This is a genomic window from Nannocystis pusilla, from assembly GCF_020073745.1.
In the GTDB taxonomy this organism is placed as follows: domain Bacteria; phylum Myxococcota_A; class Polyangia; order Nannocystales; family Nannocystaceae; genus Nannocystis; species Nannocystis radixulma.
Genome location: NZ_JAIRAU010000001.1, coordinates 1369225 through 1550770, shown reverse-complemented (window position 1 = coordinate 1550770; position 181546 = coordinate 1369225). Strand labels below are relative to the sequence as shown.

At 71.7% G+C, this 181546-nt stretch carries 141 protein-coding genes, 1 tRNA gene and 2 pseudogenes (1 of these 144 cut by a window edge); 90 read left to right on the top strand and 54 right to left on the bottom strand.

Annotated features, from left to right (window positions below):
- From K7C98_RS06120 to K7C98_RS06110, 3 genes are all read left to right on the top strand, one after another.
- Nucleotides 1-1679: hypothetical protein (locus K7C98_RS06120; protein WP_224190591.1), on the top strand; the 1679-nt coding region annotated here is incomplete at its 5' end.
- Between the two features lie 328 nt (nucleotides 1680-2007).
- Nucleotides 2008-3063 carry a hypothetical protein gene (locus tag K7C98_RS06115; protein WP_224190590.1) on the top strand — a complete coding sequence of 352 codons (1056 nt, stop codon included), beginning with the start codon at nucleotides 2008-2010 and terminating at the stop codon, nucleotides 3061-3063.
- A gap of 188 nt (nucleotides 3064-3251) precedes the next feature.
- A complete protein-coding gene (locus K7C98_RS06110) occupies nucleotides 3252-3869 on the top strand; it encodes a hypothetical protein (RefSeq protein WP_224190589.1) in 618 nt (205 codons plus the stop codon).
- A 191-nt stretch (nucleotides 3870-4060) separates the two neighbouring features.
- Here K7C98_RS06110 and K7C98_RS06105 read toward each other — a convergent pair whose 3' ends face one another.
- From K7C98_RS06105 to K7C98_RS06085, 5 genes are all read right to left on the bottom strand, one after another.
- Nucleotides 4061-4732: a carbonic anhydrase gene (locus K7C98_RS06105; RefSeq protein ID WP_224190588.1), complete on the bottom strand. Its 672-nt coding sequence runs from the start codon at nucleotides 4730-4732 to the stop codon at nucleotides 4061-4063.
- 414 nt (nucleotides 4733-5146) lie between these two features.
- Nucleotides 5147-6631, bottom strand: coding sequence for a sigma-54-dependent transcriptional regulator (locus K7C98_RS06100; RefSeq protein WP_224190587.1), 1485 nt, complete (start codon nucleotides 6629-6631; stop codon nucleotides 5147-5149).
- 33 nt (nucleotides 6632-6664) lie between these two features.
- Nucleotides 6665-8188, bottom strand: a complete 1524-nt coding sequence (locus K7C98_RS06095; RefSeq protein WP_224190586.1) for a sensor histidine kinase — start codon at nucleotides 8186-8188, stop codon at nucleotides 6665-6667.
- 174 nt (nucleotides 8189-8362) lie between these two features.
- Nucleotides 8363-8566: a hypothetical protein gene (locus K7C98_RS06090; protein WP_224190585.1), complete on the bottom strand. Its 204-nt coding sequence runs from the start codon at nucleotides 8564-8566 to the stop codon at nucleotides 8363-8365.
- 349 nt (nucleotides 8567-8915) lie between these two features.
- Nucleotides 8916-10637: a SulP family inorganic anion transporter gene (locus tag K7C98_RS06085; protein WP_224190584.1), complete on the bottom strand. Its 1722-nt coding sequence runs from the start codon at nucleotides 10635-10637 to the stop codon at nucleotides 8916-8918.
- Nucleotides 10638-11250: 613 nt separating this feature from the next.
- Here K7C98_RS06085 and K7C98_RS06080 point away from each other — a divergent pair.
- Together K7C98_RS06080 and K7C98_RS06075 are read left to right on the top strand one after the other, a co-directional pair.
- A pseudogene (locus K7C98_RS06080) lies at nucleotides 11251-11871 on the top strand (3'-5' exonuclease); the annotation flags it as partial.
- A gap of 52 nt (nucleotides 11872-11923) precedes the next feature.
- Entirely contained in the window at nucleotides 11924-12388 is a 465-nt protein-coding gene (locus K7C98_RS06075; RefSeq protein ID WP_224190583.1) for a hypothetical protein, read from the top strand.
- A gap of 25 nt (nucleotides 12389-12413) precedes the next feature.
- Here the strand turns inward: K7C98_RS06075 and K7C98_RS45445 are convergent, their stop codons facing one another.
- From K7C98_RS45445 to K7C98_RS06045, 6 genes are all read right to left on the bottom strand, one after another.
- The gene (locus K7C98_RS45445; RefSeq protein WP_224190582.1) at nucleotides 12414-13112 is read right to left on the bottom strand and encodes a transposase; all 699 of its coding nucleotides are present in this window, start codon (nucleotides 13110-13112) and stop codon (nucleotides 12414-12416) included.
- A 445-nt stretch (nucleotides 13113-13557) separates the two neighbouring features.
- Nucleotides 13558-14748: a DUF4328 domain-containing protein gene (locus tag K7C98_RS06065; RefSeq protein ID WP_224190581.1), complete on the bottom strand. Its 1191-nt coding sequence runs from the start codon at nucleotides 14746-14748 to the stop codon at nucleotides 13558-13560.
- 12 nt (nucleotides 14749-14760) lie between these two features.
- Entirely contained in the window at nucleotides 14761-16092 is a 1332-nt protein-coding gene (locus tag K7C98_RS06060; protein ID WP_224190580.1) for a hypothetical protein, read from the bottom strand.
- Between the two features lie 64 nt (nucleotides 16093-16156).
- Entirely contained in the window at nucleotides 16157-17770 is a 1614-nt protein-coding gene (locus K7C98_RS06055; protein WP_224190579.1) for a GDSL-type esterase/lipase family protein, read from the bottom strand.
- A 43-nt stretch (nucleotides 17771-17813) separates the two neighbouring features.
- A complete protein-coding gene (locus K7C98_RS06050; RefSeq protein ID WP_224190578.1) occupies nucleotides 17814-19466 on the bottom strand; it encodes an MBOAT family O-acyltransferase in 1653 nt (550 codons plus the stop codon).
- A gap of 85 nt (nucleotides 19467-19551) precedes the next feature.
- Entirely contained in the window at nucleotides 19552-19959 is a 408-nt protein-coding gene (locus tag K7C98_RS06045) for a tyrosine-type recombinase/integrase (protein ID WP_224190577.1), read from the bottom strand.
- A gap of 429 nt (nucleotides 19960-20388) precedes the next feature.
- Here K7C98_RS06045 and K7C98_RS06040 point away from each other — a divergent pair, with 429 nt between their 5' ends.
- Nucleotides 20389-21183 carry a glutathione S-transferase family protein gene (locus K7C98_RS06040; RefSeq protein WP_224190576.1) on the top strand — a complete coding sequence of 265 codons (795 nt, stop codon included), beginning with the start codon at nucleotides 20389-20391 and terminating at the stop codon, nucleotides 21181-21183.
- Nucleotides 21184-21205: 22 nt separating this feature from the next.
- Here K7C98_RS06040 and K7C98_RS06035 read toward each other — a convergent pair whose 3' ends face one another.
- The gene (locus K7C98_RS06035; protein ID WP_224190575.1) at nucleotides 21206-22105 is read right to left on the bottom strand and encodes a hypothetical protein; all 900 of its coding nucleotides are present in this window, start codon (nucleotides 22103-22105) and stop codon (nucleotides 21206-21208) included.
- A 223-nt stretch (nucleotides 22106-22328) separates the two neighbouring features.
- Nucleotides 22329-23744 (bottom strand): alpha/beta hydrolase, encoded by a 1416-nt coding sequence (locus K7C98_RS06030; RefSeq protein ID WP_224190574.1) that lies wholly within the window; start codon nucleotides 23742-23744, stop codon nucleotides 22329-22331.
- Between the two features lie 359 nt (nucleotides 23745-24103).
- On the opposite strand from K7C98_RS06030, the gene K7C98_RS06025 reads away from it, so the two are divergent.
- The gene (locus K7C98_RS06025; protein WP_224190573.1) at nucleotides 24104-27412 is read left to right on the top strand and encodes a peptidoglycan DD-metalloendopeptidase family protein; all 3309 of its coding nucleotides are present in this window, start codon (nucleotides 24104-24106) and stop codon (nucleotides 27410-27412) included.
- Between the two features lie 30 nt (nucleotides 27413-27442).
- Here the strand turns inward: K7C98_RS06025 and K7C98_RS06020 are convergent, their stop codons facing one another.
- The 6 genes from K7C98_RS06020 to lanM form a co-directional block, all read right to left on the bottom strand.
- The gene (locus K7C98_RS06020) at nucleotides 27443-29098 is read right to left on the bottom strand and encodes a hypothetical protein (RefSeq protein WP_224190572.1); all 1656 of its coding nucleotides are present in this window, start codon (nucleotides 29096-29098) and stop codon (nucleotides 27443-27445) included.
- Between the two features lie 6 nt (nucleotides 29099-29104).
- A complete protein-coding gene (locus K7C98_RS06015; protein ID WP_224190571.1) occupies nucleotides 29105-30502 on the bottom strand; it encodes an MBL fold metallo-hydrolase in 1398 nt (465 codons plus the stop codon).
- 161 nt (nucleotides 30503-30663) lie between these two features.
- A complete protein-coding gene (locus tag K7C98_RS06010) occupies nucleotides 30664-30816 on the bottom strand; it encodes a hypothetical protein (protein WP_224190570.1) in 153 nt (50 codons plus the stop codon).
- A gap of 224 nt (nucleotides 30817-31040) precedes the next feature.
- Nucleotides 31041-31796: an SDR family NAD(P)-dependent oxidoreductase gene (locus tag K7C98_RS06005; RefSeq protein ID WP_224190569.1), complete on the bottom strand. Its 756-nt coding sequence runs from the start codon at nucleotides 31794-31796 to the stop codon at nucleotides 31041-31043.
- Complete coding sequence (locus tag K7C98_RS06000) at nucleotides 31793-32584, bottom strand: LLM class flavin-dependent oxidoreductase (RefSeq protein ID WP_224190568.1); 792 nt, start codon at nucleotides 32582-32584, stop codon at nucleotides 31793-31795. The genes K7C98_RS06005 and K7C98_RS06000 overlap by 4 nt, the downstream gene beginning before the upstream one ends.
- Nucleotides 32578-35568 carry a type 2 lanthipeptide synthetase LanM gene (gene lanM, locus K7C98_RS05995; protein ID WP_224190567.1) on the bottom strand — a complete coding sequence of 997 codons (2991 nt, stop codon included), beginning with the start codon at nucleotides 35566-35568 and terminating at the stop codon, nucleotides 32578-32580. Before lanM ends, K7C98_RS06000 begins: the two co-directional genes overlap by 7 nt.
- Before the next feature lie 761 nt (nucleotides 35569-36329).
- On the opposite strand from lanM, the gene K7C98_RS05990 reads away from it, so the two are divergent.
- Nucleotides 36330-38585 carry a prolyl oligopeptidase family serine peptidase gene (locus K7C98_RS05990; protein ID WP_224190566.1) on the top strand — a complete coding sequence of 752 codons (2256 nt, stop codon included), beginning with the start codon at nucleotides 36330-36332 and terminating at the stop codon, nucleotides 38583-38585.
- Between the two features lie 106 nt (nucleotides 38586-38691).
- On the opposite strand, the gene K7C98_RS05985 is transcribed toward K7C98_RS05990, so the two are convergent.
- Entirely contained in the window at nucleotides 38692-39261 is a 570-nt protein-coding gene (locus K7C98_RS05985) for a DUF4142 domain-containing protein (protein WP_224190565.1), read from the bottom strand.
- Between the two features lie 365 nt (nucleotides 39262-39626).
- Here K7C98_RS05985 and K7C98_RS05980 point away from each other — a divergent pair, with 365 nt between their 5' ends.
- From K7C98_RS05980 to K7C98_RS05930, 11 genes are all read left to right on the top strand, one after another.
- Nucleotides 39627-40181 (top strand): hypothetical protein, encoded by a 555-nt coding sequence (locus K7C98_RS05980; protein WP_224190564.1) that lies wholly within the window; start codon nucleotides 39627-39629, stop codon nucleotides 40179-40181.
- Nucleotides 40182-40492: 311 nt separating this feature from the next.
- Nucleotides 40493-41989, top strand: coding sequence for a CoA-acylating methylmalonate-semialdehyde dehydrogenase (locus K7C98_RS05975; RefSeq protein ID WP_224190563.1), 1497 nt, complete (start codon nucleotides 40493-40495; stop codon nucleotides 41987-41989).
- 50 nt (nucleotides 41990-42039) lie between these two features.
- Nucleotides 42040-43362 (top strand): aminotransferase class III-fold pyridoxal phosphate-dependent enzyme, encoded by a 1323-nt coding sequence (locus K7C98_RS05970; protein WP_263429161.1) that lies wholly within the window; start codon nucleotides 42040-42042, stop codon nucleotides 43360-43362.
- 205 nt (nucleotides 43363-43567) lie between these two features.
- A complete protein-coding gene (locus K7C98_RS05965) occupies nucleotides 43568-45121 on the top strand; it encodes an efflux RND transporter permease subunit (protein WP_346660264.1) in 1554 nt (517 codons plus the stop codon).
- A gap of 64 nt (nucleotides 45122-45185) precedes the next feature.
- The gene (locus K7C98_RS05960) at nucleotides 45186-45581 is read left to right on the top strand and encodes a DoxX family protein (RefSeq protein ID WP_224190560.1); all 396 of its coding nucleotides are present in this window, start codon (nucleotides 45186-45188) and stop codon (nucleotides 45579-45581) included.
- A 248-nt stretch (nucleotides 45582-45829) separates the two neighbouring features.
- Nucleotides 45830-46798 carry a calcium-binding protein gene (locus tag K7C98_RS05955; RefSeq protein ID WP_224190559.1) on the top strand — a complete coding sequence of 323 codons (969 nt, stop codon included), beginning with the start codon at nucleotides 45830-45832 and terminating at the stop codon, nucleotides 46796-46798.
- Between the two features lie 398 nt (nucleotides 46799-47196).
- Nucleotides 47197-47922 (top strand): hypothetical protein, encoded by a 726-nt coding sequence (locus K7C98_RS05950; protein WP_224190558.1) that lies wholly within the window; start codon nucleotides 47197-47199, stop codon nucleotides 47920-47922.
- Nucleotides 47923-48112: 190 nt separating this feature from the next.
- Complete coding sequence (locus K7C98_RS05945) at nucleotides 48113-49612, top strand: Rieske 2Fe-2S domain-containing protein (RefSeq protein ID WP_224190557.1); 1500 nt, start codon at nucleotides 48113-48115, stop codon at nucleotides 49610-49612.
- Nucleotides 49613-49614: 2 nt separating this feature from the next.
- Nucleotides 49615-50436: a sterol desaturase family protein gene (locus K7C98_RS05940; protein WP_224190556.1), complete on the top strand. Its 822-nt coding sequence runs from the start codon at nucleotides 49615-49617 to the stop codon at nucleotides 50434-50436.
- A 60-nt stretch (nucleotides 50437-50496) separates the two neighbouring features.
- On the top strand, nucleotides 50497-51642 hold the full coding sequence (locus K7C98_RS05935; RefSeq protein ID WP_224190555.1) for a hypothetical protein: 1146 nt from the start codon (nucleotides 50497-50499) through the stop codon (nucleotides 51640-51642).
- Between the two features lie 416 nt (nucleotides 51643-52058).
- On the top strand, nucleotides 52059-53339 hold the full coding sequence (locus K7C98_RS05930) for an MYXO-CTERM sorting domain-containing protein (RefSeq protein ID WP_224190554.1): 1281 nt from the start codon (nucleotides 52059-52061) through the stop codon (nucleotides 53337-53339).
- Between the two features lie 85 nt (nucleotides 53340-53424).
- On the opposite strand, the gene K7C98_RS05925 is transcribed toward K7C98_RS05930, so the two are convergent.
- Together K7C98_RS05925 and hisD are read right to left on the bottom strand one after the other, a co-directional pair.
- The gene (locus tag K7C98_RS05925; protein WP_224190553.1) at nucleotides 53425-54546 is read right to left on the bottom strand and encodes a pyridoxal phosphate-dependent aminotransferase; all 1122 of its coding nucleotides are present in this window, start codon (nucleotides 54544-54546) and stop codon (nucleotides 53425-53427) included.
- Between the two features lie 30 nt (nucleotides 54547-54576).
- A complete protein-coding gene (gene hisD, locus K7C98_RS05920) occupies nucleotides 54577-55881 on the bottom strand; it encodes a histidinol dehydrogenase (RefSeq protein ID WP_224190552.1) in 1305 nt (434 codons plus the stop codon).
- Nucleotides 55882-55959: 78 nt separating this feature from the next.
- Here hisD and K7C98_RS05915 point away from each other — a divergent pair, with 78 nt between their 5' ends.
- The 16 genes from K7C98_RS05915 to hisB all read left to right on the top strand — a co-directional run bounded on the left by K7C98_RS05915 (nucleotide 55960) and on the right by hisB (nucleotide 76423).
- Nucleotides 55960-57138, top strand: a complete 1179-nt coding sequence (locus tag K7C98_RS05915) for a hypothetical protein (protein WP_224190551.1) — start codon at nucleotides 55960-55962, stop codon at nucleotides 57136-57138.
- 184 nt (nucleotides 57139-57322) lie between these two features.
- A complete protein-coding gene (gene metK, locus K7C98_RS05910) occupies nucleotides 57323-58480 on the top strand; it encodes a methionine adenosyltransferase (RefSeq protein WP_224190550.1) in 1158 nt (385 codons plus the stop codon).
- 430 nt (nucleotides 58481-58910) lie between these two features.
- Nucleotides 58911-59759: a hypothetical protein gene (locus K7C98_RS05905; RefSeq protein WP_224190549.1), complete on the top strand. Its 849-nt coding sequence runs from the start codon at nucleotides 58911-58913 to the stop codon at nucleotides 59757-59759.
- A gap of 307 nt (nucleotides 59760-60066) precedes the next feature.
- Entirely contained in the window at nucleotides 60067-60882 is an 816-nt protein-coding gene (locus K7C98_RS05900; RefSeq protein ID WP_224190548.1) for a dihydrolipoamide acetyltransferase, read from the top strand.
- Between the two features lie 4 nt (nucleotides 60883-60886).
- Entirely contained in the window at nucleotides 60887-63400 is a 2514-nt protein-coding gene (locus tag K7C98_RS05895) for a tetratricopeptide repeat protein (RefSeq protein ID WP_224190547.1), read from the top strand.
- Entirely contained in the window at nucleotides 63397-66864 is a 3468-nt protein-coding gene (locus K7C98_RS05890) for a tetratricopeptide repeat protein (protein ID WP_224190546.1), read from the top strand. The genes K7C98_RS05895 and K7C98_RS05890 overlap by 4 nt, the downstream gene beginning before the upstream one ends.
- Nucleotides 66861-68582 (top strand): tetratricopeptide repeat protein, encoded by a 1722-nt coding sequence (locus K7C98_RS05885; protein ID WP_224190545.1) that lies wholly within the window; start codon nucleotides 66861-66863, stop codon nucleotides 68580-68582. The genes K7C98_RS05890 and K7C98_RS05885 overlap by 4 nt, the downstream gene beginning before the upstream one ends.
- A gap of 341 nt (nucleotides 68583-68923) precedes the next feature.
- Entirely contained in the window at nucleotides 68924-69259 is a 336-nt protein-coding gene (locus K7C98_RS05880) for a hypothetical protein (protein WP_224190544.1), read from the top strand.
- 187 nt (nucleotides 69260-69446) lie between these two features.
- Nucleotides 69447-70076, top strand: coding sequence for a MotA/TolQ/ExbB proton channel family protein (locus K7C98_RS05875; RefSeq protein WP_224190543.1), 630 nt, complete (start codon nucleotides 69447-69449; stop codon nucleotides 70074-70076).
- A gap of 104 nt (nucleotides 70077-70180) precedes the next feature.
- On the top strand, nucleotides 70181-70753 hold the full coding sequence (locus K7C98_RS05870; RefSeq protein WP_224190542.1) for an ExbD/TolR family protein: 573 nt from the start codon (nucleotides 70181-70183) through the stop codon (nucleotides 70751-70753).
- The gene (locus K7C98_RS05865) at nucleotides 70753-71286 is read left to right on the top strand and encodes a biopolymer transporter ExbD (RefSeq protein ID WP_224190541.1); all 534 of its coding nucleotides are present in this window, start codon (nucleotides 70753-70755) and stop codon (nucleotides 71284-71286) included. The genes K7C98_RS05870 and K7C98_RS05865 overlap by 1 nt, the downstream gene beginning before the upstream one ends.
- Nucleotides 71287-71566: 280 nt before the next feature.
- Nucleotides 71567-72904, top strand: a complete 1338-nt coding sequence (locus K7C98_RS44635) for an AgmX/PglI C-terminal domain-containing protein (RefSeq protein WP_224190540.1) — start codon at nucleotides 71567-71569, stop codon at nucleotides 72902-72904.
- 44 nt (nucleotides 72905-72948) lie between these two features.
- The gene (locus tag K7C98_RS05855) at nucleotides 72949-73584 is read left to right on the top strand and encodes a hypothetical protein (protein WP_224190539.1); all 636 of its coding nucleotides are present in this window, start codon (nucleotides 72949-72951) and stop codon (nucleotides 73582-73584) included.
- Nucleotides 73585-73755: 171 nt separating this feature from the next.
- Complete coding sequence (locus tag K7C98_RS05850) at nucleotides 73756-75162, top strand: hypothetical protein (RefSeq protein WP_224190538.1); 1407 nt, start codon at nucleotides 73756-73758, stop codon at nucleotides 75160-75162.
- A 19-nt stretch (nucleotides 75163-75181) separates the two neighbouring features.
- The gene (locus K7C98_RS05845) at nucleotides 75182-75796 is read left to right on the top strand and encodes a polysaccharide biosynthesis/export family protein (protein ID WP_224190537.1); all 615 of its coding nucleotides are present in this window, start codon (nucleotides 75182-75184) and stop codon (nucleotides 75794-75796) included.
- Nucleotides 75797-75820: 24 nt separating this feature from the next.
- Complete coding sequence (hisB, locus tag K7C98_RS05840) at nucleotides 75821-76423, top strand: imidazoleglycerol-phosphate dehydratase HisB (RefSeq protein ID WP_224190536.1); 603 nt, start codon at nucleotides 75821-75823, stop codon at nucleotides 76421-76423.
- A 68-nt stretch (nucleotides 76424-76491) separates the two neighbouring features.
- On the opposite strand, the gene K7C98_RS05835 is transcribed toward hisB, so the two are convergent.
- Entirely contained in the window at nucleotides 76492-77025 is a 534-nt protein-coding gene (locus tag K7C98_RS05835) for a hypothetical protein (RefSeq protein WP_224190535.1), read from the bottom strand.
- A gap of 445 nt (nucleotides 77026-77470) precedes the next feature.
- Here K7C98_RS05835 and K7C98_RS05830 point away from each other — a divergent pair, with 445 nt between their 5' ends.
- Both K7C98_RS05830 and K7C98_RS05825 read left to right on the top strand, forming a co-directional pair.
- On the top strand, nucleotides 77471-79096 hold the full coding sequence (locus K7C98_RS05830; protein WP_224190534.1) for an acyl-CoA carboxylase subunit beta: 1626 nt from the start codon (nucleotides 77471-77473) through the stop codon (nucleotides 79094-79096).
- A 464-nt stretch (nucleotides 79097-79560) separates the two neighbouring features.
- Nucleotides 79561-79968 carry a hypothetical protein gene (locus tag K7C98_RS05825; protein WP_224190533.1) on the top strand — a complete coding sequence of 136 codons (408 nt, stop codon included), beginning with the start codon at nucleotides 79561-79563 and terminating at the stop codon, nucleotides 79966-79968.
- A gap of 203 nt (nucleotides 79969-80171) precedes the next feature.
- Here the strand turns inward: K7C98_RS05825 and K7C98_RS05820 are convergent, their stop codons facing one another.
- Nucleotides 80172-81167, bottom strand: a complete 996-nt coding sequence (locus K7C98_RS05820; protein ID WP_224190532.1) for an acetylserotonin O-methyltransferase — start codon at nucleotides 81165-81167, stop codon at nucleotides 80172-80174.
- Between the two features lie 336 nt (nucleotides 81168-81503).
- On the opposite strand from K7C98_RS05820, the gene thiH reads away from it, so the two are divergent.
- On the top strand, nucleotides 81504-82637 hold the full coding sequence (gene thiH, locus K7C98_RS05815; RefSeq protein WP_224190531.1) for a 2-iminoacetate synthase ThiH: 1134 nt from the start codon (nucleotides 81504-81506) through the stop codon (nucleotides 82635-82637).
- A 102-nt stretch (nucleotides 82638-82739) separates the two neighbouring features.
- Here the strand turns inward: thiH and K7C98_RS05810 are convergent, their stop codons facing one another.
- Nucleotides 82740-83147 (bottom strand): DUF488 domain-containing protein, encoded by a 408-nt coding sequence (locus K7C98_RS05810; protein ID WP_224190530.1) that lies wholly within the window; start codon nucleotides 83145-83147, stop codon nucleotides 82740-82742.
- Nucleotides 83148-83285: 138 nt separating this feature from the next.
- On the opposite strand from K7C98_RS05810, the gene K7C98_RS05805 reads away from it, so the two are divergent.
- Nucleotides 83286-84440, top strand: a complete 1155-nt coding sequence (locus tag K7C98_RS05805; RefSeq protein ID WP_224190529.1) for a hypothetical protein — start codon at nucleotides 83286-83288, stop codon at nucleotides 84438-84440.
- 97 nt (nucleotides 84441-84537) lie between these two features.
- Here the strand turns inward: K7C98_RS05805 and K7C98_RS05800 are convergent, their stop codons facing one another.
- Nucleotides 84538-85551: a metallophosphoesterase gene (locus K7C98_RS05800; protein WP_224190528.1), complete on the bottom strand. Its 1014-nt coding sequence runs from the start codon at nucleotides 85549-85551 to the stop codon at nucleotides 84538-84540.
- 144 nt (nucleotides 85552-85695) lie between these two features.
- Between K7C98_RS05800 and K7C98_RS05795 the strand changes: the two genes are divergently transcribed.
- From K7C98_RS05795 to K7C98_RS05780, 4 genes are all read left to right on the top strand, one after another.
- A complete protein-coding gene (locus tag K7C98_RS05795; RefSeq protein WP_224190527.1) occupies nucleotides 85696-86688 on the top strand; it encodes a hypothetical protein in 993 nt (330 codons plus the stop codon).
- Between the two features lie 141 nt (nucleotides 86689-86829).
- A complete protein-coding gene (locus K7C98_RS05790) occupies nucleotides 86830-87099 on the top strand; it encodes a hypothetical protein (protein ID WP_224190526.1) in 270 nt (89 codons plus the stop codon).
- 429 nt (nucleotides 87100-87528) lie between these two features.
- Nucleotides 87529-88653, top strand: a complete 1125-nt coding sequence (locus K7C98_RS05785; protein WP_224190525.1) for a ligase-associated DNA damage response exonuclease — start codon at nucleotides 87529-87531, stop codon at nucleotides 88651-88653.
- Nucleotides 88650-90230, top strand: coding sequence for an ATP-dependent DNA ligase (locus K7C98_RS05780; RefSeq protein ID WP_224190524.1), 1581 nt, complete (start codon nucleotides 88650-88652; stop codon nucleotides 90228-90230). Before K7C98_RS05785 ends, K7C98_RS05780 begins: the two co-directional genes overlap by 4 nt.
- A 58-nt stretch (nucleotides 90231-90288) precedes the next feature.
- Here K7C98_RS05780 and K7C98_RS05775 read toward each other — a convergent pair whose 3' ends face one another.
- Nucleotides 90289-91179: a LysR family transcriptional regulator gene (locus K7C98_RS05775; protein ID WP_224190523.1), complete on the bottom strand. Its 891-nt coding sequence runs from the start codon at nucleotides 91177-91179 to the stop codon at nucleotides 90289-90291.
- 81 nt (nucleotides 91180-91260) lie between these two features.
- Between K7C98_RS05775 and K7C98_RS05770 the strand changes: the two genes are divergently transcribed.
- Nucleotides 91261-92175, top strand: coding sequence for an alpha/beta hydrolase family protein (locus K7C98_RS05770; protein ID WP_224190522.1), 915 nt, complete (start codon nucleotides 91261-91263; stop codon nucleotides 92173-92175).
- A 109-nt stretch (nucleotides 92176-92284) separates the two neighbouring features.
- Here K7C98_RS05770 and K7C98_RS05765 read toward each other — a convergent pair whose 3' ends face one another.
- Together K7C98_RS05765 and K7C98_RS05760 are read right to left on the bottom strand one after the other, a co-directional pair.
- A complete protein-coding gene (locus tag K7C98_RS05765) occupies nucleotides 92285-93670 on the bottom strand; it encodes a sigma-54-dependent transcriptional regulator (RefSeq protein ID WP_224190521.1) in 1386 nt (461 codons plus the stop codon).
- The gene (locus tag K7C98_RS05760; RefSeq protein ID WP_224190520.1) at nucleotides 93627-95075 is read right to left on the bottom strand and encodes a sensor histidine kinase; all 1449 of its coding nucleotides are present in this window, start codon (nucleotides 95073-95075) and stop codon (nucleotides 93627-93629) included. Before K7C98_RS05760 ends, K7C98_RS05765 begins: the two co-directional genes overlap by 44 nt.
- A gap of 303 nt (nucleotides 95076-95378) precedes the next feature.
- Between K7C98_RS05760 and K7C98_RS05755 the strand changes: the two genes are divergently transcribed.
- From K7C98_RS05755 to K7C98_RS05740, 4 genes are all read left to right on the top strand, one after another.
- A complete protein-coding gene (locus K7C98_RS05755; RefSeq protein WP_224190519.1) occupies nucleotides 95379-96662 on the top strand; it encodes a KamA family radical SAM protein in 1284 nt (427 codons plus the stop codon).
- Between the two features lie 3 nt (nucleotides 96663-96665).
- Entirely contained in the window at nucleotides 96666-98297 is a 1632-nt protein-coding gene (gene asnB / locus K7C98_RS05750) for an asparagine synthase B (RefSeq protein ID WP_224190518.1), read from the top strand.
- A 356-nt stretch (nucleotides 98298-98653) separates the two neighbouring features.
- Nucleotides 98654-99241 (top strand): hypothetical protein, encoded by a 588-nt coding sequence (locus K7C98_RS05745; protein WP_224190517.1) that lies wholly within the window; start codon nucleotides 98654-98656, stop codon nucleotides 99239-99241.
- A 24-nt stretch (nucleotides 99242-99265) separates the two neighbouring features.
- Nucleotides 99266-100111 (top strand): hypothetical protein, encoded by an 846-nt coding sequence (locus K7C98_RS05740; protein ID WP_224190516.1) that lies wholly within the window; start codon nucleotides 99266-99268, stop codon nucleotides 100109-100111.
- A 37-nt stretch (nucleotides 100112-100148) separates the two neighbouring features.
- Here the strand turns inward: K7C98_RS05740 and K7C98_RS05735 are convergent, their stop codons facing one another.
- Nucleotides 100149-100463 carry a hypothetical protein gene (locus K7C98_RS05735; RefSeq protein ID WP_224190515.1) on the bottom strand — a complete coding sequence of 105 codons (315 nt, stop codon included), beginning with the start codon at nucleotides 100461-100463 and terminating at the stop codon, nucleotides 100149-100151.
- A 274-nt stretch (nucleotides 100464-100737) separates the two neighbouring features.
- Between K7C98_RS05735 and K7C98_RS05730 the strand changes: the two genes are divergently transcribed.
- The 4 genes and pseudogenes from K7C98_RS05730 to K7C98_RS05715 all read left to right on the top strand — a co-directional run bounded on the left by K7C98_RS05730 (nucleotide 100738) and on the right by K7C98_RS05715 (nucleotide 104786).
- Nucleotides 100738-101631 carry an exodeoxyribonuclease III gene (locus K7C98_RS05730; RefSeq protein ID WP_224190514.1) on the top strand — a complete coding sequence of 298 codons (894 nt, stop codon included), beginning with the start codon at nucleotides 100738-100740 and terminating at the stop codon, nucleotides 101629-101631.
- Between the two features lie 308 nt (nucleotides 101632-101939).
- Nucleotides 101940-102059: pseudogene (locus tag K7C98_RS45440) on the top strand (DUF4236 domain-containing protein); the annotation flags it as partial.
- Between the two features lie 225 nt (nucleotides 102060-102284).
- On the top strand, nucleotides 102285-103520 hold the full coding sequence (locus K7C98_RS05720) for a hypothetical protein (protein ID WP_224190607.1): 1236 nt from the start codon (nucleotides 102285-102287) through the stop codon (nucleotides 103518-103520).
- 135 nt (nucleotides 103521-103655) lie between these two features.
- On the top strand, nucleotides 103656-104786 hold the full coding sequence (locus tag K7C98_RS05715; RefSeq protein ID WP_224190513.1) for a hypothetical protein: 1131 nt from the start codon (nucleotides 103656-103658) through the stop codon (nucleotides 104784-104786).
- 132 nt (nucleotides 104787-104918) lie between these two features.
- Here K7C98_RS05715 and K7C98_RS05710 read toward each other — a convergent pair whose 3' ends face one another.
- Entirely contained in the window at nucleotides 104919-106439 is a 1521-nt protein-coding gene (locus K7C98_RS05710; protein ID WP_224190512.1) for a sigma-54-dependent Fis family transcriptional regulator, read from the bottom strand.
- Between the two features lie 111 nt (nucleotides 106440-106550).
- Here K7C98_RS05710 and K7C98_RS05705 point away from each other — a divergent pair, with 111 nt between their 5' ends.
- The 3 genes from K7C98_RS05705 (at nucleotide 106551) to K7C98_RS05695 (ending at nucleotide 111543) form a co-directional block, all read left to right on the top strand.
- On the top strand, nucleotides 106551-107732 hold the full coding sequence (locus tag K7C98_RS05705; RefSeq protein ID WP_224190511.1) for a cytochrome P450: 1182 nt from the start codon (nucleotides 106551-106553) through the stop codon (nucleotides 107730-107732).
- A 249-nt stretch (nucleotides 107733-107981) separates the two neighbouring features.
- Nucleotides 107982-110075, top strand: coding sequence for a DUF1588 domain-containing protein (locus K7C98_RS44630; protein WP_346660263.1), 2094 nt, complete (start codon nucleotides 107982-107984; stop codon nucleotides 110073-110075).
- A 22-nt stretch (nucleotides 110076-110097) separates the two neighbouring features.
- On the top strand, nucleotides 110098-111543 hold the full coding sequence (locus K7C98_RS05695; protein ID WP_224190510.1) for a DUF1552 domain-containing protein: 1446 nt from the start codon (nucleotides 110098-110100) through the stop codon (nucleotides 111541-111543).
- Between the two features lie 98 nt (nucleotides 111544-111641).
- On the opposite strand, the gene K7C98_RS05690 is transcribed toward K7C98_RS05695, so the two are convergent.
- Nucleotides 111642-111917 (bottom strand): hypothetical protein, encoded by a 276-nt coding sequence (locus K7C98_RS05690; protein WP_224190509.1) that lies wholly within the window; start codon nucleotides 111915-111917, stop codon nucleotides 111642-111644.
- 12 nt (nucleotides 111918-111929) lie between these two features.
- Nucleotides 111930-112517 (bottom strand): superoxide dismutase, encoded by a 588-nt coding sequence (locus K7C98_RS05685; protein WP_224190508.1) that lies wholly within the window; start codon nucleotides 112515-112517, stop codon nucleotides 111930-111932.
- A gap of 378 nt (nucleotides 112518-112895) precedes the next feature.
- On the opposite strand from K7C98_RS05685, the gene K7C98_RS05680 reads away from it, so the two are divergent.
- The 6 genes from K7C98_RS05680 (at nucleotide 112896) to K7C98_RS05655 (ending at nucleotide 123051) form a co-directional block, all read left to right on the top strand.
- The gene (locus K7C98_RS05680; protein ID WP_224190507.1) at nucleotides 112896-114269 is read left to right on the top strand and encodes a mercuric reductase; all 1374 of its coding nucleotides are present in this window, start codon (nucleotides 112896-112898) and stop codon (nucleotides 114267-114269) included.
- A 164-nt stretch (nucleotides 114270-114433) separates the two neighbouring features.
- Complete coding sequence (locus K7C98_RS05675; protein WP_224190506.1) at nucleotides 114434-115435, top strand: HlyD family secretion protein; 1002 nt, start codon at nucleotides 114434-114436, stop codon at nucleotides 115433-115435.
- Nucleotides 115435-116376, top strand: a complete 942-nt coding sequence (locus K7C98_RS05670) for an ABC transporter ATP-binding protein (RefSeq protein WP_224190505.1) — start codon at nucleotides 115435-115437, stop codon at nucleotides 116374-116376. The genes K7C98_RS05675 and K7C98_RS05670 overlap by 1 nt, the downstream gene beginning before the upstream one ends.
- A complete protein-coding gene (locus tag K7C98_RS05665; RefSeq protein ID WP_224190504.1) occupies nucleotides 116373-117497 on the top strand; it encodes an ABC transporter permease in 1125 nt (374 codons plus the stop codon). The genes K7C98_RS05670 and K7C98_RS05665 overlap by 4 nt, the downstream gene beginning before the upstream one ends.
- Before the next feature lie 459 nt (nucleotides 117498-117956).
- Nucleotides 117957-121652 carry an N-6 DNA methylase gene (locus K7C98_RS05660; protein WP_224190503.1) on the top strand — a complete coding sequence of 1232 codons (3696 nt, stop codon included), beginning with the start codon at nucleotides 117957-117959 and terminating at the stop codon, nucleotides 121650-121652.
- Between the two features lie 124 nt (nucleotides 121653-121776).
- Nucleotides 121777-123051 carry an FG-GAP repeat domain-containing protein gene (locus tag K7C98_RS05655; protein ID WP_224190502.1) on the top strand — a complete coding sequence of 425 codons (1275 nt, stop codon included), beginning with the start codon at nucleotides 121777-121779 and terminating at the stop codon, nucleotides 123049-123051.
- Nucleotides 123052-123131: 80 nt separating this feature from the next.
- On the opposite strand, the gene K7C98_RS05650 is transcribed toward K7C98_RS05655, so the two are convergent.
- From K7C98_RS05650 to K7C98_RS05640, 3 genes are all read right to left on the bottom strand, one after another.
- On the bottom strand, nucleotides 123132-123899 hold the full coding sequence (locus K7C98_RS05650; protein ID WP_224190501.1) for a CHRD domain-containing protein: 768 nt from the start codon (nucleotides 123897-123899) through the stop codon (nucleotides 123132-123134).
- A 145-nt stretch (nucleotides 123900-124044) separates the two neighbouring features.
- Nucleotides 124045-124677, bottom strand: coding sequence for a hypothetical protein (locus tag K7C98_RS05645; protein ID WP_224190500.1), 633 nt, complete (start codon nucleotides 124675-124677; stop codon nucleotides 124045-124047).
- Nucleotides 124678-124866: 189 nt separating this feature from the next.
- Nucleotides 124867-125364, bottom strand: coding sequence for a hypothetical protein (locus K7C98_RS05640; protein ID WP_224190499.1), 498 nt, complete (start codon nucleotides 125362-125364; stop codon nucleotides 124867-124869).
- 139 nt (nucleotides 125365-125503) lie between these two features.
- Here K7C98_RS05640 and K7C98_RS05635 point away from each other — a divergent pair.
- Nucleotides 125504-125577 (top strand) — tRNA-Arg (locus K7C98_RS05635).
- Nucleotides 125578-125867: 290 nt separating this feature from the next.
- Here the strand turns inward: K7C98_RS05635 and K7C98_RS05630 are convergent.
- The 3 genes from K7C98_RS05630 to K7C98_RS05620 form a co-directional block, all read right to left on the bottom strand.
- Nucleotides 125868-126182: a hypothetical protein gene (locus K7C98_RS05630; RefSeq protein WP_224190498.1), complete on the bottom strand. Its 315-nt coding sequence runs from the start codon at nucleotides 126180-126182 to the stop codon at nucleotides 125868-125870.
- 415 nt (nucleotides 126183-126597) lie between these two features.
- Nucleotides 126598-127656 (bottom strand): hypothetical protein, encoded by a 1059-nt coding sequence (locus K7C98_RS05625; RefSeq protein WP_224190497.1) that lies wholly within the window; start codon nucleotides 127654-127656, stop codon nucleotides 126598-126600.
- A 427-nt stretch (nucleotides 127657-128083) separates the two neighbouring features.
- Nucleotides 128084-129169 carry a hypothetical protein gene (locus tag K7C98_RS05620; RefSeq protein ID WP_224190496.1) on the bottom strand — a complete coding sequence of 362 codons (1086 nt, stop codon included), beginning with the start codon at nucleotides 129167-129169 and terminating at the stop codon, nucleotides 128084-128086.
- A gap of 274 nt (nucleotides 129170-129443) precedes the next feature.
- Between K7C98_RS05620 and K7C98_RS05615 the strand changes: the two genes are divergently transcribed.
- Entirely contained in the window at nucleotides 129444-131021 is a 1578-nt protein-coding gene (locus tag K7C98_RS05615; RefSeq protein WP_224190495.1) for a hypothetical protein, read from the top strand.
- Between the two features lie 230 nt (nucleotides 131022-131251).
- Entirely contained in the window at nucleotides 131252-131914 is a 663-nt protein-coding gene (locus tag K7C98_RS05610; protein WP_224190494.1) for a hypothetical protein, read from the top strand.
- A 214-nt stretch (nucleotides 131915-132128) separates the two neighbouring features.
- On the opposite strand, the gene K7C98_RS05605 is transcribed toward K7C98_RS05610, so the two are convergent.
- Together K7C98_RS05605 and K7C98_RS05600 are read right to left on the bottom strand one after the other, a co-directional pair.
- Complete coding sequence (locus K7C98_RS05605; protein WP_224190493.1) at nucleotides 132129-132494, bottom strand: VOC family protein; 366 nt, start codon at nucleotides 132492-132494, stop codon at nucleotides 132129-132131.
- Nucleotides 132495-132516: 22 nt separating this feature from the next.
- Nucleotides 132517-133446: a helix-turn-helix transcriptional regulator gene (locus K7C98_RS05600; protein ID WP_224190492.1), complete on the bottom strand. Its 930-nt coding sequence runs from the start codon at nucleotides 133444-133446 to the stop codon at nucleotides 132517-132519.
- Between the two features lie 95 nt (nucleotides 133447-133541).
- Between K7C98_RS05600 and K7C98_RS05595 the strand changes: the two genes are divergently transcribed.
- Nucleotides 133542-135062, top strand: coding sequence for a c-type cytochrome (locus K7C98_RS05595; RefSeq protein ID WP_224190491.1), 1521 nt, complete (start codon nucleotides 133542-133544; stop codon nucleotides 135060-135062).
- A 144-nt stretch (nucleotides 135063-135206) separates the two neighbouring features.
- Nucleotides 135207-137681, top strand: a complete 2475-nt coding sequence (locus K7C98_RS05590; protein ID WP_224190490.1) for a sensor histidine kinase — start codon at nucleotides 135207-135209, stop codon at nucleotides 137679-137681.
- A 72-nt stretch (nucleotides 137682-137753) separates the two neighbouring features.
- Here the strand turns inward: K7C98_RS05590 and mutY are convergent, their stop codons facing one another.
- Nucleotides 137754-138833 (bottom strand): A/G-specific adenine glycosylase, encoded by a 1080-nt coding sequence (mutY, locus tag K7C98_RS05585; protein WP_224190489.1) that lies wholly within the window; start codon nucleotides 138831-138833, stop codon nucleotides 137754-137756.
- 147 nt (nucleotides 138834-138980) lie between these two features.
- Here mutY and murC point away from each other — a divergent pair, with 147 nt between their 5' ends.
- The 12 genes from murC to K7C98_RS05525 all read left to right on the top strand — a co-directional run bounded on the left by murC (nucleotide 138981) and on the right by K7C98_RS05525 (nucleotide 150872).
- Nucleotides 138981-140402: a UDP-N-acetylmuramate--L-alanine ligase gene (gene murC / locus K7C98_RS05580; protein ID WP_224190488.1), complete on the top strand. Its 1422-nt coding sequence runs from the start codon at nucleotides 138981-138983 to the stop codon at nucleotides 140400-140402.
- 7 nt (nucleotides 140403-140409) lie between these two features.
- A complete protein-coding gene (gene murB, locus K7C98_RS05575; RefSeq protein ID WP_224190487.1) occupies nucleotides 140410-141372 on the top strand; it encodes a UDP-N-acetylmuramate dehydrogenase in 963 nt (320 codons plus the stop codon).
- A 9-nt stretch (nucleotides 141373-141381) separates the two neighbouring features.
- Nucleotides 141382-141639 (top strand): BolA/IbaG family iron-sulfur metabolism protein, encoded by a 258-nt coding sequence (locus K7C98_RS05570; RefSeq protein ID WP_224190486.1) that lies wholly within the window; start codon nucleotides 141382-141384, stop codon nucleotides 141637-141639.
- A gap of 160 nt (nucleotides 141640-141799) precedes the next feature.
- Complete coding sequence (locus tag K7C98_RS05565) at nucleotides 141800-142528, top strand: SDR family oxidoreductase (RefSeq protein WP_224190485.1); 729 nt, start codon at nucleotides 141800-141802, stop codon at nucleotides 142526-142528.
- Nucleotides 142525-143241, top strand: a complete 717-nt coding sequence (locus K7C98_RS05560) for a dihydroneopterin aldolase (RefSeq protein ID WP_224190484.1) — start codon at nucleotides 142525-142527, stop codon at nucleotides 143239-143241. The genes K7C98_RS05565 and K7C98_RS05560 overlap by 4 nt, the downstream gene beginning before the upstream one ends.
- Nucleotides 143242-143356: 115 nt before the next feature.
- Nucleotides 143357-144151 (top strand): class I SAM-dependent methyltransferase, encoded by a 795-nt coding sequence (locus K7C98_RS05555; RefSeq protein ID WP_224190483.1) that lies wholly within the window; start codon nucleotides 143357-143359, stop codon nucleotides 144149-144151.
- Complete coding sequence (locus K7C98_RS05550; protein ID WP_224190482.1) at nucleotides 144148-145980, top strand: carbamoyltransferase family protein; 1833 nt, start codon at nucleotides 144148-144150, stop codon at nucleotides 145978-145980. Before K7C98_RS05555 ends, K7C98_RS05550 begins: the two co-directional genes overlap by 4 nt.
- A 187-nt stretch (nucleotides 145981-146167) precedes the next feature.
- Nucleotides 146168-146686 (top strand): redoxin domain-containing protein, encoded by a 519-nt coding sequence (locus tag K7C98_RS05545; protein ID WP_224190481.1) that lies wholly within the window; start codon nucleotides 146168-146170, stop codon nucleotides 146684-146686.
- Entirely contained in the window at nucleotides 146683-147222 is a 540-nt protein-coding gene (locus tag K7C98_RS05540) for a DsbA family protein (RefSeq protein ID WP_224190480.1), read from the top strand. Before K7C98_RS05545 ends, K7C98_RS05540 begins: the two co-directional genes overlap by 4 nt.
- Before the next feature lie 4 nt (nucleotides 147223-147226).
- Nucleotides 147227-147685, top strand: coding sequence for a (2Fe-2S)-binding protein (locus K7C98_RS05535; protein ID WP_224190478.1), 459 nt, complete (start codon nucleotides 147227-147229; stop codon nucleotides 147683-147685).
- Nucleotides 147682-148671 (top strand): FAD binding domain-containing protein, encoded by a 990-nt coding sequence (locus K7C98_RS05530; RefSeq protein WP_224190476.1) that lies wholly within the window; start codon nucleotides 147682-147684, stop codon nucleotides 148669-148671. Before K7C98_RS05535 ends, K7C98_RS05530 begins: the two co-directional genes overlap by 4 nt.
- Nucleotides 148672-148700: 29 nt before the next feature.
- A complete protein-coding gene (locus K7C98_RS05525) occupies nucleotides 148701-150872 on the top strand; it encodes a xanthine dehydrogenase family protein molybdopterin-binding subunit (RefSeq protein WP_224190474.1) in 2172 nt (723 codons plus the stop codon).
- A gap of 69 nt (nucleotides 150873-150941) precedes the next feature.
- On the opposite strand, the gene K7C98_RS05520 is transcribed toward K7C98_RS05525, so the two are convergent.
- From K7C98_RS05520 to K7C98_RS05505, 4 genes are all read right to left on the bottom strand, one after another.
- Nucleotides 150942-151763: an STAS domain-containing protein gene (locus tag K7C98_RS05520; RefSeq protein ID WP_224190472.1), complete on the bottom strand. Its 822-nt coding sequence runs from the start codon at nucleotides 151761-151763 to the stop codon at nucleotides 150942-150944.
- Between the two features lie 204 nt (nucleotides 151764-151967).
- Nucleotides 151968-152252, bottom strand: a complete 285-nt coding sequence (locus K7C98_RS05515; protein ID WP_224190470.1) for a hypothetical protein — start codon at nucleotides 152250-152252, stop codon at nucleotides 151968-151970.
- Nucleotides 152213-152566, bottom strand: a complete 354-nt coding sequence (locus K7C98_RS05510) for an AlbA family DNA-binding domain-containing protein (protein WP_224190468.1) — start codon at nucleotides 152564-152566, stop codon at nucleotides 152213-152215. Before K7C98_RS05510 ends, K7C98_RS05515 begins: the two co-directional genes overlap by 40 nt.
- 101 nt (nucleotides 152567-152667) lie before the next feature.
- Entirely contained in the window at nucleotides 152668-154125 is a 1458-nt protein-coding gene (locus K7C98_RS05505; protein ID WP_224190466.1) for a PLP-dependent aminotransferase family protein, read from the bottom strand.
- 132 nt (nucleotides 154126-154257) lie between these two features.
- Here K7C98_RS05505 and K7C98_RS05500 point away from each other — a divergent pair, with 132 nt between their 5' ends.
- The 3 genes from K7C98_RS05500 (at nucleotide 154258) to K7C98_RS05490 (ending at nucleotide 156983) form a co-directional block, all read left to right on the top strand.
- Nucleotides 154258-154749, top strand: a complete 492-nt coding sequence (locus K7C98_RS05500) for a cupin domain-containing protein (protein WP_224190464.1) — start codon at nucleotides 154258-154260, stop codon at nucleotides 154747-154749.
- Nucleotides 154746-155639 carry a dihydrodipicolinate synthase family protein gene (locus K7C98_RS05495; protein WP_224190463.1) on the top strand — a complete coding sequence of 298 codons (894 nt, stop codon included), beginning with the start codon at nucleotides 154746-154748 and terminating at the stop codon, nucleotides 155637-155639. The genes K7C98_RS05500 and K7C98_RS05495 overlap by 4 nt, the downstream gene beginning before the upstream one ends.
- A 66-nt stretch (nucleotides 155640-155705) precedes the next feature.
- Nucleotides 155706-156983, top strand: a complete 1278-nt coding sequence (locus K7C98_RS05490; RefSeq protein ID WP_224190461.1) for a site-specific DNA-methyltransferase — start codon at nucleotides 155706-155708, stop codon at nucleotides 156981-156983.
- 56 nt (nucleotides 156984-157039) lie between these two features.
- Here K7C98_RS05490 and K7C98_RS05485 read toward each other — a convergent pair whose 3' ends face one another.
- Together K7C98_RS05485 and K7C98_RS05480 are read right to left on the bottom strand one after the other, a co-directional pair.
- The gene (locus K7C98_RS05485; protein WP_224190459.1) at nucleotides 157040-159412 is read right to left on the bottom strand and encodes a protein kinase domain-containing protein; all 2373 of its coding nucleotides are present in this window, start codon (nucleotides 159410-159412) and stop codon (nucleotides 157040-157042) included.
- A gap of 199 nt (nucleotides 159413-159611) precedes the next feature.
- Nucleotides 159612-161141, bottom strand: coding sequence for a DUF4215 domain-containing protein (locus K7C98_RS05480; RefSeq protein ID WP_224190458.1), 1530 nt, complete (start codon nucleotides 161139-161141; stop codon nucleotides 159612-159614).
- 380 nt (nucleotides 161142-161521) lie between these two features.
- Here K7C98_RS05480 and K7C98_RS05475 point away from each other — a divergent pair, with 380 nt between their 5' ends.
- The 3 genes from K7C98_RS05475 (at nucleotide 161522) to K7C98_RS05465 (ending at nucleotide 166530) form a co-directional block, all read left to right on the top strand.
- Nucleotides 161522-162964, top strand: a complete 1443-nt coding sequence (locus tag K7C98_RS05475; protein ID WP_224190457.1) for a hypothetical protein — start codon at nucleotides 161522-161524, stop codon at nucleotides 162962-162964.
- A gap of 453 nt (nucleotides 162965-163417) precedes the next feature.
- Nucleotides 163418-165097 carry an asparagine synthase B gene (gene asnB / locus K7C98_RS05470; protein ID WP_224190455.1) on the top strand — a complete coding sequence of 560 codons (1680 nt, stop codon included), beginning with the start codon at nucleotides 163418-163420 and terminating at the stop codon, nucleotides 165095-165097.
- Between the two features lie 263 nt (nucleotides 165098-165360).
- Complete coding sequence (locus K7C98_RS05465) at nucleotides 165361-166530, top strand: hypothetical protein (RefSeq protein ID WP_224190454.1); 1170 nt, start codon at nucleotides 165361-165363, stop codon at nucleotides 166528-166530.
- 27 nt (nucleotides 166531-166557) lie between these two features.
- On the opposite strand, the gene K7C98_RS05460 is transcribed toward K7C98_RS05465, so the two are convergent.
- Nucleotides 166558-167451: a LysR family transcriptional regulator gene (locus K7C98_RS05460; protein WP_224190452.1), complete on the bottom strand. Its 894-nt coding sequence runs from the start codon at nucleotides 167449-167451 to the stop codon at nucleotides 166558-166560.
- A 112-nt stretch (nucleotides 167452-167563) separates the two neighbouring features.
- Here K7C98_RS05460 and K7C98_RS05455 point away from each other — a divergent pair, with 112 nt between their 5' ends.
- On the top strand, nucleotides 167564-168307 hold the full coding sequence (locus K7C98_RS05455; protein WP_224190451.1) for an SDR family NAD(P)-dependent oxidoreductase: 744 nt from the start codon (nucleotides 167564-167566) through the stop codon (nucleotides 168305-168307).
- A 63-nt stretch (nucleotides 168308-168370) separates the two neighbouring features.
- Here K7C98_RS05455 and K7C98_RS05450 read toward each other — a convergent pair whose 3' ends face one another.
- The gene (locus tag K7C98_RS05450) at nucleotides 168371-171076 is read right to left on the bottom strand and encodes a protein kinase domain-containing protein (protein ID WP_224190450.1); all 2706 of its coding nucleotides are present in this window, start codon (nucleotides 171074-171076) and stop codon (nucleotides 168371-168373) included.
- Nucleotides 171077-171261: 185 nt separating this feature from the next.
- Between K7C98_RS05450 and K7C98_RS05445 the strand changes: the two genes are divergently transcribed.
- Both K7C98_RS05445 and K7C98_RS05440 read left to right on the top strand, forming a co-directional pair.
- Nucleotides 171262-171648, top strand: coding sequence for a hypothetical protein (locus K7C98_RS05445; protein ID WP_224190449.1), 387 nt, complete (start codon nucleotides 171262-171264; stop codon nucleotides 171646-171648).
- A 13-nt stretch (nucleotides 171649-171661) separates the two neighbouring features.
- A complete protein-coding gene (locus K7C98_RS05440; protein ID WP_224190447.1) occupies nucleotides 171662-172078 on the top strand; it encodes a hypothetical protein in 417 nt (138 codons plus the stop codon).
- 48 nt (nucleotides 172079-172126) lie between these two features.
- Here K7C98_RS05440 and K7C98_RS05435 read toward each other — a convergent pair whose 3' ends face one another.
- Complete coding sequence (locus K7C98_RS05435) at nucleotides 172127-175228, bottom strand: FG-GAP repeat domain-containing protein (protein WP_224190446.1); 3102 nt, start codon at nucleotides 175226-175228, stop codon at nucleotides 172127-172129.
- Nucleotides 175229-175843: 615 nt separating this feature from the next.
- Here K7C98_RS05435 and K7C98_RS05430 point away from each other — a divergent pair.
- Nucleotides 175844-176371 (top strand): GNAT family N-acetyltransferase, encoded by a 528-nt coding sequence (locus K7C98_RS05430; protein ID WP_224190444.1) that lies wholly within the window; start codon nucleotides 175844-175846, stop codon nucleotides 176369-176371.
- Between the two features lie 13 nt (nucleotides 176372-176384).
- Here the strand turns inward: K7C98_RS05430 and K7C98_RS05425 are convergent, their stop codons facing one another.
- The 3 genes from K7C98_RS05425 to K7C98_RS05415 all read right to left on the bottom strand — a co-directional run bounded on the left by K7C98_RS05425 (nucleotide 176385) and on the right by K7C98_RS05415 (nucleotide 179674).
- Nucleotides 176385-177071, bottom strand: coding sequence for a hypothetical protein (locus K7C98_RS05425; RefSeq protein ID WP_224190443.1), 687 nt, complete (start codon nucleotides 177069-177071; stop codon nucleotides 176385-176387).
- Nucleotides 177072-177340: 269 nt separating this feature from the next.
- Nucleotides 177341-178723: a Vgb family protein gene (locus K7C98_RS05420; protein ID WP_224190442.1), complete on the bottom strand. Its 1383-nt coding sequence runs from the start codon at nucleotides 178721-178723 to the stop codon at nucleotides 177341-177343.
- Nucleotides 178724-178879: 156 nt separating this feature from the next.
- Nucleotides 178880-179674 (bottom strand): DUF1295 domain-containing protein, encoded by a 795-nt coding sequence (locus K7C98_RS05415; RefSeq protein ID WP_224190441.1) that lies wholly within the window; start codon nucleotides 179672-179674, stop codon nucleotides 178880-178882.
- 185 nt (nucleotides 179675-179859) lie between these two features.
- On the opposite strand from K7C98_RS05415, the gene K7C98_RS05410 reads away from it, so the two are divergent.
- Together K7C98_RS05410 and K7C98_RS05405 are read left to right on the top strand one after the other, a co-directional pair.
- Nucleotides 179860-181185 carry a cytochrome P450 gene (locus K7C98_RS05410; RefSeq protein WP_224190439.1) on the top strand — a complete coding sequence of 442 codons (1326 nt, stop codon included), beginning with the start codon at nucleotides 179860-179862 and terminating at the stop codon, nucleotides 181183-181185.
- A 252-nt stretch (nucleotides 181186-181437) separates the two neighbouring features.
- Nucleotides 181438-181546 carry the beginning of a hypothetical protein gene (locus tag K7C98_RS05405; protein WP_224190438.1) on the top strand. 1316 nt of this gene lie beyond the right edge of the window, so only the first 109 of its 1425 coding nucleotides appear in the window; its start codon is at nucleotides 181438-181440; its stop codon lies off the right edge, out of view.

Sequence of the window (181546 nt, the reverse complement as noted above, 5' to 3'; positions counted from 1 at the left end):
CCGACGACGTCCCGCTCTCGCTCCACATCCTCGGCGACGACGACGAGCCGCTCGCCACCCGGGCGCGCCTCGGCCTGCCCTCGTCCGCCACCGCCACCTGGACCCCCGACGCCGCCGGCGAGTACACGATCGCCGTCGTGCACGACGGTGTCGCCATCGCCTGTCGCAAAGTACAGGTCGTCACGACCCCGCCCGAGCGCCCGCCCTTCGCCCCGAAGGGCCGCGCGTGGCCGGTCGAGCGGGCCTGGACCCCCGCCGAAGAGGCCCTCTACAGCGCCTGGCTGCGTGAGCTGTTCGCCGCCCCGCGCGGCGACGCGGCCGGCTTCGCCCGCCTCGACCAGGCCACCGGAGACCCCGCGCGCAACCTCCTCCACGACGCGCTCGGCCTGCGCGAGGACGACCTCGACCAGGCCGTCGCCCTGCGCCTCAAGCCCGACGGCGCCGACCTCCCGTACGTCGTGCGCGCCTACTGGTCGTGGAAGCGCCGGCTCCCGTTCGCCTATCGCAAGTGCCAGCGCGGCGGCGACGGCAAGGCCCCACGCTGCGGCGACGCGCGCACCAACCTCGACCCCGGCCCCGGCTTCACCATGCAGGCCACCGAGCTCGCGCGGGTCCAGCGATTTTTGTTCCGCAACATCGGCTGGGGCGTCCACGCCGGCAATGCGCGCACCGCCCTCGGCGACTCGTCCGCCGACCTCTACCCCGTGCGCCTCGACCTCCGCGGCCTCCGCCCCGGCGCCGTCTACACCGACCCGCACGGCCACATCTTCCTCGTCGTCGACCTCCTCCCCGCCGAGGGCGACGAGCGCGGCACCCTGCTCGCCGTCGACGGCAACCCCGACGGCAGCATCGCCCGCCGCCGCTTCTGGGAGGGCGCCTTCTTGTGGGACCCCGACCCCGCGCACGGCGGCACCGGCTTCAAGCGCTTCCGCCCGATCGTGCGGCGCGACGGCGGCAAACTCGTGCAACTGAGCGACGCCGAGATCCTCGAGTCGGCTGACCTCGGGGACATCTGGACCGGCCACGCCGAGCTGCCGGGCGTCTCGTTCTACGACGCCGTCGTCGCGCTGGTCGACGCGCCGCCGTGGGACCCGTCGCAGATCCAGCGCGAGGCCGTGGCGGCGCTGGCCGAACTGGCGCGCGACCGCGTCGAGCCGGTCGCACGCGGCGTCGAATACGCCCGCGAGCGCAAGCGGCCGATCACGATGCCGAGCGGCTGGGAGGTGTTCGAGGCCACCGGCGCGTGGGAGAGCTACTCGACCCCCGGCCGCGACCTCCGCCTGCTGATCGCCCTCGACGCCGTCCGCCGCCTCCCCGACCGCGTGCGCGAGCGACCCAACCTCTACGTCACGAACGGCGACCCCGAGGCCCGCGCCGCCGCGCTCGCCGACGAACTCGCGGCCCTGCTCCGCGACCCCCAGCACGCGATCACCTACACCCGCAGCGACGGCAGCCCGTGGACCGTCAGCCTGCACGACCTCGTCGACCGCGAGGCCGCCCTCGAGCGCGCCTACAACCCCAACGATTGCCCCGAGCTGCGCTGGGGCGCCCCCGACGGCAGCGACGAGCTGGCCACCTGCAGCTTCCGCGCCCCCGCCGACCAGCACGCCCGCATGGAGGCCTACCGCGGCTGGCTGCACCAGCGCCGCCCGCCGAAGCGCGGCGACAAGTCGCCCTGAGGCCGACTCTGAGCCGGACCCCAGTCACGAAGTCGCCGAGCCTCGCGGCGCCCATGAGCGCAGCCCGCCTGACACGTGATGCACCGAGCCTGAATTCGGCCACGAAGGTCGCTCCCGCGGCCGCCTCCGGAGTCGAAACCGCTCCCTCTCGCGGCCGTCCCCGCGAACGCCGTCCACTCGCGGCGCACGACCTCCGTCGCCCCCCGCCGCGCGAATTCACCGCGAATGTGCACACCGCTCGCCGACCCGCGCGTCCGCGCCCCCGGGCGCCGGCCTTTCGTCGCGCCCCCCTTCCTGGCAGCCTTGAGCTCGCCTGCAGGAGGCCGCCGTGTTCGACTCTGTCGTCCTCGACATCGCCATCGGACTGATCTTCGTGTTCCTCGCCACCAGCCTCGCCATCACCGCGGGCAACGAGCTGCTGGCCTCGCTGTTCAAGTGGCGCGCCAGGGACCTCGCCGCCGGCCTGCGACTGCTCGTCGGCAAGGAGGGCGACGCCGGCGCGGCCGGGCAGCCCGACATCACCGGCGCGTTGTATCAGCACCCGCTGCTGCGCGGCCTCCACCGCGACGCCGGCACCGGCGGCGACCGCAAGGCCCCCTCGTACATCCCGCCGCGGCTGTTCGCCATGGCGCTGCTCGACATCGCCTTGCGCCCGGCCGACAAGGGCGGGCAATTGGTGACGAGCAGCACCGCCGAGATGCGGGCGCAGATCGAGTCGAAGCGCGGCGAGCTCGGCGATCGCGTGACCGACGCGCTGTTGACATTCGTCAGCCACATCGAGACCGACACCCGCGGCGCGCTCGGCAAGCTCGATCGATTGCAGCGCGACGTCGAGAGCTGGTTCAACGCCGGCATGGACCGCGTCAGCGAGGTCTACCGCCGTCGGGCCCAGCTGTGGAGCAGCTTGCTCGCCATCTTCTTCGTCGCCGCCCTCAACCTCGACGCCATCCGGATCACCCGCTCCCTCGCCAACGACCCCGTCCTCCGCGCCTCGCTCATCGCCCAGGCCACCGAGACCGTCCAGCGCGAGGACCCGCGCGCGACCATCCCCGCCGCCGCGCCTGCGCCCACCAACACCGCCCTGCCCGAGCCCGCCCCCGAGACCGCGCCCTCGGCCACCGCCAGCGCCCTGCGCCAGCTGCAGACCGACATCGGTACCATCAATCAATTGGGCATCCCCGTCGGCTGGGAGGACAACCCGCCGCAGCAGAGCGTGTGGTGGTGGGTCAACAAGGTCCTCGGCCTCCTCCTCACCGGCCTCGCCGCCTCGCTCGGCGCCCCGTTCTGGTTCGACGTGCTCAAGAAGGTCAGCAGCCTGCGCGCCGCCGGCCGCATGCCGCCCCCGCCCGAGACGATCGCCCGCAACGAGGAGCGCAGCGCCTGAGCCGCCGCGTCGCGTGAAATCCCGGCGGAAATGGTGACAGCGCCCCGACAGGCCGCACGGCCAGGGGAGCCCTCGGGGCGTCGAGCCGGCGCTCCTCGACGCCCGCGCCTCCGCCCGCGAGGCGATCGACACACGCCGTGAGCCGCGGCGTGTGACCCGCGACCGCCGCCGGGGTACAACCAGGGCCAATGTCGCATCGCCTCGTCTCCCGCCCGCGACTCGCGGTGCTCGTGCTCGTGCTCGCCGGCTGCCCGAGCTTCTCCGAGCCAGGCACCAGCGCCACCTCCGCCACTTCCGCCTACGAGCCCACCTCCGAACCCTTCACCACGACGGACGGCGCGACCTCGGTGGGCACGACCCCGCCCACCACGTCAGCGAGCCCGACCACCACCGAGCCCACCACCACCACGACCGACGCCGCGACCACCGACAGCACCACCGGCGCCGATCAAGGCAAGATGTCCGAATATGGCCACGCCTGCGCGGATGACGACGAATGCGTCGCCATCCTCGGCGCCGGGGCCGTGTGCCTTACCGACGTCCTCGGCCTCTACGAGCTCCCGGGCGGCTACTGCAGCAAGCTGTGCGAGCTCCCGCCGCAAACCCCCTATGTCTTCGACGACCTCACGTGCGGCCGCGGCGTCGTCTGTATCGGCGCCGATGGCTACTTCGAGGCCTGCGCCGTCGAATGCGAGGCGAACAGCGAGTGCCCGCGCGACGGCTACGAGTGCCGCCTCATGCCGACGCTCGGCCTGTCGGGCGACCCCAGGTTCTGCCTCATGACAGACGAATTCATGACGCAGTAGCGCCGACGGCGACTTCGAGGCCTGCGCCGTCGAGTGCCCCGACGACAGCGAGTGCCCGCGCGACGGCTACGAGTGCCGCCTCATGCCGACACTCGGCCAGCCGGGCGACCCGACGTTCTGCCGCATGTCCGACGCATCGCCGCGATCGCCCGGCGTGCGCTCGCGGCGGCGGCTCCGCCTGCGCGGCCCCGTCACGAGGCGCGCCGCGGCGCCGACAGGGCCGCGCGCAGCTCCTCGGGCACGCCGAAGAAGTCGACGCGCCCGGACGCGATGTCGTACGTGGCGCCGACGATCACGAGCTCGCCGCTGCGCACCAGGTCCTCGAGGATCCGGCTGCCGTGGCACAGCTGCGCCACGGCCTGGCGGACGTTGGCGCGGATCGCCTCGGCGAGCTCCTCCTCGCGCGAGCGGCCGCCGGCGAGCTCGATCACCGTCTGCGCGATCGGGCGGATGCGGTCGACGATGTCGCGCAGGTTGTCGCTGCCGATCTCGCCGACGCCGTGCAGCACGTCGAGCGTCGCCCGGACCGCGCCGCAGCCCGAGTGTCCCATCACTACCAGCAAGCGCGTGCCGAAGGTCGCGGCCGCGAACTCGGCGCTGCCGACGATCGAGGGCGCGACGATGTTGCCGGCCACGCGAATGACGAACAGATCGCCGACGCCCTGGTCGAACAGGATCTCCGCGGGCGCCCGCGAGTCCGAGCAGGACAGCACGATCGCGAACGGGCTCTGGCCGGCGACGAGGTCCTCGCGCGAGAGCTGGCTGGCGAGCACCTGGACGCTGCGGGTGTCGTTCGAGTAGCGCTCGTTGCCGGCGATCAGCCGGCGCAGTGCCTCGAGAGGCGGGACGATTTGCTTGGTCATGGTCCTCCAGGGATGATCGGACCGCGCGGAAGCCGTGCGATCCGGTGGTCTCGATCGTGCGGCGGCCCCGTCCGCGACGGGCGGCTCATCCGCCGATCAGAATCAATGCAAGGTCACGTGACGCCCGCGCCCCGCCCGACAATACCGGTCAAGGAGAGGACGATTATCGTCTCTCGAAATATGCATCTCGCTATGGCCAATACCCGCTCCGGGCGCTGCCGCGAGCGAACAGGTGACTTTGATGACTGCAATTGGACGGGGCTTGCTGCATCTGTGGGGGCCCGGGTTGCGCGTGGTGTGCTTCGCGGCGCGGCCCTGATTGTCGGGCGCTCTGTCTTTCTCCTGAGATCCCACGAGCCTCCCGATCCGAGCGAGGTCGGGGAGTCGACCGCCGGACCGGGGGGCGCCGGGCGCTCAACCGCGGTAATCGGCCGCGACGATCGCGTGCCGTCGCAGCAGCTCGTGAAAATCGGTGCGGTTGCGGCCGGCCATCTTCGCGGCGGCGCTGACGTTGCCGCCGCAGCGGCGCAGCACCTCTTGCAAGTAGGCCCGGTCGAAGGCGTCCCGCGCCTCGCGCAACGGCGGCAGCTCCGCGAGCAGCGAGCGCGTGGCGTCGGGCATCACGTGGGTGTCGGGCGGCGCGGCCGCGACCGCGGCGCCGTGCTCGCCGGCCGGCGACCGCCGCCGCGACAGCACCGCGAGCACGTGCGCCGGTCGCAGCACCCCGTCGGTGGTCAGCAGCGCCGCGCCCTCGACGACGTTGGCCAGCTCGCGCACGTTGCCCGGCCAGTCGTGGCTCATCAGCAGCCGCAGCGCCTCGTGGCTGAGGTGCGGCGCCGGCAGGCCGTACTGCGTGGCCGCGCGGGTCAGGAACAGCTCGGCGAGCAGCGGGATGTCCTCCGGGTGCTCGCGCAGCGGCGGGAGCACGATCGGCACCACGTGCAGGCGGTAGAACAAGTCCTCGCGGAAGCGCCCGGCGTCGACCTCGGCCTGCAGGTCCTTGTTGGTCACGGCGATCACCCGCACGTCGGTGCTGCGCGCCTCGGTCGAGCCGACCGGGTAGTAGCAGCGCTCCTGCAGCACCCGCAGCAGCTTGACCTGCACCGCCGGGGGCGCGTCGCCGATCTCGTCGAGCAGGAGCGTGCCGCCCTCGGCCGCGGCGAACAGCCCGTCCTTGTCGCGCAGCGCCCCCGTGAACGCCCCCCGGACGTGCCCGAACAGCTCGCTCTCGAGCAGCTCGGTCGGCAGCGCCCCGCAATTGATCGCCAGGAAGGGGCCGTCGCGCCGCGACGAGTGGGCGTGGATGCTGCGCGCCGCGACCTCCTTGCCCGAGCCCGACTCGCCCGTCACGAGCACGGTGGCTTCGGCGGGGGCGATGCGCTGGATGAGGTCGCGCGCCGCGGCGATGCGCGCGCTGGTGCCGAGCAGGCGCTCGCTGATGCCGGGCTTCCCCAGCATGCGCCGCAGGTTCGCGATCTCGCGGCGCAGCCGCACGCGCTCGACGGCGTGGGCCAGCTTCTGCAGCAGCTCGTGGGCGTCGAAGGGCTTGGTGAGGAAGCCGTAGGCGCCGCGCTGGAGCGCCTCGACCGCGGTCTCGATGGTGCCGTGGGCGGTCAAGATCACGACCGGCAGATCGAGCGAGCGCTGCTGGATGGCGGCGAGCAGGTCGAGGCCGTTCTCGCCGTCGAGGCGCAGGTCGAGGACCACCGCGTCGACCACCTCGCGCTCGAGCACCTCGATCCCGCCGCGCGCCGTCTGCTCGCAGGTGACGTGATAGCCGTTGTGCTCGAGCCGCAGCGCGATCAGCTCGCAGAGGTCTTTCTCGTCGTCGATGACGACGACGTGCGGACGGGCTGGGCCGGAGGGCATGGTCGAGGGGTCGAGCTCGGTTCGGGACATGATAGCCTCGGTGATGAGTCTGGCCGGCCCGCCTCACGCGGCCGGGCCCTCGCTCCGTCGCTGCGCCGGGAGCCACAGGCGGAACGTCGCGCCCGCGCTCGCGCCGTCGTCGAGCGTGAGATCCCCGCCGTGCGCCCGCGCGATCTCTCGCGCGAGCGCCAGGCCGAGTCCGACGCCGAGGACCCGGCCCGACTGCGGCACCGCGTGGGTGACGAACGCGTCGAACACGATCTCGCGGATCGCCGCGGGCACTCCGGGCCCCTCGTCGCGGATCGTCACGACGATGCGCGCCTCGCCGCGGCCGTCCTCCGCGAGCTCCACGGTGCGCGCGACCAGCACGCGCTGGCCCCGCTGCGACACCGACACCGCGTTGCGCACGAGGTTGGCGACCGCCCGCTCGAGCAGCACCGGGTCGAGCTGCAAGTGCGGCGCCTCGCCGCGCCGGACCACCTCGATCTCGACGCCGCGCAGCTCGGCCTCCTGCGACTCGTCGGCGACGGCCCCGTCGATGATCGCGTCGATCGAGCTGCCCGCGCGCGGGCGCAGGGGGCTGCCCGAGCGCAGCCGCGACAGGTCGAGCAGCGTCGAGACCATCCGGATCTCCCGCTCGCAGGCGACGCGCGCGATCTCGACGACCCGGCTCTGCCGCGCTTCGAGCGGGCCGACCACGCCGTCGCTCAGCAACGCGAGCGCCTCGCGGATCTTCGACAGCGGCGTGCGCAGCTCGTGCGACACCGAGGCGAGGAAGCCCTGCTTGAGCGAGTCGAGCTGCGCGAGCCGCTGGCGCATCCGCTCGAGCTCGTCGGCGAGCACCTGGACCTCTAGCGGGCCGTCGACCGCGACCGGCGTGGCGAAGTCGCCGGTCCCGACGCGCCGCGCCGCCTCGACGAGGCTGACCAGCGGCAGGCTGACCGAGCGCGCCATCTGCCGCGCGACCAGCAGCGCGAGCAGCAGCGAGACGAGCGCGAGGGCCAGACCGACCCACGTCGCGGCGGTGCCGATCTGGCGCGCCTCCTCCTCGCGCCGGGTCACGGCGTCGTGCAGCTCGTGCAGGCGGGTGACCCAGAGGTTCGTCAGGTTCTCGTCGAGCTGCTCGCGGCGCATGTCGGCCTCGCGGCCGAGCAGCCGGTCGCACACGACGCTCGCGTCGACGTCACCGGCCAGCGCGAGGTAATCCTCTGCCATCGGCCGCATCGCCGCGTCGGGCGGCGCCGACGCGACGGCCTGCCGCAGGACCTCGACGAGCGGCCCGAGCCGGAGCCGGGCCCCCGGCGGCTCGGCCCCCTCCGCGCACGCGTCGTGGGCGTGGCGCAGCGCCACGTCGATGTCCCACATCGCGCGATGGAGCCGACCCTCGTGGCGCAGCGCGACCAGCTCGGTGTCGTTGAGCGCGCTGAGAACCGCCGTGACCTTCACCGTCGCGGCGAGCAGCACCGCGAGCGCCGCCGTGACCAGCAGCACCGGCAACACGTGCGACAGCGACAGGCGCGTCAGCAGCCGCCCGCGCGTCGGGTTGAGCGGTCGAGGCTCGTCAGCCGTGCGTGGGGCCTGCAGCATACGAAGAGCGTATCGCCCGTGGAGGTGGCCGTGGAATCGCCGCGGCGCGCCGCGACACCGGGCCCGGCCGCGACGCCGCCCGGGCCGCGCGCGGCGAGCCGCGCCCGGCTCCCGGGGCACGCGGCGCGGGCTCGACGAACGCCGCCAGGCGGCGCCGGCGCGGTCCGCTCGAACTCATCGTCGAGCCTCGTGCCTCGGCGCGGCCGCCACGCCCGCGTCGGCGCGGCGGCGCGAGCGAGCGCGCAGCCGCAAGACCAGCAGCAGGTCCAGCGAGAGGAACAGGCACACGGCGCCGACCATGAAAACGTGGGACGAGCCGCCGAGGAGGACGCTCGCCTTGAAAGCGACCCCGGCGCCGAGGAACAGCAGCGCCGCCATCGCCGTCGCGTAGTCCTGCGACCGACCCCCGTCGAAGGGTCGTGCGCGCCGCGACGGCGCGACGTCCGGCGCGAGGCCGCCCGTCGAGCGCGCCCGGTCGATCCCGTCATTCGGTGGCGGATGGCTGAATTGTAGGTCCCGCGGCATTGTGCGGACCACCGTCCACGATTCGTGCCAACCGGAAATCATGCGACCACGCGGCGCCGGCTCCGGCTCGCCTGTCGGGCGCGACTGACACCTGTCGGCGATCCCGGGCGCGCCGCGTCGAGGGATCCCGACACACCTCGCCGCGCGGTCGTCGTCCGGGCGCCGTCCTCGATTCAATACAGCGTGCATGCCCGCGTCCCCCTCAGCTCGACGCGGTCGTCGACGCCTCGGGGCCCCCGGCGCGCCCCGGCGCGCCCCGGCTAGGTCGGGCCATGCGCGCGGCGACCCGGCGCAGCGCGTCGTCGAGGGTGTCGCTGACCTGCAGCCGCGCCTTCGACTCGGCGATGATCGGCGCGAGCATCGTCGAGGCCTCCCCGGAGAGCGAGCTCAGCCACACGTCGGTGCCGCTGCCGGCGAGCCGCTCGGCGGCGCGGACGAGCGCCCGCGCGCCCGACGTGTCGAGCGTCGGCACCTCGGCCAGGTCGACGACCACCGGGCGGCCCCCGTCCAGGTCGTCGAACAGGGAGTCGATCTTCGCCTGGGAGGCGAAGAACAGCGGGCCCTCGAGGTGGATCACGCGGACCCCGTCGAGGTTCTCGTACAGCGCGTGCTGGTCGGGCTCGAGGTTGCGTCGGCGCATCCTCACCAGCTCGCGCTGGCGGTGCGCGAAGAACACGAGGGCCAGCAGCACCCCGATCAGCACCCCGATCACGAAGTCCGTCAGCAAGATCCCCGCCGCGGTCCCGACGAAGATCCCGACCTCGAACCTCGCCGTCCCCCACATGTGGCGCAGGCCGTCCCAGTCGAACAGCCGCCACCCGACCACCAGCAGGATGCTGGCGAGCGCCACCAGCGGGACGTGGCCGACGAACCGCGCGAACGCGACGACGACCAGCGCGAGCACGAAGGATTGCACCGTCGGGGCCAGCCGCGACGTCGCCCCGGCCTCGACCGCCGCCGCGGAGCGCACCACCGCGGCCGCGACCGGCATGCCGCCGAAGCACGCGCTGCCGATGTTCGCCAGGCCCTGCGCGACCAGGTCCTGATCCGTGCGGCTGCGCCCGCCGGTCCGCGCGTCGATCGAGACCATGCACAGCAGCGAATCCATCGAGGCCAGCAGCGCGAGGGCGACGGCCTCGGCGAGGTACTCGCCGAGCCGGCTGTCGTCGAACGCGGGGAGCCCGAAGGCCGGCCACCCCCCATCGAAGTGATCGATCGTCACCACCGGCATCGCGCACACCGAGACCAGGAGCATCGCCACGGCCAGCGCGAGGAGCGGGGCCGGCAGGCGCCGATTGAGCCGCGGCAGGCCGATCATCATCCCGACGACCAGCAGACCCAGCAGGACCGAGGGCCAGCTGAGCCCGGCGAGCTGCGCGGGCGTCATCTCCGAGACGAGGCGCGCCTCCTCGGACAGCCCGAGGAGGACGGGGAGCTGCGAGTCGAACACCATGAGCCCGACCGCGGCGAGAAATCCCCCGACCACCGGGACCGGGATCGCGTGCACCAGTCGACCGACGCGCAGGGCGCCCAGCGCGATCTGCATCAGGCCGGCCAGGATCGTGACGACCAGCAGTCCGTCGAATCCGTGGCGCGAGATGATCTCGAAGGTGATCGGGGCGAGCGCGACCTCCGGGCCGGTGATCTGCAACGACGAGCCGCCGAACACCGCGCCGATGACGCCCGCGGCCGCGCCGGTCACCAGCCCGACCGACGCGGGCAGCCCGCACGCGATCGCCAGCGCCATGTTGAGCGGGAGCGCGACCAGGGCCACCGTGACCCCGGCGGCGATGTTCGGCCCTACCCGCGTCGTGAGCGCCGATCGCAGCGAGCTCGCGGTGAGGGCCACCGACTCTCGCCAGTACTCGACGCCAGACAGTCCTTCGGCTTTGTTCCACGCGCGCATCGGAAGACGCGGGTGCATATCCACGATCCGTGCCAGCGACCCGCAGCCCCTGCGCGGCTGTTCGCGCCGCTCGAGCGCATTCGCGGGGCACGCACGCGTCGGCTCCGACCGACACTGTCGGCGATCTCGGCTGCGGATCGCCGACAGCGCGGGCCGCCCGCGCCTGCGACGAGGCCTTGTTGCGCATGCCCGCCCGACGACGGAGCAGGACGCGCACGCGAGCGTCCCGATCCCTTCCTGCGCCGTGCGCCGAGGCGGCCGGATGTCGACCTGTCCACTACGCCACCCTGTCACTCGAGCTGCGACTCGCGCAGCCACGTGTCCTCGTTGGGCAGCTCGCCCTGCAGCACCAGCCGCAGCAGCGGCGTCTCCCTCGCCACCAGGGGCTCACGCGAATCTGCTACCGCGAGCGGTTCTTCGGCGCGGGCTTGCCGGAGTTTCGCGAGTCGCGCTACCGCGGCGAGGTGTCGGACCGTCCGGCCGGCGAAGCACCAGCGGGCGCAGGCGTGGGTGCGTCCCTCTCGGGAGCACGGCCCACGAGCGCTCAGGCGGCTCGCGGTCCTCGTGAGCGTCGCGCTCCCGCGTCGGTCCGGGTGCCGCTCGCGTCCATACGACAGCCGCGCCCGCGCCGCCTCGCCAGCCCGTCCTGGCCGCGCATCAGGCCTGGCTGGCGGGCCACGGTCTGCTCGCCGCCGGCGGCCCGGAGCGGTTCGCCTTCGTCACCTGCGGCGACTGGGACCTCCAGACCATGCTGCCGGTCCAGTGCGCCGCCGCCGGCCTGCCGATCACCGCCCTGCCCCGCGTCTATCGCCGGTGGATCAACGTCAAGAAGGTCTTCCTCGACAGCATGAAGAAGGCCAGGACCACCGGCATGCCGGCGATGCTGCAGGCGCTCGGCCTCGAGCTCGTCGGCACCCACCACCGCGGCATCGACGACTGTCACAACATCGCCCGGATCGCCCTCGCCCTGGCCGGGCGCGGGGCCAGGTTCGAGATCACCGGCAAGCTGGCCGCCTCTTACTACCCCGAGCTCCCGCTCGAGCTGCAATGGGGCGACCGGGTCGAGCGCGCCTTCCTCAAGAAGCGCCACCTCGCCAGCCTGCTCGGCCTCGCCAGCGGCCTGTTCCACACCCGCATGGTCCGCGCCTTCCTCCCCGACGGCGCCGAGATCACCGACGACGACCCGCTCGCCGAGCTCGTCCCCGACGCCCCGATCCGCCTCGTCAGCGCCCGCGACCGCCCCGCGGCCTGATCGTCGCAGCATGTCCTCTTCGACATGCTCCATGCGACATGTCTTATCGCACATGACCCTTTATGAATACATCGGCCCGCCCGCGATCCGCGAGCGTCCGCGCGGCGAGCCCGGCGCGGTCGTCGGCAGCCGCCGCGACCTCGAGCAGTGGCTCGTCGCCCACCCGGACGCCCGCGACGAGGGCGCGACTTACGTCGTCGACCGGCAGGGCCGGCTGCGCCTGGCCCCGCGCCGGTCCGAGCACATCGACTGCGCCGGCGGGGACGTCGTGCTCGCCGCCGGCGAGCTGCGGTTTCGCGGCGGGCGCGTGGTCGAGATCAGCAATCAGTCGACCGGTTACTGCCCCGACCCCGACTGCTGGCCGGCCGTGGCCGCCGCCCTCGCGGCGGCCGACATCCCCGCCCCGCCGGCGTTCACCCGCGCGTTCGTGTTTCGCCGCTGCCATCGGTGCGCGCAGATCAACCTGATCAAGGACGACTGGTACGTCTGCCTGCCGCGCGCGTGGAACTTCGCCTGAACACCTTTTAGAAAAAGGCGCCCGCTCACTCGGCCACCAGCGCCGCGATCTTCTCGCGCTCGGCCGCGTCGGGCAGGCGGCCGAACCCCGCGCGCACGTTGTCGGCCATGTGCTTCGCCGAGCTCGTCGCCGGCAGCGGGCAATGGACGGCCGGGTGCCCGAGGATGGACTTTAAAAAGAGCTGATCGAAGCTCCGTTTCATGCGGCGGCGATTCCGGCGGACTGCGTCGCGCTCGGCCTGCTTGCCCTCCCACCGCCGGTGACCTCGCTCGACCTCCTCGAGGTTCGTGAGCACGTCGTTGCTGTGATAGCCCTTGTCGGCGACGACCTCCTCGACGCGCTCGGCGAGCTGCTCTTTGGCCTTCTCCGAGCCCTCCTGGCGCACCTCCGCGAGGTTGGCGTCGGCGACCTCCAGCGTCTTCTCGAGGGTCTTCGCGTCGCCCGCAGCGCCGCCGTGCACCGTCACGCCGACGATCGCCCCGGTCTCGAGGTCGACCGCCTGCTCGTGCTTGTGCGCGAGGTGGGTGCTGCCGTCCTTCATCTTCATGATCTGCGCCTCGGGATCGTGCGGGTGCACCCACTCCTCGTTCGAGCCCTTCTTCGGGCGCTTGCGATCGAGCCGCGCCAGGTCCTCGCGCGTCGGCTCCTCGATCCCCTCGGCCTCCACGGACGGCGGCAGGAGCTGGAGTTGGTCGATCTCCCACGGGCGGAATGCCTTGCTCATGCCGTCCTTCATGAAATACCTTCGCGCGAAATCGAGCTGTGAACATCGTTGATTCGTCGCGAGGATTCTCATGTCCTTCGAGACATCCGGGCGCATGGCCTGGGCGAATGAACCCGCACGGCGACAAGCGGGGCCGGCGACGCTCTCCGCAGGCGGGCACGGAGCGGCGGAGTGGGACGCAGGCGGGAGGGGCCGCAGGCAACCGCGCGCAGGCGCCATCGTCCGCGAAGCACGAACGAACCTGTCCTCAACGACAGCTCATCATCGAAGCCCAAGGGCGCCGAGCACGTTGCCTGGGAGGGCCCCGCCGTCGCGAGGGACCCGCTCCGCCGCTCCGTGCCCGCCGTCACCCAGATCTCCACGGCCCCGCGCCTTCTGGCGCGCGTTTTCTCAGGCAGGCTCCTAGGCGGGTCGCCGCGACGAGCGTGCGTGCGGATCCCGCCCGTCACAGCTTGGCGCGGATCGAGCGGACGAAGTGCCACAGGAGGCCGTAGGCCGCGAGCGTCACCAGCACCGAGCCGACGCCCGAGCTCAGCGCGATGTACACGTCGCCGAGCGGATCCGGCAGGTGAAACCCGCCGCCGGCCGGGAACGACACGTACCAGTCGCTCCCCTCGGAGCGGCTCAGCTGCGCCTGCAGGCCGCGCATCATCTCGTTCACGATCTGCACCAGCCACGCCAGCCACCACACCAGCACCAGCAGGCCCGCGCCCGTCCCGACCACCGCCTTGTGGGCCCCGCGGACGATCAGCGGCGGCATGAAGAGCTGCGCCACCGGGATCATCCAGCCGACCACCGCCATCCCCGGGCCGAACGGGGTCCGCCCCGGGCGCGCGGCGTAGACCTTGTAGAGGAACACCAGCAGCGCGACCGCGATCACCACCGACAGCAGCGTGTAGATCGGCCCGATCACCGGCCACAATTGATACGACAGCGACGGCACCGTGTAGGCCATCGCGAACATCACCAGCGGCAAGCCCGCGCGCACCAGCAGCAATTGCTCGAGCAGTCCGCCGAACTTCGGGCCGGGGGCCTCCGGCGGGCGACGGATCGTCGGCCGCGCGCTGCCCGTGCGCGCCCCGCCCGCGGCCACGAACGCCTCCGCGGTCACCGGCGCCAGGCTGTCCTCGAGGCCATCCAGCGAGACCTCGAGGATCCGCGCGAGCTGGGCCTTGAACGCCGGCAGGTCGAGGCCCTCGTGGAACCCGTAATTGCTGCGACTGCCGTCCGGCCGCACCTCCGCCAGCACGGCCTCCTTCGGGTGGACCTCGCCCGTGCTGAGGTCGGCGCAGCGCTCGTAGAAGAACACGCTCGGCGCCCCGGCCTTGCGCACCAGCGCCAGGAACAGCGCCTCGTTGGCGTTCAGCGCCGGCGGCATGGAGATCACGACCACCTCGGTCTCGCCCGACTTGACGTGGCCGACGACGTCGAGCTTGGCCATCTCGCGCCCGCTGGGCGCCAGGCCCACGTGCGGCAGCGCCTCGACCATCCCCTTGCTCGACTCGGTCCACAGGAAGAACAGGAACGCCTCGCGCTTCGCCCCCGTCAGTTCGGCGAACATCCGGTCCGGCGAGCGGAACGTCTCCGCGGGGATGACTTTCTTGGCGAACGAGAGGTGGTGCTGGCGTGCAGACATGGCGGAGGGCCCTCAGGGCTGGGCGATCGTAGCGATCGCCGCGGAGAAGTCGTATTGACAGATCGAATGGAACTCGAGCGGCCCGAGGCTGGCGCCGACCTCGAGCATGCGCACCGGCGGCCTGGCGATCTGCGGGTATTCGGGATCATTGGGATTGGGCAGCACACAGCCGGGGCCGATGCCGAACAGGTCGTTCGTCTCCGGGTCCGGGTCGTCCTCGAACACCAGCGGGCTGTCGCCGGTCTCGAAGCCGACCGGCACGCCGGCGATGGCGAGCATCCGGACCCGCGCCCCGCCGGTCTTGCTCGCCTGGATCTCGGCCAGCAGCTCCGTGTAGCGCGACACCGGCCACAGCACCGCGGCGTCGGGGTCATCGGTGGGCGCGCCGTCGATGCCCCAGTCGGCCGCCGGGCAGGCCGGATAGGTCGGCCCTGGCCCCTCGCACTTCACCCCCGCGTTGAAGCACACCGCGCTGGTCGCGTCCGGCCGGTCCGGGTCCTCCCAGAAGGTCTTGTTGGAGGTGAAGATCTCGTCGAACGCCGGGTTGTAGCTGCAATCGACCTCGTCGGTCAGGATCACCACCACGAGGTCGGCCTCGGCCCGCAAGAACCCGTACTCGGGTGTGCTCGCGTCCATCGCCCGGACCAGCGCCAGGCGCATGCTCTCGAGCGGCGACTCGAACCCGCAGCCGGCGACGCCCAGCGGCAGCGCGCACTGCAGCGCCTGCACCAGGCTCACGCCGTCGTCGGCGATGTTGGTGACGCCGCTCGTGCGCTCGAACCACGGCCGCACCTCCGGCTCGGGCTCCTCGCTCGTCGGCGTCGGCGCGATCTCGACGGGCCCAATCTCGCAGATATCGGAGCACGCGTACGAGAAGTCCTCCATGTCGAAGGAGAAGTCGCCCTGGGCGACCGCGGTGATGCAGTTCCCCGTCGCCATCGCTCCGCGCTCCGGCGTGGTCTGGGCCGCGGGGCAGCGCGGATTGCCGGCGTCGGTGGAGGTGATGCCGATCCGCAGGTCGCGCTCGGTGTTCACCAGCGCGGCGATGTTCTTGGCCAGCAGCGTCTGCTCGTCCGCCATCGTGCCGGTGTTGTCGATCACGAACAACACATCGATGGGATTGGTCCCGGGCGGCCCGCTCGTGGTCGGCTCGTCGGCCGTCGTCGAGCCCATCGTCGAGCTGCTCGTCGGTTCGTCGCCGGAGTCGTCGGGTTCCCCCGACGGCCCGTACGACGGATCGTTCGTCGCCGGCCCGGCGCTGACCGTCAGCTCGTCGAGGATGCTACCCTTGCCGCCGCAGCCGGCCAGCGCCAGCGCCACGCCCCACGTCACCGTCGTTCGCACGCCGGCGATGCTATCAGCTTCGCAAGGCGTCGGCGCGCGAGATCGCCCGCGTCTCTCGCCTTCGTCAATCGCCCGTCAGCGCCTTGACCGGCGTTCCGGCGATGCGCTTGCGATAGTCGGCGTAGCCCTGCATCAGCGAGCGGTACAGCATCGCCCCCACGACCTTGTGCCCGTGGTGGGTCAGGTGTGAAAGATCGCCGGAGCCGAGGGCCGGCGACGAGCGGACCCACCGGCCCATCGAGCCCGAGCCGCCCATCGCCTCGTAGGTGTCGAAGAACGCGCAGCCCTCGGCCTCGGCCACCTCGCGCTGGGCCTGGACCAGCTTCGGCACGATCGGTCGCGTCACGATCTTGCCCGAGCCGTCGCGCTCGCCGTGGTCGAGCGGCGCCATCACCAGGCACGGCAGCTGCGGGTCGCCCTTGCGGAACAGCTGGATCACCGCCGAGAACTCGGTCTTGTACTTCTCCATCGTGCCCTGCGTGTTCATGTCGTTGCCGCCGAACATGAGCACCAGCAGGTCGGGGTCGCGGCGCTGCAGGTGGCGCTGCAGGTGGTCCGCGTCGAAGTTGAGCATGCGGCGGGTGAGCGCGCCGATCTGGCTCATCTCGTCGTAGACCACGCCGGGCACCGTGCGCTCCATCGCCACCCCGTAGGCGCGGACCTTGCCGCCGCCGGCCGCGCGGACCGACAGCGTGTGTTCGCCGTCCTCGGTCTCGATCACGTGCCAGCGGTCTTCGAGCTGCTCGGCCGCCGTCTCGAGCTCGACCGGCTCCTCCTCGTCGAGCTTGAGGCGCAGCTTGCCGCCCTTCGGCATGCCCGCGTACCACACCTCGTAGCGGGCCACCTTGCGGCCCATCGGCCCTTTTTGCGCCGTCGACAGCCGGATCTCCGCCCCGCCGGCCGACTCGAAGGTCGTGCCGCCGACCCCGTAGTAGCCGTCCTTCTTGCAGTCGAAGATGATGAAGCAGTGCTGCCACGGGCTGCGCTCGTCGAAGCGCACGCCCTGGTGGCGGTAGCTGGCGTTGGGTTGGCCGAGCAGGTGGAACCCGTGGCCGGCGTCGCCGAAGCGGGCCTGCAGCTTGCTGCGGATCGCCCCGGTGATCCCGTCGTTGCCGATCGCCGAATCGCCGTAGTGCATCGCCCGCGTGATCGCCCCCGGCAGGCCGAGGTGCGTGCGGGTCAGCGACGCGTAGAAGCGGTCGAGCGCCTCGGGTCGCTCGAGCGGCATCTCGACCGGCGCCGCGTCCTCGGCCTCGGCCTGCAGCGGAGGCACCTTCTCGTCCTCCTCGACCGGCGCCGCGCGGACCTCGACCTCCTTGAACGACGCCTCGGCCGTCTCCTCGAGCTCCGCCTCCGCGCGCGCGACCGCCAGCGCCTCCTTGACCTCCGCGTCGGCCGCCTCGGCGGCCGCGCCGCGGTCCAGCAGTTCGCGGCCGATCAGGTTCCAGAACGGCACGTACTCCATCTCGGGGGTCCACGGCCGCGCCCACGCCAATTGCGGCACCACGTAGGTCGCCGCGAGCGCCATCATCAGCCCGACGATCGCCGTCACCACCTTGCGGAACGTCCCCGGCGGGTAGGCCGCGGCGTGCTCCTCGTCGTGCGACAGGTCGACCGCGACCTTGCGCTCCTCGACGTCGAGCAGCCCCTCTTCGTGGGTCCTCTTCTTGCTGCTCATGGGGACATGTTCCTTCGTACCACTGCGGTCATCGTCGCGCCCGTCAGAACTGGAAGTAGATGTTGGCCCGCGGCCCGCTCGACAGCAGCAGGTGGACCGCCAGGGCCAGGAGCGCCAGCGCGAGCCCGATCACCACGCCCGGCACGCGGCGGAAGACCGCGTAGCTCCAGCGGTCGACCAGCTCCTTGGGCGACAGGATGTGGTAGGCGAGCCCGGCGATCAGCGCCGTCCACACCCACGGCGAGATCAGGCCGTCGCGGATCCCGTGGGCGTCGAAGCGGAGCAGCCCGGCGATCATCTTGCGCGAGGTGTCGAGGTCGTCGGCGCGGAAGAACACGCGCGACAGCACCGTGAAGTGGAACGTCAGCAGCACGTGCAGCGCGGTGTTCCAGGCCGTCCCGGTCTCGGGCAGGCGGGCGACGATCAGGAACATCGCCACCGCGAACCCGGCCAGGCCGAGGCTCTCCGGCTGGCCGAGCTGCAGCACCGCCGACGACAGCCCGTACACCACCGCGAACAGGATCAGCAGGCCGGTGACCCACATCGCCCGCGTCTTCGCCGTCGAAGCCCCGCGCTTGCGCAGCCGGTTCCAGCGGTTGAACACCATCGCCAGCGCGTGGATGTTCGAGTACAGCACGAAGTTCCAGCTGGCCCCGTGCCACATGCCGACCAGGAACATGGTCAGCCACAGGTTGAAGTACACCCGCCCGGGCGAGCCCTTGCTGCCGCCGAGCGGGAAGAACACGTAGTCGCGCAGCCAGGTCGACAGCGTCATGTGCCAGCGGCGCCAGAACTCGCCGAGGTTCCTGGCCTGGTACGGGCGCTCGAAGTTCTCCGGCAGCGTGAAGCCGAGCAGCAGCGCCACGCCGATGGCGATGTCGGTGTAGCCGCTGAAGTCGGCGTACAGCTGCAGCGTGAACGCGTACAGCGACAGCAGGATCTCGAGCGACGTGTAGTTCTCGGGCGCGTTGAAGATCGCGTCGGTGAACTGGGCCGCGATCCAGTCGCCGAGCACCGCCTTCTTGACCACGCCGATCATGATCCGGTAGAGCCCGCGGGTCATCGTCTCCGCCGACAGGCGCGGCGGGCGGTGCAGCTGCGGCAGGAACTCGTGCGCGCGCACGATCGGCCCGGCCACCAGCTGCGGGAAGAACACCACGAACAGCGCGAACTTGCGGAAGTTCGGCTCCGGCGTCAGCCGCCCGCGCCACACGTCGATCGTGTAGCTCAGCGTCTGGAACGTGTAGAAGCTGATCCCGATCGGCAGCACCAGCTCGAGGTGCGGCACCACCACCGACATCCCCAGCGCGTGGGCGACGTCGGAGAACACCCCGAGGAAGAAGTTGGTGTACTTGAAGTAGCCGAGCAGACCGAGGTTGCCGACCAGGCTCATCCCCAGCCAGAAGTTGCGCCTGCGGGTCGCCGCCGCCTTCTGGCGCGGGTCCGTCGACTCGAAGGCCGCGCGTTGCTGCCAGATCTGGTGCGAGCAGACGTAGTCGAGGATCGTCGACAGCGCCAGCAGCCCGACGAAGTACCACGGCGGCTGCAGCGGGTCCGTCTCCGGCCCGGCCATGTAGAAGAAGTAGCTGGCCGCGGTCAGGAACAGGACCCGCAGCACCGGCACGTGCGACAGCCCCCACGAGATCAGGAGCACGGGGACGATGAAGACCAGGAAATCGAAGCTGACGAAGAGCATCGGTGCCGCCGACGTCGGGCGCTCACGCTACCCGCGCGGCCCGAGAACGCGAAACTTTCCCCCAAAACTTCCGTACCCCCGTAGCTCACGCTACAAGGGCAATCCGGGGCTTTTTGCGTTTCGTTTCCAGGCCGCTTCCAGACGGCGGCGGGGGCGGCTCGGTCATGGCGGCGCTCGCGTCGACCGCCATCGCCGCCAACTTCATCTTGTCCAGGTGGATGTAGTACCGCGCGGTGGTCGCTTCGTCCTGGTGACGGGCGAGGTGCTGCAGGGCCCGCAGAGGCAGGCCCTTCTCGGCCAGGTGGGTCAATCTGGAGTGGCGGATCCAGGGAGGCCGGTGACGAGGCGCGCGAGGTAGCGCTCGTCGCTGTGGGTGCCTCCAGGCTCGGGATTGCGCTCGGTGCGCCGAGGGAGAACCCACGTGCGATCGAGCCCTTCCTCCTTGAGCGCCTGCAGCGCGCGGACGAGACGAGGGTGAGCGGGACCTCCGCATCAGCGCCTGCCACGGCTGCGCAGCCGACTCGAACCAGGTGATCGGCGACGGGCTCGTGGAGGGGAGCTGATGGGATCACCCGGTCCGATTGTTCCTCAGCAATGACGCAATCCGTGCCGCCGAGGTGCCGAGCCCTCGAGGGCCCGCGAAGTGCACCGGCGGCGAGATCTCCCGGCGCTCGAGCTCCTTGAAGCGACCCGTCTCCCGCACCAGTGGAGGGTGCCGCTCCTCATCTTCTGGAGCTGTCCGACGTACCCTCGAGCCCCTCGCCAGCGTGTGACGAGAGCCCGAGGTCGTCGGAGAGCGCCGGCAGCTCGGTGGCGACGACGTGCTCGAACTGCGCGCGCATCGGTGCCAGGACCTCGGTCGACGCGACGGACGCGTCCGCGTCTGCGCCGCTCCGGCGATCACGGATAAGCTCGGGCCTCGATGAGCGAGCTCCGCGTCTATCACATCCCCGTCTGCCCCTTCAGCCAGCGCCTCGAGATCCTCCTCGCCCTCAAGGGCCTCACCGGCCCGCTGAAGTTCGAGGTCGTCGACGTCACGAAGCCGCGTGACCCCGCGCTCCTCGCCAAGACGCCGGGGCACACGACGCTGCCGATCCTCGAGACCGAGACCGGCGGCGTCCTGCGCGAGAGCCTGGTCCTGATGCAGTACATCGAGGATCGTTTCCCCGCGCCGCGCATCGCCGCGAGCGACCCGTTCGCGCGCGCCGTCGAGAACATGCTGACCGCGCTCTGCAGCGACTTCGTGAACGCGGGCTACGGCTACGTGATGAACCAGGACCCGGCCAAGCGCGAGACGCTGCGGGACCGGCTCCTCGCGCAGTACGCGGGCATCGACGCGTTCCTCTGCCGTCACAGCCCCGACCGCACGTTCCTCCACGGCGAATTCGGCTGGGCCGAGGCCGTGTTCACGCCGATGTTCATGCGGTTCTGGTTCGTCGAGTACTACGAGGGCTTCGAGCTCCCGGACGAGCCCAGGTACGCGCGTGTCCGGCGCTGGCAGGACGCCTGTCGCGCCCACCCCTCGGCGCAGCAGGTGACGCGCGAGGAGATCGTCAAAATCTACTACGACTACTCGCGCGGCGTGGGCAACGGCGCGCTCCCCGAGGGGCGCACGGTCTCGTCGGTCGCGTTCGAGCCGCACTGGTCGCGGCGACCGATGCCGCCGCGCGGGAAGTACGGCCGCGACGCGACCGACGCCGAGCTCGGCCTCGTCTGAGCGAGACGCCGCCGGCTCGAGCTCAGGCGGGGACGGAGCCGACGACCCAGACGTACCAGCTCCAGCAGTTCAGGCAGTAGTACTTCTCGGCGGTCGAGACCACGGCGTCGAACTTGCGGCCGAGGGCGAGGAACTGGCCGCGGCTGCCGTCGACGAGCTCGATCGAGGGGCCCTCGTCGTGGACGAACTGGAAGGCGACTCGCTCGGGGTCGGAGGTGTCGAAGCAATCGTCGCCGCAGGGCAGCGGGCACACGCCCTCGACGGTGTTGATCGTGATCGCGCCGAGCGCCTCGTTGACGCCGTAGTTGCTGTCATGCCTGACGCCGGCGAGCAGGACCGCGTCGTCGTCGGACGCACGGAGGACGAACCACTCGCCCTCGCCGACGTGGTGGCCCTCCCCCTGCCAGTAGGCGTCGAGCGTCACCGACCGGCCGTCGCTGATGTCGGTGGTGAAGTCCGCAGGGGCGGTGACGGTGATGCCGATCGCCACGTCGACCTGCTCGTCCTGGCTGCAGAGCAGGGCGACGTGGATCTCGCCGTCCGCCTGGGTCGCCGACTGGACGGTGCAGGCGGCCGCGACCTCGATCATCTGCTGCTCGCCGTCGATGATCGGCCAGTCGCCGAAGTCGATGGCGATGGAGGCCGTGACTGCCGGATCGGGCGGGATGCAGGCCTCGCCGCCGGTATCGGTGTCGGTGTCGGTGTCGGTGTCGGTCGCGGCCGTGTCGGTGTCGCCGGTGGTCGGCTCGCTCGCGGCCGTGTCGGTGTCGCCGGTGGTCGGCTCGCTCGCAGTCGTGTCGGTCGCAGCCGAGTCGGTCGCGTCCGTATCGGTCGTGGCCCCCTCCTCGGGCTTGCAAGCGGGCGCGAGGATCGCGGAGACGAGGATGAGCGCATGAAGAGGAAACCGGTTGCGAGACAGCATCGCGGCCACCATGAGCAGGGAGCGTGCCAACCTCGCCGACGCGAATTTCATCGCTGTCCGCGAGCGCGTGAGGGAGCCCGCGACACGAACGCCCGGGCGCACGAATCCTCGCCGGCGCCCCGACCCTCGTGGCTCGGGAGATGCGCGTCCGGGTCGATCGCAGGCATCGCGCTCGATCAGGAGGCGGAGGCGCTCTCGCGCGCGCGACGGCGGCGCGCGAGCGTCAGAGCGGCGTGATCGCCACGCTCGCCGTGGAGAACAGCGACGAAGCGCCCTGGTATTGCTGGTACGGATTGTCGGGGCCGAGGAGCACGAGCGGCGTCGTGAGTCGGCCGCTCGCATCGGCGAGGACGGTGTACTCGGTGGCCACGCCCGCGCCGTCCTCGATCGAGACGCGGTAGGGCGCGCTCGGGACGTAGATCGGCGCCGTCGTCACCTCGGCCGCGCCGCTCCCGTCGAGCGTGAAGCCCTCGGGCCCCGCGACGACGAGCGTCGCGAATTCGGCCACCGCGCGTGACATGCTCACCTCGTAGTCGAACGCCGCGAATTCGTCGTCGGCGCTGGTGTACTCGAAGGCGCTCGGCGCCGGCGGCGGATCTGCGAACACGTCCATCAGGTGCGGCAGCCAGTCGGCGAGCCACGGGTTCCACCAGGTGAAGCTGTGATTCGCCAGCGTCTCCTCGATGTAGCGCGGGCCGGTGCCGGGCACCACGACGGTGCACGCGCCGCTCGTGCACAGCGATCGCTCCGGATCGAAGCCGGCCGCCTCGACCGCGGCGTGGAAGCGCTGGTTCACCGCGTGGATCTGTGCGTCGTTGTCCGTCCCGCTGTAATACGTGAGGTCGACGGCGCCGAGGTTGCCCACGAGGTCGACCGGGTTGTGCGCGCGGTAGTTGAGCTGCTGGGCGTTGTGCGCCCACGACGGCTCGTTGTTGTAGGGCCCGAAGATCGCGTTCGCGTTGGCCGCCGCGCCGATGCCGGACGCCCAGACGATGATCTGTTGCGGCGAGTAGGTCATGTCGAGGCCGCCCGAGAACGAAGCGGCCGCGACGAACAGGTCGGGGTGCCGCGCCGCGTACGACAGCGCCCCGAAGCCGCCCATCGAGAGCCCCGCGATCGCTCGGCCTTCGCGCGCCCCGTGGGTGCGGAAGTTCGCGTCGATCCAGTGCACGAGCTGGTGGATGTGGAAGGTCTCGTAGCGCGGCGTATCGTCCGCCTCGCGCACGAACCAATCGGTGTACCAGCCCTTCCCGCCGCCCTCGGGCATCACGACGATGAGGTCGAGGTCCGCGGCGAGCGCGTCGGCGTCTCCGTCCCCCGTCCAGTCGACGTAGGAGCCCGTCCCGCCGTGAAGCAGGAACAGCACCGGGTACGAGCTCTCCTGGCCGTCGTCGTAGCTCGCGGGCAGGAGGATCCGCGCGCGCGCCTCGGGCTGCTCGATCGTACTGGTAGAAGGCAGGACGGGATCCTTCGGGTCGATCGCCGCCGTCGCGAACCTCACGTCGAACAGCCGCGGATTCGTGGCCGGGCGCTCGTCCAGGGCCGCGAGCCCGTTCACGTCGACGAAGCCCTGCGCGCGCGCGGGCGAGGCCGCCGTCCACGCGAGCAGGAGGCCGAGGAAGGTCATCGGTCGATTCATGGTCGCTTCTCCCGTGATTGAGACATTGAACTGAGGATTTGGCCGGGCGAACCGGTGGGCCGAGTTTGGCATGGAAGGCGAGCGATCGGCGAGCTCGGCCGCCGGCCGCCAATTCGTCGTAGTGAAGCAACCCCAGCATGTCGACCCTCGACCCCGATCCAGGCCGAGCGAGCGAACGTCCGATCTCCGCCCATTCTGCGGTGGCGAGGAGGAGTTCATTCACCTCGTCCGTGCGAGGGTTTCTCTCGGCGGCGTCGCTCCGGATCCCCTGCGACTCGACGATGATCGATCCCGCTCCCGGCCGCTGACCATTGCCCCGGCCCGCGGGCCCGATGGTACCGTGCGCCGCAGATTCGACCATGACGCGTGCATCGATCCTGGCCCCTCGGTTCCAGCTCCTGCTCCCCGGCGCCGCCGCGCTCGCCATCGCCTGCGAGGCCGGCCCTGACGACATCGAGCCGGCAGTGGAGCTGCGCGAGCAGGCGCTCGCGCCGGGCGTCCCGGTCGAGTGGGACAACCTCGTCGACGTCGAGGCCGCCGGCGCTTCGCTGACGCGAAGCCCTGGTTCGGGCTGGACCGCCGGCGCCTCCTCGGTGCAGACGATCGAGCTCGGCGACGGCTTCGTCGAATTCTCCACCGCCGAGGCCGACCGGGCCAAGATGGCCGGACTGTCCTTCTCCGACGCCAATCAGAGCTATGTCGACATCGACTTCGCGTTCTACTTGCGCCAAAACGGCGAGCTCGAGATCTACGAAGACGGCAACCTGCGCGGCAGCTTCGGGGCCTACGGAGAGGGCGACAGGTTCCGCGTCGAGGTGGCCGACGGCCAGATTCGCTACCGCCACAACGGCCTGGTCATCTACACCAACGACACCTCGCCCTTCCAGTACCCGCTCGCGCTCGACACCAGCCTCCTCGACGCCGGCGCGACCATCACCGAGGCGGGGCTCCGCAGCTGTACGGCGGGCGACACCACCTGCATGCCGGTCGAGACGTGGAAGAACGTCGGCTTCGCCGCCGCGGGCAGCACCACGCTGAAGCGCACCGTGGGCTCCGGCTGGACCGCCGGTGCCTCCTCGGTCGCGACCATCGCGGACGGCGACGGCTTCGTCGAGTTCTCCACCGCCGAGGCCGGCCTGGCCAAGATGGCCGGCTTGTCGCACAACGACGCCAATCGGAGCTACGTCGACATCGACTTCGCCTTCTATCTCCGTCAAAACGGCGAGCTCGAGGTCTACGAGGACGGCCACCTGCGCGGCAGCTTCGGCACCTACGGCCCCGACGATACGTTCCGCATCGAGGTCGCCGGCGGCGACATCCGCTATCGTCACAACGGCGCGGTCATCCACACCAACACGACCTCGGCGTTCCAGTACCCGCTCGAGCTCGACACCAGCCTCCTCGATGCCGGCGCGACCATCACCAACCCCAGGGTTCACGAATGCGGTGAGGGCGAGACCGACTGCATGCCGGCCGAGACGTGGAAGAACGTCGGCTTCGCCACCGCCGCCGGCACCACCCTGACGCGCAACCTCGGCACCGATTGGACCGCCGGCGCCTCCTCGGTCCAGGCGATCGCGGGCGGCGACGGCTTCGTCGAGTTCTCCACCGCCGAGACCGACCTCGCCAAGATGGCCGGCCTGTCGTTCGACGACGCGACCCGGAGCTACGTCGACATCGACTTCGCCTTCTACCTGCGCCAGGGCGGCGGCCTCGAGATCTACGAGGACGGCGGCCTCCGCGGCAGCTTCGGCACCTACGCCGCCGGCGACACCTTCCGCGTCGAGGTGGTCGACGGCCACGTCCGCTATCGCCACAACGGCGTGGTCGTGCACACCAACACGACCTCGGCGTTCCAGTACCCGCTCGAGCTCGACACCAGCCTGCTCCATGCCGGCGCGACCATCACCGACCCCGTCGTCCAGGCCTGCGGCGAGGGCGGTTGCATCGCGCCCGAGACGTGGAAGAACGTCCGCTTCGCGAGCGCGAGCCCGGGGACGCTCACGCGCCTCGCGGCCAACGGCACCGGCTGGTACGCGGGCGCCTCCTCGGCCCAGGCGATCGAAGGCGGGGACGGCTTCGTGCAGTTCGGCACCGCCGAGCTGAACCTCGCCAAGATGGCCGGGCTCTCCCACGGCGACGCTCACCAGAGCTACGAGGACCTCGACTTCGCGTTCTACCTGCGCCAGGGCGGCGACCTCGAGATCTACGAAGACGGCCACCTGCGCGGCAGCTTCGGCCCCTACGCCACCACCGACGTGCTCCGCATCGAGGTCGCCGGCGGTCAGATCCGCTATCGCCGCAACGACGTGGTGATCCACTCGAGCTCGGCTCCGTTCGAGTACCCGCTCGAGCTCGACACGAGCCTGTACCAGGCGGGCGCGACCATCACCGGCGCTGCGATCCACGCCTGTGCCGAGGGCGACGCCGCGTGCATGCCGGCGGAGATGTGGAAGAACGTCCGCTTCACCGAATCGACCCCGGGCGCGCTCAGGCGCCTCGCCGGCCCGGGCGCGGGCTGGCACGCCGGCGCCTCCTCGGTGCAGGCGATCGCGCCCATCGACGGCTCCGTGCAGTTCTCGACCGCCGAGACCGATCGCAAAAAGATGGCCGGCCTCGGCCACGGCGACGCCCACCAGGGCTACTGGGACATCGGCTTCGCGTTCTACCTGCGCGACAACGGGCAGCTCGAGATCTACGAGAGCGGCAACCTCAGGGGCAGCTTCGGCTCCTACACCGCCGGCGACGTGTTTCGCATCGAGATGGTCGACGGCCGGGCGCGCTACTACAGGAACGGCGCCCTCCTCTACGAGAGCACCGTGACCACCGCCTGCCCGCTCGAGCTCGACACGAGCCTTCATGACGCGGGCGCGACCATCACCGACGCGATCGTCACGGGCGCTCCCTACCCGCCCGGGCCCGACGCCGACTGCCCCTACGTGCGCGTGACCGAGAAGAACGCGGCCGGCGCCATCAACGTCCGCTCGCGCCCGACCGCGAGCTCGAGCGTGATCGGTACGCTCGGCTACGGCGAGGAGGTCGCGGTGAGCGACGTGGCGCGCTGCACCGACCCCACCTATACCGGCAACTGGTACGCCCTCGATCTCGGGGGCGGCACCATCGGCCACGTGTGGGGCGGGGCCGTCGCGTGCTTCCAGCAGTTCGTCGAATTCTCGCTGCCATTCGCGTGCGCCGATCTCTCCGGGCCGGTGACCGTCGCGCAGGGCAACGGCGGCGGGATCAGCCACGGCACCGGCACCAAGTCGTACTACGCGTTCGACATCGGCATGCCGACCGGCACGCCGATCCACCCGATCGCCGGCGGCACCGTCGTCGTCGTGCACGACGACACGACGGTGGGCGAGGCCTGCTACGACGGCGGCGGCGAGGACTGCAAGGCCGCGGCGAACCTCGTCACGGTCCGCCACGCCGACGGTACGCAGTCGATCTACGCCCACCTGAGCAGCGTCGCCGTGACCGAGGGCCAGAGCGTGACCACGAGCACCGTGCTGGGCCACTCGGGTAACACCGGCTATTCGTCCGCCCCGCACCTCCACGTCGCGCGCCAGCAAGATTGCAGCGACGCGAGCGGCTGGTGCCAGTCGCTCCCGCTCACGTTCGCCGGGGGCGTGGGCGTGCCGGCCAAGGGCGACGAATTCTGCTCGTAGGGACCGCGGATCGACGCGGCGATCGCATCGCTACTTCCGTCGTCCGTCCCAATCCAGCGCGTAGATCACGCAAGCTGCGTCGACGCCGAAGACCTTGCCGAACGGGTACCGATACCACTCCTGCTCCGGCCCGAGGAGGATCGGGTCGGAGTAACGGTCGTGGAGGTACGAGTACACCCGGTACTCGAACGGCGCATAGTCGGTGCCCCGGCTCGCGTCCGGCTGCATGCCCGGGGCGTACATCTTCTCCGCTCGCCGGCTGATCGACGGCTGCTCGGAGAACAGCGTCACCAGCAGGTATTGCACCCGGTGCTCGCGCAAGTACTGCTGCAAGCGGCCGTCGCGGAGGACGTCCTGATACTCGTAGTCGTTGACCAGGCCGTCGAGGTTGATCCAGCGCCGGTCGCTCCAAAACGCGAGGAGACCGGAGTCCGTGGTGGCGAACATCGTCGACGGCTCGCTGTGCTCCTCGGCGTACGTGGCGATCTGCCACACCGGATCGTTCTCGACCCGCAACGAGCTGCTGACGGAATAGTCGCGCACGTAGCTCCACCCCACGCCGAGCGCCGCGGCAGCGAGCAGCGCCCTGGACGCGGTCACGGTCGCCGCATGGCGATGCGCGCTCAACCACACGCCGGCCCCGAGCACGAAGGCCCCCAGGATCCCCGGCAGCGCCAGGTAGTTGCGCGGGAGCGCCTTGTCCCAGCGCTGGAACAGGAGGATGTTGAGGATGAGCAACCAGGCCACGACGACGAGCGGGACCAGCGCTCGCCGAGCGTCGCTCCGCCGCGCCAACAGCATCGCCGCGCTGCCGACGACCACCGCCACAGTGATGCCCGTCATGGTCACGGCGTACAGGAAGTGACCCCACCCTTCCACCTCGGTCCACGCGAGCTCGTCGAGGTAATAGTTCTTCGGCGACGGCCACGGGAAGGAGGACTTCAGCGCGCCGCTGATCGGCATCACATGGCCCGTCTCGAGGAGATTGACCGCCGCGTAGGCCGCGAAGGCGAGCGCGGTCGGAAGCGCCAGGCGCAGCCGCTGGGGCCACGTCGTACACCAATTGAGCGACGCCCACGCCACGATCGGCGCGATGACGAAGACCAGGGTATCCAACCGGGCCAGGCACAGCAGCGCCAACCAGACGCCGAGAGCGCGGGCACGGCGCTCGCCGAAGGCGATCAACGCCCCGGTGCAGAGCAGCGCCACGAGGCTGCACTCCATACCCAGGCGAAACGGCGCCACCGTGGGCAGCAGGAGGAAGATGGCGAGCGTGCACAGCCCTGCCGCGAACATCGGCGCCGCCGCGCGCAGGCGAGACCAGGCCCGGGCGATCAGCAACAGCGCGGCCCCGATGCACAGTCGCTCGAGCACGACGACACCGAACACGACCGTCGTGGGCGCCGCATCGACCCCGATCAGCGCGTGAAGACCGACGAGCATCAGGCACCAAAGCGGATGAAACCCATTGGTCGGGTTGACCCCGTCGAAGCTGAAGCTCCCCGTCTCGAGGAATTCCCGAGATATGACGATATAGTAGTATGCGTCGTCGAGGAAGAGCGTGGACCCATGCGCGCCGGCCACCAGCCCGCCCGCGCTCGAGCCCCCCCAAAGCAGAGCCAGCAGCGCGGCGGGGCCCCAGCGCTCGAGCTCGGCAGACCTCTCGGATCGGAGCCGGCGAGCCACGGATGCTCACGTCCCCGGGGGGAAGACCAGCCCCCGCTCCTGTGTCAGTTGCAGCCGATCTCCGACATGCCATTCCAGGAGCTGCGTCGCCATCCGTCCCTTCGCGCGCGGCGACTCTCGGAGAGCCTCCAGCATCTGTCGCTCGCTGACGCGCCCGTCCACCAGGTGCGAGCGCGTCTCGATGGGGTGCCACCAATGCGCGTACGGCAGGAAACAGCTCGGCTCGAGCGTGTCGAGCAGCTCGCGCGCCCGGTGCACCCCGAACGTCATGAGCTCCCCTGTCGGCCAGCGCTGCGGGTCCATCACGATCTCCTCGGGGAAGCAGTACAGGTAGCGCCCGGTGCCGTCGATCTGCCCCGGGCTCCAGCCGAACTCTCTCAGGTTGCTCATGACGACGTCGATGTGCCCCTGCTCCTCGCGCACCCGCCCGCACAGGTCCTGCATCGAGCGCCCGAACTCCCGCCCGGAGTCGACCAGAAACCACGTCTTCACGCCGTTCGCCTCGACGACGTACGTGTTCCCCCAGTTGCGCAGATCCTCGTCGGGAGACGCGAACGTCAACCATGGTTGCTCGCCATAGAACGGATAAATGGTCACCCGGATGTCGCCGAAGACGTGCGTGGAGAACCACGCGGCGTCGCACACGCGGGTGAAGCCGGCCGCGCGGAGAATGTCCGCCATCGGCGGCGAGAGCAGCGAGGCGCGCCGCATACGCGGCACGACGATCGGCGTGTCCCTCGGGAACCGCATGAGGCTCGCCAGGCAAAAATGATCGGTGTGTGAGTGAGAGACGAGGATCGCGTCGATGTTCGGATAGTGCTCGCGAGGCAGCCAGGAGTGCTCGGTGGCGTAGCTGAACTGCGGATCGCAGATCACCGCGGAGGACTCCGAGCGAAACATCAGGCTGGCGTGTTGCAGGCGGTAGATCCCGGGCCGCTCGAAGTCGACGATTCGTGCTCCGGGGACGGCGGGGCGTAGCAGGCCCTCCTCGACGAACTCTCGCCCGAGAGCGGCCCCCGGATCGCCGGGCTCGGCCTCCTGCCACTCGCCGGAGAGCACGCTGCGGAGCGCCCGGAGCTCCTCGTCCTCGGTGATCTCGAGCTCGATCGTGTCGTCGGCATGGGGGAGCCGAAAACACATGGGGTACAGGTCCTCCGGGAACATGAGGGCCTGCGGCAGGACATACGGAGAGTCCGTCTCTTCGCGCGCACGCGCGAAGAGCTCGCGGATCCCGGGCGCGACGTCGTCGTCGAACAGCGACTCGAGGGCTGTCGGACGGCCCTCGGCCTGCAACGCCCGGACGACCCGCTGCAGCACCTCCCACGAGAGCACGGGCGTCATCTGGACGGGCAGGTAGACGCTGGGCACCGCGTCACTGGGGAGCGCAAACTGGGTGTCGGACATGGGCTCGTCTCCGTCTCGGCCGACTCGACTTGACTGTGACAATGGCTCACGCGCATTGCCGAGCCGACTCGACAATGCGCAGTCTCCGGGGACGAGCCGGGCATCGCCCAGGCCTCGCCCCGGAGACACGGGGCGTAGTGTTTCTACACCCCGCTGATGCATCAGGTGATGCAGCAGGTGGTCGTGTTGGTGCACGTACCGGTGAAGAACGTCACCGGCGCAGCGTCCTTCTGGGAGTTCTTGCGAAGCTTGCGCAGCTCGCCGATCGCCTTGAAGGTCTGGGTCGTGCTCTTGTTATCCTGTTGATCTTTCATGTCTAACTCCTTTGGGCAATCTGCCCAGCGGCACTGTATCATGTTCACATGACTACAACCAGACAATTCAAGCGACTGATCGGTGATCGACACCGACGACATCGCCCGGCGCTCACGCACGAATCCTCCGCGCGCGCACAGCCGTCGAATGACCCACGAGCGGGGTCGCTCGACCGCGCGCAAGAGATGGAGGCACGCGGCCGGGTCGATGGCGGGCGCCTCGATCATATGAGCGAGCGGCCGCCGTCGGCGAGGATCACGGCACCGTTGAGGCACGCGGCGCCGGCGCTGGCCAGGAACAGGAACAGTTCGACGATCTCCTCCGGCGACTTGAGATCGGCGGCCGTCTGCTTCAACGTCGCGCGCCGGTGGAGGAGACGCGGCGTCGCCAATGGCCCGAGGCAGACCGCGTTCGCGCGAATCTTGTCCGCGTGCAGCTGTGAGACCAGGCTCAGCGTGAATCCCTCGAGCCCCGCCTTGGCGGCCGCGTAGCCGGTGACGGGCACGCTGCGCCGCGTGACCACCGACGAGACGTTGACGATCGACGGCCGATCTCCCGCGCGAAGCAGCGGCTCCATCGCTCTGGACATCAGCATCGCGCCGATGAGATCGAGCTCGATGACGCGCCGCCACTCGGCGGGATCGGAGCTGACGATGTCGCCATCCGCGAGCCTGCTGCCTCCGGCGAGGTTGATCAAGCAGTCGAGCCGACCGAATTCGGCGCGGATGAAGGCGGCGGCGCGGGCAGCGTCCTGCTCGTCGAGGATGCTCCCGCGAATCGCGTGGACCCGGCCGCCGGTCCGCGCTTGCAACGCCGCGAGGGCGGCCTCGTCGATATCGAAGGCGACGATGCGGGCGCCTCGCTCCGCACCGCTCGCGGCGATCACGGTCCCGAGCCCGCCGGCGCCGCCGGTGAGCGCGATGACCCGGTCGCGCACGGAATTGCCGTATTCTGGTGATGTCTCGTTCGCGTCGGTCATGTCGATGTCGCCGATCCGGCGGCCGGGAGGGCCTCTGCCAGCGCCTGAATCCCCTCGAGTCGCGCCTGCGAGTCCAGCGCGAGGTCGAGGATGATGACGTCGTCGGGGCTGAACTCCCTGTCGATCTGCTCGATCAACGCCAGCCCTTCGCGCAGCCCGTCGAAGTTGCGGTAGACCTCGATATCCGGGTTGCACTCGCTCCCCGTCACCGAGCCTGCGATCGCCACGGCGAGCCGGCGAGGGCCCCAGTCGCGGCGGGAGCGACAGGCCGCGCCGAGCTCCGGCGTCGCGTGCCGCAAAAACAGCCCCAAGCACAGCGACAGTCCGTGGCCCTCGGCCGCCTCGAGGGACGTCGTGCTGCTGCCGAGCTGCCACACCGACAAGCCGGTCGGTAACGCCGGGAGCACGCTCGCGAGCGCAGCCGAGTAGTCCTCGTGCACCGCCCGCGCCCGACCACCGCCGCTCCCCAGGCCGATCTCGATCCGCTCGCCGTAGAGGAGCCGAAGTTGTGAATACTCGTAACCGATGTCTTCCGAGCGGCGAAGCATCACGAGGGCGGCCCCGGCGCCGACGCGGATCTGCCGCGTCTGCGAGCACAGGAAGCCCATCACCCATTCGGGCCGGCTCCAGCAACAATGGGGCCCGTAGTGTTCTCCGAGCCAGTAACGCCCGAACCCGAGCTCATCGGCTCGCCGCGCGCACTCGACGACGTTGGCCACGGTCTGGGGGACGGAGCGCTGCCAGGTGCTGCCGAAATCGAGGAAACCGCATTGCTCGCGGGTCAACATGGGCCCTCCAGAGTCATCACGCAGGGAGCAGCATCGAGGTGCGCCACGCGCAGCCAGAACATCCCGATCCCGGCGATCCCGGTCATGAGCTCGGGCGTGGTGATCTCGTACGGATTGGAGCAGCGGTAGTCGACGACTTCCGTGCTCGCCAGCCGCGCCAGCGCCTCGGCCATCCACGGCGGCGACGCGGGCGATCCCAGCGCCTCCGACAGCCGGAACGCGACCTCGAGCGTGCCCGCCGTGCCATGGCAAAGCGAGTCGGATACGAGCGCGGGCAGCCCGCGCTCGATGGCACGCAGCGAGCGCTCGACGTCGCGGGACAATTGTTCGCTCACGGCCTCGTCGCTGCCGTCGGCCATCAAGGCCAGGCGTACGAGGCCGACGCCGGGAGCGCCATTACACCAGCTGCACACGTCCCGTCTCAGGCCGTCGCCGATCGCGGCAGCGTCCTCCGAGATCACGTTCAGCCAGGTCTCTTCGGCCTCGTCGAACCTGCGCTCCTCGTACCGCAGCGCGCCCAGGACGTACGGTCGCAGCGCCGGCGCGTCGAGGACGCGGGCGGCCTGCGCGAGCGCGAACGCGACGCCCGAGGCGCCGTGGGACAGGCCGCACAGCCAGACATGCCCGAAGTCCTTGCCGGGTTGCCACGTCAGCTCGCCCGCTTCGCCCTCGATCGCGGTCTGCGTGAGGCGCTCCGTCAACGCGGACGCGAGCGTGTTCAGGCGCGCGTCCTCCGGCGCGCCCGTGCTCCGACGATAAACGATCACCCGCAGCACGACGAGCAGCAGACCGGCGTCTCCGTACAACACGTCGCGGGTGCCCGGCTCCTCCACCGGCGCGGCGACGATGGCGTCGACGACCTCGTCGATCGCCCCGCCGACCCAGGCGATCCCCAGCGCGTGCGCGTGCATCATCGCGTACAGGAGGGAGCCCGCGCCGACGTACCCGCCGCCGCGCAGCCCCGGCGCGCTCTTCCACCGGAGGTAGGCCTCCCACAGGCCCCGCTCTCCGTTCTCCCTGTAAACCTGCTTCCCGGTCGCTCTCGCCAGATACAGCAAGAACAGCGCGATCCCGGCCAGCCCCCCGTAAAGATCGGTGTCGAGGACATGAATGTCCCACTCGTGCTCGGTAGATTCGCGCTTCAGCGTGAACCAGTCGAGTCCGCCCCGGTCCGTGGCCACGGCCAGACCCAGCAACACATCGCCGATCGCGGCGGCCTTGGCGAGCGGGTCCAGGCGCTCGCCGCTCGACCTGGGAGCCGCTCCCGCGGGCTCGAGCGGCGCCCGGGCGCCGACCGCCAGCCCCGACCGTAATTGCCACTGCAGCCGCTCCAGCGGCGCTGGCGAGCGCAGTCGGGCTCGCACCTGTTCGGCGCCCGAGACGGTCAAGCTCGTGATCCTTTGGCGTTCTCCCCACACGAACAGGTCCCGCCCGCCCCCGAGGGTCCAAAAGACGGGAACATCCCCTCGTGTGAGCGCGCGCCACTCCGCCGGCAGCACCGACAACAGCGTCGGCTCCTCCGCGTCCGACGTCCCGAGCTGCAGGAGCCAGCAGTCGCGCTGCAGGGCGTCGCCGAGGAGCGACGGGTGACGAGTATCCGCGAGCAACTCCATGTACAACGCCGTCGCGCGCACCACGACCCGCGTCGGCGCATCGGCGTAGTCGCGGAGGATGTCCTCGATCACCCCCGGCCGGTTCAGCGCCTCTCGATAACCCTCCGCGAGCCCGGCCGCGAGCGCGCGGTGGTGCCGCTCCGGCGGGCCCTGCTCCGCCGACGCGAGCCGGGGCAAGTTCTTCCGTGCCGGGAGGATCTTCGACTTCCACACGATGCGCGGCGCCTCGTCCTCGACTTGCTCCCAGTTGGGGAGCGGCGCGCTCGGCCATCGATCCGTCTTGGCGAGTCCCGCCATGTCGACGGGCGACGTCCGCCTCACGCCCGGGACCAGCATCGTGTCGAACAGCGAGAACGTCGCGTCCGCGCGGTTGTGTCCGATCCCGCTCGTCACGAGCTCCGGGTGCAGGATCGTCTCGATGTCGATCGGCACCGGCATCCCCGCCCTGGCGATGATGTTCTCGCAGTGCAGGTCCGTGACCCCCATGAAGTACGCGACCGCGAGCAAGCGTCCGGAGCGGCGGAAGAACGCGTCGAGCTCCGCCTCCGAGTCGCACGGCGCGTTGTCGACGAACGGCATCCACGAGTACCCCTCGCGCACGGAGCACGCCACGAGCGCAGGGTCGAAGTCCGGCTCGATCCACGGCAAGAGGCGGCGAGCGAACAGATCGTCGGCGGCGCAGGATCTCGGCTTGTAGATGAGCGTCGTCGGATCGCATTCGACGCACAGCACCTCGCGGCCCTCGTGGTGCGGGTCGCTCGCCAGCCCTTTCACCCGCTCGAGCCGCCCGCGCGCCCAGGGCAGGCTCGCCCAGTCGCTCGCGAGGCGGCGCAGGACCTCGCCGATCATCTGCAGCGAGTGACGATAGACGCGCATGAGGTCCCGCGCGAGCACCGGGTACTTGCGGAGCAACGTCCACACCGCCTCGCGGGATCTGAGCTCGCGAGCAAACGCGGGGAAGTCTTTGCCGGCCTCGTGGGCCTCGTAGACCAGCACGCGCACGCACAAGTTCGCCACTCTCGCGCTGAACAGGTCGATCAGCGATGTCCGCAGCGCGAGGCCGTCGTGGGGGATCCGCAGGTGCTCGACGGTCGAACGCACGAATTCGTCGATCTGCCGGCGTGCGCCCGCGAACAGCGGCCAGCCGAGCCAGGCCGCCTGGCGCCGCCAGTCGCCGCTGTCGAGCAGCGCATCGATCCACTCGGGGCAGGAGCCGCCCGTCTGGAAGATCTCCGTGAATTCCCGCGCCCACGCGGGCGGAGGCAGGCGCGACGCCAGGGCCTCGGGCGCCTCGCCGAGCAGTCCGGCCAGCGCGCCCCGCGTGAACCCCAGCGCGCGAAACACGTGGACGTAATCGCCTTCCTCGAACACCTCGACTTCCAGCCGCCGGAGCTCGTCGAATCCAGCGCCGCCCGGCGATGCTGCGGGCGGGCCGTGCGTGAGACGCTCTTGTAGATTCGCTGCGAGCCACCAACGCTGATCCATGCCAATGCCTCTCTCAGACGCTTCACCACTTCGAACGAGCATCGACGCCCTCGAAGGCGCCCGCCGCTCCTATGAATCGAATTACCCGCAGACGGCACCGCGGCGCCGTTTCCATCCGACGAATACAACCGACGCCATTACGACACGACATCGATCCTCCGCGACCGAGGTGGCGCATCGCAATCGAGCCATTGCGAGAACATCGAGCTTCGACGCATCGAAGCGCGCCAGCGGGCGAACTGGTCGTCTCGAGATCGCGTTCGAAGCCTATGAAAATAGTCTCACATCAAGCCTTAAATACCCGCACCTCATGCATATCCTGAGAATGCGGCAATTCGCTCCTCCCTCGCCAGGGGGACATTGCGCACCCATGGTATCAAACCATGCATTTGCCGGCAACACTGTTTCGAAGAACCCAACAAGAAGAGCGGTGAGCTTCTGCACGGCTGCGGGGCGGCGTCAGGAGGGGCTGGAACACCCCGCTCTCGGAACTGAACAACGGCCCCATTCGAGCTTATGCACCGTGAACTGAACTGGACACTCCATGCGCCGCGCCATTCATCGGCGCCCCCCCGGTGTCTGGCGTGCCGTCTGTGTCCCCCAATTTCGCTCGAGCCCCGACACCTGCATGTCTAATTTATAGTAGTATGACCTCATCGTTCGCTGCTCTGATTTCGCGCCTCTGGACCCGCGCGATCGCACGCGAGCGCGGTGTCGCTCGGAGCGGACCGCGGGAACCACAAAAACCGGCGCAAAATGTCGGATCGAGGGAATCGACGGAGAGGGGATCAATGACCGAACTCGATGACGCGAAGGTCACACACGCGATATCGGATGATTCGCCCGTTTGCCCCGATCTCCCGCGCCCCGACGAGCCGCCGCCGCGAACGCGGCGCGAGCCCGTCGTCGAGGCCATCCACGGAGTGCTCGTCGACGACCCCTACCGCTGGCTCGAAGGAGACCACGACCCGGAGGTCGCGGATTGGGTCGAAGCCCAGGGCGCGTACGCGAGCGAGCAGCTTCAAGCGCTTCCGGCCCGGGAGCCGCTCGCGCGCAGGTTCATCGAGCTCCTCGACCTCGACGAGATATCGGCCCCCGAGCGACGGGGGAACATGTACTTCTATAGCCGTCGGCCCAAAGGCGCGCAGAAGCTCATCTACTGTTTTCGGCGCGGTCAGTCCGGCCCGGAGGAGCTCCTCCTCGACCCGTATCGCCTCGCTTCCGACGGCAGCGCGACCGTCCACGGCGTCTTCCCCGCTCCGGACGGGCGGCTCGTCGCCTACAAGGTCAGCCGCAACAATACGGACGACGCCACGCTTCATATCCTCGACCTCGAGACCGGCCATGCTCTCACGGATGTCATCGACGCAGCGCGATACGCCGCTCCGCAATGGACTCATGACGGACGCGGTTTCTACTACGTCGGCTTGCCGATCGACGAGGCGATCTCACCGGTCGAGTTGCCGGGCCGAGCCGAGGTCCGGTTTCACCGGGTGGGGGACCCGGCCGCGCACGACCGCGTCGTCGTGCCCGCCACGCTCGATGCGTCGCGCAGCGTCGAGGTCAGCGTGTCCCACGACGGTCACTGGCTGTTCGTCTCCCATCATCACGGTTGGAACAGCACCGACGTCCATTTCCTCGATCTCCGGCAGGACGACCCCGCGCTCCGGCCGCTCGTGATCGGGCGCTCGGCGCTCTACAACGTCGTCGCCTGGCGCGGACGATTCTACGTCCACACCAACGAGGGCGCGGACCGCTTCCGCGCGTTCTCGGTCGATCCGCACCGTCCCGATCGCGACGCCTGGCTCGAGCTCGTCCCCGAATCGGACGCCGTCCTCGAGCGGCTCCAGATCGTCGGAGAGCGTCTGATCCTGAGCTACCTCCGCGACGCGTCCAGCGTCGTCGAGATCCGCGGGCTCGACGGCCGCCTCGTCCGGGAGCTCCCCCTCCCGCACCTCGGCACCGTCAATGGCCTCCTCGGCGCGCCCGACGACGACCGCGCGTACTACGGCTTCTCGTCGTTCACGGAGCCGGGCCAGATCTTCGAGGTCTCGGTCGCCAGCGGCGTCAGCCGGCTGTGGCGCCGCATCGAAGCGCCTGTCGACGCCAGCCGCTTCGTCGTCGAGCGGCTCCGCTACGCGTCGGCGGACTCCACCACGATCTCGATGTTCGTGGTGCGTCGTGGCGACCTCGAGCTCGACGGCGAAGCGCCGGCGCTGCTCATCGGATACGGCGGCTTCGCGGTGAACATGACGCCCAGGTTCTCGGCCCAGGCGGTCGTGTGGGTCGAGCGCGGCGGGGTCCTGGCGGTCCCGAACTTGCGGGGCGGCGGGGAATTCGGCGAGGAATGGCACCAGGCGGGTACGCGCGAGCGCAAGCAGAACGTGTTCGACGACTTCGCCGCCGCCGCCCGCACGCTCGTCGCTCGCGGCTACACCCGCCACGACCGCCTCGCCCTCCTCGGCGCGAGCAACGGCGGGCTACTCGTCGGCGCCACCATGGTTCACACTCCGGAGCTCGCGCGAGCCGCGGTCTGTGCGGTCCCACTCCTGGACATGGTGCGCTATACGCATTTCAGCGCCGGGAGGACGTGGATCGGCGAATACGGCGACCCGGCGGATCCGCGCGATTTTGCGTTCCTCCACCGTTACTCGCCCTATCACCATATCGAGGCAGGCGTCGACTATCCGGCCCTCCTCATGATCGCCATGGAAGGCGACGACCGGGTGGCCCCATTGCACGCCCGCAAATTCACGGCAGCCCTCCAGCGCGTGAGCCGGCGACCGGCCCTGCTGCGCGTCACCAGCAATGCCGGCCACTGCGGACCCGACCACCTCCAGCAGAGGATCGACCTCGAGGTCGACATCCTCGCCTTTCTCCTGGCCCAGCTCGCACCCGTTTGAGTCCGCGCGGGCGAGGGCAGCCGCGTGGGCCGCGGGCGATTCGCGCGTCTCACAGCGACCGCGTGCGCTGCAGCGCCGCCGGCACGACCCATCTCCGCGCGCATGCTCAGCTCGTCCGCTCCGCCAGCGCCGCGCGCAGCGCCTGCGCCTGCGCGAGGTCCCCGGCCGCCTGCTCGACCACCGCCGTCAGCTCGTCGCGCAGCGCCTCCACGTGCGCGTGCGGTCGCATCTCGTTGTTGAGCCGTCCGATCGCCAGCATCAGCGCCTCGATCTGGCCGTCGAGCCACGCGCGGTCGAACTCGCGTCCGGGGCCCGGCAGCCCGGCCAGCCCGCGCCTCGCTTCGAAGCGCAGCCCCGCGTCGGCATCGCCATGGATCGCCCGCAGACCCGTGCGTCGGCCGAGCGCCGCCGCGCGTCGCTGACCCGCGCGGGCGTGCCCGGCCACGCTGTCGGCCAGCGCCTGGACCCGCCGGTCCGTCGCCGACCTGCGCCCCGTCTGCGCCGTCTCGAGCAGGATCGCGTGGATCGTCGTCAGCAGCCCGAAGATCTCCGCGTCCGTCGCCGGCTCGCGCGGCACGGCCGCGGCCGGCAACGCCGGAGCGGACCCGGCCGCGACCATCGAACTTGCGAGCACCCCCGCGAGCGGGACCGCGACGACAAACCCTCGCCTCGACATGACGAAAGGTTGGGCCGACCGGACGGCTCGCGCCCTGATCGTCTCAGCTCACCTCCCGCGCGTCACCGCTCGCGCAGCGCCCCGCGCCTGCCTCCGCCTGCGCGGCCGCCACCCGCGTACCAGGCCCGTGACCGCACCCCGCCCGACATGTCCTCGAGGCCATCCGAGCGACCGCCCGGCCGCGGGCCGCCGCGTTCGCCGGCACCGGGGCGACCGACAGCGTCGCACACGCGAGTGCCGACGATCCCCTGTCTCTTCGGCCATCTGCGAGCGACGAATGCCTCACGGCCTGCGCCTCGCCGCTTGTTCATCGCAATTCCTCGTGTCACCCTTCGCCGATGCACTTACGCACGCTTAATTTGGCCTTGCTCCTCGCTCTGTGCGCCTGCGGTCCCGACGACGGCGGCGGCACCGACGGCGCCCTCACCGGCTCCACCGGCTCTACCGACACCGATCCCACCGAGACCTCCGGCGACCCCGTCGACCCCGCCTGCAGCTGCATCGCCGCCGACGACTGCGGCGCCCCGCTGTGTCAGCCCGTCGGCCTCGACTGCGACGAGAGCTGTCTGAACCACCAGTCCGTCACCGGCGAGGATTGGCTGAAGTGCGCCCTCGAGGCCCTGCGCGACCGCACACCCGGCCGGATCGGCTGGTACACCAGCACGTACGGCGGCCAGTTCTCCGACCGCTCCGACGTGTACATCCAGACCAGCGGCGAGGCCGTCGTCCGCCGCAGCGGCGACGCTGACCTGTGCAGCTACACCGGCCCCGACAGCATCCACATCCTCGCGGAGCCGGCCCACTTCGCCGGCTGCCTCGACCTCGTCATCGGCCGCGAGCGCTTCGACTGCATGACCGAGGGCCTGCTCGAGCAGCGCGTCGCCTGCGTCCTCGAGGAAGACCACTGCGGCGGCGCCTGACGGCCTAGCGAGCGACATGTCTCTCCGGACATATCATCCACGTTCGCCCCCGTCACACCTGCGCTCGGACACGGCTGTCCACCCCGCTTGCCCGATCGACCGGCGCCGCTGACAGTTATCCGCGACTGTCGCCCAGACCGCCGCGGCCCAGTCGCGACACCGGCGACCTCCCGCCACCGCCCGCGCTGCCCGTGCGCCCCCCGCACCGGCGGCCGGGGCGACCGTCACCCCGCTTGCGGCCTCATTAAACCCGTCCTGGGCCCCCTTTCGCCGCGGCGCCGCCTGGGATATCCCTCACCTTGAGCCGCGCCATGACCCAAGACCTGCGCTTCCCCGCCCGCAGTTACGACTTCACGCCCTACGTCCCGTGCCACAACTGGATCGGCGGCGAGTGGACCCCGTCCGCCGCCGGCGACAGCCTGCCGATCGGCAACCCGCGCCACGGCAAGGCCTTCGGCCAGGTGACCATGTCCGCCGCCGCCGACGTCGCGCGCGCCGTCACGGCCGCCCGGGCCGCCTTCCCCGGCTGGCGCGACACCCCGATCAAGGAGCGCGTGCAGGTGCTGTTCCGCCTCAAGGCCCTGCTCGAGCGCGACCTCGAGGAGCTGGCCTGGCTGATCTCGCACGAGAACGGCAAGGTCATCGGCGAGGCGCGGGCCGACGTACTCAAGGGCATCGAGTGCCTCGAGTACGGCATCAGCCTGCAGAACATGATCGCCGGCGAGCAGATGGACGTGAGCCGCGGCATCAACTGCAGCGTCACCCACGAGCCGCTCGGCGTGTGCGCCGGCATCGTCCCCTTCAACTTCCCGGTGATGGTCCCGCTGTGGATGCTGCCGCAGGCGCTGGTGGCCGGGAACACCTTCATCCTCAAGCCGAGCGAGCTCGTCCCGTACGGCGCCATGAAGCTCGCCGACCTGCTGCGAGAGGCAGGTCTGCCCGCCGGCGTGTTCAACACCGTCAACGGCGGCCAGGCCGCGGTCGAGGCGATCGCCGACCACCCCGACATCAAGGCCGTCGGCTTCGTCGGCAGCACCAGGGTGGCCAAGGCCGTCTACACCCGCGGCGCCGCCGCGGGCAAGCGCGCCCTGTGCCTCGGCGGGGCCAAGAACCACCTCCTCGTCGTCCCCGACGCCGACCTCGAGCTCACCAGCACCACCGTCGTCGCCTCCGCCTACGGCTGCGCCGGCCAGCGCTGCATGGCCGCCTCGCTCATGGTCGCCATCGGCGACGTCCAGCCGATCGTCGACGCCGTGGTCGTCCAGGCCAAGAAGCTGCGCCTCGGCGAGGACATGGGCCCGGTGATCTCCGCCGCCGCCGTCGAGCGGATCCACAACTACATCGCCGACGCCGAGCGCCGCGGCGCCAGGGTCCTGCTCGACGGCCGCGGCGCGGTCGCGCCGGGCGGCGCCGGCCACTGGGTCGGCCCCACCATCCTGGACCATGTCTCTCCGGACATGCCCGCCGGCTGCGAGGAGATCTTCGGCCCCGTCCTCTCGATCATCCGCGCACGCACCGTGGACGAGGCGATCGCCATCGAGAACGCCAGCCCCTACGGCAACGCCGCCTCGATCTTCACCCAGAGCGGCGCCGTCGCCCGCTACTGCATCGAGCGCTTCGAGGCCGGCATGTGCGGCGTCAACATCGGCGTGCCGGTCCCGCGCGAGCCGTTCCACTTCGGCGGCTGGAACCAGTCGCTGTTCGGCGCCGGCGACATGACCGGCTGGGACGGCCTGCGCTTCTGGACCCGCCCGCGCAAGCTGACCACCCGCTGGCAGCTCAGCAAGGACGCCACCTGGATGTCCTGAGGGACATGTTTTTTGAAAAAACGCCCTCCGCAAGATCCGAGGATCCCGCCATGGACAGCCGCACCATCATCGAGCTCAGCAAGCAACACACCATGTGGTCGTGGTCGAAGAGCGGCCCGCTGCAGCCGCTCGCGTTCGAGCGCGCCGAGGGCGTGTACCTCTACACCCCCGAGGGCAAGCGCTACCTCGACTTCAACAGCCAGCTGATGAGCGTCAACATCGGCCACAGCCACCCCAAGGTGCTGGAGCGGATGAAGCAGGCCATCGACGGCCACATGCTGTTCGCCGCCCCGAGCGCGGCCACCCCGGTGCGCGCGCGCCTCGGCAAGCGCCTGGCCGAGCTCGTGCCCGGCGACATCAACTCGTTCTTCTTCACCCTCGGCGGCGCCGAGGCCAACGAGAACGCGATCAAGGCCGCCCGCCTCTACACCGGCCGGCACAAGATCCTCAGCCGCTACCGCAGCTACCACGGGGCCACTCACGCCGCCATGCAGCTGACCGGCGACCCGCGCCGCTGGGCCAACGAGCCCGGCGCCTCCGGCTTCGTCCGCGTCATGGACCCGATCCCCTACGACTACTCCTTCGGGACCACCGACGCCGAGCGCACCGCCAATCACCTCCGCTACCTCGAGGAGGTCATCCAGTACGAGGGCCCGCACACGATCGCGGCGATGTTCGTCGAGACCGTGATCGGCACCAACGGCATCCAGCCGCCGCCCGCCGGCTGGCTGCCCGGCCTGCGCGCCCTGCTCGACAAGTACGGCATCCTCCTCGTGTGCGACGAGGTCATGTGCGGCTTCGGCCGCACCGGCAAGCTGTTCGCCTTCGAGCACTTCGGCGCCCAGCCCGACATCCTCACCATGGCCAAGGGCCTCACGTCCTCGTACGTCCCGCTCGGCGCCATGGGCGTGACCGACAAGATCGCCGCCCACTTCCGCGACAACGTGTTCTGGGGCGGCCTCACCTACAACGCCCACCCGTTCTGCCTCGCCGTCGCCGAGGCCGTCCTCGACGTCATGCTCGAGGAGGACATGGTCGGCAACGCCGCGCGCATGCAGCACGTCATGCTCGCCGAGATGGCCGCGCTCAAGGCCAGGCACCCCAGCGTCCGCGACTACAGGGCGATCGGCCTGTTCGGCGCCATCGAGCTGCAGAAGGACCGCCAGGGCACGCGCATGGCCCCCTACAACGGCTCCCACCCGGCCATCGACCGCATGATGGCCTTCTTCAAGCAGGAGGGCCTGTTCACCATCTCGCACTGGTGGACCCTGATGTGCAACCCGCCCCTCTGCATCACCGAGGCCGAGCTGCGCGAGGGCTTCGCCATCATCGACCGCGGCCTTGCGTTCACCGACGAGGCCGTCGAGGGCTGACCGCCCGGCCATGCCCCGCGCGACCTGGCCATCGAGACAGGCGCTGCCCCGGCCCCGCGATCGCCCATCGCGCCCTGTCTTTGAAGACATTGCACAGAGGACATGGCCATCAGGCCCTGTCCTCGCGATCATCCTCCTCGTCCTCGCCGCCTGCACCGCCCCGCCGCCCCCGCCGCAGGCCCAGCCGGCCCCGCCGCCTCCGCCCGTGCAGGTCCGGGTCGGCGTCGCCAGCCCGGGCGGCGGCGCCGTCGACCTCGACGCCTCGGTGGCCCAGCCGGTCGAGGCCGCGCTCGCCGGGCTCCCGGCCGTCCGGCAGCTCTACACCCGCAGCAGCGACGACCGCGTCGACGTCGTCGCCACCCTGAGTCACGCCGGCGCGCTCGAGGCCGTGCGCGACGCCCTGTCCGGCATCGCCTCCCAGCTCCCGTCCGACGCCGAGCCGCCGGTCCTCCACCGCATCGACGACGTCCAGCCGGCGCTGGCGGTCGCCACCCTGCCCGAGTTCGCGGGCACCGTCGCCGCCGCGCTCGAGCGTGTCACCGGCGTCGGCCGCGCCGACATCTGCGGCGTCGGCGAGCCGCGCACCGCCGTCCTCCTCGATCGCGCCCGACTCGCCGGCGTCCCGCTCGACGCCCTGCTCGCCGCCGTCACCGCGGCCCTCGCCGACGACGGCGCCGCCCCCCTGCACGAGCGCCTCGCCGCCCGCCCGATCGCCGGCGCCCTGCAGCTCCGCGACGTCGCCGCGCTGAGGAACGACATGCGCCCGCCCCCCTGCCGCGCCTGGACCGCGCGCGGCCCGGCCGCCCTCGTCACCGTCTTCGCCCAGTCCGGCGCCGATCCGGCCGACGTCGCCGCACGCGCCCGGCCCCACGCCGTCGACCTCGTCTCGCCCACCGTCGAATTCTTCGCCGACCCCGTCCCCGCCGAGGGTGCGTCCGGCCTCGTCCTCCTCGCGCTCGAGGTGCAGCCGCGCGACGACCTCGGCAGCCTCCTCGCCGGCTGCCTCGCCGCGGTCCCCGACCTGCCCGCGTGGGCCCTCACCGTCGCCGAGCACGACCCGACCGACCCCGTCGCGCGCGCCCGCGTGCTCGTCGGCCGCTCCACCACATTCCCCATCGACCATGTCCGAAACGCCATGTCCCGGTGTGCAGGCGTCAGCCGCGTCGCCGTGCTCGCCCCGCGGGCCGACGCCGACCACGGCCTGAGCCTGGGCGTGCAGGGCCCCGACGCGGCGGCCCGCGCCGAGCTGGCCGGGCGCCTCGCCGAGCTCGTCCGCGGCCTGCCCGGGGTCACCGGCGTCCAGCTCCGGGGCGCCCGCAAGCAGGCCCATGACATCGAGCTGCGCCGCGACGACCTCGCGGCCCGCGGCGTCCCGGCCGACGCCGTCGTGTCCGTCCTCCGCCTCGCCGGCGGCCCCCTCACCGTCCGCGGCCCGTTCGCGGCCGGCGGCCTGCGGCCGGGGCCCGAGCTCGCGGTCGACATCGACGTGCTCGATCGGACAGGTCCCCTCGAACAGCTGCTGCGCGAGCTCCACGTCGGCTCGCCGACCGGCCCCGTCCCGCTCGCCGAACTCGTCCGTGTGGAGGCCTCCGCGGGAGGTCCTCTCTACCGAATCGATCGCGTACCCACCGCCGCCGTCGAGGTTCGCCTGCGCAGCGCCGCCGACGTGGACGCCGTCCGTCGCGCGATCCAGGGGTTCGAGCTGCCGCCGGGCGTCGTCGTCGCCCAGGACGTCGAGCTGCCGGAGATCGATCCATGACCCCATGGTCACACGCGTGTGCCTTCTTGTGCGGCTGCCGGCGTCTGGTCAAGCTCTCGGGGCCATGACTCAGTCTCAAGCCCCCAACCCCTGGCCCCGGCGCGTCGGCATCGGCCTCACCGTCCTCCCGATCCTCATGCTGCTCATGAGCGCGTCGATGAAGCTCTCCGGCAACCCCGAGGCGGTCGAAGGCTTCAAGCAGATGGGCTACCCCGACGGCGCGCTGCTGAAGATCGGCATCGTCGAGCTCATCGTCACGATCCTCTACGCCGTCCCGGCCACCAGCGTCCTCGGGGCGATCCTCGTCACCGGTTACCTCGGCGGCGCCGTCGACGTCCACGTCCGCATCGACGACACCCTCGGCAACATCCTCACGCCCGTGATCCTCGGCGTCCTCGCCTGGGCCGGCCTCTACCTCCGCGACCCCCGCCTCCGCGCCCTCCTCCCGCTCAAGCGCTGAGCTCGTCCTTCGGCCCCCGCTCGACGGCCTGCGGCCTGACGCGTGACGCTGCGCGCGAGCTCGCCGTCACGCGTCGCTGCGCCTCGACTCCCCCGACCTGGCGCCGCACCACGGCCTCTGCGTCAGGCTCGCCGTGTTCATGACCGCATGCACGACAGCGCTGTCGCGCCGCGGGCGCCGGTCGCCCGGTCGTGCGATAATTCCTCAACGATCTCGCCATGGCACGGAGCTCGCTTTTCGACCCGGGCATGACTCGCACCGTCCTTACCCTCGCCGCCCTCGCGCTCACCCCCGCCCTGATCGCCTGTGACAGCAAGCCCGAGCCCGGCGACACGAGCAACGGCAGCAACGTGGCCGCCACCGAGGGCGCCACCGAGGGCGACGCCGAGACCACCGACCACGGCGAGGTCGAGACCACCGAGCAGGCCGAGACCACCGACCACGGCGAAGTCGTCAGCACCACCGACGCGGCCCCGGAGGACGCGGAGTGCACCTGGGAGCTCTACGGCCACAGCCGAACCTGCGAGGGCGGCATCCAGTACTGCGCCAGCGACGACGCCTACCCCGAGCCGAAGCTCTTCTGGGGCCCGTGCCTCGACGAGCCGGTCTGCACCCCGGAGCCCAGCGACGACTGCGTCGTCTGCGAGCTCGACAGCGAGGGCCGGCCGCAGTGGGTCGACAACTGCGAGGAGGGCGGCACCACCACGCCGCTGGTCCTGAGCTTCGGCAGCGAACCTGTCCGTTACGACAGCTCGGCCGCCAGCTTCGACCTCGGCCCGGCCTGCGGCGCCACCGACTGGCCGACGGCCGCCACCCCGTGGCTCGCGTTCGACCGCGACGGCTCGGGCGCGATCGAGGCCGGCCGCGAGCTGTTCGGCAGCGCCACCGTGCTGCGCCGCGGCAGCCTGGCCGACAACGGCTTCACCGCCCTCGCCGAGCTCGACCACGACCGCGACGGACGGATCTCCGCCAGCGACCCCGGCTTCGCCCGCCTCCTCCTCTGGGCCGACCACAACGCCGACCGGCGCTCGACCCCGTGGGAGCTGACGCCCGTCGCCGACGCCGGCGTCATCGCCATCGGCCTCACCTACCGCAAGGACGCCCGCTGCGACGCCCGCTCCAACTGCGAGATCGAGCGCGCCGCCTTCAGCTTCCGCGACAGCCGCGGCCACGAGCGCGTCGGCGAGGTCATCGACGTCCACCTCTCGTGCCAGTGACACGCCTTTCACGGCTTCTCGTGACAGTGACACATTCCGCCGCGCCGCTCGCCGCAACGACATGACCATGCGGACATGTCTATAAAAGCATGTCCTCGCCTGCCCGCCCGGCCGGCGCCAGGCCGCGGTCGGGATCTGCGACCTGGAGCCCTCTCCGAGCGCCCGTCGCTCACGCACGCCGCGACGGGCCGGGCGCTTCGCCGGCGGCCGAGCCCGCCCGCAGGCGTCTGCCCGTGACCTGCGCGCCCGCGCGCCGGCCACTCACCTGTCTGAAGAGACATCTCCCTGGTCCCTCCGGAGCCACCGGTCCCGGCCTGGAGCGGCCGGCCGGCTCGCGCGCGGCCTCCGCCGTCGTTGCACCGGCCCCGCGGCGGGCGTAGGCTTTGCGACACTCCACCATGTTCCTCGGCATCCGACGCGCGATCTCCCTCCTCCTGCTGAGCCTCTACTTCTGGAATTTCCTGCTCGTCGCCCTGGTCGGCCCGGAAGACCTGTACGCCTGCTACGCCGCGCTCGCCGCGGTCTACGGCGTGGCCTTCGTCGGGGTCGCCGCCGAGTGGTTCTGGGCGCGGTGGTTCGCCATCGGCCTCGGCCAGTTCGGGGCCTTCTCCCTGCTGGCCCTGCCGCAGACCGGCCCCGAGCCCACGCTCCTGGTGTTCGGCATCTCGCACGTGCTGGTCGCGCTGTTCCTCGGCGGCGAGGGCATGGCGGCCCGCTACGAGCGCAGCGAGACCTGCGTCGAGCGCTACAACTTCCAGGAGGAGTCGCTGATCCTCATGCGGCGGGCGATCAAGTCGGCCGGCATGTCGCTGCCCTTCCTCATCCTCTTCACCCTCGGCCCGCGGCCCGAGCTGCTGCACCTGGTCGCGCTCGGCCTCGGCGTCGCCGGCATCGTCGGCCTGGTCCGGGCCCGCACCTGGGGCCTGCTCGCCGCGGGTGGCGCGGGCGCGATCGCCCTCGCCGACGGCCTCGGCCTGTTCGGCGCCCCCACGCACGGCTACTTCCTCACCACCCCCGGCGGCAGCCTGATCCTCCACGGGCCCGGCTTCGCCCTGCTCGCCTCGCTCATGCTGCTGGTCCCCCTCGCGTTCGCCCGCCCGCTCGGCCGCTGGCTCCGCGCCTGAGCGGTCTCCCGGCCGTCCGCGCCGGTCTTTTCAGCCAGGATCTTTGGGCCAGGTCTTTCGAGACCTGGCCTTTTGTTTAGGCGCGGCAGCGCCCCGCGGACGCCCCCCGAATGGGGGCGGGCGCCCACGCGCCATCCTCGGACGATCGCCGCATTGATTCGCGAGACGCGCGCCGGTACCGTGTGCGGCCGTGGGCGCTCGTTTTCCTTTCCCCTCGTTTCCGCGTGGTTGGTTCGTCATCGGCTTCCCTGAGGATGTAGCCCCCGGGCAGGTCAAGACCTTCCATTACTTCGGCCAGGACATCGTCCTGTTCCGCACCGAGTCTGGCGTGCTGGCCGCGGTCGACAAGGTGTGCCCGCACCTCGGCGCGCACCTCGGCGGCGGCCACGTCAAGGGCGAGTGCCTGCGCTGCCCGTTCCACGACTGGGGCTTCCGCAGCGACGGCGTGGTCGTCGACGTCCCCTACGCGCCGAAGATCCCGCCGAAGGCCGCCGTGCGCACCTGGCACGTGCGCGAGCAGAACGGCGTCATCCTGGCCTGGTACTGCCCCAAAGGACAAGCGCCGACCTACGAGATCCCCGTGCTCGACGAGGACGGCTGGACCGGCAACAAGACCGTGCGCTGGGTCGTGCGCTCGCACCCGCAGGAGGTCGCGGAGAACACCGTCGACTGCTCGCACCTCGGCCCCGTGCACCACGTCGGCCGCACCGACGTGCTCTCGGTCGAGCAGGAGGGCCACTTCATGCGCGTCGTCCTCCACATGGAAGCTTCGGGCGCGCCGATCGACATGCCCGACGAGTTCAACGACGTCCAGCTCGACGTCAAGCTGCACGGCATCGGCCAGATCGTCTCGCAGACCACCGTGCTGACCTCGGAGATGCGCACGCGCCAGCGGATCTACCCGACCCCGATCGACGAGGACACGATCGCCATCTTCGGCGTCAGCAACATCCGGCAGATGCCCGACGAGGGCTACACGCGCGAGATCGAGGACATCTTCTACAAGGCGTTTTTGGCCGACTTCCCCAAGGACTTCCCGATCTGGGAGAACAAGGCCTACCTCGACAAGCCGATGCTCGCCGGCGGCGACGGACCGATCGGTCGCTACCGCCGCTGGTGCCGCCAGTTCTACGACTACCCCGAGGCCGCCGCCCAGCCCGCGGCCGGCCCGGCCCCGGCCGCCCAGCCGATCACCGCGATCGCCAAGCTGAAGGGCTGGCTGCGCGCCCGCTCGCAGGCCCCCGCCGCCAACAGCAACGGCAGCGACGACAACAGCAACAACAACGACGCCGGCCTCGACGCGCACCTCATCGACCTCGGCCCGCGCAAGCCGCGGCCCGTCGCCGCCACCAGCAAGTTCGCCTCGGTCGGCGACTACTTCGACAGCCTCGAGCGGCGCTTCAACCCCTCGGCCGCCGGCGACCTGCAGGCCGTCATCCAGTGGGTGCTCACCGGTGACAAGGCCTGCGCCTACTTCGCCGAGATCAAGGACGGCAGCGTCCAGTCGGTCGCCGGCACCCACCCCGCGCCGACCATCACCATCGAGATGTCGGCCGACGACTACCTCCTCATGATCAACGGCGAGCTCAACGGCGCCCGCGCCTTCTCCACCGGCCGCGGCCGCCTGCGCGGCCCCGTGCGCCTGGCCATGAAGATGCAGCGCCTGTTCCCCCTCGACGCCGCGGTCTGAACATGGACGAGTTCCTGCGCTGGCTCGTCCTCGTCTTCTGGTCGATCGTCGGCGGCCTCGTCATCGTCTGGGGCGTCGCCGGCTACTACCACGTCCGCTACTACGTCCTCCGGCGCCACGAGCCGGAGACCTGGAAGTGCCAGCCGAAGCGCTGGCTGCGGCCCGAGCAGCAGCGCCAGGCGATGCGGCTCACCACCATGAACATGACCCTCGGCGGCTTGCTGTCGGGCACGTTCATCTGGGCGCTCGACCGCGGCCTGCCGACCGGCATCTACTTCGAGTTCGCGGAGCACGGCTGGCTGTCGTTCATCGTCAGCAGCGTCGCGTTCTTCTTCACGGTCGACTACCTGGCCTACTGGGCCCACCGGCTGATGCACCACAAGCTGGTGTTCCGCCAGGTCCACTCGTGGCACCACCGCTACGTCGCCACCACCCCGTTCGTCGTCACGGCGATGCACCCGGTCGAGTTCTTGACGTTCCAGAGCGTCACCTTCGTCCCGATGTTCGTCCTGCCGATCTACTACCTCACGGCGATCACCGTCTTCGTCTACATCCTCGTCTTCAACATCATCGACCACTCGGGCGTGAAGCTGAGCTCGCGCTGGCCGTGGCAGGGCCCGACCACCTTCCACGACGACCACCACGCCCACTTCCACTGCAACTTCGGCCAGTGCCTGCTGTTCTGGGACCGGGTCCACGGCACCCTGCGCCGCAAGAACCGCCGCTACGGCGCCGACGTCTACGGCGGCCGCGGCCTGTCTTCACGACCCTCCGGGTCTGACGGGGGTGGAAACACCGACGACGGCTTCGTCGAGTACAAGTAACCTCGGCCGCGACGACGCGACTCACCTCCGCCAGAATCACGAAGCCACGATCGGCACCACATGCTCGCCCCCTGGGACCTCGCCCCGCACATCCCCTGGCACGTCTTCACCAGCCCCGCCGACCACTGGGCGACCATGCCGTCGTTCCTCCTCGGCGAGTACCTCTTCTACGCCTGCGCCGCCCTGGCCTTCACGCACGCGTGGAAGCAGGGCGCCGAGCGGCGCAAGCACCTCCTCGCGTGGTTCGGCGCGCTGCTGGCCGGCACCGCCAACGACATGATCTTCATGGCCCTGCCGCTGGTCGACAACTTCTGGCAGGCGCAGGGGACGATCATGATCACCCCGCGCCTGCCGCTGTACATCCCCTGCGTCTACGTCTGCTTCATGTACTTCCCGACGGTGTCGGTGTGGCGCCTCGGCCTGCCGCCGCTGGCCCGCGCCGCCCTCACCGGCCTGGCCGGCAGCCTGTTCTACGCCCCCTACGACATCACCGGCGCCAAGTTCCTGTGGTGGACCTGGCACGACAGCGACGCCCCGATCGCCAGCCGCCTGCTCGGCGCCCCGATCGGCAGCACGATGTGGGTCATCACCTTCGTCGCCGCCTTCTCGTGGCTGCTCGGCAAGGCCACCGACCGCGACCCCACCGTCGGCGGCAAGACCCTTTTCAAAGGGCTCGCGCTGGTGTGCGGCCTCAGCACCCTGCTGATGATGCTCCAGCTCAACGTCCTCCAGCAGCTCGACGGCGGCGTCCCCGGCCCGATCGGCCTCGTCACCGTGATCGCCCTGTACGGCCTCCTGATCTGGCGCGGCCGCAAGCAGGCCGCCCCGGCCGAGCCGCGGCGCGCCGACCGGATCCTCCACGCCGCCGCGGTCCTCTACTTCACCACCCTGGCCGTGATCATGGCCACCTTCACGCCCGAGGACCACGTCAGCACGAGCATGCATCAGACCTACGGCCAGTGCCACGTCGAGGCCACCGACATCACCGGCCACACGCGCTGGCTGTACGTCTGCGCCGAGGACTTCGACGAGGACTACTCGTTCGCCTGCACCGAACCGCCGAGCGACGGCGCCGAGTGGTACACCGTCTGCGGCCGCCCGCACACCAGCTACCCGAAGTGGCTCGCCGGCGTGTCCGGCCTCGGCGTCGTCGGCATCGCCCTCTACTCGTTCCTCCTCGGCCCGCTGCGCCGCCGCCGCGATTGATTGCTGTCTAGGAGGACATGTTGTGAGGAACATGTCCTCTTCGACATGTTCCTCGGCACCGCGCACCGGATCATCGATCCCGAAGGACACGGTCTCTTCGCCACGTCTCTCGGGACACTCCCCCTGCTCACTCCTGCCGCCGCCAGGCGCGTCCGAGGCGCTGCCGCCCGCCCCTCCGGCCCCTGAATCTCGGGGCCTCCGTGCGATCCCCCCGCGTCCTCCTCGACCTGCTGCCGCCCGTGCGACCGCTCCCGCGCCGTCCGCCCGGGCGCGGACGAGCTCCGTCGCTCCGCGCGAGCGACCCGCACGATCCCACCTGTCGCACGCTCGCCTCCCGACCGTCCTCGCTCGCGGAACAACGCCGGCGCGGCTACGGTTTCGCCGACATGCCTGACATTCCCGCTCGCTCGCGACTGTTGGCTCTCTCCGTTTTCCTCGCCGCCCCGTGCCTGCCCGGCACCGCCCGCGCCGAGCTACCCGAGCCGGCCGACTTCACCGTCGAGTATTTCGTCACCGACGAGGCCGGCGATCGCGTCCGCACCATGACGGAGAAGGACCACCTGCAGTTCCTGAACCGCGCTCGCTGCCAGTGCGGCCAGCAGGTCGGCATCGACCTCCGGATGGTCAACCCGTCCGAGGACAACGCCCGGCAACTCCGTGGCTTCATCGGCACCCAGTGCGCGGTCGCCGAGACCGCGCTGGCCGGCCAGTTCCGGCGCTGCGGCGAGCTCTTCGCCGAGCTGATCCCCGCCCTCGCCGCGGGCGTCACCGGCGCGTTCCACCCGTTGTTCCTGGCCAGCGGCGTCGACCCGACGAGCCCCAGCCGCGGCATCCACCTTTCCGACACCAGGCTCTCCTCGGCCAGCTGCGACACGCCGATCACGGGCGAGGCCGGCCTGTGGATGTGCTCACCCAGCGAGAACGCGTTCAGCGGCTGCCAGCAGGACGAATTCTTTATCGGCCCCACCGACGCCCTGTCCGGCCTGTCCGGGATCCCGAGGCTCGCGTTCGACTTCCAGCCGCCCCTCGTCCAGGCCACCGACCTGACCGTCGAGCCAGGCAACGGTGCCGTCGAGCTGAGCTGGAACGTCCCGACCTCCGGCGACATCCAGGGCTACCGCGTGCTGTGCGAGGAGGTCGACGGCGGCGCCGCGCCCGGCCTCGACTTCCCCGCGCCTGCGGCCACCGATGCGCCCGACGGCCAGGCCTACTTCACCGCCGGCAACCTGTGCGGCGACCAGCCGTTCTCCACCGTCGACGTCGTCGCACCCGAGGTCACCGACCCGAACACCTGCGGCAACGGCGTGGTCGAGGCCGGCGAGGCCTGCGACGACGGCCTCGACAACGCCGACGACGGCCTGTGCGACCGCAGTTGCAACCTCCGCGTCAGCCCGAGCCTGCACGCCCTCGACTGGGCCCACGTCTGCAGCGACCACATCCCGTTCTCCGCCACCTCCGTCGTCATCGACGGCCTCGACAACGGCAAGACCTACAACTTTGTCCTCGTCCCCCACGACCTCGTCGGCAACCCGCGCGCCCACGCCCACGTCGTCACCGCCACCCCCGACGAGAGCCTCCCGGACCTGCTGCCCTCGGAAGCCGAGGGCTGCGCCTGCACGTCCAGCGCCGAAGGCCATGGCCTCTTCGTCATGTCCCTCGGGACACTCGCCCTGCTCGCGCTCCGCCGCCGCCGCTGAGCGCCGGCGGCCCGCATGTCACAAAGGACATGCCGAAGAGGACATGCCCTGCAGGACATGCCCTCTTCGCCATGTCCTCCGCGCATCAGGTCGCCGGCTTCGCCGCGGGGAAGCCCGGCACGACCTCGGCGAGCGCCTTGGCCAGGAGGTCGAGCTCCGCGTTGGTGCCGACGCCGACGCGCAGGCAGCCGGCCAGCCGCGGCAGCGCCGAGGCGTCCTTGACCAGGATCCCGCGCTGCGCCAGCGCCTCGGCCACGCGCGTCGCCTCGCCGGCCGGGTCGAGGCGGACGACCACGAAGTTGGCCGCGGCCGGGAACACCTTGGCCCTGGGGATCTGCCCGAGGATCCCGACCAGCTTCTGCCGCGCCGCCATGCTGCGGTTCAGCAGCGTCTTCTGCACGTTCTCGAACTTGGTCAGCACCAGCTCGGCGATCGCCTGGCTGGTGGCCGACACGTTGTACGGGTTGCGGACCACGTTGAGCGGCCGCCGCAGCGCCGGCGGGGCCACGCAGTAGCCGACCCGCAGCGCCGCCAGCCCGATCTTCGACAGCGTCGACATGTAGACCACGTTGTCGGGCAGCCCCGCGCGCCACAGCGACGACCCCGGCGAGTACGAGATGTACGCCTCGTCGAGCACGAACACCGTCCCCGGGTGGCGCGCGATCAGCCGCTCGATCACCGCCGCGTCCCACAGGCTGCTGGTCGGGTTGTTCGGCCGGGCCAGGAAGCACAGCGCCGCCCCCGTGGCCACGTCGAGCGCCTCGTGCATCAGCGTCTCGTCGAGCTCGAGCTCCTCGGTGAGCGGCACCTCGAGCACGCCGATCCCGCGGCAGCGCGCCGCGTGCCCGTACATGTGGAACGTCGGCGTCGGCACGACGAGGAAGCTCGGCTCGCTCGGGCGCCCGCCGAGCGCGGTGAGCAGGAAGCCGATGATCTCGTCGCTGCCGCAGCCGATCACCACCGCGTCGGGCTCGACCCCGTGGCGCTGGGCCAGCAGCGCCCGCAGCTTGCGCCCCGACGTGTCGGGGTAGCGGGCCAGCTCGACCTGCGCCACGCGCTTGCCGATCTCCTGCATCACTTCCATGGGCCACGGCTCGGCCAGCTCGTTCGCGGCCAGGCGCGCCTTCACCGGTACCGGCTCGATGTCGTACACGTCGAGTCCCGCTAGCGCGGGCCGCAGGTGGCGGGTCCACTCAGATGTCGTCATGAACATGTCCTCCGCGTCATGTCGTAAGAGCTATGTCGTTTCGCGCAGGCGCAGCTCGGCCGCGCGCGCGTGGCCCTCGAGGCCCTCCGCGCGGGCCAGGCGAGCGATCGCCGGTCCCTGAGCCGCCAGCGCGGCGCGGCCGAGCCGCAGCACGCTGGTGTGCTTGACGAAGTCCCACACCCCGAGCGGCGAGGCGAAGCGGGCCGCGCCGGCCGTCGGCAGCACGTGGCTCGGGCCGGCCGTGTAGTCGCCGGCGGCCTCGGGCGTGAACGGCCCGACGAAGATCGCCCCCGCGGTCGTCACCTCGCGCGCGACCGCCTCGGCGTCCGCCAGCAGCAGCTCGACGTGCTCGGGCGCGTAGGCGTTGACCGCCGCGACCATCGCCGCGACGTCGTCGACCAGCACCGCCGCCCCGTGCTCGCGCAGCGCCTGCGAGGCGATCTCCGCCCGCGGCAGATCGCCCAGCTGGCGGGCCAGCGCGGCGCTCACCCGAGGCACCAGCGCCTCGCTGTCGGTGATCAGGATCGCGCACGCGAGCACGTCGTGCTCGGCCTGGGCGATCAGATCGGCGGCCACCAGCTCCGGGTCGGCGGCCGCGTCGGCGACCACCACGATCTCGCTCGGCCCGGCGATCCCGTCGATCGCACACAGGCCGAACACCTGGCGCTTGGCCGCGGTGACGTAGGCGTTGCCCGGGCCGACGATCTTGTCGACCCGCGGCACCGTCGCCGTACCGAGCGCGAGCGCGGCGATCGCCTGGGCCCCGCCGATCTGCAGCACCCGGTCGACGCCGGCGATCTCGGCCGCCAGCAGGACCACGTCGGGCGCGCGCGGCGTCACCAGGATCACCTCCGGCACGCCCGCGACCTTGGCCGGGATCCCGGCCATCAGCACCGACGACGGATAGGCCGCGGTGCCGCCGGGGGCGTACACCGCGACCCGCCGCAGCGGCGCGACGCGGCTGTACAAAGAGACATCTTCGATCTCGAGCCCGCTGTCGCCGCGGACCTGCGTCTCGTGGAACACGCGGATCCCGTGGGCCGCGGTGGTCAGGGCGGCCCGCAGATCGGGCGACACGCGCGCGCACGCCTCGGCCCGCGCCTCGCGGGAGATCTCGAACTGCTCGGGCGTCAGCGTGCGCTGCTCGAAGCGGCTCGTCAGCTCGCAGACCGCAGCGTCACCGCGCGCCCGCACCTCGGCGATGATTGCGCGCGCGGCCGTGTCGGCCTCGCCCTCGAGTCCGGCCGCGCGGGAGCAAAGGCTCTGCCAGGTCGCCTGGTCCTCGGCCCTACCCCCACCGCGGAGGTCGAGCGTGCGAAAGCCGAGGTCTCGCATGGCTCGCAAGGTACAGCGCTCACGCCCCTGAAGGAAGTGAAACTCGCCCGGATCTTGGTTATCCTGCCTGCTGCGCAGATGTCGCCCGCCGCGCTCCGCATCGCTCGCGCCCTCGCGCCTCGCCGCGCCGTCCGTCCGCGCCGGGCGGCGTTCGTCCGTCCGCGCTGTGCGACGTTCGTCCGGCTCGTCGTCGCGCTCGCGCTCGCGCCCCTCGGCTGCACCCGACCGGGCGCGGAGACGACCGAGGACGGCGACACCGGCGACGGCAGCACCTCCGGCGTGTGGGCCGAGGCGCCCGCCCCCGCCGACGCTTGCGACAACGCGCTGCTCGTGACTCAGGGCCGCTACTTCGGCGGCCTGCGCGAGCTCTCGGCCGAGTCGCCGATCGGCGGCGTGTGCGGCGGCGGCGGTCCGGACGGCTTCCTGCGCGTCCAGGTCCCGGTGCGCGCCGACCTGCGGGTCGCGGCGCGCGGCGTCGGCTTCGCCCCGCACCTCTCGCTCGCGCCCGACGACTGCCTCGGCGGCCGCGAGATCGCCTGCGTCGCTGGCGCGCCGCTCGAGCTGCGCGACCTCGCCGGCGGCACCGTCCTGCGCCTCGCCGTCGGCATCGACGAGGCTGTCTTTTCGGACCTGAAACAAAAGCCAGCCCCCGACGATGGCCCCGACCCGCTGAGCTTCGAGCTCGACATCGGCCTCACGCGCGTGCTCGAGGCCGGCGAGGTGTGCGAGCCGGCCTCGCGCGGGCGCTGCGTCGCCGGCACGATGTGCCTGGCGAGCAAGCCCGGCGACGCGCCCGAGTGCACCACCTTGCCGGCCGACACCTGCAGCACCGCCATGCGCACGCCCGTGGTGCTCGACGACGCCGGCGAGGGCGCGCTGGTCGTCGACCCGGCCGCGCCGCAGACCGACGCCCACGCCCACGGCTGCGGCGGCGACGGCCTGCGCGAGCGAGTCCTGCGCCTGGGGCTGCCCGCGACCCCGCCCGGCCGGGCGCTCGAGATCACCGTCAGTCGCGCGGACGTCGGCCTCGCGGTGCGCACCCCGACCTGCCTCGCGGCCGACGAACTCGCCTGCGCGGCCGGCACCGGTGGTCCGGCGCGCGTCGTGCTCGGCCGCCTCGCGACCATGCGCGCCGCCGGCATCGAGCCGTACCTGTTCATCGAGCTGCCCGCGGACAGCGAGCACGACCCGACCTTCACCCTCGACCTGCGCCTCGTGCCCGAGCCTTCGCCCTGGGGCATGCCCGGCGCACCGTGACGCCCTCGCCGGCCCGTGTGAGGTTTTCGCCGCGGCATGTGGCGCGCACGTCACGTGTCCGCGTGAGATCGCCGCAGATGGCCCGTAAAACGCTTGCCCTGCGCAAAAGGCGCGCATATGCTCGCGCCGCGCCCGCGGGTGCCAATCCTTACGTCAACCGCCGTACACGCCACCGAGAGTCCCCATGGCAAGCCGACTGTTCACCAGTGAGTCCGTCACCGAAGGTCACCCCGACAAGATGTGCGACAAGATCAGCGACTCGATCTTGGACGCGATCCTCGCCCAGGACCCCCGCGCGCGCGTCGCTTGCGAGTCGCTGGTCAAGACGGGCTACGTGAACGTCGCCGGCGAGATCACCACCAGCACCTACGTCGACATCCCGCGGATCGTCCGCGCCACCGTCCGCACGATCGGCTACACGAGCTCGGACATGGGCTTCGACGCCGACAGCTGCGGCGTGCTCGTCGCCATCGAGGGCCAGAGCCCCGACATCGCCATGGGCGTCGACGAGGGCAGCGAGAAGGAGCAGGGCGCCGGCGACCAGGGCATGATGTTCGGCTACGCCTGCACCGAGACCGACGAGCTGATGCCGCTGCCGATCAGCCTCGCGCACAGGCTGACCCGCCAGCTCACCGACGCCCGTCGCGCCGACAAGAGCAGCTTCCTGCGCCCCGACGGCAAGAGCCAGGTCACCGTCGAGTACGACGGCGGCCGCCCCGTCCGCGTCGACACCATCGTCATCAGCACCCAGCACAGCGCCGACGTCTCGCAGGCCAACCTGCGCGAGTACGTCATGGAGAACGTGATCAAGAAGGTCGTCCCGACCAACCTTCTCGACGCGAAGACCAAGTTCCACATCAACCCGACCGGCCGCTTCGTCGTCGGCGGGCCGATGGGCGACAGCGGCCTCACCGGCCGCAAGATCATCGTCGACACCTACGGCGGCATGGGCCGCCACGGCGGCGGCGCCTTCTCGGGCAAGGACCCGTCGAAGGTCGACCGCAGCGCCGCCTACTACGCCCGCTACATCGCCAAGAACCTGGTCGCCTCGCGCCTGTGCAGCCGCGCCGAGATCCAGCTGGCCTACGCGATCGGCGTCGCCCGCCCGGTCAGCATCGCCGTCGACACCTTCGGCACCGGCAAGCTCGCCGACGAGAAGCTGGCCCAGATCGTCGAGGCCCACTTCGACGCCCGCCCCGCCCAGCTGATCAAGGAGCTCGACCTCCTGCGCCCGATCTACGCCCAGACCGCCGCCTACGGCCACTTCGGCCGCAGCGAGCCCGAATTCACCTGGGAGCGCACCGACCGCGCCGAGGCCCTCGCGGCCGCCGCCGCCCACTGAGCCCGGCTCCCCCGGCTCCTCGCCGCCCTCGCGCGACCCCGGCCCCGTGCCGCGGTCGCGCGCTGTCTTTCTGGGCATGTCTTTTTAAACATGCCCGTCAGGGCATGCCCTATCGGCCATGCTTTCAAAAACATGCCCGAAAAGCTATCCAGATTGGTCGAACCCGACGCTCGCCCGCGAGCGCGGCACCGACCCACACCGGGCTCCGGAGCCCGAAGCACGCACCCCGACGCGCCGAAGCGGCAGCGCTGACCCGCGGCCCCGTGCCCCCGGGCGGCGAAATCCCGCCGCGACCCGTCCGGCAGGCTCCGACCGACACGCGCGAGCTCGCTCCGACTTCTAATTAAACATGTCCTGAAGGACACATCACTGTCACTGTCGCGCCCGCGCCCCGCCGCGCCCTCGCCCGCTGCGCTGGTATCGTCGCCCCATGCGCCCGACGCTCGTCGCCGTCCTCCTGGCACTCGCTTGCGCCTGCGATCGCTCCGCACCGGCCCCCGCCGCAGCCCCGCCGTCCACGCCCCCCGCCGCACCGGCACCGCCCCCCGCCGACGTCGCAGAGCCCGCACCACCTGCCGCGAAGGACTGGTGGTGCGCCTGCTTCGACCGCTACGACGCCAGCCGTGCGACCCACACCGTCTGCCTGCCGACGCGCTCCGCCTGCGAGGCGCGCGAGCTGCAGCTCGCCGCCGCCACCGCCAACGATCATTTGACGCACGGCTGCCGCCTCGTCAGCGCCGCCCACCCCGGCGATCGGCTCGGCGCGCGCGACGAGTGGAAGGCCGGGAGCGCGCCCGACAGCTGGGAGGACGCGAAGGCCTGCCGCCTCGACGGCCCCCCGACCCCGCCGATCAACCCCGCGGCCGCTGACTACGCGCTGACCGAGACCCTCGGCAAATTCCGCCTCGGCCTGACCGCCGACGAGGTCGCCCTCATCGCCACGCCGCAGCGCAAGAGCAAGTCGCGCAAGAACATCTTCGACGAGTACGAGCAGAAGTGGGACTTCCCCGCGCTCGGCGTGCAGCTGACGATGGCCGCCCCCGCCCGCAAGCCGCAGATCCTCCGCGGCATCGAGGTCAAGGCGCCGGGCGACTCCGCCACCGCGCGGGGGATCCGTCCTGGCTCCACGCGGGCCGAGCTCGAGGCGGCCTACGGCGGGCTGTTCCACATCGACTCGAGCGACGACCACAAGATCGTCACCACCGGCGACCACGGCCTCGCCTTCTTCTTGAAGGACGACAAGGTCACCACCATCTGGCTCGGCGCCATGACCGAGTGAACGCCGCCGCGCCTCGAGCTCCGTGACCAACTCGTCGCCGACGGCCTCAACGCCGCTCGAGCACCACCTGGCTCGGCGAATTTCGCCAGTACGGCTCGTACTTCTCGACCATCGCTCCAGCTCCACCAGGACCGCCGCGAACTGGCCACTTACTTCATGAGTCGCACGAGCGACTCGTCGTCCCCAGCAAGATCTCGGGCGCGTTCGCCGCTGGTTCGATCCCGCCCTCCACGTGCCCACGCTCCCGGAGCCCCGCGAATTGTCTCCCGACTGGCTCAGAATTACGCGCCTTGGTAGCCTACTTCCGATGGTCGCCTCGCCGTCGCGTCGGCTCTCCTCTGCTGTCTTCGTCCTCGCCCTCGCCGGGGCGGGGACGTGGGCCCACGCCGCTCCCGCCCCGAAGAAGGCCAAGGAGCCGGCGCCTGCGACGAGTTCCGCGGCCCCGGCCGCGGCGCCTGCGTCTGCCGATCCGGCGCCGGCCCAGCCGACGACGCAGACCACCACCCCGAGCAAAAGCGAGGGCGGGCTGCTCGGCGAAGATCCAGCCGCCGGCGCGCGCACCTCGGACCTCTACGGCGACCGCCTCGACGGCATCGAGGCCGAGGTCAACAGCCTCAAGGACAAGATCTTCCGCAGCAAGGCGCGCCTGGCCGTCCTGCGCGACACGGTGATGGCGGGCGTCGCCGCCGGCGGGCGCGTCGTCCTGGCCCACCGCAACCTCATGGGCGTCGGCTTCCGCCTGGTGCGGATCGTCTACACCCTCGACGGCGCGCAGATCTTCGCCCGCAGCGACGACTCGGGCGGCCTCGACGCCGAGGACGAGATCCTCGTGTTCGACGGCACCCTGCCGCCCGGCCCGCACGAGGCCCGCGTCGAGCTCACCTACCAGGGCCAGGGCTACGGCGTCTTCACGTACCTGCGCGGCTACACCTTCAAGTCGCCGCAGACCCATAGCTTCAACGTCACCGAGGGCGGCAGCTTCAAGCTGGTCAGCAAGGGCTACGAGCGCGGCAACCTCACCACCGAGATGAAGGACCGCCCCGCCGTCGAGTTCCAGGTCGTCGGCCAGGACGGCGCCGCCGCTGCCAAGGCCGAGCCTGCCGCCGCGCCCGCGGGCAAGTGACCCCATGCCGCGCGCCTTCGCCCGCCTGGCCCTGGCCGCCGCCCTGCTCGCCCCCGCGGCGGCCTCGGCTGCGTCCTGGGACATGCCCATGCGGGCAGGTCTCTTCGCACCTGTCCCCGGTGGCATGTCCCTCCAGCCATCTGTGGCCGGCCTGCTCGCGCCTGCCCCTCCGGCCATGTCCCTGCGGGCCCCGGCGGCCCTGATCGAGCCTGTCCTTCCCGCCATGTCCCTGCGGACCCCCGTGTACGCCGCGGCCGACCCGGCCCCCGGCGGCGACGCGGCCCGCCTGCTCGCCGACGCGGAGGACGCGATCAAGGCCGCGGAGCAGGTCGCCGCCGCCCTCCCGGCCCCGAGCGCCGCCGAGCTGGCCGAGCGCCTGGTCGCCGGCCAGGTCCAGCTCGAGGGCGGCGACGCCGAGGGCGCCGCGATCGTCTTCCTCGACCTGCTCGAGAACGCCGGCGGCACGCCCGCGGCCGTGCAGGCCCGCTACTACCTCGGCGAGGCGCTGCTGCTGCTGCGCATGCGCCGGTGGGCCAGCGAGTGCTTCTCGCTGACCCTGGCCGACGCCAGCCCCGAGGGCCGCCGCCTCCACCAGCGCAGCGTCGCCCGCCTGCTCGAGCTGGCCGCGCCCGCGCGCGCCCGCGGCCACGCGCGCAAGCAGGGCCTGTCGGTCATGCCCGAGCTGCGCGCGCGCATGCAGGCCGTCGGCCTCGACGGCGACCGCGGCCCCGGCAGCGAGCTCAGCGCGCTCGACATCACCCGCCTGCGCGGCTGGGTCGCCGCCGTCCCGCCCGAGCAGCGGATCGCCGAGCTGCGCTACGCCTGGGGCCGCTTTTTGTTCCTGTCCAGGGACTACGACGCCGCGCTCGCCGAGCTCGACGGCCTCGCCCCCGCCGACCTGCCTCTCGGGACATCCGGCCCGGCGTGGCGCACCCTGCTGCGCGCCACCTACGTCGCCGGCGCCGCCGCGGCCGCGCTCGGCCGCCCCGACGACGCCATCGTCCGCTTCGACCGCATCGTCGCCACCCGCAGCCTGCCCGGCCCCGCGGAGCAGGAGATCCGCGAGCTGGCGTGGATGGCCCGCGCGCGGATCTTCCACGACCGCGGCGACTACGACGGCGCCCTGCTGTCGTACCGCTCGATCGGCCGCGCCTCGCCGCTGTACCAGTCGGCGCTGTACGAGATCGCCTGGACCCTGCTCCGCGCCGACCGCCACGAGGCCGCCCTCGCCGCCCTCGACCAGCTGCTGCGCGAGACCCCCGACAGCCCGGCCGCCGCCGAGGCCAAGTCGCTGCGCGGCAAGCTGCAGATCCGCCGCCGCAACTGGAAGGCGGCCGAGGACGAGTTCGCCGCCCTGCGCCGCCACTTCGACGACCAGTACAAGGCCGTCGCCCCGGCCCTGGCCGTCGGCAGCGACGCCCTCGACTACGTCGGCGCCGTCATCCGCTCCGACCCGCGTCACTTCGCCCTCGACAGCCTCGTCCCCCGCGCCGCCATCCCGCTGGCCCGCAACCTGCCGCGCGCCGTGCAGGCCGAGCGCCTGGCCCGAGAGACAGGTGAGACCGAGCACCTGCTGCGCGAGACCCTGGCCCTGCTCGAGCGCATGGAGCTGGCCGCCGCCTCGTCCGAGCGCGCGCTGCTGTTCACCGACCTCGGCGCCCACTGGCAGGCGCTCGACCGCGCCGCCCGCGACCTCGGCGAGGCCGGCGAGGCCCTGCTGAGCGCCGCCGGCCGCCGCCCGAACAGCGCCGTCGTCGACATGCGCCGCACCGTCGACACCCTGTTCGAGCGCCCGTCCAAGCACCTGCGCCGCGTCTCCGACCTCGGCGAACCGCTCGCGCAGGCCCGCGCCGAGGCCGGGGCCGTGCGCGCGCGCCTCTACGGCCTCGAGTACGCGCACCGGGAGTCGTCGCGGCGCGGCTCGCCCGACCCGTTCTTCCAGGAGGGCGCCGCCCTGCGCAGCGAGCTCGGCGCGCTCGAGGACAGCCTCGCCGACGCCCACCGCGGCCTGCAGGTCGCGCGCGCGACCCTCCGCTTCACCGACCCGCTCCCGGCCACCCGGCGCGAGGCGATCGCCGCCTACAACGCCCTCGTCGGCCAGAGCTGGCCCGGCGGCGGCGGCGACGAGCTCCGCGGCCAGTGGCAACGCCGCCAGCGCCTGCTCGTCCGCCTCGACGCCGGCCGCAAGCGCCTCGCCGCCGCCGCCCAGGCCCGCCTCGCCCGCGCCCTCGACGTCCTCCGCGAGGAGCGCGACAACCTCACCCGCTACCGCGACGAGCTCGAGGCCCTGCGCCCGCGCGCCGACGTCACCGCCGCCGAGGCCGTCCACGCCGGCATCCGCGACGTCGCCGCCGACCTCCGCTACTGGACGATCCGCGCCGACGTCGGCCTGCTCGACGTCGCCTGGGCCACCAAGGAGGCCGAGCTCGAGCTGGCCCGCGACCTCGAGCGCACCCGCGACCGCAGCGTCAAGAACATCGACCGCGCCGTCACCGAGGCGCTGGAGGACAGCGAGTGAAGCGCCTGTCCTCTCGGTCATGGCTGCTCATACCTGTCGCATGGGCCATATCTCTTGCGGCAGCCTCCACCGCGGCCGCCCTGCCGCGCGGCGAGCTGCCGGCGCCCTCGGGCTGGCAGGGCATCCTCGGCGAGCCCGGCTCGGGCGTCGCCCGCGAGCCGAGCGGCGCGGTCGACCGGCGAGCGCTGTCGGTCCCGCCGGCGCGCCTGCCGAAGACCCCCGAGGACGACAAGGCGCTCGCCGACCTCGAGCAAATTTTCGCCCGCTACCGCCGCGCCGCCACCATCGCCGCCGACACGCTCGCGATCGTCACCGTGATCGAGGCCGAGCGCGGCCGCGGCAAGCTGCAGAAGCAGCTCGACGGCCAGATCGCCGCCCACAAGGCCAAGGCGCTGCAGCTGCGCGAGGCCGCGATCGCCCGCTACGACGGCTTCCTCAAGCAGAACCCGACCGACCCGAGCTGGACCCCGGAGATCCTGTTCCGCCTGGCCGAGCTCCACTTCGAGGCCGACAACGAGCGCTTCGCCCGCGCCGAGGCCGACTACGAGAAAGCCCTGCTCGAGTTCGAGGACCGCAAGGACAAAAAGAAGACCGACGTCCCGCCCGAGCCGCCGAAGGTCGACTACTCGAAGAGCGTCGCCCTCCTCTACGACCTCACCGCCCGCTTCCCCGGCTACGTCCACGCCGACGCCGCGCTGTACCTGATGGCGATCCTGCGCTTCGAGGAGGAGCGCTTCGACGAGAGCCGGCAGACCATGCTCGCGCTGGTGTGCGCCGACCGCTACGGCGTCCCCGGCCCCGACGGCAGCGGCGTCGTCCCGGCCAAGAACTTCCGCGCCGGCGACTACAGCGGCTGTAACCCGCGCAAGCCCGGCAGCAAGTACGTCGCCGAGACCTGGCTGCGGATCGGCGAGATCCACTACGACCTCGACGAGATGCGCCCCGCGCTCGAGGCCTACACCGAGGCCGCGCGCGACACCCAGGGCCCGTACTTCGACGAGGCCACCATCCGGATCGCCTGGACCCTCTACCTCCAGCGCGACTTCCCCGGCGCGGCCGCCCGCCTCGACGAGTACGTGCGCCTGGCCGAGAGCATGAAGGCCGCCGGCGACGACTCGGCCATGGCGCTGCGCGACGACGCCATCCGCTACATCGCCAAGTGTTACATCGAGGACGACTGGGACCTCGACGGCAACCCCGACCCCGCGATCGGCTTCGCCCGCCTCGAGCGCGACTACAAGGGCCGCGGCGGCGAGAAGCACGTCCCCGAGATCTACGCCGCGCTCGGCGACCTCTACGCGTTCCAGACCGACTTCAAGCTCGCCATCAAGATCTGGGACAGCGCCCTCGCCCGCTGGCCGACCGCCGCCGCCGCGCCGCTGCTGCAGAAGAAGATCCTCGACGCCCAGGTCGCCCTCGGCGACAAGAGCGGCGCCCGCGTCGCCCGCGACGCCCTCGCCAACAACTACCTGCGCGGCACCCCGTGGTTCTACGCCAACGAGGCCGACACCGAGGCGATCGACGCCGCGATGAAGCTCGTCGAGGAGGCGCTGGTCGCCAGCGCGGTCGAGCGCCACGCCTACGCCCAGAGCCTGCGCGCCGCCGGCGACCCGCGGGCCGAGGAGGAGTACAAGAAGGCCGCCGCCGCCTACGCCGCCTACCTGCAGCGCTACCCCGACACGCCGTCGTCGTACCAGTACCGCTACGACTACGCCGAGAGCCTCTACTACTCCGGGCAGTACCTCGAGGCCGCGCGCGAGTACATCGCCGTGCGCGACAGCAACACCTCGGCCAGCCGCCAGGTCGACGCCGCCGAGGGCGTGGTGTTCTCGCTCGAGGACTACGTCGAGGGCGAGCAGAAGGCCGGCAAGCTGACGCTGCCGGACATGCCGAAGCAGGACCAGGTCAAGCCGCCCTTCGGCCCCAAGCCGGTCCCCGAGGCCCTGGTCGCGCTGCAGGCCGCCTACGACAAGCTGGTCGCCATCAGGCCCGACGCCAAGGCCGCCGGCAGCCTGGCCTTCAAGTCAGGCGCGATCAGCCAGCGCTACATGCACTGGGACGAGGCAGAGGCCCGCTTCACCCGCGTCATCGACGACTACTGCGGCGAGAACGTCGCCATCAACGCCGGCTTCTCGATCATCGACGGCAAGGTCATCCGCGGCGACCTCAAGGCCGCGCAGGAGTGGACCGAGAAGCTGCTGCAGAAGGGCTGCGGCGACGCCGAGCAGAGCGAGAAGTTCGCCGGCGACCTCAAGACCCTCGGCAACGCGGTCCGCTTCCAGGAGGCCAACCAGCTGTTCGAGGCCGGCGAGTTCGAGGCCGCCGCCGACCGCTACACCGCGCTCGTCGACCAGGCCCCGAAGGACCCCAACGCCGACCGCGCGCTCAACAACGCCGCCGTCGCCTACGAGAAGATCGGCCGCTTCGGCAGCGCCTCCAAGACCTACGAGCGCATCTACAAGCAGTACCCCGACAGCGAGTTCGCCGACGACGCCCTGCTGCGCTCCGGCCTCAACCACGTCCGCTTCTTCGAGTTCGACGACGCCGTCGCCAGCTACCTCGTGCTGGCCCAGGACGAGCGCTACAAGGACAGCGAGCACCGCCTGCTCGCGCTCAAGAACGCCGCCGACCTGCTCGACAACCTCCAGCAGTACAGGAAGTCGTCCGACCTGTTCGCCCGCTACGCGGCCAAGACCACCGACCCCAAGGAGGCCGCCGACGCCAGCTTCCGCGCCGCCGCGGTGCTCGGCAAGACCGACGACCACAAGGCCGCCGAGACCGCCTTCGCCGGCTTCCTCGCCAAGTTCGGCGCCGACCCGACGCAGGCCGCCAAGTCGGTCGAGGCGCACCTGCGGATCGGCGAGGCGCGGGCGGCCCGCGGCGACCGCAAGGGCGCCGAGGTCGCCTACCGCGAGTGCGTCGCGCTCTACACCGCGCGCGGCCTGCAGGCCGCCTCCGACGCCGCCGACTTCCCGTCCGAGGCCCAGTTCCTGCTCTCGGAGTACAGCCTCGCCGACCTGCTCGATTTCAAGCTCACCGGCACCGGCAAGAAGTTCGCCGACAGCGCCAAGGTCCTGTTCGACAAGGTCGTCGCCGCCAGCAAGTCCTACGACTCCGTGTTTCCGTACCGCCGGATCGAGTGGGTGCTGGCGGCGATGTTCCGCCGCGGCTACGCCTTCGAGGTGACCGCCATCAAGATCCGCGAGGCCCCGGTCCCGCGCGAGCTCAAGGAGTACAGCGAGCCCTGGTTCGCCTACAAGGACATCGTCGAGACCGAGGCGGCCAAGTTCGAGGTCAAGGCGATCCAGCTGTACGAGGAGACGATCAAGCGCGGCAAGGAGTACGGCGTCGCCAGCGAGTGGACCAAGAAAGCCCTCGAGCGCATGAACATCTACAAGCCCGACCAGTACCCGCTGCTGCACGACGCCAGCGTCGACCTGCAGGTGGAGGACCGGCGCCGATGACCGTGCTTCGGGACATGTCTCTTCGCACCTGTCTCTGGGGTCTTGTCATTGTCCTCGCCTGCGACAAGCCGGCCGAGCAGACGAAGTCGCCCGAGCAGACCGCCGCGGCCGAGCCCGACGCGGCGGCGCAGCCCGAGGCCGTCGCGGCCGCGAAGGAGGGCGCCGGCGACAAGCCGCCGGCCAAGAAGAACCGCGACCGCGACCCCGAGGAGGAGCGGCGCAAGCTGGCGGCCTCGCACCAGCAGAGCCAGATGGCCCAGCAGGCGCTGCGCCAGGGCGACATCGGCCGCGCGCTCGACCTCTCGCGCGAGGCGCTGCGGATCCACGAGCAGAACGTCGAGGCGATGCTCGTCATGGCCGAGGCCTTCTACAAGCAGGGCAAGCACGAGCTGACCCAGACCGTCACCAGCTCGGCGCTCGCCGTCGACGCCAAGGTCATCACCCCCGAGGAGACCTCGCGCGCCTACAACCTCAAGGGCTTCGCCTACCTCGCCGCCGACAAGCCGACGCTCGCCACCCAGTCGTTCCGCAAGGCCGCCGAGTCCGACGCCGGCAACGCCACCGCGTGGAACAACCTCGGCGCGCAGTACCTCCGCACCGGCAACTTCAAGACCGCCAGCGAGTGCTTCGTCTACGCGCTCAAGCTCGACCCCAACTTCTTCAAGGCGCACCTCAACCACGGCAGCTCCCTGCGGGCCCTCGGCGACGTGGTCGGGGCCGAGAAGGCCTACCAGACCGCGCTCCGCCTGCGCGCCGACTACCCCGACGCCCACTTCGACCTCGGCGTCCTCTACCTCGACGCGACCGAGTTCCCCGGCCTCGACGTCACGACCCGCCTGCAGCGCGCGCTGATCCACCTCGGCAAGTACCGCGACCTCGCCCTCGCCACCGGCGGCGGCGCGGCCAAGGGAGATCGCTTCACCGACATGAAGCGCGAGACCGGCGCCAATAAACCGCGTTCGACCCCGGGCAAGGAGTCCGTCACCGTCGCCCAGGCAGATCTCTACATCGACCTGGCCAAGAAGGGCCTCGAGCGCGAGAAGCGGCGCCTCGAGCGCGAGGGCAAGGCTCCACCTGCCTCGAAGGACAGCCCCGGCCCGACCGCGACGGCACCTGGCCCCAAGGACAGCTCGCCGACCGGGGCCGGCACCGGCACGAGCCCCGGCGCACCTGGCCCCAAGGACAGCTCGCCGACCAGGCCGGGCGAGTCCGCTGCACCCGCCGGCGCGGCGGCCAAGCCCGGCGCTGCGACACCCGCCGGCTCGCCGCCCGCCGCCGCCAAGCCCGGCGCTGCGACGCCCGCCGGCTCGCCACCCGCCGCGACGGGCCCAAATCCCGGCGGATCGGCCGGTCCTCTGCCCGCCGCCAAGCCCGGCGCCTCGCCCCCCGCCGCCACGCCCGGCGCTGGTTCTCCGCCCGCGGCCGCCAAGCCAGGCGCGACCGCTCCGACCTCGCCGCCCGCCGCCGCCCAGCCGGGTGCATCGCCCCCCACCTCGACGCCACCTCCGGCCTCGACCCCGCCCGCTGTCGCCAAGCCCGGCGCCTCCACTCCCCCGGCCGCCGGCGCCCCGCCGCCCGCCGCCAAGCCCGGGGCAGCCGCTCCTCCGCCCGCCACGACCCCGCCCTCGGCGCAGAAACCGGGTCAGAAGCCCTCTGCCTCCGCAGGTGCAGCTTCGCCCCCTCAGAAGCCCGGCGGTGGGGGCGCGAGCGCGCCATGAAAAAATCGGCGGGAGCGATCTCCGATCCTCGGAAAAAATTCGCGAACCGGTGTCGCCGATCGAGACCGCCTTTTCACTCCGCCCGTTTGGCGTAGACCGTGGCGATGGACCCCCGGATCACGACGATGGCCGGCGAAACGAACGACCTCGCGGTCGCCGGCGCCATCCGCTGCAGCCGCGAGTGTCCCCGGCCCGTCTGTCCGGGCCGCTTCGCCGCAAAAACTCGCCGGTGGAAATCTCCGCGGCATTCGCTGTATAAGGCGGTCGTGCTCCGCTCACACCGTTCTGCGCCCGCTCGCCTGCTTTCAGGTCGGAGCCGCGCACGGGCGTGGGAGGTCCTCATGTTTCTGGTCGCTCTGGCCCCGGCCCTCCTGGCCCCGCCCTCGGCGACCGCAGCTCCGCCGGCGCCCGCTTCAGGGACGGGCGCGCAAGCGACGGCGGGCAAATCAGCGGCCAAGGCACCGGCCAAGTCGTCCTCCGGCAGCGGAGGCAGCAGCACCACGAGCGGCGGCAAGAAGGTGATCTCGCTCGACGACGAGTTCCTCGTCGAGGGCCAGCTGGAGAAGCCGAGCGCGTTCTACGTGCTGCGGCGCTCGTCCACCGACTACGACTGGGCGCGGCTCGACGCGACCATGACGCCGTTGGTGCTTGAAAGTGTCTGGGATCCTTTGTTCTAATCGACCCTGAAAAAGCTTCAGGCGCCTGCGGGCCTGAGAAGATCACCCGGGGCGGGGCGCTATCGGCGCGCGACAGCTCCCGCACCCGAGTCCGAACCCAACAACAACCACCACAGCCGGGACGAACCCGGTCCAGAAGCGACACAGTCGGGACTCACACCCCGGTCTCTGAGGAGGATAAGCGGCCATGGATTTTGCGCGATTTTACCAGGAGGGCGGCGCATGGATGCACCCCATTGCCTTCTGTGCAGTGCTCGGCGCCGGCGTCATGATCGAGCGCTTCATTTTCTTGTTCTTCCGCTTCAACATCAACGGCGCTCAGTTCTTCAACCAGATCCAGAAGCTGGTGATGGCGAACAACATCGACCGCGCCATCAAGCTGTGCAACGCGGCTGACAAGGCCGCGCTCGCCCGCGTGATGAAGGCCGGTCTGACCCGCGCCAACAAGAGCGAGTCGGACATCGCCGCCGCGATCGAGGAGGCGATGCTCGAGATCGGCCCGGCGATCAGCAAGCGCATCTCGATGATCGCCGCGGTCGCCAACATCGCCACCCTGCTCGGTCTGCTCGGAACGATCTTCGGCATGATCGAGGCGTTCGACGCCGTGGCCGTGGCGGCCGCCGACCAGCGGTCTCAGGCGCTCGCGAAGGGCATCTCGATCGCCATCAACACCACGGGCTTCGGCCTCATGGTGGCGATCCCGCTGCTCTCGGCGCAGGTCTTCATCCAGAGCCTGGCCAAGAAGATCGCCGACGAGGCCGACCTCTACGCGGTCAAGCTCGAGAACCTCCTCGCCGCGCGGGTGCGCCAGGGGTAAGGCGGTTCGGCTCGTTGCTAGTACCGGAGGCCACGGCCTTTGAGGCGACCCACGAGCCGGCCGCACGCCGACAATCCACCCGAACGAAAGAAAGGAGGTGAGCGATGCCCCGTAAGAAGATGGAAGAAGAGGATATCCAGGCCAACCTCTTGCCGGTCATGAACATCATGTTCTTGCTCATCCCGGCACTGCTGATGGCGATGGAGTTCGCCTCGATGGCGTCGATCAACGTCTCGCCGCCGAAGTTCGCCGCCGCGGCGCAGCAGAAGGACGAAGAGCAGAAGAAGGACGAGAAGCCGCTCAACCTCAAGGTCTTCGTCATGGAGGACGGCTTCCGCGTCAGCGCGGATGGCCAGCAGGAGGGAGCCGAGGCCGGCAAGTCGCAAGACTCGAAGGCCCCGACGATCGGACTCGCGAAGCAAGGTGCGCCGCTCAACGACTACGAGCGCTACGACTACGCGCAGCTCGAGGCCAAGGCGAAGGGCTACAAGCAGCTGTTCCCGAACGAGGCCGTGGTCACGATCAGCGCCGAGGCCAACATCCCGATGCAGTCGATCATCATGACGATGGACGCGCTGGCGGGCCGTACTTGCAAGATCGCCAAGGCGCTCAAGGGCGAGCAGCTCCCTGACGACTGCTACTTCTGGCAGCCCATCGTGGAAGGGGGTGCGGGCTGATGTCTCCCGAGCAAGAGGCGTTCCTCGCCAAAAAGAAGGAGAAGGCCGCGGCTCGCCGCGCCAAGCCCGAAGAGAAGGGCGAGCTCGGCATGACCTCGCTGATGGACATCGTGTCCATTCTCGTGGTCTATCTGCTGAAGAGCTACGCGTCCGACCCGATCGTCATCAACCCGACCGCGGGCCAGAAGATCCCGATGTCCTCGGCCGACGCGCCGGTCCAGGACGGTGTCCCGATCTTCGTCACCACCCGCGGCATCACGTTCGACAACAAGAAGATCGTGACGATGACGCCCGACGGCGACATCGACCCGTCCCAGGTGCAGAACCACCTGATCGGGCCGCTGTACGACCAGCTGGCCGAAGAGGTCGACAAGGCCAAGCAGCTGGCCGAGCGGACCAACAAGCCGTGGAACGCGCGAGTGATCCTGGTCGGCGACCAGGACCTCAAGTTCAGCGTCCTCGTCGACGTCATGTACACGACGGGCCGCGCCGAGTTCGCCGAGTACTCGTTCTGCGTGATCAGGAAGAGCTGATCGCGCGCGAGCACGGACGAGGGCCAGCAACTCCTGCGGGAGCGGCTGGCCCTTGTTGTTTTGGTCCGTCCTCTCGCCCGTGACTGCGCGGCGGGACGTCGCGGCGCCACGACTGATGCAGTGGCCGTGCGTCGGCGTTTCCGTCGGCGCAGCTCGGTCGTGGCGAGCGTCGACGGCCGCGCCGAAGTTCGAGCCCTTTGTCCCCAGGTCCGATCGAGGCGGGTCCGGGAAAATTGGCGCAGGCGCCACAAATCAACTACATCCGCTAGACTTCTCACGCGTGGCTGCCCGGTCCAAGGTTTTGCGGATCGCCTCGATCGTCGACGGCCTGGTCTGCGACGAGCTGCATCAGAGCGCCGCCGAATCGGTCACCGCCGGCACCGACGTCGGCAACCAGCTGCTGTGCTTCGGCGCCGCGGTCCCGCAGCGACACGTCCTCTTCGTCGTGCAGGACGGCCGCTACGTCCTCGACCTGCCGCAGCGCGTCGGCGGTCAGCTCGTCATGCGCGGGCGGGCCGTCAACATCGGCCAGCTGTGGCGCAAGCGGCTGCGCGAGGACCCGCGGGCGCGGAGCCTGCGGGTGGCGCTCGACCCGAGCACGCGGGGCAAGCTCGACGTCGGCGAAACCACGCTGCTGTTCCAGTTCGCCGCGCCGCAGCCCGTCCCGCCGAAGCCGCCGTTCCCCGCCGAGTTCAAGGCGCGGCCGTCGAACATGTGGACGCGCTCCGACATGGCGACGCTGTTCGCGGCGTTCATGTTGTTCGGCCCTTACTTCATGTGGGCCTCGAGCAAGCACATCGACTACACGATCGAGCCCGAGATCGACGAACGCTTCCTGCGGGTGATGAACCTCGAGCGTGTCAAGCCGAAGAAAGAGGAGCCCGAGGAGGAGAAGAACGACGAAGAGGTGCTCGCCAAGGAAGACGAGCAGCTGAAGCCGAAGAAGGAAGACAAGGTGATCGACAAGCCGGTCATCACCCAGAAGACCTACTCCAAGGAGTCGATGGACAAGGCGCGCGGCGTCGGCATCGCGCGGGTCCTCGGCACCTACGGCGGCGACGGTCCGGGCACCGTGTTCGACGTCATCCAGAGCACCGAGAACAACCTCGGCGAGCTGTTCGCGGCCGGCATGACCGCCACCGTCCTGCCCGACGGCACCGTCGTCAGCCCCTACGTCCCCGGCGGCGAGGGCATCAGCGCGCAGGGGGCGATCGTCGGCACCAAGGGGTTCGAGGCCCAGGGGCCCGAACTCGCCGAGCTCGAGAAGAAGGAGCGGAAGATCAACTCCTCCGTGAAGAGCTCCGGCGCCGATGTCTACGGCGACGCCGACAAGAAGGCCGTGCAAGCCACGATCCGCCAGCGCACGGGCGCGCTCCAGGCTTGTTATAACAAGGCGTTGCAGACCAATCCTGGCCTGGCTGGCAAGATCTCCTACACGATCACCATCAGTGTCATGGGCACCGTCACCGAGGTCCGGATCAACGACGACTCCCTCCAGGACCCCGGTGTACAGACGTGCACTGTCGCCAAGATCAAGGGGTGGCGCTTCCCCACCACGCCGGGGGCCGAACAGGCTTCGGACGTGACCTTCTCCGTGGTATTTTCTGGAGGGTCATGAGCACGTATTCGCAGCGCGTCGTCCTTGTCTGGGGGTCCGCCACGTTGCTCGCGGCGAGCCCGGTAGGAGCTGCCCCTTCGGCCAGCTCGAGCCCCGCGCCCGCGCCGACCGACGCGGGCGTCGCCGTATCGGCCGAGACACCAGCCGCTCTATCCACCCCGGGATCTGCCACTGGAACCACCGCCGGATCTACGGACAGCGCCGCTCCAAATGCCGCGCCGACCGACGCGCCGTCGTCGCCGATCAGCGCGGCCGGAGTCGGCAGCGCGCGCGGCACCATCGAACGCGGCATGACCGAACTCGGCACCCTGCTGACGCGCGCCCGCCAGAGCGGCGACATGGCCCGGACCGCCTGCGTCCAGGACAAGCGTGACCGCGCCGAAATCGTGCTAGAGGTCGCTACCGGCGAGATCTTGGTCCTGCAAGATCCATCGGCCGATGGGCAGAGCCGCGCGTTCGCCGGCGAGAAGTTGAGCGAGGCCGCCGACCGCATCTCCGGCCTCGTCGGCCAGGCCAGAGCCTGTTCCGGCGGCGACGACGAGAAGCGCACCGACGCCCGGAACACCGCCGATCAGCCGAAGACGGTCATCCCCACCGACCCGACGTCGAGCGCCCCGGGCGTGCAGCGATTGCCGCCGCGCATCGACCCTCGGCCGCCCGTGGCAAGCCCCGTGATCTGACAGCGCCCGTGCTGCGCCGTCTCCAGGGCCACTGGCCACCCGCGCCTCGGTCTGTCTCCTCCCGCGGTTTCGACGCGGAGGACAAGCCACACGGCGCTCGAGGTTCGGACTTGGCGCCCACAATTCTCGCCTCTGGGCTGAGATTCGCTAGGCTGTAGCCCTCAGCCTCCCTTGCGTCGCCTTAACCAGCCAGCCCCCAGGTGGGCGCTCCGCGGCCTCGTCGCGGTGTGGACGATCTGCGTCGCCCTCGCGATCCCGGAGGCGCGTGCGGCCGGCTCCAACGCCACCGGCAACCTCGTCGGCAGCGTGCCGCGCACGGAAGACGGCGCGGGCGTCAAGCTCGGCCAGCGCTCGACCCTCCACTCCGGGTTCGCGCTGATGGTCGGCGCCGACAACAACGTGTTCTGGAACCGCAAGGGTGACGTCGGCGGCCTGCGCCCCGCCGCCCTCGTCATGCCCGTCGCGTGGCTCGGCATCGGCAACCGCGAGGTCCGCGACGGCGTGCTGCAGAGCGAGGCCGAGGCGCAGCAGGACCGCAAGATCGACTACAACATCCGGCTGACCGCGGGCTACCGGGCCTTCATGGCGCGCGCCGAGGAGATCCGGCGGCTCCCTCGCTTCAGCGTCGACCTCAACGCGCACCTGGTGGTCGCCCCCGGCCGGCGCTTCAGCTTCAACATCACCGAGTTCTTCTCGCGCTTCGGCGACCCGCGCAACTACGACGCCGGCGTCGGCTACAACTACAACCGCATCGACCACCGCCTCTCGCTCGGCTTCATCTACCGGCCCGGCGGCGGCCGCTTCAGCATCGGCGCCAACTACCTCAACGAGGTGCTCTACTTCGAGGCGCCCGACGTGTACAGCGGCGACCGCTACATCCACGGCGCCGCCGCCGAGGTCAAGTGGCGCATCGCCCCGCGCTCGGCGATCCTCGTCAACTACTCGTTCGCGCACTCGTACTACTTCAGCTGCAACGCCAACATCGACCCGGACTGCAACGAGGACAACAACGCCCACCGCGTGTACCTCGGCTTCCGCGGCCAGATCGCCCGCCGCTGGACCCTCGACGCCATGGCCGGCTACGGCGCCGGCCTCTACTACGACGACGAGAACGGCCCCAACTTCCGCGGCTTCATCGGCGGCGTGCGGGCGGCCTTCTACCCGACCCTGCGCACCCAGTTCTTCGCCCAGATCGACCGTCAGTTCAGCGACTCGCTGTTCGGCAACTACTTCCACGACATCGCCGGCCGGCTCGGCGGCTTCCACACCTTCCGCTGGCGCATGTACGCCGAGCTCGGCTTCTCGGTCATCGGCCGCCGCTACGCCGGCATCCCGATCCCCGGCCGCGAGACCCGGATCCAGTCGTACGAGAACGCGCCCGGGTTCGTCCGCTCCGACACCCTGATCGCCGTCAGCGCCAGGGTGGAACAGCCGTTCGGCCGCTTCTTCGTCGTCGGCGCGCGCTACGACATGATCGTCGACCGCACCGACTTCGTCGCCCACTACCAGGGCGGCCTCACCGACTACGGCGGCTTCGCCAAGCATGTTGCCATGGTCCTCGGCGCCGTGAGATTCTAGCCGTCGGCCGCGACTGCTCATGCCCGCACGTCCACGCAGCGCGCTCTCCCTGCTCGCCCCCGGCCTCGGCGTCTTGCTGTCTCTCGGGACAGCTTGCAACCGCGGCCCGGTCCGCGTCGACGCGCCGGTGCTCGCCCCGCACGCCGGCCTGCGCCCGGGCGACGAGCTCGACATCCGCGTGTTCGACGAGGACCGCTTCAACGGCACCTACGCGGTCGCGGAGGACGGCACGATCGACTTCCCGATGGTCGGCGGCGTCCCGGTCACCGGCCTCACCAAGGACGAGGTCGCGCGCCAGATCGAGGCCAAGCTCGCCGACGGCTACCTCAACCATCCGCACGTCGTCGTCCAGATCAAGGAGCGGGGCAACCGCGAGGTCAGCATCCTCGGGCAGGTCAACGAGGCCGGCTCGCTCGGCTGGCGCGACGGCCTCACGCTCGTGCAGGCCGTGTCGCTCGCCGGCGGCCTGACGCCGTTCGCCGCGCCCGCCCGGGTCAAGCTGACCCGCCGCACCGGTCGCGGCGAGGAGACCGTGACCTTCGAGATCTCGCTGACGGCGATCGTCGACGGCCGCGCCGAGGACCTGGTCTTGCGGCCAGGTGACATCGTGTTCGTCCCCGAGACCCGGATATAGTCTCCGCGAACCAAGCGAGGCCCCGTGAACCCTGTACGCACCGCCCGCGTCGAGCGAGTCACCCGCGAGACCCAGATCACCGTCGATCTGACGCTGCCGTGCGACGCGCCCGCGCGCCATCACATCGACACGCCGGTGCCGTTCCTGTCGCACATGCTCGAGGCGCTCGCGCGTCACGGCGCCATGCAGCTCGAGGTCCGCGCCCGCGGCGACACGCACATCGACGACCACCACACCGTCGAGGACGTCGGCCTCGTGCTCGGCAGCGCGTTCGACCGGGCCCTCGGCCCGCGCCTCGGCATCTTCCGCTACGGCCACTTCTCGCTGTGCATGGACGAGGCCCTGGTCGACGTCGCCCTCGACCTCGGCGGCCGGCCCTACCTCGTCTACGACCTGCCCGGCGTGGCGGGCAAGCGGATCGGCGCCTTCGACTGCGACCTCGTGCGCGAGTTCTACCAGGCCTTCGCCGTCCAGGCGCGCTTGAACCTCCACATCCACCAGCGCGAGGGGGGCAACGCCCATCACCTCGTCGAGGCCAGCTTCAAGGGCCTCGCGCGCGCCCTGAGGCAGGCCTGCGCGCCCGACCCCCACGTCGGCGTGCCCTCGACCAAGGGCACGATCGGCTGAGCGCGCCGGTAGCTCCCCGCGTCACTTCTGCATCACCGTCTTCGTGGTGCGCCTCGCCCTGCTTCTCGTCACTTCTGCATCACCGTCTTCTTGGTGCGCGCCTCGCCCTTCTTCTCGTAGCCGGCCGCCAGGCAGTCGCCCGGCGCGCCGGCCTTGCTGCACGCGTCGGCCAGCGCCGCCTTGCACGCCTCGTCGCTGCTGACCTCCGTCGTCGCCTCGCCGGCGAACGTCGGCGCGATGGCCACCAGCGTCAGCGTCGTCGAGTGCGTCGTCGACCCGCCGCCGCCGGCCGACATCGACGACTTCGTCACAGTCCACTTCGTCTCGTCGCGGCAGGTCGGGCGCTCGGCCTCCGGCAGCTTGGCGCACACGTCCGTCCACGCCGCCTCGTCGGCCTTCGCCGGATCCTCGCCGCTGCCCTTCCCGGTGAACTCGCCGCCCGCCCTGGCCACGTCGATGCTGCAGCGGTACTCCGTCTTCGGACTCGCCGGCGTGCCCGCACTAGGGGCCGCCTCGCCGCCGCCGCCGCACGCCGGGACAGTGAGGCAGGCGGCCAGCCACAACACGGACATCATCGGGATGTTCTTGCGCTCTTCTCGCATGGCCCGATCGTACGACATTCTCGGCGCCACACCGCCCCCGCCGGCCCGCGGCTTTCCCGCACCGGACGCGCCGGCCTCGACGGTCCTGCGCGCGGCGCTCTCGGAACATGCCCTCATCGACATGTCCCATGAACCAGCAGCCGCGAAGCATGAGCACGGCTTCATCGACGCGTTGTCTGCAGATCGAAGTCGGCGACGGGTGACAGCGCACGTCCCGCGACTGCGACCTCGCGTCTCGACCCACGCGACGCGGCTCGCTGCCGCCGAGAGCAGCCCCGCGGGCCTCCCGGGGATCTCTCTCCGCAGGCCCCTCCGCGACGCTGCGGCGCCTCGTGGCCCGGCCTCTCCCCGCGCACCACGGCCCGCGGCGTCGGCGTCGTCACGTGCGCCCGGCCCTACATCGGCGCGCGAGCTCCCCGCAATTCCTGCTATTTTCCGCCCCGCCATGTCCGACGCACCCAAGCGGCCGAGCACCCCCGATCCGCGCGCAGCCCTCGAACACCGCGAGCGACTCGCCGACAGCTACGCCGGTCCCGCGCTGGTCGGCGGCGGCGAGAAGGACCTCGCGGTGGCCGAGAAGAACGCCGCCGGGGCCGTCGAGCGCTTGCACAAGAGCGGCCGCCAGACCGCCCACGAGCGCATCGAGCTGCTGCTCGACCCGGGCAGCTTCGTCGAGCTCGACCGCTTCGTCACCCATCAGTGCCCCGACTTCGACATGCCGGGCAAGAAGGTCTACGGCGACGGCGTCGTCACCGGCCACGGCACCGTCGAGGGCCGCCCCGTGTTCGTGTTCGCCCAGCAGGCGCCCGTGTTCGGCGGCAGCCTCGGTTGGGCCCACGCCATGAAGATCTGCAAGGTCATGGACATGGCGACCACCGTCGGCGCGCCGGTCATCGGCCTCAACGACAGCGGCGGCGCGCGGATCCAGGAGGGCGTGGCCAGCCTCGCCGGCTACGCCGAGATCTTCAAGCGCAACGTCCTCGCCTCGGGCGTGGTGCCGCAGCTGTCGCTGATCCTCGGCCCGTGCGCAGGCGGGGCCGTCTACTCGCCCGCGCTCACCGACCTCGTCCTCATGGTCGAGCAGAGCTCGTACATGTTCATCACCGGGCCCGACGTCATCAAGACCGTCACCCACGAAGAGGTCACGAAGGAGGCGCTCGGCGGCGCCGCCACCCACAACGAGAAGAGCGGCGTGGCCCACTTCGCCTGCCCCAGCGAGGCCGCCGCCGCCGCCATGACGCGCGAGCTGCTCGGCTACCTGCCCTCCAACAACATGGAGGACCCGCCGCGCCGCCCGACCACCGACGACCCCAACCGCACCACGCCCGAGCTCGCCGAATTCGTCCCCGTCGACGCCTCGCGGCCCTACGACATCCGCACCATCATCCGCGCCGTCGCCGACGACGGCGCCTTCCTCGAGGTGCAGGAGCACTTCGCCCGCAACATGGTGATCGGCTTCTGCCGGATCGACGGCCGCAGCGTCGGCGTCGTCGCCAATCAGCCGCTCGTGCTCGCCGGCTGCCTCGACATCAACGCCTCGATCAAGGCCGCCCGGTTCGTCCGCATGTGCGACGCCTTCAACATCCCGCTGTGGACCCTCGTCGACGTCCCCGGCTTCCTCCCCGGCACCGACCAGGAGTTCGGCGGCATCATCCGCCACGGCGCCAAGCTGCTCTACGCGTTCGTCGAGGCCACCGTCCCCAAGGTCACCCTCGTCACCCGCAAGGCCTACGGCGGCGCCTACGACGTCATGGCCAGCAAGCACATCCGCGCCGACGTCAACCTCGCCTACCCCACCGCCGAGATCGCCGTCATGGGCGCCGAGGGGGCCGTCAACATCATCTACCGCCGCGAGCTCGTCGAGGCCAAGAACCCGGCCGCCCAGCGCACCGAGCTGCTGAACAACTACCGCGACCTGTTCGCCAACCCCTACAAGGCCGCCGAGCTCGGCTTCATCGACCAGGTGATCCGCCCCGAGGACACCCGCCGCCACGTGTCCCGCGCCTTCGCCCTGCTGCAGAACAAGCGCCAGGAGAACCCGCGGCGCAAGCACGGCAACATCCCGCTGTGACCCGCCGGCAGGACCTGTCTTCACAGACAGGTCCCGTCCGCCGGCCGCTTCAGCCCGCCGGAGTGACCTGCCTCCAAGGACAGGCATGCCCGTTCGATGACCGCCAGCGCGCGAGTCGCTGCACGAGCGCCTGCTCGCGCCCTGCTCCGCCGCCCACCCGTTCGATGACCGCCAGCGCGCGAGTCGCTGCACGAGCGCCCGCTCCGTCGCCCACCTGTCCGATCCTCGCGCGCGGGCCGAGCACGCGGACGAGCGCGCGTCGTGCCTCGCCTCCGCGGCCGACGCCTGGCGCGCGTGGCCGAGGCCCGACCGGCGAGCCTGCAAATTGTGCCCACGAGGCCACCAGGACCCCCCTGGCAGCCCCGCCGACGAACGCGCCGTGCGCATCGCCCCCTGCGGCTGCGCACGGACTCCTGCGCGCCGGCGTGAACCCGCATCGGCGCGAAATGTGTCAAGCTCTCGGCATGCAGCCCCGCCGCGCCGTCCTCGCCCTCGCGCTCGTCGGCGCGTGCGCGCAGGGCGGCCCGAGCTCGCGGACCCTGCACTACATCGACAAGACCCTCGTCAGCAGCACGCCCGTCGACCACCGCGCCTACGGGGCCTACATCCAGGCGAGGGTGGCCCTCGAGGCCGAGCCGCCCGACCTCGCGCGGGCGCTGCAGCAGATCGACCTCGCGCTCCGCTACGACCGCGACGACCCGCACCTCTGGACCACGCGCGGGGAGATCGAGCTGCGCCTCGGCGACGTCGACGCGGCCCGCCGCAGCAGCGCCCGCGCCCTCGCGTTCGGCCCCGAGTACCCGCCGGCCCTCCAGCTCGCCGCCCAGCTCCAGCTCCCCGGCGGCCGCCAGGTCGCCGAGGCCCGCCGCTGACGGCCACCTGCCTCATTGGGCATGTCTTCCAAGACATGCCCTTTTGAACATGCCCTTTCCGGCATATCCTTGCGGTCAGCCTCGTCGGCGGCCCAGGGCTGCGGCGTCCCGCTGGCGACACCGATCGAGGCTCGGCGCCCTGATCGAGCCCCGAGGACACATCCCTCAGGACATGTCTAATCGGGCATATCGTCGCTCCTCGCTCACGCCGCCGCCGCCTCGAGGATCACCACCGGCGATCGCGTCTCGATCGTGCGCACCAGCGTCAGCCCGGCGCGCGCGAACAGGGCCGCGAATTCGCCGACGGTGCGCTCCTGGCCGCCGGACGTCATCACCAGCATCTCGAGGTCCATCCAGTGGACCGCCCGATCGTCGGGGCCGATCGGGCGCTCGATCACCAGCACCCGCCCGCCCGGGCGCAGGGCCTGGCGGCAGCGGCGCAAGATCACCCCCGCCAGCTCGTCGCTCCAGTCGTGGACCACGTGCTTGAGCAGGCAGGTGTCGCCGGGCGGCACGCGCTCGAAGAAGCTGCCGGTCGCCAGCTCGAGCCAGCTCGACTGGCTCGTCAGCGCCGCCCTCGCGCGGGCGATCACGTGCGGCACGTCGAACAGCGTCGCCTTGATCGTCGGGTGCGCCGCGCGGATCGCCAGCAGCAACGTGCCCTGCCCGCCGCCGACGTCGACCACGCGACCCGCCGACGCGAAGTCGTACGCGGCCGCCACCGCCTCCGCCGTCACGTGCGTGCCCGAGGCCATCGCCGCGTCGAAGATCGCCCCGGCCGTCGGATTTGCCGCGAAGTACGCGAACACCTCGGCGCTGGCCGGCTGCCCGGTGCGCACGCTGTGCCCGAGGTCGCCCCACGCCCGCCACGCCTCCGGCTCGGCGCCGAGCCAGCGGGCCATGCCGCGCATCGACCCGGGCGCGTCGCTGCGCAGCGCCTGCGACAGCGGCGTCAACGCGAACGTCTGCCCGGCCGCTTCGGCGAACACCCCGATCCCGGCCAGCGCGCGCATCACCCGGTAGAGCGCTCGCGGGTGCGAGCCGGTGTCGCGCGCGAGCGCCTCGATCGCGCGCGGGCCGTCGCGCAGCAGGTCGGCGATCCCGAGCTCGGCGACGAGGCCGAGGCTGCGGGCGACGAACTTGCCGCTGAGGAGGTGCATCAAGGTCTGTGCCGGAGAGGGCGAGGGAGTCTGGGTCATCGCGCCCTGCTGCCACGATTCCGGCCAGCGCGCGCGCCGCTGCGGCCCCGGGCCTGCTGCGTCGCGGCGACGCGGCGCCGCGCCCCGGGCCCGTCGGACCTGCGGGTCGCCCGGCGCCTCCCGAGCGTACCGCGCGCTCGGACCTGCGACGGACCACCGCCCGCGCGTCGCTGACCCGATGTCCAGGCGTTCTCTGCACAAATGTCCCTCGGGACATGTCCCGACCGCGCCTCCGCCCATGCATGTCCCTCGAGACATATCCTGACCCGCTCGCGACGACGACGCCCGGCGAGTGGCCGCTCCCTCGCCCGGTTGCTATCGTCGCAGAACCCCGCCATGTCGACCTTCTCCACCGTTTATCCCCAATTACCGATCGCCGAGCTGGTCCAGCGCTCGCTCGCCACCACCGACGCGCAGCTCGCCCCGATCCTCCGCCGCGGCCACGCCACGAGCCTCGAAGACGTCGCCGCCCTGCTGTCCCCGGCCGCGGCCCTGCAGCTGCCGGCCCTCGCCGAGCGCTCCGGCGAGCTCGCCCAGCGCCGGTTCGGCCGCGCGATCCGCCTGTTCGCCCCGCTCTATCTGTCGAACGAGTGCGTCAACGTGTGCACCTACTGCGGCTTCTCCCGCACCAACCAGATCCCGCGGATCACCATCTCGGTCGAGCACGCGGCGCGCGAGGCCAGCCTGCTGCGCGCGCGCGGCATCGGCAGCCTGCTGATCGTCGCCGGCGAGCACCCCAAATTCGTGTCCAACGGCTACGTCGAGGCGGTGATCCGCGCCGTGCTGCCGATCATGGCCGACGTCTCGATCGAGATCGGCCCGCTCGAGACCCCGGCCTACGTGCCGATGGTCGCGGCCGGCTGCGCGGGCCTGGTGGTGTACCAGGAGACCTACCACGAGCCGACCTACCGCGCCGTCCACACCGCGGGCCCGAAGAAGCGCTACCGCTGGCGCATGGACGCCGCGGAGCGGGGCCTCGCCGCCGGCTTCCGCCGGCTCGGGATCGGCGCGCTCTACGGCCTGCACGACTTCCGCTTCGAGGCGCTGTCGCTGGCCGCCCACGCCGACCACCTGCGCCGCACCTGCCCCGACGTTCAGCTTGCGATCAGCGTGCCGCGCCTGCGCCCCGCCGCCGGGGAGTTCCAGCCCGACCCGCGCCACGTCCCCGGCGACGCCGAGTTCCTGGGGCTCATCTGCGCCCTGCGCCTGTTCCTGCCCGAGGCCGACATCATCGTCTCGACCCGCGAGTCGGCCGCCCTGCGCGATCGCATGGTGTCGCTCGGCGTCACGACCATGAGCGCCGGCGCCAGCACCGAGCCCGGCGGCTACAGCGACTTCGAACAGGAGGCCTGGAGCCCCGCCCGCGCCCAGCCCGGCGAGCAATTCCACATCGCCGACGAGCGCCCGCCGCACGCCGTCGCCGAGATGATCCGCCGCCGCGGCTACCTGCCGGTGTGGCAGGGGGTCTGAGCCTTCTGCGCGGATGTCCTCCAGGACATGTTCTCCACGAGAACTACATGACCTTCAGGACATCTTACGGCCTGTCCCTCGGAGAACCTCGACGCCGGCGCTTCACCCGCCTGTCTGTTCGAGCAGCAGCTCGCGCAGCATCGTGCGATGACAGCGCTGCTCGTCGACGCACGACGACGAGCACAGCAGCGTGATCGTCTCTCCCGCGGCCACCCGTTCGGCCAGCGCGCGCACCTGCGAGCGGGCGGGCTCCGCCTGCATCTCGGTGCGGTAGCGGCGGCGGAACATCGGCACCCCGATGGCGACCTGGCCCTTGCCGCGGAACGCGTGCAGCAGCTCCGGGCTCGGGCTCACGTCCTTGATCCACTCGTCCCAGGTCTCGTCCTCGTGCCGGACCCCGCGCGGGCGGTAGCGACAGACGAGGATCCGCGTGCCGTCGCCGCGGTGCGCCGGGTCGTTCCAGCGCGCGGTGTGGATCGCCCCTTCGTGCGCGCGTCTGTCGTGCGCCACGCTCATCACCCTAAATCGTGGCACACGCGCCCTCAAGGTCCCATCAAAAGCGGCGCGCCCGCGCTCCAGGCGATCGCCACAGCCCCGCCCCGCGTCCTGCGCTTGCAACGCCTGCTGCGGACCTTCACGATCACCGCCATGCCCTCGCGGTCGACCTCGCTCGCGCTGCTGCTCGCCTGCCTCGCGCTCCTCGCCCCGCAGCTCGCCCGCGCCGCCCGCTGCGAGCTGACGGGCGCGCCCTCGCTGCTCGGTCGCGCCGCCGGCAGCGACGTCCTCGCGCGCGAGGTCGACGTCCTCCGCGGCACCGCGATCGACGTCTACCTGGTCGTCCCGGGCCGCCTCGACGGCAAGCCGGTGCTCTTCGCCGACACCGGCGCCGCCCATCACATGTCCTGGAGGACAGCCGGCTGCCCCGCTGCCCGGGTCCGCTGGCGCCGGGTCGAGCCGCGCATGCAGCACGTCGCCACCGCGCCGCCCAACCCCGACATCGCCATCTACGCCAACGCCGTCGTGTTCGGCCCCTCGCACGGCGCCTGGCTCGGCTACGACCGCCTCGAGTACTTCGAGACCCCCGTCCCTGCCGGCGACGACCGATGGACGCTCACCGTGCGCGACGCCCGGCCCAGCGACCTCGCCCTCGCCGACGCCCGCCTCCCCGAGTACCGCGACCTCGGCACCATGCGCCTGGCCGCCACCGTCACCGGCCCCGACGCCGTCGCCCGCCCCACCCCCGACGCCGACGACACCCCACGCGGCGAGATCGCCGGCGACGTGTTCCGCTACAGCGTGCGCAGCGGCGACGGCCTGTTCGGCTGGCTCACCTCCTGGTTCAACGTCCCCTACGTGTTCGGCAGCGCCGGCGTCGGCGCGCGCAGCCAGGCCGAGCGCCGCGTCGGCGCCGACTGTGCCGATCTGATCGTCGCCGGCCTGCGCCGCGCCGGTCGCCGCGACCTCGCCTACTCGAGCGTCGGCGGCCTCGTCCGCTCTTTGCAGCGCGTCACCGGCCCGCTCGTGGTCCACGCCCGCGGTGACGCCCTCGCCGACTACGCCCCGCAGCCCGGCGACATCCTCGCCCTCGACTACATCGACGTCGCCGCCCTCCCGCGCCCGTGGGACCACATCGTCGTGCTCGCCGTCGACCGCGGCCCCGGCGGCGGCCCGGCCGACGGCCGCCTCGGGCCCGACGACCTCGTCGCCGACATCGGTGACGCCCAGGGCCTCAAGTTCGCCCCGCTCGGCGACCAGGGCGACGTCCGCGTCCTCGTCCTGCGCGCCCGCGGCGTCTCCGGCTAGCGCCGAAGGACATGTCCTCTCCGACATGTAAAGCAGGACCCGAAGACATGCCCCTCGGGACACATCATGTGTCCCGAAGGCCATACCCCGTCGCGCGTCACACCGGGTCGGCCGGCAGCGCCTCGCCGAGCGCCGCCGCCAGCGCCAGCAGCTGCTGCGGCGACGAGCAGTTGAGGTGCTCCGGCGACAGCTTGCCGGCGCGCCGGCGGATCAGCCACGACCCCGCGGGGTGCGCCGCCGCGACGCGTCCGAACTCCTCCCCGGCCGTCTCGGCGATCCGCGTCACCTCGCCGTCGAGGCGCTCGCGCAGCCGCGGCAGCGCCCCGCGCAGCGTCCCGACCCACGCGTTGACGCGGTCGAGCACCGCGCCGTCGAGCTCGGGGTCGCGGAGCGAGCGGATCTTCTTCTCGATCTGCTCGAACGTCATCGTCGACCACGGCAGCGTGCGCAGCACCGGCGCCTGCCACTCGGCCCGCACCCGCTCCCAGTGGTCGGCGCGCGCCGGCACCGAGACGATGCGGAATTGCGGCAAGAGCAGGCCCGTCAGCCGCATCCCGTGGCACACCCCGGTGTCGAGGCCGAAGATCCGGTCGCGCAGCACCAGCGGCTCCGCGCCGACCACCGAGTGGCCGAACACCACCGGCTTGTCGTCCTCGTAGAACTCGTACCAGGGCCGCTCGCCGTAGCGCTCGCGCAGCCGCGCGTCGCCCGACGTCGTGCCCGCGCGCACGTCCTCCGGCACCTCGTCGAGCGGCACCCCGGGGTAGAGGCCCCAGTGGACCACGCGCACGTCGTCGCGCTCCCAGTGGTACGGCAGCGTCGCCATCCAGCGCACGTCGTCGTCGTAGCGCTCGCCGAGCTGCAGCCGCGTCACCTGCTGCGAGTACGACAGCACCCCGCGGACGTGCTTGCGCTCGTGGTTGCCGCACAGCGCCAGCGAGTTGGGCCGGGCGCGGAACAGCTCGACCACCGCGCCCGGATCGGGCCCGCCGTCGACGAGGTCGCCGACGCTGACCACGAGGTCGTCGTCGCCGATCCCCGCGCGCTCGAGCAGGTCGAGCAGCTCGCTGTGACAGCCGTGAATGTCGCCGATGATGAGCGTGGAATTCATGACACCCTTTCCCCGGGGGCAGCCGCCGCACCTGGACGACGCCGCCCCCGCGCGCCGCCGTTTACCGGCGCGCACACACGATGAGCTCCCAGGACGCGCGCCGGACTCCGTCGCCGCGCCGCGTCCGGGTATAAAGGCGACCTCGTGGCCGCGCGAGGACAAAATTCCGGACAACCGACGTGGGCCGTCTACCTCGACGGCCTGGTCGCCGAGCACGGCTCGCTCGCGGCCGTCAGCGAGCGCCTGGCCGCCCTCCACGGCTGGCGCGACGACGTCGACAGCATCACCCGCGCCCTGCGCCGGCTACGGACACGAGGTAGCCTTCCCGGCGGCAAGTGGGGTGACAGGCTGCTCCGCACGTTCGGCCTGCCGGCCAGCGTCGACGCCCGCCTGCGCTTCATGGGCAGCTATCACTCGCGCTTCGTCGACCTGCCGGTCCCGCTGTGCACCGACCTGGTCCAGCTGTGGGACCGGCCGCCGACCAGCGAGAGCCGTCCCGGGCGACTGTGGCTGTCGCTCGCGCGCGCCACTTTGGCCCTGCGCGCGCGCCAGCCCGACGAGGCCGCCACGCACCTCGCCACCGCGCGCACGCTGGCGCCCGGCGACCCGGCCGCGCAGATCGAGCTCGCCCTCGGCGAGTCGCTGCTCGACAGCCCCGCGCGCCCGACCGCCGTGTCCGCGGCCCTCGCCGAGGTCCCCGAGCTGTTGCAGGCCCTCGGCGGCCCCGACGCCGACTGCCTGCGCGCCCGCTACGTCGGCCAGGTCAGCCACGCCCTCAACCACGCCGGCGCCATCGACCAGGCCGAGGCCCTGCACGCCGCCCTCCCCGACACCCCGGGCACGCACCCCTTCGCCCGCAGCCGCCGCGCCAACGGCCTCGCCTACGGCCGCTTCCGCCACGGTGACCTCGCCGCCGCCCTCGACCACGCCCGCCTCGCAGCCCGCCACGCCGGCGACGCCGGCCACGTCCGCCTGCGCGCCATGGCCCTGCTCATGGTCGTCCGCGTCACCACGCCCGGCAGCCCCGAGGCCCAGGACGCCCTCGCCCGCGCCCGCACGATCGCCCACGCCCTCGAGGACGCGACCCTGCTCGCCCGCTGCGACGCCGCCCGGCGCGGCCGTCACGGCGCGCCGTGAAGCGGACTCGCGCTCGTGCCAATTGCGCGCGTCGTCCGCGATCCGCCGATCGTCGTCGCCCGACCGCCCATTTCCCCGACCCAACGCCGCTCACGACAAACGACTACCGCACCGCCGCGACGCCGATCATCCTGGCGGCCCATGCCGACAAAATCCGTCCTCGCCCTCCTCGTCGCCTGCCTCGTGTCCGCCTGCGCCGGCAAGTCGAACCCACCGCCCGCCGACGAACCCAGGGCGTGCACCATGGACGCCAAGATCTGCCCCGACGGCAGCGCCGTCGGCCGCACCGGCCCCAACTGCGAGTTCGCCCCCTGCCCTGCTGCTCCCGAAGGCGAGGCCAGCGAGACCCCGCCCAGCGAGACCCCACCCGGCGAGACCCCGGCCGACGCCACCACCCCGCCCACGCCCTGATGCCCCGATCTCATCCCCAGGAACAGCGCTCCTCCCGGAGACATGTCCGTTCGGACATCTCATCGGAGCGCCCCCCCCTCCGGTGATGCGACCTCTCGGACATCCAAAATCGAGGCGCGTCTCGGGTGACATGACCATTCGGACATATCACCCTCGGCGCGCCCTTCAATAGACATGTCCTTTCAAACATCTTGAACACCACGGCGCATACCGAATCCGTGGCCGCCTCGTTCGCGCTCGCCGTCCCATCTCGAATGGCGAATGCTCATTCAGACCGCCGGAGCCCCGCCTCCCACGCTCGAGCCCGCCACGCGTTCGCCGCCGTTTCCCGCGCGACCTCCCCGCCGCGCGAATTCACCCGCCCTCGCCGCCTGAGCCCCTCGCCGCCGCGCCTCCAAGCCGGCCCTCGCTACGCTCCACCGCGCCGCGATGCGCGACCCCCTCATTAAAAGCACCGAGCGCGGCCTCTACTGCGCCGCCGGCGATTTTTACATCGACCCCTGGCAACCGGTCGACCGGGCCGTCGTCACCCACGCGCACTCCGACCACGCCGTCCCCGAATGCGCCCACTACCTCACGACCGCGCCCGGACGTGAGCTGCTGGCCCTGCGCGTCGGCGAGGGCGCCGACATCCAGCCGCTCGCCTACGGTCAGCCGATCGTCCACCACGGCGTCGGCGTCTCGTTGCATCCGGCCGGGCACATCCTCGGTTCGGCGCAGGTCCGGCTCGAGCACCGCGGCGAGGTCTGGCTCGTGTCCGGCGATTACAAGCTCAGCCCCGACCCGACCTGCGCCCCGTTCGAGTCGGTGCGCTGTCACTGCCTGATCAGCGAATCGACCTTCGGCCTGCCGATCTTCCGCTGGGCCCCGCCGGCCGCGACCATGCAGGACATCACCGCCTGGTGGCAGGCCAACCAGCAGGCCGGCCGCACCTCGTTGCTCCTGTGTTACGCGCTCGGCAAGGCCCAGCGCCTGCTCGCCGGCCTCGACCCCGAGCGCGGCCCGATCTACGTCCACGGCGCCGTCGAGCGCTGCAACGCCGTCTACCGGGCCGCCGGCGTGCCGCTGCCGCCCGCCCCGCCCGTCCTCGACGCCGCCCGCGCCGCCGCGTTCGAGCGCGCGCTGATCCTCGCCCCGCCCTCGGCGCAGAACACCCCGTGGACCCGCCGGTTCAAGCGACCGGTCCGCGGCTTCGCCTCCGGGTGGATGCAGATCCGCGGCACCCGTCGCCGCCGCGTCGTCGACCGCGGCTTCGCCCTGTCCGACCACGCCGACTGGCCCGAGCTGCTCGCCGCGATCGCCGGCAGCGGCGCCGAGCGGGTCCTGCTGACCCACGGCTACGCCCAGGCGCTGGCCCGCCACCTGCGAGAGCAGGGCCTCGACGCCCAGCCGCTCGCCACCCGCTTCCTCGGCGAGGCCGGCGGCGAGGAAGATGTCCACCCGGACATGTCCGAATCGCCAGACGACGCCGCTCCCGATGCGGACGACACCCGCGAATCAGATGACCTTCAGGACATGCTCGAATCGCCAGCCGACGAGCGAGGCCGGCGATGAGGTCGTTCGCCGCCCTGTACGCCGCGCTCGACGAGACCACCCGCACGGGAGAGAAAGTCGCGGCGATCCGCGCCTACCTCGCCGCGGCCGCGCCCGAGGACGCCGCCTGGGCGGTCTACTTCCTGATCGGCCGCAAGCCGCGGCAGGTCGTCGGCACCCGCAAGCTGCGCGCGTGGGTCGGCGACGCCGCGGGCGTGTCGGAGTGGCTGTTCGACGAGTGTCACGAGGCCGTCGGCGACCTCGCCGAGACCGCGGCGCTGCTGCTCCCGCCGCCGACGCGCACCACCACCCTGCCGCTGCACCGGTGGGTCGAGGAGCGCCTGCTCCCGCTCGCCGGCCTCGACGAGGCCGCGCAGCGGGCCGCCCTCCGCGAATTCTGGGACGAGCTCGAGCGCGGCGAGCGGCTCGTGTTTCACAAGTTGATCACCGGCGCCTTCCGGGTCGGCGTGTCGCAGCGGCTCGTGATCGCCGCGCTCGCCGAGCTCGGCGACATCGCCCCCGCCACCGTCGCCCACCGCCTCATGGGCGCCTGGCAGCCCTCGGCCGCGCAGTTTCGCGGCCTCGTCGCCGCCGAGTCGTCCGAGCCCGCCGCCTCGCGGCCCTACCCGTTCCTGCTCGCCCACCCGCTCGACACGGAGCCCGCCGAGCTCGGCCCGCGCGACGCCTGGCAGGCCGAGTGGAAGTGGGACGGGATCCGCGCCCAGATCGTCCGCCGCGGCGGCCAGCTGTTCGTGTGGTCGCGCGGCGAGGAGCTGATCGGCGAGCGCTTCCCCGAGCTCGCCCCGGTCGCGGGCCGCCTGCCCGAAGGGACAGTCCTCGACGGCGAGCTCCTGCCCTGGCGCGGCGACCAGATCTTGCCGTTCGCCGAGCTGCAGCGGCGGATCGGCCGCAAGAACCTGACCCGCACGATCCTCGCCGAGGTGCCCGCCGGCTTCCTCGCCTTCGACCTGCTCGAGCACGGCGGTCGTGACATTCGCGAGCGCCCGCTCGGCGAGCGCCGCCGCCTGCTCGAGCAGCTCGTCACCCCGCTCGCCGGCGACGCCCTGCGCCTGTCGCCGATCGTCGCGGCCGCCGGCTGGGACGAGCTCGCCGCCCTGCGCGCGGACAGCCGCGCCCGCAACGTCGAGGGCCTCATGCTCAAGCGCAAGGCCGCCCCCTACGGCGTCGGCCGCGTACGCGGCGACTGGTGGAAGTGGAAGCTCGACCCGCTCGCCGTCGACGCCGTGCTGGTCTACGCCCAGAGCGGCTCCGGCCGGCGCGCCAGTTTGTTCACCGACTACACCTTCGCCGTGTGGGAGGACGGCGCCCTGGTCCCGTTCTGCAAGGCCTACTCCGGCCTCACCGACGCCGAGCTGGCCGAGGTCGACCGCTTCGTCCGCGGCCACACCCTCGAGCGCTTCGGCCCGGTCCGCGCCGTCACCCCCGAGCTGGTGTTCGAGATCGGCTTCGAGGGCATCGCCCGCTCGCGCCGCCACAAGTCCGGCGTCGCCGTCCGCTTCCCGCGGATCCTCCGCTGGCGCCGCGACAAGTCGCCCGCCGACGCCGATCACCTCGACGCCCTGCGCGCGCTGCTATGATTTCCCAAAGAACATGCTTTATGAAGCATGTCTCTCAGGACATGCCCCAAGAAGATTGTCACGACCCGACGCCGACGTCTTCGGCGACCTCGTCGATCCAGTCGACCACCGCGCGGATCTTCGGCGCGTCGGCCAGCGCCTCCGGCACCACGCGCCACAGCGCGCGCTCGAGCGGCGGCGCGTCGCGGTCGAGGCGGACCAGCTCCGGGTGGCCCTCCGCGGCGGCCAGCGTCATCACCCCGAGCCCGACCCCCGCGCGCACCAGCGAGTACGACGTCGGCACGTCGTTGGTGGCAGCCGCCACGCGGCCGCGGGGCACCAGGGCCCGCATCCACCGCATCTCCGGCAGCCGGCTGTCGGGCGGCCCGAGGATCACCAGCTCGGCCTCGGCCGCCGGCGGCAGCGGGTCGAGCCCGTGATGCTCGACGTAGCTGCGCAGCCCGAACAGCCCGAGCGACACCTGCGCCAGCCGCCGCACCCGCACCCCGGCCTCGGTCGGCCGCAGCACCCGCAGCGCCACGTCGGCCTGCCCGGCCACCAGGTCGAGCACCTGCTCGGTGCAGCGCAGGTCGAGCACCAGCTCCGGATGACGCGCGCGCAGCAGCGGCAGGCGCGGCGCCAGGAACGACGCGGCGATGTAGTCGAGCGTCGTCAGCCGCACCGTGCCGACGGCCCGCTCGGACGCGGCCTCGAGGTCGCGCGCGAGCTCGCGCACCTCGGTGGCCATGCGCCCGGCCGCGTCGACCACCCGCCGCCCCGCCTCGGTCAGCCGCCAGCCCTCGGCGTCGCGCACGAACAGGGCCGTCCCGGTGGTCGCCTCGAGCGCGGAGATCCGGCGGCTGATCGTGGTCGGGTCGAGCCGCAGGGCCCGACCCGCTTCGTTCAGCGAGACGTGCCGCGCGAGCGCGAGGGCGATCCGGAGGTCGCGCCAGTCGAGGTGATGCTGCATGGATGCAGTTGGAGACTGCATCATACTGCGTTGGCGCAGCCACTGCGAGCCCGTACGGTTCGAGGGACCCGGGAGGTATCCATGCCGTCGGAAGACTTCACCCTCAAGGCGCTCGACGGGCGCCCCCTGACCGCCACGCTGCACGCCCCGCGGGAGGCGCCGCAGGCGGTCCTCGTGGTGCTCGGGGCGCTCGGCGTCCCGCGCCGCTACTACGCCCCGCTGGCCTCCTGGCTGGCCGAGCGCGACATCGCCGTCCTGACCTTCGACTACCGCGGCGTCGGCGGCTCGCGGTCGGTCCCGCTGCGCAAGGACCCGGCCACGCTGCTCGACTGGGCCCGCCTCGACGCCGCCGCGGCGATCGACGGCGCGCGCGAGCGCTTTCCGGACGTCCCGGTCTGGGGTCTCGGCCACAGCTTCGGCGGCCAGGCCTTCGGCCTCACCGCGCGCGGCCTCGACCTGGCCGGCGTGCTCGTCGTCGCCGCCGGCTCGGGCGACATGTCGCTGTACCCGAGCGGCCAGCGCCAGTCGTTCAAGGTCCGCCTCGGCCTCGCCACCAACGTGATCGCCACCCTGTTCGGCTACGTCCCCGGCCGCCTCGGCCTCGGCGAGGACCTCCCGGTCGGCGTCGTCCGCCAGTGGGCCCAGTGGTGCGGCACCCCCGATTACGCCCGCGGCGCCCTCGGCACCGAGTCGACCTTCTTCCACCGCATCACCGCGCCGATGTGGTTCTACGACTTCACCGACGACTCCTACGCCCCCGCGCGCGCCGCCGCGGCCCTCCGCGGCTGGTACACCCACGCCAGCTCGACGCACCGCGTGATCGCCCCCGCCGACCTCGGCCTGCGCCGCGTCGGCCACTTCGGCCCGTTCCGCCCCGGCCCCACCGAACGCCTGTGGGACGAGCTCCTCGGCGTGCTCACCGGCGAACCCCGCCCGGTCCTGTCCGCCGAGCGCTACGCCGATTCGTCCGCGGCCCGCGCGACCAGCGAATCATAGCAGTTCGCCCTCCGGCGATTCACCGCCGCCGGCGCGAATCACCGCACCCCTGTCCGCAGCGCCCGCCGCTCTCCGCCCGCATCGACGATTCGCCGGTGCCCGCCCGTTCCTATGATTCCTTCGCCTCGACGTCGGCCGGCTCGGCCGTCCCGAGCAGGCGACCCAGGGTCTTCACGTCGATCCCGAGGCGCCTGGCCGCGTGCGCGCGGATGCCATCGACCTGCTCGAGCACCCACGCCGCGTACCGGCGCTGCATCTCGCGCATCGGCAGGATCGCGTCGAAGGCCGGGGGCGAGTCCGGGGGCGCGTGAAAGTTGCGCGGCAGGTCGTCGAGCTCGATCACCGCCCCGTGCCCGAGCAGCACCAGCCGCTCGATCGTGTGGGACAGCTCGCGGACGTTGCCCGGCCACGGGTGCGCGAGCAGCCGCTCGAGCGCCGCGCGCGAGAAGTTGCGGACGGGGCTGTCGGGGTAGCGGGCCCGGGCCTTGGCGAGGAAGTGATCGATGAACTCGGGCAGGTCGGCGTTGCGCTCGCGCAGCGGCGGCAGCTCGAGGACCACCAGGTTGAGGCGGTAGAGCAGGTCCTCGCGGAACCGGCCCTCGCGGACGGCCTGCTCGAGGTCGCGGTTGGTGGCCGCGAGGATCCTGACGTCGATCGGCCGCTCCTTCGTGCCGCCGATCGGCCGCACCGCCCCGCGCTCGATGACGTGCAGCAGCTTGGCCTGCAGCGGCATCGCCATCTCGCCGATCTCGTCGAGCAGGATGCTGCCGCCGTCGGCCGCGGAGAACAGGCCGGCCGAGCTGGAGGTCGCGCCGCTGAAGGCCCCGCGCACGTGGCCGAACAGCTCGCTCTCCAGCAGGCTCTCGGGCAGGGCCGCGCAGTTCAGGGCCACCAGCGGCGCCGACGCCCGGCCGCTGCGCTGGTGGATCGTCGACGCGACCAGCGTCTTGCCGGTCCCGGTCTCGCCGGTGATGAGGACCGGCGCCGACGTGCCGGCGACGCGGTCGATGATGCGGAACAGCTCCTGCATCGCCGCGCTGGCGCCGAGCAGCCCGGGCGGGCCCGGCTGGACGCGCAGCGCGTGGCGCAGCACCTCGGCCTCGCGCCGCAGCTGCGCGTCCTCGAACGCGCGGCGGATGAAGATCAGCAGCTCGTCGACGCGGAACGGCTTGGCCAGGTAGTGGAACGCCCCGCGGCGCACCGCCTCGATCGCCGTGTCGAGCGCGCTGTAGGCCGTCATCACGATGACCGGCAGCTGGGGGTTGAGCGCGCGCGCCTGGGCCAGCAGCGTCAGCCCGTCGGCCCCGGTCATGCGCAGGTCGGTCACCATGACGTCGAAGTTCGCCTCCGCGAGGCGCACCAGCGCCGCCTCGGCGGAGCGCGCCGCCGCGACCTCGAAGCCCTTCTCGTTCAGGCCGTCGGTCAGCGCCTCGAGCATGTCGAGGTCGTCGTCAACCAACAGGATGCGCGTCTTGTGCTTCGTGGGCGACAGCATCGTCGGACATCGATTCGGCCGGCAAGCGTAACACGGCGTTCGTTCCGCCGCCGGGGCGCTCCTCGAGCTTGAGTTCACCCCGGTGCATGCGCATGACCTCGCTGGCGATCGCCAGCCCGAGGCCCGTGCCCTCCGCCTTGGTGCTGAAGAACGGCTGGATCCGGGCGCGCACCGCGGGGTCGATGCCCGCGCCGCGGTCGCGGACCGCGAACGTCAACATCTTGTCGTCGAGCTCCGCGCTCAGCTCGACCACCCCGCGCTCCGGCGACGCGTCGCACGCGTTGATCAGCAGGTTCGTCAGCGCGTGCTCGAGCAGCCGCGCGTCGCCGTAGATCCACGGCAGGTCGGGCCGCGCGACGACGCGGAGCGTCACGCCGGCGCGGTCGAAGCGATGCCCGACGCGGGCGACCACGCTGCGCAGCACGTCCCCCGCGGGGAACCGCTCGCGCAGCGGCGCGGCGCCGCGGGCGATCGCCAGGAAGCCGCGCGCGTTCTCCCGGATCTTCGCCACCTGCTCGGTGATCGCCCTCGCGCCCCGGCGGGCGCGGTCGTCCTCCGCGTTGTTCTCGAGCTGCTCGGCGCGCATAGCGATCACCCCGAGCGGCGTCGACAGCTCGTGGGCGATGCCGGCGGCGAACGTCAACATCGTCGCCGCTCGCCCCTCGCGCGCCAGCTGGACTTCCTGCTGGACCCGCAGCGACTCGCGGGCGAGCATGCGCTCGAAGGCTCGCTCCTGCCGCTGGGTGCGCAGGAGGACCAGGCCGAAGCCGAGGACCACGAGGCTGGCGAGGCCGACCATGACGATCGTGCGGGCGTAGCGGCGAGACTCACGGGCGCGCTGACGTTCGCTCGAGCTGACCACGGCGAAGATCCACGCGCCGAAGCGTGGGTCCTCGACGCGCGACAGCCCCGCGACCGCCACTTCTTCGGGCAGCCCGAGTCGAGACGCCTCGCTCGGGGTCAACCACGCGCTCGTCTCACCGGCCGCCGCCGCATGGATCACGCTCGGGATGTCGACGGGCTCACCGTCGATCGTCCGCAGGTCCCCGGTGGCGCTGGTCCACACCAGCAGCGTGTGATCGGCGTCGTTGGCGATCGCGTCCTCGTGGAGGAGCACCCGCGGCTCGATCACCAGCGACGTGTCCGCGAAGTGCCACGTCCCGCCCTCCACGCGGGCTGCGCCGGCGGGCTCCTCGCCCCCGAAGGCCGACAGGCCCGCCCTGAACTCCGCCGCCAGCACCTCCGCGATGACGCGCGGCTCGCGAGAGCTCTCGATGCGGGTCGTCCACACCAGCGAGCGCTCGTCGATCACGCCCAGCGCGGCGATGACGCCGATCGCCAACACCATCGCCATCGCCAGCAACCCCGTGCGCCAGCGCTTGAAGCGAGGGAAGGACGCGGTCATGCGCGGCCTAGACAAGCACGCTCCGCGCCAAATGTGAAATCCCGTCGCGGCGGCGGCGACCGCGATGGGGCCGGGCATCTTGTCGGGGTGCCGGGAATTTTTCCCTGCCGGTGCGGTGCGCCCGCGTCGCCGGAACCCCGGGCCGCTCGACACTGGGTCTTCCAGCCCGCTCCGGCCCGCGGCGGCCCCGCTGTGGCGCTTGGCACATCGCTTGCTCAAGCAACCGACACGCGTCGAGGCACGCGTGCTCGAGGTCTCGTGCTTGATTCCACGCCGCCACGGTCCACGTACTCACCGATCACATTGCGAGATCTCGAGACGATCCCGCAGATCGCCGCGCTCCCCGCCGAGATTCGCCTGCAGCTCTGTGCGGTAGCGCGGGTCCTGCCATTCCGCGTCAATCGCTACGTCCTCGAGGAGCTCATCGATTGGTCGCGGGTCCCCGACGACCCGATCTATCAATTGACGTTCCCCCAGCCCGACATGCTCGACTCCGCCGATCTGCAGATCGTCACCGATCTGCTGCGCGTCGCGGCGCCGGCCAACGAGCTCGAGGCGGCGGTGCGGCGGATCCAGCGCGGCCTCAACCCGCACCCCGCCGGGCAGGTCACGCTCAACGTGCCGACCCTCGGCGGCCAGGCCGTGCGCGGCATGCAGCACAAGTACCGCGAGACGGTGCTGTTCTTCCCGGCCCAGGGGCAGACGTGCCACGCGTACTGCACCTATTGCTTCCGCTGGCCGCAATTCGTCGGCCTCGACGATCTCAAGTTCGCCGCCCGCGAGTCCGAGCAATTGGTCGAGTACCTGCGGCGGCACCCGGAGGTGACCGACGTGCTGATCACCGGCGGCGACCCGCTGGTGATGCGCACCGCGGCCCTGCGCCGCACCATCGAGCCGCTGCTCGCGGCCCGGCTGCCCGGGCTCACCAACATCCGCATCGGCACCAAGGCGCTGGCCTACTGGCCGTATCGCTTCACCACCGACCCCGACGCCGACGATCTGCTGCGGCTGTTCGACGAGGTGACGGAGCACGGGATGCAGCTGGCGCTGATGGCCCACGCGTCGCACCCGCGCGAGTTCGCGACCACCGCCGCCGCCTCCGCGGTCCGGCGCGTGCGCTCGACGGGCGCGGTCGTCCGCTGCCAGGCCCCGCTGATCCGCCGGGTCAACGACGACGCGCAGGTGTGGGCCGACCTGTGGCGGGCGCAGGTGCGGCTCGGCGCGGTGCCCTATTACATGTTCGTCGAGCGCGACACCGGGCCCAAGGAGTACTTCAAGGTCCCGCTCGCGCGGGCGCTGGCCATCTACGGCGACGCGCAGCGCCAGGTGTCCGGCCTGTGCCGCACCGCCCGCGGGCCCTCGATGTCCGCCACGCCCGGCAAGGTCGTCGTCGACGGCGTGCTCGAGGTGGGCGGCAAGCAGTGCTTCTCGCTGCGGATGCTGCAGGGGCGCGACCCGGCGTGGGTCGGGCGCACCTTCCTCGCCGAATACGACGAGCGCGCGGCCTGGCTCGACGAGCTGCGCCCCGCCGGCGGCGAGCCCGAATTCTTCTTCCAGCGCCCGCTGCGTGACCTGCAGCGGAGGTGAACCATGTGCGGAATCATTGCAGTGTTCGGTGACATCGATGGCAACGTCGCGGCCGCCGCCGAGTCGGCCTCCGGCCTTTTGACCCACCGGGGCCCCGACGGCAGCGGCCTGTGGATGCGCCTCGGCAGCGCGGTCCTGTGCCACCGGCGCCTGGCGATCATGGACCCGGCCGAGGGCAAGCAACCGATCCGCGGGCGCGACGGCGCCGCGGTCGTCCACAACGGCGAGATCTACAACTTCCGCGCGCTCGCCCAGGAGCTCGCCGCCGCCGGTCGTCACTGCGTCAGCGGCTCGGACAGCGAGGTCCTGGCCCACCTCTACGAGGAGCGCGGCGCGGCGCTCGTCCCGGCCCTCGACGGCATCTTCGCCTTCGCCGCCGTCCACGGCGACGACTGGCTGGTCGCGCGCGACCCGATCGGCATCAAGCCGCTCTACTACGGCCGCGATCGCGCCGGCAACCTGTGGTTCGCCTCGGAGCTCAAGGCCCTGATCGACAATTGCGTCTCGTTCGAGGTGTTCCCGCCGGGCCACCTCATGACCCGGCGCGGCGGACTGCGCCGCTGGTACGCGCCGCCGTGGCTCAGCGGCGAGCCCGTCGAGCCCGGCGAGCCGGCGGCGCTGCGCCAGCGGCTGACCGACGCGGTCGAGAAGCGGCTGATGAGCGACGTCCCGCTCGGGCTGCTCCTGTCGGGCGGCCTCGACTCGAGCCTGATCTCCGCGCTCGCGACCCGGCTGATGCGCGCGCGCGACCCCGCGGCGCAGATCCACAGCTTCGCCATCGGCGTCGCCGACGACTCGCCCGACCTGCGCGCGGCGCGGGAGGTCGCGCAGTTCCTCGGCACCACCCACCACGAGGTGTCGTTCCGCGTCGAGGACGGGATCGCCGCGCTCGACGACATCATCCGCCACGTCGAGTCCTATGATATCCCGACGATCCGCGCCAGCATCCCGATGTATTTCCTGAGCCGCTATATCCGCGACCAGGGCGTCAAGGTCGTGCTATCGGGCGAGGGCTCCGACGAGATCTTCGGCGGCTATCTCTATTTCTATTACGCCGAAGATCCCGAGGAGCTGCGGCGCGAGACCGTCGCGCGCGTCGCCAACCTCCACCTCAGCGACGTCCTGCGCGCCGACAAGAGCACGATGGCCCACGCCGTCGAGGCGCGCGTCCCCTTCCTCGACCGCGCGTTCCTCGACCTGGCGATGTCGCTGCCCCCCGAGCTCAAGCAGCCGCGCGGCGCCGGCCGCGGCGGCGAGGCGCGGGTCGAGAAGTGGCTCCTGCGCAACGCCTTCGCCGACGACGCCGACCCGGTCCTCCCGGCCTCGGTGCTGTGGCGGCAGAAGGAGCAGTTCTCCGACGGCGTCGGCTACGGCTGGGTCGAGGCCCTGCGCGCCCACGCCGAGCGCGTCGTGTCCCCGCGCGAGCTGGCGCGCGCCGCCGAGCGCTTCCCGTACGCCACCCCCACCACCGCCGAGGCCTACCTCTACCGCGACCGCTTCGCCGCGCTGTTCCCCGGCGAGCACGCCGCCCGCTGCATCGTCCGCTGGGAGCCGCGCTGGCAGACCGACCGCGACACCTCCGGCCGAGCCAACCCGTTCCACCGCGCCGCGAGCGAGCACGTCCCGCGCCCGTGACGGGACGACGGCGGGCACCCGCGAGGCGTGCCCGTCTGTCTCTTCCACCATGTCCTCAAAGACCTGCGCATGAGGACATCTGATTCCGCGCCGGCCGACGCCCCGCGACGGAGCGCTCCGCGCCGCGTCAACCACGCCCCCGGGTCCCGGCCCGCCGACTCATGCCCGCCCTGACCACCGACATGACGTCGGCACCGGCACCCGCGTGAGCGGCGGGCGAGGTCCTCGCGCTGGATGACCTCGCCGACCCCCTTCCTCGCCGATCCGCCACGAGTGGGGCTGCACGACCACCGCTCCCGCGCGCGCGAACCCCCGCCCTCGCGGTCGCCGGCCATCTCGACTACGATGGCGCCGCGATGGACCCGGGCCGCCTGCGCAACCTGACCTTCCTGATGTCGCTGGGCGGCCTGTGGGCCGGCTGCTTCAGCGACGAGGGCCTGCCGGCCGGCACTCCCGGCGGCACCACCGGCGGCACCACCGGCGACGGCGCGACCAGCGAGCCCGCGGGCACCACCACCGGCGAGGACACCACCGGCGCCAGCACCACCACCGGCGGCGATCTCCTCACCTCTACCACCACCACCACCACCGGCGAGCCCCTCACCTCCACCGCGACCACGGACCTCACGAGCGACGGCGGCACCACCACCGGCGCCACCGGCCCGGGCCCCGAAGGCCAGGTGTGCGTGCAGTACGGCGCCAAGTACGGCGAGTGTTATCCGCGGTCCATGCGCTTCGTCGACGAGATCGTCGCCTACTGCAGCGGGCAGGTGGCGATGGGCACCGCGCAGGACGGCCCCGCGTGCGGCGAGGCGCTCGAGGATTGGTACGCCTGCATCACCAACCTCGACTGCCGCCAGATCGAGCAAGAGTTCAACAACCCGCAGCTCTGCCTCGGTCAGGCCGCCACGATCGACCAGCTCTGCCCGGGCTTCGACCCCTGAATTTCTTCTTCGAGAAGAAAGCACATGCTGTTCGTCTCCGGCACCAAGCGCAGCGGCACCTCGATGTGGATGCAGGTCCTGCGAGCCGCCGGCTTCCCGGTGCTCGGCGAGGCCTTCCCGCGCGGCTTCAACGAGGCGCTCCACCAGGCCAACCCGGCCGGCTTCTACGAGTCGCTCCTGCGCCACGGCATCTACTTCCGCACCAACCCGCACCCGGTCACCGGCGAGTACTTCCTGCCCGAGCACGTCGAGGGCTACGTCGTCAAGGTGTTCGTCCCCGGCGTCATCCGCAGCGAGCGCGCCTACATCACCCATCTGCTCGCCAACGTCCGCGAGTGGCGCGAGTACGAGGCCTCGATCCTGCGCCTCTACACCATCGAGCGCGAGGGCATGGCGGCCGCCGGCCAACCTGTCCCCGAGGACAACTCCTACTTCCCCCCGGCATACGAGTGGTGGATGGAGAACTTCGCCCTCGTCCGCGACATCAGCCTGCGCCGCTACCCGGCCCGCCTCATGACCTACGACCAGGTCCTCGACGACCCCGTCGGCACCCTCACCGGCGTGCTCGCCTGGCTCGGCCGCGGCGACCTCGCCGCCGCCCTGCCCACCATCCAGCCGGCCTTCCGCACCCAGCTCCGCCCGAGCTCCGACAGCGTCCCGCCGAAGCTCGCCCGCGTGTTCGACGACCTCTACGCCGCCGTCGCCGCCGCCAAGCCGTTCCCCGAGTCGCTCCTCCGCGACCTCAACGCCACCAACCGGGCGCTCCTCCCCGAGCTCACCGAGATGCAGCGCCGCGTCGCGATCGCCCAGGCCAACGCCCCCCAGGGCCCCCCGCCGGCCCGCCCCGCCGGCCTGCCCGACATCGACTGATCTCCGCCGGACCATGAGCTGTCCCTTCGGACAGCGACTACAATTCACATCCGCGGCAGGCCGGCGAAGCCGCGGGCGTCGTGCGCTCGCGCCGGTAGCCCGCGGCCTCGAGCTGGTCGGCGGCCGGGCGCTCCGCCGCGTAACTCGTGGTCGCGCGGAAGAACAGCGGCATCGCGCGGAAGTGCGCGTCGATGTCGCGCCCGAAGCCGGTGTCGATCAGCAGATCGCCGCGTGGGTGCTGCACGAGCACCGCGCTCATCGTGAATTCGCGGCGATCGCTGAACGACCCGCCGCGGTAGGCGAAGCCGGCGCTGCGCCGCGTGATCCCGGTGGGCAGGTGGAACAGCGCCATCTCGGCCGGGGGCGACGCCGGCGGCAGGTCGCCCGTCAGCGCCGGCGGCTCGGGCAGCGGGCGCGGAACGACTGCAGCAGCCCCGCGATCGCCAGCAGAACCACCACCAGCGCGGCGACGGCGATCCGCTTCACGGTCCGCTTGCTCACCGCCGCAGCATAAACCACCGGCGGCCCGCGCGAGCGCGAGCGCGCGCGTCCCGATCCATCGCCTCGCGCCGCCTGGGCCCGGTTGCGGCCCGTCGCCACGAAGGTCAAGCTCGGGCGAGTCCACGATGTCCGTCCTCAAGCTCGCCACGTACAACATCAACGGCATCCGCACGCGCCTGCCCGTGTTGCTCGAGTGGCTGGCCGAGGCGACGCCGGACATCGTGTGCCTGCAGGAGCTCAAGGCCGTCGACGCCGACTTCCCCGTCGCCGAGCTGCGCGCCGCCGGCTACGGCGCGCTGTGGCACGGCCAGCGCTCGTGGAACGGCGTGGCGATCCTCGCGCGCGGCAGCGTCCCGCTCGAGAGCCGGCGCGGCCTGCCCGGCGACCCCGACGACACGCAGAGCCGCTACCTCGAGGCCGCGGTCCACGGCGTGCTCGTCGGCTGCCTCTACTTGCCGAACGGCAACCCGCAGCCGGGCCCGAAGTTCGACTACAAGCTGGCGTGGTTCGACCGCCTCATCGCCCACGCCGCCACGCTGTGCAACGCCGGCATCCCCGCGGTGCTGGCCGGCGACTACAACGTGGTGCCGACCGACTTCGACATCTACAACCCGAAGTCGTGGCTGAAGGACGCCCTGCTGCAGCCCGAGGCCCGCGCCCGCTACACCCGCCTGCTCGGCCAGGGCTGGACCGACGCCCTGCGCGCGCGCCACCCCGACCAGCCGATGTTCACGTTCTGGGACTACTTCCGCCAGCACTGGCAGCGCGACGCCGGCCTCCGCATCGACCACCTGCTCGTCAACCCCGAGCTCGCCCCGCGCCTCCTCGACGCCGGCGTCGACCGGTGGGTCCGCGGCCTCGAGGGCACCAGCGACCACGCGCCGACGTGGATCACCTTCACCGGCTACGCCGCCACTGACGACGGCGACGACTACGAGATGCCGCCCGCGCCCGTGATCACCCCGATCGCCCCGCCGAAGCCCGCGAAGGCGAAGAGCAGCAAGCGCAAGGTCCGCTGACCGCGCGCCGTCGTGGGGATAAAACCTGTCCGGATGTACATGTCTTTATTGACATGCCTCTCTCCCGCGCCGCGGCCTCTCCCCGGTGGAGAGAGGGCCCCCTCCTGACCCCAGGTTTGAATCGCACACCGTAACAACATCAACCACCCCGAGGGACCCCAGCTCCCTGCACAATCGCCCGTGCTCCGATTTAGGCCTACAGTACGTCTTCGCCGCATTTCTTGCGGGAGCTGGGTGTGGCGCGGTGCCCGTCGGCTCCGAGCGTGAGTGACGTTGACAGGCTGCGGGTCGCTCGATAATCGTCATTCATGCGCTTGCGGAAGAGCTTTCGGCTCCCTGGAGGCGGCCGGATCAACGTCTCATCGCGTGGCGTGAGCACCTCGTGGGGGGTGGGCGGGTTTAGAGTCCGGATCGGTCCGGGCTCCCGCGGCGCGCGAACCCGCAGCACCCGGACACATAGCGGCAACGTCGCGCCGTCGGACGGTCGCGGCTGCCTCGCCATTTTGCTCGTCCTTGGGGCCCTCGTAGCTTTGTCGCTCGTCGTGAGGCTCCTGATGACCCCATGGCCGTGGATCGCTCTCGGGCTCTACGGCGCGTATGAGCTGGTGATCAGAGTGCGGGCCGCGATCCGGCGGCAACAGAGGAGCTTCGCGGTGCTCGAGGTCGTTTCGGCCCAGATTGCCGGCGACCACTCACGGCTCGACCAATGCCTCTCGCGGCTCATGGCGCACGCCGACGAAGACGTCGAAGCTGGCTTCCTGCTCGCCGCCCATCACGCACAGCGCAACCAATTCGACGCCGCCATCGGGCTCCTGCAGTCGATCGAAAACCAGGTCGGCGCAGTCGTCGAGGGTCACGGACTCGTGCTGCAATTCCCCCTCCTGCCGGCCCCGCTCCCGGTCGCAGAGCTGCCGAGCGCGCAAGAAGCCGCGCGCCTGCTGCGAGAGCACCTCCTCGTTCATTACGGCAGGGCCAGCGAAGTCGTGGCGGCGGCGCGGCCCGCCGCTTCCCCCGCACTCGCGCCGCTCGCCGCGTGGGTCCTCGCCGAAGCCCATGCCGCCCTGTCACGCCACGGCGACGCGACCGAGGCGCTGCGACGGGCCGTCTACGCAGTCTCGCCACCGCCAGTTGCGTGGGCCCGACCGCTGCGCGCGGCGCTCGCCGACGCGTACGAGGCCCGTGGTGAGCTCGAGCGCGCCGCCGAGGAATGGCGACTGCTCGCACTCGATGGCGACGCGGCAGCGGAGACCCGCCTGCACGCCGTATGCGCGCGGCTGGCCGAGTGCGTGCGTGAGGAGCAGCGCCGACGCGAGGCCGAAGAACGCGCTCGTGCGGAACTCGAGGAGCAACTGCGCCGAGAGGCCGATGCACGCGCGCGCCACGAGGCCGCGCGACGAGAAGCCGAACGACAGCAGGCGGAGATACTTCGGCGCGAAGCAGCCGCACGTCGCGAAGCCGAACGCGAGCTCGAACGACAGCAGGCGGAAGCGCGCCGGCTCGAAGAGGCCGCCCGCCGCGAGGCAGAGCGCGCCGCGGCCCGGGAGCGCGCCGCCCGGGAGGAGGCACAGCGCGAGCACGACGCCGCCGTGCGCTGGACCACCAAGATTCAAGCCGCGAAAACCCCCGGGGGCCGGCGTTCTGCGCTGCAATCCGGACTCGCGGAGCTGACCTCCCCCCACCTCCGGCAGGGGCTGCTCGTCGAGGCAGCAAGAGCAGACGTCCAGGCCGTGTTGTTCAAGGCGTCGACGCTCAAGACGGCCCGGGCGAAGCGCCGCCACCTCGAGGACGCACTGGCGGCGTTGCGCACCGATGAGGTGCCTGACGACTTGCAGACGCAAGAGATCGCCCTTCTCGAACGCTCCCTCGCAGACATCGAGGCCGCATCATGACAGGCGAGATCACTGCGGGGTCGCTCATCTGGCGGATGCCCGCCCCACGGGGCGGCCGAACATCCTCCACGTGCGTCTCCCGTGCACACAAGGAGACTACATCGGCCAAAGCGAACGATCTCGAGGGTCCGTACGATGCGTGACACTTTACCCGTCGTCAACGCCAGGTCCCTGCTCCCCCGCCGCCACCCGTCCGCCTGGCTCGCCCTCGAACTGAGTCTGAGCAGCATCGTGCTGGGACCGCTGCTCAGCGTGCCCGCGCTGCGGTTCGCGCGGCGGGTGCGGCGCCAAATCGCCGACAACCACGGTCACTTCACGGGCGCCGGCCTGACCAGGGCCGCCGTATTCTTGGCGTGGTCGTCGTGCATCGCATGGGCCGCAGCGGCCGCGACCCTCGTGATCGCCCTGTGGCCACCAGCCGCATACGTTGTGGGATCGCTCGGCCTCTGCCTCGCGGGGTTCCTGCTCGTCCGGCGCGCCTCACGACCATTGGCTGCGTTTTCTGCCGTGGCTGGCCTGAGCGTGGCGCTGCTCGGCCTCCGCGTCCACGACCACATCCTGCGAGAGCGTGCGATCGAGCAAATGCACGCGTGTGAAGAGGCCAACCGCGCGGCGACCTCGGCCTGGACCGCTCGAGCGCTGGATTCGGCGCGGACCGCCTACCAACGAGCCGCCGTCAGCTGCACCGGCGACCGGGCCGAAGAGGCCGCGATACGCTTGCGCGACATCGACGCGCGGGCCGAGCGCGCGCAGCAGGTCGACGACGAAAAGGCTCGCCGATACGCGGCGACCCAGGCAGCGCAGTCGCTCGCGCAACATGACCGCGACGAGTCTCGCTTGCACGCACGCTTCGCCACGACCGAGCAGACCGCCGCCGCGCGCCTCGTGGAGGCACGCCGCCATCAACAAGCCCGACGCTGGGAGAAGGCCTCGGAACTGCTACAGTCGATCGATTCCGACCTCGCCGCGTTCCGCGGCACGAAGCTCGAGGGGACGCCGCGCATGAAGACGCTGGCGACCGAAGCACGGACGCTCGCCGACGTCATCGAGCCTAGATTGAGCAAGCTCCGCCTCCGGCGCGAGGCCGACCGTCGCCGCAAGGAGGAGGCCGACGCGCAGCGTCAGGCAGAGGCCGCTCGCCGCCGCGAACGAGCCGAGTCTTGGTCGTCGAACCGAGTCCACTGCTGTGACGGCACCCTCTCGCCCACCTGCACGTACGGTCGCTCGCTCCGCGGCTGCTGCTCATGGCATGGCGGCGTCTGCTGATTCCGCGATGAACTTGCCACGAAGCTGGTGAAGACGAAGGCGAGCCAGCGCAACGCCGCTGACCCGAGGGACAGATGCAAGGCCGCGTTCGGCTCCGTCTTCGGCGACATGTCCTTTTAGACATCTACAGTCTCAAGCACGCTGCTTGCGCAGCCGCCGGTACAGCGTCGACGGGCTGATCCCGAGCTCCGCCGCCGCGCGCTGCTGGTGCCCGCCGTGGCGGCCCAGCGCTTCGACGATCGCCGCGTGCTCGAGCTGCTGCAGCGACCCCGTGCGCTTCACCGGCGCCGCGGCGATGTCGTCGGGCAGGTCGTCCGCCTCGACCTGCGGCCCCGCTGCCAGCGCCGCCGCGCGCTCCATCGCGTTCTCGAGCTCGCGCACGTTGCCGGGCCAGCTGTGGTGCAGCAGGCGCTCGCAGGCGGCTGTCCCGAGGGACATCTCGCTCCGCCCCACGCGCGCGCACGCCGACGCCAGCAGCGCCCGCGCCAGCGGCAGGATGTCCTCCTGGCGCGCGCGCAGCGGCGGCAGGCGCAGCTCGACCACGCGCAGGCGATAATAAAGGTCGCGGCGGAAGCCGCCCTGTTCGACCGCGGCCGCGAGGTCGCGATGGGTCGCCGCGACGATCCGCGCGTGCAGCGGGCGCGGGTGGTTCTCGCCGACGCGCCGCAGTTCGCGCTGCTGCAGCGCGCGCAGCAGCTTGACCTGCATCGCCGGCGACATCTCGCCGACCTCGTCGAGGAACAGCGTGCCGGCGCCGGCCGCCTCGAGCATGCCCACGCGGTCCCGCGTCGCCCCGGTGAAGGCCCCGCGCGCGTGCCCGAACAGCTCGCTCTCCAGCAGCGGTTCGGGGATCGCCCCGCAGTGGACCGCCAGGAACGGCGCCGCCGCGCGGCGCGAGCGGGCGTGGATGAAGCGCGCGAGCCGGTCCTTGCCGGTCCCGCTGTCGCCGAGCAGGAGCACGCTGCTGTCGACCGCGGCCACCCGGCGCGCGAGCTCGAGGGTCCGCTGGATCGCCGGGCTGCGCGACTGCAGCTCGTCCTCGAGCGTCACCGCGGCCCTTTCCGACCGCGGCGGCCCTGCCGGCGGCAGGTAGGCCGCGTGCGGCGTCAGCGTCTCGCCCCACGCCTCGCGCGGGCGGGCGACGAAGCGGCACGATCGATCGCCGCAGGCGACGCAGCGATCTTCGAGCACGACGATGTCGCGGCGCTCGACGCAGCTGAGGTACCCGCTGGCGAACCCGGCGAGCGTCCAGCACACGGGAGCGTCCGCCCGGCCGCAGTGCTGCAGGTGCTGCTCGGCCTCGTAGGAGGCCGCCACCGTCGCGCCCTCGGGCGTCATCGGACCGGTGCCCGGCGCGATGCGCAGCATGCCCTGCAGCACCCCGAGTCGGCCGCCCGCGTCGCGCATCGCGTGCGCGCTGGCCGACGCGAACCGCCCGCGCAGCGCCTCGGCCGCGCGCCAGCCCTGCACGTAGCCGAAGCGCGTCAGCAACGAGCGCCCGCCGGCGACGCCGAGCGCATCGACCACGTCGCGGCGCAGCGCGCCCAGGGCCCCCGCGTCGACGATCAGCGCGCGCAACCCGGCGAAGTGCAGCGCCCCCGCCTCGGCGTCGGCGGACAGCAACGTGGTGATGTCGAGGTCCTCGGCTCGCATGGTGCCGTCATTGTGACCGACCCCCGCCGGTCACCCTGACCGAATCGCCCCGCGCCGCCCGTCCAGGTGGGCGAAACCACGGCCGGCACGCCGCGTGCGAGGCGGCGCGGCATGCGAACCAGCATCGACATCCTCGCCCCCGAGGTCCGCGCCGATCCCTACCCTCATTACGCCGCCCTGCGCCGCGACAGCCCCGTCTGCCTGTCGGAGCCCGCCGGCATGTGGCTCGTCAGCCGTCACGACGACATCATGACCGTCCTGCGCGACCCGGTGCGCTTCTCCTCGCAGGGCTTCCGCGCCGTGTGGGAGCCGCCGTGGCTCGGCTACAACCCGCTCGCGCGCTCGATCCTGGCGATGGACGCCCCCGGCCACACCCGCCTGCGCGCGCTCGCCAGCCGCTCCCTCGGGCCGCGCGCCGTGGCCCGCCTCGCCCCGGCGATCCGGGCCCGCGCCGAACGGCTCGTCGCGCCGCTGCACCGCGACGTCGAGCTCGTCGCCGCCTACGCCGCGCCGTTGCCCGCGTTCGTGATCGCCAACCTGCTCGGGCTCGACGAGTCACTGGCCGCCAGCTTCAAGCGCTGGGCCGACGACCTCCTCTCGGTCACGCCGGAGCCGCTGGACGCCGCCCACGCCGCGCGCGTCAGGGCCACGATCGCCGAGCTCTCGGCCTACCTCTCCGCGGTGATCGCCGACCGCCGCCGCGCCCCGTTCGACGACACCGTCAGCGAGCTCGTGCGCGCCGAGGTCGACGGCCAGCGCCTCGACGACCTGGAGATCGTCGAGTTCCTGATCGCGATCCTCCTCGGCGGGCTCGAGACGACGACGCACCTCATCGCCACCGCCGCGCTGTGGCTCGGCGGCCACCCCGACATGTTCGCGCGCCTGCGGGCCGAGCCCGGCCTCGTCCCCGCGTTCGTCGAGGAGATGCTGCGCTTCGACGGTCCCAGTCAATCGCTGCCGCGCTTCACCACCTGCGACGTCGCCCTCGCGGGTGTCACCATTCCTGCGCATTCGCTGGTGCTCGCGCTGGTCGGCTCGGCCGGGCGCGACGAGCGTCGCTTCCCCGACCCCGACCGCTTCGACCTCGCGCGCAACACCGCCGCGCTGAACTTCGGCCACGGCGTCCACTTCTGCCTCGGCGCCGCGCTCGCGCGCATGGAGGCCCAGATCGCCCTCGACGTGTTCGTGCGCCGCTTCGCCGCCGTCGAGCGCCTGCCCGGCCCCGTCGTCTACAACCGCACCATGACCGTGCGCGGCCCGGTCGCCGCGCCGCTGCGCCTGACCCCGGATTGACCCCGTGGTGCCACCATTCGACGCCGATCGCCGACTGTCACGAATCCCCGGACGCCCGCGGCCCGTACGGGCACCACCGATAGGACCCTCGGGAATCGGCGACGCCCCGTGCAGACGTCGCCCGCACACGCGCGCGCGCGAAATGCCATCACACCACCACAATTGCGCGATCGCGACCCGCGTCGAGCCCCCGGGTAAACTCTCGGTCAGCCGCGCAACGCCCGTCCACCTGGATGATATCGTGGGACCGTGATCACCACGGCGATGAGGACGCGGGCGTCGATCCTGCCGTTGCTCCTGGCCCTCGGCTGCCCGCAGGACGGCGGCACGGCGTCGGACGGCGGCCCGGGCACGAGCGACGGCACGAGCGCGGGCACGGACACGACCGTCCCGACCACGAGCGCGGGGACGAGCTCGAGCGAGACGGACGACCCCACCGGGGACACCGGGGACACCGGCGACACCGGCGAGCCGCCCGGCGAGCCCTCGGGCAACGACCTCGACCAGAACGCGCTGTTCACCTGCCGCGACCAGCCCGCCCTGCCGCCCGCCGACCTGCGCCTGCTCGACCGCTACGAGTGGACCCGCAACGTCGGCAGCTGGCTCAGCTCCGACCTCGCCAACAATCCGCTGTACCCGCGGCCCGAGCACCGCTATTCGACCTACAGCGACGACGAGGCGCTCGACCCCAGCGTGCTCGGGCTCTACCTCGACTCCGTCGGCGGCGCCGCCGACTCGTGGACGATCGGCAAGTGGGACGGCGGCCGCCTGCGCACCGTCCACGAGGACCCCGAGTGTCAGTGCTTCCTCGAGGACGCCGCGCCGTCCAGCGATTGCGTGCGTTACTTCGTGCGCCGCTACCTCGAGTTCGGCGCGCTGTTCCGCCCGGCCAGCGAGGCCCAGTTCGACGCGCTGCTGGCATTCACCGAGGGCGCGCTCGCCGGTGCGCCCGACGTCGAGTCGCGGCCGGCCGTGATCAAGCGGCTCGGCGCCGCCGCGTGGATGTCGACCGGCGCGCTGCACCGCCCCGAGCTCGGCGCCGGCGAGCCCGACGAGCACGGGCGGCTGCAGCTCGGCGACTGGGAGCTCGCGCAGGCGATCGCCTACGCCCTCACGCGCACGCCCGCCGGCGTCCCCAGCGTCAACCGCAGCTACAACGCCGGCTTCAGCAAGGGCGACGTCGACGGCGACCTCGGCAGCATCCTCGACGCCGCGCGCGACGGCACGATCAAGGACCCCGAGGTCGTGGCCAAGCTCGTCGAGGAGCACATCGGCGGCATCGACGAGGAGCGGCGCGACCTCCTGTTCGAGCCCCACGACGAGCGCTACTGGGAGACCCACAGCGAGTACTGGATGGCCCACGGCGTGCGCGAGTTCTTCCGCGAATGGCTCGACTACGGCGTGCTCGCCGCCCAGACGCCCAAGGTCGAGGTCGCGGCGACCTCGGCGTGGAGCGGCTACGCGGTCGAGAACAGCTATCAGAACCAGATCGTCGGCTTCTACGGCTACGAGAGCACCCTCGACTACCAGCTCGACGACATGATCGCGCGGATCCTCGACGCCGACCAGGACGTGTTCGCCAACCTCCTCACCTCGCGCATGTTCTACACCCCGGCCACCGCCGGCTATCAGGAGAACGAGACCTCGATCTGGAAGTCGACCGCCGAGGCCAACCGCGTCTACAACGTCCCCGGCATCACCGCCCAGACCCGCGAGGCCCGCTGGATCGAGCTGCCGCAGAACGAGCGCGCGGGCGTCCTGACCCACCCGGCCTGGCTCGGCGCGCACGCGCTGTCGTTCGAGAACGACCCCAACCTGGTGCACCGCGGCAAGTGGATCCGCGAGGAGCTGCTGTGCCAGAACGTCCCCGACCTGCCGATCACCGTCGACGCCAAGCTGTCGGAGGCGTCGAAGTCGCAGTCGGCGCGCCAGCGCATGTCCGAGCAGGTCGACGCCGACCCGTACTGCGCCGGCTGCCACGCGCTGATGAACCCGCTCGGCTACCCGTTCGAGATCTACAACCACGCCGGCTTCCTCCGCGTCGAGGACCACGGCGGCCCGCCCGACGGCACCTCCAACCTCGTCGGCATGCCGTCGCCGGAGCTCGACGGCCCGGTCACCAGCGCGATCGACTTCAGCCAGCGCCTCGCCAACTCGCGGTACGCCAAGCGCTGCTTCATGCGCCAGGCGTTCCGCTACTTCACCGGCCGCGAGGAGACCATGCACGACGCGTGCACCATGGTCGCCATCGAGAAGGCCTACGACGACAGCGGCGGCTCGTTCACCGAGATGCTCATCGCCCTGTTCAACAGCGACAGCTTCCAGACGCGCGTGCCCGACTGAGCGGCGCCGGCGAGGAGACCCCATGATCACGCGTCGTAACTTCCTCACCACCTCCGGTCTGCTCGCGGGCGCCGGGATGCTCGGCGGCCTCACCTTCGGCAGCCGCCGCGGCCAGGCCGCCGACGGCTACCCGCGCCGGGTCGTCATCTTCCTCGAGGGCAACGGGATCCGCCCGGCCTGCATGTTCGACCCGCAGACGCGCGAGACCCTCGAGGGTCACGCGGGCAAGGCGATCGAGAGCAACCGCGACTACGGCCACGACGACCCGGTGCTGATCCCCGCGCCGCCGCTGAGCGAGGCGCGGGCGCTCGGCTCGCTGGCCGCGGGCGACGGCACGATCTCGCTGGTCGAGCGCTCGGCCCTCGTGCTCGGTCTGTCGGCCACCTACCTCGGCGGCGGCCACTCGACCGACTTCGGGGCGCTCAGCGCCAGCAACTCGTCCGGCGGCCCCGCGAGCGCGAGCATCGAGACGGTGCTGTCGCAGATCGCCGAGGTCCGCGGCAACACCCCGTTCGACGCCGTCCGCGTCGGCGTCGGCGCCGCGACCTCCCCGCTCAACTACTCGAGCTGCGCGTTCGCCAAGGGCAAGCCCGCGCCGATCCTGCTGACGCCCAGGGCTTCGTTCGCCTCGCTGTTCGGCTCGGTCGCCTCGGGCCAGGCCGGCGAGGAGTTCCAGTCGCGCAAGCAATTGCTCGAGTTCGCCATCGACGACGTCGGGCGCGAGCTCAAGGATCTCTCCGGCTCGTCGCGCGGGCGCGTCAAGCTCGAGACCTACGAGGCCTCGCTGCTGGCGATGCTGGCGCGCAACGACCAGATCCTCGGGATGAAGGACGCGCTCCTGGCCGTCAAGCCCACCGGCCCCGGCGAGCTCGACCCCGACCCGTACGCCTCGACCGACCCGCTCGACCAGCTGCGCCTGCAGGTCGACGTCGTCCAGGCCGCCTTGCTGAGCGGATTGACCAATGTCGCCGTGGTCTCGATCGGCTCCGGCAGCTACTACTGGTCGATGGAATTCCCGAGCCTCGCCGACTTCTACCCCGGCGGCCAGGTCATCGCCGGCCACGACCTCCGCCACGGCGAGAGCGCCGAGAACTACGAGACGCTGCACGAGCTGACGAGCCGCGGCGTCGCCGAGATGGCCCGCGTCGCCCGGGCCCTCGAGGCCAAGCCCGAGGCCGGCGGCACCATGCTCGACAACACCCTGCTGCTCTACATGTCCGACAACGGCGAGATGCACCACTCGAACGCCGAGGAGTGGCCGATGCTGCTCATCGGCGGCAACAACATGGGCTTCAAGACCGACGGCCGCAGCGTCACCTACCCCAAGGCCGGCCACGAGAACAATCGCCAGACGTCGAACGTGTTCAATTCAATGCTCCACGGCGCCGGCCTGCCGACCGACGACTTCGGCCACGGCAACCCGGCCACGCGCATCGCCGAGGGCCCGCTCGCCGAGCTGTGGGGCTGAGCGCGAGCGGCAAAGAGCCTGAACTCGGTCGCCGCCTCATGCGCTCCCACAGCGCCGCCGCCTTTGCATGCTCGCGGCCGGGTCGCCCTCGGGGAGGATCACGTGACCCATGGTGTTATGATCATACCCGCCGCACAGTCGATCATCACCATGTCGCGGACCGTACGCGCGAACCCGGAGACCTCGCCGCCGAGTTTGCTGGCGACGACCCCCGGGGTGCGCGACGTGGACCGCGAGCTCGGTGTGACGCCGCCGCGAACCACACCATCGCGCCGGTCTCGCTCGTCACTGGGGACCCGAACCGCCGCGGCGATCGATCCCACGAACGACGCGACGTTCGCCCGCCGCGAGCGGCCGGCGAACGTCGTGCTCACCGCACCGCGGGCTCAGCGGCCGCGCAGGTTGCCGGCGACGAAGTCCCAGTTCACCAGCGAGTCGAGGAACGTCGAGATGTACTTCGGGCGCAGGTTGCGGAAGTCGATGTAGTACGCGTGCTCCCACACGTCGATCGTCAGCAGCGCCTTCTGGCCGTGCTTGAGCGGCAGGTCCGCGTTGCTCGTCTTGCTGATCGCCAGCTTGCCGGCGCTGTCGACGACCAGCCACGCCCAGCCCGAGCCGAACTGCGTCGCGGCGGCCTCGGAGAACTGCTCGCGGAACCGCTCGAACGAGCCGAAGTCGCGGTTGATCGCCTCGGCGAGCTCGCCGGTCGGCTGCCCGCCACCGTTCGGCTTCATGCAGTGCCAGTAGAACGTGTGGTTCCAGACCTGGGCCGCGTTGTTGAACACGCCGCCGTCGCTGCGGAGGATGACCTCCTCGAGCGACAGGTCCGCCTCGGGCTTGCCCGCGAGCAGCTTGTTCAGGTTGGTCACGTAGGCCGCGTGGTGCTTGCCGTGGTGATACTCGAGCGTCTCGGCGCTGATGTGAGGAGCGAGCGCGTCCTTGGCGTAGGGCAGATCGGGAAGTGTGAACGGCATCGGATGGTCCTCTCCTTGTTCGAAGCGCCGATGCCTTACCAGATCGCCGCACCCCCCGCATCGCCCGAGTTGTTGGATTGGCAGAATGACAATCTTTTGTCAGGCTGGTCAGCGTGCGAGCAAGCCGCGGATCGCCCGCCAGGAGGGCGAATTGGCCCCGCCAGCCGCGGCTGAGGCCGGAGCGCGGCCGATCCTCCGGCGGGGCCATGTCGCCCGCGCCCCCCACGGCCGGCCGGCGACTCGCGCAGATCCCTCGACCCGCCGCGGCGGCAGCGCTCGCACGCCTGCACCTCCGCCGTCGCTCCTCTCGCGTGCGACGCGAACCACCGCGCCGCCTCGAGCTTGTCGGCGCGCCGTTCCCGGTCACCCTCCGACGCCATGGACCGCTACGACGTGGTGATTCTCGGCTCGGGGCAGGCGGCCAAGCCCCTCGCCCTCGCGCTCGCCGAGGCGGGCCGGCGGACCGCGCTGGTCGAGCGGGCGTGGATCGGCGGCACGTGCGTCAACACCGGCTGCACGCCGACCAAGACGATGGTGGCCAGTGCCAGAGTCGCCTGGCTCGCGCGACGGGCGGCCGACTACGGCGTGCGCACGTCCGACGTCAGCATCGACATGGCCCAGGTCCGCGAGCGGACGCGCCGGATCGTCCGCGAGTTCCGCGAGTCGTCGCAGGCCGCCCTCGCCGCCCAGCCGACGATCGACCTCGTGTTCGGTGCGGCTCGCTTCGTCGGCCCCAAGACGATCGAGGTCGCGTTGACCCGCGGCGGCGTGCGCCGGTTCTCCGGCGACGTGATCATCATCGACACCGGCGCTCGCACCCGGGCCCCCGCGCTCGCCGGCCTCGACCGGGTGCCCTGGCTCGACCACGTGGCGATGCTCGAGCTCGGCGTCCTGCCCGACCACCTGCTGGTCCTCGGTGGCGGCTACATCGGCCTCGAGTTCGCGCAGATGTTCCGCCGCTTCGGCAGCCGCGTGACGGTCGTCCAGCGCCACGCGCAGCTGCTCCCGCGCGAGGACGAAGACGTCGCCACCGCGCTCCGCGACATCCTCACCGCCGAGGGCGTCGAGATCCTGCTCTCGACCGAGGCGCGCCAGGTCGTGCCCGAGAGCGGCGGCCTCCGCCTCGTCTGCGACACCGCCGCCGGCGCGCGCGCCCTCACCGGCTCGCACCTCCTCGTCGCCGCCGGCCGCACCCCCAACACCGACGCGCTCAACCTCGCGGCCACCGGCGTCGCCGTCGACGCCCGCGGCCACGTGCAGGTCGACGAGTGGCTCGAGACCACCACGCCGGGGATCTTCGCCGCCGGCGACGTCAAGGGCGGCCCGGCGTTCACGCACATCTCGTACGACGACCACCGGATCTTGCGCGCCAACCTGCTGCACGGCGAGCACGCGTCGACGCGCGGCCGGCTCGTCCCCTACGTCGTCTTCACCGACCCCGAGCTCGCGCGCGTGGGCCTGTCCGAGGGCGAGGCGCGCCGCCAGGGGCGCAATTTCCGGGTCGCCCGGATCGCCATGAACCGCGTGGCCCGGGCCCTCGAGATGGACGAGGCCCACGGCTTCATCAAGGTCGTCATCGACCGCGACAGCGACCAGATCCTCGGCGCCACGATCCTCGGCGTCGAGGCCGGCGAGCTGATGTCGGCGATCGAGGTGGCGATGATGGGCCAGCTCCCCTCCGCCGCCCTGCGCGACGGCGTGTTCGCCCACCCCACCCTCGCCGAGAGCCTCAACACCGTGATGTCCGCATGAACACCGGCCGGCGGTGACGAGCTCCATCGTACATGTCATTCAAGACATGCTCCTCCAGACATCTGTACTGTCGTCAGCCGCCGCCGAGCTCGGCGGCGCGGCTCCTTGCTCGCCCGCTTGCGGCCGCGCCCGTCTCGCTTAAAAACAGCCACCGCGAGGCCTCGATGGCACGCTCGAGCATGGTGTGGCGCGCCCAGGCGCGCGCCGTCGCGGCGCGGATCGCCCTGCTGTCGGGGCTGTGGGCGTTCGCCTGCGCGGCCGCCCGCAAGGACCCGCACGCCGGGCAGTTTCAGGGCGTCGTCGAGCTCGACGAGCGCGTGCTCGCCTTCGAGGTCCCCGGCCGCGTCCTCGGCGTCTCGGTCGTCGAGGGCCGCTGGGTCGAGGCGGGCGACGAGATCGCCCGCCTCGACGACACGCTCGAGCGGCTGTATCGCGAGGCCCGCGCCGCCGAGGCCCGCGCTGCCGGGGCCGAGCTCGACCTCCTGCGGGTCGGTCCGCGCCGGCAGGAGATCCACAGCTTGCGCGACGTCCTCGCGGCCGCGCGCGCCGAGGAGGCGCTCGCGCACAGCGAACTGAGCCGACAACGGCGATTGGCGGCGAGTGGCACCATTCCGCCGGTCCAGCTCGAGCGCGCCGTCGCGGCCGGCGATCAGGCCACCGCGCGGCGGCAGGAGGCCGAGTCGCGGCTCGCCCTGCTGCGCAGCGGCGCGCGCAAGCAGGAGATCGAGGCGGCGCAGGCTCGCGCCGCGGCGGCGGCCACCGAGGTGCGCGCCGCCGACGAGCGGATCGCCCGGCACGTCCTGCGCGCCGACCGGCCCGGCCTCGTGCTCGACGTCCACCTCGAGCCGTACGAGTTCGCCGGCGTCGGCACCCCGGTGGTCACCGTCGGCGACGTGCGGCGGCCCTACGTCGACATCTTCGTCCCGCAGTCGCGCATCGACGAGGCCCGGCTCGGCGGCCCGGCCACGGTCGAGGTCGAGGCCGCCGTCGCGCCGTTGCCCGGACACGTCGAGTACATCGGCAACCGCATGGAGTTCACCCCGCGCTTTCTGTTCAGCGAGCGCGAGCTGCCCAACCTCGTCATCCCCGTGCGCGTCCGCGTCGACGACCCCGACGCCACCCTCCGCGCCGGCGCGCCGGCCTTCGTCACCCTGCAGGACGTCTGATGTTCCCCGCGGACGAGCTCGTCGTCGACGCGCGCCACCTCTCGCGCCGCTTCGGCTCGTTCGTCGCCGTGCGCGACGTCAGCCTGCAGGTCCGGCGCGGCGAGATCTTCGGCGTGCTCGGGCCCAACGGCGCCGGCAAGTCGACCGCCCTGCGCATGCTGTGCGGCGTCCTCGACCCCACCGGCGGCCAGGCGATCGTCGTCGGCCACGACGTCGCCCGCCAGCCCGAGCGCGTCAAGGCGAAGATCGGCTACATGACCCAGAGCTTCAGCCTCTACGCCGACCTCACCGTCGCCGAGAACATCCGCTTCTACGCCAGCCTCTACGGCCTCGAGGGCGCGACGCGGCGGCGCCGGATCGACGTCGTCATGCATCAATCCGAGCTGGCCCCGCGCGCCGGCCAGCTCGCCGCCGAGCTGTCGGGCGGGTGGAAGCAGCGGCTTGCCCTCGCCTGTGCCACCATTCACGCGCCGCCGCTCCTGTTCCTCGACGAGCCGACCGCCGGCGTCGACCCGCTGAGCCGGCGCGAGTTCTGGGAGCGGATCCACGAGCTCGCCGCCGCCGGGACCACCATCGTCGTCACCACCCATTACATGGACGAGGCCGAGCGCTGCCACCGGCTCGCCTTCATCTTCCGCGGCGAGGTGTTCGACAGCGGCCGCCCCGGCGACATCGTCGAGCGCGCCGGCCTGGCGATCGCCGAGTTCGAGGTCGACGACGTCGAGCAGGCCACCGCGCTGCTGCAATCGCTGCCCGGCGTCGAGGAGTGCGCGCATTACGGCCACGTCCTCCGCCTCGCCGTCCACGGCGGCCCCGACGTCCTCGCCGGCGCCCGCGACCACCTCGCGCGCGCCGGCCTGGCCGTCCGCGACGCCCGCCAGGCCCGGGCCACCGTCGAGGACGCCTTCGTCGCCATGGTCCGCCGGGAGCGGCGCGCATGAGACGACTGCTCGCCATCAGCCTCAAGGAGCTGCGCCAGCTGCGGCGCGACCGCCTCACCCTGGCCATGATGATCAGCATGCCGGTCAGCGAATTGCTGCTGCTCGGATACGCCATCAACACCGACATTCGCCACATCGAGACCGTCGTCCTCGACCGCGACCGCTCGGCCGCCTCGCGGCGGCTCATCGTGCAGATGCGCGCGACCGGCTATTACGACGTCGTCGGCGCCGTCGAGAATTATCACGACATCGCCCGCGCCCTGCGCAGCGGGCGGGCCACCGTCGGCGTGGTCGTCCCGGCCGCCTTCGCCTCCGACCTCGAGCGCCGGCGCCCCACCAGGGTGCAGCTCATCGTCGACGGCTCCGACCCGCAGATCGTCGGCACCGCGATCGACACCGCCACCGGCCTCGCCGCCGCCCGCTCCGCCGAGCTCGCCGCGCCCGGCGTCACCCGCAGCCGCACGCGTCCCGCCCCCGCCCCGCTGAGCTTCGAGCCGATCATCATGTACAACCCCGACCAGCGGACCGCCGTCTACATCGTCCCCGGGCTCATCGGCGTGCTCCTGACCATGACCATGGTCATGCTCACCGCCATGGCGCTGACCCGCGAGCGCGAGCGCGGCACCCTCGAGGCGCTGATCGTCTCGCCCGCCAGCCGCCTCGAGATCGTCGTCGGCAAGATCGCCCCGTACATCGCCATCGGCTACCTGCAGATGACCCTGATCCTGCTCGCCGGCTGGTGGTTCTTCGACGTGCCGACCGCCGGCTCGCTGCCGCTGCTCTACACCGTCGCCGCCCTGTTCATCGCCGCCCACCTCGCGCTCGGCCTGCTGTTCTCGACCGTCGCCCAGACCCAGCAGCAGGCCATGCAGATGTCGTTCTTCTTCCTCCTGCCCAACATCCTGATCACCGGCTTCGTGTTCCCGTTCGAGTCGATGCCGCTGCCGGTGCAGCACCTCGCGCAGGCCCTGCCCCTCACCCACTTCCTCCGCGTCGCCCGCCGGATCCTCCTCAAGGGCGCCCACCTCGAGGACATGAACTACGAGGTCGCCTGGCTGGCCGGCATCGTCGCCGTGTTCATCGCCAGCGCCGCGTTCCGCTTCAAGAAGAAGCTGCTGTGAGCATTCGCGGGGGCGGGGGGATCGTCGGCGGAATCGTCGGCGGCGACAGCATCGGCGGCTGCGGCGGCGACACCGGCGGCTCCGGCGGCACGAACTTCGGCCGCGGCGGCGGGTCGGGGGCCTCCGGAAGCGGCGCCATCGGGGTCGGCGGCGGAATGCGGGCAGGCGGCGGCGGCGGCTCGAACGACGGCTCCGGCACGCTCGCCGGCCCGACGGACGCAGACGCGAGCGACAGCGACCATACCAGCACGACAGCGCGACCGAGCGAACGAGGGCCCATCCTCTCAGTGTATCCCCCACTCACCGCTTTACCACCTCGCCCTCGAGTAAATGCCGACCTGCCGCGATCGCAATGTGCAGAGTTCGCTACCCCCGGCCACCAGCGCGATATCGCCCGCAGATCGCGCGATCTGCTGGTCGATGGATTCGGATTTCGCTACCCTGCGGCCGCGATTTCGCATGCCGCGACCCGCCCGCGACCGCCGCGCTCGCGCGCCTCGTTCGGCTGCCGGCGACCTGCCGGACGCCGACGATTCGCACCGCCACGCCTTCGCCGTCGCCACCGAGCTGAAGCGGCGCGTCCGCCAATCGATCGAGCAGCTCGCCGACGAGGTCGTGCACCACCAGGCGCCGTTCGCCGCCGACGACACGTTCGCCGACCGGCTCGCCCGCGAATGCGTGGTCTACCTCCATCGCCTGCTGTGCCTGTTCCACGTCGAGGCCCGCGGCGTCGACGTGGGAATCACCGCCCTCGCCGGGGCCCTCGCCGCGCCCGCCGGCCACGACCTCGATCTCGCCCTGCGCGACCTGTTCCGCCGCGTCGAGTCGGGCCGCTTCCCCGGCCTGCGCAGCGACCTGTTCGCCGCCGCTCGCACCCCGCTGCTGACGGCGGCGCCGCTCCGCAACGACGTCCTCCAGGCCGTCGTGCGGCGCCTCGGCGAATGCTTCACCGGCGCCGGTGTCGGCATTCACCAGCTCGGCGCCGTCCACGAGGGCCTGCTCGGCTACACCGGCTTCTTCGCGCGCGAGGACGTGTACGAGGTCCGCGCCGCCGCCGACGTGAAGGACGACGACGCGCGCACGACCTTCGTCCCGCGCGCGCAGATCGACGCATACCCCGCGGCGCAGCGGGTCCGCGAGGCGTCCGGTCGCCCCGTCGTCCACCCGCGCGGCAAGTTCCTCTACCGCCTCGCCGGCCGCGAGCGCGAGAAGAGCGGCTCGTACTACACCCCGGAGCTGCTGACGCGATGCCTGACCCGCTACACCCTGGCCGAGCGCCTCGGCGAGGCGAATGCAGCGAGCGCCGACGATCTCTTGCAACTCACGATATGCGAGCCGGCGATGGGCTCGGGCGCCTTCCTCGTCGAGGCGCTCGATCAGCTCGCCGACGCCTATCTCGCGCGCAAGCAGACCGAGCTCGGTCGCAAGATCGCCGCCGACGAGCTCGCGCGCGAGCGCCAGCGCGTCAAGTTCCACCTCGCCGTCCACAACTGCTACGGCGTCGACCTCGATCCGCTGGCCGCCGAGCTCGGCAAGATCGCCCTCGCGCTCCACGTCCTCCACCCGGGCGCCCCCGCGCCTCGCCTCGACCTGCGGATCGCCGCCGGCAACAGCCTCCTGGGCGCCCGCAAGGCCGTGTTCACCGCCGCCGATCTGGCGCGCAAGGGCTGGTCGGCGCTCGAGCCCACGCCGGTGCCGATCGCCGCCGAGCCCCCCGGATCCGGCATCTATCACTTCCTCGTCGCCGACGCCGGCATGCTCGGCTTCGACGACGACGCCTCGCTCCGCAGCCTCGAGCCCGCGGCCGCCGCGAAGATCAGGGTGTGGCGCCGCGAGATGGCCGCGCCGTACGACGAATCGCACGAGCTGCCGCGCCTCGCGGCGATCTCGCGCCGCATCGACGCGCTGTGGCGCGAGCACCTCGCCGAACGCGAGGCCGCGCTGCTCGCGACGCGCCAGCCGGTGCCGCTGTGGGGCCAGCCCACTGCCACCATTGCCGTCGCCTCGCCGCCAGCCGCCCTCGACCGCCCCGACGCCCCCGGCAAGCGGCTGGCGGCGATCATGGACTACTGGTGCGCCCTGTGGTTCTGGCCCATCGGACAGGTCGCGCTGTTGCCCTCGCGCGACCGGTGGCTCGCCGACGTCGAGGCGCTCCTCGACGCCCCCGACCTCGCCGGCGCGACCGACGACCCCGCGCACCCGGCCCTCGCGGTCGCGCGTCGGACCGCCGGCGAGCGGCGGTTCTTCCACTGGGAGCTCGCGTTCCCCGAGGTGTTCGCGCGGCGCGGCGGCATGGACATCATCCTCGGCAATCCGCCGTGGACCAAGGTGGTGTGGGAGGAGGCCGGCGTGCTCGCCGAGCTGCAGCCGCGCCTCGCCATCGACCGCGCCTCCGCCCCGACGGCCCGGGCCGCGCGCGAACGGGCCCTCGTCGACCCCACGGCCCGCAGCGCCTATCTGCGGGCCTTCACCGGAGATGTCGGCACCCGCAACTTCCTCGCCTGCCGGTCGCTGTACGCCCTCCTCGGCGGCACCGCCTCCAATCTGTACAAGGCCTTCCTCGTGCGCGCCTGGTCGCTCGCCGGCCCGCGCGCCAGCGTCGGACTGTTCCACCAGACCGGCATCTTCGACGACCCCGCCGGCGGTCCGCTGCGCGCCGAGCTGCACCACCGCCTGCGCTTCGCCGCCCGCTTCCAGAACAAGCTGAACCTGTTCCCCGCGGTCCTCCACACCCGCCCCTACGCCTTCACGATCAGCGGCGAGCGCCGCGACTCCCCCGATTTCCTCTACGCCGCCAATCTGTTCCACCCGCGCACCATCGACGAATCGCTGGTGCACGACGGCCGCGGCGAGACCCCCGGCGTCAAGACCGAGCAGGGCGAATGGGACCTCCGCGGTCATCGCCACCGCCTCGTGCGCGTCGACGTCGCCGCCCTGGAGGTCTTCCGCGCCGTGTTCGACACCCCCGACACCCCGCTCGCCGAGGCGCGGCTGCCGATCGTCCACAGCGTCGAGGTGTTGTCGATCCTGCGCAAGATCGCCGGCTCCCCCCGGCGCATGCTCGACCTCGCCGACGCCTACACGACCACCGAGCACTTCCACGAGACCAATCATCAGAAGGACGGCACGATCGTGCGCGAGACCCGGCGGCCCGCCGACCTCGCGCAGTGGATCGTGTCCGGCCCGCATTACTACGTGGCCACCCCGTTCGCCCGCGACCCCAACGAGGGCTGTCGCAGCCACATGGATTACACCACCGTCGATCTGACGACGATCGCCGCCGACTGGCTGCCGCGCACCAATTACCGGCCGACCTGCAGCCCCGCCGAGTACGAGGCCCGCACGCCGCGCTGGCGCGGCGCCGCGATCACCACACGACACCGGTGGATCGGCCGCAAGATGCTGGCGCCCACCGGCGAGCGGACCCTGATCGCCGCGGTGCTCCCGCCCGGGCCGGCGCACATCGGCGCCAGCGTCAGCCTGGCCTGCATCGACGACGCCACGCTGATGCACTTCGCCGGCCTGTCGGCCTCGCTGCCCTACGACTTCTGGCTCAAGATCACCGGCAAGGCCAACCTCAGCAACGACGTCATCAAATTCCTGCCGCTGCCGCCGGCCCGGCGGGCGCAGCTCGTCCTGCGCGCCCTGCTTCTCAATTGCCTCACGGCCCATTACGCCGGGCTGTGGCGGTCGCTGTTCGCCGACGAGTTCCGCCGCGACCGCTTCGCCTCCGCCGATCCGCGTCTGCCCGGCTTCGACTGTTTACAATCGCGTTGGACCCCGGACACGCCCCTGCGCACCCCGTTCGCCCGCCGCCACGCGCTGGTCGAGCTCGACGCCCTGGCCGCGCTCGCGCTCGGCCTCTCGCTCGACGAGCTGCTGTCGATCTACCGCCTGCAGTTCGCCGTGCTGCAGCAGAACGAGCGCGGCACCTGGTACGATCGCCGCGGCAAGGTCGTGTTCTCCGACAACGTCCTGCTGTCGGGCCTCGGCCTGCCCCGACGGCGATGGCAGCAGATCGCCGGGGCCGGCGCGGGCGACCGGCTGCCGGAGTGGGCGCGCGACGCCCAGGGCGTCTACGTGCCGCCGTTCGACCGCTGCGACCGCGAGGCCGACCTGCGGCGCGCGTACGCGTGGTTCGCCGCGCAGGCGTAATTCGTCGAGCCGCCCGCGCGCAACGCCGCGCAGGTGTGCGGGCCAGCGACGCGGCGGACGCGCCGAAAAATCGCCACACGGAATCCATGGCCCCGGGTGACTCACCACTGAAAGGCCACCCCGCATGCAACTACGACCTCACTCCATCGCCCTCTTCCTGATCACCGCGGCCCCCGGCTGCGACTGGATCGACTGGCTCCCCGGCGAACCGTCGACCTCGGGCGGCGACACCACGGACGGCGACACCGACGGCGGCGAGCCCGCGCCCACCTGCGACCTCGTCGACACCATCGTCGCGCCCCAGTCCTGTCTCAATGACGTGGTCGATCCGGGCGAGCTCTGCTTCGTCGTCGGGTCCGGCGGCTCCTTCAGTCCCGCCGGCGTCGTCTCGTCGATCGCGCTGCCGCTCGAGGGCCCGACCGGCGGCGACCTGCTGGTCTCGCAGGAGGACGGCGGCGTCCGGGCGGAGCTGTTCGCGGTCGCGCCCTGGCTGCAGGGTTCGAGCCTGCTCTGGCCGCAGACCTTCCCCGACGGAGCCATGTCGCTGCGCGCCGTCGGCGACTTCAACGAGGACGGGATCCTCGACGTCGCCGCGCACATCGACGGCCCGACCGACACGATCCAGCTCTTGCTGCTCGACGGCGCGGGCAACCTGCTCGCCGGGTCAGTCGCGTACACCGGGGCCGAGCTGTTCGGCCCCAGCATCTACGACGCCGACGGGGACGGCCACCTCGACCTCCTCGTGGTCGCGCCCGGCGAGCTCGAGAACGTCATCGCCCTGCGCGGCGACGGCACCGGCCAGTTCACCGTCTCACCGCAATTCGGCTGGTCCGGGGCGGTCGAGCGCCACGTCGTCGGCGCGATCCAGGCCGACGGCGCCGTCAACGACCTCGCCTGGGCGGGGCCCGACGGCGAGCTGTCGATCCACCTGATCGGCCCCGGCGACACCATGCTCGACGAGCAGCTCGGGCCCGACGCGGAGGTGCTCGACCTCGCCATCGCCGACCTCGACGGCGACGGCGACGGCGAGATCGTCGCGCTGCTCACCGACACGATCCACGGCACCAGCGAGGTCGCCGTGCTCGAGCTCGACGCCTCCGGCGAGAGCTTCACCGACACCCGCTATCCGGTCCGCTGCGGCGCCGTCACCCTGGCGATCGGCGACCTCGACGCCGACGGCATCCCCGACCTCGCCACCGCCGGCGGCGCCAGCGAGAGCAAGAGCGTCTCGATCCGCCCCGGTGACGGCCAGGGCGGCTTCGGTGGCCTCCTGACCGTCGGGCTCGGCAAGGACCTCGACACCCTGCACATCGTCGATCTCAACAGCGACGGCCTCGCCGATCTCGCCGGGTCGAGCCGGTCCGAAGGCTCGGTCAACTTCTCGCCGAACCGCCCCTGAGCCCGACGGCCGACGCGGCCACCGGTCGCGGCACGAGCGCCGCGGCCGGGCCGTGTCGACTCGCCCGCGCTCCGCTCCGGCTAATGCGCGCCGGCCGGGTGGATCTGCCCGCGGATATCGCCGAAGTAGGTCTGCCCGGTGGTGTGCAGATTGAAGTAGAGCTCGCCGTCGCGGGCCAGCTGGGCCATGCCGGCGATCGTCGAGACCTTGGTCGGCGCGATGGCCCCGAGCGACGGGCTCGGGATGATGCAGCCGGTGGTGAACGCACCGACCAGCCCGTGCGCGTGCTCGACGGTCTGGGTCAGGTGCTCGTTGCGGATCTCCACCGAGAACGTGCTGTCGGCGATGTTGCTCTGGAGGTCGGTCGCGTGGGCGAAGTCGACGAGGATCGGGCCGAGGATCCCGGGCTTGCCGCAGTGGATGTGGAACATGTTGATCGTCTTCGGATCGATGCCCTCGATCTTGACGTCGACGAACACGCGGCTGAAGTCGTTGCTGAAGCGCAGCTGGCCGTGACCGCGGTGGCCGGCCGCCTCGCGCTCGGCGCGGCTCTGCGACGGCGTCGTCGAGCGGAACTGCTTCGGCGTGCTCGCCGGCGTGTTCTCCTCCTCGTCGCCCTCCTGGTGCGGGGTCATGAATGCCTCGTAGACCGCGCCGATCTCCGCGCCACGGCTCGGGTCCAGCGCCGGGCTCGTGGGCGCCGGGGTCGTCGTCGGCGCTGCGGGCGTCGCTGTCGCCGCGGCGACCGGCGTCGGTTGCGACTCGGCCGAGGTCCGGGCCTCGGCCCGCGAATCACAACCGCCGAGCGAGACGGCACACAGGAAAAAGGACACGCGCAGTTCGAGCATCGCCAACCTCCGGGTTTTTTCGCCCACCGACTCGAGAGGTTAGCGGAGTCCGTCGTCGAGCGATGGCGAGACGTGGACACCGGGTGGTCCAGTTCTGGACTCCCTCGCCTGCCGACCTCACCGGCGAGCGCCGCCGCGCGCCTGGCTAAGCCGCCTCGCAGAACATCTCGAGGGTGAGCTCGCCGAAGGCCCCGGCGAGGTACGCGGCGCAGGCCTCGCCGCACAGCTCGACGATTCGCTGGCCGTCCTGCCCGTATTGCACCCACTGTACGTCGGGCTCGCCGCAAGGATCGCCGCCTTCCACGAGCGGCATCCCGTCGAACCGGAGGCGGAACACCGACCAGCACAGGTCGTCGACGATCCCCGTCTCGATCGCGCACGACTCGGTGGCGCCGGGCAGCAGCGTCTGTCCCGAGCACTTGCAGCAGTCCTCGAACACGTCGCACGCCGCGGAGCAGAGACCCTGCGCAAAGTCGATGGCGCATTCGCCCGTGGTCGACGCCTCGCCGGTCGACGCCGACGCGCCCGCCGTGCCGGTGACCTCGGCGGTCGCGCCGGCGTCCGCTGTCGCTGCGCTCGTGGGGCTCGTCGTCGTCGCCTCGCCGGTGCTCGTCGCGCTCGCGCCCGAGGTCACCTCGGCGGTCGCGGAGCCGCCCGTCGTCGCGGAGCCCGTCGACCCCGTCGTATCACCCGGCGCTGCCGGTCCGCACGCGAGCCCGAGGGTCACGGCCACGAACCACCAGCGCTCGCCTCCACGCCGCGAAGCCGCACTCGCCATCGCGCCAGCATAACGGACGAGGGGCCCGCGATCGCGGTCGTCTTCGCTCGCAGCGTCCCGGCGGGCGATGCCAGACGCCGCGGACCCGCCCTTACCAGAGCCACGAGATCCCCGTTGTCGAGCGCCCCGGTTCGCCGACCGGCACGAGTCACATGTCCCGAAGGACACTCCGGCGAGCGGCTCGACCTCTTACAAGAATGTCGCCATGTAGACGACGAGGCAGTACCACGGCGTGCCGGCGAGGATCAGCGCCCGGCGGCCGCGGCCGAGGTCGCGGCGCGAGCCGCCGGCGATGAGGAGGCCGAGGGCGAGGCACCAGACCACGGCGGCGATCGCCACGGCCAGGGCGAACGCCTTGAGGATGAACGGGGCCAGGCCCGGCACGAACAGGCCGCCGGCGGCGACGGCCGTCAGCAGCAGCGGGACGTAGGCCAGCGCGAGGACCGCGCGCGAGAACCACGGCCGGGAGTTGTCGCTGGCGCGGCGGGCGTGGGACAGCGCCCACGAGGCGATGAACACCAGGCTGCCGAGCAGCGCGAGGGCCACCCCGCCGAGCAGCAAGAGCTCCTGGGCGCGGCGGAAGATCTCCCGCAGACGGTCGAGGCCGCCGAAGGCCCGGTCGAGGCCCTCGAGGACAGTGGAACCGAACACGGCGAGCGGGAGGAGCAGCGCGAACAACGGGCGCATCACCGGTCAGTGTACCACCCCGGGCGCGCCGTCCAGGTCCGCGGCCGCGCCGGGACCGGGCGGGCGCCCGGCGTGGGCGCACCCGGCGAGGGGCTTGCAAGCGGACCCCTCCTGGGGTAGACATCCCGTCCCGCAACTTGCGGGTGTAGCTCAGTTGGATAGAGCGTTGGCCTCCGAAGCCAAAGGTCGCAGGTTCGACTCCTGCCACTCGCGCCGGCCCGAGCGCCGCCCGAACCCCGGGCGGCGCTCGCTGCTTTCGGCCGCGGGCGCCGCCCCCCCGACCGCCGCCGAGCTCGCCGAGCCCCCGCCGCGCCGAGATGCAGGACGTCTCTCAGGACATGTTCTCGGCGACATGCTCCCGAGAACATGTCACCTACCCGCGAGATCCGCTCATGGCGGTACCAGGTCAGCGACGATCGTCTGCGCTCGAGGCATCGTCGAAGGCGGACGAGGGACGGCCCAGATCCACCACCACTACGGGATCGTAGGGCTGAGCAGAGCGCTCAGTAGCACTTGCACGTCTGCTGGAGCAGCCCCTTGCAATACCCGCCCTTGTACCCATCAATGGACTTGCAGTGGTTATGGCACGTGTTGGAGTTAAAGGGGCAGCCGAAGCTTCGGGCTGACCTCGCATCCGCTTCCAACTCGTCGACCGTGTCGTCGTCGGCCGGCGAGAATTCGGCGGAGTCGTCCACGTTGCCGTCGTTCACGGCCTGCGCCGCGCTCTCGTCGTCGCCGGCGTTTGAGCTGGCAAACGTGTCCATGTCGATGTCGCAAGCGACGAGCGCGAACAGGGCGATGATGTATTTGAGCTGCATCACGCGATCCTCCGAATGTGGGAGATGATCCACCCGATGTACGTTCGCAATGATCCTGCCCACACCCGGCCCCGTGCAGTCCTGGATTGGAGCCCTGGCGACGAGCGACGGCGTCGCCCGGTCGGTGAGACGACCTACCGCCGCCACCGCCTCGACGCACCGGCCCGAGTAGCGCCCCGGCGAGACGCGCGGGCGCTCTCGTCGGCGACGTGCGGGGCGTCGCGCGCGCCCGTCATCCCGGATCATGGCCGTTCGGGGCGCGCAGTCGTATCCTTGCTCGCGAACTCCCGGCGTCGAGGACATGCCCAAGAGGCGCGCATTCCGACTGCTTCAGTACGCAGGGTCGACGCCAAGCTCGGGTGACGACCGGCACGCATCGCGGGCGCGGCGGAGGAGGCGCGAGCCGGTGGGAAACTCAGAACTTCGCGCCGAGGGTGACGCGGGCGTCGAACATGGCGGCGACGCCGGCGCGGCCGATGTCGAGGGTCACGCGCGGCTCGAAGCCGAGGAGGAAGTGGTCGCCGAGCATGCCCTGGAGGCCGGCGCCGAGCGGGAAGGCGAAGGCGGCCGCGGTGGAGTCGAGGGCGCTGCCCGAGGTGTCGCTGTGGACGCGGATCACCGCGAGGCCGGCACCGAGCAGGACGTAGCCGAACAGCTTGTCGCTGCCGCTGCCGAGCCGGACCTCGCCCAGCGCCCGGAAGACATGGGTGCGGAGCTTCTCCGAAGAGGTGGTGAAGCTCTCGCCGGGGACGAAACTCTTGCCCGGGACTGTGACCTTCTGTTGGTTGACGAAGTGCTCGAGGGTGAAGCCGTAGGCGCCGATGAAGCTCGAGCTCTGCGCCGGGATGATGCCGCCGACGCCTATGCCCCAGCGGTAGAACAGAGCACCCGGGGAGCGGAACGGTACGGCGAGGAGGCCGGGCGAGACCAGCAGATAGGCGCCGCGGTCATGGAAGCTGCCGGCATCGTCCTCGGCCTGCTCGGCCCGACGCGCGGCTCTGGCGGTCTCCGAGCGCCGCAACGGGGCGTCGTCAAGGCTGGGGTCGCTGCGCCTGGCGACCTCGTCGAGGCGCACGGCGGAGATGTTGGCCTTGGCCAGGTCGGAGATGGCGCCGTTGGACTCCTTGATCGCCACGGTGGCGGCGTCGTGGCCAAGCACCCGACCACGCATCTCCCGGCCGCGTACGGTGAGGATGACGGGCCGGCCGAGGAAGGACGCCCAGTCCGTCTCGGCCGGGGCGGGCTGCTCGGCCAGGGGCTGCACGGCTGCGTCGGGTGAGGCGGATACGTCGTCGGCCAACGGCTCGGCGGCGCCGGCGGGCTCGGCCGGGGCCTGCGCGGCTGCGCTCGGGGAGGTGGATCCTTCATCGGCGAACGGATCGGCGGCGTCGCCGGCGGGCGCGGCATGAACGGGTGGTAGGACGAATACGACGAGGCCGACTGCGACAGCGGCCGGCAGGGGACGGAAGAACATGGCGCGCAGACTATCAGGTCGGCGTCGCGTTTCGCGGTGGAGCTCGGGCCGAATCCGTGTAGACGCGACACTCACGATTGGTGTATTGCTCCAGGCGTGGCCCGGCTGCGTCCGGCTGCGCCGCCCCTCGTCCGCCCGCGGAGTGGATCGCCGGCCCCGCTTGTCGCCGCGCATGACTTGAGGTCGGCGCTCGTCGCTTTCGGGCCGCGGGCACCGCCCCTTCGAGACTCGGCCCGGGCTATTGGCGGTCTCTCGAGACATGTTCTCGGTGACATGCTCTTGGGTGCATGTCACTGACGCACCGCGGGCAGCCCGCCGCAACCGTCTGCTCTCGAGCGGCGAGAGAGACGACCCCGACGGGATTCGAACCCGCGGCCTCCCGCCGTGAACCCACGCGGAACGAGCGAGCGTACTCGGCGGGGTTCGCCTAACAGTTGCGGGTGAACAAGCAGAGGGGCAACGTCATGCCCTTCCGTCCTGGCACGTTGCGTTCGGGCGCAGTGATGGGCCGGCCGATGTCGGGAGGGGGGCTGATACGCGGCGAAGCCGGCGGCACGTTCGTGCGTGGCGGAGGTTCCGGCAATACGGGAGCGGCAGGCGGGGTAGCGCTCGACTGTGGCGGGAGCAGCGGCGCGTCGACGTCGGGGACCGCCTCGAAGTTTGCGAGCACCTGCGGCGGCCTGGAAACATCATAAGGACGGAAGCGGGACTCGCCGGTGCGGCCGCGATTGAGGCGAGCGAGCTCGGCCCGGGTGTAGGCCTGTTGCGAGCCTTGCGGAGCGATCTGGCGGACGAACGCCTCGATCTTGGCGCGGGCCGCGTTTGCGAACGCGTGGCGCAGGACGTCGCGCTCGCTGCGGGCGGGCGTCGACGGGTCCTCGCAATCGGCCCAGCGCTCGAAGATCTGCCGCTTGCGCTCGGCCAGCGCCAGCGTCTCGTCGTGCCAGATCTCGACGAGGTGAAGTCCAAGCTCGGCGAGCTCTCGCTGCAAGCGCTCCCGGTACGCGCGATTGGCCAGGTGAGCGCGCAGGCGCTCGGTCGCGGCCAGGAAGTGTCGCTTCGCGCTCTTGTGCCGGTCCTTGCGCGGCCCGTCGGCGAGGCCGCCGAAGTGGGCGATGAAGCCCGCCGCGACCGGCAATCGCCCCTGGGGGAAGAACAGCTCCTCGCGGACGCCGATCCAGATCGGCGGGTGGCGCTCGGGCTCGGGCTCGCGGAAGCGCCGGCGAAACATGTCGAGGCCGAAGAGATTGAGCTCGGCGGTGCCGCCGTGATCGCGGAACTCGAACGTGCCGTCGGGATGGATGATCGCGGTGAAGCCGTCACCTCGGTGGCGCAGACGACCGTCGCCGTCCGGCTCGAGGGCGACGTCGGAGAGCGCGGCGCGCATGTTCTTGGGCGGCGTGCCGGGCGCAGCCGGCGGGGCGGGAGCGGCCGAGATTTCAGGTGCGACGATCATACCCAGCGCGACCACCCCGACGACGCGGACGAGACCAGATGAGAGGCGCAGGCGCATCGACGGTACCCGACGATGCCAGTAATACCGCATCGAGGGCGGCTCTTGTCCAGGTAGGCGGCGGCGCGATTGTCCTGCATTCACACAATTCAGGCCGTCCGCTCTCGAGGCGCCGTACCTGTGCCCGGACGCGACCGGCGTCCTCGTACGCGCCGAGGAGGAGTGCCAGCGCGCCACTTCCCATGCCTTGTCCGCAGTGAACCCCCTTGGGACGCCCCAAGCCCCGGCCCCCCGGCCGGTGGGCACCGGCCTCACCATGCGGTACCGTGAACTCATGCGCTGGTGGCTGTTTCTGGTCGTGTTCTCGCTCGCATGCCCATGGCCGGAGTCCGGAGGCCCAGCGACGGCCGGCGGCCAGACCACCACCGGCGGCACCCTCGATCCGGGCGGCTCCACCGCGGTCACCACCGACACGGGCGCGCTCACCGACACGGGCGCGCTTACCGACACGGGCGCGCTCACCGACACGGAGGCGCTCCCCGGCGGCTGTCCCACCGGACACGTCGCCCTGCACAATCAGGACGAGGTCAACGCCCTCGCCGGCTGCACGCATATCTTCGGCGAGCTCATGATCCTCGACGGCGTCACCGACCTCACCCCGCTCGCCGAGCTGCGCAGCGTCGTCGGCAACCTCGGCATCTACAGCCCGCAGCTGACCTCCCTGGCGGGGCTCGAAGCGCTCGAGTCGGTCGGGATGCTGTACATGAACGGCTACGACGGCATCACCAGCCTGGAGCCGCTCGCCGGCCTCACCGACATCCCGGGTCCGGTCCACCTCGGCAACTTCAATCGACTCGAGTCGCTCGAGGGGCTTCACAACCTCGAGCATATCGGCCGATCGCTCCACCTCTACAACATCCCCCAGCTCGTCGACCTGAACGGTCTGCGCGGCCTGAAAAGGATCGACGGCGGCCTCGAGCTGAGGAAACTGCCGCTCGTCGACCTCCACGGCCTCGAAGCACTGACCGAGGTCGGCACCCCGGACATGCCCTCGAGCGTCCGTCTCGACAGCCTGCCCCAGCTCACCTCCCTCGCCGGTCGCTCCTTCGCCTGGCTCGCCAGCCACAGCGTCACGCTGTCGGCGACCCTTGTCTCGGATCTCGGCGACTTCGCCGGCACCGGGGAGCTGCGCTCCCTGAGCGTCAGCCACAACCCGGCGCTCGCCAGCCTCGCGGGCCTCGAGTCGCTCGCCGTCGTGTCCCACGAGCTCGAGTTCCGCCACAACGAGGCGCTCGCCGACATCGGCGGCCTCGCCGGTCTGAATTCGGTCAAGGACCTCACCTTCGAGGGCGATCAGCCGTTCGCCGGCCTCGCGCCCCTCGCTGCGCTAACGACCGTCGAGCGACTAGCGATCCTCTCGAGCCCCTTGACCGACCTCGACGGACTCACCTCGCTACCGCAGATCGGCCACTTCCATCTTCGGTCCAACGAGCAGCTCGCCGGTCTCTCGGGCCTCACGAATTTCACGACGCTCGGCTCGCTCACCATCGATTCCAACCCCGCCCTCGCCGACCTGTCCGACCTGTCCACCCTCGTGATGATGACCGGGACCCTCGACATCCGCGGCAATAACGCTCTGACCACCGTCTCGGGTATCGTCGCGCTCACCGAGATCGGCGGTCGCCTCGTCGTCGTCAACAATCCCCAGCTTCCGTGCAGCGACGTCTTCGACTGGTCGGATCCGATGACCATCGCCCTCGGTCGCAAGATCGCCGGCAACAAGGACTGCGGCCCGCCCGCCGACCCGTGCCCGTGGACGGACGACGGCGAGTGCGACGACGAGGACGGCGGCCTCGGGATCTGCCTCAAGTACAGCGACACGGATTGCTGCCACGCCCTCGCCTGTCGCTGACGCTCCCGCCGCCGCGCCACGGCATCCGTCTCTTCGCGCCTCCGCTGCCATGGCGCCGTGGACCCGGACTCGGAGCCGGAGTCGACGGGGCGCCCGCAACGTGTCATCGTGCCAGGATGCCTGCTGACCTACGGCATCTTCTCTCAGGGGTCTTCGTCGCCGCCTGCGGGTCAGGACCCGCGGGCGACGACGCGGGAGCGCCAGGTGGTACATCGAGCACCGGCGACGCAGTGACGGGAGATACACGGACGGCGGGCTCGACCGGCGCGCCGTGGGAGGAGGCGCCGGACTGCGAGGGGCCAAAGCTGCCCGGCGATCCGGCGGACCTGGCCGCGACGCCCCGGCCCGACCGCGACGCGGAGGTGCTGGCGCTGAGCGTCGATCCTTCGCTCGCGGTCGCCGCGCAGACGCACTATGAAACCGTGCGCGCGGATCTCGAGGCGATTCGCGCGATCGATCCGCCGCTCGCCGACGTGCACGTCGCGCCGGGATACTTCGACGCGCTCGAGCTGTGGTTCCTCGGCGGCGGACTGCCGGCGTGGGAGTCGATCTGGGCGGGCAAGTACCGGGCGTGGGACTGCCTCAACGAGCACTACGGCGGCAGCTATCCGCAGCCGATCGACGGCTTCGGCTTCCTCCTGCGACTGGACGGCGCCTACGGCGAGGCGGTCCGTGATGCATACGCGGCGCTCCCTGGGCTCGAGGAGGCGGATGTCTCTCGCTCGTCGATCTGCCGGGTGTCCGAGTGCGAGTCCGCGGGCACGATCGCACTGGTGGCCACGATCGGCCTCGAGGGCGATCTGGTCACCCGCGAGTTTCGCTTCGAGTCCAAGGACGGAGTGGTCCTACAATACCGCGTGGTCGAGGGCGAGGCGCCGGTGCTCGTCGACTAGAGTTCAGCGAGGCCCGTCCCCCGTCCGCCCAAGCGCCGACATCGCCAGCTGGGGGATGCCGCCTGAGCCGGAGCCCTCCAGGCTCCTGCACAGTTTGTTCGTTGCGGCACACCACAGGCCGACGGCGACGGCCTGAGGTCGCTGCTGACGAAATGTCTCTCATGACATGCTCATAAGGACATGTCCATTCAACCATGCGATCCCGGAGCGTCGCTCACTCGGGCGTGTGGCAGACCGCCTCGATGTTGTGCCCGTCGGGGTCGATCACGAACGCCCCGTAGTAGTTCGGGTGGTAGTGCGTGCGCAGGCCCGGCTCGCCGTTGTCGCGGGCGCCGGCGGCGAGCGCCGCCGCGTGGAACTGCCGCACCTGCTCGCGGTTCCTGGCGCGGAAGGCGAGGTGGATCGGCTGGACCTCCCGGGCGCCACCGGCGAGCCACAGCTGCGGCGCGTCGGGCAGGCCGAGCCCGGCGGTGTGTTCGTCGGAGTAGCCGACCACGGCGCCGAGCGGGGCCAGGGCGGCCGTATAGAAACGGGTGCTGCGGGGGAGGTCGCGGACGAGGAGACTCAGGTGGTCGAGCATGGCCACCGATGTAGCGCCGGCCTCACCGCCGCACTTGGCGGATCTTGCGAATTCGGTGGTGCTGCCGGTAGCGCCCCGGCGACAGCCCGACCAGGCGGTGGAACGTGCGCACGAAGTTCGACAGGTCGCCGAAGCCGACCGCGAACGCGAGCTCGGTGACCGGCACCTCGGTCTCGAGCAGGCGCGCGGCGGCCTGCTCGACGCGGGCGTGCACGAGGTACTGGTGCGGCGTCACCCCGAACACCGCGCGGAACAGGCGCAAGAAGTGGAACGGGCTCAGGCCGACGTGCGCGGCCACGTCCTTGAGCAGCAGCGGCTCGGCGCTGCGGGCCGTCAGGAACTGCGCCGCGGCGATCGCCCGCCCGCGGTCGCTCGCGCTCGGCGTCCGGTCGGCGCGCCGCGGAGAACCTGTCTGAAGGGCCAGCTCACCGAACACCGCGGCCACCAGCGCCAGCGCCAGCGCCTCGACCTCCGGGGCCCGCGTCGCGTCGGCGGCGTGGGACTCGGCCGCGCCGGCCAGCGCCCGCGCGAGGGCGGAGATCCGCGGGCGCGGAGCGAGCGCCGGAGCGGCGAACAGGCGCCCCGGGGCCGCCTCGGACGACGCCGCCGCGGCCAGCAGCGGCTCCGCCAGCGCGAGCGACAGGCACACGTCGCCGACCCCGTGCTCGTGCGAACACACGAATGCCTCTTCGGCCTCCCCGAGCAGCACCGAGCCGGCCACGAGCGCGTGCGTGCGATCGCGGCAGCGGTAACAGAAGCTGCCGCCGAGCACCACCGCCAGCGACGCCTGCCGATGCTGCTCCGGGAACGGCCGGTCGCGGGGCCCCGCGTGGCACAGGTGGCGCGTCACCGTGATGTCCGGCAGCGCGGCCAGCAGCGCCACCTGCGGCCCGATCTCCCGCCGGCCCGCGGGCGCGTGTTCGGCGCGAGCCGGTGTGGGCCCGGGTGCCATCGCGTCTGGGTGTACCAGAGACCGACCGGGGCGGGTAGACCGCACCCTGGCTGGCTAGCGCGACTTGCGATACGGTCGCGATCGCCAGGACGGCCATGGAAATCGCAGCGAGCGTGACCCTCGGACTCTTGTACCTGCTCTCCGGCTTCGCATCGGTGCTCCTGATGTTCAAGCTGTGGGGATGGCCCGACGGAGATCAGCCGGGCATGACGAAGGCGCCGCGGCATCTCGTGCGCCTGCACGACATCTTCCTCACCATCTTCGTCGCCCTCTACGTGGTGATGATGATCGTGATGGTCCCGCGGCTGTGGAACTACCAGGTCGAGCTGCCGCCGCGCTCGGCCGTCCACGTCACCCTCGGCTTTTTGATCGGCATCCTGCTGCTGGTCGAGCTCGCGTTCTACCGCGTGTTCCGCCACCTCCAGGATTGGGTCCCCCCGCTCGCCACCGTGGTGCTCGGCTGCTCGGTGCTGCTGCTCGGTTTGTCGGTCCCGGGCGGCCTGCGGGAGTACGGCCTGGCGCGCGGGCAGGTCGGCGGCGGCGTCTACAGCGTCGAGAACCGGGCCCGCGTGGCCCGCCTGTTGCCGCTGGCCCAGATGCCGGAGGACGCCCCGCTCGCCGACCTCACCACCGTCGAGTCGCTCCGCCACGGCCGCGAGATCCTCGCCACCAAGTGCGTCGTCTGCCACGACCTCAAGACCGTGCTCGTGCAGCCGCGAGCGCCGGCCGGGTGGTGGCGCACCGTCGAGCGCATGGCCGACAAGCCGACCTTCGACGACCCGATGACCGAGCGCGAGCTCTACGACGTCACCGCCTACCTGATCGCCATCACCGGCGACCTCCAGCGCTCGGCCCGGCAGCAGCGCGAGCAGAAGCTCAAGCAGCAGCAGGCGATCGCCCCCGCCGACCCGGCCGCGCCGGCGCCCGCGTACGACGAGTCCGCGGCGCAGAAGGCGTTCGAGACCCGCTGCAGCGAGTGTCACGAGCTCGCCGAGGTCGACAAGAAGCCGCCCACCTCGGCCCGCGAGGTCAAGGAGATCATCGAGCGCATGGTCGCCGACAACGGCATGGCCGCCCCCGCCGGCGAGCTCGACCTCTGCTACGCCTTCATGATCCGCAAGTACGCGGCGCACGAGGTCGCCTCGGCCCCCGCCACCCTCGGCGCGGCCGTCGGCGCCGAGGTGCAGGCCGCCGTCGCCGTCGCCTCGGCGCCTGCCCCCGCGGACAGCCAGCCTGTCCCCGAGGACAGCAAGCCTGCCCCGCAGGACAGCCCGCCCGCGGCCGAGCCGGACGTCGTCCTCGACGACGCCCCGGCCGCGCCGGCCGCCCCGGCCGCCGCCGCCAAGCCCAAGCCGGCCAAGGCGATCGACGCCCGCGGGCTCTACGTCAAGCACTGCGCGGCGTGCCACGACGTCAGCGGCAAGGGCAAGCCCGGGCTCAAGAGCAAGGGCATTCCTGACATGGCCGACAAGAACTGGCAGAAGAAGCACTCCAAGGCCGCGGTCGCGAAGGGGATCAAGGTCGGCGTGCCGGGCACGATGATGAAATCGTTCGCGGCCAAGCTGAAGCCCGACGAGATCGACGCCGTCGCCGCCTTCGTGAAGAAGCTGCGTTGACGCACGGCGGAGCGTCCGCCGGTCGCGGCGCCGCGGCCGCGTGAGTGCGCCTCACGCCGGCCGGGCGCCGGGCTGGGGGTTATCCGTCGCCGGGGGCTGGGGCCCGCGCGGCCGCGCTTCATAGTGATGTGTGTGTGGGCCGGCATGACGTCCGCGAGCACCATGGTCCAGCGCGGCTTCAATTACGACGACCTCGAGCGGGCGGCGCCGCTGCTGTTCGCCCTGCTGGAGAACGCCCCGGAGTTCGTGCTGTTGCTGTCGCCGACCGGGGTCATCCGCTACACCAACCGCACCGTCGCCGGCCTGTCGATGTTCGAGGCGATCGGCCGCAGCATGTTCGACTACATGGCTCCGGAGTCGCACGCCGTGGCGCGCGCCTGCATCGAGCGGGTGGTCGCCACCGGCGAGGCGGGCCGCTACGAGTGCATCGGCCACGGTCCGCACGGCGCCCAGGTCCGCTACGAGTCGCGCGTCGGCGCGATCAGCGAGGACGGCGAGGTCGTGGCCCTCCTGCTCATCGCCCACGACATCAGCCAGCGCGTCGAGATGGAGGCCCAGCTGCGCGCCAGCCAGGAGCAGCTCGCGCTCGCCGTCGCCGCCAGCGGCCTCGGGCTGTGGGAGTGGCACATCGACAGTGACACCATCGTGTGGAACGAGGTCATGTGCCAGATCCACGGCCTCACGCCCGACCAGGTCCCGCGTAACTTCGCCGCCCTGCTCGAGACCCTCCACCCCGACGACCGCCCGGCTCTGGCCGCCCGCGCCCGCGAGGTCGCCGACGTCGAGGAGTTCGTCGAGTTCGAGCAGCGGATCGTCCGCCGCGGCGGCGACGTCGCGTGGTTGATGGTCCGCGGCAAGTCGGTCCGCGACGACACCGGCCGCGTGGTCAAGATGCTCGGCGGCGTCGTCGACATCACCGCGCGCAAGCAGGCCGGCGAGGCGCTGCGCCGCGAAGAAGAACGCTACCGCTCGCTGGTCGCCACCCTCGCCGAGGGCATCATCGTCGTCGCCGGCGACGGCACGATCGTCACTTGCAACGCCAGCGCCGAGCGGATCCTCGGCCTCGCCAGGGACGAGTTGAACGACCCGCTCGGCCCCGGCAACCCGCTCCGCGTCGTCCACGAGGACGGCAGCCCGTTCCCGCACGAGTCGTGGCCGGCCATCGTGGCCTTGAGGACAGGTGAGCGGCAGACCGGCGTCATCATGGGCATCCACCGCCCCGACGGCCAGCTGGTGTGGATCTCCTGCAACTGTCAGCCGCTGTTCCGCTCCGGCACTTCCGTCCCTGACGCCGTCGTCGCCTCGTTCTTCGACATCACCGACCGCAAGCGGGCCGACGCCGAGCGCGAGCGCCTCCTCGGCGAGGAGCAGCGGGCCCGCCGGCGCGCCGTCCTCCTCGCCGAGGCCGGCAAGCTGCTGGTCGCGCCGCGCGACATCCACACCGCGCTCGGCGAGTTCGTCCGCCGCCTCGTCCCCGAGCTCGCCGACTTCGCCGCCGTCGAGCTGCTCGACGAGGACGGCGGCTTCGGCACCGCTCACCGCGTCGCCGTCGCCACCGGCGACCGCGAGCACGACGCTTGCTACATCGACCTCCGCCGCCGCCTCCCGATCTCCGCCGACGGCCCGCTGCTCGAGGTCCTGCGCCGCGACGAGGTCCGCCTGTCGACCGCGCGCCCCGACGCCCCGCTCCTGCCGCTGCCCGGCGTACCCGAAGGCGACGTGCACCTGGCCGCGAGCCTGCGCTACCGCGCCGTCGTCCTCGCGCCGCTGGTCGCCCGCTGCCGCCCGCTCGGCGTCATGCTCGTGGCCACGCGCGGCCGCAGCCTCGGCCCGGACGACCTCTCGCTGATCGAGGAGCTCGGCCTGCGCGCCGCCCAGGCGATCGAGAACGCCCGCCTCTACACCGAGATGGAGCTCGCGCTGGCCAAGCGCGAGGAGTTCATCGCCGTCGCCTCGCACGAGCTGCGCACCCCGTTGACCCCGATCGTCCTGCAGACCGACCGCCTGATCCGCCGCGCCCGCGGCGACGGCGAGTTCTCGGTCGCCACCGTCCTCCCGCGCCTCGGCGTCATCCAGCGCCAGGCCGACCGCCTCCACCGCCTCATCGAGGAGCTGCTCGACGTCTCGCGGATCACCGGCGGCCGCCTCAAGATCGAGGTCGAGGACGTCGACTACGCCGAGCTCCTGCGCGCCACCGTCGAGAACTTCAGCGTGCCGCTGGCCCGGGCCGGCTGCGAGGTCCGGATCACCGCCCCGCTCTACGCCTCGGGCCGCACCGACCGCACCCGCTTCGAGCAGATCGTCAGCAACCTGCTCGCCAACGCCATGAAGTACGGCGTCGGCAAGCCGATCGAGCTCGCGCTCGAGCAGGCCGGCGAACACATCCTGCTGTCCGTCCGCGACCACGGCATCGGCATCTCCACCAAGGACCAGGCGCGGATCTTCCAGCGCTTCGAACGCGCCGTGTCCGAGCGCCACTACGGCGGCCTGGGCCTGGGTCTATGGGTCGCCCGCCACGTGTCCGAGGCGATGGGCGGCAGCATCACCGTCACCAGCGCGCCAGGCACGGGCTCGGTGTTCGTGGTGAAGCTGCCGCGCGTCGTAATCGAGACGAAATAGCCCAAATATCACCACATGCTCCTCAGGACATATATTCAGCACCTCTGCTGTCGCGCAGTCGTATCAGCACTGTCAGTACCCGAGCGCCGCCAGCAGCTTCTCCGTGACCTTGGGAATCCCCACCCGCGGCCGCTCGCCCGGCGCGATCCACAGCCGCCCGTCCACCTGTCCCGAATCACCTGCAGCATTCACCATGTCTGAAGGAACAGCCTCGCTGCGGCACGGCCACAGCATCCACACGCGATGCGTGAACACGTGCTTGACCGGCTCGGCCAGCGCCTCGATCGCCTTCACCTTCACCCCTGTCGCCGCCGCGATCGCCTTCGGCGACGCCCCCGCGCGCTCCTGTTTGCGCTCGATCAGCGGCAGGCACCACATCCCGGCCAGCAGCCCCTCGCTCGCCCGTCGTTCCAGCAGGATGCGCCCGCCGCGGCGCACCGCCACCGCCCACAGGTCTTCGCGGGGTGAAAGCCCGCGCTGCTTCGGCGCCGGGATCGACGCCTGCAGCCCTTTCGCGTGGGCCTGGCACTCGCTGCGCACCGGGCATTCGCCGCACTTCGGCGCCACCGGCGTGCACACCGTCGCGCCCAGCTCCATCAGCGCCTGCGCCAGCACCCGCGGCGAGCCGGCCTCCACGATCTTCTGCGCCAGCGTCCAGTGGCCCGCCGCCCCCGCGTCTTGCAGCTTCGGCTCGGAGATTGCCTGGATCCGCGACAGCACGCGGGCCACGTTGCCGTCGACCAGCGCGGCCGGGCGGTCGAACGCGATCGACGTGATGGCGCCCGCCGTGTAGCGCCCCACGCCCGGGATTTTGCGCAGCGTCTCGGCGTCACCGGGCACGGCGCCGCCGTGCTGCGCGGCCACGTGGCGGGCGCCTGCGTGCAGCAGGCGCGCGCGGCGGTAGTAACCGAGGCCGCTCCACGCCGCGAGCACCTCCGACTCGTCGGCCGCGGCGAGCGTGCCGACGTCCGGGAAGCGCTCCAGGAATTTCCCGTAGTACGCCTCGACCGTATCGACTCTGGTCTGTTGCAGCATGATCTCGCTGACCCAGATCGAGTACGGGTCGCGGGTCCGGCGCCAGGCCAGGTCGCGCTGGTGCTTGAGGAACCACGGTCCGAGCGGCTTGGCGAGGCGATGCGCGAGATCGAGCACGGCGCCGCTATAACACGTCCGGCCCGGAAATAACCCCCCGTCCTCGCCACGTTGACGATCGGGACCGCCACGCGCGGCTCCCGCCGGAGACGGGCCGTTTTTGTGTCCTTTTACCGGCGAACCAGTACACTCGCCGGCCAGCCCCGCATGTTCCGCAAGAGCGACACCCACATCCACTTCGTCGGCATCGGCGGGATCGGGATGAGCGGGATCGCCGAGATCCTGCTGGACCTCGGCTACCGCGTCACCGGGACCGACCTCGCCGAGAGCGAGACGACCCGGCGGCTCGGCGAACGCGGCGCGGTGATCCACCGCGGGCACGACGAGGCTCACCTCGGCGACGCCGACGTCGTCGTCATCTCCTCCGCCGTGCGGTCCGACAACCCCGAGGTCGTCGCCGCGCACCGGCACAAGATCCCCGTCATTCCGCGGGCCGAGATGCTCGCCGAGCTCATGCGGCTCAAGCAGGCCGTCGTCATCGCCGGCTCGCACGGCAAGACCACCACCACCAGCCTCGTCGCCACCGCGCTGCACGGGGCCGGCCTCGATCCCACCGTCGTCATCGGCGGCAAGCTCAACGCGCTCGGCAGCAACGCCAAGAACGGCCGCGGCAACCTGCTGGTCGCCGAGGCCGACGAGAGCGACGGCAGCTTCCTCCTGCTCACCCCGACGGTCGCCGTCGTCACCAACATCGACGACGAGCACATGGACCACTACGGCAGCATGGCGCGGCTGCAGGACGCCTTCGTCGGGTTCCTCAACCGCGTCCCGTTCTACGGCCTGTGCGTGGTCTGCCTCGACGACCCGCACGCCGCGGCGATCTTGCCGCGCCTGTCGAAGCGCTACGTCACCTACGGCTTCTCGCCCGCGGCCGACTACCGCGCGGTCGACGTCGTGCACGACGGTCCGGCCACGCACTTCCGCGTCGTCGGTCAGGGCCGCGACCTCGGCGCCTGGACGCTGCACATGCCGGGCGTGCACAACGTCCTCAACGCGCTCGCCACCATCGCCGTGTGCGAGTTCCACGAGCTGCAGCTGGCGGCCGTGGCCGAGGCGCTGGCCGGCTTCGGCGGCGTGCAGCGGCGCTTCACCGTGCGCGGCACCGCCGGCGGCGTCATGGTCGTCGACGACTACGGCCATCACCCGACCGAGGTGCGGGCCACCCTCGCCGGCGCGCGCACCAGCTACCCCGACCGGCGCCTCGTCGCCGTGTTCCAGGCCCACCGCTACACCCGCGTGCGCGCCCACCTGGCCGGCTTCGCCGCCAGCCTCGACGCCGCCGACCTCGTCGTCCTCACCGACATCTACCCGGCCGGCGAGCAGCCGATCGCCGGCGCCACCGTCGAGGCGCTCGAGGCGGCCGTGCGCGCGCGCCGGCCCGACCGCCCGGTCGTCATCCACAAGCCGGTCGCCGGCCTGTCCGAGTACCTGGCCCGAGAGTCATGTCCCGGCGACCTGATCATCACCCTCGGCGCCGGCAGCATCACCCGCGTCAGCCGCGAGCTCGCGGCGCACCTCGACGCCCCCCGCGCACCGGCCAGCCTCGAGCTCGAGGCCGCCGCGCGGTGAACCCCTCATGAGCGGCGGCACCCGCGGGCAGCGGCTCCTGGGCGAGCTCGGCGACCTCGACCTCCCGGAGGGCGCGCTCGAGCTGCGGCTCGACGAGCCGATGGCGCGCCACACCACCCTGCGGCTCGGCGGCCCGGCTGACCTTTGGGCCAGGCCGGCTGACGCCCGCGCCCTGCAGGCCTTGCTGACCGCCTGCCATGTGCGGGGCGTCCCCGTCACCTTCGTCGGCGGCGGCTCCAACCTGCTCGTGCGCGACGGTGGCATCCGCGGCGTCGTCATCAACCTCGCGCGCATGAACCGGGTCGAGCGGCCCGACCCTGCCGACCCCGTGCGCGTCGACGTCGAGGCCGGCGCGACCACCGGGCGGCTACTCCAGCACGTCACCGCGTGGGAGCTCGGCGGCCTCGAGTTCCTCGGCGGCGTGCCCGGCAGCGTCGGCGGCGGTCTGATCATGAACGCCGGCACCTACCTCGGCGAGTTCACCAAGGTCGTCACGCGCGTGCGCAGCCTGCACCGCGACGGCAGCGCGCGCGTCCGCGATCACGCCGCCTGCGGCTTCCGCTACCGCGGCTCCGACCTGCCGCCCGACGAGATCGTCGTCGGCGCCGAACTTCGCTGCTGGCCGCGCCCGCGCGCCGAGATCGAGGCCGACGTCGCCGGCCTGCGCGAGCGTCGGCGCCAGCGCGAGCCGACCGGCGTGGCCAACAACGGCAGCACCTTCAAAAATCCGCCGGGCGACTTCGCCGGGCGGATCATCGAGGCGGCCGGCCTCAAGGGCACGCGGATCGGCGCCTGCGTCGTCAGCCCCGTGCACGCCAACTGGCTGGTCGTCGAGCGCCCCGGCCCCGACGTCCCCGAGGCGCGCGCCGCCGACCTGCTGGCCCTCATCGACCTCGTGCGCGAGCGCGTGCGCCAGGCAGCGGGCGTCGAGCTCGAGCTCGAGGTCAAGATCGCCGGCGAGGCGGTATAACTCCGGCCCATGAGTCACCACCCGACCAACTTCCAGGGCTCGGTCACCGACGCGATCCGCGACGCCATCCTCGCCAAGATCCCCGGCGCCGACGTCCAGGTCAGCGGCGGCGGCGGCCACTACACCATCGTCGTCGTCTCCGGCGAGTTCGCCGGCAAGTCGATGGTCGCGCAGCAGCGCCTCGTCTACGGCGCGATCGCGCACCTCATGAGCGGCGACATGGCGCCCGTCCACGCGGTCGACAGCCTGCGCACGCTCGTGCCGTAGCAGCGCCTCGCTCGCTGCGCCCCGCCGAGCTCCGGGCGCACCTGTCCGCATAGACAGGTGCGCGCGAGCCCGGTCCTGCGAGTGGCGCACGCGCTCGGACACGATTGCGCGCACCGTGACGCACTTTTCTCCTGCGGGGCGGCCGGTGTATACGGGTCCGATGCCCCTCGCGCTCGTCACGGGCGGCGCCGTGCGTGTCGGCGCCGCGATCACGAGGGCCCTGGCCGCGGCCGGGTTCGACGTCGTCGTCCACGCCCGCCGCTCGCTCTCCCAGGCCGACGCGCTGGTGCAGGAGCTGCGGGACGCCGGCCGACGAGCGTGGGTCGCCCCTGCCGACTTCGCCACGCCGCACGGCCCCCTCGAGCTCGCGGAGCAGGTCCGCCGACGCCACCCCTCGCTCGACCTGCTGGTCAACAACGCCGCCAGCTACGAGCACCTCGCGTTCGAGGCGATCACGCGCGAGCGCCTCGAGTCGATGTTGGCCGTCAACCTGCACGCGCCCTTCCTGCTGACCCAGGCGCTGCTGCCGAGCCTGCGCGCCGCGGACGCGGCCTGCGTCGTCAACATCACCGACATGGCGGTCACGCGCCCGTACACCGCCACGCACGCGTTCTCGCACTACCTCGCCGGCAAGGCCGCGCTCGAGCAGCTCACCCGCGCCTGGGCGCTCGAGCTCGGACCGGCGATCCGCGTCAACGCCGTCGCTCCCGGCCCCGTGGCGATCGCCGACGAGACGACCGACGAGCAGCGGCAGGACATCCTCCGGCGGACCCCGCTGCGGCGCGAAGGATCGCCGGAGGACGTCGCCCGCGCCGTGGTCTTCCTCGCCACCGCGCCGTACGTCAGCGGTCAGACGCTGCGCGTCGACGGAGGGCTCTCGATCGCATGACTCGCGCGCTCGCTCGCCGCTCGCCTCACGACCTGCAACTGGCGTGCGAACTCGACCTGTTCGACCACGAGCGCGCCGCGCCCCGGCCGCTCCGGCTCGACGTCACGCTGCGCTTCGACGCCGCGACCCCCGACGTGCACCTGTCGAGCGACGGCTCGCGGCTCCTCGGCGAGCTGCGGTTCGTGCTGGTCTCCGCGCGCTTCGCCCGGCTCGAGAGCGCCGCCGAGGCGGTCGCCGCGTGGCTGCTGCTGCCGCCGAGCCCCGACGTGCCGCGCCCGCAGGTCGACGCGGTCGAGGTCCGGCTCTCGACGCGCGCCGCGGGGACGCTCGAGCTCCATCGTACGCGCCGCGACTTCGAGTTCGTCACCGAGACCAAGGCGTTCGGCTTCGTCGACGTCGTGTTCGAGGCGGAGGAGTGCGGCGTCTATCGCGAGCGGCTCCACCCGCATTCGGTCCTGCCGACGCACGTCCACCACCACCTCGACGAGACCGAGCTGGTGCTCGGCGACGGCCTGCTGCTCCAGGGCGCGCCGGTGCTCGCCGGCACCGCCCACACCTGGCCGCGCGCCTTCCCGCACCGCTACGACAACCCCACCGACCGCCAGCAGAGCTTCCTCTGCATCGATCGGCCTGCCTTCATTCCCACCGACGAGATCGAGGTGGACGTGTCGGTCGAGCTGCTGCGGCGCACCGGGGCGACGCGCTTCTTCTGACAGTCCTCCCGCGCCGGCCGTGCGACTCGCGCGTGCGGTCGAGAGCGCCCGCGACATACGAAAGATCCGGAGGTTCACCTCGCACCCGCGACTGTGCGAAGCTCTCGCCACCCGCGTGCTCGTCCTGCCCCGACTGACCACCACCCCGCCGGCCGCCTGCGCCATCTGCGGCGAGCCTGGTCCGCGCCTCCTCGGCAGCCGCGACTTCGGCGACAGCTGCAACGACGCCTTCGCCGGCAGCCGCACCTTCCCCCATTACGGCATCGCCATCCCGTACCACCGCTGCCCCGTCTGCGCCTTCACCCTCACCACCGCATTCGACGCCTGGACCGCCGGCGACTACCGCGAATTCATCTACAACAACGATTACACGCGGGCCGATCCGCCCTTCGTGATCGAGCGTCCGCTGCGCAACGCCCAGATCCTCGCCGGCATCTGGCACTACGAAAAGGGCGTCCTCCGGGTCCTCGACTACGGCGCCGGCGACGGGGCCTTCGCCGCGGAGCTCGCCCGGCTCGGCATCGATTGCGACAGCTGCGACCTCTTCTACGGCGAGCCGCCCGAGCCGCGGCGCTACCAGGTCGTCACCTGCTTCGAGGTCATCGAGCACATCCCGCACCGCGACCAGATCGCCTTCTTCGACGGGCTGGTGTCCCACGTCGAGCCGGGCGGCCTGCTGGTCATGAGCACCGTGCTGTTGGCCCCCGACGCCCCGGTCGACGACAATTACATCGGCCCGCGCAACGGTCACGTCAGCATCCACTCCGACGCCAGCCTGCGCCGCCTCGCCGCGCGCCACGACCTCTCGCTGCTGAGCCTCAACAACCAGTTCCACGTCCTGCGACGCCCGCCCGCGGCCGGCGAAGCGCGCGACGCCGCGGCGCTGCGAGCTCTCACGGAGACATCATGACCGCGCGCTCCGCCTCCCCGGGCCTGATCATCGGCCACGGCAACAGCATCCACGACCCCGCGATCGCCATCGCCGCCGGCGACGCCCTGTTCGCCGAGGCGTTCGAGCGCCATCTGCAGAACAAGCGCGCCCTCTGCTCCTTCGGCCTCTTCTACTCCTCGCGGCCCATCCAGGCCGCGCTGCGCGACCTCGGCGTCGACCCGGCCGCGATCCACGACATCACCCTGCGCACCAGCTGGGCCCACGGCCCCGCCGATCTCGAGGCCATGCGCGCGGCGATCACCGCCGACCGCGGCGCCCTCGAGGGTTTTCTGCCGCCCGGCGCCGCGGCCTCCGCGATGGACGCCACCACCGAGATCCAACTGCCGTGGATCGTGCGCGGGCGCCGTCCCGGCCTGCACCGCCCGCGCGAGGCGACGCCCGGCGCCCCCGGCGACGACGCGCTCCTCAAGCCGGTCATGCGCCTCGCGGCCGCGCCCGAGGTGCGCGCCGGCGCCGTCCCGCACCACCTCGCGCACGCGGCCCACGCCGTCTACTCCTCGCCGTTCGACGAGTGCATCGCCATGGTCATCGACGGCGCCGGCGACCGCGACTCCACCACCGTCTATCACTTCCGCGACAACCGCTTCGAGGTCCTCGCCGCCAGCCCGCCCGGGGACAGCCTCGGCTTCCTGTACGCCGCCGTCACCCAGCTGTGCGGCTTCGACCTGTGGGAGGGCGAGGAGTGGAAGGTCATGGGAATGGCCGCCTACGGCCGGCCGCGCCCCGAGATCCAGGAATTCTTCCGCGCCCGCACGAGCATCGACGGCCTGCGCGTCAAGCTCTCGTTCTCGCCGACCTGGCCCGAGGAGCTGGAGGCCATCACCGGCCCGTCGCGCCAGCCCGGCGGCCCCGACGTCCTGCGATCGGCGGACCTCGCCCACAACTTCCAGGAGTACTTCTCCGAGGTCGTCTGCCGCCTCGCCGCCGCCGCGTCGTCCCTCGGCCTGTCGAACAACCTCGCGCTCGCCGGCGGCTGCGCCCTCAACTCCGCCGCCAACGGACGGATCTTGCGCGCCTCCGGGTTCACGCGCTTGCACGTCCCCTCGGCCCCCGCCGACGACGGCAACGCCCTCGGATGCGTCCTGTACGAGAAGCACGCCGTCCGCGGCGAGCCGCGCCTGCCCGCCCCGCTCACGCCCTACCTCGGCACCGCCGTCGACATCCCCGAGCTCGAGCGGATCCTGACCTTCGGCAGCCTCCCGTTCCGCAAGCACGAATCCCCCGACGAGCTCGCCGCCGAGGTCGCGGCCATGCTGGCGGCCGGCGAGATCGTCGGCTGGATGCAGGGCAGGGCCGAGTTCGGCCCGCGCGCCCTCGGCAACCGCTCGATCCTGGCCGACCCGCGCTCCCCCGGCATGAAGGACGCCATCAACGGCCGCGTGAAGTTCCGCGAGGAGTACCGGCCCCTCGCCCCCGCCATCCTGCACGAGCACGGCCCCGAGTACTTCGATCCCTACGAGGAGAGCCCTTACATGGAGCGGGCCTTGCCGTTCCGCCCCGAGGTGAAGGACAGGGTCCCCGCGGTCGTGCACCTCGACGGCACCGGCAGGCTGCAGAGCGTCACGCGCGGCATGAACCCGCTGTTTCACCGCCTGCTCACCGCCTTCCACGCGCGCACCGGCGTCCCGATCCTGGTCAATACATCGCTCAACGTCATGGGCAAGCCGATTGTCCACAGCGTCGCCGACGCCCTCACGGTCTTCGTCACCACCGGCCTCGATCGCATGGTGATCGGCCCCTATGTCCTCTCCAAGCCCGGCCCGGCGCCGGCGGGTATTCGCGGCTGAAGGTCGTCCGTCGCGTCGATGGTCCGGGCGGGCGGGCGTCGCGACCCCCCGCGCGGGGGCGCCGGCCTCGCGTCGCCGTGCAGCGGGCCCAGCGTCGGGTGCCGTGATTCATCGCGGTACGGGCGACGGCCCGCCGAATCGGCCGCCGGTCATTTGACAGCGCGCGGCCTCGGGCCAGCCTTGGCGCGTGCCGGCGCCGTCGATCCTCCAGCCTGGCGCGAAGGCCCCGGACTTCGCGCTCAAGGTCACCCCCGACCAGAAGCTCGCCCTGGCCGATTTCCGCGGCAAGCCGGTCGTGCTCGCCTTCTACCCGGCCGACTGGAGCCCGGTGTGCAGCGACCAGATGAGCGTCTACAGCGAGATCATCGACGAATTCCGCGACCACGGCGCCCAGCTGCTCGGCGTCTCGTGCGACGGCGTGTGGTGTCACCTCGCCTTCGCGCGCGAGCGCAAGCTCAACTTCCCGCTGCTCTCGGACTTCGAGCCCAAGGGCCAGGTGGCCCGCAGCTACGGCTGTTACGAGGCCGCCGAGGGCATCAGCGGGCGCGCCCTGTTCGTCGTCGACGCCGCCGGCACGATCACCTGGAGCTACCTCGCGCCGATCGGCGTCAACCCGGGCGCCGACGGCATCCTCAGCGCGCTCGAGGCCTTGCGCTGCGAAGCCTCGGCGCCGCGGTCGCAGCCGCAGCAAGGAGCCCGCCCATGAGCACCCTCAAACCGCCGCTCGGCCCGCGCGACCACCTGCGCGGCGAGCTCTCGCGCCCGATCCACCTCGTCGAGTTCGGCGACTACGAGTGCCCGTTCTGCGGCCAGGCCCAGATCGTCGTCCGCGCGCTCGAGCGCGCCCTCGGCGATCAGCTGTGCTTCGGCTTCCGCAACTTCCCGATCGTCGGCGCCCACCCCAACGCCCAGATCGCCGCCGAGGCCGCCGAGGCCGCCGGCGCGCAGGGCGAGTTCTGGGCGATGCACGATCTCCTCTACGACAACCAGCACGCGCTCGACGTCCCGCACCTCGGTCGCTACGCCGAGCAGCTCGGCCTCGACATGCACCGCTTCGTCGACGACCTGCAGGCGCACCGCCACCTCGAGAAGATCCGCAGCGACCGCCACAGCGGGGCCATCAGCGGCGTGGCCGGCACCCCCACCTTCTTCATCAACGGCATCCGCCACGAGGGGCCGTTCGACTTCGATTCGCTGCTCGCGGCGATGACCCTCGCCGCGCGCTTCCCCCGGGCGGGCTGAGGCGATGGTCCTGCTGTCCGTCAACGGCGCCCGCCACGAGCTCGACCTCGACCCGCGCACCTCCTTGCTCGACGCCCTGCGCGAGCGCCTCGGCCTCACCGGCACCAAGAAGGGCTGCGACCACGGCCAGTGCGGCGCCTGCACCGTCCACGTCGACGGCCGCCGCGTGCTCTCGTGCCTCGCGCTGGCCGTCGCCCAGCAGGGCCACGAGGTCACCACGATCGAGGGCCTCGCGGCCGGCGAGCGGCTGCACCCGATGCAGCGCGCCTTCGTCGAGTGCGACGCGCTGCAGTGCGGCTTCTGTACGCCGGGACAGATCATGTCGGCGGTCGCCATGTTGGTCGAGGTCGACGACCGGCGGCGGCTCACCGACGCCGGCATCCGCGAGCGCATGAGCGGCAACCTGTGCCGCTGCGGCGCCTATCCCAACATCCTCGCCGCGATCCGCCGGGTGCGCCCGTGAGGCCGTTCGCCTACGTCGACGAGCGCGACGTCGCCGGGGCGGCCGCCGCCGTGCACGCCGCGCCCGGGGCGATGTTCCTCGCCGGCGGCACCACCCTCGTCGACCTCATGCGCCAGGGCGTGCTCGCCCCCGACCTCCTCGTCGACGTCCATCGCTTGCCGCTCGGCGACATCGAGCTCGACGACCGCCGGGCGCGGATCGGCGCCTGCGTGCGCAACGCCCAGCTCGCCGAGCACCCGGAGCTCCGCGCCCGCTGGCCGGTCGTCGGCGAGGCGCTGCTCTCCGGCATGTCGCCGCAATTGCGCAACATGTCGACCGTGGCCGGCAACATCCTCCAGCGCACGCGCTGCTCCTATTATCGCGACGGCCACAGCCCCTGCAACAAGCGCGTCCCCGGCTCCGGCTGCGCCGCGATCGGCGGCCACGACCGCGACCACGCGATCCTCGGCGCCGGCCCGCGCTGCATCGCCGTATTCCCGTCCGACCTCGCCACCGCGCTGGCGATCCTCGACGCCATCGTCTACACCCGCCGCGGCGACGGCGGCGCCCGCCGGCTCCCGTTCGACGGCTTTCACCTCGCCCCCGGCGACACCCCCGAGCGCGAGACGATCCTCGACCACGGCGAGCTCGTCACCCACCTCGAATTGCCCACACTCGCGATCGCCCGCTGCTCGCATTATTTCAAGGTGGGCGACCGCTCGAGCTACTCGTTCGCCCTCGCCTCGGCCGCGGTCGCCCTCGACCTCGAGCGCGGCATCGTCCGCGACGCGCGGATCGCCCTCGGCGGCGTCGCCACCCGGCCGTGGCGCTGCCCCGACGCCGAGCAGGCGCTGCGCGGCAAGCCGGCGGAGCTCTCCTCGTTCCGCGCCGCCGCCGACGTCGCGCTCGCCGGCGCCGTCGCCGGCCGTCACAACGGCTTCAAGATCGACCTCGCCCGCCACGTGCTGGTGCGGGCATTGACCGAGCTCGCCGCCCGCCCCCGGTGACGCGAGCGAGATTCACGGGAGCCCGGGCGATGGCGACGGCGAGCAGGCGGATCGGCGGACCCGGCGAGCGCGTCGACGCCGGCCTCAAGGTCACCGGCCAGGCCCGCTACGCCGCCGACGTCGCCCTCCCGGACCTCGCCCACGCCGCCTACCTCGGCAGCGCGATCGCCAGCGGCCGCGTCCTCGCCATCGACACGACCCGCGCCGAGCAGGTCGGCGGCGTGCTCCTGATCCTCACCCATCACAACCGCGGCCCGCTCGGCGACCTCCCCAACGGCGACGGCACCGCCCTCGCCCCCGATCCGCGGCCGCCGCTCGCCGACGCGCGCGTGCACTACCACGGACAATTCGTCGCCATGGTCGTCGCCGAATCACCGGAGCAGGCCGCTCACGCCGCCGCGCTGATCGGCGTCACCTACGAGCCCGCGCCGTGCCTCGTCGACATCGACGACGCCGAGGCGATCCGCCTCGAAGACAACCCGCGCCGGGGCGACTGCGCCGCCGCCCTGCGCGCCGCTCCGGTCGCGCTCGACGTCCTCTATTCGACCCCGGTCCAGCACCCGTGCCCGCTCGAGCCCCACGCCACCGTCGCCCACTGGGTCGGCCACGACCTCGTCGTCCACGACTCCACGCAATGGGTCCTCGGCGACCGGGCGCTGCTCGCCCGCGCCTTCGGCCTGGCCGACGATCGCGTCCGGATCTGCGCGCCCTTCGTCGGCGGCAGCTTCGGCAGCAAGGTCTGCACGGCCGCCCACACCTTGCTCGCCGCCGTGGCCGCCCGCCGGCTCGGGAGGCCCGTCAAATCGGTGCTGCGCCGCGAGCAGGTGCTGGCGACGATCGGCCCGCGCGCGGCCACGCGGCAGCGGATCCAGCTCGGGGCCGAGCGCGACGGCCGGCTGGTCGCGCTGCGCCACCACACCCGCAGCCACTGCGCCGTGAACAGCGGGTTCCCCGACCGCGACCCGTTCCACGAGCCGACCAGCGGCGTCACGCGCATGCTCTACGCCTGCCCCAATTACGAGGCGGTCCACGACGTCGTCCCGCTCCACCTGATGAAGCCCGGCTGGATGCGCGCCCCCGGCGAGGCGACCGGGCTGTGGGCGCTCGAGGGGGCGATGGACGAGCTGGCCTGCCGGCTCGGCGTCGACCCGCTCGAATTGCGCCTGCGCAATCACACTGCCCACAATGCACATACCGGCAAGCCCTACGCCGGCGAGCACCTGCGCGAATGTTATGAGCGCGGCGCCGAGCGGTTCGGCTGGGCGCGCCGCGACCCGCGGCCCCGCAGCATGCGCGAGGGCGACGCCTTCGTCGGCTGGGGCCTCGCCACCGCCACGCACCCGGGCAACAGCGACGACGCCAGCGTGCGCGTGCGCCTCGACCGCGACAGCCGGGGCGCGTACGCCAGCGTCGCCACGGCCGGCGTCGACCTCGGCACCGGCCTCTACACCGCGCTCGCCGTGGTCGTCGCCGACGCGCTCGAGCTGCCGCTGGAGCGCGTCCACGTCGAGCTCGGCGACAGCCGCCTGCCGCCCGCGCCCGTGACCGGCGGCTCGAACCTCACCGCCAGCCTGGCCCCGGCCGCCCGGGCCGCCTGTCTGCAGCTGCGCCGGCGCCTCCTGGGCTTTCGCCGCGACCCCGACGAGCTCGCGGCGTGGGGTGAATTGCTGGCGCGCGCCGGCCTCGGCCCCATCGAGGCGGTCGGCGCCGCCGAGCCGCGCGGCGTGCCCGGGCAGTACGCCTATCAATCGTTCGGCGCCCAGTTCGTCGAGGTCCGCGTCGTCCCCGAGCTCGGCCAGGTCCGCGTCACCCGCGTCGTCGGCGTGTTCGACGTCGGCCAGGTCGTCAACGCCACCGCCACCCGCAATCAGTTGATCGGCGGGATCCTCTTCGGCCTCGGCCAGGCCCTGCTCGAGCGGCTCGTCCACGACCCCGCGCGCGGCGTGCCCGTCGGCGCCGACCTCGCCGGCTATGTGATCCCCGCCCACGCCGACGTGCCCGACATCGACGTCAGCTGGCTCGACACCCCCGACCCCGCCTTCAACGCGCTCGGCTGCCGCGGCGCCGGCGAGATCGGCATCACCGGCGTCGCCGCCGCGATCGCCAGCGCCGTGCACCACGCCACCGGCATCCGCGTCCGCGACCTCCCGATCACGCCCGAGCGCCTGCTCGCCGAACTGGCGGGCGAGCGCGAGGATTGAGCTGTCCCGAAGGACATCCGAAGATCTTCGTGCGGCCCTTGCCGGTCCTCGTCGCCGCGAGCGACCGCGTCAGCGCTTCGACGTGAGCTCGACGCCGAGGCCGCGGAGCGCGTGGCGCAGCCCGCTCGCCAGGTCGGCCAGCGTCGGCACGCGGACGGACACCCCGCGCGTGCTCATCGACTGTGCCACCGCCGGCTGGATCCCGACCAGGATCGGCGTCGCTCCGAGCAGCTCGATCGCCTGGGTCGCGCGCGCCAGCAGCTGCACGGCCTCGTCGGTGTCGAGCGTCGGCACGCCCGAGAGGTCGATGAGCGCGTAGGACGCCGAGTGGTGGGCGACCGCCGCCAGCAGCGCCTCGGTGATCTGCTGCGCGCGCTCGGCCCCGAGCTCGCCGAGCAGCGGCAGCACCACCACGCCGGGGTACAGCGGCAGCACGCGCAGCGACAGCTGCACGAGCGCCTCGGACTTGGCGCGCACCACCGCCTCGCGGGCCTCGAGGTACGTGTCGGCGAGCACCGCCGCGCCGGCGTAGGCGATCTTGGCCCGCGCTTGCTCCCACGCCAGACGCAGCTCGAGGTCGTCGGGGTGCAGCGCGGCGAGGTCGTCGGACACCGCCTGGAAGCCGATGTTGAGGCCCGTGACCACGTCCATCACCGCCACGCCGCGCTGCGAGCGGACCACCGCGATGTCGCGCATGCGCTGCAGCAGCGCGTGCGGCTCGCCGCGGGCCACGTCCGCGGCCGCGGCCTCGAACGCGCGGGCCAGCGTGGCCGACAGCTGCGCGTCGGTGAGGCCCTCGTAGAACGGCAGCTTGGCCCTGCGGATCCGGGCCGCGGACTCCGCCACGTTGTCGTTCAACCGGGCCCGAAACGCGTCCACAAGCCGCTGCATCTGCGTGCAAGATGCATCAACCGCGCGCGCAAGTAAACGAACCCGCCCCGACCCGGGCGGAGCCTGCGCCGACCCACGACCCGCACGCGCAGGCGCGGCTTTACGCCCCCGAGCCCCGCGGCTCGCGGGTCGTCATGCCGTTTCCTGTCCCAAGAACCATGTGAACGACGAGCCCTCGGCGCGCATCCGAGCCGCGACCTCGGCTCACCCCGACGACTCGGCCTGGAGTGTATCGAGTCGCGACACAATCGCGGCAGCGAGCTGCTCGAACGCCCGGGTGGCGCGCGCGACGCTCTGGCGCTGCGAACCCGTGATGCCGTCGGCGTCGCACGGCCTGGTGTCGAACGGCTGGTGGTGGATCGGTCGCCGCTCCTCCAGGCGCCGCAGCTGCGCCTCGTTGGCCCGCTGCGTCACCGTTCCCACGCGCACGTAGGGCGTCCCGTTGACCTTCACCACCGGCGGGACCGCGTACGGCTCGACGCGCAGCACGAACACCAGGTGCCCCTCGCGCTCCAGCGTCTCGATGTGAACCACGGGGTGCGGATGATCTTCGTCGAGCTGATGAGGCTCACCAGCTTCTGCTGCACCTCGTCGGCGTTCGTCGTCGCCTGCGGGTACTTGCCGCAAGGCTTGCCCGACCGCGCGTGCACGCCGATCACCACGTGCCCCGCACGCTTGCTGTCCGCGAGGTCGTTGGCGAACGCGCACACGGCATCGAGCAGGTCCTTGGCCTCGTGAGACTCTTTCCACTCGACGTGAGCCGTCTCCCCGCGGAACAGGGCCTCGATGTCTTCGGGCGCCATGCGCGTCGAACTTACACGCAGCGGCCCTCCGCGGCAACGGCGAGCGCCTCACGCCCAGACGGTCGAGCAGGCCGCCCGTCGTCCGCCCGACAGGGTCGGCGTCAACCGCCTCGTGGTCGCCCGGTCGCTGTCTTCCTCGCCCGCGACTCCGGCGTCAGGCACTTTTCCAGCGTCGCACAGATGCCGGACAGCTCCTCGGGAGTGTGCCCCGCGAAGCCGAAGCGGAACGCCGCCGCCTTGCCGCGTGCGAGGTGCACCGAGCCCGGGGCGAGCACCAGCGCCTGCGACCTCGCGCGCGCGACCAGCTCGTCGATGTCCGCCGCTCCTCGCAGCCGCACCCACAGCGCCAGGCCCCCGCTCGGGCGCTCGCACGCGAGGTTCGCCGACAGCACCGGGCTCGCCGCGAAGCGCCGCAGCACGTGGTCGCGGCGCTGCATGTAGATCTGTCGCGCGCGCCGGGCGTGGCGCTGCAGCTCGCCGTCTTCGATGAGCTCGGCGATGGCGCGCTCGAGCACGACGTCCCCCTGGCGATCGAGGCACTCGCGGGTCGCCTGCAGGCGGGACACGATCGACCGGTCGGTGACGACGTAGCCGAGCCGCACGGCCGGGGCGAGCAGCTTCGACAGCGACGCGACGTAGACGAACGGCGGGCCGCCCGGCGTCGCCGTCGCGGCCATCGGCAGGAGCGGCGCGCCGTCGAAGTGGTACTCGTAGTCGTAATCGTCCTCGACGATGCAGGCGCCGTGCTCCTCGCAGATCTTTCGCAGATGCATGCGCCGCTCCGGCGACAGCGCCACGGTCGTCGGGTACTGATGATGGGGCGTGACGTAGACCGCCTTCAGCCGCCCTCGCAATTTCTTGGCGGCGACCTCGAGCTCGTCGGTGCGCAGCCCTTCCGCGTCGACGCCGATGTGCACCACCGACGCGCCGGCCAGCGCGAACGCCCGCCACGCCGGCGCGTAGCCGGGGTGCTCGACCGCCACGACATCGCCCGGCCGCAGCAGCGCCAGCGCGAACAGGCCGAGCGCGCCCTGACTGCCGTGGGTGAGCACCACCTCGTGAGCCGAGCACGACAGCCCGCGGGCCTGGTTGACGAAGCCCGCGAGCACCTCGCGCAGCACCGGGTCGCCGGCGGGCTCGCCGTAGCCCAGCCCGGCAGCGCGGGCCAATGAACGGAGCGCCCGCCGCTGCGCCCGCGCCAGCGCGTCGACCGGGGCGATGCGCGCGTCCGGCAGCCCGTCGCTCACGCGGAGCAGCGTCGAGCAGGGCTCCGCGGCCCGCGGGACCCGCGAGCGTCGGGCCTCCGCGTCGCCCACCGGGAACCGCGGCAGGTTCAGCGCCACGCGGATCCCCTTCGCCGGCAGCGCCTCCAGCCAGCCCTGCGCCACCAGCTCCTCGACCGCCGCGACCACCACCTTGCGGTTCACGCCCAGCTGCGCCGCCAGCGTGCGACTGCCGGGCAGGAACGAGCCCGGCGTCGCGCGTCCGCGCTGGATCTCCGCCACCAGCGCCCGCGCCAGCTGGGTCTGTCGCGGCACCGCGGCGCTCGTGTCGAGCACCAGGTCGAAGCGCCACGGTCGCCGATCTGGACCCGTCGGTATGTTCGTTCTGGCTCCCCTCACGGGTCCAGTCTGGCGCTATCACTTTTACCATGCAAGCCGGCGGTGCCGGTGACGCTGAGGAGAGCGACCATGACCGAGACATTCCATTCAGCTGACTTCGACAAGACCCCGCCCCGGCCGCGGGTCGTGATGCCCGAGCGGCTCGCCCATCCTGCCGTCGAGGCGGCCGGGCAGCACGGTGATTACTCGCGCGCGAGGAAGCACCCCGTCTTCTTCGTCGACCTGCCCTCGCACGCGATCAGCATGACGATCGGCTGGCTCGACCCGGGGCAATCCTCCAACCGGCACCGCCACACCTACGAGACCCTGATCTACATCCTCGAGGGCGAGGGCTACTCGTACATCGGCGGCAGGCGCGTCGAGTGGAGGCAGGGCGACGCCGTCTACGTGCCCGTGTGGGCCTGGCACAACCACGTCAACACCGGCACCGGCCGCGCGCGCTACCTCGCCTGCGAGAACGCGCCGATGCTGCAGAACATGGGCGGCGTGGCGCTGCGCGAGGAGGTCCCGGAGCGCGGCGACCGGCTGTTCGACGCCGACCACGATGGAGGTGGCCGATGAGCGCGCCGCTGCGGGGGATCGTCGCCTACCCCATCACCCCGTTCACCGCGGCCGGCCGCGTCGACGAGCGCCTGCTCGCCAAGCTCGTGGACGACATGCTCGCCGCGGGGGTGCACGCGCTCGCCCCGCTCGGCAGCACCGGCGTGCTCCCGTACCTCTCGGACGACGAGCGCGAGGCCGTCGCCGAGCTCGTGGTGAAGCGGGTGGGCGGGCGCGTGCCGACGCTCGTCGGCGTCTCGAGCCTCACCACCGAGCGGACCGTGCATCACGCCCGGCACGCCGAGAAGCTGGGGGCCAGCGCCGTGATGATCATCCCGATGAGCTACTGGAAGCTCACCGACGCCGAGATCGTCGCCCACTTCGACGCCGTCGCGCGCGCGATCGCCATCCCCATCGCCCTCTACAACAATCCCGCCACCGGAGGCCTCGACCTCGGCCCCGACACCATCGCCCGCCTGCTGCAGATCCCCAACGTCACGATGGTCAAGGAGAGCACCGGCGACGTCCATCGCATGCACCGCCTCGTGCAGCTGTGCGGCGACGACGTCGCCTTCTACAACGGCAGCAACCCGCTCGCGCTCGCGGCGCTGGTCGCCGGGGCGCGCGGCTGGTGCACCGCCGCCCCGCACGTCATCCCGCGCCTCAACGTCGAGCTGTACGACGCCGTGACCCGCGGCGATCTCGCCGGCGCCCGCCGGCTCTTCTACCGCCAGCTGCCGTTCCTGCAATTCATCGTCGCCCACGGCTTGCCGCGCGCGATCTCTGCCGCCCTGGAGCTGATGGGCACGCGCGTCGGCCCGCTGCGGGCGCCGCTCCGGCCGCTGGCGAGCGAGCGCGTCGAGGAGCTGCGCGCCATCCTCGTCGCCCTGCAGGTCATCCCCGGGCCGTGATCGGCGCTCGCACGGCCGCGGGGTCCGGCGTCACCGCCGGCGACCGCGATGTTACATTCGCGACCCATGCCGGCACGTGGAAGGCCGCAGCTCGCGGAGGTCGCCTCGCCGGTGCTCGTCGAGGACCCCGCGCTCGGTCACCGGGCCGCCGCCGCGGGCCCGGACGACCTGTGCGACAATCGCCTGATCCGCGGCGACAACCTCGCGGTGCTGCTCCTGCTCGAGCCGGAGTTCGCGGGTCGGGTGCAGTGCGTGTACATCGACCCGCCGTACAACACCGGCCAGGTGTTCGCGCACTACGACGACGGCGTCGAGCACGGGCGCTGGCTCGCGGAGATGCGCGAGCGGCTGGTCGTCCTGCGGCGGCTGCTCACCGACTCCGGCACCCTGTTCGTGCACATCGACGACAACGAGCTGGCCTACCTGATCACCGTCGCCGACGAGGTGTTCGGGCGGGCCAACCGGATCGCCGTGATCACCTTCAAGCAGAGCTCCGTCTCGGGGCCGAAGGCGGTCAACGCCGGGTTCGTCAGCACCGCCAGCTTCATCGTCGTCTACGCCCGCCGGCGCGCGGCCTGGCGGGCCTCGCGGGTCCACGCCGCCACCGCGCGCGACGCTCGCTACACCCGCTACGTCGACAACATCGACGACCCGCCCGAGCGCTGGCGGCTGGTCCCGCTGCGCCACGCGTTCGCGCGGGCCCACGGGCTCGAGCTCCGGAGCCTGCGCGGCGGCGCCCGCGAGGCCGAGCTCGAGGCGTTCGTGCTGGCCTCGGCGCACCGGGTCGTCCGCACCGCGCGGATCGCCGCGCGCGACGTCGGCGAGCCGGCGCGGGAGGTGCTGGCCCGCTCGGCCGCGCAGCCGGGCGTGGTCCTGCGCGCCGAGCGACCCGGCCGCGAGGACATGTACTTCCTCGGCGGCGAGCAGCTGATCTTCTACTCGAGCAAGGTGCGCGAGGTCGACGGCCGGCGGGTCACCGCCCAGGCGCTGTCGACGATCTGGGACGACCTCCTGCCCAACAACCTGCACAAGGAGGGCGGCGTCGAGTTCTCGCACGGCAAGAAGCCCGAGCTGCTGCTCAAGCGCTGCCTCGACGTCGCCACCGCCCCCGGCGACCTCGTGCTCGACTGCTTCGCCGGCTCGGGGACCACCGCCGCGGTCGCGCACAAGATGCGGCGCCGCTGGCTCGCCGTCGAGCTCGGCGCCCACGCCGAGACGCACTGCCTGCCGCGCCTGCGCGCCGTCGTCGACGGCGAGGACCGCAGCGGCGCGACCGCGGCGACCGGCTGGCCCGGCGGCGGCGGCTTCCGCTTCTTCCGCCTCGTCGACGCGCCGGACGGCTGACCCATGGGCCATGTCCTCATGAACATGCCCGTTCGGGCATGCCCATCAGAACATGCTCAGAGGATCCACATCGCCTCGACCCGGTGGGCCACGGTGCGACGGACCTTGAGGAAGCGCGGGTGGTTGCGCACGGACGCCAGCGCCGGGCACAGGTCGAGCCACTCGAGGTCGATGAGGCGGGCGTTGCAGGCGCGCTCGATCAGCTCGAGGGCGTCGTCGGGGAAGCCGCGGAGGCCCATGATCTCGGCGCCGACCTGGCAGGTCGAGGTGTACATGCGCGGGCTCGGTCCGCTGCCGTGGATGCGGTCGAAGCCGGCCCACAGCTGCTCGCGGGTGAGGTCGCCGATCAGGCCGCGGGCGGAGAAGCCGACCGAGTTCTCGCGCTCGCCGTCGAACAGCGCCTGCGAGCGCTCGAGGCAGGCGCGGACGGTGTCGAGGTCGCCGAACCACCCGGCCACGCGCACGCGCGTGATCAGGGCCTGGAACTGGAAGTGCGGCTGGTGCTCGAGCTTGGCCACGAACTCGTCGTAGGCGGCGAGATCGCGGCGGAGCGCGTGGACGCGGGCCACGTGGGCGTAGGCCTGCAGCAGGCTCGGCTCGAGCGCGGCGGCCAGGCGGGCCCGCGCCACCCCCTCCTCGATGTTGCCGGCCTCGCACTGCAGCTGCGACAGGTACTCGTGGGCGTGGGCGTAGGTCGGCGCCAGCTCGAGCGCCCTGGAGAACGCCTTGACGGCGTCGCGCCACTCGCCGGCCTGGACCTCGAGCATGCCGCGGGCGAAGTGGGTCTCGGCGAGGTCGGGGGCCAGCTCGAGCGCGCGGGTCACGGCCGAGCGCGACAGCGCCGCGAAGTCGCGCGCCGACTGCAGGCGGTCGGCGAAGAACCACGCGCGGGCGCAGGCGACCGCGTAGCTGGCGAGCGCCGGGCGGAACACCGGCGCGGCGTGGAGCGCCTCCTCGAGCAGCTCGATCGCGCCGTCGGGGCCGATGATGTGGCCGCCGGTGATCTTGCGGCGGGCGCGGCGGTACAGCGCGATCGCCTCGGGCGTGGCCGTGCGGCGGTGGGCCACCGTCGTCAGCTCGACGCGCAGGCCCTCGGCGATCTTCTTGCTGACGATCTCCTGGGCGTCGAGGAGGTCGTCGGCGCGGGCCTCGAAGCGCTCGTTGTAGACCTGCACGCCGCTCGAGACCTCGACCAGGCGGGCCTGCACGCGCAGCAGCGTCGGCGTCACCTGCAGCGTCGCGTCGACCACCATCGCCGCGCCGAGCTCGGTGCCGACGGCCCGCGGGTCGCGGGCCTCGCGGAACCGGGCCGTCGCGCCGCTGCCGATCACCCGCATCCCGCCGGTCTGCGACAGCACGTCGATCACCGCGTCGGTCAGCGCCTCGCCGAGGTACGCCGTGGCCGACGGGCCCTGGTAGCGCAGCGGCAGCACCGCGACCGTCGGCGCGCTCAGTCCGCTGGTCGGCGTGCTCGGGCCGGAGCGCGTCGACTGCAGCGTCGCCAGCGGCCCGGCCCCGCTCGAGATCGTCTCGCCGCTGCCGAGCAGCCACGCCCGCAGCCGCTCGGCGATCGCCGCCGCGCTGGTCGGCCGGTGACCTGGCTCTCGGGCCAGGCAGTGGCGCACCACCTCGGCCACCGCCTCGGGCACGTCTGGCCGCAAGGACAGGACGTCGAGCGGCGGCTCGGACAGGCGCGCCAGCGCGGCCGCGAACGCGGTGTCGCCGGCGAACGGCAGGCGCCCGGTCAGCATCTCGAACAGCACCAGGCCGACGGCGTAGAGGTCGGTGCGGGCGTCGACCGGCGCGCCCGCGACCTGCTCCGGCGCCATGTACACCGGCGTCCCGAGCAGCCCCTGGGTGTGCTGGCCGTCGTCGAGCGGGCGGGCGATGCCGAAGTCGGTGAGGACCACGCGGCCCTCGACCTCGAGCAGGATATTGGCCGGCTTGAGGTCGCGGTGGACCACCCCGGCCGCGTGCGCGGCCGTCAGCGCCTCGCACACCGACAGCGCGATCCGGGCCGCGCGGGCCGGCGCCAGCCCGTCCGCCGTCGAGTCGTTGCGCAGCAGGTCCTGCAGCGTGGTGCCCTCGACGAACTCCATGATCAGGAACGGCACCCCGTCGTGCTCGCCCATGTCGTGGGTGCGGGCCACGTTCGGGTGGCTGATCCGGCGCGCCAGGCGGACCTCGCGGCGGAAGCCGTCGAGCTGCTTCGGCGTCACCGCCTTGCCGAGCACCTTGAGCGCGACGACGTCGCCGACCAGCACGTCGACCGCGCGGTACACCGCTCCCATCCCGCCGCGCCCGGCCAGCGCGTCGATCCGGTAGCGGTTGGCGTAGAGCGTGCCGCGCGGCGTCTCGTGCGGTGTCTCGTCGCGCGGGACCTCGTCGCCGCGCAGGGTCGGATCGACCTCGTGATGCGGCCTCGACACGGGGGCGAGCTTAGCAGCGCGATCCGGCCGCGGCCGCGGCGCGTCCGGAGCTTCCGCACCTGGCCCACGCGGGCGCGGCGTCACGCCGGTGCGCCTGCGTCGCGCCCGCCGGGGGTCGGTGCGCGCCGGCGAGGAGACGGACTGCCGACCCGCGTGTTCGCGGCGGGCCATCGTCCGCGGCGAAGTGTCCGCGGCGATCTCAGCGGACGAAGATCTGCCCCGGCTTGCCGTTGAGGTCGCCGCCGACGCACGTATCGTAGCAAGTGCGCCAGCCGCTGCCGGTCAGGCCGAAGCCGTTGCCGTCGACGTCGCGGAAGTGGAACGTGTCGACGTTGCCGGTGAAGCCCATCCAGCTCAGCATCGACGCCCCGCCGGCGCACGCGCCCTGGATCGGCGTCGGCTCGCCGATGTAGTAGTGCGTGTTGATGTGCGCGTCGACGAAGTCGGCGATCACGGTGTGGCGGTAGATCGTGCCGGCGAACGCCTTGCTGCCGGCGTGGTCGCCGAACAGCACCTGGGTGAACTGCAGGCCCTTGCCGGCGGCGTCGAGCGAGTAGGCGCTGGCGTCGTCGGCCAGCGAGCCCTGGGCCGCGCGCCAGCCGAAGCTGCCGCCGCCGTCGCTGTCGGCGCAGCCCGGCGCGCTCGGGGTGTTGCGCGAGCGCCCGACCAGCGTCCAGCCGCCGCCGTCGATCGTCATCTCGCAGTAGACGTCGAACGGCACCCGCGGCCCGTCGCCGTCGACGTCGATCTGGTAGACCCCGTTCGGCGTGCTCGGCAGCCCGCTCTTCAGCTGCTTGCAATTGGTCGGCAGGTTGCACGAGCCGTTGACGCACGCCCCGGTGACGCAGTCCTTGTCGGCGACGCAGTTCTTGCCCTTGTTGCAGGCCTTGCAGGTCCCGCCGCAGTCGATGTCGGTCTCGCCGCCGCTCTGGATCGCGTCGGTGCACGTCGACACCTTGCACTCGACCGTGCAGTCGTCGAGGTTGCTCAGGTTGGCGTCGTCGCACTCCTCCACGCCCATGTACACCGACCCGTCGCCGCACTCGGCGTTCAGGCAGGTGTCGAGGCACGCGTCGCCGTCGTTCGCGTTGCCGTCGTCGCACTCCTCGCCCGGCTGCAGGGTTCCGTCGCCGCACGTCGCGCTCTTGCACATCGCCGTGCACGCGTCGTCGTCGTCGTCGTTGCCGTCGTCGCACGCCTCGCCGGGGCCGACGATCCCGTCGCCGCACACCGCCAGCGCGCACGCGTTGGTGCAGTCGTCGGTGTCGGTCATGTTGCCGTCGTCGCACGCCTCGCCGGGCCCGACGATCCCGTCGCCGCAGCCGGCCGCCTCGCACGCGCTGGTGCAGTCGTCGTCGTCGTCGAGGTTGCCGTCGTCGCACGCCTCGACCCCGGCGAGCACCAGCCCGTCGCCGCACACCGCCAGCTTGCAGCCGGCCGTGCACTCGCCGGCGTCGTCGTTGTCGCCGCCGCGGTCGCACTCCTCGTCGCCCTCGACCTTGCCGTCGCCGCACATCGGCACCGGCGGCTCCATCGCGCCGCTGCTCATGTCCGACCCCGGCCCCGTCGTCGGCTCCGTCGACCCCTCGGTCGGCGTCGTCATCGTCGCCGTCGCCGGCATCGTCGTCGCCATCGGCGGGCCGAAGCCGGTGGTCGGATCCTCTCCGCTGGCACAGGCGGCGACGATCGGCATGAAAGCGAGGAGGCGCGACAATTCAATGCGGGTCACTGCGGGGCACGCTAGCAGATGGGGTCGAGACCCCTCAAGGCGCGCGAATTCGCCGCTGCGCAGGCCCGGATGCACCCGCGCGCGCGGACGCGCGAGCGAGGGGCGGGTGCGCATGGGCGGACATCGGCCGCCACGCCCGACGTCCACGCTGCGAGAATCATCGCACTCGCCGCGGCGGCGGGACCGCCGACATGTCCCCGAGACCATGCGAACGAATGCCTCCGCATGAGCGACGCGCCGTGTCGCACCTTTCGACGCATTGCGCATAACCCGTCTCGACTGTGAGGTCTCGCTCCGGCCGAATGAAGTGTGTGATCGGATCACTGGTTCGATGGGGGATTCCACGCAGGCTTGACCCCGAAGGAGAATTACCTTTGACCATGAAACTGATCTTATGGGCCCCTGTCTGCGCCGTGCTGTCCGTGTTCGCAGCCTCGACCGCCCATGCGTCGGGCGACTACCCGACCGTTCCTTCCTGCCCCGAGGGCACCCTCGAATACAAGATCGACTGGCCAGTGTCGAAGTCGTACCCGATCCCCGGGACGTCCGACTACGTCGAGGTGAAGACCGACGGCATGTACTTCGACTGGAGCTCGAAGGTCGGGATGGACGCCGTCATCGCCGAGGGCGAGTGGTCGGGGGAGAAGTACGCCTACGATCCGGAGGCCTACGGCGGCAAGGGGCTGCACGCGTCGATGGACCCCAAGACCTACAAGCCGCACAAGCTGAAGCGGATCAAGTTCTGCTACGACCTGAACCTCAAGGTCGAGAAGACCGCGGAGACCAAGTTCAAGCGCAAGTGGGACTGGAAGATCGAGAAGAAGGCCGATCCGTCGTACATCGAGCTGAGGCGGTGGGAGAAGGCCGACGTCTCCTACGAGATCGGCCTCGACGCGGAGAAGCACGACAAGGACTTCGCGGTCAAGGGCGAGATCAAGATCTGGAACCCGACCAAGTTCGAGGCGAAGATCACCGCGGTGAAGGACATCCTCGACGGCGTCGAGGTCCCGGTCGACTGCGGGGGTGTCGAGTTCCCGTACACGCTCGAGCCCTACCAGAAGCTCGTGTGCACGTACTGGGCCTCGCGTCCCAACGCCAACACCGTCGAGAACAAGGCGATCGTCAAGACCCACAGCGACAGCAAGGTCGGCGGCGACACCGCCAGGGCCGAGGTGAAGTTCACGTCTCCGAGCGAGGAGATCGACAAGTGCGTCACCGTCACCGACAAGCTCGACGGGGTCGCCCAGACGCTCCCCACCGACTACGTGTGCGCCGGCGAGACGCCGAAGACGATCCAGTACTGGCACACCTTCGGGCCGCTCGAGTGCAGTGAGTGGGACCACGAGTTCAAGAACATCGCCACGTTCAAGACCAACGACACCCACACGGAGGGCCACGCCTCGACCACCGTCAAGATCAAGGTCAAGTGCCCCAACGGCTGCACGCGCACGCAGGGGTACTGGAAGACCCACTCCAAGCACGGCCCCGCGCCGAGGGACGCGGTCTGGGATCTGCTGTTGCCGAATGGCCCCGACACCCAGTTCTTCAAGAGCGGGAAATCGTGGCTCGACGTGTTCAAGACGCCTCCGCAGGGCAACGCGTACTACATCCTCGCCCACCAGTACATGGCGGCGGTGCTGAACGACCTCGCCGACGCCGACATCTACCAGATCCACGAGCTGCTCGACCTGGTCAAGTCGTTCTTCGAGAAGTACGGACCCTCGGAGTGGCAGGCCCACAAGGACAAGGCCGTGCTCACCGGGTGGGCGTCGACCCTCGAGAAGTTCAACAGCGGCAACCTGGGCGCGACGCACTGCGAGTAATGACGTGAGCGTGTGAAGCCACGCGGGGGGCGGCTCCATCGGGGCCGCCCCTCGGATGCATCTGTCCCATCGGACAGACTGTGATGCACAGCGCGCAGGCGCTGGCCGCAGGCGCCGGCTCCGCCGCGGCGCCGCCGAGGGATCTCGCCCACCATGCCCGCGTGCGCCGGGGCGAATCGACTTGCAAACGGCCGCCACCTCCCGCACCATCGAACCGTGACCTCCGGTTCCGCCGCCTCCCACCATCGCTGCGCCGCCCCTGGCGGGCGCGCGGTCGTGGCCGGCGCGAACAACGGCAATCGCAACAATCGCAATCGGACCTGCCTCCTGCGGGCCGGCGATTAGCGCGCACCCACGCTCATCGCCCAGGAAGCCCGCACTGCGAAGCGCGGGCTTCTTCGTGTTCGCACCTTGAACGATCCGCCGTCCCACCACCAGCCAAAGGAGCCTCTCATGTGTTCAATCCTCGGCATCTTCGACCTGCAACCCGGCGACGACGTCCACGCCCTGAGGCGGCGGGCGCTGGAGCTGTCGCAACGCCAGCGGCACCGCGGGCCGGACTGGAGCGGCGTGCACCAGGACGACGGCGCGATCCTGGTCCACGAACGGCTTGCGATCGTCGATCCCGCGGGCGGCTCGCAGCCGCTGCGCTCGGCCGACGGCGAGCTGGTGCTCGCCGTCAACGGCGAGATCTACAACCATCGCGACCTGAAGCAGTCGCTGAAGCGGCCCTACGCGTTTCAGACCGGCTCGGACTGCGAGGTGATCAACGCGCTGTACCGCGAGGACGCGGACCTGTCGGCCTGGCTGAACCGGCTCAACGGCATCTTCGCGTTCACGCTGTGGGACCGGGCACGGCGGCGCTACGTGATCGCGCGCGACCCGATAGGCGTCTGCCCCCTCTACTGGGGCCATGACGCCAGCGGTCGCGTCTGCATCGCGTCGGAGATGAAGGCGCTCGCCGATGTCTGCGCCGATGTCGCCCAGTTTCCCCCTGGCCACTACTATAATAGCACCACCGGCCGGCTGACCCGCTACTACGACAGGCCGTGGCGCGATCATGCCGCCACGCAGGGCGTGGAGGTCCCGCTCCCGGAGCTGCGCGAGGCCCTCGAGCGCGCCGTTCACCGCCAGCTGATGACCGACGTGCCCTACGGCGTGCTGCTGTCGGGCGGCCTGGACTCGTCGCTGGTCGCGGCCTGCGCGGCGCGCTTCGCTCGCCGTCGAGTCGAGGAGGACGACCGCGCCGAGGCCTGGTGGCCGCGGCTGCACTCGTTCGCCATCGGGCTCGCGGGCTCGCCCGACCTGGCCGCCGCGAAGATCGCCGCGGAGGCGCTGGGCACGGTCCACCACGGCTTCGAGTACACCTTCGAAGAGGGGCTGGACGCGCTGCCCGAAGTGATCCGCCACATCGAGAGCTACGACGTGACGACGATCCGCGCGTCCACGCCGATGTTCCTGCTGGCGCGCCGGATCAAGGCGATGGGCGTGAAGATGGTGCTGTCGGGCGAGGGCTCGGACGAGATCTTCGGCGGCTACCTCTATTTCCACAAGGCCCCCAACGCGCGCGAGTTTCACGACGAGACCGTGCGCAAGCTCGACGCCCTGCACACATACGACTGCCTGCGCGCCAACAAGGCGATGATGGCCTGGGGCGTGGAGCCGCGTGTGCCGTTCCTGGACGTCGAATTCCTCGACGTGGCGATGCGGATGGACGCGCGGCACAAGATGGCGGGCCAGGGCCGCATCGAGAAGGCGCTGCTGCGGGAGGCGTTCGCCGGCTACCTGCCGGACTCGATCCTGTGGCGACAGAAGGAGCAATTCAGCGACGGCGTCGGCTACGGCTGGATCGACGGCCTCAAGGCGAACGCCGAGGTCCACGTCAGCGACCGGGAGTTCGCCGCCGCGGCGAGCCGGTTCCCGATCAACCCGCCGCAGACCAAGGAGGCGTATTTCTACCGCTGGATCTTCGAGCGCTGCTTCCCCGGGAAGGCGTGCGCGGAGTCGGTGCCGGGCGGCAAGTCCATCGCTTGCTCGTCGCCGACGGCGCTCGCCTGGGACGCGGCATTCGCCGCGGCGGCCGATCCGTCCGGACGCGCCGTGGCGGGGGTGCATCGAGCGGCGCTGGGATGAGCCTCGCAACTCGCTCCAGAGCGCTCGCGGGGCGGGCGCCCGGCGAGTCTCGACGATCGAGCCGCGCCCCGCAGTCGGGCTCGCCTCCGGGCCGTATCGTGAATGCTCGTATGCTTCAGCGCGGTCGCGGCCGTTCAGGCCGCGTCTCTATCTATTTAGCGAATTCTATATCGCCGGTTCGCGCGGACATGCCTTGACTCTCGCGCGCCCTTGCCCATGCTCCCGGGGCCGTTCCCAGGCGGCTCGCAGCGGAGTTCGCCATGATGCATCGAATCCCCTGGACCCCCGCCCTCTCCATGGTTCTGGTCCTCGGCGCGTGCGGCGACGACGCCGACGCGGAGCGCCCACCCCACCCCGACATGGCCCCGCGCGAAGCCTGGTCGGACGACGACGACCCGCGGCTCCTCGACGATTCATTCACCTACGCGTACGCCGAGCTGCCGACCTCCGGCCTCGCCGAGCGGATGCCGTGGCCTGGCAGTTACTGGCCGTCCTACCGCGACGGCATCAATGATCGGTGGGCCGGACCGGACACCCGCTCGCCCGCGGAGAAGTACGAGCTCGCGTTCGGCAAGGCCGGTGTCGAGGACGCCGTCTCGGCGCACCACGGCGTCGACAGCCTCCCGACCGCCGCCTGCCGCGACGAACTGGACTGCGATGAGGACCTGGTGTGTGCCCGCCGGCGCGGCGAGGAGCTCGGCCGCTGTGCCCCCACCTGGGTCGGGATCTGCCACGCCTGGGCCCCGGCCGCCCTGTTCGAGCGCGAGCCCAGGCGGCCCGTCACCTACCGCGGCGTGCGGTTCGAGATCAACGACCTCAAGGCCCTGATCAGCATGGCATACACGGAGGGCCTGGCCGCCCGCATGGTGTCCCTGCGCTGCGACGAGGACGGCGAGGAGCACGACCTCGACGACATCGACGAGTGCCGGGACACCAACCCCGGCACCTTCCACGTCGCGGTGACCAACCTCCTCGGTCTGCGGAGCACCGCGTTCATCCACGATCGCAGCTACGACGCCGAGGTGTGGAACCACCCGGTCGTCGCCTATCGCGTCGCTCACGACGAGCCGCTCTCGCCCGCCGCCGCCAACCTGCTGCTCGGCGTCGAGGCGTCGGACTACGCGTTCAACGACCGCGCCGTCGCGCTGCGACGGCTCCGCACCGAGCTCGCGTGGGTCTCCGCCTCGCCGAGCGAGATCGACGGCGCCCTCACGCCCTACCTCGAGTACTTCACCGTCATCGACACCTACGACTACATCGTCGAGCTCGACGAGGACGGCGAGATCATCGGCGGCGAGTGGCTCGGCGACTCGCAGCGCCGGCACCCCGACTTCCTGTGGATCCCGGTGGAGAAGTACGACGCCGTGGCCGCCGGGGCGATCGAATACCACGACGTCGAGCATTTGATGCAGCTCGCCGGCGGCGGCAGGTAGCCGCGGCCGCGATATCGGCCGACCTGCTCAGGCCAGCGCGCGGCGCAGGTGGTCGACGAACACGCGCACGCGCGGCGTCCCGCGCAGCTCCGTGCGATACAGGGCAGCCACCGACGCCCCGGCGGTGCTCCATTGCGGCAGGATCGTCCGCAGCGAGCCCGCGCCCAGCTCGGCGGCGACCAGCCAGTCGGGCAGCAGCGTCACCCCGAGGCCGGCCACGGCGGCGTCGCGGAGGACCGCGAGCACGTTGCAGGCCAGCACCTCGCGCACGAGCACCGTCTCCTCGCGCGGCGGACGGGAGAAGCGCCAGCGGGTCGCGGGCACCCCCGAGCCGTAGATCTGGACCAGCGCGTCGTGGCGGGCCAGCGCGGCCGGCTCCTTCGGCTCGCCGCGGCGGCGCAGGTAGCTCGGCGCGGCCACGGCCACGCGCGGCACGGTGAGCAGCGGCACGGCGATCAGCGCGTCGCTGTCGGGCGGCACCAGCGTGGTCGCGCGAATCGCCACGTCGATGCCGTCGCCGATCAGGTCGGTCAGGCGATCCTCGAGGCGCAGGTCGACGCGCAGGCGCGGGTGCGCGGCCAGCAGCGAGGGCAGCGTCGGCGCCACCCGCAGCCCGCCGAACGTCACCGACGCCGCCACCACCAGCCGGCCCTCGACCGCGTCGGCCCGGCGCGCCGACGACTGCGCCTCCTCGACCTCGCGCAAGATCCGGACGCAGCGCTCGTAGTACGCGCGGCCCACCTCCGTCACCGTCAGGCGCCGCGTCGTCCGCAGCACCAGCGTCGCGCCGAGCTCCTCCTCGAGCGCGCGCAGCTGGCGGCTGATCGCCGGGGTCGACAGGCGCAGGCGCCGGGCCGCGGCCGACAAGCTGCCGCTCTCGACGATCCGCACGAAGGCCGTCATCTGGGCCAGGAGGTCCATGCGGTGCAGGTTCCTCGATTGTTGCGCGCGACGCAAGAGTACCTTGCGCCGGCGCCGTCTACTGCCCGGACGCGGTCGCCGTCATCTTCGCCGCACACAGCGAGACGAACCAATGACGAGCTTCACCGACAAGATCGTACTCATCACCGGCATCACCTCGGGCATCGGCCGCGCGACCGCGCGAGCGTTCGCGGCCGCGGGGGCGCACCTCGTGCTCGGCAGCCGCGACGCGGCCGCGGGCGAGGCCCTGGCGGACGAGCTGCGCGGGCGCGGCGGCCAGGCCCTGTTCGTCGCCACCGACGTCACCGCCCCGCGCGGCGTCGAGGCCCTGGTGGCCGCCGGCCTGCAGCGCTTCGACCGCCTCGACGTCGCCGTCAACAACGCCGGCCTCGAGGTCACCGGCCCGATCGAGGGCGGCGACGAGGCCGCGTTCGACCGCGCCTTCGACACCAACGTGAAGGGCCTGTGGCGGGCCCTCCGCGCCGAGATCCCGGCGCTGGTGCGCGGGGGCGGCGGCGCCGTCGTCAACCTCAGCTCCGTCGCCGGCATGCGCGGGATGCCCGGCGCCAGCGTGTATGCGGCCACCAAGTTCGCCGTCGAGGGCCTCACGCGCTCGGCCGCGCTCGAGCTCGCGACCGCGAAGATCCGCGTCAACGCCGTCGCCCCCGGCCCGGTGGCCACGCCGATGCTCGACCGCTTCACCGGCGGTCACCCCGAGATCATGGCCCAGCGCGTCCCGCTCGGCCGCCTCGCGGCGCCCGAGGAGATCGCCCGCGCGGTGCTCTGGCTCGCCTCGGACGAGGCGTCCTACGTCACCGGCACGACGCTCGCCGTCGACGGCGGCTTCATGGCGTGAGTGACTCGCGGCAATCGCCCGTCCGCCCGGGTCATGCCATTCGTGGCAGTCGCCGCGCCCTGGCTAACCGGTGCGGCCCTGGAGCTGCGCGAGCGCCTGCTCCACCTCGTCCGGCGCGTCGCCGCGGCGCTTGAGGAGCGCGCGGCGCTCTTCCAGCGCCACGCGGGCCGCCCGGACGTCGCCGGTGCCGACCAGCGCCTGCGCCTTGTTGTGGAGCAGCAGCAGCAGCAGCTCCTCACCCGCCTCCGCGGCCGCGCGGGCCACCGGCTCGGCCGCCGCGAACAGCTCGAGCGCCTCCGCGTGGCGCTGCAGCGCGACCAGGCTCTCGCCGAGGTTGCTCTCCGTGATCGCGCGCTCGAGATGTCCTTCGGGCAAGATGCGGTCCTGCAGCCGGAGCGCCTCGCGGTACGTCTTCACCGCGCCGGCGAAGTCGCCGCGCAGGTGGAGGATCACCCCGAGGTTCACCAGCGCCGCCGCGACCTCGGGGTGATGTTCGGGCAGGACCTGGCGGAGGATCGCCAGCGCCCGGCGGCCGTGGTGCTCGGCGCGGCCGAGCTCGCCGACGCGGCCCGCCTGGTCGGCGAGCGCCGTGTGGACGCGACCGCACTCGACGCAGACCGACCCGTACGTGTCGGTCCACACCGACAGCGCGAACTCCATCAGCTCGCGGGCCCGCGCCTGCTCGCCGGTCCGCGCCAGCAGCACGCCGAGGTCGTGGGACACGCGTGCCAGCTGCGGGTGGCGCGGCCCGAGGTGCGCCGCGCACAGCTCGAGCGCCCGCGAGAAGCTCGCCAGCGCCTCGTCGCGCTCGCCGAGCGCCTCGAGCGCGTTGCCCAGGCTCTGCAGCGACCGGATGCGCTCGATCGCCGGCCCGCCGCCGAAGTGCAGGCGCTCGAACGCCTCCCGGTGCAGCCGCACCGCCTCGGCGTGGCGCTCCTCCGCCACGGCCGCGACGCCGAGCGCGTTGAGGAGGATCGCGCGGCGCGGCCCGCTGTCGTCGAGGCGGTCGAGCAGCGCCTGGGCCCGGCGGGCCCGCTCGCGCATCCGCTCCGGGTTCACCTCCAGGCGCGCCGCCACCGTCGCCAGGGTCACCCATCCGCTCGCGGTGGTGTCGTCGAGGCGATTGGCCTCGGCGATGTCGATCGCCGCCAGCAGGTTGGTCTCGGCCGCCGCGATCTCGCCGTCCTCGGCGCGGAGGCGGCCGACCGTGAGCAGCGCGTCGGCCTCGATCGCCGGCTCGCCCAGCGCCTGCGCGCGCGCCCGGACCTGCTCCGCCAGGCTCAGCGCCTCGCGCCGGCTGCCGTCCGCCGCGTGGGCGCGCGCCGACACCAGCGCCCGCCGCAGCTCGTCGACCTGCCCTGACCTTTCGAGCATGTCCTCAATTTCGCCGCGGCCCGGCCGGTCGCGACAGTCGTCGATCCGCGGCAGCGCCTCGACCACCGCCATCGCCTGCTCGATCTCGCCGGCGCCTGCGAACGCCAGCATTCGCGTGGCGCCCGTCAGCGCCTGCGCCGCGCGCTCGAGGCACTCGAGCACTTGTTGGAGCTGCAACGCCGAGCGCGCCGACAGCTCCACCGTCGCCTCGCAGGCGCGCCGACGCGCCAGCTTCCATTGATCGGCGTAGGCGTCGAGCGCCGCCTCGACGCGGCGCCCGACCCCTCGCGCATACTCGCTGTCCGGGGCGCGAAACACCGCCGCCAGCGCCTCGCGCTCGGAGGCCCCCCACGCGCGATCGATCCGCCGCTGGGCCGTCTCGCACGAGACCTCGGTCAGGTCACCCGGGCCAGGGGCCAGCAGGCCCCCCAGCCCGCCCACGCCGAGCAGTCCGGCCGCCAGCCCGACGCGACGCCATCGCCGCGCGGGATCGTACTCGAGCGCGGCGACCAGCGGATCGAACGACGCGTAGCGACGGGCGGCCGACGGCGCCAGGCCTCTCGCCAGCACGCGATCGATGCGGCGCGGGACCTTGGGGTCGCGCGCGCGCGTGGTCGTCATGTTGTACTCCGGCCGGTGCCCGTGCAGCGCCTCGTACAGCGACACGCAGAAGCTGAAGATGTCGCTGCGGAGATCGGGCGGACGACCTGCCTTCTGCTCCGGGGCCATGTAGGCCGGCGTGCCGACCACCGCGCCGGTGCTCGTCAGCGGCGTCTCGCTATTCACTGCAGCGCGCGAGGTCGTCGGCGGCGCGCCCTCGGGAGTGGCACCGCTCGGGCGGGCGAGCCCGAAGTCGACGACGTAGACGCGTCCGTCCTCGCCGACCAGCACGTTGTCGGCCTTGAAGTCGCGGTGCACCAGCCCCACCGCGTGCACCGCTTGCAGCCCGCGCGCCGCAGCCACGTACTTGGCGATCGTCTCGCGCCACGGTCGCGGCGTCTCGCGCTGCCACGCCCGCAGCGTCTGGCCGCGGATCCGGGCCATCACGATGTACACGTGTCCGCGGAACACGCCGACCTCGTAGATCTCCACCACGTTGGGGTGCGAGACCTGGGCGAGCAGCCGCGCCTCGCGGAGCAGCCGGCTCTCGTCGCCGAGCGACGGCCGCGGCCCGCTCACGCGCGCCAGCTTGACCGCGACCTCGCGCCCGAGCGTCGGGTCGAGCGCCGCGTAGACCGTGCCCATGCCGCCGGCGCCGATGCGCTCGAGCACGCGGTAGCGGGCGATCGACAACCCCTCGAATTCCTCGGGGACCGGCTCGTCGTGGGGCTCTCGTGGGGCGTCGACCGTGTCGCGCTCGACGAGCGGCTTGCTCTCGCGGGTGCTCGCCTCCACGTCACCGCCTTCGTCGCGTCACGCAGAGCCCGCGCTCGTCATGCAAGTCGGGTATCACGGCCCCCCCGGGCGTGACAAGGTCCTGTTCCGCAGGCCGACGTCCGCGCGGGCGGTATCACGCGATGGAACTGCGCGTGCTACCCGGGCCCCACGCGACTGCGATACAGTCGCACGCGAGAACTCCGATGGCAGACTACACGACGAGCATTCCAGTCCAGATGATCGAGGCGGTCAACGGCGCGGCCCACGAGCTGCTGCTCGGCTCCTGCACCAGCAGCGCCACGTCGCCGGTCCTGCAGCCGCGTGACAAGGTCACCGCCGAGACCAGCGGCAGCTCGGTCCTGTCGACCGTCACCGCGGCGACCGGCGCCCCTGGGATCACCGGCGTCACCGCCACCCCGCTCAATGGTTCGCCGTCCGTCAGCTACACCGACAGCTCCGGCGTGTGGTCGGCCACCTTCCCCGTCTCGTCGGTGGGCGAGTACTCGTGGCGCGTCGAGGTCACGATCGAGGACGCGGTCCGCGGCTCCCTCATCCTCGACCCGATCATGATCGTCCGCAAGACCAACTGACGGGCCGCCTCCGATGTCGACCTCAGCGAGCGCGAGCGCGTGGACGAGGACCCGCTACCTCGCGCTCGTCGGCGCGTGGGCGGCGACGGTGATCTTGGCGATCCGCGACGCCACCCTCGATCCCCCCGACCCGTCGCGGATCGGCACCGCGCAGTACGGACACAACAGCGAGGGCGCCCTCGCCGTCGTCCTCTCGCTGACCGTGCTCGAGCTCGCGGTGGCCCTGGCGATCCTGCGACCCGCCTCGTATCACGCCGCCTGGCCGCGCGCCGCCGCGGCGTTCCTGGTGTTCGCCGCGTGGAGCGTGGCGTCGCTGCTGGCGACGATGCACGCGGGCGGGGTGGTGGCGCTGCACGCCCTGTGGGTCATGGCGCTCGCGCTCGGCTGCCTCGTCGCCATGCTGTGGAGCCTCCTCGCCCGCCGCAAGTGATTCGTGGCATGTCCATCAAGACATGCCCCAAAAAACATCCACATCTGCTCAGCGGCGCGTGTGACGGACGAACAGCTTGCCGCGGTTGTTGATCCCGACGAGGTCGGGGCGGCCGTCGCCGTCGAGGTCGGGGAACTGGACCGCGGCGAGCTTGTCCTCGGCGACGCGGACCTGCCTCGGCCCGTCGTCGCCGCGCAGCCACACGTAGGTGCCGTGATCGTCGAAGGTGACGAGGTCGTAGCGGCCGTCGCCGTCGGCGTCGCCGACCTGCCGCAGCGCGCCCTCCGTCAGCGACTCGTGGCTCACGATCGCCTCGCGCCGATCGGGGTCGCCGTCGATGTGGCGATACACCGTGGTCCCCTCGTGCGTGATCAGGTCGACGCGGCCCTCGGCGTCGGGCGGCCCGAACAGCGCGGTGGTCCCCGGCATCGCCTCCGCCGCGGCCCACTCGCGCGGCCCGTCGTTCCGCACCAGGAATCCAGGCATCTTCGAGCCCGGCCGGATCAGCAGGTCGAGATCGTCGTCGCCGTCGACGTCGCCGACGAAGAGCGCGGCCCACACCAGCTCCGGCACCTCCGCGAGGTCGTGCCAGGGGGTGAAGCGCAGCGGCTCGGTGCCGTACGCGACATACAGGTTCATCTTCTTCCAATCGGGGGCGTCGACGGCCGCGAGCGCCAGCATGTCCGGCAATCCGTCGTCGTCGACGTCGGCGATCGCCAGGTCCTCGGCCTTCTGCAGCGAGCCGAGCAAGTCGAGGTTCACCCACTCGGCGGCGCGCTCGGGAGCAAAGCGATAGGGCTCGACGGCCCAGCCGAAAAGCGCCGCCACGACCTCGGCGAAGCCGTCCCCATCCAGATCGCCGAGCCCCAGCCCGCTGTGTTCGCCCACGCTGCCGAAGCCGTCGGCGCGATCGAGCGCCGCGTCCTCGCTGCCCCACAACACCGCCACGCCGCCGCCCGGCTGGCGACACAGCGTCACCAGGTCGTCGTAACCGTCCTGATCGATGTCGGCGACCGCGACCTCGGCCACGTCGCCGTGGAAGTTCAGCGGAGCGGCGACGGCGGCCGGCCGCGCGACCTCGCGGGTTAGATGGACCCGAAGCTTGTCCGAGTTGAGCGTCACCAGATCGAACTGCGCGTCGGTGCGGGCCGCCAGCGCCGCCCGGTCGTAGCGCGGGAACTCGTGAAGCTGCTCGGCCTCGAAGGTGGCGTCCCCGCGGCCGCGCTGGTAGATGAAGATCCCCTCTCGATCGGCGACGAGCGCGTCGAGCCGGCCATCTCCGTCGAGGTCGCGGAGGTGAGACGGCGCCCGTGTCTGGGCCAGCAGCGTCGCCGTCGGCGCGTCGTCGACCATCCCCGACACCACGACCGCGCCCGCATCGGCGCCGAGCACGACCTCGGGGGCGCCATCGCCGTCCAGGTCGCCCGCCGCCAGATCTCTCAGCCGGATCTCCTCGGGTAGCAGTTCCACGAGCGCCGCGACGTCGTGCTCCACGCCGAGCGCGTAGCCGTCGCCGTCCGGGACCGCGTGCACGAGCACCGGCGTCCCGTCGCGCTCCGCCAGCACCAGCGGCTCGTCCACGCCGTCCTCGTCGAAGTCGACCGCGATCACCCGCCCCACGCCGAGCTCCTCGCCGAACACGCGCTCCTCGAGCAGGCCGCCGTCGGCAGCGAATCGCAGCAGCGCCGCCGGGAAATATGCCGCCTCCGTCGTCACTTCGGTCGCGGCCGTTGCGATCGCTACGCCGGCCGTACCCGCTCCGGTGCGGAGCGGCATCAGACCGGCCGGCTTGATCGTCGTCGAAGTCGCCGGCCGCACCGAGAGCAGTCCGCCGCCGTCGCTCCCCACCGCGACGAACACCGATTGTTCGCCGGCGACGAGCACGTCTGGCCATTCGTCGCCGGTCAGCTCGGCGATCGCGACCGACTGTGGCCCCTCGATCGCCAGCGTGACCCCCTGCTCGAGCCCGAGGTCCGCGCGGCCGTGGAACACGATCAACCACTGAGCCGTCGCCGCCACCACGTCGAGCAGATGGTCGCCGTCGAGGTCGCCGGTCGCCAGCGCCGATTCGGAGGAGTCGGTGCTCAAAATGGGCGAGCTCCACACCTCGATCGGCGCCACCCCGGCCGCCCACGCGAACGGCACCACGAACCCCTCGCCGCCCGCCAAAAGCCCGCTGTCCGTGCCGCCGCCGACCCACGTCACCACCCGGTCGAACGCCACCTCGACGTGCCCGAGCCAGGTCGCGCCCTTGCCGAACCACGTGCCGACGCGGTCGTCCTGCGGCACACTGACGCTCGCCAGGCCACCATTCGCAATCGGCCCTGCCACCAATCCGGAGCCGCTCGCCGAATGCTCGCCGAACGGCAGCGCGATCGGGCTGGCGAACCTGCCCGCGCCGTCGTTGCGGTGCACCCGCACGTTGCTCGCGAGGTCACGCGTGAGCGCGTCGAGGTCGCCGTCGCCGTCGTAATCCGCGAGCGTCAGCGCCCACATATCGACGTGCGCCGCGCTCGCCTCGGCCTTCCTCAGCGTCCCGTCCCCCGCGCCGCGGAGCACCTGCAACGCTTCCCCCGCATCCACGACGACGACGTCGAGCCGCGAATCACCGTCGACGTCGCCGAGCGCGAGCCGAACCGGCGCCTTGCCGGCGCGATGCTCTCGCACCGCGCCGGTCCGTGGATCGATCACCGCGACCCGGCCGTGCTCGACCACGGACGCGACCAATTCGAGCTGCCCGTCACCGTCGAGATCGCCGCTGGCCAGCGCCGGCGCCCACCCCGACAGCGGAATGTCGCGCCGCCGCTCGAGCCGCCCCTCGCCGTCGATCCCGTAGATCGCCACCAGCGGCGACTCGGCGAACGACACCGCGACCTCGCGATGGAGCCCCGCGAGCGACACCGGCGGCTCGGCGAACAACACCATGGACCGCCGCCTGTCGCGCGTACCGAACGCCAGCTGGCTGCCTTCGCCCGTCAATGCGAACACCTCGGTCAGACCGTCGCCGTCGACGTCGACCTCGACCGCCGCGCGGACCACCGTCGCCACATCGACGACCCGCCCCTCGTCGGCGCACAGCGCCGCGAGCGACCCGCACTCCGATTCATTCGCCCCGCAGCTGCCCGCCAGGACCGCCGCGACCCCTGCCACCGACGCGACGCGCGAAACCGAACACAGGCGAAGCAGCCAGGAATTGCGAGGCACCATGAGCCCGCAGAAGGTGTACGCCGGCCTCACCGCGTGCAAGTCTCGTTCGGCTCGACGCGGCCCGCCACGCGCCAGGCCGCTGCGCGGTGCCTGCGCGTCACGACGGGCCCTGCGAGCCCACAGCGATCACGAACACGAAGTCGGTCGAGACCCGAGCTCCGGCGCCTGATAGTTTGAAGGATCATCCGCTCGTTCCCCGTCCGATTCGCCCGCGTTCGATCGCGGACGACGTCGCATCGAGTTCCTCGCCTATCTCTGGCGGCAGCAGCCGCGCTCGACCGATTGATCGCTCCGCGGGGCCTCACGTCATGCCGCCACCGACGGCGCGTAAGACCACGCGCGCAGCGCCCCGCCGGCTGAGTCGTGCAGCCCTCGCCGCACCTGCGGCCCGATCGCCCCGTCCGCGCGCCGACGCCGCGGACGAGCCACCGCCACCTGCTCCCAGCGACGAATCCGTGTTCGCGTCGTTTCGCTCGCCGCCCCCACCGCTCATTCGCGGCTCATCGCGCACATCGCCGCCGCTTGTCAGCGCCGCGCCGCCGGGCCACGATCGCCGCGATGTCCTCCGAGCCCGGCCCGCGCTCACCCAACCTCGAGTACCGCCGCCCGGTCGCGGCCGACGCCGGAGCCCTGCACGCGCTCATCACCGACGACCACATCAAGCGCTACCTGTTCCACGGTCAGAGGATGCCGCCCGGGTGGTCCGTCGCCACCATCGCCGCCAGCGAGGAGCTGTACCGCGTCCACCGCGTCGGCGTATGGCTGCTCTACGCCGCCGGCGTCGCCGAGCCGCTCGGCTTCTGCGGCTTCGTCACGCTCGCCGGCTTCGACGCGTTCGGAGGCGAGCCGCAGCTCGTGTACGCCCTGCGCGAGGCCTACACGGGTCGCGGGTACGCCTGCGAGGCCGCGGCCGCCTGCATCGAGTTCGCGCGGGCCCACGCCGACCTCCCCGCGATCTTCGCCGTCGTCGACGAGCCCAACCGGGCCGCGATCCGCGTGCTCGAGAAGCTCGGCCTCTCGCGCCACGGCGAGCTCCCGGGGGCCTTCGGGGCGATGCTGCTGTTCCGCCGCGACCTCGAGCACTGAGCGGCGCGGCGCCTCACTGCCAGTCCCACTCGCAGCATTGCTTCGCGTCCACCTCCGGCGTGCTGGGAGGGATCGACGCGCAGATGTCCTTGCTCGGGCAGGTCTTGCCGGGCACCTCGTCCTCGAGGCACGTGCAGGTGTCGCCCTCGCAGCGGAGCTCCTGCACCACCCCTTCGCAGTCGCGCTTGATGAAGCAGGACTCGGCGTCGCCATTGGACTGGATCGCGCAATCGGGGATGTTGCACTGATCGTAGGCCTCGACCTCGGCCGTGCACATGTGCGGCTCGACCATCACCTGGTGCTCGAGGTCGGCGCACGACAGCTCGGCCACGCAATTCCACAGGTCGGCGAGCCGCCCCTCGCACTCGCTCGCCGGCGCCTCGTCCTCCACGCATTGCTCGGCGCACTGCGGCCCGCCCCCGAAGCCGCACGCGTCCATCGCCGCGCACAGCTTCTCGCACGCCGCCGGCAGCGGCTCGAGCGGCTCGCCGGTCGTCGGCGTCGGGACGGTCGTCGTGTCGGCGCCCTCGGTGACCGAGCTCGCGGTCGTCGACGTCGTCGTCGTCGACGTCGGCGCGGTCCCGTCACTGGTCCCCGTGCCGGTCTCGGTGGCGCCGCCGGTGTCACTGTCGGTCTCGGACGACTTCGACGGGCAGGCGAGCAGGAGGAAGGCGAAGCAAGCGAGCGAAAATGAACGCATAGGGCGAGCAGTCTATCAGGACCCCAGGCGCCGGCCTCGTCGATGCAGCCTGCGGGCGGGCTCGCATTCCGCGCGGATCCCCGGCGACGAGGGCCTGGGAGTGGCTCCTGCCCGTGCCCGCTCGCCGCCGCCTGCGCGTCCGGCCCGTCAGCCGCGACACGCCGATGGACGTCGCGCGGGCGTGGCCGGCGGCGGCGGTCTTCCGACTCGAGCGCCCATCCACTGAGCTGCCCTTTCTACCATGCTCGGAGGGACATGTCCTGAAGACCTCACCCTTCCGGCGCGCCGACCACGTTCTTGAGCGCCCACCCCGTCATGTCCGAATACGTGTAGGGCCCGTCGAGGCCGCCGACGAATTGTACCGCGTGCGTGTCGGGGTCGACCACGTGGGCGCCGTTCGCGTCGGTATCGACCATCCACACGTGCCCGTCGACGTCCACGCTGATCCCGGCCGGGTAATGCAGGTCCACCAGCGTCGACGAATCGATCAGCTCGACGAACGTCGCCGAGTCGGTGTCGACGCGCAAGATCCCCTGCGCCAGCGCCGCGACCCACAGGTGGCCCCTCGCGTCCTCCTGCATCCCGCGGCTCAGCGACGTGTAGTCGGCCGGCAGGTCGGCCTGCGTCCACGTCGCCGTCGCCGGGTCGTAGCGCTGCAGCGTGTTCTGGCCGCCGACCCAGGGTCGACCCGCGTGGTCGACGGTGAAGCCGTACACCGTGAAGAACGACTGCGTCGGGTCGGGCACCGGGATGATCTCGTAGCTCAGGTCGGCCTTGCGCACGTGGACCAGCGGGCCCGTCGACCACGACGCGCCCCAGAAGTCGTTGTTCGCGTCGACCGCTCCGCCGTAGACCCCGAAGCCGCCGTCGACGCCGGGCAGCATCGTCGACGCCATGATCGTGCCGTCGTCGCCGCGCAGCAGGTACACGATCGCGTTGCCCAGCCCGTCGGGCGCGCTGGTCCACACCTCCGGATCGACGTGCGTCGTGCAGCCGTCGTCGTCGACCGTCTGCGTGCCCGACGTCCAGGCGGCGGGTCGCGCCGCGGGTTGCAGCGGCGTGTTCCACACCACGCATTCGTCCGCGCCCCACGCCAGCACGTCGCCGGCGCCGGACGACGTCTCGATCGTCCCGCTGTTGTCGAGGTCGACGCAATCGGCGTGGCGCGCGAAGATCTTCGTGATGCTGCCGGCGCGGTTGACCACCGCGACGTCGCCGCGCAGATTGACCGACGTGCGCGACGGGTCAGGTCCGCTCTCCGGGCCGGTCCGGTAGCGCGCCACCTCGGTCCGCGTCTTCGTGTCGATCTTCGACACGGTCCCCTCGGGCGAGTTGGAGATCCATATGTAGCTGAACTCGAGGTCGCCGCTCTTGCAGCCGGCCGGCGCGCCGAGGTCGGGCGGAGCGCCGAGGTCGAACTTCACGCCCACCGGCGTCGAGGTCGATGTCGTCGACGTCGTCGAGCTCGAGCTCGTCTCCGAAGACCCCGCCGAGGTGGTGACCTCGCCGGTGCTGGTGCTCGTCGTCGTGGCCGCCGGCTCCGGGGCGCCGGCCGTCTCGCTGGCCGAGGCGCCGACGCCGAAGCCGCTGGTGCCGCTCGAACCGCCGGGGCAGGCCGCGCACAGGAATGAGGCGAGGGCGAGAGTTCGCATGGTGGACCTCGGAGCGAGGACAACCTTGCTCGCAGTCCGGCGCGCGCGACGGTGATGCACACACGTGGCGCGCGCTCGCGGCGATGAATCACCCCACCGCGCTCGCCGCGGCGCGCGCCACGAACGGCGCGCCGCGGCGGACGCCGGCTCGCGCGCTCAGCGGCGCGGGAACCACGGCACCAGGCGCGACGTGGTCCGCTGATAGTCGGCGTAGGTCGGATACTTCGCGCGCGTCAGCTGCTCGGTGAACGCGGTCGACCCGTGGAACAGCGCCGTCAGCAGCAGCGGGCCGGCGATCGCCACGTTGAGCCAGCCCGCGCCCGACGCCACGCTGAACAGGTAGAACGTCCACCACATCGACACCTCGCAGAAGAAGTTCGGGTGGCGGGAGTAACGGAACAGCCCCTGCGTCAGGAACTTGGGCCCGTACGCCTGGCCGCGGGCCCGCTTGGCGCACTGGAAGCGCCACTGCTGCTGATCGGCGATCGTCTCGCCGGCGAGCAGGACCAGGAACACCAGCGTCGCCAGCGTGTCGAGCGGGCCCCACGGCGCCGCGCTCGGCGACGCGGCCACCCACGCCGGCAGCGCCAGCAGCAACAGCAGCACGTTCTGCACGAACGCGATGAACACCAGGTTGAACACCGCGAACACCGGCGGCGGCAGGCGGCGGCGCAGCTCGATCCAGCGGTAGTCCTCGCCGCCCGGCGCGTAGCCGCCCTTGCGCGCGAAGTTGTAGGTCAGCCGCGCGCCCCACAGCCCCGCCAGGATCGTCATCGTCGTCAGGCGGCAATCCTCGCCCTGCGACTGCGACGCGAACCAGGCGACGTAGGCGGGCGGGAGGATCGACCACAGGCGGTCGACCCACGAGTACTCGCGGGTGACGACGGCGAGCAGCCAGCACAGGGAGGCGGCGCCGAGGCACGCGATTGACGCGGCGTGGAGTGGGTCCATGGCGGCATCGTATGTCGAAACCACCGCGCCCGCGACGAGCGCGACGCGCGAGGGGCCGCGGACGGTCGTCCACGCATGACCTCAAGACCAGGCCGCTCGCGCACCGGGGCCCCCGCGTCCCTGCGCGGCCGCGACGGCCCCGCGTGGACGCGTCGAGATCTCTCCGCTATCGTCGGCCCGTCGTCATGATCGAACTCCCGCTCCCCCGCCGGCTGCAGGCCCCGAGCAACCTCCTGCACATGTTCTTCCGGCCCGAGCAGTTCATCGCTCGCCACGCCGCCGCCGCGCCGATCCACCAGGTCCACATGCCTGGCTCGTCGCCCTGGTTCACCGCCGACCCCGACATCATCGACGACGTCCTCGTCGGCCGCAGCAAGCTCTTCATCAAGGATCGCATCACCCGCGACCTCGCGCTCGTCACCGGCAACGGCCTGCTCGTCAGCGACGGCGAGTTCTGGCGCCGCCAGCGGCGGTTGGCCCAGCCGGCCTTCCACCGCGAGCGGATCGCCGGCTACGCCGACGTCATGGTCGAGCACGCCGAGCGCCTCGCATCGACCTGGCGCGAGGGACAGGTCCTCGACATCCACGCGGCGATGATGCGACTCACCCTCGACATCGTCGCCGCCACCCTGTTCTCCTCCGGGGTCGACCGCGCCATCGCCGACACGATCGGCGGCTCGCTCGACCTCATCATGGCCCGCTTCTCCGACCCGACCTACGCCTTCTTCCCCTGGCTCGCCGGCCTGCCGCTGCCCAAGAACCGCCGCTTCGCCGAGGCCCGCGCCCGCATCGACGGCGCCATCCGCGGCATCATCGCCGCCCGGCGCGCGAGCGGCCGCGACGAGGGCGACCTGCTGTCGATGCTGCTGCGCGCGCGCGACGACGAGGGCGGGCAGATGAGCGACGAGCAGCTGCGCGACGAGGCCTTCATCCTGTTCGTCGCCGGTCACGAGACCACCGCGCTGGCGCTGTCGTGGACGTGGATGTTGTTGTCGCAGAACCCGGCCGCGTGGGATCGTCTGCGCGCCGAGCTCGACCGCGTGCTCGGCGATCGCCCGCCGACGCTCGCCGACGTGCCGGCGCTGCGTTACACCGACTGGGTCGTGCACGAGAGCATGCGGCTGTACCCGCCGGCGTGGAGCGTCGGCCGCGAGGCGCTCGAGGACCTCGAGCTCGGCGGCGTGCCCGTCCCGCGCGGGGCACAGATCTGGATGTTCCAGTGGGCCGCGCACCGCGATCCGCGTCACTTCCCGCGGCCCGACGCGTTCGAGCCCGAGCGGTGGGACGGCGACCTCGCGCGACGGATCCCCCGCTTCGCCTACTTCCCGTTCGGCGGCGGCCCGCGCCTGTGCATCGGCAACAACTTCGCCACGCTCGAGCTCGTGCTGGTGCTCGCCACGCTCGCTCGCCGCTGGCGGCCGATCGTGCGCCCGGCCGATCGCCCGCGCCCGCAGTTCTCGATCACGCTGCGGCCCGCGGGCGGGATGCGGGCCACGTTGCAGCGGCGCTGAAGGTCCTGCGGCGCGGGTCTGCTCGCGGCGGTGGGCTCGCGGCGCGGGTTATTGCGGGCGGAACCCGCGCCCGCGATTCCTGCGTCACCGCGACGATCGAAGCTCCCACATCTCCCGCCAAGATCCTCCGCGCCCCGCATGAGGCGGCTTCTACGCCTGCACCGATGTGGTTGAACGCCCGTTGGCCTGCCCCATGGTTCTACCGGGCGTCACCAGTCCCCGGGGACAGGCGACGCGCAAGAGGGAGGGTTCATGGCAGCCGCAGTTCGGGTCTTCCACGTCCGCCGGGCGCGTTGGCGCCGTCGGGTGGCGATCGCGGCGATCGCGTTCGCCGCCCTCGTCGCGGTCGTGGGGCTCGTTC

What these genes read in the sequence shown, in the direction of transcription:
- K7C98_RS06110 (WP_224190589.1), top strand. Translation starts at nt 3,252, where the DNA reads ATGTCGCATCGCCTCGTCTCCCGCCCGCGACTCGCGGTGCTCGTGCTC.
- K7C98_RS06105 (WP_224190588.1), bottom strand. Translation starts at nt 4,732, where the DNA reads ATGACCAAGCAAATCGTCCCGCCTCTCGAGGCACTGCGCCGGCTGATC.
- K7C98_RS06100 (WP_224190587.1), bottom strand. Translation starts at nt 6,631, where the DNA reads ATGTCCCGAACCGAGCTCGACCCCTCGACCATGCCCTCCGGCCCAGCC.
- K7C98_RS06095 (WP_224190586.1), bottom strand. Translation starts at nt 8,188, where the DNA reads ATGCTGCAGGCCCCACGCACGGCTGACGAGCCTCGACCGCTCAACCCG.
- K7C98_RS06090 (WP_224190585.1), bottom strand. Translation starts at nt 8,566, where the DNA reads ATGGCGGCGCTGCTGTTCCTCGGCGCCGGGGTCGCTTTCAAGGCGAGC.
- K7C98_RS06085 (WP_224190584.1), bottom strand. Translation starts at nt 10,637, where the DNA reads ATGCACCCGCGTCTTCCGATGCGCGCGTGGAACAAAGCCGAAGGACTG.
- K7C98_RS06075 (WP_224190583.1), top strand. Translation starts at nt 11,924, where the DNA reads ATGACCCTTTATGAATACATCGGCCCGCCCGCGATCCGCGAGCGTCCG.
- K7C98_RS45445 (WP_224190582.1), bottom strand. Translation starts at nt 13,112, where the DNA reads ATGAGCAAGGCATTCCGCCCGTGGGAGATCGACCAACTCCAGCTCCTG.
- K7C98_RS06065 (WP_224190581.1), bottom strand. Translation starts at nt 14,748, where the DNA reads ATGTCTGCACGCCAGCACCACCTCTCGTTCGCCAAGAAAGTCATCCCC.
- K7C98_RS06055 (WP_224190579.1), bottom strand. Translation starts at nt 17,770, where the DNA reads ATGAGCAGCAAGAAGAGGACCCACGAAGAGGGGCTGCTCGACGTCGAG.
- K7C98_RS06050 (WP_224190578.1), bottom strand. Translation starts at nt 19,466, where the DNA reads ATGCTCTTCGTCAGCTTCGATTTCCTGGTCTTCATCGTCCCCGTGCTC.
- K7C98_RS06045 (WP_224190577.1), bottom strand. Translation starts at nt 19,959, where the DNA reads ATGCGGAGGTCCCGCTCACCCTCGTCTCGTCCGCGCGCTGCAGGCGCT.
- K7C98_RS06040 (WP_224190576.1), top strand. Translation starts at nt 20,389, where the DNA reads ATGAGCGAGCTCCGCGTCTATCACATCCCCGTCTGCCCCTTCAGCCAG.
- K7C98_RS06035 (WP_224190575.1), bottom strand. Translation starts at nt 22,105, where the DNA reads ATGCTGTCTCGCAACCGGTTTCCTCTTCATGCGCTCATCCTCGTCTCC.
- K7C98_RS06030 (WP_224190574.1), bottom strand. Translation starts at nt 23,744, where the DNA reads ATGAATCGACCGATGACCTTCCTCGGCCTCCTGCTCGCGTGGACGGCG.
- K7C98_RS06025 (WP_224190573.1), top strand. Translation starts at nt 24,104, where the DNA reads ATGACGCGTGCATCGATCCTGGCCCCTCGGTTCCAGCTCCTGCTCCCC.
- K7C98_RS06015 (WP_224190571.1), bottom strand. Translation starts at nt 30,502, where the DNA reads ATGTCCGACACCCAGTTTGCGCTCCCCAGTGACGCGGTGCCCAGCGTC.
- K7C98_RS06010 (WP_224190570.1), bottom strand. Translation starts at nt 30,816, where the DNA reads ATGAAAGATCAACAGGATAACAAGAGCACGACCCAGACCTTCAAGGCG.
- K7C98_RS06005 (WP_224190569.1), bottom strand. Translation starts at nt 31,796, where the DNA reads ATGACCGACGCGAACGAGACATCACCAGAATACGGCAATTCCGTGCGC.
- K7C98_RS06000 (WP_224190568.1), bottom strand. Translation starts at nt 32,584, where the DNA reads ATGTTGACCCGCGAGCAATGCGGTTTCCTCGATTTCGGCAGCACCTGG.
- K7C98_RS05990 (WP_224190566.1), top strand. Translation starts at nt 36,330, where the DNA reads ATGACCTCATCGTTCGCTGCTCTGATTTCGCGCCTCTGGACCCGCGCG.
- K7C98_RS05985 (WP_224190565.1), bottom strand. Translation starts at nt 39,261, where the DNA reads ATGTCGAGGCGAGGGTTTGTCGTCGCGGTCCCGCTCGCGGGGGTGCTC.
- K7C98_RS05975 (WP_224190563.1), top strand. Translation starts at nt 40,493, where the DNA reads ATGACCCAAGACCTGCGCTTCCCCGCCCGCAGTTACGACTTCACGCCC.
- K7C98_RS05970 (WP_263429161.1), top strand. Translation starts at nt 42,040, where the DNA reads ATGGACAGCCGCACCATCATCGAGCTCAGCAAGCAACACACCATGTGG.
- K7C98_RS05960 (WP_224190560.1), top strand. Translation starts at nt 45,186, where the DNA reads ATGACTCAGTCTCAAGCCCCCAACCCCTGGCCCCGGCGCGTCGGCATC.
- K7C98_RS05955 (WP_224190559.1), top strand. Translation starts at nt 45,830, where the DNA reads ATGACTCGCACCGTCCTTACCCTCGCCGCCCTCGCGCTCACCCCCGCC.
- K7C98_RS05950 (WP_224190558.1), top strand. Translation starts at nt 47,197, where the DNA reads ATGTTCCTCGGCATCCGACGCGCGATCTCCCTCCTCCTGCTGAGCCTC.
- K7C98_RS05940 (WP_224190556.1), top strand. Translation starts at nt 49,615, where the DNA reads ATGGACGAGTTCCTGCGCTGGCTCGTCCTCGTCTTCTGGTCGATCGTC.
- K7C98_RS05935 (WP_224190555.1), top strand. Translation starts at nt 50,497, where the DNA reads ATGCTCGCCCCCTGGGACCTCGCCCCGCACATCCCCTGGCACGTCTTC.
- K7C98_RS05925 (WP_224190553.1), bottom strand. Translation starts at nt 54,546, where the DNA reads ATGACGACATCTGAGTGGACCCGCCACCTGCGGCCCGCGCTAGCGGGA.
- hisD (WP_224190552.1), bottom strand. Translation starts at nt 55,881, where the DNA reads ATGCGAGACCTCGGCTTTCGCACGCTCGACCTCCGCGGTGGGGGTAGG.
- K7C98_RS05915 (WP_224190551.1), top strand. Translation starts at nt 55,960, where the DNA reads ATGTCGCCCGCCGCGCTCCGCATCGCTCGCGCCCTCGCGCCTCGCCGC.
- metK (WP_224190550.1), top strand. Translation starts at nt 57,323, where the DNA reads ATGGCAAGCCGACTGTTCACCAGTGAGTCCGTCACCGAAGGTCACCCC.
- K7C98_RS05905 (WP_224190549.1), top strand. Translation starts at nt 58,911, where the DNA reads ATGCGCCCGACGCTCGTCGCCGTCCTCCTGGCACTCGCTTGCGCCTGC.
- K7C98_RS05900 (WP_224190548.1), top strand. Translation starts at nt 60,067, where the DNA reads ATGGTCGCCTCGCCGTCGCGTCGGCTCTCCTCTGCTGTCTTCGTCCTC.
- K7C98_RS05895 (WP_224190547.1), top strand. Translation starts at nt 60,887, where the DNA reads ATGCCGCGCGCCTTCGCCCGCCTGGCCCTGGCCGCCGCCCTGCTCGCC.
- K7C98_RS05885 (WP_224190545.1), top strand. Translation starts at nt 66,861, where the DNA reads ATGACCGTGCTTCGGGACATGTCTCTTCGCACCTGTCTCTGGGGTCTT.
- K7C98_RS05880 (WP_224190544.1), top strand. Translation starts at nt 68,924, where the DNA reads ATGTTTCTGGTCGCTCTGGCCCCGGCCCTCCTGGCCCCGCCCTCGGCG.
- K7C98_RS05875 (WP_224190543.1), top strand. Translation starts at nt 69,447, where the DNA reads ATGGATTTTGCGCGATTTTACCAGGAGGGCGGCGCATGGATGCACCCC.
- K7C98_RS05870 (WP_224190542.1), top strand. Translation starts at nt 70,181, where the DNA reads ATGCCCCGTAAGAAGATGGAAGAAGAGGATATCCAGGCCAACCTCTTG.
- K7C98_RS05865 (WP_224190541.1), top strand. Translation starts at nt 70,753, where the DNA reads ATGTCTCCCGAGCAAGAGGCGTTCCTCGCCAAAAAGAAGGAGAAGGCC.
- K7C98_RS05845 (WP_224190537.1), top strand. Translation starts at nt 75,182, where the DNA reads ATGCCCGCACGTCCACGCAGCGCGCTCTCCCTGCTCGCCCCCGGCCTC.
- K7C98_RS05835 (WP_224190535.1), bottom strand. Translation starts at nt 77,025, where the DNA reads ATGCGAGAAGAGCGCAAGAACATCCCGATGATGTCCGTGTTGTGGCTG.
- K7C98_RS05830 (WP_224190534.1), top strand. Translation starts at nt 77,471, where the DNA reads ATGTCCGACGCACCCAAGCGGCCGAGCACCCCCGATCCGCGCGCAGCC.
- K7C98_RS05825 (WP_224190533.1), top strand. Translation starts at nt 79,561, where the DNA reads ATGCAGCCCCGCCGCGCCGTCCTCGCCCTCGCGCTCGTCGGCGCGTGC.
- K7C98_RS05820 (WP_224190532.1), bottom strand. Translation starts at nt 81,167, where the DNA reads ATGACCCAGACTCCCTCGCCCTCTCCGGCACAGACCTTGATGCACCTC.
- thiH (WP_224190531.1), top strand. Translation starts at nt 81,504, where the DNA reads ATGTCGACCTTCTCCACCGTTTATCCCCAATTACCGATCGCCGAGCTG.
- K7C98_RS05805 (WP_224190529.1), top strand. Translation starts at nt 83,286, where the DNA reads ATGCCCTCGCGGTCGACCTCGCTCGCGCTGCTGCTCGCCTGCCTCGCG.
- K7C98_RS05800 (WP_224190528.1), bottom strand. Translation starts at nt 85,551, where the DNA reads ATGAATTCCACGCTCATCATCGGCGACATTCACGGCTGTCACAGCGAG.
- K7C98_RS05790 (WP_224190526.1), top strand. Translation starts at nt 86,830, where the DNA reads ATGCCGACAAAATCCGTCCTCGCCCTCCTCGTCGCCTGCCTCGTGTCC.
- K7C98_RS05785 (WP_224190525.1), top strand. Translation starts at nt 87,529, where the DNA reads ATGCGCGACCCCCTCATTAAAAGCACCGAGCGCGGCCTCTACTGCGCC.
- K7C98_RS05780 (WP_224190524.1), top strand. Translation starts at nt 88,650, where the DNA reads ATGAGGTCGTTCGCCGCCCTGTACGCCGCGCTCGACGAGACCACCCGC.
- K7C98_RS05775 (WP_224190523.1), bottom strand. Translation starts at nt 91,179, where the DNA reads ATGCAGCATCACCTCGACTGGCGCGACCTCCGGATCGCCCTCGCGCTC.
- K7C98_RS05770 (WP_224190522.1), top strand. Translation starts at nt 91,261, where the DNA reads ATGCCGTCGGAAGACTTCACCCTCAAGGCGCTCGACGGGCGCCCCCTG.
- K7C98_RS05765 (WP_224190521.1), bottom strand. Translation starts at nt 93,670, where the DNA reads ATGCTGTCGCCCACGAAGCACAAGACGCGCATCCTGTTGGTTGACGAC.
- K7C98_RS05760 (WP_224190520.1), bottom strand. Translation starts at nt 95,075, where the DNA reads ATGACCGCGTCCTTCCCTCGCTTCAAGCGCTGGCGCACGGGGTTGCTG.
- asnB (WP_224190518.1), top strand. Translation starts at nt 96,666, where the DNA reads ATGTGCGGAATCATTGCAGTGTTCGGTGACATCGATGGCAACGTCGCG.
- K7C98_RS05745 (WP_224190517.1), top strand. Translation starts at nt 98,654, where the DNA reads ATGGACCCGGGCCGCCTGCGCAACCTGACCTTCCTGATGTCGCTGGGC.
- K7C98_RS05740 (WP_224190516.1), top strand. Translation starts at nt 99,266, where the DNA reads ATGCTGTTCGTCTCCGGCACCAAGCGCAGCGGCACCTCGATGTGGATG.
- K7C98_RS05735 (WP_224190515.1), bottom strand. Translation starts at nt 100,463, where the DNA reads ATGGCGCTGTTCCACCTGCCCACCGGGATCACGCGGCGCAGCGCCGGC.
- K7C98_RS05730 (WP_224190514.1), top strand. Translation starts at nt 100,738, where the DNA reads ATGTCCGTCCTCAAGCTCGCCACGTACAACATCAACGGCATCCGCACG.
- K7C98_RS05715 (WP_224190513.1), top strand. Translation starts at nt 103,656, where the DNA reads ATGCGTGACACTTTACCCGTCGTCAACGCCAGGTCCCTGCTCCCCCGC.
- K7C98_RS05710 (WP_224190512.1), bottom strand. Translation starts at nt 106,439, where the DNA reads ATGCGAGCCGAGGACCTCGACATCACCACGTTGCTGTCCGCCGACGCC.
- K7C98_RS05705 (WP_224190511.1), top strand. Translation starts at nt 106,551, where the DNA reads ATGCGAACCAGCATCGACATCCTCGCCCCCGAGGTCCGCGCCGATCCC.
- K7C98_RS05695 (WP_224190510.1), top strand. Translation starts at nt 110,098, where the DNA reads ATGATCACGCGTCGTAACTTCCTCACCACCTCCGGTCTGCTCGCGGGC.
- K7C98_RS05685 (WP_224190508.1), bottom strand. Translation starts at nt 112,517, where the DNA reads ATGCCGTTCACACTTCCCGATCTGCCCTACGCCAAGGACGCGCTCGCT.
- K7C98_RS05680 (WP_224190507.1), top strand. Translation starts at nt 112,896, where the DNA reads ATGGACCGCTACGACGTGGTGATTCTCGGCTCGGGGCAGGCGGCCAAG.
- K7C98_RS05675 (WP_224190506.1), top strand. Translation starts at nt 114,434, where the DNA reads ATGGCACGCTCGAGCATGGTGTGGCGCGCCCAGGCGCGCGCCGTCGCG.
- K7C98_RS05670 (WP_224190505.1), top strand. Translation starts at nt 115,435, where the DNA reads ATGTTCCCCGCGGACGAGCTCGTCGTCGACGCGCGCCACCTCTCGCGC.
- K7C98_RS05665 (WP_224190504.1), top strand. Translation starts at nt 116,373, where the DNA reads ATGAGACGACTGCTCGCCATCAGCCTCAAGGAGCTGCGCCAGCTGCGG.
- K7C98_RS05660 (WP_224190503.1), top strand. Translation starts at nt 117,957, where the DNA reads ATGCCGCGACCCGCCCGCGACCGCCGCGCTCGCGCGCCTCGTTCGGCT.
- K7C98_RS05655 (WP_224190502.1), top strand. Translation starts at nt 121,777, where the DNA reads ATGCAACTACGACCTCACTCCATCGCCCTCTTCCTGATCACCGCGGCC.
- K7C98_RS05650 (WP_224190501.1), bottom strand. Translation starts at nt 123,899, where the DNA reads ATGCTCGAACTGCGCGTGTCCTTTTTCCTGTGTGCCGTCTCGCTCGGC.
- K7C98_RS05645 (WP_224190500.1), bottom strand. Translation starts at nt 124,677, where the DNA reads ATGGCGAGTGCGGCTTCGCGGCGTGGAGGCGAGCGCTGGTGGTTCGTG.
- K7C98_RS05640 (WP_224190499.1), bottom strand. Translation starts at nt 125,364, where the DNA reads ATGCGCCCGTTGTTCGCGCTGCTCCTCCCGCTCGCCGTGTTCGGTTCC.
- K7C98_RS05630 (WP_224190498.1), bottom strand. Translation starts at nt 126,182, where the DNA reads ATGCAGCTCAAATACATCATCGCCCTGTTCGCGCTCGTCGCTTGCGAC.
- K7C98_RS05625 (WP_224190497.1), bottom strand. Translation starts at nt 127,656, where the DNA reads ATGTTCTTCCGTCCCCTGCCGGCCGCTGTCGCAGTCGGCCTCGTCGTA.
- K7C98_RS05620 (WP_224190496.1), bottom strand. Translation starts at nt 129,169, where the DNA reads ATGCGCCTGCGCCTCTCATCTGGTCTCGTCCGCGTCGTCGGGGTGGTC.
- K7C98_RS05615 (WP_224190495.1), top strand. Translation starts at nt 129,444, where the DNA reads ATGCGCTGGTGGCTGTTTCTGGTCGTGTTCTCGCTCGCATGCCCATGG.
- K7C98_RS05605 (WP_224190493.1), bottom strand. Translation starts at nt 132,494, where the DNA reads ATGCTCGACCACCTGAGTCTCCTCGTCCGCGACCTCCCCCGCAGCACC.
- K7C98_RS05600 (WP_224190492.1), bottom strand. Translation starts at nt 133,446, where the DNA reads ATGGCACCCGGGCCCACACCGGCTCGCGCCGAACACGCGCCCGCGGGC.
- K7C98_RS05595 (WP_224190491.1), top strand. Translation starts at nt 133,542, where the DNA reads ATGGAAATCGCAGCGAGCGTGACCCTCGGACTCTTGTACCTGCTCTCC.
- K7C98_RS05590 (WP_224190490.1), top strand. Translation starts at nt 135,207, where the DNA reads ATGACGTCCGCGAGCACCATGGTCCAGCGCGGCTTCAATTACGACGAC.
- murC (WP_224190488.1), top strand. Translation starts at nt 138,981, where the DNA reads ATGTTCCGCAAGAGCGACACCCACATCCACTTCGTCGGCATCGGCGGG.
- murB (WP_224190487.1), top strand. Translation starts at nt 140,410, where the DNA reads ATGAGCGGCGGCACCCGCGGGCAGCGGCTCCTGGGCGAGCTCGGCGAC.
- K7C98_RS05570 (WP_224190486.1), top strand. Translation starts at nt 141,382, where the DNA reads ATGAGTCACCACCCGACCAACTTCCAGGGCTCGGTCACCGACGCGATC.
- K7C98_RS05565 (WP_224190485.1), top strand. Translation starts at nt 141,800, where the DNA reads ATGCCCCTCGCGCTCGTCACGGGCGGCGCCGTGCGTGTCGGCGCCGCG.
- K7C98_RS05560 (WP_224190484.1), top strand. Translation starts at nt 142,525, where the DNA reads ATGACTCGCGCGCTCGCTCGCCGCTCGCCTCACGACCTGCAACTGGCG.
- K7C98_RS05550 (WP_224190482.1), top strand. Translation starts at nt 144,148, where the DNA reads ATGACCGCGCGCTCCGCCTCCCCGGGCCTGATCATCGGCCACGGCAAC.
- K7C98_RS05540 (WP_224190480.1), top strand. Translation starts at nt 146,683, where the DNA reads ATGAGCACCCTCAAACCGCCGCTCGGCCCGCGCGACCACCTGCGCGGC.
- K7C98_RS05535 (WP_224190478.1), top strand. Translation starts at nt 147,227, where the DNA reads ATGGTCCTGCTGTCCGTCAACGGCGCCCGCCACGAGCTCGACCTCGAC.
- K7C98_RS05525 (WP_224190474.1), top strand. Translation starts at nt 148,701, where the DNA reads ATGGCGACGGCGAGCAGGCGGATCGGCGGACCCGGCGAGCGCGTCGAC.
- K7C98_RS05520 (WP_224190472.1), bottom strand. Translation starts at nt 151,763, where the DNA reads ATGCAGCGGCTTGTGGACGCGTTTCGGGCCCGGTTGAACGACAACGTG.
- K7C98_RS05510 (WP_224190468.1), bottom strand. Translation starts at nt 152,566, where the DNA reads ATGGCGCCCGAAGACATCGAGGCCCTGTTCCGCGGGGAGACGGCTCAC.
- K7C98_RS05500 (WP_224190464.1), top strand. Translation starts at nt 154,258, where the DNA reads ATGACCGAGACATTCCATTCAGCTGACTTCGACAAGACCCCGCCCCGG.
- K7C98_RS05495 (WP_224190463.1), top strand. Translation starts at nt 154,746, where the DNA reads ATGAGCGCGCCGCTGCGGGGGATCGTCGCCTACCCCATCACCCCGTTC.
- K7C98_RS05490 (WP_224190461.1), top strand. Translation starts at nt 155,706, where the DNA reads ATGCCGGCACGTGGAAGGCCGCAGCTCGCGGAGGTCGCCTCGCCGGTG.
- K7C98_RS05475 (WP_224190457.1), top strand. Translation starts at nt 161,522, where the DNA reads ATGAAACTGATCTTATGGGCCCCTGTCTGCGCCGTGCTGTCCGTGTTC.
- asnB (WP_224190455.1), top strand. Translation starts at nt 163,418, where the DNA reads ATGTGTTCAATCCTCGGCATCTTCGACCTGCAACCCGGCGACGACGTC.
- K7C98_RS05465 (WP_224190454.1), top strand. Translation starts at nt 165,361, where the DNA reads ATGCATCGAATCCCCTGGACCCCCGCCCTCTCCATGGTTCTGGTCCTC.
- K7C98_RS05460 (WP_224190452.1), bottom strand. Translation starts at nt 167,451, where the DNA reads ATGGACCTCCTGGCCCAGATGACGGCCTTCGTGCGGATCGTCGAGAGC.
- K7C98_RS05455 (WP_224190451.1), top strand. Translation starts at nt 167,564, where the DNA reads ATGACGAGCTTCACCGACAAGATCGTACTCATCACCGGCATCACCTCG.
- K7C98_RS05445 (WP_224190449.1), top strand. Translation starts at nt 171,262, where the DNA reads ATGGCAGACTACACGACGAGCATTCCAGTCCAGATGATCGAGGCGGTC.
- K7C98_RS05440 (WP_224190447.1), top strand. Translation starts at nt 171,662, where the DNA reads ATGTCGACCTCAGCGAGCGCGAGCGCGTGGACGAGGACCCGCTACCTC.
- K7C98_RS05430 (WP_224190444.1), top strand. Translation starts at nt 175,844, where the DNA reads ATGTCCTCCGAGCCCGGCCCGCGCTCACCCAACCTCGAGTACCGCCGC.
- K7C98_RS05425 (WP_224190443.1), bottom strand. Translation starts at nt 177,071, where the DNA reads ATGCGTTCATTTTCGCTCGCTTGCTTCGCCTTCCTCCTGCTCGCCTGC.
- K7C98_RS05420 (WP_224190442.1), bottom strand. Translation starts at nt 178,723, where the DNA reads ATGCGAACTCTCGCCCTCGCCTCATTCCTGTGCGCGGCCTGCCCCGGC.
- K7C98_RS05415 (WP_224190441.1), bottom strand. Translation starts at nt 179,674, where the DNA reads ATGGACCCACTCCACGCCGCGTCAATCGCGTGCCTCGGCGCCGCCTCC.
- K7C98_RS05410 (WP_224190439.1), top strand. Translation starts at nt 179,860, where the DNA reads ATGATCGAACTCCCGCTCCCCCGCCGGCTGCAGGCCCCGAGCAACCTC.